The organism is Nocardia grenadensis NBRC 108939, assembly GCF_001613445.1.
Classification (GTDB): Bacteria; Actinomycetota; Actinomycetes; order Mycobacteriales; family Mycobacteriaceae; genus Nocardia; species Nocardia grenadensis.
Genome location: NZ_BDCJ01000009.1, coordinates 111219 through 341904 on the forward strand (window position 1 = coordinate 111219; position 230686 = coordinate 341904).

General features: G+C 67.8%; 202 protein-coding genes, 1 tRNA gene, 5 pseudogenes and 1 riboswitch (2 of these 209 only partly in view). Of the genes and pseudogenes, 105 read left to right on the top strand and 103 right to left on the bottom strand.

Features of this window, described 5'->3' with window-relative positions:
• Together NGR01S_RS10465 and NGR01S_RS10475 are read right to left on the bottom strand one after the other, a co-directional pair.
• Positions 1 to 191: the beginning of a sensor histidine kinase gene (locus tag NGR01S_RS10465; protein ID WP_063035990.1), read on the bottom strand. The gene continues 553 nt to the left of window position 1, outside the view; the window shows 191 of its 744 coding nt (coding positions 1-191); the start codon lies at positions 189 to 191; its stop codon lies beyond the left edge, outside the window.
• Positions 192 to 391: 200 nt separating this feature from the next.
• On the bottom strand, positions 392 to 1795 hold the full coding sequence (locus NGR01S_RS10475) for a hypothetical protein (RefSeq protein ID WP_245664549.1): 1404 nt from the start codon (positions 1793 to 1795) through the stop codon (positions 392 to 394).
• A 123-nt stretch (positions 1796 to 1918) separates the two neighbouring features.
• On the opposite strand from NGR01S_RS10475, the gene NGR01S_RS10480 reads away from it, so the two are divergent.
• The 3 genes from NGR01S_RS10480 to NGR01S_RS10490 all read left to right on the top strand — a co-directional run bounded on the left by NGR01S_RS10480 (position 1919) and on the right by NGR01S_RS10490 (position 3962).
• Entirely contained in the window at positions 1919 to 2590 is a 672-nt protein-coding gene (locus NGR01S_RS10480; protein WP_063035992.1) for a glycosyltransferase family 2 protein, read from the top strand.
• 62 nt (positions 2591 to 2652) lie between these two features.
• Positions 2653 to 3321, top strand: coding sequence for a TIGR04282 family arsenosugar biosynthesis glycosyltransferase (locus NGR01S_RS10485; protein ID WP_063035993.1), 669 nt, complete (start codon positions 2653 to 2655; stop codon positions 3319 to 3321).
• Positions 3322 to 3341: 20 nt separating this feature from the next.
• Entirely contained in the window at positions 3342 to 3962 is a 621-nt protein-coding gene (locus NGR01S_RS10490) for a methyltransferase domain-containing protein (protein ID WP_245664515.1), read from the top strand.
• Positions 3963 to 3976: 14 nt separating this feature from the next.
• Here the strand turns inward: NGR01S_RS10490 and NGR01S_RS10495 are convergent, their stop codons facing one another.
• The 3 genes from NGR01S_RS10495 to NGR01S_RS10505 form a co-directional block, all read right to left on the bottom strand.
• A complete protein-coding gene (locus tag NGR01S_RS10495; RefSeq protein ID WP_063035994.1) occupies positions 3977 to 4474 on the bottom strand; it encodes a nucleoside deaminase in 498 nt (165 codons plus the stop codon).
• Positions 4475 to 4659: 185 nt separating this feature from the next.
• Positions 4660 to 6423, bottom strand: coding sequence for a cutinase family protein (locus NGR01S_RS10500; RefSeq protein ID WP_063035995.1), 1764 nt, complete (start codon positions 6421 to 6423; stop codon positions 4660 to 4662).
• Positions 6424 to 6525: 102 nt separating this feature from the next.
• On the bottom strand, positions 6526 to 8118 hold the full coding sequence (locus tag NGR01S_RS10505; protein ID WP_084480741.1) for a putative glycoside hydrolase: 1593 nt from the start codon (positions 8116 to 8118) through the stop codon (positions 6526 to 6528).
• A gap of 119 nt (positions 8119 to 8237) precedes the next feature.
• Between NGR01S_RS10505 and NGR01S_RS10510 the strand changes: the two genes are divergently transcribed.
• Positions 8238 to 9257: a polysaccharide deacetylase family protein gene (locus NGR01S_RS10510; RefSeq protein ID WP_063035996.1), complete on the top strand. Its 1020-nt coding sequence runs from the start codon at positions 8238 to 8240 to the stop codon at positions 9255 to 9257.
• A 194-nt stretch (positions 9258 to 9451) separates the two neighbouring features.
• Here NGR01S_RS10510 and NGR01S_RS10515 read toward each other — a convergent pair whose 3' ends face one another.
• From NGR01S_RS10515 to NGR01S_RS10525, 3 genes are all read right to left on the bottom strand, one after another.
• Positions 9452 to 10357, bottom strand: coding sequence for an aldo/keto reductase family oxidoreductase (locus NGR01S_RS10515; protein WP_281179731.1), 906 nt, complete (start codon positions 10355 to 10357; stop codon positions 9452 to 9454).
• A 109-nt stretch (positions 10358 to 10466) separates the two neighbouring features.
• Positions 10467 to 10664 (bottom strand): DUF8691 family protein, encoded by a 198-nt coding sequence (locus tag NGR01S_RS10520; RefSeq protein ID WP_030519143.1) that lies wholly within the window; start codon positions 10662 to 10664, stop codon positions 10467 to 10469.
• Positions 10665 to 10776: 112 nt separating this feature from the next.
• On the bottom strand, positions 10777 to 13410 hold the full coding sequence (locus tag NGR01S_RS10525; RefSeq protein WP_157107198.1) for a winged helix-turn-helix domain-containing protein: 2634 nt from the start codon (positions 13408 to 13410) through the stop codon (positions 10777 to 10779).
• A gap of 221 nt (positions 13411 to 13631) precedes the next feature.
• Between NGR01S_RS10525 and NGR01S_RS10530 the strand changes: the two genes are divergently transcribed.
• From NGR01S_RS10530 to NGR01S_RS10545, 4 genes are all read left to right on the top strand, one after another.
• Positions 13632 to 13928: a hypothetical protein gene (locus NGR01S_RS10530; RefSeq protein ID WP_063035999.1), complete on the top strand. Its 297-nt coding sequence runs from the start codon at positions 13632 to 13634 to the stop codon at positions 13926 to 13928.
• Between the two features lie 161 nt (positions 13929 to 14089).
• Positions 14090 to 15154 (top strand): AI-2E family transporter, encoded by a 1065-nt coding sequence (locus NGR01S_RS10535; RefSeq protein ID WP_245664550.1) that lies wholly within the window; start codon positions 14090 to 14092, stop codon positions 15152 to 15154.
• Between the two features lie 84 nt (positions 15155 to 15238).
• Positions 15239 to 15664, top strand: coding sequence for a DUF7144 family membrane protein (locus tag NGR01S_RS10540; RefSeq protein WP_063036313.1), 426 nt, complete (start codon positions 15239 to 15241; stop codon positions 15662 to 15664).
• A gap of 9 nt (positions 15665 to 15673) precedes the next feature.
• Entirely contained in the window at positions 15674 to 16330 is a 657-nt protein-coding gene (locus tag NGR01S_RS10545; RefSeq protein WP_063036000.1) for a GAP family protein, read from the top strand.
• Between the two features lie 62 nt (positions 16331 to 16392).
• Here the strand turns inward: NGR01S_RS10545 and NGR01S_RS10550 are convergent, their stop codons facing one another.
• The gene (locus NGR01S_RS10550) at positions 16393 to 16629 is read right to left on the bottom strand and encodes a lipopolysaccharide assembly protein LapA domain-containing protein (protein ID WP_063036315.1); all 237 of its coding nucleotides are present in this window, start codon (positions 16627 to 16629) and stop codon (positions 16393 to 16395) included.
• Between the two features lie 411 nt (positions 16630 to 17040).
• Between NGR01S_RS10550 and NGR01S_RS10555 the strand changes: the two genes are divergently transcribed.
• Positions 17041 to 18864, top strand: a complete 1824-nt coding sequence (locus NGR01S_RS10555; protein WP_063036001.1) for an alkyl/aryl-sulfatase — start codon at positions 17041 to 17043, stop codon at positions 18862 to 18864.
• Between the two features lie 9 nt (positions 18865 to 18873).
• Here NGR01S_RS10555 and NGR01S_RS10560 read toward each other — a convergent pair whose 3' ends face one another.
• From NGR01S_RS10560 to NGR01S_RS10610, 11 genes are all read right to left on the bottom strand, one after another.
• Entirely contained in the window at positions 18874 to 19593 is a 720-nt protein-coding gene (locus tag NGR01S_RS10560; RefSeq protein ID WP_063036002.1) for a response regulator, read from the bottom strand.
• Positions 19593 to 22139, bottom strand: a complete 2547-nt coding sequence (locus tag NGR01S_RS10565; RefSeq protein WP_063036003.1) for a sensor histidine kinase — start codon at positions 22137 to 22139, stop codon at positions 19593 to 19595. Before NGR01S_RS10565 ends, NGR01S_RS10560 begins: the two co-directional genes overlap by 1 nt.
• 28 nt (positions 22140 to 22167) lie before the next feature.
• A complete protein-coding gene (locus NGR01S_RS10570) occupies positions 22168 to 23112 on the bottom strand; it encodes a potassium-transporting ATPase subunit C (protein ID WP_063036004.1) in 945 nt (314 codons plus the stop codon).
• Between the two features lies 1 nt (position 23113).
• The gene (gene kdpB, locus NGR01S_RS10575) at positions 23114 to 25258 is read right to left on the bottom strand and encodes a potassium-transporting ATPase subunit KdpB (RefSeq protein WP_063036005.1); all 2145 of its coding nucleotides are present in this window, start codon (positions 25256 to 25258) and stop codon (positions 23114 to 23116) included.
• Positions 25258 to 26931, bottom strand: coding sequence for a potassium-transporting ATPase subunit KdpA (gene kdpA / locus NGR01S_RS10580; RefSeq protein WP_063036006.1), 1674 nt, complete (start codon positions 26929 to 26931; stop codon positions 25258 to 25260). Before kdpA ends, kdpB begins: the two co-directional genes overlap by 1 nt.
• Complete coding sequence (gene kdpF, locus NGR01S_RS10585; protein WP_063036007.1) at positions 26932 to 27021, bottom strand: K(+)-transporting ATPase subunit F; 90 nt, start codon at positions 27019 to 27021, stop codon at positions 26932 to 26934.
• On the bottom strand, positions 27018 to 27203 hold the full coding sequence (locus NGR01S_RS31930; RefSeq protein ID WP_063036008.1) for a hypothetical protein: 186 nt from the start codon (positions 27201 to 27203) through the stop codon (positions 27018 to 27020). Before NGR01S_RS31930 ends, kdpF begins: the two co-directional genes overlap by 4 nt.
• Before the next feature lie 525 nt (positions 27204 to 27728).
• Positions 27729 to 28151, bottom strand: a complete 423-nt coding sequence (locus NGR01S_RS30895; RefSeq protein ID WP_063036316.1) for a PASTA domain-containing protein — start codon at positions 28149 to 28151, stop codon at positions 27729 to 27731.
• Between the two features lie 172 nt (positions 28152 to 28323).
• Entirely contained in the window at positions 28324 to 29649 is a 1326-nt protein-coding gene (locus tag NGR01S_RS10600) for a bifunctional o-acetylhomoserine/o-acetylserine sulfhydrylase (protein ID WP_063036009.1), read from the bottom strand.
• Between the two features lie 223 nt (positions 29650 to 29872).
• Complete coding sequence (locus tag NGR01S_RS10605) at positions 29873 to 30217, bottom strand: YnfA family protein (protein ID WP_063036010.1); 345 nt, start codon at positions 30215 to 30217, stop codon at positions 29873 to 29875.
• 170 nt (positions 30218 to 30387) lie between these two features.
• Entirely contained in the window at positions 30388 to 31023 is a 636-nt protein-coding gene (locus NGR01S_RS10610) for a histidine phosphatase family protein (protein WP_063036011.1), read from the bottom strand.
• 227 nt (positions 31024 to 31250) lie between these two features.
• Here NGR01S_RS10610 and NGR01S_RS10615 point away from each other — a divergent pair, with 227 nt between their 5' ends.
• Together NGR01S_RS10615 and NGR01S_RS10620 are read left to right on the top strand one after the other, a co-directional pair.
• On the top strand, positions 31251 to 32474 hold the full coding sequence (locus NGR01S_RS10615; RefSeq protein WP_063036012.1) for a cytochrome P450: 1224 nt from the start codon (positions 31251 to 31253) through the stop codon (positions 32472 to 32474).
• A 103-nt stretch (positions 32475 to 32577) separates the two neighbouring features.
• Positions 32578 to 33198, top strand: a complete 621-nt coding sequence (locus tag NGR01S_RS10620) for a TetR/AcrR family transcriptional regulator (protein WP_063036013.1) — start codon at positions 32578 to 32580, stop codon at positions 33196 to 33198.
• A 291-nt stretch (positions 33199 to 33489) separates the two neighbouring features.
• On the opposite strand, the gene NGR01S_RS10625 is transcribed toward NGR01S_RS10620, so the two are convergent.
• From NGR01S_RS10625 to NGR01S_RS10645, 5 genes are all read right to left on the bottom strand, one after another.
• Complete coding sequence (locus NGR01S_RS10625) at positions 33490 to 34467, bottom strand: glycine betaine ABC transporter substrate-binding protein (protein WP_063036014.1); 978 nt, start codon at positions 34465 to 34467, stop codon at positions 33490 to 33492.
• A complete protein-coding gene (locus tag NGR01S_RS10630; RefSeq protein ID WP_063036015.1) occupies positions 34464 to 35243 on the bottom strand; it encodes an ABC transporter permease in 780 nt (259 codons plus the stop codon). The genes NGR01S_RS10625 and NGR01S_RS10630 overlap by 4 nt, the downstream gene beginning before the upstream one ends.
• Positions 35240 to 36415, bottom strand: coding sequence for an ABC transporter ATP-binding protein (locus NGR01S_RS10635; protein ID WP_063036016.1), 1176 nt, complete (start codon positions 36413 to 36415; stop codon positions 35240 to 35242). The genes NGR01S_RS10630 and NGR01S_RS10635 overlap by 4 nt, the downstream gene beginning before the upstream one ends.
• Positions 36408 to 37058, bottom strand: coding sequence for an ABC transporter permease (locus NGR01S_RS10640; protein ID WP_063036017.1), 651 nt, complete (start codon positions 37056 to 37058; stop codon positions 36408 to 36410). Before NGR01S_RS10640 ends, NGR01S_RS10635 begins: the two co-directional genes overlap by 8 nt.
• A gap of 178 nt (positions 37059 to 37236) precedes the next feature.
• Entirely contained in the window at positions 37237 to 39411 is a 2175-nt protein-coding gene (locus NGR01S_RS10645; RefSeq protein WP_084480748.1) for an acyltransferase family protein, read from the bottom strand.
• Positions 39412 to 39830: 419 nt separating this feature from the next.
• Between NGR01S_RS10645 and NGR01S_RS10650 the strand changes: the two genes are divergently transcribed.
• The gene (locus NGR01S_RS10650; RefSeq protein ID WP_063036018.1) at positions 39831 to 40637 is read left to right on the top strand and encodes an aminoglycoside 3'-phosphotransferase; all 807 of its coding nucleotides are present in this window, start codon (positions 39831 to 39833) and stop codon (positions 40635 to 40637) included.
• Positions 40638 to 40695: 58 nt separating this feature from the next.
• Here NGR01S_RS10650 and NGR01S_RS10655 read toward each other — a convergent pair whose 3' ends face one another.
• Positions 40696 to 41514, bottom strand: a complete 819-nt coding sequence (locus NGR01S_RS10655) for an APH(3'') family aminoglycoside O-phosphotransferase (RefSeq protein WP_063036019.1) — start codon at positions 41512 to 41514, stop codon at positions 40696 to 40698.
• Positions 41515 to 41627: 113 nt separating this feature from the next.
• Positions 41628 to 42308 carry a DUF3558 family protein gene (locus NGR01S_RS30125; protein ID WP_084480632.1) on the bottom strand — a complete coding sequence of 227 codons (681 nt, stop codon included), beginning with the start codon at positions 42306 to 42308 and terminating at the stop codon, positions 41628 to 41630.
• Positions 42309 to 42346: 38 nt separating this feature from the next.
• On the opposite strand from NGR01S_RS30125, the gene NGR01S_RS10665 reads away from it, so the two are divergent.
• A complete protein-coding gene (locus NGR01S_RS10665) occupies positions 42347 to 42535 on the top strand; it encodes a hypothetical protein (RefSeq protein WP_063036021.1) in 189 nt (62 codons plus the stop codon).
• A gap of 20 nt (positions 42536 to 42555) precedes the next feature.
• Here the strand turns inward: NGR01S_RS10665 and NGR01S_RS10670 are convergent, their stop codons facing one another.
• From NGR01S_RS10670 to NGR01S_RS10680, 4 genes are all read right to left on the bottom strand, one after another.
• Positions 42556 to 43122 (bottom strand): dihydrofolate reductase family protein, encoded by a 567-nt coding sequence (locus NGR01S_RS10670; RefSeq protein ID WP_063036022.1) that lies wholly within the window; start codon positions 43120 to 43122, stop codon positions 42556 to 42558.
• 397 nt (positions 43123 to 43519) lie between these two features.
• The gene (locus NGR01S_RS32805; RefSeq protein WP_281179733.1) at positions 43520 to 43654 is read right to left on the bottom strand and encodes a hypothetical protein; all 135 of its coding nucleotides are present in this window, start codon (positions 43652 to 43654) and stop codon (positions 43520 to 43522) included.
• A gap of 60 nt (positions 43655 to 43714) precedes the next feature.
• Positions 43715 to 45175, bottom strand: coding sequence for an aminotransferase class I/II-fold pyridoxal phosphate-dependent enzyme (locus NGR01S_RS10675; RefSeq protein WP_063036319.1), 1461 nt, complete (start codon positions 45173 to 45175; stop codon positions 43715 to 43717).
• A 7-nt stretch (positions 45176 to 45182) separates the two neighbouring features.
• The gene (locus NGR01S_RS10680) at positions 45183 to 45512 is read right to left on the bottom strand and encodes a hypothetical protein (RefSeq protein ID WP_373861407.1); all 330 of its coding nucleotides are present in this window, start codon (positions 45510 to 45512) and stop codon (positions 45183 to 45185) included.
• Between the two features lie 583 nt (positions 45513 to 46095).
• On the opposite strand from NGR01S_RS10680, the gene NGR01S_RS10685 reads away from it, so the two are divergent.
• Complete coding sequence (locus NGR01S_RS10685) at positions 46096 to 46563, top strand: PPOX class F420-dependent oxidoreductase (protein WP_063036023.1); 468 nt, start codon at positions 46096 to 46098, stop codon at positions 46561 to 46563.
• Between the two features lie 64 nt (positions 46564 to 46627).
• Here NGR01S_RS10685 and NGR01S_RS10690 read toward each other — a convergent pair whose 3' ends face one another.
• From NGR01S_RS10690 to NGR01S_RS10705, 4 genes are all read right to left on the bottom strand, one after another.
• Complete coding sequence (locus tag NGR01S_RS10690; protein ID WP_063036320.1) at positions 46628 to 47593, bottom strand: glycerate kinase; 966 nt, start codon at positions 47591 to 47593, stop codon at positions 46628 to 46630.
• Positions 47594 to 47833: 240 nt separating this feature from the next.
• Positions 47834 to 49291: a catalase gene (locus NGR01S_RS10695; protein WP_063036024.1), complete on the bottom strand. Its 1458-nt coding sequence runs from the start codon at positions 49289 to 49291 to the stop codon at positions 47834 to 47836.
• Positions 49292 to 49541: 250 nt separating this feature from the next.
• Positions 49542 to 50603, bottom strand: a complete 1062-nt coding sequence (locus NGR01S_RS10700; protein ID WP_063036025.1) for a tartrate dehydrogenase — start codon at positions 50601 to 50603, stop codon at positions 49542 to 49544.
• Positions 50600 to 51970, bottom strand: coding sequence for an NAD-dependent succinate-semialdehyde dehydrogenase (locus tag NGR01S_RS10705; protein WP_084480750.1), 1371 nt, complete (start codon positions 51968 to 51970; stop codon positions 50600 to 50602). Before NGR01S_RS10705 ends, NGR01S_RS10700 begins: the two co-directional genes overlap by 4 nt.
• Positions 51971 to 52308: 338 nt before the next feature.
• Here NGR01S_RS10705 and trpB point away from each other — a divergent pair, with 338 nt between their 5' ends.
• The 3 genes from trpB to NGR01S_RS10720 all read left to right on the top strand — a co-directional run bounded on the left by trpB (position 52309) and on the right by NGR01S_RS10720 (position 56316).
• Positions 52309 to 53550, top strand: a complete 1242-nt coding sequence (trpB, locus tag NGR01S_RS10710; protein WP_063036027.1) for a tryptophan synthase subunit beta — start codon at positions 52309 to 52311, stop codon at positions 53548 to 53550.
• Positions 53551 to 53838: 288 nt separating this feature from the next.
• Complete coding sequence (locus tag NGR01S_RS10715; RefSeq protein ID WP_063036321.1) at positions 53839 to 55320, top strand: MDR family MFS transporter; 1482 nt, start codon at positions 53839 to 53841, stop codon at positions 55318 to 55320.
• Positions 55321 to 55485: 165 nt separating this feature from the next.
• Positions 55486 to 56316, top strand: a complete 831-nt coding sequence (locus NGR01S_RS10720) for an IclR family transcriptional regulator (RefSeq protein WP_063036028.1) — start codon at positions 55486 to 55488, stop codon at positions 56314 to 56316.
• Here the strand turns inward: NGR01S_RS10720 and NGR01S_RS10725 are convergent.
• The 4 genes from NGR01S_RS10725 to NGR01S_RS10740 are packed head-to-tail and all read right to left on the bottom strand — an operon-like array spanning position 56291 to position 60934.
• Positions 56291 to 57238: a 2-hydroxyacid dehydrogenase gene (locus tag NGR01S_RS10725; protein WP_063036322.1), complete on the bottom strand. Its 948-nt coding sequence runs from the start codon at positions 57236 to 57238 to the stop codon at positions 56291 to 56293. The two genes, NGR01S_RS10720 and NGR01S_RS10725, sit on opposite strands and share 26 nt — an antisense overlap.
• A gap of 44 nt (positions 57239 to 57282) precedes the next feature.
• Positions 57283 to 58221 carry a hydroxymethylglutaryl-CoA lyase-like TIM-barrel protein gene (locus tag NGR01S_RS10730; protein WP_063036029.1) on the bottom strand — a complete coding sequence of 313 codons (939 nt, stop codon included), beginning with the start codon at positions 58219 to 58221 and terminating at the stop codon, positions 57283 to 57285.
• Positions 58218 to 59453, bottom strand: coding sequence for a CaiB/BaiF CoA transferase family protein (locus tag NGR01S_RS10735; protein WP_063036030.1), 1236 nt, complete (start codon positions 59451 to 59453; stop codon positions 58218 to 58220). The genes NGR01S_RS10730 and NGR01S_RS10735 overlap by 4 nt, the downstream gene beginning before the upstream one ends.
• Before the next feature lie 23 nt (positions 59454 to 59476).
• Positions 59477 to 60934 carry a GntP family permease gene (locus tag NGR01S_RS10740; RefSeq protein WP_063036031.1) on the bottom strand — a complete coding sequence of 486 codons (1458 nt, stop codon included), beginning with the start codon at positions 60932 to 60934 and terminating at the stop codon, positions 59477 to 59479.
• A 312-nt stretch (positions 60935 to 61246) separates the two neighbouring features.
• Here NGR01S_RS10740 and NGR01S_RS10745 point away from each other — a divergent pair, with 312 nt between their 5' ends.
• Positions 61247 to 62044, top strand: coding sequence for a VOC family protein (locus NGR01S_RS10745; RefSeq protein WP_063036032.1), 798 nt, complete (start codon positions 61247 to 61249; stop codon positions 62042 to 62044).
• Between the two features lie 48 nt (positions 62045 to 62092).
• Here NGR01S_RS10745 and NGR01S_RS10750 read toward each other — a convergent pair whose 3' ends face one another.
• The 6 genes from NGR01S_RS10750 to NGR01S_RS10775 form a co-directional block, all read right to left on the bottom strand.
• Positions 62093 to 63112, bottom strand: coding sequence for a serine hydrolase domain-containing protein (locus NGR01S_RS10750; protein ID WP_245664517.1), 1020 nt, complete (start codon positions 63110 to 63112; stop codon positions 62093 to 62095).
• 189 nt (positions 63113 to 63301) lie between these two features.
• Positions 63302 to 63490: a hypothetical protein gene (locus tag NGR01S_RS10755; protein ID WP_063036034.1), complete on the bottom strand. Its 189-nt coding sequence runs from the start codon at positions 63488 to 63490 to the stop codon at positions 63302 to 63304.
• A 29-nt stretch (positions 63491 to 63519) separates the two neighbouring features.
• Positions 63520 to 64602 (bottom strand): Rv2629 family ribosome hibernation factor, encoded by a 1083-nt coding sequence (locus tag NGR01S_RS10760; RefSeq protein ID WP_157107199.1) that lies wholly within the window; start codon positions 64600 to 64602, stop codon positions 63520 to 63522.
• Positions 64603 to 64710: 108 nt separating this feature from the next.
• Entirely contained in the window at positions 64711 to 65685 is a 975-nt protein-coding gene (locus NGR01S_RS10765; protein WP_063036036.1) for a TIGR03557 family F420-dependent LLM class oxidoreductase, read from the bottom strand.
• 129 nt (positions 65686 to 65814) lie between these two features.
• The gene (locus tag NGR01S_RS10770) at positions 65815 to 66594 is read right to left on the bottom strand and encodes a DUF72 domain-containing protein (RefSeq protein ID WP_063036037.1); all 780 of its coding nucleotides are present in this window, start codon (positions 66592 to 66594) and stop codon (positions 65815 to 65817) included.
• A 186-nt stretch (positions 66595 to 66780) separates the two neighbouring features.
• Complete coding sequence (locus NGR01S_RS10775) at positions 66781 to 67656, bottom strand: alpha/beta fold hydrolase (protein WP_063036038.1); 876 nt, start codon at positions 67654 to 67656, stop codon at positions 66781 to 66783.
• Positions 67657 to 67726: 70 nt separating this feature from the next.
• On the opposite strand from NGR01S_RS10775, the gene NGR01S_RS10780 reads away from it, so the two are divergent.
• Together NGR01S_RS10780 and NGR01S_RS10785 are read left to right on the top strand one after the other, a co-directional pair.
• On the top strand, positions 67727 to 68503 hold the full coding sequence (locus NGR01S_RS10780) for an AraC family transcriptional regulator (RefSeq protein WP_063036039.1): 777 nt from the start codon (positions 67727 to 67729) through the stop codon (positions 68501 to 68503).
• Positions 68504 to 68604: 101 nt separating this feature from the next.
• A complete protein-coding gene (locus tag NGR01S_RS10785) occupies positions 68605 to 69429 on the top strand; it encodes a YceI family protein (RefSeq protein WP_063036040.1) in 825 nt (274 codons plus the stop codon).
• Positions 69430 to 69462: 33 nt separating this feature from the next.
• Here NGR01S_RS10785 and NGR01S_RS10790 read toward each other — a convergent pair whose 3' ends face one another.
• Both NGR01S_RS10790 and NGR01S_RS10795 read right to left on the bottom strand, forming a co-directional pair.
• The gene (locus NGR01S_RS10790) at positions 69463 to 70680 is read right to left on the bottom strand and encodes a flavin-dependent oxidoreductase (RefSeq protein ID WP_063036041.1); all 1218 of its coding nucleotides are present in this window, start codon (positions 70678 to 70680) and stop codon (positions 69463 to 69465) included.
• On the bottom strand, positions 70677 to 71132 hold the full coding sequence (locus NGR01S_RS10795; protein WP_169811890.1) for a hypothetical protein: 456 nt from the start codon (positions 71130 to 71132) through the stop codon (positions 70677 to 70679). Before NGR01S_RS10795 ends, NGR01S_RS10790 begins: the two co-directional genes overlap by 4 nt.
• A 215-nt stretch (positions 71133 to 71347) precedes the next feature.
• Here NGR01S_RS10795 and NGR01S_RS10800 point away from each other — a divergent pair, with 215 nt between their 5' ends.
• From NGR01S_RS10800 to NGR01S_RS10830, 7 genes are all read left to right on the top strand, one after another.
• The gene (locus tag NGR01S_RS10800) at positions 71348 to 72427 is read left to right on the top strand and encodes an NAD(P)H-dependent amine dehydrogenase family protein (RefSeq protein WP_063036043.1); all 1080 of its coding nucleotides are present in this window, start codon (positions 71348 to 71350) and stop codon (positions 72425 to 72427) included.
• Positions 72424 to 72939, top strand: coding sequence for a carboxymuconolactone decarboxylase family protein (locus NGR01S_RS10805; RefSeq protein WP_063036044.1), 516 nt, complete (start codon positions 72424 to 72426; stop codon positions 72937 to 72939). The genes NGR01S_RS10800 and NGR01S_RS10805 overlap by 4 nt, the downstream gene beginning before the upstream one ends.
• Positions 72940 to 73094: 155 nt before the next feature.
• Positions 73095 to 73574, top strand: coding sequence for a hypothetical protein (locus tag NGR01S_RS10810; RefSeq protein ID WP_063036045.1), 480 nt, complete (start codon positions 73095 to 73097; stop codon positions 73572 to 73574).
• A gap of 100 nt (positions 73575 to 73674) precedes the next feature.
• A complete protein-coding gene (locus NGR01S_RS10815) occupies positions 73675 to 73905 on the top strand; it encodes a hypothetical protein (protein WP_063036046.1) in 231 nt (76 codons plus the stop codon).
• A gap of 9 nt (positions 73906 to 73914) precedes the next feature.
• Positions 73915 to 74754 (top strand): SDR family oxidoreductase, encoded by an 840-nt coding sequence (locus tag NGR01S_RS10820; protein ID WP_063036047.1) that lies wholly within the window; start codon positions 73915 to 73917, stop codon positions 74752 to 74754.
• Positions 74754 to 75482: a hypothetical protein gene (locus tag NGR01S_RS10825; RefSeq protein ID WP_063036048.1), complete on the top strand. Its 729-nt coding sequence runs from the start codon at positions 74754 to 74756 to the stop codon at positions 75480 to 75482. The genes NGR01S_RS10820 and NGR01S_RS10825 overlap by 1 nt, the downstream gene beginning before the upstream one ends.
• Positions 75483 to 75546: 64 nt before the next feature.
• A complete protein-coding gene (locus tag NGR01S_RS10830; protein ID WP_218020755.1) occupies positions 75547 to 75846 on the top strand; it encodes a hypothetical protein in 300 nt (99 codons plus the stop codon).
• Between the two features lie 31 nt (positions 75847 to 75877).
• Here NGR01S_RS10830 and NGR01S_RS32810 read toward each other — a convergent pair whose 3' ends face one another.
• The 3 genes from NGR01S_RS32810 to NGR01S_RS10845 all read right to left on the bottom strand — a co-directional run bounded on the left by NGR01S_RS32810 (position 75878) and on the right by NGR01S_RS10845 (position 77988).
• Positions 75878 to 76573, bottom strand: a complete 696-nt coding sequence (locus NGR01S_RS32810; protein ID WP_063036049.1) for an NUDIX hydrolase — start codon at positions 76571 to 76573, stop codon at positions 75878 to 75880.
• Positions 76574 to 76625: 52 nt separating this feature from the next.
• A complete protein-coding gene (lexA, locus tag NGR01S_RS10840) occupies positions 76626 to 77270 on the bottom strand; it encodes a transcriptional repressor LexA (protein ID WP_063036050.1) in 645 nt (214 codons plus the stop codon).
• Positions 77271 to 77409: 139 nt separating this feature from the next.
• Positions 77410 to 77988, bottom strand: a complete 579-nt coding sequence (locus NGR01S_RS10845; protein ID WP_218020762.1) for an NADPH-dependent FMN reductase — start codon at positions 77986 to 77988, stop codon at positions 77410 to 77412.
• A gap of 247 nt (positions 77989 to 78235) precedes the next feature.
• Here NGR01S_RS10845 and NGR01S_RS10850 point away from each other — a divergent pair, with 247 nt between their 5' ends.
• Together NGR01S_RS10850 and NGR01S_RS10855 are read left to right on the top strand one after the other, a co-directional pair.
• A complete protein-coding gene (locus tag NGR01S_RS10850) occupies positions 78236 to 78697 on the top strand; it encodes a GNAT family N-acetyltransferase (RefSeq protein WP_063036052.1) in 462 nt (153 codons plus the stop codon).
• Positions 78698 to 78714: 17 nt separating this feature from the next.
• A complete protein-coding gene (locus NGR01S_RS10855) occupies positions 78715 to 79536 on the top strand; it encodes a hypothetical protein (protein WP_063036053.1) in 822 nt (273 codons plus the stop codon).
• A gap of 23 nt (positions 79537 to 79559) precedes the next feature.
• Here the strand turns inward: NGR01S_RS10855 and NGR01S_RS10860 are convergent, their stop codons facing one another.
• The 5 genes from NGR01S_RS10860 to NGR01S_RS10880 all read right to left on the bottom strand — a co-directional run bounded on the left by NGR01S_RS10860 (position 79560) and on the right by NGR01S_RS10880 (position 85723).
• Positions 79560 to 80537: an SCO2521 family protein gene (locus tag NGR01S_RS10860; RefSeq protein WP_063036054.1), complete on the bottom strand. Its 978-nt coding sequence runs from the start codon at positions 80535 to 80537 to the stop codon at positions 79560 to 79562.
• Between the two features lies 1 nt (position 80538).
• On the bottom strand, positions 80539 to 81540 hold the full coding sequence (locus tag NGR01S_RS10865) for an SCO2522 family protein (RefSeq protein ID WP_063036055.1): 1002 nt from the start codon (positions 81538 to 81540) through the stop codon (positions 80539 to 80541).
• Positions 81541 to 82455, bottom strand: coding sequence for an SCO2523 family variant P-loop protein (locus NGR01S_RS10870; protein WP_063036056.1), 915 nt, complete (start codon positions 82453 to 82455; stop codon positions 81541 to 81543).
• A 10-nt stretch (positions 82456 to 82465) separates the two neighbouring features.
• Positions 82466 to 84316 (bottom strand): SCO2524 family protein, encoded by a 1851-nt coding sequence (locus tag NGR01S_RS10875; protein WP_063036057.1) that lies wholly within the window; start codon positions 84314 to 84316, stop codon positions 82466 to 82468.
• Positions 84317 to 84691: 375 nt separating this feature from the next.
• Complete coding sequence (locus tag NGR01S_RS10880; protein ID WP_245664518.1) at positions 84692 to 85723, bottom strand: LacI family DNA-binding transcriptional regulator; 1032 nt, start codon at positions 85721 to 85723, stop codon at positions 84692 to 84694.
• A gap of 153 nt (positions 85724 to 85876) precedes the next feature.
• Between NGR01S_RS10880 and NGR01S_RS10885 the strand changes: the two genes are divergently transcribed.
• From NGR01S_RS10885 to NGR01S_RS10910, 6 genes are read left to right on the top strand one after another with little or no spacing between them, the layout of a single operon-like run.
• Positions 85877 to 86476: a DUF1989 domain-containing protein gene (locus NGR01S_RS10885; protein WP_063036059.1), complete on the top strand. Its 600-nt coding sequence runs from the start codon at positions 85877 to 85879 to the stop codon at positions 86474 to 86476.
• Entirely contained in the window at positions 86473 to 87087 is a 615-nt protein-coding gene (locus NGR01S_RS10890) for a flavin reductase family protein (RefSeq protein WP_063036060.1), read from the top strand. Before NGR01S_RS10885 ends, NGR01S_RS10890 begins: the two co-directional genes overlap by 4 nt.
• A 40-nt stretch (positions 87088 to 87127) precedes the next feature.
• Positions 87128 to 88474, top strand: coding sequence for an MFS transporter (locus NGR01S_RS10895; protein WP_063036061.1), 1347 nt, complete (start codon positions 87128 to 87130; stop codon positions 88472 to 88474).
• A gap of 1 nt (position 88475) precedes the next feature.
• Complete coding sequence (locus tag NGR01S_RS10900; protein WP_157107200.1) at positions 88476 to 89732, top strand: amidase; 1257 nt, start codon at positions 88476 to 88478, stop codon at positions 89730 to 89732.
• A 33-nt stretch (positions 89733 to 89765) separates the two neighbouring features.
• Positions 89766 to 91175 carry an MFS transporter gene (locus tag NGR01S_RS10905; protein WP_084480644.1) on the top strand — a complete coding sequence of 470 codons (1410 nt, stop codon included), beginning with the start codon at positions 89766 to 89768 and terminating at the stop codon, positions 91173 to 91175.
• A gap of 1 nt (position 91176) precedes the next feature.
• Positions 91177 to 92112: a polysaccharide deacetylase family protein gene (locus NGR01S_RS10910; RefSeq protein ID WP_063036063.1), complete on the top strand. Its 936-nt coding sequence runs from the start codon at positions 91177 to 91179 to the stop codon at positions 92110 to 92112.
• Between the two features lie 307 nt (positions 92113 to 92419).
• Here NGR01S_RS10910 and NGR01S_RS10915 read toward each other — a convergent pair whose 3' ends face one another.
• Positions 92420 to 92746 carry a hypothetical protein gene (locus NGR01S_RS10915; protein WP_063036064.1) on the bottom strand — a complete coding sequence of 109 codons (327 nt, stop codon included), beginning with the start codon at positions 92744 to 92746 and terminating at the stop codon, positions 92420 to 92422.
• A gap of 143 nt (positions 92747 to 92889) precedes the next feature.
• A complete protein-coding gene (locus tag NGR01S_RS10920) occupies positions 92890 to 93402 on the bottom strand; it encodes a MarR family winged helix-turn-helix transcriptional regulator (RefSeq protein ID WP_063036065.1) in 513 nt (170 codons plus the stop codon).
• A gap of 93 nt (positions 93403 to 93495) precedes the next feature.
• Here NGR01S_RS10920 and NGR01S_RS10925 point away from each other — a divergent pair, with 93 nt between their 5' ends.
• The 9 genes from NGR01S_RS10925 to NGR01S_RS10965 all read left to right on the top strand — a co-directional run bounded on the left by NGR01S_RS10925 (position 93496) and on the right by NGR01S_RS10965 (position 102196).
• Positions 93496 to 95577, top strand: a complete 2082-nt coding sequence (locus tag NGR01S_RS10925) for an MMPL family transporter (protein WP_084480646.1) — start codon at positions 93496 to 93498, stop codon at positions 95575 to 95577.
• Positions 95578 to 95756: 179 nt separating this feature from the next.
• Positions 95757 to 96827, top strand: a complete 1071-nt coding sequence (locus NGR01S_RS10930; RefSeq protein ID WP_169811891.1) for an ABC transporter substrate-binding protein — start codon at positions 95757 to 95759, stop codon at positions 96825 to 96827.
• Entirely contained in the window at positions 96808 to 97902 is a 1095-nt protein-coding gene (locus tag NGR01S_RS10935) for a FecCD family ABC transporter permease (RefSeq protein ID WP_063036067.1), read from the top strand. The genes NGR01S_RS10930 and NGR01S_RS10935 overlap by 20 nt, the downstream gene beginning before the upstream one ends.
• Positions 97889 to 98644, top strand: a complete 756-nt coding sequence (locus NGR01S_RS10940) for an ABC transporter ATP-binding protein (protein ID WP_063036324.1) — start codon at positions 97889 to 97891, stop codon at positions 98642 to 98644. The genes NGR01S_RS10935 and NGR01S_RS10940 overlap by 14 nt, the downstream gene beginning before the upstream one ends.
• On the top strand, positions 98641 to 99264 hold the full coding sequence (locus tag NGR01S_RS10945; RefSeq protein WP_063036068.1) for a hypothetical protein: 624 nt from the start codon (positions 98641 to 98643) through the stop codon (positions 99262 to 99264). Before NGR01S_RS10940 ends, NGR01S_RS10945 begins: the two co-directional genes overlap by 4 nt.
• Entirely contained in the window at positions 99257 to 99898 is a 642-nt protein-coding gene (locus NGR01S_RS10950; RefSeq protein WP_063036069.1) for a hypothetical protein, read from the top strand. Before NGR01S_RS10945 ends, NGR01S_RS10950 begins: the two co-directional genes overlap by 8 nt.
• Positions 99892 to 100395 carry a hypothetical protein gene (locus NGR01S_RS10955; RefSeq protein ID WP_063036070.1) on the top strand — a complete coding sequence of 168 codons (504 nt, stop codon included), beginning with the start codon at positions 99892 to 99894 and terminating at the stop codon, positions 100393 to 100395. The genes NGR01S_RS10950 and NGR01S_RS10955 overlap by 7 nt, the downstream gene beginning before the upstream one ends.
• Before the next feature lie 116 nt (positions 100396 to 100511).
• Positions 100512 to 100883: a VOC family protein gene (locus NGR01S_RS10960; protein WP_063036071.1), complete on the top strand. Its 372-nt coding sequence runs from the start codon at positions 100512 to 100514 to the stop codon at positions 100881 to 100883.
• A complete protein-coding gene (locus NGR01S_RS10965; protein ID WP_063036072.1) occupies positions 100880 to 102196 on the top strand; it encodes a cryptochrome/photolyase family protein in 1317 nt (438 codons plus the stop codon). Before NGR01S_RS10960 ends, NGR01S_RS10965 begins: the two co-directional genes overlap by 4 nt.
• A 52-nt stretch (positions 102197 to 102248) precedes the next feature.
• Here the strand turns inward: NGR01S_RS10965 and NGR01S_RS10970 are convergent, their stop codons facing one another.
• On the bottom strand, positions 102249 to 103346 hold the full coding sequence (locus NGR01S_RS10970) for a DoxX family protein (RefSeq protein ID WP_063036325.1): 1098 nt from the start codon (positions 103344 to 103346) through the stop codon (positions 102249 to 102251).
• 465 nt (positions 103347 to 103811) lie between these two features.
• Between NGR01S_RS10970 and NGR01S_RS10975 the strand changes: the two genes are divergently transcribed.
• Positions 103812 to 104780 (top strand): Acg family FMN-binding oxidoreductase, encoded by a 969-nt coding sequence (locus NGR01S_RS10975; RefSeq protein ID WP_063036073.1) that lies wholly within the window; start codon positions 103812 to 103814, stop codon positions 104778 to 104780.
• Positions 104781 to 104812: 32 nt separating this feature from the next.
• On the opposite strand, the gene NGR01S_RS10980 is transcribed toward NGR01S_RS10975, so the two are convergent.
• Together NGR01S_RS10980 and NGR01S_RS10985 are read right to left on the bottom strand one after the other, a co-directional pair.
• Positions 104813 to 105739: a D-isomer specific 2-hydroxyacid dehydrogenase family protein gene (locus NGR01S_RS10980; RefSeq protein WP_063036074.1), complete on the bottom strand. Its 927-nt coding sequence runs from the start codon at positions 105737 to 105739 to the stop codon at positions 104813 to 104815.
• A gap of 108 nt (positions 105740 to 105847) precedes the next feature.
• On the bottom strand, positions 105848 to 106672 hold the full coding sequence (locus NGR01S_RS10985) for an SDR family oxidoreductase (protein WP_063036075.1): 825 nt from the start codon (positions 106670 to 106672) through the stop codon (positions 105848 to 105850).
• A gap of 165 nt (positions 106673 to 106837) precedes the next feature.
• Between NGR01S_RS10985 and NGR01S_RS10990 the strand changes: the two genes are divergently transcribed.
• The 19 genes and pseudogenes from NGR01S_RS10990 to NGR01S_RS11060 form a co-directional block, all read left to right on the top strand.
• A tRNA-Leu gene (locus NGR01S_RS10990) sits at positions 106838 to 106922 on the top strand.
• A 560-nt stretch (positions 106923 to 107482) separates the two neighbouring features.
• Complete coding sequence (locus tag NGR01S_RS10995) at positions 107483 to 107929, top strand: nuclease-related domain-containing protein (RefSeq protein WP_063036076.1); 447 nt, start codon at positions 107483 to 107485, stop codon at positions 107927 to 107929.
• A gap of 1386 nt (positions 107930 to 109315) precedes the next feature.
• On the top strand, positions 109316 to 110455 hold the full coding sequence (locus NGR01S_RS11000; RefSeq protein WP_063036077.1) for a glutathione-independent formaldehyde dehydrogenase: 1140 nt from the start codon (positions 109316 to 109318) through the stop codon (positions 110453 to 110455).
• A gap of 102 nt (positions 110456 to 110557) precedes the next feature.
• A complete protein-coding gene (locus tag NGR01S_RS11005) occupies positions 110558 to 110971 on the top strand; it encodes a GlcG/HbpS family heme-binding protein (RefSeq protein WP_063036078.1) in 414 nt (137 codons plus the stop codon).
• A 428-nt stretch (positions 110972 to 111399) separates the two neighbouring features.
• Positions 111400 to 111681 (top strand): general stress protein, encoded by a 282-nt coding sequence (locus NGR01S_RS11010; RefSeq protein WP_174551691.1) that lies wholly within the window; start codon positions 111400 to 111402, stop codon positions 111679 to 111681.
• 3 nt (positions 111682 to 111684) lie between these two features.
• Positions 111685 to 113565, top strand: a complete 1881-nt coding sequence (gene dnaK, locus NGR01S_RS11015; protein WP_063036080.1) for a molecular chaperone DnaK — start codon at positions 111685 to 111687, stop codon at positions 113563 to 113565.
• Between the two features lie 8 nt (positions 113566 to 113573).
• A complete protein-coding gene (locus tag NGR01S_RS11020; protein WP_063036081.1) occupies positions 113574 to 114098 on the top strand; it encodes a nucleotide exchange factor GrpE in 525 nt (174 codons plus the stop codon).
• Between the two features lie 6 nt (positions 114099 to 114104).
• The gene (locus tag NGR01S_RS11025; RefSeq protein WP_063036082.1) at positions 114105 to 115025 is read left to right on the top strand and encodes a DnaJ C-terminal domain-containing protein; all 921 of its coding nucleotides are present in this window, start codon (positions 114105 to 114107) and stop codon (positions 115023 to 115025) included.
• Positions 115022 to 115351, top strand: a complete 330-nt coding sequence (locus NGR01S_RS11030) for a chaperone modulator CbpM (protein WP_063036083.1) — start codon at positions 115022 to 115024, stop codon at positions 115349 to 115351. Before NGR01S_RS11025 ends, NGR01S_RS11030 begins: the two co-directional genes overlap by 4 nt.
• Positions 115333 to 117966: an ATP-dependent chaperone ClpB gene (gene clpB / locus NGR01S_RS11035; RefSeq protein ID WP_063036084.1), complete on the top strand. Its 2634-nt coding sequence runs from the start codon at positions 115333 to 115335 to the stop codon at positions 117964 to 117966. The genes NGR01S_RS11030 and clpB overlap by 19 nt, the downstream gene beginning before the upstream one ends.
• A 12-nt stretch (positions 117967 to 117978) precedes the next feature.
• The gene (trxA, locus tag NGR01S_RS11040) at positions 117979 to 118431 is read left to right on the top strand and encodes a thioredoxin (protein ID WP_063036085.1); all 453 of its coding nucleotides are present in this window, start codon (positions 117979 to 117981) and stop codon (positions 118429 to 118431) included.
• The gene (locus tag NGR01S_RS30130) at positions 118428 to 118694 is read left to right on the top strand and encodes a UBP-type zinc finger domain-containing protein (protein ID WP_084480648.1); all 267 of its coding nucleotides are present in this window, start codon (positions 118428 to 118430) and stop codon (positions 118692 to 118694) included. The genes trxA and NGR01S_RS30130 overlap by 4 nt, the downstream gene beginning before the upstream one ends.
• A complete protein-coding gene (locus tag NGR01S_RS11045) occupies positions 118672 to 120399 on the top strand; it encodes an FAD-dependent oxidoreductase (protein ID WP_063036086.1) in 1728 nt (575 codons plus the stop codon). The genes NGR01S_RS30130 and NGR01S_RS11045 overlap by 23 nt, the downstream gene beginning before the upstream one ends.
• 13 nt (positions 120400 to 120412) lie before the next feature.
• Positions 120413 to 120853: a DUF1931 family protein gene (locus NGR01S_RS11050; protein ID WP_174551695.1), complete on the top strand. Its 441-nt coding sequence runs from the start codon at positions 120413 to 120415 to the stop codon at positions 120851 to 120853.
• Positions 120854 to 121807: 954 nt separating this feature from the next.
• Positions 121808 to 122050 (top strand): ATP dependent DNA ligase, encoded by a 243-nt coding sequence (locus tag NGR01S_RS30135; RefSeq protein ID WP_169811892.1) that lies wholly within the window; start codon positions 121808 to 121810, stop codon positions 122048 to 122050.
• Complete coding sequence (locus NGR01S_RS33165; protein WP_157107202.1) at positions 122023 to 122142, top strand: hypothetical protein; 120 nt, start codon at positions 122023 to 122025, stop codon at positions 122140 to 122142. The genes NGR01S_RS30135 and NGR01S_RS33165 overlap by 28 nt, the downstream gene beginning before the upstream one ends.
• Before the next feature lie 310 nt (positions 122143 to 122452).
• Positions 122453 to 122851, top strand: a complete 399-nt coding sequence (locus NGR01S_RS11055) for an IclR family transcriptional regulator domain-containing protein (protein WP_444979984.1) — start codon at positions 122453 to 122455, stop codon at positions 122849 to 122851.
• 331 nt (positions 122852 to 123182) lie between these two features.
• The gene (locus NGR01S_RS32815; RefSeq protein WP_281179735.1) at positions 123183 to 123305 is read left to right on the top strand and encodes a hypothetical protein; all 123 of its coding nucleotides are present in this window, start codon (positions 123183 to 123185) and stop codon (positions 123303 to 123305) included.
• 55 nt (positions 123306 to 123360) lie between these two features.
• Positions 123361 to 123615: pseudogene (locus NGR01S_RS11060) on the top strand (transposase); the annotation flags it as partial.
• A gap of 15 nt (positions 123616 to 123630) precedes the next feature.
• On the opposite strand, the gene NGR01S_RS11065 reads toward NGR01S_RS11060, so the two are convergent.
• The 4 genes and pseudogenes from NGR01S_RS11065 to NGR01S_RS30140 form a co-directional block, all read right to left on the bottom strand.
• A complete protein-coding gene (locus NGR01S_RS11065; RefSeq protein WP_063036089.1) occupies positions 123631 to 132888 on the bottom strand; it encodes a DEAD/DEAH box helicase in 9258 nt (3085 codons plus the stop codon).
• 9 nt (positions 132889 to 132897) lie between these two features.
• Positions 132898 to 133533 (bottom strand): hypothetical protein, encoded by a 636-nt coding sequence (locus NGR01S_RS30905; RefSeq protein WP_157107204.1) that lies wholly within the window; start codon positions 133531 to 133533, stop codon positions 132898 to 132900.
• 1037 nt (positions 133534 to 134570) lie between these two features.
• Positions 134571 to 135977 carry a hypothetical protein gene (locus NGR01S_RS11075; protein WP_063036091.1) on the bottom strand — a complete coding sequence of 469 codons (1407 nt, stop codon included), beginning with the start codon at positions 135975 to 135977 and terminating at the stop codon, positions 134571 to 134573.
• A gap of 956 nt (positions 135978 to 136933) precedes the next feature.
• Positions 136934 to 137346, bottom strand: a pseudogene (locus tag NGR01S_RS30140) (transposase); the annotation flags it as partial.
• Between the two features lie 63 nt (positions 137347 to 137409).
• On the opposite strand from NGR01S_RS30140, the gene NGR01S_RS31485 reads away from it, so the two are divergent.
• The 3 genes from NGR01S_RS31485 to NGR01S_RS32435 all read left to right on the top strand — a co-directional run bounded on the left by NGR01S_RS31485 (position 137410) and on the right by NGR01S_RS32435 (position 138294).
• The gene (locus NGR01S_RS31485) at positions 137410 to 137571 is read left to right on the top strand and encodes a hypothetical protein (protein ID WP_169811888.1); all 162 of its coding nucleotides are present in this window, start codon (positions 137410 to 137412) and stop codon (positions 137569 to 137571) included.
• 417 nt (positions 137572 to 137988) lie between these two features.
• Positions 137989 to 138147, top strand: coding sequence for a Tn3 family transposase (locus tag NGR01S_RS32430; protein WP_245664521.1), 159 nt, complete (start codon positions 137989 to 137991; stop codon positions 138145 to 138147).
• A 3-nt stretch (positions 138148 to 138150) separates the two neighbouring features.
• Positions 138151 to 138294, top strand: a complete 144-nt coding sequence (locus tag NGR01S_RS32435; protein WP_245664522.1) for a hypothetical protein — start codon at positions 138151 to 138153, stop codon at positions 138292 to 138294.
• Positions 138295 to 138385: 91 nt separating this feature from the next.
• Here NGR01S_RS32435 and NGR01S_RS11085 read toward each other — a convergent pair whose 3' ends face one another.
• The 3 genes from NGR01S_RS11085 to NGR01S_RS11095 all read right to left on the bottom strand — a co-directional run bounded on the left by NGR01S_RS11085 (position 138386) and on the right by NGR01S_RS11095 (position 140585).
• Positions 138386 to 138823 carry a hypothetical protein gene (locus NGR01S_RS11085; protein WP_157107205.1) on the bottom strand — a complete coding sequence of 146 codons (438 nt, stop codon included), beginning with the start codon at positions 138821 to 138823 and terminating at the stop codon, positions 138386 to 138388.
• Between the two features lie 190 nt (positions 138824 to 139013).
• Positions 139014 to 139484 (bottom strand): pentapeptide repeat-containing protein, encoded by a 471-nt coding sequence (locus NGR01S_RS30150; RefSeq protein ID WP_218020756.1) that lies wholly within the window; start codon positions 139482 to 139484, stop codon positions 139014 to 139016.
• Between the two features lie 453 nt (positions 139485 to 139937).
• Positions 139938 to 140585, bottom strand: a complete 648-nt coding sequence (locus NGR01S_RS11095; protein WP_063036094.1) for a TetR/AcrR family transcriptional regulator — start codon at positions 140583 to 140585, stop codon at positions 139938 to 139940.
• On the opposite strand from NGR01S_RS11095, the gene NGR01S_RS11100 reads away from it, so the two are divergent.
• Positions 140576 to 141706, top strand: coding sequence for a glycoside hydrolase family 113 protein (locus tag NGR01S_RS11100; RefSeq protein ID WP_245664523.1), 1131 nt, complete (start codon positions 140576 to 140578; stop codon positions 141704 to 141706). The two genes, NGR01S_RS11095 and NGR01S_RS11100, sit on opposite strands and share 10 nt — an antisense overlap.
• 108 nt (positions 141707 to 141814) lie before the next feature.
• Positions 141815 to 143383, top strand: coding sequence for an ArnT family glycosyltransferase (locus tag NGR01S_RS11105; protein WP_169811894.1), 1569 nt, complete (start codon positions 141815 to 141817; stop codon positions 143381 to 143383).
• Positions 143384 to 143552: 169 nt separating this feature from the next.
• On the opposite strand, the gene NGR01S_RS11110 is transcribed toward NGR01S_RS11105, so the two are convergent.
• The 4 genes and pseudogenes from NGR01S_RS11110 to NGR01S_RS11125 all read right to left on the bottom strand — a co-directional run bounded on the left by NGR01S_RS11110 (position 143553) and on the right by NGR01S_RS11125 (position 148355).
• Entirely contained in the window at positions 143553 to 145001 is a 1449-nt protein-coding gene (locus tag NGR01S_RS11110) for a dihydrolipoyl dehydrogenase family protein (RefSeq protein WP_063036097.1), read from the bottom strand.
• A 143-nt stretch (positions 145002 to 145144) separates the two neighbouring features.
• A pseudogene (locus tag NGR01S_RS11115) lies at positions 145145 to 146514 on the bottom strand (MOSC domain-containing protein).
• A gap of 43 nt (positions 146515 to 146557) precedes the next feature.
• Positions 146558 to 147427: a DUF427 domain-containing protein gene (locus tag NGR01S_RS11120; RefSeq protein WP_063036098.1), complete on the bottom strand. Its 870-nt coding sequence runs from the start codon at positions 147425 to 147427 to the stop codon at positions 146558 to 146560.
• Between the two features lie 61 nt (positions 147428 to 147488).
• Entirely contained in the window at positions 147489 to 148355 is an 867-nt protein-coding gene (locus NGR01S_RS11125) for an alpha/beta fold hydrolase (protein WP_063036099.1), read from the bottom strand.
• Positions 148356 to 148499: 144 nt separating this feature from the next.
• Here NGR01S_RS11125 and NGR01S_RS11130 point away from each other — a divergent pair, with 144 nt between their 5' ends.
• Together NGR01S_RS11130 and NGR01S_RS11135 are read left to right on the top strand one after the other, a co-directional pair.
• Positions 148500 to 151271, top strand: coding sequence for a helix-turn-helix transcriptional regulator (locus NGR01S_RS11130; protein WP_373861412.1), 2772 nt, complete (start codon positions 148500 to 148502; stop codon positions 151269 to 151271).
• Between the two features lie 98 nt (positions 151272 to 151369).
• Positions 151370 to 151618, top strand: a complete 249-nt coding sequence (locus NGR01S_RS11135) for a cold-shock protein (RefSeq protein WP_063036100.1) — start codon at positions 151370 to 151372, stop codon at positions 151616 to 151618.
• A gap of 1000 nt (positions 151619 to 152618) precedes the next feature.
• Here the strand turns inward: NGR01S_RS11135 and NGR01S_RS11140 are convergent.
• Positions 152619 to 153530, bottom strand: a complete 912-nt coding sequence (locus tag NGR01S_RS11140) for a helix-turn-helix domain-containing protein (protein WP_063036101.1) — start codon at positions 153528 to 153530, stop codon at positions 152619 to 152621.
• Between the two features lie 138 nt (positions 153531 to 153668).
• On the opposite strand from NGR01S_RS11140, the gene NGR01S_RS11145 reads away from it, so the two are divergent.
• Both NGR01S_RS11145 and NGR01S_RS11150 read left to right on the top strand, forming a co-directional pair.
• Positions 153669 to 154574, top strand: a complete 906-nt coding sequence (locus NGR01S_RS11145) for an MBL fold metallo-hydrolase (protein WP_063036327.1) — start codon at positions 153669 to 153671, stop codon at positions 154572 to 154574.
• Positions 154575 to 154628: 54 nt separating this feature from the next.
• Positions 154629 to 156068: a carboxylesterase/lipase family protein gene (locus NGR01S_RS11150; protein WP_063036102.1), complete on the top strand. Its 1440-nt coding sequence runs from the start codon at positions 154629 to 154631 to the stop codon at positions 156066 to 156068.
• A 16-nt stretch (positions 156069 to 156084) separates the two neighbouring features.
• On the opposite strand, the gene NGR01S_RS31935 is transcribed toward NGR01S_RS11150, so the two are convergent.
• The 4 genes and pseudogenes from NGR01S_RS31935 to NGR01S_RS33170 all read right to left on the bottom strand — a co-directional run.
• On the bottom strand, positions 156085 to 156327 hold the full coding sequence (locus tag NGR01S_RS31935; RefSeq protein ID WP_063036103.1) for a hypothetical protein: 243 nt from the start codon (positions 156325 to 156327) through the stop codon (positions 156085 to 156087).
• A gap of 540 nt (positions 156328 to 156867) precedes the next feature.
• The gene (locus NGR01S_RS11165) at positions 156868 to 157827 is read right to left on the bottom strand and encodes an ABC transporter permease (protein WP_245664525.1); all 960 of its coding nucleotides are present in this window, start codon (positions 157825 to 157827) and stop codon (positions 156868 to 156870) included.
• A 43-nt stretch (positions 157828 to 157870) separates the two neighbouring features.
• Positions 157871 to 158452 carry an ABC transporter substrate-binding protein gene (locus NGR01S_RS32440; RefSeq protein WP_373861408.1) on the bottom strand — a complete coding sequence of 194 codons (582 nt, stop codon included), beginning with the start codon at positions 158450 to 158452 and terminating at the stop codon, positions 157871 to 157873.
• A 95-nt stretch (positions 158453 to 158547) separates the two neighbouring features.
• Positions 158548 to 158976: pseudogene (locus NGR01S_RS33170) on the bottom strand (ABC transporter substrate-binding protein); the annotation flags it as partial.
• 892 nt (positions 158977 to 159868) lie between these two features.
• On the opposite strand from NGR01S_RS33170, the gene NGR01S_RS11175 reads away from it, so the two are divergent.
• Entirely contained in the window at positions 159869 to 160651 is a 783-nt protein-coding gene (locus NGR01S_RS11175; protein ID WP_063036328.1) for a hypothetical protein, read from the top strand.
• Here NGR01S_RS11175 and NGR01S_RS11180 read toward each other — a convergent pair.
• The 6 genes from NGR01S_RS11180 to catA form a co-directional block, all read right to left on the bottom strand.
• The gene (locus tag NGR01S_RS11180) at positions 160629 to 161861 is read right to left on the bottom strand and encodes an MFS transporter (protein WP_307718771.1); all 1233 of its coding nucleotides are present in this window, start codon (positions 161859 to 161861) and stop codon (positions 160629 to 160631) included. The genes NGR01S_RS11175 and NGR01S_RS11180 overlap by 23 nt on opposite strands.
• An 820-nt stretch (positions 161862 to 162681) precedes the next feature.
• Positions 162682 to 164145, bottom strand: a complete 1464-nt coding sequence (locus NGR01S_RS33005; protein ID WP_084480658.1) for an SDR family NAD(P)-dependent oxidoreductase — start codon at positions 164143 to 164145, stop codon at positions 162682 to 162684.
• Positions 164146 to 164625: 480 nt separating this feature from the next.
• Positions 164626 to 165573, bottom strand: coding sequence for an SDR family NAD(P)-dependent oxidoreductase (locus NGR01S_RS11190; RefSeq protein WP_063036107.1), 948 nt, complete (start codon positions 165571 to 165573; stop codon positions 164626 to 164628).
• A 279-nt stretch (positions 165574 to 165852) separates the two neighbouring features.
• A complete protein-coding gene (catC, locus tag NGR01S_RS11195; RefSeq protein WP_063036108.1) occupies positions 165853 to 166143 on the bottom strand; it encodes a muconolactone Delta-isomerase in 291 nt (96 codons plus the stop codon).
• 11 nt (positions 166144 to 166154) lie between these two features.
• Complete coding sequence (locus tag NGR01S_RS11200) at positions 166155 to 167276, bottom strand: muconate/chloromuconate family cycloisomerase (RefSeq protein ID WP_063036109.1); 1122 nt, start codon at positions 167274 to 167276, stop codon at positions 166155 to 166157.
• Between the two features lie 30 nt (positions 167277 to 167306).
• Positions 167307 to 168155, bottom strand: coding sequence for a catechol 1,2-dioxygenase (gene catA, locus NGR01S_RS11205; protein WP_063036110.1), 849 nt, complete (start codon positions 168153 to 168155; stop codon positions 167307 to 167309).
• A 126-nt stretch (positions 168156 to 168281) separates the two neighbouring features.
• Here catA and NGR01S_RS11210 point away from each other — a divergent pair, with 126 nt between their 5' ends.
• Positions 168282 to 169052, top strand: a complete 771-nt coding sequence (locus NGR01S_RS11210) for an IclR family transcriptional regulator domain-containing protein (RefSeq protein WP_063036111.1) — start codon at positions 168282 to 168284, stop codon at positions 169050 to 169052.
• Between the two features lie 7 nt (positions 169053 to 169059).
• On the opposite strand, the gene NGR01S_RS11215 is transcribed toward NGR01S_RS11210, so the two are convergent.
• From NGR01S_RS11215 to NGR01S_RS11240, 6 genes are all read right to left on the bottom strand, one after another.
• Positions 169060 to 169680 carry a response regulator transcription factor gene (locus tag NGR01S_RS11215; protein WP_063036329.1) on the bottom strand — a complete coding sequence of 207 codons (621 nt, stop codon included), beginning with the start codon at positions 169678 to 169680 and terminating at the stop codon, positions 169060 to 169062.
• A gap of 77 nt (positions 169681 to 169757) precedes the next feature.
• Complete coding sequence (locus NGR01S_RS11220; RefSeq protein ID WP_063036112.1) at positions 169758 to 170315, bottom strand: nuclear transport factor 2 family protein; 558 nt, start codon at positions 170313 to 170315, stop codon at positions 169758 to 169760.
• Complete coding sequence (locus NGR01S_RS11225; RefSeq protein WP_084480660.1) at positions 170312 to 171640, bottom strand: amidase; 1329 nt, start codon at positions 171638 to 171640, stop codon at positions 170312 to 170314. The genes NGR01S_RS11220 and NGR01S_RS11225 overlap by 4 nt, the downstream gene beginning before the upstream one ends.
• The gene (locus NGR01S_RS11230; protein ID WP_063036113.1) at positions 171637 to 171906 is read right to left on the bottom strand and encodes a hypothetical protein; all 270 of its coding nucleotides are present in this window, start codon (positions 171904 to 171906) and stop codon (positions 171637 to 171639) included. Before NGR01S_RS11230 ends, NGR01S_RS11225 begins: the two co-directional genes overlap by 4 nt.
• The gene (locus NGR01S_RS11235; RefSeq protein ID WP_063036114.1) at positions 171882 to 172439 is read right to left on the bottom strand and encodes a flavin reductase; all 558 of its coding nucleotides are present in this window, start codon (positions 172437 to 172439) and stop codon (positions 171882 to 171884) included. The genes NGR01S_RS11230 and NGR01S_RS11235 overlap by 25 nt, the downstream gene beginning before the upstream one ends.
• A gap of 66 nt (positions 172440 to 172505) precedes the next feature.
• Positions 172506 to 173999 carry a PAS domain-containing sensor histidine kinase gene (locus NGR01S_RS11240; protein ID WP_063036115.1) on the bottom strand — a complete coding sequence of 498 codons (1494 nt, stop codon included), beginning with the start codon at positions 173997 to 173999 and terminating at the stop codon, positions 172506 to 172508.
• 169 nt (positions 174000 to 174168) lie between these two features.
• Here NGR01S_RS11240 and NGR01S_RS11245 point away from each other — a divergent pair, with 169 nt between their 5' ends.
• From NGR01S_RS11245 to NGR01S_RS11280, 8 genes are all read left to right on the top strand, one after another.
• The gene (locus NGR01S_RS11245) at positions 174169 to 175329 is read left to right on the top strand and encodes an acyl-CoA dehydrogenase family protein (protein ID WP_063036116.1); all 1161 of its coding nucleotides are present in this window, start codon (positions 174169 to 174171) and stop codon (positions 175327 to 175329) included.
• A 29-nt stretch (positions 175330 to 175358) separates the two neighbouring features.
• Positions 175359 to 175724: a hypothetical protein gene (locus NGR01S_RS11250; RefSeq protein ID WP_063036117.1), complete on the top strand. Its 366-nt coding sequence runs from the start codon at positions 175359 to 175361 to the stop codon at positions 175722 to 175724.
• 20 nt (positions 175725 to 175744) lie between these two features.
• Positions 175745 to 177037, top strand: a complete 1293-nt coding sequence (locus NGR01S_RS11255; protein ID WP_063036118.1) for an aromatic ring-hydroxylating oxygenase subunit alpha — start codon at positions 175745 to 175747, stop codon at positions 177035 to 177037.
• Positions 177030 to 177542 (top strand): aromatic-ring-hydroxylating dioxygenase subunit beta, encoded by a 513-nt coding sequence (locus NGR01S_RS11260; RefSeq protein ID WP_063036119.1) that lies wholly within the window; start codon positions 177030 to 177032, stop codon positions 177540 to 177542. Before NGR01S_RS11255 ends, NGR01S_RS11260 begins: the two co-directional genes overlap by 8 nt.
• Complete coding sequence (locus NGR01S_RS11265; RefSeq protein ID WP_063036120.1) at positions 177539 to 178279, top strand: SDR family NAD(P)-dependent oxidoreductase; 741 nt, start codon at positions 177539 to 177541, stop codon at positions 178277 to 178279. The genes NGR01S_RS11260 and NGR01S_RS11265 overlap by 4 nt, the downstream gene beginning before the upstream one ends.
• An 8-nt stretch (positions 178280 to 178287) precedes the next feature.
• On the top strand, positions 178288 to 179244 hold the full coding sequence (locus tag NGR01S_RS11270; RefSeq protein ID WP_063036121.1) for a PDR/VanB family oxidoreductase: 957 nt from the start codon (positions 178288 to 178290) through the stop codon (positions 179242 to 179244).
• Positions 179245 to 179358: 114 nt separating this feature from the next.
• Entirely contained in the window at positions 179359 to 179658 is a 300-nt protein-coding gene (locus NGR01S_RS11275) for a DUF485 domain-containing protein (protein ID WP_063036122.1), read from the top strand.
• A complete protein-coding gene (locus tag NGR01S_RS11280; protein ID WP_063036123.1) occupies positions 179655 to 181196 on the top strand; it encodes a solute symporter family protein in 1542 nt (513 codons plus the stop codon). The genes NGR01S_RS11275 and NGR01S_RS11280 overlap by 4 nt, the downstream gene beginning before the upstream one ends.
• Positions 181197 to 181266: 70 nt before the next feature.
• Here NGR01S_RS11280 and NGR01S_RS11285 read toward each other — a convergent pair whose 3' ends face one another.
• The 3 genes from NGR01S_RS11285 to NGR01S_RS11295 are packed head-to-tail and all read right to left on the bottom strand — an operon-like array spanning position 181267 to position 184767.
• Complete coding sequence (locus tag NGR01S_RS11285; RefSeq protein ID WP_063036124.1) at positions 181267 to 182679, bottom strand: MFS transporter; 1413 nt, start codon at positions 182677 to 182679, stop codon at positions 181267 to 181269.
• Positions 182680 to 182692: 13 nt separating this feature from the next.
• Complete coding sequence (locus NGR01S_RS11290) at positions 182693 to 183724, bottom strand: 3-hydroxybutyryl-CoA dehydrogenase (protein WP_063036125.1); 1032 nt, start codon at positions 183722 to 183724, stop codon at positions 182693 to 182695.
• Positions 183721 to 184767: an NAD/NADP-dependent octopine/nopaline dehydrogenase family protein gene (locus NGR01S_RS11295; RefSeq protein ID WP_245664528.1), complete on the bottom strand. Its 1047-nt coding sequence runs from the start codon at positions 184765 to 184767 to the stop codon at positions 183721 to 183723. The genes NGR01S_RS11290 and NGR01S_RS11295 overlap by 4 nt, the downstream gene beginning before the upstream one ends.
• Before the next feature lie 187 nt (positions 184768 to 184954).
• On the opposite strand from NGR01S_RS11295, the gene NGR01S_RS11300 reads away from it, so the two are divergent.
• Together NGR01S_RS11300 and NGR01S_RS11305 are read left to right on the top strand one after the other, a co-directional pair.
• Positions 184955 to 185968, top strand: a complete 1014-nt coding sequence (locus NGR01S_RS11300; protein WP_063036127.1) for an Lrp/AsnC family transcriptional regulator — start codon at positions 184955 to 184957, stop codon at positions 185966 to 185968.
• A 205-nt stretch (positions 185969 to 186173) separates the two neighbouring features.
• A complete protein-coding gene (locus tag NGR01S_RS11305) occupies positions 186174 to 187652 on the top strand; it encodes an FGGY-family carbohydrate kinase (protein ID WP_063036128.1) in 1479 nt (492 codons plus the stop codon).
• On the opposite strand, the gene NGR01S_RS11310 is transcribed toward NGR01S_RS11305, so the two are convergent.
• Both NGR01S_RS11310 and NGR01S_RS11315 read right to left on the bottom strand, forming a co-directional pair.
• The gene (locus NGR01S_RS11310) at positions 187645 to 188406 is read right to left on the bottom strand and encodes an SDR family NAD(P)-dependent oxidoreductase (protein WP_245664529.1); all 762 of its coding nucleotides are present in this window, start codon (positions 188404 to 188406) and stop codon (positions 187645 to 187647) included. The two genes, NGR01S_RS11305 and NGR01S_RS11310, sit on opposite strands and share 8 nt — an antisense overlap.
• A complete protein-coding gene (locus NGR01S_RS11315) occupies positions 188403 to 189395 on the bottom strand; it encodes a sugar-binding transcriptional regulator (protein WP_063036129.1) in 993 nt (330 codons plus the stop codon). The genes NGR01S_RS11310 and NGR01S_RS11315 overlap by 4 nt, the downstream gene beginning before the upstream one ends.
• 118 nt (positions 189396 to 189513) lie before the next feature.
• Between NGR01S_RS11315 and eltD the strand changes: the two genes are divergently transcribed.
• The 9 genes from eltD to xylB all read left to right on the top strand — a co-directional run bounded on the left by eltD (position 189514) and on the right by xylB (position 200006).
• Positions 189514 to 190590: an erythritol/L-threitol dehyrogenase gene (gene eltD / locus NGR01S_RS11320; protein WP_063036331.1), complete on the top strand. Its 1077-nt coding sequence runs from the start codon at positions 189514 to 189516 to the stop codon at positions 190588 to 190590.
• Positions 190591 to 190622: 32 nt separating this feature from the next.
• Entirely contained in the window at positions 190623 to 192029 is a 1407-nt protein-coding gene (locus NGR01S_RS11325) for an ABC transporter substrate-binding protein (protein ID WP_373861410.1), read from the top strand.
• A 31-nt stretch (positions 192030 to 192060) separates the two neighbouring features.
• Positions 192061 to 193020, top strand: a complete 960-nt coding sequence (locus NGR01S_RS11330; protein WP_063036130.1) for a carbohydrate ABC transporter permease — start codon at positions 192061 to 192063, stop codon at positions 193018 to 193020.
• 3 nt (positions 193021 to 193023) lie between these two features.
• Entirely contained in the window at positions 193024 to 193890 is an 867-nt protein-coding gene (locus NGR01S_RS11335; RefSeq protein WP_063036131.1) for a carbohydrate ABC transporter permease, read from the top strand.
• Positions 193890 to 195023, top strand: a complete 1134-nt coding sequence (locus NGR01S_RS11340) for an ABC transporter ATP-binding protein (RefSeq protein ID WP_063036132.1) — start codon at positions 193890 to 193892, stop codon at positions 195021 to 195023. Before NGR01S_RS11335 ends, NGR01S_RS11340 begins: the two co-directional genes overlap by 1 nt.
• Positions 195020 to 196141, top strand: coding sequence for an ABC transporter ATP-binding protein (locus NGR01S_RS11345; protein WP_063036133.1), 1122 nt, complete (start codon positions 195020 to 195022; stop codon positions 196139 to 196141). Before NGR01S_RS11340 ends, NGR01S_RS11345 begins: the two co-directional genes overlap by 4 nt.
• Before the next feature lie 10 nt (positions 196142 to 196151).
• Entirely contained in the window at positions 196152 to 197870 is a 1719-nt protein-coding gene (locus NGR01S_RS11350) for a dihydroxyacetone kinase family protein (RefSeq protein ID WP_063036134.1), read from the top strand.
• Complete coding sequence (locus NGR01S_RS11355; protein ID WP_063036135.1) at positions 197867 to 198328, top strand: ribose-5-phosphate isomerase; 462 nt, start codon at positions 197867 to 197869, stop codon at positions 198326 to 198328. Before NGR01S_RS11350 ends, NGR01S_RS11355 begins: the two co-directional genes overlap by 4 nt.
• 232 nt (positions 198329 to 198560) lie before the next feature.
• Positions 198561 to 200006 carry a xylulokinase gene (xylB, locus tag NGR01S_RS11360; RefSeq protein ID WP_063036136.1) on the top strand — a complete coding sequence of 482 codons (1446 nt, stop codon included), beginning with the start codon at positions 198561 to 198563 and terminating at the stop codon, positions 200004 to 200006.
• A gap of 205 nt (positions 200007 to 200211) precedes the next feature.
• On the opposite strand, the gene NGR01S_RS11365 is transcribed toward xylB, so the two are convergent.
• Positions 200212 to 201225, bottom strand: a complete 1014-nt coding sequence (locus tag NGR01S_RS11365) for a ferric reductase-like transmembrane domain-containing protein (RefSeq protein WP_063036137.1) — start codon at positions 201223 to 201225, stop codon at positions 200212 to 200214.
• A 334-nt stretch (positions 201226 to 201559) separates the two neighbouring features.
• On the opposite strand from NGR01S_RS11365, the gene NGR01S_RS11370 reads away from it, so the two are divergent.
• Positions 201560 to 202111, top strand: coding sequence for a hypothetical protein (locus NGR01S_RS11370; protein ID WP_157107206.1), 552 nt, complete (start codon positions 201560 to 201562; stop codon positions 202109 to 202111).
• 44 nt (positions 202112 to 202155) lie between these two features.
• Here the strand turns inward: NGR01S_RS11370 and NGR01S_RS11375 are convergent, their stop codons facing one another.
• The 6 genes from NGR01S_RS11375 to NGR01S_RS11400 form a co-directional block, all read right to left on the bottom strand.
• Positions 202156 to 202899: a DsbA family protein gene (locus NGR01S_RS11375; RefSeq protein ID WP_063036139.1), complete on the bottom strand. Its 744-nt coding sequence runs from the start codon at positions 202897 to 202899 to the stop codon at positions 202156 to 202158.
• A 192-nt stretch (positions 202900 to 203091) separates the two neighbouring features.
• A complete protein-coding gene (locus tag NGR01S_RS11380; RefSeq protein WP_084480664.1) occupies positions 203092 to 203712 on the bottom strand; it encodes a sigma-70 family RNA polymerase sigma factor in 621 nt (206 codons plus the stop codon).
• 276 nt (positions 203713 to 203988) lie between these two features.
• Complete coding sequence (locus tag NGR01S_RS11385) at positions 203989 to 204603, bottom strand: hypothetical protein (RefSeq protein WP_157107207.1); 615 nt, start codon at positions 204601 to 204603, stop codon at positions 203989 to 203991.
• A gap of 520 nt (positions 204604 to 205123) precedes the next feature.
• The gene (locus tag NGR01S_RS11390) at positions 205124 to 206134 is read right to left on the bottom strand and encodes an ABC transporter substrate-binding protein (RefSeq protein ID WP_063036141.1); all 1011 of its coding nucleotides are present in this window, start codon (positions 206132 to 206134) and stop codon (positions 205124 to 205126) included.
• Entirely contained in the window at positions 206135 to 206905 is a 771-nt protein-coding gene (locus NGR01S_RS11395) for an ABC transporter ATP-binding protein (protein WP_063036142.1), read from the bottom strand.
• A complete protein-coding gene (locus NGR01S_RS11400; RefSeq protein ID WP_063036143.1) occupies positions 206905 to 207957 on the bottom strand; it encodes a FecCD family ABC transporter permease in 1053 nt (350 codons plus the stop codon). The genes NGR01S_RS11395 and NGR01S_RS11400 overlap by 1 nt, the downstream gene beginning before the upstream one ends.
• A gap of 110 nt (positions 207958 to 208067) precedes the next feature.
• Positions 208068 to 208278, bottom strand: a riboswitch (cobalamin riboswitch).
• Between the two features lie 1185 nt (positions 208279 to 209463).
• Between NGR01S_RS11400 and NGR01S_RS31500 the strand changes: the two genes are divergently transcribed.
• Positions 209464 to 210051 (top strand): HYD1 signature containing ADP-ribosyltransferase family protein, encoded by a 588-nt coding sequence (locus NGR01S_RS31500; RefSeq protein ID WP_169811895.1) that lies wholly within the window; start codon positions 209464 to 209466, stop codon positions 210049 to 210051.
• A gap of 130 nt (positions 210052 to 210181) precedes the next feature.
• Here NGR01S_RS31500 and NGR01S_RS33175 read toward each other — a convergent pair.
• Both NGR01S_RS33175 and NGR01S_RS11410 read right to left on the bottom strand, forming a co-directional pair.
• Positions 210182 to 210562: pseudogene (locus tag NGR01S_RS33175) on the bottom strand (class I SAM-dependent methyltransferase); the annotation flags it as partial.
• 99 nt (positions 210563 to 210661) lie between these two features.
• Entirely contained in the window at positions 210662 to 211753 is a 1092-nt protein-coding gene (locus NGR01S_RS11410) for an aldo/keto reductase (protein WP_063036145.1), read from the bottom strand.
• A 46-nt stretch (positions 211754 to 211799) separates the two neighbouring features.
• Between NGR01S_RS11410 and NGR01S_RS11415 the strand changes: the two genes are divergently transcribed.
• The 9 genes from NGR01S_RS11415 (at position 211800) to NGR01S_RS11455 (ending at position 230290) form a co-directional block, all read left to right on the top strand.
• Positions 211800 to 215726 carry a non-ribosomal peptide synthetase gene (locus NGR01S_RS11415; protein WP_084480668.1) on the top strand — a complete coding sequence of 1309 codons (3927 nt, stop codon included), beginning with the start codon at positions 211800 to 211802 and terminating at the stop codon, positions 215724 to 215726.
• Entirely contained in the window at positions 215713 to 216207 is a 495-nt protein-coding gene (locus NGR01S_RS11420; RefSeq protein WP_063036147.1) for an OsmC family protein, read from the top strand. The genes NGR01S_RS11415 and NGR01S_RS11420 overlap by 14 nt, the downstream gene beginning before the upstream one ends.
• Positions 216204 to 223457, top strand: coding sequence for a type I polyketide synthase (locus NGR01S_RS11425; RefSeq protein ID WP_063036148.1), 7254 nt, complete (start codon positions 216204 to 216206; stop codon positions 223455 to 223457). Before NGR01S_RS11420 ends, NGR01S_RS11425 begins: the two co-directional genes overlap by 4 nt.
• A complete protein-coding gene (locus NGR01S_RS11430; protein ID WP_063036149.1) occupies positions 223454 to 224176 on the top strand; it encodes a class I SAM-dependent methyltransferase in 723 nt (240 codons plus the stop codon). Before NGR01S_RS11425 ends, NGR01S_RS11430 begins: the two co-directional genes overlap by 4 nt.
• 70 nt (positions 224177 to 224246) lie before the next feature.
• Positions 224247 to 225452 carry a 3-hydroxy-9,10-secoandrosta-1,3,5(10)-triene-9,17-dione monooxygenase oxygenase subunit gene (hsaA, locus tag NGR01S_RS11435; RefSeq protein WP_063036150.1) on the top strand — a complete coding sequence of 402 codons (1206 nt, stop codon included), beginning with the start codon at positions 224247 to 224249 and terminating at the stop codon, positions 225450 to 225452.
• Positions 225449 to 226795, top strand: coding sequence for a class I SAM-dependent methyltransferase (locus NGR01S_RS11440; RefSeq protein WP_063036151.1), 1347 nt, complete (start codon positions 225449 to 225451; stop codon positions 226793 to 226795). Before hsaA ends, NGR01S_RS11440 begins: the two co-directional genes overlap by 4 nt.
• The gene (locus NGR01S_RS11445; protein ID WP_063036152.1) at positions 226792 to 228180 is read left to right on the top strand and encodes an FAD-binding oxidoreductase; all 1389 of its coding nucleotides are present in this window, start codon (positions 226792 to 226794) and stop codon (positions 228178 to 228180) included. Before NGR01S_RS11440 ends, NGR01S_RS11445 begins: the two co-directional genes overlap by 4 nt.
• The gene (locus NGR01S_RS11450; RefSeq protein WP_063036153.1) at positions 228177 to 229298 is read left to right on the top strand and encodes a class I SAM-dependent methyltransferase; all 1122 of its coding nucleotides are present in this window, start codon (positions 228177 to 228179) and stop codon (positions 229296 to 229298) included. Before NGR01S_RS11445 ends, NGR01S_RS11450 begins: the two co-directional genes overlap by 4 nt.
• Positions 229299 to 229315: 17 nt before the next feature.
• A complete protein-coding gene (locus NGR01S_RS11455) occupies positions 229316 to 230290 on the top strand; it encodes a fused (3R)-hydroxyacyl-ACP dehydratase subunits HadA/HadB (protein WP_169811896.1) in 975 nt (324 codons plus the stop codon).
• 336 nt (positions 230291 to 230626) lie between these two features.
• Here the strand turns inward: NGR01S_RS11455 and NGR01S_RS11465 are convergent, their stop codons facing one another.
• Positions 230627 to 230686, bottom strand: the end of a protein-coding gene (locus NGR01S_RS11465) for an alanine/glycine:cation symporter family protein (protein WP_063036156.1). Its footprint extends 1326 nt past the window's final position; the window shows 60 of its 1386 coding nt (coding positions 1327-1386); the start codon falls outside the window, past its right edge — the gene reads right to left on this strand; it ends in the stop codon at positions 230627 to 230629.

Here is a 230686-nt window from a genome sequence, read left to right on the forward strand (position 1 = left end):
GCGGTGACCAGCAGCCCGCTCACCCCGGTGACAGCGGCCAGCGCGGCCAGGATCGGGAGGAGCACCAGGGCCGCGGTACACGCGGTGAGCGAACGCCGGCGGAGCACGCGCGCGACCAGGACGCCCGCCGTCACCACCGGCAGGGCACAGGCCACTGTGTAGACGATGATCTCCGGCAGGTCATCGGACACTGCTGCGCTCCGCGACGGCATCGAACCGGCTGCCGGCGCAGCGGTGGCCTCGGACGGCGTCGAGGCGGTGGCGGGGACCCGGCTCGGCGCGGCCGCTCCGGCCGGCTCCGGCGACCCCTACCGTGTGCCTGTTCCGATCGGGGCGGACCACGTCCGGTATCGGGAGGTGGCTGTCGGCCACGAGTATGCGCATGGATGCCTCACCAGTTCGTCAGCAGCAGATGGACCAGCAGCAGGGCCCCGGCGGCCTGGACGGCGAGCCAGGGGCGGACATGTCCGCGCGGTAGGAACGCCGTCGCCACGAGCAGCCACATATCGAACGGTAGCCAGATCCGTTCGGTCTCCGCCTTGCTCAACCCGCTGAGGTCGGCGGCGGCGACAGCGCAGACGGCGGCGGCGACCAGCAGGGCGGCCGGATCGAGTGTCCGCAGCCGGGACGGCGCCAGCGCCCGCGCGAGCGCCGCCGCTGTCGCGAGCCCGACCGCGCAGACGGTGGCGGCGAGATTGCCCCACCACCAGTACCCGTACGGGCGGGTGGCGGCGATGCCCTGGTAGTAGCGTTCGACCACGAGGTGGTAGCCGTCGAGCCACCAGAATCCGGCAGCCGTGAAACCGGCCACCACGATCAGCGCGCCCAGCACGGCGGGCAGCAGCGGCCGGAGTGTGTGGGCGCCGAGCAGTACCGCGACGGCGAACAGACCCATCAGGATCAGGCCGTAGTTCAGGTAGATCCCGAAGCCGAACAGCATCCCGGCCGCGAACGCGGCCGGGATCGCGGTGCGGCGGGCCATGGAGGGAGCGGGCGCCGAGTCGGAAACGGTCCTCGGTGCGTTCGCGGGCAGGTGGGTGGATCGCGCGCTCGCGGCGATGGCGAGCAGTGCCACCGCCCACGCGGCGACCCCGGCGAAGAGGGCGTCGGCGGAGACCGCGATCCAGATGGCCGCCGGCGCGAGCACCAGGAACGGCAGTGCCCGGCGGGCACGGTCCTCGGCGCCCAGGGCGCGCAACGCGACCGCCACCGCGATCGGCGCGCTACATCCCACCAGCACACAGACGATCCCCGCCCACGTGGACCCACCCAGGCCTATGCGGTCGAGGACGACGAAGAACAGCAGCGCGCCGGGCGGATGGCCGGAGACGTGCGTGGTCCATGAATCCGGTTGCCCGTCGACGATCCGGTCGGCGAACGAGGCCGGCATCGACGCGATATCGGTGACCCCGGGCACTTCGGCGAGGTATTCGTGACCGTCGGCGAGCCGTGCGGTGAAACCCCGCCGCCACCCGTCCACCAGGGCGAGTGCGAACGCCCACGCCACCGCGGTGAGATAACCGACGGTGAGCAGTCGCCGCCAGGGGAGCCGGCCGGCCGACGCCGCGCCCCGGGCGACCACGGTCGCCGCCAACACCAGCGCCGGGAGGGTGCCCCAGCCGATATGCGGCGACCAGTGGCCGAAAATGGGCGCGGCGGCGGCGAACAGGCTGTGCCGCCACGCTTCGCCGGCCAGTTGCGGAATGGTGAACGCGACCGCCACCAGCAGTGCCGCGCCCACGGTACCGAGCAGCTCGCCCCGGAACCGGGTGCGGGGGTCGGCGATCTCGATCAGCTCCGGCACAGAGGCCACCCTAGGCCGGTCCGGCCCCGACTCAGCGCATTCACCAGGATATTCGGACACGACGTCATGGTTTTGTCACAGGATTTCCGCCGCCGCGGGCTTAGCGTGGCACCCATGCCGACAGAGCACCGCGAACCGGCCGGGGTCACCGTGGTGATCCCGTGCCGCAACGAAGCCGAAGCGTTGCCGGCGGTCCTGGCCGCGCTTCCGGCCGGATATCAGCCGATCGTCGTCGACAACGGATCGACCGACGACACCGCCGCGGTCGCGACCGGATACGGCGCCCGGGTGATCGTCGAACCGCGGCCCGGCTACGGGGCCGCGGTACAGGCCGGTATCGCCGCGGCCCGCACCGACCTGGTCGCCGTCCTCGACGGCGACGGATCGATGGACCCCGGGGAGCTGCCCCGGCTGGTGGCCGAGATCCGCGCCGGTGCCGATCTCGCGGTGGGCCGCCGGCGGCCGGTCCGCGGTGGGGTGTGGCCGTGGCACACCCGGCTCGGCAATCGTGTCGTCGCCCGCCGGTTACGCCGCCGCTACGGCCTGCCGGTGCACGATATCGGGGCCATGCGGGTCGCGGGCCGGGAGCGGCTGGAATCGCTGGGCCGGTTGCACGATCGCTTCGGATATCCGCTCGAGCTGCTCGTCCGTGCCGCCGCGGCGCAGTGGGACGTGCGCGAGGTCGATATCAGCTACCGGGCGCGAGCCGGTGGGCGGTCGAAGATATCGGGGACGGCGCGGGGATCACTGCGGGCGACCCGTGATTTCCTGGCGGTCCTGCGGTGAGCCGGACCGCTGGGTCGCGGGTTCGGGGACCGGACTCCGGCGCGCGCGCCGGCGGCGCACCGGTGCCGGTGGCCTTGCTGGTGGTGGCCAAGGCACCGGTCGCGGGATACGCCAAGACCCGGCTGACCCCGCCGCTGACGCCGGTGCAGGCCGCCCGGCTGGCGGCCGCCGCACTACTGGACACACTCGACGCGGTGCGTGCCTGCCCGGTCATCCACCGGGTGGTCGCGTTCACCGGCGACCTGGCCGCCGCGGAGTTCGGTGGTGAGATAGCACGGCGACTGGACGATTTCGAGGTGCTTCCGCAGCGCGGCCCGGGTTTCGCGGTGCGGCTGGCCAACGCCCACGCCGATACCGCGCGGTCGGGGCTGCCGGTATTGCAGATCGGGATGGACACGCCGCAGCTCGACCCGCGCGTGCTCACCCACGCGGCCCGCACCCTGGTCGCCGGGGCCGATGCATTGCTGGGCCCCGCGACCGATGGCGGCTGGTGGGGGTTGGGGCTGTCCGATCCGCGGGCCGCGCGGCTGCTGGCGGAGGTGCCCATGTCCACCGCGGCCACCGGCGACCGCACCCGAAGTGTGCTGTGCGCGCACGGATACCGGGTCGGGACGCTGCCCGCCTTCACCGATGTCGACCACTACGCCGACGCCCTGCGGGTCGCCGCCGGTTGTTCCGGGCGGTTCGCCGCGGAGGTGGCGGCACTCGGCGCCGCCCGGGCCGCCCGGTGATCGGGCGGTTCGATCCGGCGTTGACCGGCCGCGACTGCTGGATCCGTTCCGCCGACGGTGATCGCACCCGGCTACCGACCCGCCGCTGGCTCGGCGGTGCCCGGATCTCCGCTGCCGACCGGCGGGTGGATTCGACTCTGGTCGGGTGTTGTGACGGGCCGACGGTCGATCTGGGCTGTGGGCCCGGCCGATTGGTGGATGCGCTGTGCCGCCGCGGGGTCATCGCGCTCGGCGTCGATATCTCGCCCACCGCGGTCGCGGTCACCCGGCACCGGGGTGCCCCGGCCGTGGCTCGCGATATCTTCGGACCGCTGCCGGGCGACGGCCGGTGGCACTACGCGCTACTGGCCGACGGGAACATCGGTATCGGCGGCGACCCGCGTCGGGTGCTGCGCCGAATCGGGGGCCTGCTCCGCCCGGGCGGCCTGGCTGTGATCGAATTCTCCTGTCCCGGAACAGGTTTCGGTGTCCGGCAGATCCGGCTGGAAACCCGTACCGAGGCCGGGGACTGGTTTCCCTGGGCGGAGGTGGGTATCGATCACGCCGCCCGGCTGGCGGGGGAGACCGGCTTCGAGCTACAGACCACGGCCGATATCTCGGGACGCCATATTGCCTGGTTGCGCAACGGCGCGCGCGGATGAGCCGGGCGGTGGTTTCACAACGCGGGGGGTTCGTCCGGGGCGAAACACTGCCGATAGAGTGCACGCATCTCCGGCTCCAACTCGGGTGCCGGACCCTCGGCGACCACACCGGGGGCCACCTGGGTGATCGGCAGGGCGGCCACCGGCGCCGCCGGAGCACCCCAATCACGTAACCATCCGGCGAGCCGACCGCTCGAGGTGGCGAACACGATACGGCCGAGTCCGACCCAACCGTGCGCGGCCGAACACATCGGGCAGTGTTCGCCCGAGGTGTACACCGTGGCCGCCGCGCGGTCGGCCGGGTCGAGGCGGGTGGCCGCCCAGCGGCAGATCTCGAATTCCGGGTGCCGGGTGTTGTCACCACCGGCCACGCGGTTGCGATCCTCGAACAGGACCTCACCGGTGGCGGCGACCAGGAGTGACCCGAACGGCTCGTCTCCGGCGGCCAGCGCCTCGCGGGCGAGGTCGACACAGCGGCGCAGGTGCTCCAGATCGTGCGCGGAAATCGTCATGGGCTTCATCTTCGCCGATGACGGCGCCCCACGGCGGTAGCGGTGGGCCGGAGCACCGAACGGCGGCCCTGCCCGGCCCGGATCGTGTGCGGCACCGTGCTCCCTGCTCCGGGCAGCGCACCATATCGGCCCGGCCCGGCCGCCCGGAGGACACCCGACGTGGGCCCGGCCGGTGCGGCGAAAGATCAGGGCGCCGCCGGTACGGCCGTGGTGGTGGTCTCCTGCGGTGTCGTGCTCGGTTGGGGCGCCTCCGAGCTGCTGTTCACCGCGACCTGCGGAGGCGTGGGACGGGTCGTCGCCACCGGTGGAGTCGCCGTTTCGGGAGTGGCCACGACGGTTCCGGTCTCGGTCGCCTCCGGCGTGCCGACGGGCGGCTCGGTGGTGGTGGTCCCGGCGGCCGGTGGCGCGGTCGTGGTCGCCGGGGCGGTGGTGGTCGGGGTACCGGTCGCCGGTTGCGTGGTCACCGGGGCGGTCCCGCTCGTTGTCGGCGCGGCCGTGGTGGTGGCCTTCGGTGCGGTGGTGGTGGGCTCGGTCGTGGTCTCCGCGGCCGCCCGGTAGGCGTCGTCGAGGTCCTCGGCTGTCGGGGCCGACTTCGTGTCCACCGGTTCGCCGGCCTGCGCCTGCTTCGCCAGATGGGTCAGCCAGGCCGCGGCGTATTCGGCGGAGGTGAGCGTTTTACCGTTCCCCGGGTCGGCGTCGCGCCAGTAGTCGAAGTGGTGACCGCTGGCATTGGGGCCGAGCGTGAGCTGATAGGGATCGGACAGGATCACCGGAATCGTGTTCTGGTTCGTGACGATCAGGCCGACGATCTCGTTGAGGACCTTCTGCGGCAGATAGGCCAGCGGGGACATCTGATCGGTCGAGATGGCGTCCGCCGGCGCCGGTGTGGTGGTCTTCCCGGGTTCGTAGGCCGGGTTCGAGACCCGCAGCAGCACCTCGAGGAAGGTTTCGTCGCCGGCCATCCAGTTGGGCTGCGACTGGATATCGGCCAGTGCCAGCAGCGTGACCCGGCTCAGCACCACCGCGACATCCTGGCCGGTGGCAGGGTTGAGGCCCTCGCGTTCGAGGGCGTCGACGTTCACCTGCCGCGCCACATTGACCACCAGTTGCAGCAGCGCGATATTGTCCGGCGCCGCGCAGGTGAGATCGCCGTCGGAGCAGAAGGAGGCGATCTTGCCGTTCAACGCGCCGAAATCGCCGCTGGTCCCGGCCACCGCGCCCTGACCGGGGACGGGTTTTCCGCCGTTCTGGTAGAGCTGATCGAAATTGTCCGGGTTGCCGTTCGGGTTCTGGGCGCCGGGGAACGGGCCGTCGCCCGCCGAGCGGCCGGAATCGGCGAGGATGACCACGCCGGTGACCTTGGCGGGGTCGACGATGGCATAGCCGCCGTCCTGTTGCTCCTGGTGACCGACCTCCAACGCCACCCGCCGGACCACATCGGCGCCCTCGCTGTACCCGACGATCGCGAACCGGGTATCCGGGCAGGCCTGCGCGATCTCCCGCATCACCTGCTGGGTGTTGGCGACACCGGTGGTGACGGCGTCCTCGTAGGTGGCCATGTTCGCGGGATAGGCGATATAGACGGCGGCATAGGAACCGGGGTCCACATCGTCGGCGGGCGCATTGACGACCGGGTCGACCCATTCGCTGCTGTGGTCGCCGGACAGCGCCGCGGGCAGCGGGTTGCCGTGGGCGTCCACCAGCAGTTTCGTGGTGCCCGCAGCCGGTGTATCGCCGCGCCCCGCCACCGAGATGGTGACCATATCGTGGCATTCGGTGACCGACGCCTTCAGCTGCGTATCGGAGTGCTGGGCCGGTGCGGTCACCGAGTAGGCCGCGGCCACCGCCGCCGCCACGCCGAGACCGGCGGGGGCCGCGATCGCCGCGGCGATCCGGTGCCGCGTCAGGTAGGTGCGTGCGCGCACCAGGTGATCACTGGGGAAAGCCATGTCCCGAGCTCCATTCGACTGCTGGTAAATGGACGGACAGGCCCCCCGACGGGCCATTGCGTCACCGGAGAAGTCGTGGCCCGGGTGCGCGGCGTTACGGTCTCACTTCGGGTCGAGCGCTCCCTCGTGATAGGACACCGACGGACTCCACAGGAAGAAGCTGTCGATACCGGTCCGGTAGGTCGCATCGATCTGCGCTCTGACCTGGGCATCTCCGTATTCCGCCCCGAGACTGAAGTCCTGCAACCAGGGAATCACCTTCGCGTTCGTGTCCGAGGTCACGGTCTGGAAATCCCGGAGCGCGGCCGCCACGATGTCGTAGGGCTGGTTGTTCGGATCGGCGACTCCGTACTCGCCGGTGTTCCAGTGCGAGGGGTAGATCATCGGCGCCACGAAATCCACCTGCTCGGCGATGAGCGGGATGTCCTGGGCGATCTGATCCGGCCGGGAGGCGGCGATACCGTAGACCGCCGCGCTGAGATGGGCGCCGGCGGTGTGTACGGGTTCCCGGGCCTGCCCCAAAAATCCGGCCACGGCGCGGGTCGCCGGCCCGGTGAGCCCGGGGAACTTCATACTCGAGAGGCTGCCGTCGGGCCGGCGGACGTAGTCGTACATGACTCCGTCGAAGCCCAGTTCGGCAGCCTCGACGGCGAGCGCGATATTGTAGGCCCGCACTTCGGGGTGGGCGAAGTTGGTGAACGCGATGGCGCCGTAGTGGCTGGAATAGGGTTGACCGGCCGGATTCTGGACCACCCAGTCGGGCCGCTGGTTGTGCCAGGCCCAGCCGGCCAGGGTGGGATCGCGGAAGGCCACGATCCGGCCGACCACCTGCACTCCCATATCGTGCAGCTGCCGCAGTGCGTCGCGGGCCCGGTAGATCGGGGTGGCGGCGCCGGTGCTGCGGGCCAGCGGGACCTGCGAGTCGTAACCGACGACGCCGTCCTCGTCCTTGATATCGAGCTGAACGGTGTCGATCCGGCCCTGCCGGGCCATGTCCAGCACCGATTCGCGCATGCCCGCGTGCGACCAGGCGTGAGCGGTCACATGCACCGCGCGCATCCGTGGCAGATCGATACCCGCGGCCAGCGGCCGACTCGTCTCGTTACCCGCCGCGTCGACGGCGACCACCGCGGCACCGGAGGGATGATGCGGCAACTCGGTCTCGAAGCCGCCGTCGGGTCCGGGGGTGAGCTGCTGCGCGCCGATCGAGACGCGCACTGCGTCGGGCGCCCGGCCGCGCACCGTGACGGGGTCGCGATAGGACTCCACGGCCGGCAGCGGCACCACGTCCAGTACCGGAGCGGTGGTGTCGACGGTGAAGGCCGCCGACGCGGCGGGTTCGTCGCGCAACCAGCCGAGCGGCCCGTCGGCCGGGATCCGCGCAGTGAAGGTGTGCTCGCCGTCGGCCAGACCCTCCGGGCGGTAGACCACCGTGTCACCCTCTACTCGGCCGGTGACCGTCCCACCGTCCACGGCCAGTTCCACCGCTCGCGGGTCGTGCCCGGTGGCATCCACCCGCAACACCAGATCTTCGAGGGCGGCGGCACCGACCGGACCCGGCGGTAGGCCGCTCAGCGGTAATGCGGGTGCCGGTGAACGACCGGCTCCGACGCCGACCGCGACCAGCACGACCACCAGGACAATACCGAAAGCCGAGACCACCAACCGCTTACGGTCGGCGGTCCGGAACCGCATGAGCACAACGCATCAACTCCCACGAACAACTGTCCCGTCAATATGGACAGATCGCGCCCGGCTCAATCTCTTTGCCGGAGATGGAACGTAAATCGTTGTCGGCACGTAACATTCGGGCGATGGTGCGGTTCCCGGGAGCATTCGTGCGGGCGGTCGTGGCGGCGGTGGTGTGCGCGGCGGTCACGGCCTGCGGCGGAACACCCGCCGCGGGGCCGCCGCAGACGACCCCGGCGGCCCCGCCGCCGCCCGCGGTGACCACCCCACCCCCGCCGGACCCGGCCGCCGTCGGCGCCGACGAGCTCGGGGTGGTCCCGATCCTGATGTACCACCAGCTCTCGCCCGGCCCGGCCGGCGAATACGACCAGACACCCGCCGAGTTCCGCGCCGAACTCGATCGGCTGTATCGGGAGGGCTACCGGCCGATCACCGCCGCGCAGTATGCCGCGGGAACCGTGGATATCCCGGCGGGAACTCATCCCGTGGTGCTCACCTTCGACGACTCCACCACCAGCCAGTTGCGCTTCACCACGGACGGCGTGCCCGTTCCCGATTGCGCCGTGGCCGTCCTGGAGGAATTCGCGGCCCGGCATCCGGACTTCCCCGCCCGCGCCACCTTCTATGTCACCGACGATGCCTTCGGCGGCGATCCGCGCGCTCTGTCGTGGCTGGCCGCGCACGGCTACGAGATCGGCGCGCACACCGCGACCCATCAGGACCTCGGCTCGCTGGACGCCGCGGGTGTGCAGCGCGAACTGGCGCAGAACGTGCGGACGATCGGTGCCGCCGTCCCGGGCACCGAGGTGCGCACCATGGCCTTGCCACTGGGCTCGTCCCCGGCCGACCCGGCTCTCGCTCTCGCGGGGAGCTGGGACGGTACCGGTTACCGGTTCGGGGCCGTGATGCTGGTCGGCGCGAACCCCGCGCCCTCGCCGTTCGGCGCGGTCGATCCCGCCGCGGTGCCGCGAATCCGGTCCGGCCTCGGGCAGGTGCCGTTCGACTCCGCCTACTGGCTCGACGAGCTGGCGGCGAACCCCGAAGCCCGTTTCACCTCCGACGGCGACCCGCAGCGGATCTCGTTCCCACGCGGTTCGGGCGGTGGCCTCGCCCCGCGCTGGGCCGGGCGGGCCGCCCCGTACTGAGGTGCGGTGTGTGCACCCGCCCCGGCCGGGCGACCTCCGGGCGCAGATCCCCGCTGCTGTGATCGGTGTCCGTGTTCGCCGTTGTAGTGGTCGTCCGGGCCGCGTGCTGCCGACTCGCCCCACTGTGCCGGTGCCCGCGGTGGCGACCGGTTGCCGTTATCCGGCGGGTCGTTCCCAGTATGTGGTCGCGTCGTTCAGCAGCCGATGCTGTCCAGCTCGGCCACGTCTTCGTCGGAGAGGATGAGCCCCGCGCCGGTGATGTTCTCGTGCAGATGCGCTGTCGACGATGTGCCGGGAATGAGCAGGATATTCGGTGAGCGTTGCAGCAACCAGGCCAGCGCGACGGACATCGGTGTGGCTCCCAGCCGGGCGGCGACGTTCGAGAGCGTTTCGGATTGCAGTGGTGTGAAACCGCCGAGCGGGAAGAACGGCACGTAGGCGATCTCGTCTGCGGCGAGGCGGTCGATGAGTTCGTCGTCGTGACGGTGGGCGAGGTTGTACATGTTCTGTACGCAGACGACCGGAGCGATGGCTCGCGCTTCCGCGACCTGTTCCGCGGTGGTGTTGCTGACCCCGAGGTGACGGATCAGGCCCTGCTGCCGGAGTTCGGCGAGGGTGCCGAATGCCTCGGCGAGCGACTCGGGCCGGGGGCCTTCGGCGTCGCCCATGCGCAGATTGACCAGGTCGAGCACTTCGACACCAAGGCGCTGGAGGTTCTCCCGGACCTGCTTGCGTAGGTCTTCGGGCCGCCGGGCCGGGGGCCAGCCGCCTCGGGCGTCACGGTTGGCGCCGACCTTGGTCGCGATGAACAGCGACTCCGGGTAGGGGTGCAGCGCCTCGCGGATCAGCTCGTTGGTGATGTACGGCCCGTAGGCGTCGCTGGTGTCGATATGGGTGATGCCGAGGTCGACGGCCTTGCGCAGCACGGCCAGAGCCGCGTCGTGGTCGGCGGGCGGGCCCATCACCCAGGGCCCCGCGAGTTGCATCGCGCCGTAACCGAACCGGGTGACGGTGGAGTCGCCCAGCGCCCGGGTACCGCCGGGGAGGAAGGTGGGAGGTGTGCGCACGGTGGTGCCTTTCATCGTGTATCGGGATGGCATTCGGGCCTCCCGCACGATTATCGGAGCGATGCTCTCTTCCGGGGAGTAGGCACTCGGAAGTGCGTAAGCCACCTACAGGTGCGAGGTGGGGTTCCGGTCGCCCCGGCCCTCAGTCGGGGAGCCGGCGCATCTCGAGCACGGTGAGTCCGAGATTGTCGATCCGGGCCAGCACGGCGCGGACTCCGGTCGGATCGGTGACCGCACCCGATAGCACCGTGGTGCCGTGGTCTCGGTCGCCGTCGAGTTCGGGGAAGGCGGCCAGTGCGCGTTCGGAGAGTTCGCCGTCGATGGTGAACTGGTATCGCATCGCCGTCTCCTGACTTCGGGACCGGTTGGACGGCGGTGCCGTCGTCGCGGATTCGAGTGTGCGCCGGTCACGCGACGCGGCACCTCGTCCGCACCGGGTGAACCCGGCCGCGTCAGAGCAGGCCGGTGCGGCGCGCCTCCTGCAGGGTTTCCATCCGGGAGCTGGTGCCGAGTTTGGTGTAGATCCCGCGCATATGGGTTTTTACGGTGTTGATGGAAACGCCGAGGTCGTCGGCGATGTGTTGGGTGGTCCGGCCGGAGGGCAGCTGGCGCAGGATCGTCAGCTCCGTCGCGGTGAGCGCGGGATGGTCGGCCCGCCGGCGGGCCTGATGACCGGCGCGCACCGCGTCGGCAAACGCGCTGCGGTGCCCGAAGCAGCCCGCGTAGTAGTCGAGCAGTTCGATGGTGCCCGGAACGTCGAAGAACGGCCGGGTGATTCGGTGGGTGGCGGCGATGCACAGGCCGTTGTCCACGGCTTCGCGGGTCTTGGAATCATTGCCCAGCTGGTGGTGGGCGTGGGCGTAGAGCAGCCACCCGGTCAGCTGGGTGACCGGGTGCAGGTTCGGGGTGGCCGTGAGTAGGGGTTCCACCTGGAGCACCACACCATGATGGTTACCGGAGGCCGCGGTGAGGGCGGCGCCGGACAGGACGGTATCGGGGGTGCGGCCCAGTACGGTGCGGGCGCGGTCGGTGAGATGCTGGGCGGTGGCGGTTTCCCCGGCCTCCAGCAGTGCCCATACCGCGGCGCCGACCAGGCCCCCGCTGAGCGCGGGCGGCGGATCGGCGTCGAGCAGCCGGCCGATACTGCGACGCAGCCGTTCCGCGGCGGCGCCCCGGTCGGCCGAATGTCGGCAGTCCAGCAGACTGCCCACCACATGCGGGAGCCAGCCGGCCACCGGCCCGGGCGTACCGTCACGCCGGATGTGCTCGGCGCACAGGATCCGGATATGCCCGGGCTGCGGTTCGATGCCCTGCAGATAGGCGCCGTAGGCCTCCAGGGCGGTGGCGTGCACGGTTTCCGGCAGATCCAGCAGATCGTGGTCGCGGGCGATGGCGCAGGCCCGTTCGGCGCGCTGGCGCATGGTCGTGATGGATCCGGCCAGGCCCGCGGTGACCGCGAGCCGGGTCACCGCGATGAGCCGGAGCCGGGGATGACAGCGGGAGCGTGTGCGGCTCAACGCGATCCGTAATCGTTCCTCGCCGCGGGCCAGTTCGCCGCGCAACGCCAGTGCCGTCCCGGTGGTCACCGCGAGGTAGCCGTCTAGATCGGGCCGGTCGGCGGGCGGCATCCGGTCGGGGAACATGCCGGTTTCGGTGGCGCTGCCCGTCGCCACCGCCAGTTCCGCGTCCACCGCGGTGGTCAGTGCCTCGAGCCGGTGCGGCCCGGCCAGCGAGAGCGGGTCGTCATCGGCGAGCAGCCGGGCACTGTCGCGGTAGGCCTGCGCCGAACCGCTGTCCCCATGTAGCAGGGCATCGGTGACCTGCAGCAATCGCAGATACGGATCGGCCAGGACATCGGGGGCGGTATCGGCCAGCGAATCGAACAGTGCCGCACCGTCGCCGGCGAACACCAGGGCCAGCGCGTGTTCGGCGAGGAAGCCGGCCAACGGCCGGTGATCGGCCACCGTGAGCAGATGGGGCAGCGCGGCGCGCAGTTCCCCGGCCGACATCAGCTGACGCGCGGCGCGCAGCCGCAGATCCGAGCACAGGTCGGTTCCGAGACGGTTCGCTTCGGCGAGGAAGTACGCGCGCAGCATCGGATGGTAGGTGTGCCACACCTTGCCGCCCCGCGTCAGCGAGGTCATCGGGAAGTTGATCCGGTCCAGTTCGTAGAGACAGTGCGCCGAACCACCGCCCACCATGGCGTCGGCGAGTTCCTCGGTGAACTCCTCGGCGATGCTGGTGCAGGTCAGGAACTGGCGCAGCGCAGGGGAGAGGGTGTCGATGAGTTCGCCCACCAGCAGGTCGGTGAACGCGTGCGGCGGCCGGGCGAGCGCGGTCAGGGCGTCGCGGTGCGCGCCGTTGTGGGCGGCGAGGTAGATCGCCGCGATCCGGACCAGCGCGGCCCAGCCCTGAGTGAGCGACATCAGCGTGCCCAGCGACTCCGGGTCCAACGCGCAACCGTGCTCGGCGCACAGCCCGGCGACCTCCTCCGGCGACAACGCCAGGTCCGGGCCGTTCCACCTGGTCAGCCGGGAATGCAGTTCCAGTAGATGCCACCGGATCGGGGGCTCGAACCGGGCGCACACCACGGTCGTCACCGTCGGCGGCGCGTACTGCAGGAAGTATTCGAGCCCGGCCAGCGCGAGCGGGTCGGTGATCAGGTGGGCATCGTCGATCACCAGGACGGTGGGCGTGGAATCGTCGGCGAGCGCGGCGATCACCGCCTCGGCCTCACCGACTCCCGCCGCGGGCTGTCCGGCGCCCGGACCGGAACTGCCCAGACGGGCACGCAACTCCGCCCACAGCGCGGTCTGCTCACGGATCGTGACCCAGGCGATCCGCGTGTCGTGATGGGAACGTGGCAGCCGGTGCGCGGCCCAGTCCGCGACGGCCACGGTTTTGCCGATCCCCACCGCGCCGCAGATCAGCAGGACCTCGCCGTTGCCGCGGTCGGCCACGGCATCCAGCACCGAGTGCAATCGTGGCCGGAACACCGGTGTGAAGGGCAGCACCGGGATGGGCGAGCGGGCCCGGGCCCGTGATACCGAGCGACCCGTCAGATCCAGTGTTGGCGAAGTGGTCACGGTGCCTCCCGAAGACGTCGTCCGAAACAGCACTAGCACGCACTCGGCCGCAGCCTACCGGAGCCGCGAGGGCTCCCAGCGGGTCGTGAACCAACCTGTTACCAGGGCGTATCCGGTCGAAATCATCCGCATCGGGTGAGCCGGGTGGCCCGGCGCCGGCCATAGCGTGGACCGGTCGCCGGCACCGGAAACCCGATATCCGAAAGCGAGCGAGGTGGGCCATGTCCTTCTGGGAAGCGCTCTGGCTGATCGTGGTGAGTTTCGTGTTGGTCGCCTATCTGCTGCTGATCGTGCTGCCGCTACTGACTTCCGTGGTGTACTTGATCGTGCGCGGCCGGGGGATGATCGACCGCGCGTCCGCGGACGCCGAGCAGGTCGGGGCGGCGCAGCGAAAGTACATCCAGCAGACCGCCGGGATCAGTCCGGCCGCCCAGATCTCCGAGGCGAAGCGGCTGCCGGCCGAGGGCATGGTCACCGGGAGTGAATTCGAACGGCTCGAGGCCAAGGCCATGTCGTGACCGGAACCACTGCGAGCTCCGGCGATCCCGGATCGGAGGCCGCCGGACCCGCACCGGAGGATGTGGGATCGATACCCGAGGGGCCGGGACCGGCACCGGAGGGCGCGGCGGGACGCGAAGGCACCGGGCGGGCACCGAAGGGGGCGGCGGCGCAGTGGGCGATCCCGCGAGGCCTGATCGTGCTGCTCGTCGCGGCGGCCACGGTGGTGGCCGTCACCGGTGCGAAGGCGTTCTCCGGAGTGCTCGGCCCGGTGTTCCTGGCATTGATGTTCGCCATCGCGGCACAGCCCATCCAGACCCGGCTGCAGCACCGTGGCGCACCGGCGTGGGCGGGGATGCTCGCGGCCCTGGCGGTGGTGTATCTGGTGCTCCTGGGCCTGGTCGGCGCGATGGCATTGTCGGCCGCCCAGCTGGCGACCGCGCTGCCGGACTATTCCGACCAGTTCTCCGCGCTGTTCGATCAGGTCCGCTCGCTGTTGGAACGGTTCGATGTCGATCAGGACCGGGTACAGCAGGCGTTGAGCGGTTTCGACTTCGGCAAACTGGTCGAAGTGCTCGAGGGCGCGCTGCGCGAACTCGCCGGCGTTTTCTCGAACCTGCTGTTCGTGCTGGCCCTGCTGCTGTTCATGGCGTTCGACGGGATGACCATCGGCCGCCGGATGACCGTGGTGGCCGGAATGCGGCCCGATATCTCGCACGCGCTGAATACCTTCGCCGCCGGTACCCGTAAATACCTGATCGTCTCGACGGTGTTCGGGCTCATCGTGGCGGTGCTCGACGGTGTGGCGCTGTGGTTGCTCGCGGTCCCGTTCCCGGTGCTGTGGGGACTGTTGTCGTTCATCACCAACTACATTCCGAACATCGGATTCGTGATCGGGCTGATCCCGCCCGCGCTGCTGGCCCTGCTCGACGGCGGTTTCTCGCGGATGGTGTGGGTGATCGTGCTCTACTGCGTGTTCAACGTGGTGGTGCAGTCGGTGATCCAGCCGAAGTTCGTGGGCGATGCGGTCGGTCTGAGTGTCACGGTCACCTTCCTCTCCCTGGTGTTCTGGTCCTGGGTGCTGGGCGCGCTCGGGGCGCTGCTGGCCATTCCGCTCACCCTGCTGGCCAAGGCGCTGCTGTTCGATATCGATCCCTCGACGCGGTGGATGGACGTGCTGATCAGTGATCGGGCGCCCGCCGCCGAACCGGACGACGAGGCACCGGCCGCAGGCCCGGCGCCGTGAACCGGGTTTCACCCGCGACGGGTGAGGTGAACCCCGCGCGCCCACGCGAGAGTCGACGCACACCTGCGCGCGGAAGGAGTGGAGATGACTACTGCACGGGAGCCGATGACGAGCACCTCCGGCCGGTCCCCGGTACGACAGGGCGTCGCGGCCGGTACCTCGGTCGCCGCGGCGATTCTGCTGCTGACCGTCGGCGCACTGTCGGTACTGGAAGGGATCGCCGCCGTCGCCGAGGACGAACTGTTCGTCGTCGGCGTGAACTACTCCTACGAATTCGATATCACGACCTGGGGCTGGATCCATCTCGTCCTCGGGATAGTGCTCATCATCAGCGCGCTCGGCCTGCTCACGGGGACGGCGTGGGGTCGCGGCCTGGCGATCGGTATCGCCGCGCTCTCGATCCTGGCGAATTTCCTGTGGCTGCCGTACTACCCGTGGTGGTCGGTCCTGATCATCGCCCTGAACATCGTGGTGATCTGGGCGATCGCGACCTGGCGGCCGCAGACCTGAGCCCCGCGCGTGGTGGTCCTGGGTGATCTGCTTCCGTTGGCGGTGGGGGTGACGATCTCACCGATTCCGATCGTGATCGCAATCCTGATGATTCTGTCGAAAAACGCGTCCGCGGCGGCGGGCGGTTTCGCCACCGGCTGGACCGCGGGCATCCTGCTCGCCACCGTCGTCTTCGCCTCACTCGCCGCCGCGATCGGGCTGTCCGCCGACTCCGCGCCCGGTGCGGCCGCGGCGTGGGTGCGGATCGTGCTGGGACTGCTGTTGCTGGCGGTGGCTCTCGTACAGTGGCGACGCCGTGCCGATACCGCCCCACCAGGGTGGATGCGGAGTATCGATTCGCTGACCGCCGGGAAGGCGGTCCTGCTCGGCGCCGCACTCGTGGCGGTCAACCCGAAGAATCTGCTGCTGTGCGTATCGGCGGGGGTGGCGGTGGGGGCGAGTGGGTCGGCGGTGGGCGCGCAGATCGTGGCCGTGGTCGTGTTCACGGTGCTCGCCGCGGCCAGTGTCCTCGGCGTCGTGGTCGGGTACGCCGTCGCGGCGGATCGGTTACGCGGTGTGCTGGACCGCAGCCGGGTCTGGCTCGAAGCCAACAACCATGTGGTCATGGCGATGATGCTGCTGGTGATGGGCGCCGTCGTCCTGGGCAAGGGGATCGGTGGCCTGTGACGGATTCGGCGACCTCGGGATCCGGGCGCACCGGAGTGGCCGGCGAGCTGGTGACGCCGGTGTCAGCGCCGGCCGCGCCGGCGGATCAGCAGCCCGGCCACCAGCCCGATCAGGAACATGACCAGCAGGATCAGCCACATCGGCGAGGTGACGGTGATGGGCAGGAAATGTATCTCCACATGGTCGCGGTTCTCGACGACGAAGATCACGGCGACAACGGTCAGCACCAGCGCCAGCCACTGGTTGACGGTGATCCGGGATAGTAGCGACGGCTTCGGCTCGCGCGCTCGGTCGGTCATCACATCCTCCGGTGGGAGTTCGGTCGCGACATCCCATAGTCTGCGTCGCGGCCGGGTCGCGGGCATCACCCGCGGGGGATGACTCGGGCCCGTCGGTCGACGTTCGCGGTACGCAGAGCGGCGCGGAGACCTCGGCACGGGTCGCAGCGGGTCGGAGGCATCCGTCTTTACCCGGCTCGGATGTAGCGAGTGCGCGCCGGGCCCACATCCACTTCCGCACGGGTCGTGCGATCCCCGGGTGCGATGAGCGGGCAGTTCACCCGCCGTAGGTGATACAGCGGGCGGCCGCCGCTGCCTAGCGTGGATATTCCGGTGCGCCGACACCGCCGTTCCTGTGCGGCCCCGGGCGCGCGATTGCGGAAGGTGACCGCACCGGAAACCGAGAGCCGGCCGACAGATCGCGAGGTAACGATGACCACGGAACTGGACTTCGACGACACCGCCGACTTCGGCAACGCGACCCGCGGATTCATGGCCGAACTCGATCCGCCGGTGGTGACGGCCGCGGACGGCTCGGTGGTCTACGACATCGGCGCCTACGAATTCCTCGACGGTGATTGCCCGGACACCGCGCACCCCAGCCTGTGGCGACAGGGACAACTGTGTAGCAAACAGGGCCTGTTCGAGGTGACCGCGGGCATCTACCAGGTCCGCAACCTGGACCTGTCGAATATGACGCTGGTCGAGGGTCGCGACGGTGTCATCGTGATCGATCCCCTGCTGTCGGAGGAGACCGCCGCCGCGGGCCTGGCCCTGTACCGCGCGCAACGCGGTGACCGGCCGGTCACCGGCATGATCTACACCCATTCGCACGCGGATCATTTCGCCGGCGCGCGGGCGGCGGTGCCGGCCGGTCATCCGCCGGTGCCCATCCTGGCGCCCGCCGGATTCCTGGAACACGCAGTGAGTGAGAACGTCTACGCCGGTAATGCCATGAACCGCCGGGCCGTCTTCATGTACGGGGCGGCGCTCCCGAAGGCGCCCGACGGCCAGATCGGGGCCGGACTGGGGATGACGACCTCCACCGGGACCATCACCCTGATCCCGCCCACCGTCGATATCACGCATACCGGGCAGGAAGAGGAGATCGACGGGGTCCGGATGGTGTTCCAGCTGACCCCGGGCACCGAGGCCCCGGCCGAGATGAACTTCCTGTTCCCCGATCGGCGCGCGCTCTGTATGGCCGAGAACGCGACCCACAATATGCATAATGTGCTGACCCTGCGCGGCGCGGTGGTCCGCGATTCCCGCGTGTGGGCACAGTATCTCGACGAGGCCATCGCCTGGTTCGGCGACAAGGCCGATGTGGCGTTCGCCTCGCACCACTGGCCCACCTGGGGGCGGGAGCGCTGGACGGCGTGGCTGGCGAACCAGCGCGATATGTACGCCTACCTCCACGATCAGACGCTGCGCCTGACCAATGCGGGCTACACCGGGCCGGAGATCGCCGAACGGTTCGAATTCCCGCCCGAGCTCGACCGGGTCTGGTCCAACCGCGGCTACTACGGTTCCACCAGCCATAACGTCAAAGCGATCTACCAGCGATACATGGGCTGGTACGACGGTAATCCGGCGCATCTGTGGGAGCATCCGCCGGTCGCGCTGGCGCAGCGGTATGTGGCCGACTACGGCGGGATCGAGGCGCTCGTCGCCAAGGGCCGGGAGTACGCCGACGCCGGTGATCTCCGGTTCGCGGCGACCCTGCTCAACCACGCCGTATTCGCCGAACCCGGCCACGAGGACGCCAAGGAGACACTGGCCCGGGTCTACGACCGGCTCGGCCACGGCGCCGAGAACGGCACCTGGCGCAACTTCTATCTGACGGGCGCCCAGGAACTGCGGAAGGGCCCGACCCCGACCCCGATCCAATCGGCGAGCCCCGAGATGATGACCGCGCTGACGCCGGAGATGATCATCGACTCCCTCGCGGTCCGGATCGACGGCCTGCGCGCCGCCGCGACCGGATTCACCATGGACTGGGAACTGACCGACGAGGACATCGTCCACCGCATCACCCTGTCCCACGGCGCGCTCACCCACCGCACCCCCACACCCGAGGCGCCCGCCGTCGGGCCCGCGGACCTCACGCTGACGCTGACCAAGCGACAACTACTGAACGCGGTGAGCGGTAAAGGTTTCGAGGGTGTGACGATCGCCGGTGACCGGAGCCTGCTCGACACGTTCATCGGGTTGCTGGATGTTCCGGATCCGCAGTTCCCGATCGTCACGCCCTGAGCCGCGGCGCTACTGCCGGAACCGGTGTCCCATACCCGGTTCGGTCAGCAGATGCCGTGGACGGGACGGGTCGTCTTCGAGTTTGCGCCGCAATTGGGCCATATAGACGCGGAGGTAGTGGGTTTCGGTCTGATAGGCCGGCCCCCACACCTCGCGCAGCAGCTCGGAGCGGCCCACCAATTTGCCGCGATTGCGTACCAACATCTCCAGCACCCCCCACTCGGTGGGGGTCAGATGCACCTCGATGCCGCCCTTGAGGACCTTCTTCGCCGACAGGTCGACGGTGAACGAATCGGTCACCACCACCGGCTCGTCGGTTTCGGCCGAGGCCGCCGCGCGCCGCAGGGCGGCGCGCAACCGGGCCAGGAACTCGTCCATGCCGAACGGTTTGGTGATGTAGTCGTCGGCGCCGGCGTCGAGGGCGTCCACCTTGTCGGCCGAATCGGTGCGGGCGGAGAGCACGATCACCGGCACCCGGGACCAGCCTCGCAACCCGGCCAGCACCTCGATACCGTCGATATCGGGCAACCCGAGGTCGAGGACCACCACGTCGGGCCGGCGTTCGGTGGCCGCGCGGAGCGCGCCCGCGCCGGTGGACGCGGTGACCACCTCGTATCCGCGCACCGACAGATTGATCCGCATGGCGCGCAGGATCTGCGGTTCGTCGTCCACCACGAGGACGGTCGCATCCGCGGCCGGTCCGGCATCCTGCTCCGGGGGAGTTTTCATCACCGCACCTCCGTCGCCGGTATGTCCTCGTCGACGTTACCGGGCGCGACCGCCAGGTCGACGGTGACTGTCAGCCCACCCCCGGGTGTGTCGGTGGCGGTGACGACGCCGCCCATGGCGACCGCGAACCCCCGCACTACCGAGAGCCCGAGCCCCAGCCCGCTGGTGTTGTCCCGGTCGCCCAGCTGCTGGAACTGATCGAACACCCGCTCGGAATCGATGCCGGGCAGACCGGGTCCATGATCGACGACCCGGACGATCACCCGTCCGTCGGCCGTGGTGGCATCCACCTTCACCGGGGAGTCCGCGCCATAGCGCAGCGCGTTGTCGATCAGATTGGCCAGGATGCGCTCCAGCAGGTCGGCGTCGGCCCGTACCGCCACCGCCCCCACCTGGACCGTCACCCGGTCGAGGGAACCGCGGCGGGCCCCACGCGGGCTGACCCCCACGCTGACCAGCGCCCGGTGCACGACTTCGTCCAGGTACACCGGCTGCATCCGCGGCCGCACCACGCCGGCTGCCAGCCGTGACGAATCGAGCAGGTTGCCGACCAGCGAGGTGAGCTGATCCGCCGATTCCTCCACGGTGGCCAGGAGTTCGGCGCGGTCCTCGGGGGAGAACTCGACATCGTCGGAGCGCAGGCTCGACACGGCGGCCTTGACCGCGGCCAGCGGAGTGCGCAGATCGTGGCTCACCGCGGAGAGCAGATCACGCCGCAACCGGTCGGCCTCCGCGAGCGCGGCCGCTTGATTGGCCTCCTCGGTGAGCTGCTGCCGCTGGACGAGTCCCACGGCCTGGTTGGCGACCGCTTCCAGGACGCGCCGGTCCCGGGCGCGCAGGGTCGGTCCACCCAGGAGCAGCCAGTAGTCGCCGTCGCTCACTTCCACCGCGGTGTCGGCGGTATCGGCGCGTTCGGGCGGGTCGGTGCCCACCGCGGCGATCACCCCGTCGGTGTGGTGCCGCAGACTCACCGCCCGCTGGGCGTAGGTCCGGCGCAGGCGGTCCAGCAGCGCGGTCAGATCGGCGCCGCGCAGTACCGAGCCCGCGAACAGGGTCAGCAGTTCGGCTTCCCGGGATGCCTGACCGGCCTGTTCGGCCCGCCGGGCGGCGGTATCGACGAGGATCGCCACCGCGACCGCGACGACCAGCAGCAGCACCGCGGGCAGGAAACTGTTCGGTTCCTGAATGGTGACGCTGTAGCGCGGATCGGTGAACAGGACGTTGAGCAGCAGCCCGGCGAGCAGCGCGGCGGCGATCGCCGGCAGGACGCCGCCGAACAGGGCGACCGCCAGCACCGCGACGAAGTACAGCGCGCTCTCGCTCACCAGATCGAGGTAGCGGTCGAGCCAGGACGCGAGCAGTGCCGAGATCGCCGAGGGCACCACGAACGCGGCGACCCAGGCCGCTGTCCGGCGCGTCCGGGGCCGCGGCCGCCGCCGGCGGCGCCGACGGCCGGCCGCCTCGTGGGTCACCATGTGCACGTCGATCTTGCCGGAGCGCTGCACCACCTCCGCACCGATGCCCTCGTCCACCATCCGCGCCCAGCGGGAGCGCCGGGAGGTGCCCACTACCAGCTGGGTCGCGTTGACGGTGCGCGCGAAATCGAGCAGGGCGGCGGGCACCTCGTCACCGACCACCGTGTGCAGTTCGGCGCCCAGATGGGCAGCGAGTTCCCGAACCGACGCCATCTGCGGCGCCGCCACACCGGTCAACCCGTCGCCGCGGACCACATGGAGGACGAGCAGTTCGGCACTGGACTTGGCCGCGATCCGCGCGGCCCGCCGGACCAGCGTCTCCGATTCCCGGCCGCCGGTGACCGCCACGACCACTCGTTCCCGGGCCTCCCAGGTATCGGTGATCCGATGGTCGGCGCGATACTTCGCGAGAGCCGCGTCCACCTGGTCGGCCAGCCAGAGCAGCGCCAGTTCGCGTAGCGCGGTGAGGTTGCCGCGCCGGAAGTAGTGGGCGAGTGCGGCATCGGCCTGGTCCGGTGCGTAGACATTGCCGAGTCCGATTCGCCGCTGCAGTGCCTCCGGGGCGATATCGACCAGTTCGATCTGGTCGGCGGCGCGGACCACCGAGTCCGGTACGGTCTCGCGCTGGACGACGCCGGTGATCTGCTCGACCACATCGTTGAGGCCCTCCAGATGCTGGATGTTGACCGTCGAGACCACATCGATCCCGGCGGCCAGCAACTCCTGCACATCCTCGTAGCGTTTACGGTTGCGGCTGCCCGGGGTGTTGGTGTGGGCCAGTTCGTCCACCAGCACCAGTTCGGGTCGCCGCCGCAGGACCGCGTCCACATCCAGTTCGTACTGCACCGTCCCGCGATAGGGAATCGCGATGCGGGGCAGTTGCTCGAGGCCCTCGAGCAGTTCCGCGGTCTGCGCGCGCCCGTGTGTCTCGACGATCGCGGCCACCACGTCCTGGCCGCGGCCGAGCCGGCGATGTGCCTCGCCGAGCATCGCATACGTTTTCCCGACCCCGGGGGCCGCGCCGAGATAGATGCGCAGCTCACCCGGGGTGCGGTCGGGTGTCGTGCTCACGTCGGCATCATGTCATCCCACACTCCGATCACGCGCCGTCCGCGGCGGGAGCGGGATAGCGGCGGTCCAGGTCGAGATTGAGTTCGAGCACGTTCACCCGGGGTTCACCGAGGAATCCCAGGTCGCGGCCCGCGGTATGCGCCGCCACCACCTCGCGCACCGCCGCCGGATCGACGCCCCGGGCCGCAGCGACCCGGCGCACCTGGATATCGGCATAGGCGGGGGAGATGTGCGGGTCCAGACCGCTGCCGCTGCCGGTCACCGCGTCGGCGGGGACCGCCGGTTCCGCGGGAGCGTCCCCGGCCACCGGCACGATCCGCCCGGCCGAGTAGTCCTCGCCGTAGCGGGCGCATTCGATCCGGACGCCCTGGTACTCGGTCGCGAACACCGCCGGTGCGGCGCCGGGGCGGGTGGGGCAGGGTTCGTTGACGCTGACCACTCGTTCGGGTGTCACCGTCCCGTCGTGATGGAAAGTGCCCAGCACGGCCAGAACCGCGCCGACACCGCCCGGGGTACAGAACGGTCGTGCCCCGTCCACGTTCTCCCGCGCGCCGATCTCCCGGCTTCGGGTACACACCCGAGTCAGCAGGCTCGGCGCGAAACCGGCTGTTTCCGGATCGTCGCCGGCGGCGCGCAAGGCCGGGTCGGCGGGCGTATCGACCACATCTTCCGGGCCGAGATTGCTTCCGCCGGAAGCCAGTCCGTCGTAGCCGTCGCCGGCCGCCGACGGCCTGCTCTGGAAGTACCACGCGATGGGCGCGCCGTCGGCGTCGGTGAACGACTGGCCGATCAGCGAGCTGCCGACGACGCGGCCGTCGGTTTCGATGAGTGAACCGTCGGCTTTGTCGCGCAGGCCGGGCAACTGCCCGACCGCCCAGACCCCGGCCGGATAGAGCAGACCGGTCACCAGGGTCAGCACCAGGAGGGCGCGCAGCGCCGCCAGATGCTGACGGATCAGATCGGAGAGAGGCATATCAGGACATCCCGGGCAGATAGTGGACGATCAGGTCGATGAGTTTGATCCCGAGGAACGGCGCGACGATCCCACCCAGCCCGTAGACCGACAGGTTGCGGGTCAGCAGACTCGACGCGCTCCCGGGTGTGTACCGCACACCGCGCAGGGCCAGCGGTATCAGCGCCACGATGACCAGCGCGTTGAAGATCACCGCCGACAGGATCGCCGATTGTGGACTGGCCAGGCGCATGACGTTCAGCAGGTCGAGACCGGGGAACAGCCCGACGAACAGGGCCGGGATGATCGCGAAGTACTTCGCGATATCGTTGGCGATCGAGAAGGTGGTCAGTGCCCCGCGCGTGATGAGCAGCTGTTTGCCGATCTCCACGATCTCGATCAGCTTGGTGGGGTCGGAATCCAGATCCACCATGTTCCCGGCTTCTTTGGCCGCCGAGGTCCCGGTGTTCATGGCGACCCCGACATCGGCCTGGGCCAGGGCCGGGGCGTCATTGGTACCGTCCCCGGTCATGGCGACCAGCCGCCCGCCCGCCTGCTCGCGTTTGATCAATTCCAGTTTGTCCTCCGGCGTGGCCTCGGCGAGGAAATCGTCCACCCCGGCCTCGTCGGCGATGGCCCCCGCGGTCCGCGGATTGTCCCCGGTGATCATGACGGTGCGGATACCCATCCGGCGCATTTCGTCGAACCGTTCCCGCATGCCCTGCTTCACGACGTCCTTCAGATGGATGACGCCGAGCACACGGGCATCACCGTCGAGGACCTCGCCGACCACCAGGGGGGTACCGCCCGCCGCGGAGATACCGTCGACCACGGTGCCCAGTTCGACGGGCACTGTGCCGCCCCGGCTGCGGATCCAGTCGGATACCGAATTGGCCGCGCCTTTGCGGAGCTGATGGGAATCCACATCCACACCGGACATCCGGGTGGTCGCGCTGAACGGAACCCACTGCGCGTGGGCGAGTTCGCCGGGCGTGCGTTCCCGTAGGCCGTGCGCATTCTTGGCGTAGACCACGATCGACCGGCCCTCCGGGGTCTCGTCGGCGAGGCTGGACAGCTGCGCCGCGTCGGCCAGCCGGGCGGCGTCCACCCCGGTGAGGGGGATGAAATCCGCAGCCTGCCGGTTGCCGAGGGTGATCGTGCCGGTCTTGTCCAGCAGCAGGGTGTTCACATCCCCGGCCGCCTCGACCGCGCGACCGGACATGGCCAGCACATTGCGCTGGACCAGCCGGTCCATTCCCGCGATACCGATGGCCGAGAGCAGGGCGCCGATGGTGGTGGGGATCAGGCACACCAGCAGCGAGACCAACACGATCCCGGTGACCCCGTGGGCGCCCAGCGCCAGCCCGTCGGGCACCCCGGGGTTACCGGCCTTCGAGTAGATCGCCAGCGGCTGCAGTGTCACCACCGCGACCACGAAGATGATGGTGAGAGCCGCCAGCAGGATGTTGAGCGCGATCTCGTTGGGCGTCTTCTGCCGGGCCGCGCCCTCCACCAGGGCGATCATCTTGTCGATGAAGCTCTGCCCCGGTTCCTGGGTGATCCGGACGACGATACGGTCCGACAGCACCGTGGTCCCGCCGGTGACCGCGGACCGATCGCCGCCGGATTCCCGGATCACCGGCGCGGATTCGCCGGTGATGGCGGATTCGTCCACCGAGGCGATTCCCTCGACCACGTCCCCGTCGCCCGGGACGACCTGTCCCGCTTCGATCACGACATGATCGCCGCGCCGCAACTCCGGCGCCGGGATCGGCTCTTCGGTAAGGGGTCCGCCCGGCGTCCACTCGCGCAGCCGCCGGGCGACGGTATCGGCCTTGGCCTTGCGCAGGGTGTCGGCCTGCGCCTTGCCGCGGCCTTCGGCGACCGCCTCGGCCAGGTTGGCGAAGACCACCGTCAGCCACAGCCACGCCACGACGGCCCAGCCGAAGAAGGTGGGCTCCGCGATCGTGAGCACGGTCGCCCAGACGGCGCCGATCTCCACGATGAACATCACCGGATTGCGCCAGAGTGTCCGGGGGTCGAGTTTCCGCAGCGCCTGGGGCAGCGATTTCAGCAACATCCGCGGGGCCGGCAGACCACCACGAACCGCTTTGTTCGTGGACTTCGGACCTGCCGAACCGGGTGATTCGAGCGTGTGGGTGGACATCAGTGGTGGAGTCCCTCCGCGAGCGGCCCGAGCGCCAGCGCGGGCAGGAAGGTGAGCGCGACCAGGATCAGCGTGACGCCGACAACCAGGCCGACGAACTGTGGTCGATGGGTGGGCAGTGTCCCGTCGGATTCCGGTGTGCTGCCCTGGCGGGCGAGCGAACCGGCCAACGCGAGTACCAGGATCATCGGTAGGAAGCGGCCGAAGAGCATGGCCAGGCCGAGCGCGGTGTTGAACCAGTCCGTGTTGCCGGACAGGCCGGCGAACGCCGACCCGTTGTTGTTACCGGCCGAGGTGAACGCGTAGAGCACCTCGGAAAGTCCGTGCGGCCCGGAGTTCAGCATGGACTCGCGCGGTCCGGGCAGCGCCATGGACACGGCGGTGCCGGTCAGCACGATCACCGGCGTGACGAGGAAGTATCCCGCGGCGAGCTTGATCTCGCGGGGTGTGATCTTCTTGCCGAGATACTCCGGTGTCCGCCCGACCATCAGCCCGGCGACGAAGACGGTGATCACCGCCAGGACGAGCAACCCGTACAGCCCGGACCCCACGCCGCCCGGCGCGACCTCGCCCAACTGCATGTTGAACAGGAGAACCATGCCGCCGAGGCCGGTGTAGGAGTCGTGCATGGAATCGACGGCTCCGGTGGAGGTGAGCGTGGTGGCGCCGGCGAAGGTCGCCGAATTCGCCGCGCCGAAGCGTTGTTCGACGCCCTCGGTCGCCGCTCCGACCGCGGCCGGCACGGTGCCGTGGTGCTGGAGCTGGAACACATTGACCAATCCGATGCTCAGCAGTGCGAGCACGGCCATCACGGCGGTGACGGCGTAACCTTGCCGCGGACTGCCGACCAGGCGCCCGAAGGCGCGCGGCAGCGAGAAGGCGATGACCATGAGCAGGAAGATCTCCAGCCAGTTGGTCCAGGTGGCCGGGTTCTCGAAGGGATGAGCCGCGTTGGCGTTGTAGAAACCGCCACCGTTGGTACCCAGATTCTTGATCGCCTCCTGGCTCGCGACCGGCCCGCCCGGCAGCGTCTGCGGTGCGCCGCCGAGCGTAGTGGCCACCTGATCGTGCAGGCGTAGATTCTGGATCACGCCGCCCGCGATCAGCGCCACGGCCGATACGGTCGCGAGGGGTAGCAGGATGCGCAGGGTGCCGCGCACCAGGTCGACCCAGAAGTTCCCCAGGGTCCCGGTGCGCGACCGGGCGAATCCACGAACGAACGCCATCGCCACGGCCATACCGACCGCGCCCGAGACGAAATTCTGGACCGAGAGTCCGCCCGCCTGCGCTATATGACCGAGGGTCGATTCGCCCGCATAGTTCTGCCAGTTGGTGTTGGTGACGAAACTGACCGCCGTATTCCAGGCCAGGGCGGCGGTCATCGGTGTGCCCGGGCCGGCGGGCACGAGCGGCAATCTGTCCTGCACCAGGAGCAGGAAGTACAGGAACAGCAGGCCGATCGCGGAGAAGGCGAGCACGCTGCGGGCGTACCCACCCCAGGTCTGTTCACGGTCGGGATCGGCGCCGATGAGCCGGTAGATCCCCCGTTCGACGCGGGAATGCCCGGTGCGGGTGTAGACGCGATATATGTAGTCCCCGAGGGGCACGTGCACCAGAGCCAGCGCGATCACCAGGGCGGCGACGAACAGCAGCCCGGCGGTGGTGGTACTCACTCAGAACCTCTCGGGGAACAGCAGGGCGGCCACCAGGAACGCGGTTACCGCAACGGCCAGGACCAACCCCACGGCATTGACGATGTTCACAGGCGCTCCACCATTCGCTGCACGAATCCGAGCACACCGAACACCGCGACCGTGACCACGAGAAAGGTCAGGATCGACACTTCCGCCTCCGTTCCGAAAACCTGGGGCAGCGCGATACGGCCGATCGGCCGCTGCTGCCGAACCGGATCGAAATTACGAGCCGCGCGGTCTGTGGTCCGCACACATTGACGGGTCCTTTACGGGCCGCGTGCCTGCATTGACGCCTTTTTTGCGCTTGTCGGCTGCCTGATGTTTGTCGTGTGTCGCTACGGTCGTTGTCTCTTGGGGAACTGTTGTGTTCCGCTATGTGTGTCGCCACCGGCAAGCCGGCCACCGAACGATCGAACTCGCTACCGAGAGGTGCTTCCTACCCGGTCCAACGCGGGCAGGGCGGTCTGTGAAGTCTATGAGCAGCGGTATCCGCGAATCCGTCCGCGACACGGCACCGCGGGCGCACGCTGTAGCGGAAGCGTATGTGTTCGCCACGCCCGTCTGATCGGATCTGCCCCGGCACGGACAACGGAGGATCGCCCATGCACCCGTACGCCTACCAACCGTTCGAACTCGTCCAGGCCGTCATCCTGGCCGTGCGGTGCGTCCTGCACGTGTATTCGTCGGGCACCCCGTGCGTCCCCGTCCGATGACGCCGGGAGCGCGGCGGGCCTGCCGCTTCCGGCCGGGAAGCGGCAGGCCCGCCGCGCGCGGTCTCAGTAGCAGTCGGTCGGTTCGCCCACCTTGACCACCGACAGCACGGCGTCGCCTTCGCCGATCGGTGTGCCGGGCGCCGGTCTCTGCGAGACCACCACCCAGTTGCGGTCCACCACCTGGGACCGGCCCCGGCCGGTGGCGTCCTCGCTCCGGGAGTAGAAGACCCCGGCCGTCTGGATGAGGTCCTGTGCCGCCTGCAGATTCATACACACGACCGAGGGCATCGGTACGCGGGCCGCGGTATTCGCGACCGTGGGCGCCGCGGCCGATTGTGGCGCGGGCGCGGTGAGTGTGACGGTGGTGATCCGGACCGGCACGGCCGACGCGACAGCCGTGTAGGCCGCCGTATCCGGTTCGGGGGAACCACAGGCGACGAGTACCGCCGCGGCCGCCATGATCACGCACACGCAGAGTGTCTTCATGAGCATCCTCTCGACCTTCGATTAAGTGGTGTGAATCACTCGCAGATCGATCGGCTATCGATAGTTGTTACGCGCGGCGGGAATCGGTGATCTGGTCGTGGGGGCCGGAGAGAGCGAAAGGCCGGACCCGCCGACTGGCGGATCCGGCCCCGACGAACTCGAGTCCCGCGAATTACACTGCGGCGGCCGCGAACCCGGTCCGCAGATCGGCGAGGATGTCCTCGATCCCTTCGATCCCCACCGCCAGGCGCACCAGCCCCGGCGTGACACCCGAGCTGAGCTGCTCGTCCGGGGTCAGCTGGGAGTGGGTGGTCGAGGCGGGATGGATGACCAGCGAACGGACATCGCCGATATTGGCGACATGGCTGTGCAGGGTCAGCGCGTCCACGAACTTCTTGCCCGCGTCGACACCGCCGGCCAGTTCGAAACCGACGACCGCACCGGCGCCCTTGGGCGCCAACTGCTTACCCCGCTCGTACCAGGAGGAGGACGGCAGTCCCGCGTAGGACACCGAGGTGACCTCCGGCCGCTCGGTGAGGAATTCGGCGACCGCCTGCGCGTTCTGGACGTGCCGTTCCATCCGTAGGCTCAGCGTCTCCAGGCCCTGGCTGATCAGGAACGCGTTGAACGGTGCGATCGCGGTACCGAGGTCGCGCAGCAGTTGGACGCGCGCCTTGAGCGCGAAGGCCGGAGCGCCGAGGTCGGCGAACACGGCGCCGTGGTAGCTCGGGTCGGGTTCGGTGAAGCCCGGGAAGCGGGGGCCGTCGGCGCCGCGGACCGTCCAGTCGAAGGTGCCGCCGTCGACGATCACACCCGCGATCGCGGCACCGTGGCCGCCGAGGTACTTGGTCGCCGAATGGACGACGATATCGGCGCCGTGCGCGAGGGGCTGGATCAGATACGGGGTCGCGACCGTGTTGTCCACGATCAACGGCAGGCCCGCGCCGTGCGCGACCTCGGCGATACCGGGAATGTCGAAGATGTGGTTCTGCGGGTTGGATATCGTCTCGCCGTAGAAGGCCTTGGTGTTCGGCCGGATCGCGGCACGCCACTGGTCGAGATCGTCGGGATCCTCGACGAAGGACACCTCGATACCCAGTTTGGGCAGCGTGTAGTGAAACAGGTTGTAGGTGCCGCCGTAGAGCCGGGGGCTGGAGACGATGTGGTCACCGGCGCCGGCGATGTTCAGGATCGCCAGAGTCTCCGCCGCCTGCCCCGAGGACAGCAGCAGCGCCGCGACCCCGCCTTCGAGCGCCGCGATCCGCTGTTCGACCGCATCCTGGGTCGGGTTCATGATCCGGGTGTAGATATTGCCCGGCTCCGCCAGCCCGAACAGCGCCGCGGCGTGCGCCGTGTCGCGGAAGGTGTAGGAGGTGGTCTGGTAGATCGGGAGGGCCCGGGCGTTGGTGCTCGCGTCGGGGTCCTGGCCGACGTGGATCTGCTTGGTCTCGAAGCTCCAACCGGCGGACGGATCGGCCGGCGGGGTGGTTTCGGTCATCGCTGAGTTCTCCTGTAGGTGAGGAACGGGACGAGCGCGCCGGACACAGCGAATGTGCCACAGGCAGCACGCTTTTCCGGCCTGCCGCGGCCGGATGCGCCGCTGCGGCTCGTTCACGCTAGGGGTGGCCCTCGGAAATGGCCACGGTTTTATTCGCGCAGATTCCAATCATGCCGTGGTGGCGGGCCCCGCGCGCTGCTTTCCGCCGTTCGGGCCGGTGCGCTCATCCGGCCGCGACGCCGCGCGGGGCGTACATGATGATCGCGACTCCGGCCAGGCAGAACAGTGCCCCGGTGATATCCCAGCGATCCGGCCGGAATCCGTCGAGTGCCATGGCCCAGAGCAGCGAGCCGGCGACGAACACCCCGCCGTACGCGGCGAGGATCCGGCCGAAGTTCGCGTCGGGTTGCAGGGTGGCGACGAATCCGTACAGCCCCAGCGCGATCACGCCCCCGCCGATCCAGGCCCAGCCGCGATGTTCGCGCACACCCTGCCACACCAGCCAGGCGCCGCCGATCTCGGCGAGGGCGGCGACAGCGAACAGCAGGATCGACCGGATAACGCTCATGGGAGCCGAGCCTACGAGACCCTCGGGCACATCGGACGGGCCGTGGGTGGGCACCGTGAGCGGTAGCGCGGGACGAACACCGTACAGCACCATCCGGACAGTACGTCGCCGGCGGAGGTGGCCGTCCCCATATCGTGCTCCGGGTAGCCGATATCGCCTGAATCCGGTGATCAAGTCCGGTCGGTGTGCAGGTGGGCGGTTTCGGCGAGGCGGAGCAGGGTGCGATTGCGCCAGTAGTCGTCGAGGCGTAGATGGGTGATCGCGCCCGGTGCCGTCGCGAAGGAGGCGAAACCGACTGCGTCGACCGGTATCTGCATCCAGCTGGTGATGACGAAGGTGAGTGCGTATCCGTGCGTGACCACGACATGATCGTGGCCGATATCGGTCATCAACTCACGGGTGCAGGCCCCGACCCGGGTGGCGACCTCGCGCCGGGTTTCGGCACCACGGATGGGGCCGCGGTGGTCGAGTCTGTCGTGGTCCGGTGCGGGGACCTGTCGCTGTGCGAGCCACTCGTTCGGCCGGCCTTCGGCTTCGCCGAAGCTGATCTCGCGCAGACGCGGATCTGTGGCGACCGGGGCGCCGAGCGTCGCCCCGAGGATTCCCGCGGTTTCGGCACACCGGAGCAGGTCGGAGGTTGTGACTCGAATAGGCCGTGACGGGTCGCTGCGGCGTCGGAGCTCGTCGGCGATCGAATGTGCATCCAGTCGACCGGCCGCGGTCAGGCGGGAGTCGTGCCAGCCGCCGACCAGATCGGCTTCGGTGTGTTCTGCGTGCGGGTGGCTCACCACGTAGAAGTTCTGCATGTCTCCTCGGAGAGATCCGGTGTGTGCGGCGGTTACGGCGTCGAATTAGTCGATACAACTATCTCCCGGCTCGCGCCGATCCCTGCATCCGCTGCCGGATGGCGTCGGAGATCACAAGCGAACCACCGGTCGGGCGGCCGATCATCACCGCGCTCGGTCGGTGTCCGTCCGCGCTCCGCAGAAGAAAGGGGGAAGACAAAAGTTTATATCTGTCTTACTGTCGATACATGTTGGCAGATACGTTTCATGATCGGGTCCGGTTCGAATTGCGCTCCGGTGACACCTGGCGCGAGCCCTGGTCCATGTACGCGGCGCTGCGCGATCACGATCCGGTGCACCGCGTTGTCCCCGCGGACCGCCCGGACAACGACTACTGGGTACTCACCCGGCACGAACACGTGTATGCCGCCGCCCGGGACACCGGCGCCTTCTCCTCGGGCGCGGGGCTGACGGTGGAATACGGTGAGCTCGAACAGATCGGGCTCACCGGAAACCCGCCGATGGTGATGCAGGATCCGCCCGAACACACCGAGTTCCGCAAACTGGTCGCCCGCGGCTTCACCCCGCGTCAGGTCACCGAGGTGGAACCGGTGGTGCGCCGGTTCGTCCGGGATCGGCTGGACCGGCTGGCCACCGACGGTGGCGGCGATATCGTGGCCGACCTGTTCAAACCGCTGCCGACCATGGTGGTCGCGCACTATCTCGGGGTTCCGGAGGAGGACCGTTCCCGTTTCGACGGCTGGACCGACGCCGTGGTCGCGGCCGGTACCCAGCGCACGGCGGACGCGCAGGCCGCGTCGATGGAGATGCTGGGTTATTTCGCCGAGCTGATCAAACGCCGGCGTACCGATCCGGGCGACGATACGGTGTCGCTGCTCGTCCAGGCTGGTATCGGGGCCGACGACGCCGATGTGGACGGCCTGGTCCAGATCCTGGCCTACACCTGGACCATGGTCGCCGGCGGTAACGACACCACCACTGGCCTGCTCGGCGGGGCGGTGCAACTGTTGCAGCGCTACCCGGAGCAGCGCGCGGCGCTGGCCACCGATCCGGAGGGCATCCGGACGGCGATCGAGGAGTTCGCCCGGCTCACTTCTCCGGTACAGGGTTTGGCCCGGACCACCACCCGTCCGGTGGAGTTGGACGGCGTGACGATTCCCGCGGGCCGTAAGGTGCTGCTCGTGTACGGCTCGGCGAATCGCGACGAACGGGTCTTCGGCGCCGATGCCGCCGAACTCGATATCGAGCGCAACCCACAGCGCATCATGACCTTCGGCCACGGACCGCATCACTGCCTGGGCGCGGCCGCGGCCCGTATGCAGGCGCGGGTGGCATTGGAGGAACTGCTGGCGCGTTTCGCGGACCACCACGTCGATATCGACGCGGTCACCTACGCCCCCGGACCGTACGTCCGGCGGCCGACCAGCGTGCCCTTCCGGTGCGCCGCGTGACCGATCGGCGCACTGCGCCGCTGCCCCGGATCGGCGCTGTCAACGCGTCCCGCGCGCTGAACGGTGACCGGAGAGCCGGCGCCGGACTCGCCGGAGCCGTGCGATGACGGACTGGCTGGCCGGCGGGCGGACCGAACTGGCCGCGGAACGGATTCTCGACGCGGTACGTGCCCTGGTCATAGACAAGGGCGCCGGCACGGTCGGCATGGCCGAGGTGGCCGAGGCGGCGGGCTGTTCGCGGGCGACGCTCTACCGCTACTTCGCCAACCGGCAGGCGTTGTATGTAGCCTTCGCCGGCCGGGAGGCCACCCAGCTCCTTGCCCGGATCTGGCGCGACCGGCGGCTGGACGGCCCGGACCGGGCCGAACTCCTGCTCGACGGGATGACCGCCACCCTGGCCGAGGCACGGAGAACCCCGCATCTGGCCGTCTGGTTCGAACCCGCGAACGCCGGAATCGTGGCGCGACTGTCGGATTCCTCGGAGGTGATCGACGAACTGGTCGCGGTCTCCGTCACGCGTCTGCGCCCGGATCTGTCCGCGGCGGCGGCGGATCGGCTGGGCCGGTGGGCGGTCCGGGTGATGATCTCCCTGCTGACGCTGCCACCCGCCACCGCGGACGAGGAGCGCGCCCTGCTGCGCGATTTCCTGCTTCCGTTCCTGCTGGGCACGGCTCCGGCGGCCGGAGACCCGGCCGCACCCGGGACGGCGACCGGCCGGTGCTGATTTCGGGTAACTCGCGACCCGGGTTCGCCGTAGGGACAGACGACGAACGAACCGGTCGCCCGGTACCCGTGCTCGACCGCGGCTCTCCCAGCTCGGCGAGACTGCGGGACCAGCGGCCCAATTGCGTGGTATCGACCGGTTCGTACCCCGGGTCCTGGCGGGTCGCCGCGAGCACCTCGTGGCCGAGCCGCCGGATGCGCTGATGCCGGGTCCAGTGCGCCCGCGCCCATTCCGGCTCGTTGAACGCCGGACCGTCCGGAGCGACCATTCACCCTCTCCTCGCCCGGCTGTTCACTCCTCGGTGACGAAACCCCGCGCGACCATCCAGTCGCGCGCCACCTCCGCGGGCTCACGACCCTCGACATCGACCTGCCGGTTCAGTTCCGTGATCGACTCGTTGGTCAGCAACCGGGAGATGGGTGCCATGACCTCGGCGATCCGCGGATGCGCCCGGGCGAAATCCGCACGCATCACCAGAGCGGCATTGTACTTGGGGAAGAAGGAGCGGTCGTCGAGCAGCAGGACCAGGTCGAGTCCGGGGATACGACCGTCGGTGGCCGCGACCGATCCGAATCCACACTGCGTGGCGTCGGCGGTCGCCTGATAGACCACGGCGTCCTGGACGATCCGCTTGGGCATCTGCCCGCCGTCGATGCCGTAGGCGCGGCTGAGGCCGGGGAAGCCGTCCTGGCGCACATTGAACTCGGTACCCACGCAGATACTCGCCGCGGCGGGGTCGGTGGCGACCAGGCGCGCGTAGTCCGACAGGGTCCAGGTGCCGGTGCGTTCCGCGGTCCGCCGCGCGGTCGCCAGCGCGTAGGTGTTGTTCATGGGTGCCATCGCCGTCCACATCATGTCGTGTGCGGCCAGGTCCGCGTCGCGTACCGCGGCGAACTGGCCCTGTTCGTCCGGGACAGGCTTCTCGTTGCCGAGATAGTTGACCCAGCCGGTGCCGGTGTAGTCGTAGGCGATATCGATTCGACCCTCGACCTGGGCGTCGCGCAAACTGTTGGAGCCCTGGATATTGGTGAGGTCCCGGACTTCGGCCCCGGCCGCGACCAGCGCGTATTCGATGATGTAACCGAGAATGTTCTGTTCGGTGAAATCCTTGGAGCCCACCGTGACGGTGACACCCGCGAGCTCCGGGACCGGGCGGATACTGCCGGGCCCGACCGGGAGCGGTACCGAGCTCCCGGCCTGGAGACCGCATCCGGCCAGCAGCAGTACCACCGCCAGGAGCAGCAGCCGGGACGATCGGACGGCTTTCATCGCAGCCCCCGCGGGCCGAGGAATCGCTCCGCCACCGCGCCCAGCCAGTCCACCAGCAGGGCCAGCGCCACCGCGAGCACCGCGCCGACAACCAGCGTGACATTATCGCGCAGTTTGTAACCGGTATCGATCAGAATCCCCAACCCGCCCGCGCTGACCAGGAACGACAGCGTGGCGGTGCCGACGGCCAGCACCAGCGAGGTGCGCAGGCCGGCCAGAATGTAGGGGACAGCGAGCGGGAATTCGATCCGGCGCAGGACGGTCCCCGCCGACATACCCTGGCCGCGCCCGGCATCCACCAGCGTCGGATCGACTTCCTGGTAGCCGAGGATGGTGTTGCGCAGGACCGGCAGCAGCGAATAGAACGCGATCGGCGCCACCCCGATCCAGAAGCCGGTGGTGCGGGTGGCGAGGTAGAACAGCACGATCAGCCCGATCGCCGGTGCGGAGGCGCCGATATTGGCGATACCGACGACGACCGGCGCGAGCCGACGGTAGCCGGGCCTGGTGAGCAGGGTGCCCAGCGGGACCGCGACCACGACGACGAGCACCACCACCGTGGCGGTGATCAGGATGTGCTGCCAGGTGACGGTGGCGATATTGCCGGCATTGAGGCTCGCCTGCTGGGTGACGGTCAGGTCGCGCCGGAACGCCCACACCAGGACTCCCGTGGTGAGCAGTACGACGAGCACCGGCTGGACCAGCAGCCGGAGCCGGTCGGCGCGCCACTGCGCCGAGTGCCGCCCCGGAACCGCGGATGCCACCAGGGTGGTCATGCCGGCACATCCGTCGCCGTGCCGGTTTCGGTCCGCAGTCCGGCCAGGTGGCCGACCAGTGTGTCGATCGTGATCAGTCCCGCGTACTTTCCGTCCGCGCCGGTGACCACCGCGGTCGCGTTCCGGTCACCGAGCAGCGCCGCCAATCCTTCCTGGAGAGTCGATTCGGCGGGCAGGGTCTCGATCGGGGTCCCGGCCCCGCCGACCGAGTCGGCGTGGGCGAGGTCGGCGACGGTGATCCAGCGCAGCGGCCGCCCCGCGGTGTCGAGCACCAGGGCGCGGGCCCCGCCCCCGATCGCTGCCCGCGCCACCTCGACCGGGGCGTCCTCGGTGACCGTGGCGCATTCCCCGAGCGGAACCTCCCGGATCCGGGTGAGAGTCAGCTGTTTGAGGGCGGCATCGGAGCCGGCGAATCCGGCGACGGTCTCGTCCGCCGGGTCGGCCAGGATCGCGGCCGGCCGGTCATACTGCAGGACCCGGGAGCGGTCGCCCAGAACCGCGATCCGGTCACCGAGTTTCACCGCCTCGTTGAAATCGTGGGTGACGAACACGATCGTCTTGCCCAGTTCGGCCTGTAACCGGAGCAGTTCGTCCTGGAGCAGGCCCCGGGTGATCGGGTCCACGGCGCCGAAGGGCTCGTCCATCAGCAGGATCGGCGGGTCGGCGGCCAGTGCCCGCGCGACTCCCACCCGCTGCTGCTGCCCGCCGGACAGCCGGCGCGGATACCGGCGCCGGTAGGTTTCGGGATCCAGCCCGACCAGTTCCAGCATCTCGTCGGTGCGCGCGGCGATCCGCTTGCGATCCCAACCGATCAACCCCGGGACTGTCGCGATGTTCCGCGCGACGGTCATATGCGGGAAGAGACCCGCCTGCTGGATGGAGTACCCGATTCCGCGGCGTAACCGGTCGGGGTCGATCCCGGCGGCGTCGCGGCCGTCGATGGTCACCGTGCCGGAGGTGGGCTCGATCAGCCGGTTGATCATCCGCATGGTGGTGGTCTTTCCGCAGCCCGACGGTCCGACCAGGACCACGATCTCACCCGCCGGTATGGTCATCGATACCGCGTCGACGGCCGGAGCCTGCTGTCCCGGAAACTTTTTGGTGACGGCGTCGAGCACGATCTCGACCCCGGACACCGCCGTCGCGGCGGTGCGGTTCGCCGAATCAGTCACGGATTCCCCTCGAAATGGTGAAATGTCCGACGAGGACGAAGATCCCGTCGAGGACCAGGGCGAGTGCGACGATCAGCACGGTGCCCGTGAGCGCCTGCGGTACCGCGTTGGGGCTGCCGAGCCGGGCCAGCCCGGAGAAGATCAGATTCCCCAGGCCCGGACCCTTCGCGTAGGCGGCCAGGGCCAGAATGCCCATGATCAACTGGGTGCTCACCCGCATCCCGGTCAGGATCGACGGCCAGGCCAACGGCAACTCGATCGCGGCGAGCACCCGCCACCGGTTCATCCCCACCCCGCGCGCGGCATCCACCACCGCGGTATCCACGGCGGAGAGTCCGACGAGAGTGTTGCGCAGGATCGGCAGCAGCGCGTAGAGCACCAGCGCGGTCACCGTCGGCGCGACACCCAGGCCCATCAGGGGAATGAGCAGCCCGAGCAGGGCGAAGGACGGCACCGTCAGGATGGTCCCGGCCGCGGCGGTCGCGGCCGCCGAGCCGAGCGGGCTCCGGTACACCGCGACACCCACGGCCACCGCCACCACCGTCGCGATGAGCAGGGACTGCACGACCGCCGAGACGTGCAGATAGGAGTCGACGAAGAGCTGATGCCGTCGTTCCACGACGAAGCTCCACCACGTATCCAGGATCCGACCTCCCGTTCCGGCCTCCAGCGAGGCTATCGCGACCTCGCCGCGCCCGGACGGGTTTTCCCGGAGGACGTGCGGCCGTCGGGACGGCGACGCGGCGCCCGATTACTGCGGGAGACGGTTCGCACGGTGACGACGGCACACGACGAACGGCCGGATCGGCGCCCCGCGCGGATCAGTTGCGGGCGAGCGCGCGGTCGGTGAGTGCGCCGATGATCGGTGCGAGCGTTTCGGCGTAACCGACGGTGATGTGGTTGTCGTCGCGGAAGACCAGCTTGTCCCCGATGACGAGGGGACAATCGGAAGGGGTGCAGAACAGCGAGGTCAGATCGGCGTATTGTCCGCCACCGCCGATGGTCGCCGCCCGCTCGGCCGCGATACCGGCGTCGTCGAGCGCATCCGGTCGGGCCGGGGCGCAGGCCGCGGCATCGTCGAGATGTCCGGAGAGACATATCGGGACATCGGTGTGCGGGTCGGGGATCGAGCCCAGCACCAGTACGGCCGCGCCGGTCGCGCGCAGCCGGGCGACCAGGCGGTGCAGGCTGTCGATCCAGGCCGGGTCGTAGGAGACGAAGCCGAAGTCGGCACCGTAGCGCCGGGACATGCTCACCACGATCAATCGCGGTCGCTCGGCTTGTAGCCGGGCCACGATCTCGCCGCGCCACTGCTCGCATTCGGTGTACTCCCGGCCCAGGTAGGGACTGGTGATAGGCAGGTCCATCAGCGGGCAGGTGACCTTTGCCATGGTCTCCAGCCGCCAGTGTCGCGTCGCGGTGATCTGCTCGAACGCCGGCTGCCACATCGCGGCATGGGAATCGCCGACCAGGGCCACCGTGGTGGCCGAGTCCGGATCGCCGGAGGCACATTCGGCCTGACCCACATCTCGCCAGGACCGTACACAGCCGTTCACGAACACGTCCGCCTTGCTCCCGGCCGCGTCGGCGAGCGAGGGGGTGAGATTCGAAGGGACAGGGCCGATTGCGGCAGACGCGGCAATAGCGGCCTGCGCTTGGTCGACCTGCTGCCGGACCGCCGCCTCACCGGGGTCCGAAGTCGGTGCGACCGGTGCGACCGGTGCGGTGGGTGCGGTGAGGGCAAGGGCCGGTGCTGCCGTACCGCGGCCGGTCGGCACCGGCGTGAGTACGAGCAGTGCGAGCGCCACGCCGGCGGCGATAACCGTGATCGCGCCGCCACAGGCGAGGCTGCGCGCGGCCGAACCGCGTAGGGGAACGGCGAAACGGGCCGGATTCTCGACCAGCCATAGCGTGAGCATGGCGAGCCCACCCGCGATCGTCACCGCGCCCAGCGAACCACCGAGCCCGAGCGGATGGCCGACCACCCAGGGCGCGAGTAGTAGCACCGGCCAGTGCCACAGGTACCACGAGTAGGACCCGCGGCCGATCGCTCGTATCGGGCCGAATGCCAGCCCGCGTCCGACACCGAACCGTGGAGTCGCACAGCCGGAAATGATCACCAGTACCGTCCCTGCGACGGGCAGCAGCGCGGCGGTTCCGGGATACCGGGTGTGCTCGTCGAACCAGGTGCACGCGGCGATGATCAGCAGCATCCCGACCCAGCCGGCGAAAGCGGCCGGAAATCTCGGCAGCCGGGACCATATCGGCGCCGACAGCGCGATCACGCCCCCGGCGGCCAGTTCCCAGGCCCGGGCGGGCAGCGAGAAGAACGCCCACGATGGGAGCGTGCCGGTCCAGCTCAGCGAGGTCGCGAAGGAGAACGCGGCGACGAGCACGAGAACGACCGGATACGGCCGCGGTAAGGTCGCCCCGGGTCGGCGGCGGCGCGCGACCCACGCCGTCGCGGCGATCAGTACCGGCCAGAGCAGATAGAACTGTTCTTCCACAGCGAGCGACCAGAAGTGTTGAAACGGCGACGGGAGCGTATCGCCGGCCAGGTAGTCGGTGCCGCGCAGTGCGAACCGGTAGTTCCCGGCGTAGAGCGCACTGGCGATTCCGTCGCCGAGTACCCGGCGGGCCTGCAGGGGTGGCAGCAGCACGGCGGCTGCCACCGCGGTGGTGACGAGGACAATACCCGCCGCGGGGAGCAGTCGCCGGGCCCGCGCGCCGTAGAACCGGGCCAGGCCGACAGTGCCCGTGGTCGCCGTTTCGCGATAAAGGATTCCGGTGACGAGAAAGCCGGAAATGACGAAAAAGATATCCACGCCGACGAATCCGCCACCGACCCCGGGCATTCCGGCGTGAAATAGCACGACGGCCACCACGGCGACTGCTCTCAGTCCTTCGATATCGGGCCGAAAGTATCTTCGCGGCACCGCATTATCGCTCCGGTCCGCACGCCGATCACCTAATTCGCTGCCGACCGCCACGGTCATGGGCAGCATTGTTGTCGGTCGTGTCGGTATTGTCACGACAACGCACCGCGTGCGATATTCCTGTTCGGGTTCTCCTGGCCGCGCTCGACGCCATACCAGAACAACTCGACGAATCCGGGGTGTGTCCGAGCAGCGGTGGAAAGTGTTGTGTCCATGACGGTCGATGCCGTGGCGCGGATGAAAGCCGAGGCTTCTGCCGAGCAGTCGACGGCAAGGGAGAGTGGAAAAACTGGCGAATTGTGGAGGATCGAACGCAGTCGCGGCCCTGCCCGAATCCTCATTTCCCCAGGTCGAATCTCCGCGATCGAACGGCCTCTGGCCGCACTGTGCCACGAACACGGCGAATCTTTTGGACGAATCGGCGGAGCAAACGTTCGACACATTTGCCACCTGCGTGGGTCGGAAGGCACGATTACCGGATGAACCGTCCTGTCACCGCTGAGATTCCGAACGGTCCCGTGGAGGTACCCGAGGTGGTCGAGGCGCTCGCCGGTGCCGACACGATAACCCCGGTGTGGCGTAATGAACTCGGAGGTCTGACGTTCCGCCTGGAAGGTGAGGTGATCAGGTACGCCAAATGGGTTGCCGCGGGCACACCGGAGATTGATCTGCTCGGTGAGGCGGAGCGGCTGGGCTGGGCGCGGCAGTGGGTGACCGTGCCCCGAGTCCTCGAGCACGGGGCCGACGACGAGGGCGCGTGGTTGGTCACGGCGGAAGTGGCCGGACGCTCCGCGGTGGAGCCCCGGTGGGTCGCGGAACCGGCGACAGCGGCGGCCGCGATCGGCGCGGGGTTGCGCCTGCTGCACGACCGCCTACCCGTCGACCGATGCCCGTTCGAGTGGAGTGTCGGAACACGACTCGTGCGCGCCGATGAGCGGATCGCCGAAGGGCTGGGACCGGCCGACCGGTCGCCCGAGTATCGGCAGCTGAACGTGGCGGAAGCCCGGGCACGCATCGGCGACCCGCCCACGGTCGACCGGCTCGTCGTCTGCCACGGTGACGCGTGCGTTCCGAACACGTTGTTACACGACGACGGCGGGTTCGCCGCGCATGTGGATCTCGGCTCGCTGGGAGTGGGCGACCGGTGGGCCGACCTCGCGGTCGCGGCATGGAGTACCGAGTGGAATTACGGCCCGGGATACGACGGGATCCTGTACGAGGCGTACGGGGTCGAGCCGGACCCCGAGCGCATCGATTACTACCGCCTGCTGTGGGATATGGCCTGAACATCCGTGCGCCGAGACCGATGAGACCGCTGGTCTCGCGGTCCGGTCCGGCTCCTCCTCATCCCCAGGTGAGGGGGTCGAGGTGCAGGTAGAAGTCCAAGCGGTCCCGGTCCAGGACGAGGCCGTACCTGTCCGCGAACAGGGTGTCCGCGGCCAGCGCCTGTGCCTCGTCCTCCCACGTTTCTCGCGAGTTGGCGAGTAGGAGCGCCAGATCGGCATAACGATCGGCCGACCCGAGACGGCCCAGGTCGATGAATCCGGATACCTTCAGCGTTTCGGGGTCCACGACGATATTGGGCAGGCACAGGTCTCCGTGACAGACGACCGCGTCCACAGCCTCCCGGGCCCGCATCCGCGCGATCTCGGGTTCGAGGCGGGCCAGCAGCTCTTCGGGCGGCGTGTGCTGCTGCTCGACGGGAAGGAACTCCGGGTTCACGGCATCGCGGCCGACGACATCACGTGCCACGGCGACCATCGTGTCGAGGCCACGGTCGAACGGGCATCGTCGCGCCGGTAGGCCGTGCAGCCCGCGCACCGCGGCGGCGATGTGTGGCCAGGCGGCGTGGAGGTCCGCCGCCGATAGTCGATCCGCGGAAACGCCGGGGACGGCACTGGTCACCAGCAGTGCTCCCGCCTGGCCGGAGTGCCATTCGAGCACCCGCGGGCCCGGCACGCGCTGGTCGGCCAGCCACTCCACCCGGTCGTGCTCCGCCTTCAGAACGGCGGCGTCCGCGGCCGGAACGCATTTGGCGTATCGGGTGGCATCCGCGTTGCGGAAGACTGTGGCGCCCGACTCGCCGGTGGTGACAGGTGACCAGTCTTCGATGCGGTATCCCGCACTCACCATTAATGTTCGCAGGTCGTGGCCGTCACTCATTCCGGCCACTATAACCAGCCCGACTCCGCGCTCGTCCGCCCGAAGGCGGCGTCCGGACCTTGTCTCGGAGTCGCCCCTCACGGTGGATGTCCTGTGGCGGCGCGGATCGGGCGTTACGCGGGCCGCGCCCGTTCGAACGCTGCCACGATCGTCGATTTGTTCCGGTCGCAGATATCGTCTCCCGGGCTCGATGGCCGTTCGGTCAGGTACTTATCGGAGGGGATGATGTTGATTCCGATATTGCCACCCGTCTTTTCGGCGAACACGGTGCAGCCTTTTCCGGTCCAGGCGTTCACGGCGACCCGCAGGCCGATCGCGTCGCCGAAGGCCCGTGATTGTGCGTCTTCACCCCATGCCGGGATCGGCTCGTGCATCCAGCTCACCGAGACCAGCCCCGCTGTTTCCGTACCCCAATTGCAGGATTCCGCAACCACTCGGCCGGTCTTGTCGTTGATCGTGCGTTGCGGGGCCAGGCCCGGGGCGCCGAGGATATCCGCCACTTCGTCCGATGTCAGCAAGGCACAAACATCCAGGCCCGAGACCGGGCTCACGCTCGGCGCGGCAGCTGTTGTGGAGTTCGCCGCGCTTGCTGGGCTCGTCGCCGGTGGGGTAGTGGGTGAGGTGTCGTTATCGGCGCTGGAGCATCCCGCTCCGGCGAGTAGGACCGCGACCGCGACCGGAGCGATCGCGGCAAGATGCCTTCGGGTGAATCTCGGCAAGCCAGTTCCTTTACGAGTCGGGATAGAGACAGTATCGCCGCCGCAGCCGCCGTTGGCCGCGACCGCGCGTTCCACGCACCATCAGATCTCCGGCGCTGACCGTACCGACCCTGGTGATCCCGGGTATCGACCACCGGCATCCCACACAGTTCGCCGAGGAGTTCGCCGGAGTGCTCCAGAACAGCCGCCTGCAACGCGATGTGTTCTCCGACCTAATCGGTTCCGCAGACGATCCGGCCGCCGCACCGGCGCCCGCGATCCGGGAATTCCTCGGAGACGCTCTCGGTCGCTTCCCACTGTGACGGGAGAGCGCCCGGCTGTGTCAGTCGCCTTTCGCCTCGTAGCGCAGCAGGACCGTGCCGCCCGGGAAGGTGCGGTTCTCCAACAGGCGCAGCGATATCCATGACGGCAGTGTCGGGAAGAACGGCGTGCCGCCGCCCACTGCGGTGGGCGTGAGCATGATCCGGTACTCGTCCACCAGTCCGGCCCGCACGATCGGTGCGGCCGGCGTCGCGCCGGCCACCTCCAGCCTGCCGTCGGTTTCGGCTTTCAGTTTCTTCACCATCTCGACCGGGTCGCCGCGTTCCAGACGGGAGTTCCAGTCGACCGACTCCAGCGTGCGTGAGAACACGACTTTGGGCATATCGCGCCAGATGCGGGCGAAATCGACAGTCCGCGGGGTGGCGTCCGGAGCCTGGTCGGCGGTCGGCCAGTACGCGGACATCAGTTCATAGAGCCGCCGCCCGTAGAACGCCAGGGCGGTCTCCCGCTCGAAGTCGTTCCAGTACTGGAGGAGCTCATCGCTCGGATCGGACCAGTCGAGATTGCCTTGCGCGTCGGCGATGTACCCGTCCACCGAGACGTTGAAGCCATAGATGAGAGTGCCCATGGAGATCAGACTGCTCCGGAGGACAAAACTAATCGCGACGCCACACGGGATTTGTCGATTCCTTGTAGAGAGGGCCGGCGCCGGGGCCTCCTGCAAAGATCTGATCTTGTCAGGTGTGCGCGCGGCAGCACCCTCCGCCGGTGCGCTCTTCACTGTTGCGAGGTGGATATCAGCTTCAGGAGATTCTGGGAGATGATCGGGTTGGCGGCCACGGGACCGGAGTTTGTGGATGGTGCCGTCGGAATCGGTCACCAGGGCATCGCTACCGCGGGCTATGAGCACTCCGGCTGTCATCTCCCATTTAGGCCCCGGGGCGGTGACTCCGGCTCGCTGCCTGCGTCGCCCCGACCCCGCTTCGGAGCCAACGCATCGTGGCAGGACAGCGCGGTCCGGCGGGTCACTCGTCGTCGCGGTGCGGGTTGCCTTCGTTGTCCGGAGCATTGCGGGTACTCGGAGTCTGCCCCTTCAACCACCGGAACCCGACCACCACGGCGACCAGTATCGCGATCGCGAGAATGACGAGAAGTTCCATACCTGCGCGCCTACCCGGGTCCGGCGGCTTCAACCAGCGTGTTGTCGCGGGCCGGTGCGCTCACGCCACGACGCGGACCGTTTTGAGCTCCGGGTCGGTGGCATCGGGGATGTTCAGCCCGATCTCATGGCCGGTGCGCAGATAGTCCAGCACCCCCTGGTCGAGGCGTTCCCCGGGCACCACCACGGAAATACCGGGTGGATAGGGCGTGAGCTGTTCGGCCGCGACCCGGCCGGCTGCCGCCGCCACGGGCACCATCTCGGTGGAGCCGAAGAACGCGTCGCGGGGCGGTATCGCGGTGTCCAGCTGCAGTTCGTGCGGTGTGGGGAGATCGAGATCCTGCGGGGGATTCGCGTCGGTCAGCTGGGCCCGCCAATCGCCGATCGCCTCGATGAGCATATCGGCCGTCTCGTCGTCGTCGGCGTAGGACATGGTCGCGAGGGTCCGCCGATGATCGCTGAGGCCCATATCGATCAAGCGTTCCCGGCGCAGCCAGTCCTCGGCGTCGTAGCCGGTGGCACCGGTCCCGGAGACATCCAGCAGCACCTGGAGCCGATCCAGATCGTGCGAGGCCTCCGCGCCGAGCAGTTCGTTCTCCATGACCTGGATGCCGGGGATACTGTTCAGCTCGGCCCGGGTGCGGCGCGCGGTGCGCAGCGCGGCATCGAGCAGATCGTATCCGCGCTCGACCATTTGGCGGCGCCATCCGTCCAGTGCCGAATAGATCAGCACATTCGGGCTCGTGGTCATGAGCAGATCGACGCAGTGGCGCAGGCGGACCGGATCCACCAGGTCACCCTGCACGTGGAAGACCGAGCTCTGTTCGAACCCGCCGCCCATTTTGTGCACGCTCACCACACAGATATCGGCGCCCACATCCATCGCCCAGGTCGGCAGGTCGGGGTGGAAGGGCAGATGGGCGCCCCAGGCCTCGTCCACGATGAGGGGTTTGCCGCGTTCGTGGCATACCCGGGCGATCCACGCGATATCGGCGCAGGTCCCGTACGGGCTGGGACTGACGATCAGCGCGCCTGCCGCGTCCGGGTATTTCTCCCACGCCTGACGGACCTGCTCCGGTGACGGCGGATGCGACAGATGGCGTTCGGCATCCCAGCGCGGGGTGATCCAGCGCGGCAGCACACCCGAGAAGATGAGCCCGGCCACGATCGATTTGTGGCTGTCGCGGGCCACCAGCAAGCCGTTGTCGCTACCGCCCGCAACGGCCATCATGGCCGCCTTCACCGACAGCGAGCTGCCACAGGTGGCGAAGAAGGTCTGGTCCGCGCCCACCGCGTCGGCCATCAGCTCCTCGGCGCGGGACAGGTAGCCACCGCGGGCCAAGCGGTCGTCGACGCCCGGGGCGGCCAGCACATCGGCGCGGAACGCGTCCGCGCCGATGATCGCCGCCACCCTTTCGTCCACGCCACGCCCCCGGCGATGCCCCGGGGGCGTGAAGCCGTACCGGCCGAGCCGCTGATATTCGCCGAGCGCGTCGAGCAACGGCGCTCGTGAGTGGTCCATGCGGCGCTCAGTGGCCACGTGGCTCGCGCAGGGTCGCGCCTTCTTCGAGTTTGACGCGGCGGTGTTCGGCGACCACGATCAGCCCGCCGGCGATCAGGCAGATCACGCCGATGATTCCGGCGATCACCGCCCAGCCGGCGAAGCCGTAACCGGCGGCGGTGAGGGTCAGCGCCACCAGGACGATGCCGATGGCGCCGAGAATGATGCCCGGCCAGTTGCGGCGGTCTTCGATGGTTTCTCCGGCGTGCGAACGGGTCGTCCGTGCGTTGTCGGGGAAACGATGCTCACTCGGGGGATGGCTCGGATTCGGATCGTTGTTTCCGGCGACCATGGTCATGTCCTTCCTGTCGAGCCTGCGACCAGGGACGTTGCCCCGAATACCCGCTGAACGGCGGTTGAATCACCGGCGCGGGGGCGGGCCTTGTCCCATTCACTCGGCCGGGAAAGGGGGCGGCGGGACCGGGTGCCCGGGGTCGGGGAGGGGTGGGCGGTCCGGCGCCGGCCCGGGTGCGGGCGGTTCGGGTGGTACCGGCGGTGGCTCCGGGGACGGGCCGGGGACGGGCGGTTGTGGCTCCGGCGACGGGCTCGGGACCGGCGGTTGCGGCTCCCGGGGCCGGGGTTCGGGCGGGGGAGTGCGCAGCGGCGGCGTGGGTTCGGGATCCGGCGCCGGATGCGGTTCCGGAAAGGGACGCTGTGGGTCGGTGGCGCGCATGGTGATCGTGCTCCTGTCGCGGGTGCTGGGGCCGGTCGCGCGACGCGGTTTCCGGCTGCCCACCCGCGATACCCGCCGCGGGCCGGGCGAATCAGCGTGCGGGAGTAATCCGCGCGTCGTGGCGGGACGACGGTCGACGTCGGGACCGCACCGGGTGACTATGCTGCGAGGGCATCGCCCGAGTACCGATCCGTCTCGAAAGGTCTCCATGCCGCGAATCGCGACCTCCACCATCGTCGACAAGGCCGACCTGCTGGCATTCCTCGGTTCGCGCCATCACGGCGTGCTGGTCACCACCCGCGCCGACGGCCGCCCGCAGATGTCACCGGTGACCTGTGGACTGGATCCGCAGGGCCGGATCGTTGTATCCACCTACCCGAGCCGGGCCAAGACCCGCAATATCCGCCGCGAACCGCAGGTGTCGATCTGTGTCCTCTCCGACGAGTTCGACGACGCCTATGTGCAGGTGGACGGCCGAGCCGAGATACTCGATATGCCGGAGGCGCTCGACGGTCTGGTCGACTACTTCCGCGGTATCGCCGGTGAGCACCCGGACTGGGACGAATACCGGGCCGCGATGGCGCGCCAGGGCAAATCGCTCATCCGCATCGATATCGAGCGCTGGGGGCCGATCGCCACGGGCGGCTTCCCACCCGAGGTCGATACCGCCGGCTGAACGCCGGCCCGGGGGCCGCGCCCGCCCCTCCGGACTTCGCGGGTCGTTCGGGGCGGTCCTGCCGTCAGGGCGCGGCGGTGCCGATCCGTCGTCCCGCCGCCCGCATGGCCCCGGTGTCGGAGGCCACGATGACCTCGGCGAAACGAGACCGGTAGTCACCCAGATCGTCACCGACCGAACCCACCACCGCGTACACCGGGGTGGTGCCGGCCCGCCCGAGAATCGCCGAGATGATCTTGCCGGCCCGGGTCTGCCCGTCCAGCCGCCCTTCTCCGACGACGATCGTGCTCGCCTGCGCGGCCAGGGTGTCGAAACCAGCGCTGTCGAGCACGTAGTCCGCGCCGGAGCGTAATTCGGCCCCGTACTGTGCCCACATGCCGCCGGAGAATCCTCCGGCGGCTCCGGTCGCGTCGACTCCGGACGGATCGCGGGGCAGGGTACGCGCGGTTTCGGCGAGCCGCCGAGTCAACAGTTCGACAGTGGCCGGGTCGGCGCCCTTCTGTGGTCCGAACACCCGGGCCGCGTCCACATAGCGGGTGGTGACATCGGTGAGCACGGTGATCGAAGCCCCGCCGAGACCGCCGGCGTCCTCGATGGCCGCGATCGCTCCCACACCACCGTCGGTGGTGGCCGATCCGCCCGCGGTGACCACGATCCGCCACGCCCCGCGCCGCACCGCCGCGGCGATGAGCATGCCGGTGCCGTAGGTGTTCGCGGCGACCGGATCGCGCGGACCGCTGTGCGCAGTGGCGATACCGCTGGCTGCGGCGATCTCGATCACCGCCACGCCGTCGTCGGACAACCCGAAGGTGGCCTCACCGGGGACACCCCACGGATTGCGGGCCGCGACCGTCACCGGGTGGAGGCCCAGCGGCCCGGTGAGTGCGGCGAGGGTGCCTTCACCGCCGTCGGCGACCGGGAGGCGTACCGCGGTCGCGCCTGTTTCCTCGGCGCCCCCGGCGATGGCGTCGGCGACCTCGGCGGCGGTGTAGGTGCCTTTGAAGCTGTCGGGACAGACCAGGATCGTCACGCGGTCACCGCGCGGACCCGGACGAGCGCCCGAGTCCCGGAGTACGGTGTCGGTCGCACCCGATGGCGGCCGCCACCGTAATCCGGTTTCCATCGTGCCGGAGCCGCGGTCGTCGGCCGGGCCGCAACGTGCACATCCTCATGCCGCCCGACTCTAGCGCTCGTCGGCGGTCACGGTGGGGCCCGGTGGACCGGGCATCCGGGGCCGCGATTCCGGAGATCGTCGCGGCCCCGACCCTGGTCAGCGGGCGGCGCCGACACCCTTTTCGACCCGATCGCCCAGCTCTTTGTCGACGTTGCGCCAGTACTCGAAGGCGCGCTGCAGCACCGGATCGCTCACGCCGTCCAGCAGATGGCCGACGATATTGCTCACCAGCCGCTCCCGGGCGGCGTCGTCGAGCACCTCACGGACCATGGTGCCGGCCTGGCCCCAATCGTCGTCCTCGGCGTGCAGCGTGTACGCGGTGCGAACCAGATCGCCGTCGGTATGCCAGCCCGCGGGTTCGCCGTACCGGTCGATATCGGGGCGCGGACCACCCTTGGAGTTCGGCGTGTACACCGGATCGGTCACCGGATGGATGCGCATCGCGCCGTCTTTGCTGTAGCTGTGTACCGGGGTGTGCGGCGCGTTCACCGGGATCTGCTGGTAATTCGCCCCCAGCCGGGCCCGGTGGGCGTCGGCGTAGGAGAAGATCCGGGCCAGCAGCATCTTGTCCGGGCTCGGGCCGATTCCGGGTACCAGATTGTTCGGCTGGAACGCCGCCTGTTCGATCTCGGTGTGATTATCGATGGGGTTGCGGTTCAGCGTCATCCGCCCGACCTCGATCAGCGGGTAGTCGCCGTGCGGCCACACCTTGGTGAGATCGAAGGGATTGAACCGGTAGTCCTGCGCTTCCTCGAACGGCATGATCTGCATATACAGCGTCCAGCTCGGGTACTCACCCCGATCGATCGACTCGTAGAGATCGCGCATGTGGAAATCGCTGTCGGCGCCGGCGAGCCGGTCGGCTTCCTCCTGCGTGAGGAAATCGATGCCCTGGTCGGTTTTGAAGTGGTACTTGACCCAGAACCTCTCGCCGGCGGCATTCACCCACATGTAGGTGTGGCTGGAATAGCCGTTCATATGCCGCCACGTCTTGGGGATCCCGCGATCGCCCATCAACCAGGTGACCTGGTGGGCCGACTCCGGTGACAGCGTCCAGAAATCCCACTGCATATCGTGATCGCGCAGGTTGTTGTCGGCGCGGCGCTTCTGGGAGCGGATGAAGTGCTGGAACTTCATCGGGTCGCGCATGAAGAACACCGGGGTGTTGTTGCCGACCATGTCGTAGTTGCCCTCGCCGGTGTAGAAGCGCAACGCGAAACCGCGCGGGTCGCGCCAGGTGTCCGGGCTGCCCCGTTCCCCCGCGACCGTGGAGAACCGGGCGACCATCTCGGTCTCGGTACCGGGCTGGAAAACCGCCGCCTTGGTATAGGCGCTGACATCGCCGGTGACCACGAAGCGCCCGAAGGCGCCACTACCCTTCGCGTGCGGCTGGCGCTCCGGAATACGCTCCCGGTTGAACTGGGCCATCTGTTCGATGAGGTAGTGGTCCTGGAGCAGTATGGGGCCGTTCGGGCCGACGGTGAGCGAATGCTCGTCGCTCTCGACCGGGATACCGGCATCGGTGGTCAGGATCTCGGGCTGTTCACTGGTCATGCTCTCGGCGTCTCCTTCCGGGCGAATGGTCCGGCTCCGGGGCTGCGGAGCCGGGGACCTGATCGCGTGGCCGGATCGAGCGCGAGGAGGAGTTCCTGACCCGGACCGTCCACACACTGTCGCTTTCCCAGAATGTCACGGGGCAATCGGGAAAGCTGGAAAGAGACCTTCGACACGGGAAAACACTGGTCAGAAGGGGTCGGTCGGAGTAAGGGCCCCGGGGCGGCACGGCCGGCCCCGGGACCGGTGTTCAGGCGTGCAGCAGGGCCGACGCCCGGTCGGCGATCTCGGTGCCGACCTCGGTGGTGGTGGCCGTACCGCCCAGATCTGGGGTGCGCGGGCCGCCGCTGCCGAGGACATCGGTGACCGCTCGGTCGACTGCGTCCGCCGCGACGTGCTCGCCCAGATGGTCGAGCAGCATGGCGCCCGCCAGGATCTGCGCCACCGGGTTGGCGATGCCCTGACCCGCGATATCGGGCGCGCTGCCGTGAACCGCCTCGAACATCGACGGCGCGTCCCGGGCGGGGTTGATATTGCCGGAGGGTGCCAGCCCGAGTCCGCCGGTGACGGCGGCGGCGAGGTCGGAGAGGATATCGCCGAAGAGGTTGGAGCCGACGATCACATCGAGCCGGTCCGGATGCAGCACGATCTCGGCGGCCAGTGCGTCGACGTGCATCTGCCGGGTCTGCACGGCCGGGTACTCCGCGGCGATCCGCTCGAAGATCTCGTCCCAGTAGGGCATGGAGTGGATGAGACCGTTCGATTTCGTGGCCGAGCAGACGCGGCCCGTGCGTTCGGTCGCCCGGTCGAAGGCGTACCGGATGATCCGTTCGCAGCCGACTCGGGTGAAAACCGATTCCTGCAGGACGAATTCGTCCGGCCGGCCGGGATTGTGCCGTCCGCCGATCTCGGAGTACTCGCCCTCGGAGTTCTCGCGCACGATGAGCAGGTCCAGATCGGCGGCGGTGCGGTCGCGTAGTGCCGAGGTGGTGCCGGGCAGTAGCCGCACCGGGCGCAGATTGACGTACTGGCCGAAAGCCCGGCGCAGCGGGATGAGCAGACCCCACAGCGAGATATGGTCGGGCACACCCGGGAAACCGACGGCGCCGAGCAGGATCGCGTCGAATCCGGCGAGGCGCTCCGGTCCGTCGGCGGGCATCATCGCGCCGGTGCGCAGGTAGTTCTCGCAGGACCAGTCGAACTCGGTCCATTCGATGCCGGGCAGTACCCGGTCGAGAACTTTCACCGCCTCGGCGGTCACGTCGACGCCGATACCGTCGCCCGGGATCGTCGCGATCCGATAGGTTGTCACAGTGGCACTCCGATGTATTTGATCTCGAGGAATTCGTCGATGCCGACCAGGCCGCCCTCGCGGCCGAGACCGGATTCTTTCACCCCGCCGAACGGCGCGGCCGGATTGGAGACGACACCCTGATTCAGGCCGACCATTCCGGTGTCGAGCGCTTCGCTGATCCGCAGCCCGCGCCGCAGACCCTCGGTGTAGACGTAGCTCACCAGACCGTAGGGGGTGTCGTTGGCGCGGGCGACGGCCTCCTCCTCGGTCTCGAAGGTGGCGATACTCGCGACCGGCCCGAACACCTCGGTATGGCAGATCTGTGCCGCGTCGGGGACGTCCACCAGGACGGTGGCGGGGTAGAAGTGCCCGGGACCGTCGAGCGGTTCACCGCCCAGCAGGACGCGGGCGCCGCAGGTCCGGGCGTCGGCGACCAGTTCGGTCACCTTGGTCACCGCGTCGGCATCGATCAGCGGGCCTACCACGACCCCGGGTTCGGTGCCGCGGCCCAACGGTAGCTCGCCCATCCGTGCGGCCAGCCGCTCCGCGAATTCGGCGGCCACCCCGCGCTGGACGAGAAATCGGTTCGCCGCAGTGCAGGCCTGCCCGATATTGCGCATCTTCGCCGCCATCGCCCCGTCGACCGCCGCGTCCAGGTCGGCATCGTCGAAGACGAGGAACGGGGCGTTGCCGCCCAGCTCCATCGAGGTCCGCATGACGGTGCGCGCGCACTGCTCGAGCAGTTTCTTGCCCACCGCGGTCGAACCGGTGAAGGACAGTTTGCGCGAGCGCGGGTCGTCGATGAGCGGCGTCATCAGCGCGCCCGGATCCGAGGTGGTCACCACGTTCACCACTCCGGCCGGAACACCGGCCTCGTGCAGGATCCGCGCCAGCGCCAGGGTGCACAGCGGGGTCTGTTCGGCGGGTTTGACCACGCTGGTGCAGCCGGCGGCGAGGGCGGGCCCGATCTTGCGAGCGCCCATGGCCATCGGGAAGTTCCAGGGGGTGATGAGCAGGCTCGGCCCGACGGGCTGTTTGGTGACCAGGAACCGGGCACCCCCGCCCGGCGCGGGCATGTATCCACCGTCGAGGCGCACGGCCTCCTCGGCGAACCAGCGGAAGAACTCCGCGGCATAGGTGATCTCGCCGCGGGCTTCCGTCAGCGGCTTCCCCATCTCGAGTGTCGCGATCAGGGCGAGCCGGTCGGCATCGTCGAGCAGTAGGCGATGGGCGCGCATGAGGATCTCGCTGCGCTCGCGGGGCGCGGTGCGCGCCCAGCCGGCCTGGGCGGCCGCGGCGGCGTCCAGCGCGGCCCGCCCGTCCTCGGGGGTGGCGTCGGCGACCTCGCGCAGCAGCTGTCCGGTCGCCGGATCGAGGACGGGCATGGTCTTCGCGGTCTCGCGGGTGCGGCCGTCGATGAACAGGCCGGTGGGTACCGACTCGACGGCTTCCCGTTCGGCGGCGGTGAGTGTGGCTTCCGTGAGCACGGTGGGACGCTCCTCCCTGACGGTGGCCGGTCGAGCCTGGCCGGATTGTCGACAATCCTACAATAGGGGCGAGTTCTCGTGGTGGGGAAGGCTCCGATTGCGCGGCAGGTGACGTCACGGCGAAAATCCAACCCTTTAGTACTGTTAACTACTCCGTTGCCGAGGGGTGACCCGGCGCTTGCGCCGGCCGGACAGACTTTTCGCGGCGGAGTGAGAACAGGGAATGTGAGTGCTGGATGGTCGTCGATCACGGGGTCGCGCAGAAAACCTTACGTCCCGGGGATTTCCCGGATCAGCGTGGCCGATTCGGCCGATTCGGCGGTAGATACGTTCCCGAGGGTCTCATGGCCGCCCTGCTCGAACTGGAACGCGCATACGACGCGGCCCGCGTCGATCCGGCGTTCGTCCGGGAGCTGACCGGTCTGTCGCGCAGCCGGGTCGGCCGGCCAACCCTGCTGCACCGGGTACCGCGGTTCGCCGCGCGGCTGGGTGCACCGGCGCCGACGGTCTATCTCAAACGGGAGGATATGGCCCACACCGGTTCGCACAAGATCAACAACGCCCTCGGGCAGGGGTTGCTGGCCCGGCGCATGGGCAAACGCCGAATCGTTGCCGAGACCGGGGCGGGACAACACGGAGTGGCAGTCGCGACCGTGGGGGCGATGCTCGGTTTGAGCTGCACCATCTATATGGGTGCCGTCGATATGGAACGGCAGCGGGCGAATGTGATCCGGATGCGCCTGCTCGGCGCCGAGGTGCGGGCGGTGGAAACCGGGAACCGGCGGATCAAGGAGGCGATCACCGAATCGGTCCGCGACTGGGTGTCGCAGGTGGACACCACCCACTACCTGCTGGGCAGCGCGGCCGGGCCTACTCCCTATCCGCGGATCGTGCGGGATTTCCAGCACCCCATCGGGGCGGAGGCGCGGTCCCAGATCCTGACCGCCGAGGGTCGACTACCCGACTATGTCATCGCCTGTGTCGGCGGCGGCAGCAATGCTCTCGGCGCGTTCCGCCCCTTCGTCGCCGACCCGGGGGTGCGGTTGCTCGGTGCGGAGGCCGCCGGGCGCGGAATACAGACCGGCGCGCACGCGGCGTCGCTGACCGCCGGCAGTCCCGGCGAGATCGACGGTACGTTCAGCCTCCTGCTGCAGGACGACGACGGTCAGATCGCCGGGACGCATAGTGTCGCCGCCGGCCTGGACTACCCGGGGGTGGGCCCGGAGCTCAGTCATCTGGAGGACAGCGGCCGCCTGACCGCGGTCCCGGTCACCGATGCGCTCGCGTTACGCGGTATGGAAGCCCTCGGGCACAGCGAGGGCATCATCCCCGCCCTGGAATCCGCGCACGCGGTGGGGTGCCTGCTCGAGCTGGCCGAGCGCGGTGACCTGGCCGCCGGTTCGGTGGTCCTGCTGTGCCTGTCCGGGCGTGGCGACAAGGACCTCGAGATCGCGGCACAGCAATTGGGACTCGGCTGACCCTCCGGTCGTCGGTCCGCCGATACGTCCGAGGGGGTCGCGTGACCTCCCTCATATCCCCCTGGGGAGTGGTCGTGGCCGGGCCCCCGCGAGCTGGGCGATCGGGCTGTGACCGGGAATACAGCCGCCGGAAAAGCGATTGATCTCGTGCACAGCCGTAAGAAACACTGGCGCGTCACCGATGAGCCGAGCGCCGCTCACTCGTCTGTTCTCTCGTACACCGGGCAACGGTCATCGACGACCCCGCCCGGCCGACGCCCGATGCTCACGACCTCCGGAGGTAAGCCGATGCCCGCCCTGTTATCCGTTCGCCGGGCCGGAGGCGGCACTCCGGTCGTCGTTCGGTTGCTGGTGATCGCGACCTTCGTGGTGATCCTGAACGAGACCATCATGATCAACGCGATCCCGCGGCTGATGCACGACCTCGAGGTCACCGAGCGGGCCGCGCAGTGGGTGTCGACCTCCTTCATGCTCACCATGGCGGCCGTCATCCCGGTCACCGGCTGGTTCCTGCAGCGGGTCACCACGCGGCGCGCCTATACGCTGGCCATGGGTGTCTTCCTGGCCGGTACAGCGCTCTCGGCGGTGGCGCCCTCGTTCGCGGTGCTGCTCGCCGGGCGGATCGTCCAGGCCGGTGGCACCGCGGTGATGATGCCGCTGCTGATGACCACCCTGATGACCGTGGTTCCCGAACGTGATCGCGGCCGGGTCATGGGCAATGTCACCCTGGCCATTTCGGTGGCTCCGGCCATGGGACCGGTCATCTCCGGCCTGGTCCTGCAGATCGCCTCGTGGCGCTGGCTGTTCGTACTGGTGCTGCCGATCGCGGGCGCGGTCACCTGGTTCGGGTTGCGGCGGCTGGAGAACATCGGGGAACCCGAGACCGGATCGATCGACTGGTTCAGCGTGGTCTCCGCCGCACTCGGTTTCGGCAGCCTGGTGTACGGGTTGAGTCGGTTCGAGGCGGGCACGGTCGCCACCCCTGCCCTCATCACCTCCGCCGGCGTCGTCCTGATCGGCCTGTTCGTCGCCCGGCAGCTGTGGTTGCAGCGGCACGGCACCCCGCTGCTGGATCTGCGGATCCTGCGCTCGCGCACCTACAGCCTGGGCCTGGTCCTGATGGCGGTCGCGTTCCTGGCCATGCTCGGCTCGATGATGCTGCTGCCGCTGTATCTGCAGAACCTGCGCGGTCTGTCGCCGCTGGAGACCGGGTTGCTGGTCATGCCCGGTGGGCTGGCCATGGGTGTGCTCGGCCCGGTGATCGGCCGCCTGTTCGACCGGTTCGGTGGACGCCTCCTGGTGATCCCGGGGGCGATCGGGATCACCGCCGCGCTGGCCGGTTTCACCCAGATCTCGGTCACCACGCCGTACTGGCAACTGCTGGCCCTGCACATCCTGCTCATGCTGTCGCTGGCCGCGGCCTTCACACCGGTGTTCACCCTCGCGCTCGGGGCCCTGCCGGAGGACCTCTACTCGCACGGCAGCTCCATGCTGGGCACGCTGCAGCAGGTCGCCGCCGCACTGGGGACGGCGCTGGTGGTCACCGTGATGGCGAGTCGCACCAGTGCGCTGCAGGCCACGGGTATCGATACGCTGACCGCGCAACTCGACGGAATGCGGCTGGCCTTCGTGGTGTCGGCGGCGCTGTCGCTGGTGGTGATCGTGACGGCGATCCTGCTGCCCAACCGGTCCGGCGCACCCGGCGCACCCGGCGGAACCGGCGGAACCGGCGACACCGAGCATCCCGAACCCGAGCTCGCGAAGATCTGACCGCCCGCGGTCCCGGATATGTGCCCGACGTGGTCCGCGCAACCGGCGTCCGGAAATCTCCCGGCACCGGCGGCCGCCGGGGTTCGGGCCGCAAGGTCGCGGTGGCCTACGGCCGGACCGGTGTCCGGCGCCGGAGCGGGCCGGACACCGCGTAGATTCGGCGATATGTCGAGGCAAGACGGCGGTGCTGCCGCGAACCACCAGCCGCTGCTGGTATTGGGGAAGATCACCGAGATCCTCGATGCCTTCTCCCTGGCCCGGCCGTCGTTGACGCTGGGCGAGATCCAGCAGGCCACCGGGTTGCCGACCTCCACGGTGCAGCGACTGGTCACCAATATGGTGGCGCAGGGCCTGCTGGATCGGGCGGGGGACCGACTCCGGGTCGGGCTGCGGATGAGCTATTGGGCGGCCACGGCGATCAAGGGACTGGACCTGCTGGCGATCGTCGACCCGGTACTGCGCGAGATCCGTGACGAGACGGGGGAGACCGCCTGTGTTTTCCGCGCCGAACACGGTTTCCGGGTGTGTGTGGCCATCGCCGAGACCCGGCACGCGCTACGCCGGGACATGTACGTGGGCAAGATCATCCCGCTCTACGCCGGGTCGGCGGGCCGGATCCTGCTGGCCTGGGACCCCGAACTCGCCGAGCGGGTACTGGCGGCACCACTGGAACCGCTGACCGAGGGCACCGTCACCAGTCCACCGGAGCTGCGGTCGCTCATCTCCCGGGCCAAGGCCGACGGTTACGCGATCAGCGCCGGAGAGCGAGAGGATTCGGCATCGGGGCTGTCCGCGCCCATATTCGACGCGGCCGGAAAGGTGGTGGCGGCATTGACGATCAGCGGCCCCACCCTGCGGATGCCGCTGGCACAGTGCGAGGCGTGGGTGGACCTGCTCGTCGGTTACGCCGAACAGGTCACCCGCACCCTCGGCGGCCGTATTCCGGCCGCCGACCCCGGGCTCGCCGTGGTCAGCGCGCCCGTGCCTCCGGATTGACCGGGTACGGCGGGAGTTCGTCGCGGAGCATGGCCACCGCGTTCTCCGCGCACCGGCGGGCCATCTCGGCGCGCACCGGGACCGTGGCGCTCCCGACATGTGGCAGCAGCACGGTATTGGGCAGTTCCGCCAGGCCCGGTGCCAGACGCGGTTCGTCCTCGTACACATCCAATCCGGCGCCCGCGATGGCCCCGTCGCGCAAGGCCGCGACCAGTGCGCGCTCGTCGACGATCGGCCCGCGCGCGGTATTGATCAGAATCGCCGATCGTTTCATCGACCGGAGTACGGATTCGTCCACGAGATGGTGGGTCTCGGCGTTCAGCGGGACGTGGAGCGAGAGGTAATCGCTGGTGGCGACCAGTTCGGGCCACGGCAGCTGCTGCACCCGTCCAGCGAACTCACCGAGTTCCTCCTCGCTCACCACCCGGTCACCGGGTGGGCGTGGCGAGAACACCACGGTCATGCCGAAAGCGAGCGCGCGCCGCGCGGTGGCGCGCGCGATCCGGCCGAAACCGGCCAGACCGAGCGTCCGGCCGCTGACATCGTGGCCCAGCAGCAGTTCCGGCTCCCAGCCGTGGAACTCGCCGGACCGGACGAAGGTATCGGCCTCCACACACCGGCGCGCGACCGCCAGGATCAGCAGCAGGGCGATATCGGCGGTCGCGTCGGTCAGGACGCCGGGGGTGTTGCCCACGACGATCGAGTTCGCGGTGGCCGCCGCGATATCGATATTGTTGTATCCCACCGCGAAATTGCTGATCCCGGTGATCTTCGCCCGGTCCAGCAGCTTCGCGTCGAATTCGTCGCGCAGCTGTGCCACCACCACCCGGTAGTCCCCGGACGCGCAGGCATCGGCCAATTGCTCATGACTCATCCGGGTCTCGGCCACGGTCACCGATCCGGCGGCTTCGAGCAGCCGCATCCCGGGACCGGGGAGCGCAGTGGTGACGAGGAAATCCGCGGCCGTCACGACTGCTCGCCGATCACCCAGTCGAAGGCCCGGGCTTTCGAGCGGGCGCCCTGCGCGGTCTTGGACCGGTTGGGCTCGCCCAGGTCGGCGAGCAGCGCCTCGCCGGTTTCGACCACGGTCGCCAGGATGGCAGGAGTGAGCCAGTCGGGGCGGGTGGCGAACAGCAGGTCCTCGGTCGCGGTGTTGCCACTCGCGCCGGGGGCGAACGGGCAGCCGCCCAATCCACCCAGTGACCCGTCCACCAGCGTGGCGCCCGCGTCGATGGCCGCCAGCGTATTCGCGACCCCCAGGCCCCAGGTGTCGTGACCGTGGTAGACGATGCGGCGCGGCGGCGTGTTCGCGCGGACACTCTCGACGAGCTGTCGCACCTGGGCCGGGACGGCCTGGCCCAGCGTGTCGGCGAGGACGATATCGGCGGCGCCGTCGGTCCGCGGATCCGCGGCGATACCCAGCACCCGCGCCGGATCGACGACACCTTCGAAGGGACAGGTGAACGCGGTCGCGATACACAGCTGGATGGTGCCCCCGCAGTCCCGGGTCAGCTCGACCGCCGCGGGCATGGCGGCGACGCTGTCCTCGGTGGTGCGCCCGATATTGGCCTTGTTGTGCGAATCCGACGCCGACAGGCAGTACTGGAAATTACGCGCACCCACCGCGGCCGCCTTCTCGATATGCCGCGGGGTGGCCACCCACACCCAGCATTTCGCGAGTTCCTCCGGCGTCAGCGCGGCGATCACGTCGAGCGAATCGGCCAGCGGCGGCACCAGGTCCGGGCGGGCCATGGAGCCGATCTCGAGCTCTGGGACACCGAGCGCGAGCAGGTCGCGGACCAGCGCCACCTTCCGTTCGGTGCCCAGCGGTTTGCCGGTGAGCTGCAGCCCGTCGCGCAACGTCACATCGCGCAGCTCCGCCGCCGGTGTGTAGCTGAAGGTCATACCGTAACCCCTGTTTCCGAAGCGCCTGTGACGGCGTCGATCTCGTCGTCGGTGAGGCGCAGTACCGTGGCGAGTACTTCGCGTGTGTGTTCACCCAGGTCGGGGCCGATTGTACGGATCGGCAGCGAGGCGCCGCCGATCACCGGGACGATGCCGGGGAATCCCACCGTGGCGGGTTCGTCCGCACCCGTGTCCACCTCGAAGTGCTGGATCATGTTCCGAGCGGCGTACTGCTCGTCGGCGCAGATATCGGCCGCGGTGTAGATCGGACCGGACGGTACACCGGCTGCGTCGAGGAGCCGCAGCGCCTCCGCGCGGGTGTGCCGGCTCGTCCACGCGGCGATCGCGGCATCCAGTTCGTCGCGGCGGGCCCAGCGTCCGGCGTTATCCCGCAGCTCCGGGTCGGCGGCGAGGTCCGGTCGGCCGATGGTCTCCATATAGCGCGCGAAGATGGCGTCGCCGTTGCCCGCGACGATGATGCTGGTGCCGTCGTTGCACGGGTAGGCGTTACTGGGCGCGATGCCCTCCATCCGGCCGCCGACGCGTTCGCGACGCACGCCGTACGCCAGATAGTCGGGGACCAGCGACTCCATCACCGACAGGATCGACTCGTTGAGGGCCACATCGATGATGCGCTCCGGCAACGGGATCGGCGTATCGCTGCGGGCCCGCTGGAACAGGGCCATCACGGTGCCGAACGCGGCGTGGATACCGGCAATGGAATCGCCGATGGACACACCGGTACGCACCGGCGGACGGTCCGGATCGCCGATGAGCTCGCGCAGCCCGCCCACCGCTTCGGCCACCGCGGCGAAACCGGGCCGGGCGGCCTGGGGTCCGGTCTGTCCGTACGCGGAGATCCGGGTGATCACCACCTCCGGATTGGCTTCCTGCAGTGCTTCGGGGCCCAGCCCCCATTTCTCCAGCGTGCCCGGCCGGAAGTTCTCCAGCAGTACATCGCATTCGCGGACCAGATCCAGGATCAGGGCGCGACCCGCCTCGGTCTTCAGGTCCACCACGATGGACTTCTTGTTGCGGTTGATCGTGCGGTACAGCATGGAGGTCTCGCCGCCGTAGAGGCGCCAGCGGCGCAATTCGTCACCGGTTACGGGACGTTCGACCTTGATCACCTCGGCGCCGAAATCGGCGAGCATCCGGCCGGCGGTCGGGGCGGCGATGTAGTTGCCGAGTTCCAGGACCCGGATACCGGCGAGCGGCGGCTCGTTGCGCATGTTCTCCCTCTTATTTCCGAGTTTCACAGGACCAGGCTCAGCGGCATGATGAGCAGAATCGCCACCACTGAGGCGATGGATACGCCCACCGAGCACGTTTTCAGCGTGCCGCGGGTGGTCTGCCCCATCAGCGACTGCAGCAGCCAGAAGGTATTGCTGGTGACGTGGACGGCGAACAGCGATCCGGCGCCCGCGGCCAAGGCGATCAGCACGGGATCGATTCCGAGCGCCGGGGCCACCGGCGCGAGGATGCCCGCCGCGGTGATAGCCGAGAGCGTCACCGAACCGACCGCGATGTGCAGGAGGGCCGCGATCGCCCACACCATCAGCAGTGGTGCCGCGGTGCTCGCGGTGAAGTAGTCGCCGAGGATATCGCCGACGCCGGTGGCCGTGATGGTGGCGGCCAGTGACCCGCCGACCCCGGTCAGGATGAGGATCTGTCCGCTCTCCTGGAAGCCGGTGGCGATGCATCGCTGGATCCGGTCGATGCCGACGCTGCGGCGGCCCACGATGCTGGTGCCGACGAGTCCGATCAGCAGGGCGATGACCGGGGTGGCGAGGAATTCGATCACCGGGTTGCGGATCTCGGCGACATCGAGGACGGCGCCGACGGCAATGAGCAGCAGGGCCGTCATCAGCGGTGCCATCAGTAGCGGCAGCGGCGTGTCGGGCCGGGGCCGCGCGGGTACGCGTACGGTTACTCCGCCGGAACCGGCCGGCTTGCCGGCGGCGCCGGATGCCCCGTCGCCGTCCCGGAGTTCCGCGGCGCCGGCCCCGGGCTCCCCGTCGGCCGCGCGTACTTCCGGCTCACCGGCGGGCCCGTCGTCGGCGGGGTAGGGCTGTTCGTCGCGTTCCTCGTTCCACCAGCCGCGGTCGAACAGAAAGCTCATGACAGCGACCGCGATGGTGACCGTGGGAATCACGAGCAACAGGCCGAACAGCAGCATCTTGCCGAGCGGCACACCGAGTAGTCCGGCCAGGGCCAGCGCGCCGACGCCGGGCACCATGAGCACGATGCCGCATTCGCCACCGATCGCCAGCGCCGTGGCCATCCGGGCGGTGCCCTTCTTATCCATTTTGGCGGCGGCGGTCCGGGCCAGGGGTGCGGAGATGACCAGCAGTACGTCGAGGTAGATCGACTGCAGCGCGGTGGCGATGGTGAGCGAGAGCGCGTACGGCATCCGGTTGACACCGAAGACCCGGATCAGGGCCCGCACGAGGCGTTCGATGGCCCCGGTCTCCTGCAGCATCACGCCGGTCAGCACGCCGAAGGCGATCAGCAACCCGACCTCGGCCATGATGTCGCCGAAACCGGTGGCGATCGTTTCGACGGTCTTCTCGGTACCCAGACCGGCGGTGAGTCCGAGATAGGCCGAACCGAGGACCAGCGCTACCGCCGGGTTGATTTTGAATCGGATGATCAGCAGGACCACCGCGAGGACCGCGGCGCCTGTGTTGACCATCGTGGCAAGGTCTGACATGTGCTTATCCCATCGAGTCGCACCGGGCCGGGCGTCTGCTCCCGTGCTGGCGGCACGGAAGGCCTCTCGTGACGCAGGCCACAGCGGATTCACATTATGAGCACACACTCACAATATAGGCAACCAGGCACCGTGACGGGCGGGTGCGCCGCGCGGTTATTGCTCGGCCGCTGCCCGCTGGATACGGTGGCCTCGCCACGGACCGCGGCGCGCGAACCGTCGCGCGCCGCGCGGTGTCTGTTTCATCCGGTCATCTCGGCCTGTTATCGCTCGACTCGCGCGAACCCCGAAACGGAACACGGAGGACACGCAATGCCGATACGTGAAACTCCCTGGCCGGCCGGCACCCCGTGCTGGACCGATTGCCAGGTCGACGATACGAACCGCGCCCAAGAGTTCTACCGCGACCTGTTCGGCTGGGAGATCGCCGGCGGTGCGCCCGAAGCCGGTGGATACCTGATGGCGCTGCGCGACGGCCGCCCGGTCGCCGGCATCGGCCCCAAACCACCCGGGCAACCGATGCCCTCGACCTGGACCACCTATATCGCCACCGACAATGCCGACGACACTTCCGCCGCGATCACGGCGGCCGGCGGCACCGTGGTCATGGCACCGTTCGATGTACTGGATGCGGGGCGGATGCTGGTGGCCACCGATCCCGGCGGTGCGGCGTTCGGGGTGTGGCAAGCGAAACAGCATTTCGGCGCCGCGGTCTACAACGAGCCGGGAGCCTACTGCTGGAACGAACTGCACACCGACGGCTATCAACGCGCGCAAGAGTTCTACACCCAGGTGTTCGGCTGGACGTTCACCGAGATCGGGGACGGGGTGAATGTCGACTACGCGACCTTCGCGCTCGCTCCCGACGGGGAACCGGTCGGGGGCCTGAACGATTCCACCAAGAACCCGGGCGCCGGGCCGTCGTACTGGTTGAGCTGGTTCCAGGTCGAGGACACCGACGCGATCCTCGCCTCGGCGACCGGTCTCGGCGCGACCCTGCTGATGGGCCCCGACGACAGCCCCTTCGGCCGGATGGGCGTGCTCATCGCGCCGCAGGGCGAAACCTTCGGCGTGATCGATACCGCGCAGACCACCGAGATACCGTCCTGACCGACCCGCCGCGTCGCGGTGCGGTGACGGCGCTTCCGGACTGTTCGTTCAGCCGCACAGTGCGTGGGTGAGCACGTTGCGGATATCCACGGTGGGGGGTGTACCGGTAATGGAGAAGGTGACCGCGAGCCCTGGGGCCGCGGCGCCGGAGACGGCAGAGAAGCCGTGGATGCTACCGAGGTGGCCGACATATTGCAGGCCGCACGGCAGCTCGGTGTACGCAAGGCCGAGCCCGTAGGACATGCCGTCACCGCGGCCCATATCGACCCCGTCGAGCATCTGCGGCAACTGGGCCTGCGGCACCACCCGACCCGACAGCAGCGCGAGGAAGAACCGGTTCAGGTCGGCGCCGGTGCTGACCAGCGCGCCGGCCGCCCACGGCACCGACGGCTCCACCCGCGTCTCGTCGGTCACGGTGCCGTCGACGGTGGCATAGCCGGTCGGATGCGGGTCGCGCAAACCGGTTTCCCCGGTGGCCGGCAGGTAAGTGTCCCGCAGCGCCAGCGGAGCGAGAATGCGGTCGCGCAGCTCATCTGTGTAGCGGTGTCCGGTCACCGCCTCGATCAGCATGCCGACGACGATGTAGTTGGTATTGGTGTATTCGAATCGAGCGCCCGGGGCGAACTGCGCGGGATGCCGCAGGGCGGCTGCGATCTCCTGGGCGGGAGTGACGGTGCGGCCCTCCTTGGCCGCCGCGTATTCGTTCATCTCCGGGGTTTCGGGCAGTTCGGGCAGCCCGCTTCGATGGCCCAGGATCTGGCGGACGGTGAGGGCGCGCCCGTCCACCCCGGGGCCGACGAGCAGGCCGGGCAAGTAGGTGTCGATCGAGCGGTCGAGATCTATCCGGTGTTCGGCGACCAGTTGCAGCACGATCGCGGCGGTGAAAGCCTTGGTGACGCTACCGACCCGGACATGCTGGGGGCGATCGGTAGGGATCGGAGTCCCCGCGGCGATATCGGAGAGGCCGGAGGCGACGACGGAGGTCGCGCCGTTCTCGGTGAGCGTGGCAATGGCCCCGACAGCACCCGAGCGGATCACCGCGTCGAGGTCGCCTTGCACGCTGTCCATGCGGGCGGCGGTAACCGAAGGTGCGGGAGCGGGTTCGACCGAGTTCGTCGTGCAGGCAGACAGCAGCATCGCGGCTGTGCAGAGCGGAAGAACGATGGTTCGTATGCCCATGATCCGATAGTTACGGGTTGTGTCCGTCGGCGGCACCGCGTGACCGCCATCGGCGTCGCGCGGTGCCGGCGGAGCCGGTCAGGTGCCGCGGTCGCGGCGTTCGGTCCGGTCCACGCGTTCGTTCGCCAGGTTGTCGTCGTCGGCCGGTGGTTCCGGGTCGTGCCATTCCTGCGCCCGGCTCGACCGGTTACCCCGCAGGGTACCTTCCAGTTCGTGGGCCAACTCGTCGTCGCGGGCCGGACCGTGTTTGCTGTTTCCTCGTTCCATATCTTCTCCTGCCTCGTTCCGGAAATGGTTCAGGCGTAGCGCAGCAGCGCCCCCACTCCCTCCCGCGGCGCGGTCTCCGCGCCGATCGGGGTCACCGTGCCGCCGCGGACCAGCGCCGCCACCGGCAGCGCCTCGTCCGCGCGGCAGGTCGTGCCGGTGGCCGGGCCCGGGGCGCCGAGCGCGGCCGGGTCGCGCAGCGGTGCGGGATCCAGGCGGACGGTGCGGTCACCGAGCGCGGTGGCGTTGATCAGCACGTTCTCGGCGTTGGCGGCCAGCAGGGCGCAGACCGTTTCGGACAATCCGGTGACGGCCAGGCCCTCGTCGCGGCCGTGGGCCTGGTCGAAACGCGCCGTGATCTCCGCGCGCTGCCGGTCGGCCTGTTCGGTGACGACTTCACGGACCGCGTCGTCGAGTTCGCTGTCCCCGGCCCCCGCGGCGCGGCCGCCGGTGTCGACCTCTACCACCCGCGCTCCGGTGGAACCCAGTGCACCGTGGACCGCGGACCGGGTGTCGGCCTCCCCGGCCAGCACCACCACCTGGGCGTGCACCCGCTGGGCGACTCGGGTGAGTTCCTCGGCGACCTCGCCGGCATTGCGCCGGGCCGTCTCCTCCACCCGCCGCTGCATCGAGCGATGCGACCAGCCGCCGCCGTGGCGCACCTTGTGCACCGGATGCCCGCTGCCCTCGACGGATTCCTCGACCACCTCGCCGTGCTCGTCCACGCCGTACATATCCGAGCCGACCCGGTCGACGACCGCCACCGCATGCGGTACCTCGCCGGCCTCGTGTTCGATGAGCGGCAGCAGGTATGGCAGCGGTGATACCCGGACGATCTCCGGCTGCGGACGCCCGGGTAACCACCGGTCGATGAGCACCGACTCGGCGTCGGCGATGAGGAACCGCCCGGGCCGGCCCGGTTCGGGCGGGCCGGCGGTGACCGCGGCGCCGAGCACCGTGATCATCTGCTCCGAAGCGCCCGCGTCGGCCAGTCGCTCGGCGAGCGCCCGCCAGCGCAGAACGCGTTGCCGTTCGGCGTCCTCGGTGTCGTGTTCGGCGTCGATGTACAGCGAGGCGAACGGTCCGGGTCGTTGCGCTACTTCTCTGATACTCATGCCATTCACGGCGAACGCGTACCCGGCCACAGCGGATCGAATCCGGGTCCGGCGAAATCATCGGGACCGGCAGCCCGGCGGCCCGGCGGCGCCGGGACCGGGCGCGGGTCAGGCCGGCTGCGGAGTCAGTTTGCGCAGTGGTTCGTCCAGTTCGGCGCGGAAGAAATCGATGAACCCGTCCGGGTCCGGGCCGGCGTTCTGCATCACCAGATGATCGAACCCGGCGTCCACGAAGGGCTGCGCGACGTCGAGGTAGCGTTGCGGGTCCGGCCCACAGGCGAACTTCTCCAGAATGTCCTCCTCCCGAACCGTCTCCGAGGCCGCCGCGAAGTTCACCGGGTTCGGCAGTTCGCTCATCACCTTCCAGCCGGTGAGCGCCCAGCGCGAGGTGTCCCGGGCGGCCCGGGCCGCGGTGTGCTCGTCGGGCGCCCACGCCATCGGCACCTCGGCATAGCGGGGCCCGGTGCCGCCCGCCGCCTGGTAGTCCGAAACCAGATGCGATTTCGGTTCGGTGGCGAAGAGCCCGTCACCCAGTTCGCCGGCGATCTCGGCGGCATGGCTGCCACCGGCGGCCACCGCGATCACCGGCAACTCGTCGGGCAGGTCGAACACGCGGGCATCGGACAGTTTCAGGAACTTGCCGTCGTAGGAGCGGTATCCGCCCTTCCACAGTGATCGGATGATCTCCAGCGCTTCCCGCAGCAGTTGGTGACGGCCGGTGACATCGACCGGGAACCCCTCACCCACGATGTGTTCGTTGAGGCGCTCCCCGGCGCCGAGACCCAGCGTGAACCGGTTCTCGGACAGGATCGCGAGCGTGGCGGCCGCCTGCGCGATGATCGCGGGGTGGTACCGCACGGTCGGACAGGTGACGCCCGTGGCGATCCCGATCCGCTCGGTCTCGGCGGCGATGGCGCCGAGTACGGTCCAGGCGAACGGGGAGTGACCCTGATTGTCCAGCCACGGGTGGAAATGGTCGCTGATCTCGACGAAGTCGAATCCCGCGGCTTCGGCGCGGACGGCCTGCCGGACCAGTTCGGCCGGGCCGAAGCCCTCGGCGGCGAGTTTGTAACCGATCTGCATGGTTCCTCCGAACGCTGTAGTCGTCGATGGCCGCCACGAGTTCGGTCTCGCGGAGGGTGCGGCGTCGGACCCGGGCGCGGTACCCGGTGGGCCGCGTGGGAAACGGGAACGGTCCGGCGCTGCGCTCGGTCAGGCCGGAGGGTAGGGGGGAACACCGCTGGGTGTGCGGGTCACCGTGGCGCCGGCCCGCGTGGCGATCGCCGCGAACTCGACGGCGTCCCGGACGGCCGCGCCACCGGGGTCGTTGTTGAAGTAGACGAAGGCATCCTCGGCGTCGGACCAGGTGCGGGTGAGCCGCTCGACCCAGGTGGCCAGCGCCCGCGTCCCGTAGCGGGGCGCCGGTGCCGCGCGGCCCCGATGCAGTCGCAGATAGCCCCAATCGGTGGTCCGCCAGCGCGGAGTCACCGGGCGCGAACCGGCGTCGGCCCAGCAGAGGGCGGCGCCGTGGTCCTCGAGCACCCCGCGGACGCGCGGCGACCACCAGGAATCGTGCCGGGGCTCCACCGCGACCCGGATATCGCGGGGGAAGCAGCGCAGGCAGGCCTCGAGCAGGCCCGGATCGGCACGCAGCGTCCCGGGAAGTTGCACCAGTACCGGTCCCAGCCGCGGTCCCAGACCGCCCGCGTGGTGTAGCAGCCGGGTGACCGGTTCCTCGGGGTCGCGCAGGCGTTTCATATGGGTCAGGAACCGGCTGGCCTTGACGGCCATGACGAAACCGGCGGGTGTTCGCTCGCGCCAGGCATCGAAGGTCTCCCGGGCGGGCAGCCGGTAGAAGGCGTTGTTGTTCTCGACGGTCGCGAAACCCGCGGCATAGTGTTCCAGCCACAGCCGTTGCGGGCACCGGTCCGGGTAGAGGACACCGCGCCAGTCCCGGTACTGCCAGCCGGAGGTGCCGATATGCAGCGTCATCGCCTTCCCACCGGCTCTGCGCGGCGGGGCTCGGGGCCGTCGCCTCGCGAGCTCCGGTCCGGTGCCCGGTGGTGACGAGGCCGGACCGGTCGCCTGCGTGGGTTCATATATGGCGGCTACCCCGGAGGCCCGCACCCATGCCTTCGGCAGTACCGTCTCGCGCGCACGGGACCATCGGTCCGGACTTCACCGCGCGGGTCGCTGTAGCCAGTGTCGCAGCGCCTCGGTGACCTCCTCCGGACGCTGTTCCATCAGAAAATGATCGGCGTCGATGCGCACCAGTTCGCCGTTCGGTATCTCCCGCGCGAGTTGTTCGGCGGTGGTCATCGGGATGGCGGGGTCCCGGATGCCCCAGACGACAGTGGTGGGACAGTCGATTTCGCTCAGGCGCGCCCTCAGGTTCGGGCGGATCCGGACCCGGTACCCGGCCCAGAAATGCGCGTACCAGCGGCGTCCCTCGGCGGTACGCAATAGGCGGAGGTACTGCTCGAGCCGCTCGGGTGTGAAGGTGCCGTTGCGGACATACCGGTGCAGTCCCCAGCGGTGCACGGCGTGGATCGGGCGTGCCGCGAGCAGGCGCCGGCCGGGTCCGTAGCGGGCGGCGGTGGTGAACACGCCGAACAGCAGTGCGTAGCGCCCGACGAAGGTCCCGTGGGCCCGCGAGTTGAGGATCGCCAGCCGCCGGATCCGGTCGGGGTGGCGCTGGGTCAGGCCCAGCCCCAGGAAGCCGCCGTAGTCGTGACATGCCAGGTCGACGCGGTCGAGTTCCAGCGCGTCCAGCATGCGCGCGAGCCGGTCGACCTCGCTGTCGTAATCGCAGGACAGGGCCGTATCGCGTGCGGAATCACCCCAGCCGAGCCAGTCCGGCGCGATCACCCGCCGGTACCGGGACAGTGGCCCGATCTGCTCCCGCCAGGCCGGATGGGACTGTGGCCAGCCGTGCAGCAACACCAGCGGGTCGCCGGAACCGGCTGCGGCATAACTCAACCGGGCCCCGTCGAGTGTGGTCTCGTACCGGGTCGGCGCCCGGTGCGCGGTGGGTTCGATTCGATCGGTCGTCATCGGCTGTCTCCTGGATCGGTGGTGGTTTGTTCTCCGGACCGGTCGCGCATACGCCGGTATCGTCGCCCGCATGACCATCTCGGCACTTCCGGAAACGTGCGCCGCCCCGGCGCCGGCGGCGCGGCTGTGGGTGCGTTCCGGGCACGCCGTCTACCTGGGCCCCGGATTGGGCCTGGCCCCGCATTCCACCGCCCTGCCCTCGCTCGGGGTGGGCGTGGACGCGTCGTTCCGGGTGCGCGCCGGGGAAATGGTGGATATCACCGCGCGCAGTTTCCTGTTCCGGGCGCGGGTGGTCCACCATGTGACCGGTACACAGGGCCGGATGCTGTTCTGCTTCTTCGACCCGACGAGCGCGCGACTGACCCGCTGCCTGGGCGGAATGACCCGGACCACCGGCGATTTCGCGTACGCCCACCGGGAGGAGAACGAGCTCGTCGCACTGTGCCGGCAGCCGGAACCCGATATCGAGCGGCTTCTCGAACTGGCCAGCGTCCCCCTGCCGGTGATACGGGACACGCGGATCGCCGCGGCGACAGCCACCATCCGGGCCGATCCCGCCCGCCCCTATCGCGCGGCGGACTGTGCCCGCGCGGTCGGGCTGTCGACCTCCTATTTCCTGCGCACCTTCGCCGGGCAGACCGGCACCAGCTTCCGGCGCTACGTCCAGTGGGCGCGGATGGTGCACATCGCGCGGTCCCACGCGGCGGGGCACGATCTGACCCGGGCGGCCGCGGACGCGGGGTTCGCCTCGCCGTCGCATTTCAGCGATACTTTCCGGGCGATGTTCGGGCTCACGCCCACGGCCTTCGTCCGGATCGGCGGGCAACTGTCGGTCCTCGAGCGATGAAGGCCACCGTGCCTGCCGGCGGGGAGATGACGTGGGTATATTCGGCTTCGGCAACTAGTTGCTTGTGCTAATCAACTCTGAATGGTGAAAAGGTGATGCCCATGCCCGGTTTGACCGGCCGCATCCACGGCGCCGACGGCTGGCCCGTACCCGACGCGGTGCTGACCGTGACGGATATGCGTGGTCGGCAGATCTGCCGCGCGGTGTCCGACGAGAACGGCGCGGTGTCCACCGAACCGCTGCGTCCGGGTGTACACACCGCGGTGCTCACCGCCGCCGGTTATCAGCCCGCCGCCCGGGCGGTGCAGATCTCGTCCTCGGGTTCGGGCACGCTGGGCGACGTGGCGCTGGCCCCGGTGGTCGACGCCGTCGCCCTCCCGCCGGCCGGGCCCTGGACCATAGACCCGGTGCACTCCTCGGTGATCGCCACTGCTCGTCACCTGGGCATATCCAGTATCAAGGCGCGATTCGCCGAGGTCAGCGGACGGCTCGATATCGCCGAACGGTTCGAACAGACCTCCGGTTACGCCGAGATCAAGGCCGCCACCATCGACACCGGTATCGAGATGCGCGACACCCACCTGCGGTCCAGCGACTTCCTCGACGTGGAGAATTACCCGCTGATCTCCTTCACCAGCAACGGCCTCAGCCGCACCGGCGGCGACACCTGGGTGATGTCGGGTGAGCTGTCCCTGCACGGGCAGCGCCGGGCGGTCGATCTCGCGCTGACCTACGGTGGGTTCGGCCCGGACCCCTGGGGTGGGGTGCGCGCCGCGTTCCATGCCGAGACCACACTGCGACGCGACGACTTCGCCATCGACTACAACGCGGTGGTCCGTGCCGGAGTGGCGGCGATCGGCACCACGGTCAAGATCGACCTGGACATCCAGGTGGTCCAGGGTGACCGGCTCCCCGAATCGGCCTGATGGAGGTGTGGCGGTAGCCGGCCCACCAGCCGGCTACCGGACAGCGCTGGTGCGCCGGTAGCCGTCGGTGATAGCGCGTAACTCCGCGGTGGTCAGCACATCCTCGATGCGGTCGAAACCTTCGGGCGCGCGTTCCGCGACCATCCGCAGGGCGCGATCCATCGGAATGTCCCGATTGGCGAGCACCACGGAATTCGCCGTGTCGCGGCGCGCTGATTCGTAGGCCGCGAATCCGGCGACCGGATCGCCCGCGCCGGCCAGTTCGGCGGCCACCGACCGGGCGTCGAGAATCGCCTGCGAACCACCGTTGGAGCCGACCGGGTACATCGGGTGCGCGGCGTCGCCGAGCAGGGTGATCCGCCCGAAGCTCCAGCGCGGCAGCGGATCCCGGTCGACCATCGGGTACTCCAGCACTGTCTCGCTCGCCGCGAGCAATGCCGCCACATCGAGGCCTGCGATCCGCCAGCCGCGATAGTGCGGCGCGACATCGTCGAGCCGCCCGGTATGCGTCCACTCGGCCTCGCCCTGGGTGTCCTGCGGCATCCGCACCTCGGCGACCCAGTTGACGAGGACCTCATCGCTGCCCGGGGCGGCCGGGCCGAGCGGATAGGCGACGAGTTTGGCGGCGTGATTGCTGCCGGCCATCAACATCGAGGAGCCGGTGAGGAAGCGCGCCGCGGTGGCGACGCCGCGCCACATCCGGATTCCGTTCCAGCGTGGTGGGCCCTCGTCCGGGTACAGCCGCGCCCGCACCGCGGAGTGCAGTCCGTCGGCGCCGATCACCGCGTCCGCGGCGAGCTCGCGCGCGGTACTGCTGCCGTGCTCGCCGATCACGACGCGGACCTGACGGTCTTCTTCGGTGGCGGCGACGAACCGGCACCCGGTCCGTACCGCATCCGGGCCGAGCCGTTCGCGCACCGTATCCAGCAGCAAAGACTGCAGCCGGCCGCGGTGGACCGAGAACTGGGGCCAGGGGTGCCCGGCCGCGACGCCGCGCGGTTCCCGCCAGATCTCGTTGCCGAATCGGTCGTAGTGCACCAGTTCGGAGGTGGCGACTGCCCGCGCGGCGAGTGCGTCGTGTAAGCCGAGTTCGGCGAGGACCGCGGTCGCGTGCGGCAGCAGATTGATGCCGACCCCGAGCGGGCGCAGCCGCGAGACCCGGTCGATCACCTGGACGTCGATACCGGCCGCGTGCAGGCTCAGCGCCGTCGTCAGCCCACCGATCCCGGCGCCGACGATCAGTATCCTCATCGGGCCGCCGCCAGCGGCACATAGGTGGGATTGAACCGTTCGTGAAGATGTGCCACCACGGCGGACCGGTGGTCGGACAGCACGCTCTCCTTGTACGCGCAGGGCAGGCCTTCCCCTTCTCCGGCCACGGGCCAGCGCGTGACGCCCGCGCCCAGGACGGTGCGCGCGAGGTGGCGGCGGGCGCCGGCCAGGCTGTGGCCGATGGGCAGCCGTTCGTCGGTGAGCAGGGCGGTGAGTTCGTCGTCGGCGGCCACCACGGCCACGCAGTTCCACGAGACGGCGGCGCCGCCGGTGGTGACGAGAGTCGAGCGGCGGACGACCACGGCATCGGCATCGGCGCAGCCGAGCGCCGCGCGTACCGCGGGGTCGAGGTCGTGGCCGGTGGTGGTGTGCTGATCGGTGAGGTCGAGTGCCAGCGGGCGGTCGATCAGCGCCTCCAGCAGTCTGGTCATCGATCCGTCAGCGCGCAGTAACATGCGGGTAACCGAGGGTAAATCGGATTCCGTTGTCTCCGTGAGGAATTCCGTCACCGGTTCCACGATACGGCGGCGCCGCCGGTGCGGCATTCCCGGCGGCGGAGATATGGGACACGTGACGGCCGGGGTGGTATGGCCGCGAAGCTGCCGAATCGCCCCCTTCGCAACCAAGCGCTTGTTAGACTCCGGCGATGATCTCGACGGTCGTCTGGGGGACCGGCAATGTGGGCCGCGCCGCGGTACGGGCGGTCGACGCCCACCCCGAACTCGAACTCGCCGCTGTCCTCGTGCACGACCCGGCCAAGGCGGGCCGGGACGCGGGCGACCTGGCCGGGCTCGACCGGTCGCTGGGGGTGGCGGCCACCACCGATGTGGACGCGGTACTGGCGGCCCGGCCCCAAGCGGTGGTGTACGCCGCCTCGGGTGAGATCCGGCCCGACGACGCACTCGCCGATATCGTCCGTGCGATCGGTGGCGGCACGGTGGTGGTGACCCCAGCGCTCTACGCCCTCTACGACCAGCGTGGCGCCCCGCCCGAGGTCCGGGAACCGGTCCTGGCCGCGATCGAATCCGGCGGGGGTTCGCTGTTCGTCTCCGGCATCGATCCCGGCTGGGGCAACGATGTGCTGCCGCTGCTCGTCAGCGGTCTGGGCAGCGTCGTCGACGTGGTGCGCTGCCAGGAGATCTTCGACTACTCCACCTATGACCAGCCCGATTCCGTGCGCTACCTGGTGGGCATGGGTCAGCCCATGGATCAGGTGCCGCCCATGGTGGCGCCCACCGTTCCGACCATGGTGTGGGGCGGACAGGTGCGGCTCATGGCCCGGGCGCTCGGCGTCGAACTCGACGAGGTCCGCGAGTCCGTGCAGCGGCTGCCCCTGGAAACCACCGTCGAGACCGCGACCATGGGCAAGTTCGAGGCGGGCACCCAGGGCGCCATGCGTTTCGAAGTGCAGGGCATCGTGGCCGGTGAGCCCCGCATCGTGGTGGAGCACATCACCCGGATACACCCGTCGTGCGCGCCCGACTGGCCCGCCCCACCCAATGGTGAAGGGGCGCACCGGGTGATCATCGAAGGCCGCCCGCGTATCGAGGTCACCGTCGAGGCGACCGACGAGGGCGGCAACTACGCGGCCGGTGGTAACGCCACCGCCGTAGGGCGGTTGGTCGGTGCGATCGACTGGCTGGTCGCGGCCGGGCCCGGCCTCTACGACGCCCTCGATGTCCCGCTGCGACCGGCGGCCGGAAAGCTCGGAAGGAACGCCTCATGAGAGTCGATATTCCCGAAGGTAAGGACCCCATCGGCTACGTCTGGGGCGAGATGGTGCCCGGCATCGGTGTCGCCGCCTCGAACTTCTCGCTGGCGGTGTACGCGCATACCACCCTGGGGCTGCGCGAATTCGAGGCCGCCCGGCTGCGGATCGCCCAGATCAACGGCTGCGTGTTCTGTCTGGACTGGCGTACCGAACGCGACGGGCAGAAGGTGGAGGAGGGTTTCGAAGCCGCCGTCGCCGACTGGCGTGGCACCGAGGTGCTCGACGACCGCGCCCGGCTGGCCGCCGAATACGCCGAACGCTACGCCCTGGACCACCACAATCTCGACGAGGATTTCTGGTCCCGGATGACCGCCCACTACAGCCAGGCCGAGATCGTCGAGCTGAGCATGTGCTTGGGCTCCTGGCTCGCCTTCGGCCGGCTCAACCATGTGCTCGGCCTCGACGCGGTGTGTGTGCTTCCCGGACATTCGGCCCCCGGTGCCCCCGGTGCCCGTCCCGGCGCCTGAGGTCGTGCCCGGCCCGGGACCGGTGCGATGAACCCGCGGCGTCCTGGGTAACTGCGGGATATGAAGACTCGCGGCCGTAACGCCGAACCCTGGGGAGCACCCACCCGCTATGGTCCGGGGCGGTACGGACTCCGCGCCGAAGACCGAGGTAGCCGGTGAGACTGCATATCGTCATCGAGGAACTGCAGTTCTCCGAGCGGGAACTCGCCGCGGAACTGACGGCCGTCGCGGTCCGGCACCGGGCCGAGCACGAGATCCACCACACCGCCCGGGATCTGGCCGGCTCGTCCCAGGACAATCTCCGCGAACTGGATGTGCTCGCGCCCCGGTTCGGGGCGGCGAAAGGTCACGGCCGGCGCCACCTGCGGGTCCGGCTGCCCCGGGGGCGGCGGCTGCGCGGAGCGGTGGGCCGGCCACCGGACCCGGGGTTGCGGCTGCTGTGGGACCTGCGCCGGCTGCATCAGCTCGCGGCGGGGGTGTCGATGGACTGGGAGCTGCTCGCCCAGGGCGCGCAGGCGGCCCGGGAACCGGAACTGCTGGACCTGGCCGCGCAATGCCATCCGGGTACCCTGCGCCAGCTGCGCTGGACCAACGCCATGCTCAAGGTGCTCTCACCCCAGATCCTCGCGGGCTGACCCGCGCCCGGTGACGAGCGGCCGAACCGAAGCTCGGCCGGCTGTGTCGGCACGGCGAACCCGGGTATGCCGCATACCCGACGGACAGCGAGGCGAGCGTATGCGGGTGATCGTCCGGACCCGGGCGGAACTCGGCCGGCAGCCGCGGGTCATCGCGATCGACGCGCTGCTGCGCGAGTTCCTCGATGCCCTGCGCGAACGCCGCGGTGGCGATACCCCGCCGCCGGCCCCCGACGCCGGGGGAGTGGCGCGTCATCGTGCGGGCACCTCCGGAGGCGGCGGTCGCGATCCGGTCGACGACCGGTTGTGTGATCGCGATCCGTCCGGGTAGCCGCGCCCTATGGCTACTATCGCTCCCTTACCGAAAGAACGTATAGGCGCGCCGCTACGGGCCGTGGTGACCGGCTCCGATTCGGGGATCGGCCGAGCCATCGCGGTGGCGCTGGCCGGCGGCGGCGTCGATGTGGGGATCACCTATCACTCGGACGAGGCCGGCGCCGCGCATACCGCTGAACTGGCCCGCGACCGGGGTGCGCGCGCCGCTGTCCGGCGACTCGACCTGGACGATCTGCCGACGAGTACCGCCGCGGTGGACGAACTCGCCGACGAACTGGGTGGGGTGGATGTGCTGGTGAACTGCGCCGGTACCGGCTCCGCGCAGAAGGCGATGGATATGGACTTCGACACCTGGCGGCATGTGCTGTCGGTCGACCTGGACGGCGCCTTCCTCTGCACGCAACGCGCCGTCCGGTATATGACAGAGGCAGGCCGCGGCGGGCGGATCATCAATATCACCAGCGTGCACGAGCACGCGCCCAGGGTAGGGGCCGCGCCCTACTGTGCGGCCAAGGCGGGCCTCGGTGCCCTGACCAAGGTGCTGGCGCTGGAACTGGCCGAACACGACATCACCGTGAACTCGGTGGCGCCCGGCGAGATCGCCACCCCGATGACCGGGCAGGAGGACGCCGATCCACGCGAACAACCCCGGCCGGGGCTGCCGCTGGGCCGACCCGGCCACGCGGAGGAGGTCGCCTCGGTGGTGGCCTTCCTCGCGACCCCCGCCGCGGGATATGTGACCGGAGCGTCCTATGTCGTGGACGGCGGGATGCTGTTGATGGGGCCGCAGTCCAGCCAGCTCGTCGGAGACGAGGGCTGGCGTGATCCGAAGGGAGACGCATGATGACCGATCGACTTACGCTCGCTCCGGTGTCGGCGCTGGTGCGCGGCGCGTTCGACGCCGGTGCCCATCTCCGGCACGCCCGTTTCTTCCACCCGCGGGGCGTCCGGCTCTCCGGCCGCTTCCGCGCCGAACCCGAATTCACCCGGCTGTTCGGCGACGGCGACCGCGCGACCATCGGACGTCTCTCGAAAGGGGTGGGCACTCCCGGCGGCGTCCCGGATGTCCTCGGCCTCGCCTTCCGGGTACTCGACATCAACGACAAACCCTGGGATTTCGCACTGGCCACCACGGGACAGCGCCCGGTCGCCCGGCTGTCCCTGACCGTCGCGCGCGGCTGGGACAGCGCCCGGTTCGGCAGCCTGCTGCCCTACCGGTGGGACGATTCCGATCCGCTCTGGGTGCTCGCCGAGCCGGACCCGGGCCTGCCCACCAGCACCTCACTGACGGCCCTGGCCCGGCATGTCCACGAGCATCAGGTCGGGTACACGATCTCGGTCGCCGGTTACGGGCCCGCGCGCCAGACCGTCGGGCACCTGGCGCTGCGCGCCGCGGACCCGGGCGAACACCGGACCGACTTCTACGACCCCGTGCTCAACCACCCCGCCGATGTAGCCCTGCTACCCCGTGTGGTGCAGCAGTTGCGGGAGTCGGCCTACGACGGCAGCCGCCGTGGCCGAGGAGTGGAGGACCGAGAAACCGGCCGGGTCGAGGTGGAGCCGGACCGGTGACGGCGTGCGCGAGCAAATCGGCGGCGAGCTGTTTGCGCCGCGTCGTCGGGGAAACCACGAGACCATGAACGAAACCGAGGGCCCCGGCACGGAATCCCCCGAGATCGCCGAGTGGGCGAGCAGCGCGATTCCCTCGACCGGCGAACAACTGGACGAAGACGAACTGGCCGCCGACCCGCTCGAAGAGGGCATGGATCCGCCCGACCGCTGGTCGGCCGCGGACCGTTACGCCACTACGCCGCGGGAGCAGCGCGAGGGCGAACCGATGGAGCGCCGGCTGGCCGAGGAAGAGCCCGATATCGTGCCGGAGGGTCAGCGTTCGGCCGGCGGACCCGACGCGCAGCCCGGCGCCGAGCGGCCCTGACCTGCTCGGGGTGGCTCGGGGTGGTGCGCGCTCAGTGCCGCGTCCACGTGGGCTGCGCGAAATCCGCGACCCGGGCCGCCTTCGGTTCGCTGCCCAGCAGCACCACTTCGCGGAACTGCCAGAGCAGGGCGCCGGTGGGGGCGTGGATCGTCATATTCGGGCCCAAGCGCATCTGCAACAGGCCGGGCTCACCCGGCGGGGCGTCGACCGCCGGGGCGCCGTCGTGCATCCGGGCCGAGTCCGGCAGCACCCAGCGCGGGGTGTCGTCGGCGGCCAGCCGGTCGCAGGAGGCCCGGTGCACCGAATGGACTTCGTCGGCGTTCGGGTTCAGACGCGTGATATCGGACAGCGTCGCCACGAGGGGAGTGATGGCGAATCCGGAACTGGCCGGAAAATCGTCGAGCGTGCCGAGCACATCCTCGGGGCCGGTCGTCAGTCCGAGCTCTTCGTGTAGTTCGCGCAGGGCGGCCTGCTGTGTGGTCTCGCCCGGCTCGACGCGGCCGCCGGGCAAGGCCCACTGTCCGGCATTGCGGCCGCGATAGGCACGCTTGATGACCAGCACCGACAGTGATCCGCCGGTATCGACCACGCACAGCACCACGGCGGCCCGGCGCAACCCGTCGGTATCGGGTACCGCGATCCGCGGGAACACCGCCAGCCGGGCCCGGGCGAGGGTGCGGAAATCGTGCAGATTGTCGGGGACCCGCGGTCCCGGGTCTGTTCCCATACATTCGATCATGCACCATCGGCTCGCACCCGCCGGGCGGTGGGCGCGGCGGTCACATCCGCCGCATCACCGAGACGACCTTGCCCAGTACCACCGCGTGGTCGCCGTCGATCACCGGATAGGCAGGGTTGCGCGGTTCGAGGTACACATGCCCGGCGCGGCGGCGGAACACCTTGACCGTCGCCTCTCCGTCCAGCATCGCGGCGACGATCTCCCCGGTCTGTGCGTCGGGCTGGCGGCGCACCACCACGATATCGCCGTCGCAGATGGCCGCGTCCACCATCGAATCGCCGCGCACCCGCAACCCGAACACGGTCCCGCGGCCCACGAGTTCCCGTGGCAGCGTGAGCACATCGTCGGTGTGCTCGTCGGCCAGGATCGGCGTACCCGCCGCGATATCGCCGACGACGGGGACCGCGACGGCGTCCCGGGCCGGTTCCGGCTCGGCTCCGGCGTTCAGGAACAGCCGCACATCCATCGGCCGGGAGACGCCGTCACCGCGGCGCAGGAACCCCTTCTCCTCCAAGCTCTTCAGATGCTTCGACACCGAGGACGAGGAGCGCAGCCCGACGGCGTCACCGAGCTGGCGGGTATTCGGCGGGTAACCGTGCCGCACCACCCAGTCCCGTATCGCCGCGAGGATGCGGCGCTGGCGTTCCGGCAGGGTCGAGGTGTCGAGGTGGTCGTATTCGGTCACCTCGACATCGTATGACCAGGCGTGACAGCCGCTTACGGGGTATCCGTCCTTGCCGTCCTCGCCAGGGGTGCGGGGCCGGCCGGGCTACGGGGGCCGCCGGACTGCCGGGCCACGGGGTCGCCGGGCCACGGGGCCGGGCTCAGCGCGCCGCGTAGGGCCGCGCCGCGCGGGCGGTACGCAGCGCCTCACCCCACCAGACGAGCCGGTCGAGCAGCGTGGTGGCCGCGGTATCGGCACCGGCGCCGGGTGTCAGCGCGCCGGTGTCGTCCCGCTGCCCCCAGGGGTTGTGGAAACTGACGGTGTCGCGGACGGTGACGGCGTGTAGTTCGGCGAACACCGTGCGTAGGTGCTCGGTCGCGCGCAGGCCCCCCGAGATACCGCCGTAGCTTACGAAACCCACGGGTTTGGCCTGCCATTCCGCGTGGTGCAGGTCGATGAAGTTCTTCAGGGTGCCGGGATAGCTGTGGTTGTACTCCGGCGTGATCACGACGAAGGCGTCGGCGGCCGCGAGTGTCTCCCGCGTCCCGGCGATCCCGGCGGCGGGCACGCCGAAGGTGTGCGGTAGTTCGGTGTCGGCGATATCGACGGTCATGGGTGCCAGGTCGGCGCGCAACGAGGCCCTGGTCAGGAACCAGTCGCCGACGGCGGGTGCGAAGCGGCCGTCGCGGCTGCTACCGATGATTACCGCGACGCGCAGGGGTGTGTCGGTGCCGATGATATCCATATTTCCTCCAGGGGCGTACCGGGCGGCGGGTGCGCCGCTCCGGACACCACTCTGAATCCTCAACTATTGTTCAGGTCAAGGTGGAATCCCGGCCCGCTGTGACAGACCTTCGCCGGCGGGTATGCCGACGATAGAACGTGGCGCGTCACGGAACGGTTGCGCGAGCTCTACACTGGCGCGGTCGGCGAGCCGACGTTCTAGGCTGGTACCGGACGGCGTATGCCCTGGGACGAGGGAGCACATGGATATCGCGGAGGCGCCACAGCCGGTGTACCGGCGGGCCCGCTTTGCCGATCTCGAGGCCATCGCGGCCATCGAGGCGGAGGTGTTCGGCGAACCGTACCTGTACCTGATGCTGCGCCAGCTCTACGATCTGCACGGCTCGGAATGGCTGGTCGCCGAGGTCGCGGGCACCGTCATCGGGTACGCGCTCACCTTGGAGAAGTCCGGACGGGCGCTGCTGTTCACCTTCGCCGTGGCCAAGCGGTACCAGGGCGCCGGTTTCGGTCGCGCGCTGCTCAACCAGACCCTGCACGTATGCCGGGAACTGGGCACCGACACGGTGTACCTCACGGTCCGGCCCGATAACCATCCCGCCGGAAACCTGTTCAAACAGGCCGGTTTCGAGTTCGTCGAACACGACGATCGCTACTTCGGGCCCGGGGAGCCCCGCGACCTCTACGAATTCCGGCTCCATACCTGAACGCTAAACTGGTTCGTATGGGCGAGATCTCGCCGTTCGTGGCATCGGTCTCCACCCGGATCGCCAGGCACGCAGCGGCTTACACCGCCGAGCTGGATGCCGACGCGCACCCCGAGCGGATGTCACTGGACACCTTCGCCGTGCACGTCGAAGCCGTCCTCGACGATTACGATCCGCCCAGCGCGCGCCGGCGGCACTCCGACACGCTGGTCTTCCCGCACCTCTACGGCGCGGCCCGCGATCCGCGTCCCGACGAGGAGGGCTGGCGGGTGCCCAGCGCGGTACCGGCCGCGCTGATGGCCGCCGAGGTCGAGTTCCGCGGTCCGCTGCGCCTCAGCGCCCGGCAGAACACGCTGCTGGCCGAGGAGTACGAGACGATCGGGGCGCACCTGTCGGAGGTGGGCCTGTCCACCCACGCGGCCCTGGCATTCCGCCGCGCCATGGCGCTGTACCGGGTGAACGAGGACGACGAAGCCGAGGACCGCTGCGGGCTGCAACTGGCGCGTGCGAACACCCGCGGACTACCGCACGGGTTGCGGCGCTGGGCCGGACAGGGCTCCTACCTCCTGTGTGGCCACGGGTACCGGCCCTCCTGGCTGCTGGGCTGGGTGGTCCTGCAGATGCTGGTATTCACCGGGGTGGCCCTGCTGCTGGGCGGGCAGGCGGTCGACGACACGATTTACATGGGCGTCACCGGTTTCCTGAATCCGCCGGGTCCCGGGGATACGCAGGACCTGCCCCGCGCCGTGCGGACGCTCTTCGTCGTCGAGGCGTGGACCGGCGCGGTATCCATGTCGGTGTTCTTCGCACTACTGGTCCGGAAATGGTTCCGGATGTAGCCGGGACGAAAGGTGCGGGCGGATCACCATTCCGCGTCGAAGATCTTGTGCCGCAATGCCGACAGCGTGGCGACCGCGATATTGTCCCGTAACCGGCCCACCAGCGTATTCCACTGCCGGGAGAATCCGGGATCATTCTGCAGATCCTTCCACAGCGCGCGCAGTGCCGGCGGTGTATGCGCGCCCGGCATCCACAGCCCGGCCAGATGTTCGAGAGCGGGCGCGAGGATATCGATCCGTTCGCGGCTGTGCGGGGCGAACCGGTCGGCTTCGTCGAGCACGTCGGCCAGCACCGTCAGCAGCCAATCGTGCGCGGCCAGGTCTTCGCAGAACCGTTGTGCCGCCTCCAGATCGGTTTCGTCGCGCACGATCAGCCGCACCGAGCGGACGGTGTCGTCGTCCAGGTGCAGGGTCGCGGCCGGACCGCTGCTGCCGCCGACCCGGGCCGTCCAGCGCAGCCTGGTCGTCCCGGCCTGCACCGGTGGGTTCTGGTCCAACCGGGAGTCGGCGCGGACCCGGGCCAGCAGCCGTTCGCTGATCGACGCCAGGTCCAGCGGGGCCGTCCCCGGCAGTGGGTCGGCGGCGAGATAGCCGTCGGCCAGGACGTTTCCGGCCGCCATCCGCTCGGGAATCCGGGTGACGACCTCGGTGACGCCCTTCTGGCTGATGTAGTGGGACCAGGTCTGGCGGCGGCGTTCCGCGGCCCGCACCACCCGGGTGCGTGCCGAGGACTGCAAGACCCGCCCGCCGGCCAGCGCGAGGCCGGTGGCCACGGTTCCTACGATCCGGGCGGGCTGCTCGCCCAGCCGGAGATCGCAATCGACCCCCACCGCCGTGGTCGGGGACAGGCCCAGCGTGCCCGGTCGCTCCCGCCACCGGACGCCGCAGCCGGGGAGCAGGGCCAGCAGTTCCCCGGCCTCGGCCCGGGTCAGCGCCGTGGCCGACGGCAGCAGGCAGGTGCGTACCTCACCGAGGACGACCAGGGGCGCGGTCGCGGCCATCTCAGGACCCGTCGAGTAGCAGGTGGGACAGCCGTTCGCTGATCTTGCGCGAGACCACCACGTCCTCGGCCGCGCCCGTCGCGACAACCTGTGCGAGCACGTCCTCGTCCAGGTCGAGATGGTCGAGTATCAGCCGTACCGCGTGTTCGATACCGAGATAGCGTTTGGGCAGCATCGACAGGGTCTGGTACGCCGCGAACGGCGCCGCGTCGGGCGTGAGCTGCACGACCGGCGGTACCTCGTGCCAGCGGCGTGGCCACGGCTCCTCGGTCCACTGCTGCGGATCCACCACTGCGGCACCGTGATACCGCAGCATTCCCAGCCTCAGCAGATGCCAGACCGCGGCCAAGAAGGGGCAGGACCAGCGGGTCACCGCGGTGCCGTCGACGAGCTGGGTGCTCCACAACTGCACGTCCAGGAAGATGGAATGCTCGCGGCGGCCGAACTCCTCGGGCGGTTCGTAGGTGCGTCCGCGCATGGCCTGTGCCGGTTCGTGTTCGGAGGACCGGCGTCCGTTGCACAGCCACCCGGATTGCGCGGTCGGCGGCCGACGCCCGGTATCGGGCGGCGCCGGTTCGGCCACGATCCGCGCGGCCACCATCTCGGCCACCGGTATCGGCTCGCCCAGCGGGACCCCGTCCATGAACTGCGAAGTCTGCCAGCAGCCCGATTCGCGGGCCAGATAGTCGATGGTGAGCCCGGCCGCGTCGGCAGCGGTGAGCAGTTTGCCGAGGACTTCCGCCGGATCGGTATCGGGCTGGAAGTAGTCGTCGATCAGATAGCAGGTGCTGACCCGGACGTCCGGGCCGAACCGGACGCGGGCGGATTCGGTGAACGCGGCCACCAGCGGCACGATCCGGCGGAACTCCGCCTTCACTCGCTCGAGATCGCCGAGGAGGTCGTTGAGATAGAAGTGCCCGACCTCGATCGACAGATGCGAGAGCGGAACCGAGGCGACCCAGGGCTGTTCGGTGGCCTCGGTGTAGACCTGCCTGTCCCGCATCTAGAGCCTCTCCCAGCTGGCGACATCCATGAGGCGCCGCGCGAGTTCGGTGTAGGCCTGCGCAGTCTCGTGATTGGCGATATGGGCGTTGATATCGCTGTCGAGGATCAGCTGCTCCCGCCACTGCAATACCGGTTCCATCGGCGTGGCGCCCAGGACCGCGGTTGTGCCCAGCCGGTTGGCGGTGGCCAGCCGGCGCAGCGCGACATCCTGTTCCTGTAGCCATGCCGCCTGTGCCGCGCGCTGGGCGGTGAGATGCGAGTTTGCGGCGGGTACGGCGGTACGGATATAGCGGGTGGAACCGAGCAGTTCCTCGGGATCGTGCCCGCAGGCCGCGCCGGTCTGCAGCAGCCCGTGCGGACCGTGGACCAGCCCGGCCGCCGCCAGGATGTGCTGACGGGTCCAGCGGTGGAAGATCAGCCAGCGCGTCGTCCGGCGGCGCAACTGTGGGAGCGCGGTAGCCTGCAGCGCGATCTCCAGCGCGACCGACCGGCCCGCACTCAGATCGACGATCACCACCCGGAACTCCTGTTCCAGCGCCACCAGCAGTTCGGCGCAACGGGTGACCACCGCGTCGTCGGCGGTGAGGAATTCGGCGCCGCCCTCGTCGCCCGGGAACAGGACCAGCCGTCCGGAGCGGGGGGCGACCCTTTTGAGTTCGGAGCGATCGGTAGCGGTGCCGACATCGACGCGGGCGGCCATCCCGGTCTGCCCGAGCAGATAGGAGTGCACACCGCCATCGGCGATGCCCCGTTCGACCGTGCCGATCTCGAACAGCGCTCCGGCGGTCGGTGACCCGAAATCGAAATCCACATAGGCGACATTGCGGCCCGACATACACAGCCGGTACGCGATATTGCAGCTGGTCACCGAACGTCCGGTGCCGCCCTTGTCGGAGGTGGAGAATACGAGCACCCAAACCCCCTCAGCGCGTCGCGTCCTGGCGCGCGTACGCCAGTTCGTCGAGCTGGATCAGTGCCTGGGTGGCCAGACTGTAGGCGGTACCCGGCCGCTCGTGCAGCACCCCGCGAGCCCGGTCAAGTGACTGCCGGATGCGGTTCACCGCCGCCTGTTTCGGGGTCGGATCATCGCCTTCGACCTCGAGCTCCTCCTGGTTGAGCAGATGTTCGGCCTCGCTCAGCAGGTCGACGGCGCGGGCAACCATGGTCGCGGGGGCCAGCGGTGGTTCGCGGAAGGTGTCGTAGGCGATCACCAGGCATTCCATCACGCGTTCGGTGACGAACCAGGACGGACCGGCGGGGACCGAGAGTTCCGGGCCGAGCAGCGCTGTCGGATCGTCCCACAGGCCGGCCGCCGGGCCCTCACGCTGGATACGCCCGTCGAGATGATCCATCGCCGCCTCGGCGAGTGCCATCAGCTGATCCCGGGTGTCGACATCGGTGCGCAGGCGCGCCGCCTGCAGGCAGCGTTTGAGCATCATGGTCACGAAATCCGGGACATACCATTCGAGAACGCTTCCGCCGCCGATGTCCTCGCTGCCGGCCAAGCCCAACCGGACACCCGGATAGTGCAGGACCGCGGCCGCGTCCCCGGCGGTGAGGCGGCTGGTGATCCGGCCCCGGCGGGCCAGCTGATCGAATACCGCCACCGTCCGGGCCAGATCCTCGGTGCTGTCCCGGTAGACCAGGTCCTGGATGAGGATGGCGGTGACGGTGAGACTGAAGTAGTCCGATTCCTCGCCGTCGGAGGTGCGCCAGGGAATGTCCTCCAGCGGCCAGCGGCCGCCGCCGAACCGGGCCACCGTGGACCAGTAGTTGCGGGCCAGTTCGAACCGCAGCTGCAAGGCGTCGGCGAGGTTGCGCTGCTCATCGGTCAGCAGGTCCAGCTCCCGGATGCGCTGGGACGATAGATCGATGATGCCGTCGAGGGCGACGGCCGTGAAGTACAGATAGGGGCGGGGTTCGGCGTGCCCGGCCGCGTGGCCGACCTCGCCGGGGACGAACTCGATGGGCTCGGCGGTGCGCACGATGCCCCAGCCCCACCCGCACTCGAAGAGCCGCTCGTCGTCGGCGACATCCACCTCGGCGGTCTGGCTGAGCCGGACCTCGTTGGCCGCCTGGACCCGCAGCCGCTCCAGCCGTGCCGACAGGCGCCGGATCACCTCGTCATCGGGGGTGTGATTCTGGTTGATCATGTGCAGGATCGCCTGCCCGGTCTCGGACTTCGGCTCGGGCGTGTGGATGACGAAACTGCGCACCAGACCGGCCATCGCGGCGGTGAGCCGGACCCCGACCGCGTCGATCACCAGCGGAATGCGTTCGCTCAACTGCCGGGCCTCGCGCCGCACCTCACCGCCGACGAAACGCTGGAATCCGCGCAGGAAGCGCAGCGCCGCGATACACAGGCTCAGCGACATGGAATAGGAGTCGACGATCCCCAGCGCGAGCTGTTCGTCGGTGAGCGGGCGGTCACCGGCCGTGCGCAGGTAGGATCCCGCGGCGAAGACCGGTTCCCCGGCGGGGCCGGTGTAGCGCTGCAGATAGTCCTCGAGCAGGCCGACCAGGGCACCGCCGATGCGGGTCTCCTCGCCGAAGGGGTCCAGTGCCCGCCGGGCGTCGGCCGCCATATCATCGGGCTGGTCCAGGGCGAAGGCTTCGAGCTCTGTCGCCGGGTACAGCAGGCACAGCAACTGTTCGGCGTCGCTGATCGAATTGCTGCCGTCGCGGCCGCCCCAGGTCCAGGTGCCGCCCCGGTAGGACCAGGCGAGCACGGCCCGCCACAGGTCCAGCAGCTGTTGCCGCGGCCTAATTCTCATATCCAGTGTCCTCGCCCCCGCGTTCGATCGGCGCGTCGAACGGCGTCACCTAGAGTGTGCCCCGAATTCGTTCGTCGGGACAACTATTCGGTCGGTTCCGTGTTTGCCATGAGATAGCCTGCGCGGCAATCGCTTACAACAGATTGGATTCGTGCCCGCAACTGCGCATGTGGGAAGTCGCGTCGGTGCCCACCCCGGCGGCGGTCATGGTCGTCCCGAGTGGCGAGGTGCTTTCGGCGCCGCCACCGCGATCGTCGTCACTCGGCAGCGCCCGGGGCCCTCACCGGGCTTCTCTCGGGCGCCGCGCGGTAGGCCGTTCGTGGTGTCGGCCGTGGCCGCCGATGACGGTCGGCCCGGTGCGTGACCATGATCGGCTCATCCGCGGCCCGGGCCCCGTCCTGCGCCGGTGGGGGAAAGGGGCGGACCGGTGACTCCGGTCGACGCGCGAACGACAAGAGCCGGCTCCAGCGCTACGGAAACGGGTTCATTACCGTTCAGTGCCTGTTCCAGGAGTCGGAATGCCGTTCGGCCCATCTCCACCATAGGAGACCGGACAGTGGTGAGTGGCACGGGGAGATTCTCGGCCAGCGGCGTGTCGTTGTAACCGACTATCGCCACATCGTCGGGAACCCGGAGGCCGCGATCGCGCAGGCCGCCTATCGCGCCGATGGCGGCGAAGTCATTGGTGGCGAAGATCGCGGACGGCACCGTTCCGTGGTCGAGAATTCGCTCCACGCCGACTCGTCCGGCCGCGGCGTCGAATCCGGTTCGAACGAGACGATGGTCGGGAAGTGTCAGGCCGTGTTCGTGCAGGCCGGTGCGAAACCCATCGACGCGTAGGTTCGCGGTCGACGCGAACGTCGGCCCGGCGATCACAGCGACGTCGCGGAATCCGAGGCGGGCGAGGTGAACGGCGACGAGATGGCCGCCGTATTCGTCGTCGGCGAAGGCACCGGGGTAGGAATTCGATGTTCGTGAGGTCAGGACGAAGGGGACCCCGTCGGAGGCGAGCTGGCGCAGCACCGGATCGTCGACGCGTGAATCGGCGAGGATGAGCCCGTCCACCCGGCGGTCGAGCAGCCGGTTTATGCGTGATTGCCGCTGTGTGGGGTCGTCGAGGGAGTTCGTGACGAATGCGGCGTATCCGTGCTCGGATGCGGCCTCGTCGATACCTTCGAAGACGGTGGCGAGAACGTAGTCCTGGAGCCTGGGCACCACCACGCCGACCTGGAGGGTGCGGGCTGTGCGCAGGCTCGCCGCGTGGGGGTTGCGTCGGTAGCCGAGCTCGGAAGCGCAGGCGAGAATGCGCTGTACCGTATCGGCGCCCGCCCATTTCTCACGCTCTTCCGATGGGCTGTTGATGACCCGTGACGCGGTCGAAACATCTACTCCCGCAGCGGAAGCCACTGCTCGCAGTGTCGGGGCGTTGCGCTTGCCCACTACCCGGCCCTCCTGTCCTCATACGCCCGAGTACTTATCTCGCCATTGACCCTACCCGAACGTTTGTGTAAAGATGTGACCCACGCTACCCAATCGTTTGTGTATGGAAGGCCCGATGTTATGGAACTCGCTGCGCGCGCGGGAACGGCAGTCCGGCTCTCGGCCGGACAGGAACTCGTGGTGACGAACACGCATGGCCAGCAGGTGGTCGACACCTGGGCACTCTCCCCGGAGGACCCGACGCGGTTTCTATCGGCCTCTCACACCTGGATGCGCCACGGCCGATTGACGATCAGGGCCGGCGACGACCTGGTGGACAACGCCCGCCGCCCCATGTTGTCGATGCTCGAGGATTCGAGCCCGGGCGATCACGATATGCTCATCCCGAGTTGCGACCTGGCGCGCTATCGGCAACTCGGCGTACAGGGCTACCACGACAATTGCCACGACAATTTCTTCGAAGCGCTCGCGGTCACCGGCCTCGCGGTACCCCCGTTCGTTCCGCAGCCGCTGAACCTCTTCATGCGGGTCCCGATCGCCCCGGATGGCACGATCTCGATCGATTCACCGCTCGCGCGCGCGGGTGACCATGTTCGGTTCAAGGCGCTCGAGGATGTCGTGGTGGTGCTCTCAGCGTGCCCGCAAGACCTGGCACCGACAAACGGAGAAGGACGGACACCCACGGGTATCGCCTACGAGGTCGACAGGCCACGCGCATGAGCTCGATGACCTCCATCGATCACCTCGACGCCGCCGCGCGATTCGCGATGCTTTCGTGGACCATCGCGCCCCGGCCGATCGCGTGGATCACCTCGGTGAGTGCCTCCCGGGAGAACAATCTCGCGCCGTTCAGCTTCTTTACGATAGCCTCCACCGATCCCTTGGTTCTTGTGGTCGCCATCGAACCGCGGCCGGACGGCAGCCCCAAGGACACGCTCAGCAACATTCTGGCCACACGGCAGTTCGTCGTGCAGATCGCGGAGACCGATCGTGTCGACGAGGTCGCCCGAAGTGGTGAAGACAGCCCACCCGAGTTCGATGAACTCGCTGCGCTGGACCTGCCGCTGAGTAAAGCAGCCCGGGTGCTGCCTCTCGTCATCGACGGTTGCGCCGCAGTCTTCGAATGCGAACTCGTCGACACTCGTTCCTTCGGCCGCGAAACATTGGTGTTCGGTGAAGTCGTCACCGCTCGAATCGCGGAGCGACTGATCACCGAGTCGGGAGATATCGACAAGAACAACGTCCGTCCGCTCGGCCGGATCGGAAGTACCTTCGCCGCGAGTACGCCGCTATCACGGCGATCCGCCGTACCGGCGCGCGCCGAAAGCTGAACTCAGCAGCCGAACGGCCTCACTGTAGAGGAGACGTCCTATGTCCGATACCGCTGCGTCTTTCATCGACCGCGCCCCGCTTACCCGATTTCACCTGAAACTGACGGCTTTCTCGGCCGGTGGCCCACTACTCGACGGTTACATCGTCACGATCATCGGTCTCGCGCTGGTGACACTCGGTCCGGCGCTCGACCTCGATGCCACGGAGACGGGCCTCACCGCGGCATCAGCGCTCGCGGGCATCCTGGTCGGTGGTCTGGTGTTCGGCCGGCTGACCGACCGGATCGGTCGCAAGGTCATGTACATCGCGAACCTGGTCGCTTTGAGCGCTCTTTCGATCCTCAGTGCGTTCGTGGTCGAACCATGGCAACTCGTCGTGCTGCGCTTCGCACTGGGCGTGATGATCGGCGCCGACTATCCGATAGCGAGTTCGCTGCTCGCAGAGTTTGTTCCCACCCGGTATCGCGGCCGGCTGCTCGGGGCTCTCTTCGCCGCTTTCGGGGTGGGTGCAGTGCTCGCCGCCGGCGCCGGATGGGCCTTGTCGGCGCTCGGACCCGAAGCGTGGCGATGGATGCTCGCCTCGCCCGCGGTGATCGGTGTGGTGACACTCGTACTCCGCCTCAATGCGCCGGAGTCGCCACGCTGGCTACTCGGCCGCGGCCGTCGCGCGGAGGCAGAGGAGATCGTCCGCGAAATCTGGGGACCGGATGCACGGGTGGATGAACTACATGAACCGGAAACGACACCGGCAGCACTGATGACCCGGATTTCTATTCGGCGAATAGCGTACGTGAGCGCATTCTTCATCGCGCACGTCGTCCCCCTGTTCGCCATCTACAGCTTCGGGCCGACACTTTTGCACGACCTCGGAATCGGGACCGACTCACACTATCTTCCCGAGCTACTCATCGCGCTGTTGTTTGTCGTGGGAAGCGTGCCAGGACTGTGGCTGGTCGATCGGATCGGCCGAATACCTCTGCTCGTCGGCACCTTCGCGATCATGGCGCTCACATTCGGATTGATCGCGGTTTTCCCGGAGGCCCCGCCGGGTGTGCTGTTCACCGCGCTCGCGTTGTACGCGGTCGCGTCGGGGGCCTCGAACTTCATCGAGATCATCGTTCCCAACGAACTGTTCCCGACCTCGGTACGGGCCACCGCGACAGGGATCGTCGTGGCAATCAGCCGGATCGGCGCCGTGATCAGCACTTTCCTCCTCCCTGCCGTCCTGACCGGATTCGGCGTCGGCGCGGTGATGTGGTTCCTCGCTGCGGTCAACGCCGTCGGGCTCCTCGCGACGCTCATCCTCGGCGAGGAGACGATGGGGCGACCGCTCGGTGGTCTGGCCCGATCGGACGGTCGTACCGGCGCCCGGCAGCGAGTGGTGTGATATGACCCGCCCACCCGTGCACGGCACACCGGAATGCGCGCTGGCGAAGGCGCAGCAGACGGAGAATGTTTTCCTACAGATGACGTACGCTCGTGCGGCCGATGGGGGGCAGGACCGCGGGGACGAGCGTCCACTCGCTGGTGTGCCGTTCGCGGTGAAGGATGTTTTCGACGTGCGCGGCACGCGCACCTCCGCAGCATCGCGGATCTTCGATCGGCGGCCGGTTGCCCGCCGGGACGCGGAAGTCGTACGTCGGCTCGCTGCGGCCGGTGCAGTCCTGATCGGCAAGACCACGATGAGTGAGCTCGCGTACTCGGGGCTGGGAGTCAACGAGCGGTTCGGGACACCGACGTTGAGACGGGCCCGCCACGAATACGTGGTAGGTGGCTCCTCGTCGGGTTCGGCAGCGGCGGTCCATGCCGGAGTCGTGACGTTCGCTCTTGCAAGCGATACCTCGGGGTCCGGGCGGATTCCGGCGGCCTGGACGGGGGTGCCCGGATTCCGGCCCACCCTGGGCCGATACCCGAGCGACGGTATGACCCCCCTCGCACCGACACTGGACACGGTCGCGGTCATCGCCGCCGACCTCACGCACCTGGAGATCATCGACCGGGTCCTCGCGGGTGAATCGCATATGGGCGTGGACCCGCGCCCCCCGATCTTCGTGGTCCCACACGAAGAATATCTGGCGAGATGCGATCGCCGCGTCCTCGAACGATTCCATGCCGATATTGCTCGACTGCGCGGAAACGGGCACAGAATCGTGCAACGCAGGATCGATGTCCTCGACACTGTCCACCAGCTCCATCGTCTTCATGTGCCGATCGTGGAGTCGGAGGCCTTCGCCGCATTCGGTGCATACCTCGAGCAGCCCGATCTGCTCTCCCCGCCGGTGCAGCGTCGGCTACAGCGCTCGCGTTTGCGTTTACGGGAGCAACGCTCCACCCCGCTCTACGAAGCCATGGCGTCGCTGCGGAAGCAGTTCGACCTGGAGTTGGCAAACGCAGTCTTGTTGACGCCGACCACCGAGATCGATGCACCCGCCTTCGCGGATATTCGCGCCTCTCCGGAGTTACACGACGAAATGAACGGCCGCGCACTGGCCCTGACGATGATGCTGAGCTATCTCGATGCGCCGAGCGTCGTCATCCCCACCGGCGCAGGCTCGGCCGAGCCACCCTCGAGCCTTCAGCTATCCGGCCGTTCCGGACAAGACCGGCGTGTACTGCATGCGGCGCAGTCGCTCACTCCGGCCTGATCCTGCCCCGACTCCAACTCTCAAAGGCGAAAAATGTCCCATCTCAAAGTCACCCCACCACTCGACCCGCGATTACGCACGGTATCCGCGCGGGAGACTCGCATCGCCACCACGGTGTCGTTTATCGCGTGGACGATCGCGGTATACGACTTCATCCTCTTCGGAACACTGCTACCGAGAATTCAGGACGCCTTCGGTTGGGATACGAGCTTCGCTCTGCTCGTCTCAACGCTCGTGAGCATCGGAACAGGAATCATGGTGCTCGCCGTCGGTCCGCTCGTAGACCGATTCGGGCGCCGCAAAGGCATGATCATCTCCATCGGTGGCACCGCTGCCTCCTCGGCCGCGACCGCTGCGGTGAACGGGGTCGGCTCCCTTGTCGCCGTTCGCTCGATCAGTGGTGTCGGGCTTGCCGAGTCGTCGATCAACGCGACCTATCTGAACGAGATCTACGCACAGTCCGAGGATGAGCGTGTCCGCCGTAACAAGGGATTCGTGTACTCGTTCGTACAGGCGGGATGGCCGGTCGGCGCGCTCGTCGCGGCCGCTTTCGTCGCGGGCGTGCAGGCGATTTGGGGCCCGGACAGCTGGCGGATCGCATTCCTGCTGGCCACGATTCCGGCGGTGCTGACGGCGTTGCTCTGCCGACGTCTGCGGGAGAGCCCCCAGTACGAGGACATGAGGCGAGCCCGCCAGGAGACGCGGGAGCGCACCGGCGAGCAGACGACCCAGCTGCCGCAGCCCACCGGCCTCGCTCCGTCGGCGCGGTCACCGTTCGCGCGGATCTTCCAGCGGCGCCATATCCGCAACACGCTCTTTCTGTCCTTGGCGTGGATTTTCAACTACTTCGGGCTTCAGGTGTTCTCCGTACTGGGGACCACCGTGCTGGAGACCGGAAAGGGACTCGACGCATCGACAACCTTGATTCTGGTCATCGCGTCGAATGTCGTCGGCGCCGCGGGATATCTGTTCTTCGGCTGGATCGGCGACCGTTGGGGACGGCGACGCGTCATCGCCGCCGGCTGGAGCGCATCCGGAGTCGCGTTCGCGGTGCTGATGCTGGGCCCGAGCAACCCGGTCTTCGTCCTCATCGCGTACATGGCCGGGCTCTTCCTCATGCTCGGTCCCTACGCCGCACTCATGTTCTTCCAGACCGAATGCTTCGATGCCGACTGCCGCGGAACGGGTAGCGCGTTCGCCTACTCCATGAGCCAGCCCGGAGCGATCATCGGCGGGTTGCTGCTGACCGGCCTCACCGCGCTGGCGCTTCCGTTGACCATCACGACTGTTCTGGTCGGTGCGGGAGGACTGCTCTTGTCCGGTGCTCTCGTATTAGGGGCGCAGCCCCTGACACAGTCGTCACCGGAGGGCGGCGACTCGATTGCCGGTACCGGTACGCCGAACCCTGAAAACTCCGAACCCGTTACGGAAAAGGTGCACTGATATGAGTACTCCCCACTGGCTGCGCGGACATGCCGCGGCCGCGACGATCACATTCGACGTCGACGCCGAGACCCCCATTCTCGCCCAGGGTTCCGCTGTCGCCGCGCACGCCATGACGATGTCTCATCAAGCCTACGGACCCGATGTCGGGGTGCCGCGGTTGCTCGATATCCTCGACCAGGTCGGCATCCGGTCGACCTTCTTCGTACCGGGCTGGGTGGCCGAAACGCGCCCGGACCTGGCGCCGAAAATCGTCGACCGGGGCCATGAAGTCGCGCACCATTCCTACAGCCACCGGTCGGCGACAAGCCTTTCTCCTGGTGAAGAGCGGCAAGACTTCGAGCGAGCGTTCGATGTTTTCCAATCACAGGGCATCGAGTTGTCCGGCCATCGCGCGGCGATGTGGGAAGCCACGGAGCGCACACCCGGTTTGGTCCGCGAGTTCGGGCTTCTGTACGACTCCTCGCTCATGGGCGACGATAAGCCGTACCGGCTGGTCGATGCGGACGACCGCCCACTGGTCGAATTACCTGTGCACTGGTCCCTCGACGACTGGGAGCAGTACGCGTTTCTGCCCGAGCCCTCGATCGGCAGCGTGATCGAGTCGCCCGAGAAGGTTCTCGGCATGTGGAAATTGGAGATCGACGCCATGTGTGAGTTCGGGAGTCTGTTCAACCTCTGCTGCCATCCGTTTCTGAGCGGTCGACCGAGCCGTGCCGTCGCGCTGCGGACCTTGATCGAGTACGGCCTCGAACAGGGAGTACGCTTCGCGACCTGTCGTGAGATCGCTCTCGACGCCCTTGCTGATCCCCAGGTGCGCGAACTCGGCGACCGAGACATGATCATCGATACGTCTGCGTACCCTTTCCCCGCCCATGGCGACCGCGCTCGGACTTTCGAGGATCCCGGCCGAAGCATCATCGAGTATCGACCGTGAATCGCTCGGAGAATGGAGTGGTTCGCCGCCACATGTGGGCCCGTGGTACCCGAGGCCGGCGCCCGGGGAGTCGAGTGCCCCGTCGACCCGGCGACCGGCTGCCGGATCCGGGCCGATGATGTAGGCATCGTGCGGGAGTTCAGGTCTGTCAGCAACTCGGTTCAGCAGATTTGGCGAGGCGCGCAGCGCCGATGAGGGGTGCCGCCGCCGCTACACGGACCTGCTCCGGCCGACGCAGCCGGGCACGAACTCGGACCGGCCCCCGGCTGCTCGGAACCGCGCGCGTGCCGGTGTTTTCTCGCCGTGCCTACCGGTCCAGGGCTTGGGCCAGTTCGTTCTTGGTCATCTTGGAGCGGCCTTTGATATTGCGGCTCTTGGCTTCGTTGTACAGCTGGTCCCGGGTCCGGCCTTTGGGCTGGTCGGTGCCCGAGCGCAGGCCGCCGCGACGCTGCGGTGATATATCTCGGGTCGAGGTTCGGCTCGCGGTTTTCGTCTGCCCGGCCTGGGCACGGTTCTTGTTGACCGTCCGCGCCCCGATTTCTTTCGCACGCTTGGTGCTCGCCCCGCGATCCTCGGCGGAATCCTTGATGTGCTCGTACTGCCGTTCCTGTTTGTCGGTCCATTCCTTCGGCATGACACACCTCCTGTCTGCCCGGCCGTGTACCCGCGTACAGCCGAGGCAATCGGCATGCGGTCGTCCGCGGGTCGTGGGCGTCCTACCCACGCCGAACGGCAGTATTCAGAGTATTTCGGAGGTTCGGCGTGTCGGTGTCCCGATTACCGCCCGTCCGGCTCCTGGGTCAGCGCGGCATGGTGCTCCCACATGGCGGAGGTCACCGCGGCGAGTACCCGGTGGGCGGCGGCGAGATCGGTGGTGGGCAGGGCGGCGAGCGCCGAGCGGGTGCGCCGGCCCAGCGGGTGGAAGAATTCGCCGGCCACCGACATGCCGTGGTCGGAGTAGTGCAGCAGCACCCGCCGGCGGTCGCCGGGATCGGTCTCGCGGTGGATATGGCCCGAGGCGATCATCCGTTCGACCAGGTAGGTGATGGCGGCCGGGGATAGGCCCATGAGTTCGCGTAGTTGTCCGGCGGTGAGCGGCCGGCTCTCCGCTTCGGCGGTGGCGATGTGCATGAGCGCACGGAAATCGGTGCTGCGCAGGGCGTGCGAATGGGCGAACAGATGCCCGATCTGCTCGGACACCGCGGTCAGCGCGCGGATATCGGTGGCGATCTCGGTTTCGGCGCGTGCCCGGGGTGTGCTGTCCGTCTCCGCCGGGGGTTCGTCTCTCACCTGCGCTGTCCTTTCCCTGATACCGCTCGCAAAAGTCTAGGTGCCGGCGGCGTCGGCCTTGCCGATTATTTCAGTTTCTGAAATAGTTGCCGCGTGAACGCCTGGGAACGCTTCGCCGCCGTGGTCACCGGCCGCCGCTCATGGGTCCTGCTGCTCGCCGTCCTCGCTGCCGCCTGCGCGGTGATCGTGGGAGTCGGTGGAAACGACGACGCCGGTCAGGCGCCGACCTCGCTGCCGCAGGACTCCGAAGCCGCGCGGGTCGACGCCGCGGTGGCGCAGTTCCCCGGCGGCCGGGACGCGCCGGCGATCCTGGTGATCACCCGAACCGACGGCGCGGAACTGACCGATTCCGACCGCGCCGCCGCCACGAAGACGGTTCAGGAGGTCTCCGGTACCGCCGAGGACGCGCTCGTGGTCGCGCCGGACGGTAAGGCGGCACTGGGACGTGCGACGGTGTCCGCCGACCTGAACGGGGCGGACCTGGCCACCGAGATCGACCGGCTGCGCCAGGTGGCCGCGGACCAGGCCCCACCCGGCCTGACCGTGCAGATCACCGGCGGCCCAGCGTTCGGCGCCGATATCGCCGACTCCTTCGCCGGTGCGGACGTGACCCTGCTGGCCGTCACCGCGCTGGTGGTCGCGCTGCTGCTCATCGTCACCTACCGCTCACCGGTGCTGTGGCTGGTGCCGTTGCTGGTGATCGGCCTCGCCGATCGGACCGCCACGAGTATCGGCACCGCGCTCGCGCGCGTCACCGACCTCTCCTTCGACGGCTCCACCGCCGGTATCACCAGCGTCCTGGTGTTCGGCGCGGGCACCAATTACGCGCTCCTGCTCGTTTCCCGCTATCGCGATGAACTGCATGGGCACAGCGATCACCGCGACGCGCTGCGTGAGGCCGTCCGTCGCGCCGGCCCGGCGATTCTCGCCAGCAATGTGACCGTGGTGCTGGCCCTGTGCACGCTGCTGCTCGCGACACTGCCCAATACGCGTTCGCTCGGCCTGATGGCGGCCGCCGGCCTGCTGGTCGCCGTGGTCTTCGTCCTGCTGGCGCTGCCGCCCGCTCTGGCCTTGTGCGGCCGGAAGATCTTCTGGCCCTTCGTGCCGCACGCGAGTGCCGACGGTACCGCCGCGCACGGCGTGTGGCATGGGATCGCCACCCGGGTGGTGACCCGGCCCGCTGTGGTCGCCGGCGGGGCGATCGCGCTGCTGGTCGTGTGTGCGGCGGGTCTGACCGGCGCGGATATCGGACTGTCGCAGACCGAACAGTTCCGGGTGCGGGCCGAATCGGTGGACGGCCTGGACACCCTTGCCGCCCATTTCCCCTCGGGTGCTTCGGACCCGACCGTGGTGCTCACCCGGCACGACGCCGCCGCGGCGGTCCGTCCGGCGCTGGAGGCCGCCCCCGGTGTCTCCGCTGTGATGCCCGCGGGTGGTCACGAGGGGATGGACCGGTGGATGGTCACCCTCGAGGCCGCGCCCGAATCCGAGGCGGCCTATACGACGATCGAACAGTTGCGCGGCACACTGGCCGGAATACCCGGCGCCGGGGCCATGGTGGGCGGGAGCGATGCGAAAGCGCTCGACACCCGCGACGCCGCTCGGCACGACCAGTCGCTGGTGATCCCGCTCATCCTGGTGGTGGTTTTCGCGGTGCTGCTCGTCCTGTTGCGTGCGCTGCCCGCCGCGGTCCTGCTGATCGGCGTCACCGTGCTGAGCGCCCTGGCCGCGCTGGGGCTGGGCAGTCTGGTGAGCACGCATCTCTTCGGTTTCCCCGCGCTGGATACGACGGTGCCGCTGTTCGCCTTCCTCTTCCTGGTGGCCCTCGGTATCGACTACACCATCTTCCTGGTGACCCGGGCCCGGGAGGAGACGCCCGGTCACGGCACCGTCGACGGTATGGTGCGCGCGGTCTCGGCGACCGGCGCGGTGATCACCAGTGCGGGAATCGTACTTGCCGCGGTGTTCTGCGTCCTGGGTGTGCTGCCGCTGATCACGCTCACCCAACTCGGCATCATTGTCGGCATCGGCATTGTGCTCGACACCTTCCTGGTGCGCACCGTCGTCATCCCCGCGCTGTTCGCTCTGGTCGGTCCGAAGGTGTGGTGGCCCAGTGGTTTCGGTGGCAACGCGCACCCCACGCCCGCGACCGAACGCGCGGAACACCGGCAGTAGCGGGGGAGCGGCCGCCGATAAGTGAGCCACCCCCGATCCACACCGTCTGATAGGTAAGGCTAACCTGAATCCTGTTTGTACGATTCAGAGGCAGGACGGTAGAGCGCATGGCATCGAATATGCAGCGTGCACGGCGGTGGAAGCGGAGCTTGCCGCCACGGCGATGGATGGTCGCCGGCATGATCGGGGCCCTCGCGCTGACCACCGGGTGCTCGACCCGGGAAGCGCAGACCGAGGAAGCGGCCGCCACCGGCGCGCTGTCCATCGTCGATCAGCGGGGCGAGACCGTCACTCTGGACGGTCCGGCGGACAAGGTGGCGTTCACCGTGATGCCGGCGCCGTCGATCTTCGCCGCGGTCGACCGCGGCTACAACCGCATCGTCGGCATAAACCAGTCGACCCTGGCGGCGAACCGGGGCGGCATGTTCGCCACCATGTTCCCCGGCTCGGCCGATTCGGCCGTCGTCGCGGGCAACGATTTCGTGCCCAATGTGGAAACGCTGCTGCAACTCGACCCCGATGTGGTGGTGCAGTGGGGCGACCGCGGATCCAAGGTCACGGCGCCGATCGAGGCGGCCGGGTTCCCCGTCGTAGGCCTGAAGTACGGCACCCAGGACGATCTCGAACAGTGGATCACCCTGTTCGCGCAGATCGCGGGTAAACCCGAACGCGGCCAAGAACTCATCGACTGGCAGCGCACCGAACAGTCCGAGATGCGCGCGCAGGTGGCCGCGCAGACGGCACCGCGGCCCCGGGCGATGATCCTGTCCCGGACCGGTGACACCTACAGCACCACCAGCGCCAAAGGATACGACGGTTTCCAATTCGATCTCGTGGGCGCCGAGCTGGTGACCAAGGGGTTCGTCTCCGACTCCGGGCAGGTGAGCCCCGAGCAGATCCTGGCCTGGAACCCCGAGGTCATCATGCTCAGCGGATTCGACCAGAGCACACCTGCCGATATCTATGCCGACCCGCGGTTGGCCGGCGTCGGCGCGGTGCAGAACAAACGCGTCTACAAGACCCCGCTCGGCGGTTACCGCTGGCAGGTGCCGAGCGCGGAATCGCCGCTGATGTGGCAGTGGATGCACCGGATCCTGTACCCGGCCGCGCGCGACGGGCAGTTCCGCGCCGATATCCGGGCCGCCTTCGACGACCTGTTCGCGTACGGCATCTCCGACGCGGAGATCGATCAGGTGCTGCGCCTGGACCTGAACAAGGACGCCGCGGGTTATGACCAGTTCCTCCGTTGACCCGGCGGTGGTCGCGGCGCCGGAAGCTCCCGCGCCGCGCCGCGCGCGCTTCGATCGGCGCCTCCTCGCCATCCCGGGATTCCTGGTCCTGCTGATCGTGGTGGCCCTCGCCGCGCTCGCGGTGGGCCGCTACACCGTGCCACCCAACGAGATCGTGCGAATCCTGCTGGGCCAGGTGTTTCCGCTGGAACAGACCTGGTACGCGCAGGAACGCACCGTGGTGCTGGATGTGCGGCTGCCCCGGGTGCTGCTGTCGATCCTGCTCGGCGCCGGACTGGCGCTCACCGGCGCGGTCATGCAGGCCGTGTTCCGCAATCCGCTGGCCAGCGCCCAGGTGCTGGGCGTGTCCTCCGGCGCCTCGTTCGGCGGTGTGCTGATCCTGCTCGCCGGCTTCGGTGGTGCCGCACTGGTCGGCGGTGCTTTCCTGGGCGGCGTGCTGGCGCTGGTGCTGGTGGTGGCGATCGCCCGGGCGGTACCCGGCGCGCCGCTGCTGATGATCGTGCTCGGCGGTACCGTGGTGGGTGCGATGTTCCAGGCGATGGTCTCGTTCATCACCTATATCGCCGACCCCTACAGCGAACTGCCCTCGATCGTGTTCTGGCTCATGGGTTCGCTGGCGACGGCGACCTACGCCAAGGTGCTCACCGCCGCGATCCCGATCGTGGCCGCGGGCGTGGTCGTACTCGCGTTGCGCTGGCGGCTGAACATCCTCGCCATGGGCGACGAGGACGCCACCGCACTGGGCCTGAATCCCGCGCGGTTGCGCAATTTCCTGCTGCTGTGCGTCGCGCTGATCACCGCGGGTTCGGTCTCGGTCGCCGGGGTGATCGGCTGGGTGGGCCTGGTGGTCCCGCACCTGGTGCGCATGATGGTCGGTACCGACAACCGGATGGTGCTGCCGGTCAGCGCGCTGCTCGGGGCCGCCTATCTGACCGCGATCGATACCCTTTCGCGCACCCTGAGCTCCGCCGAGATCCCGATCGGGATTCTCACCGCCATCATCGGTGCCCCGTTCTTCGTGGTGCTGCTGATCCGTAACCGTGCCCGCCTGTGGGGTGCCGATGCTCGCGGCTAGTTCGCTCTGTTACCGCTATTCGGCCAAGGGACCGTGGATCTTTCGCGATGTCTCGGTCCGCGCCGCCGCGGGCGAGGTGTTCGCCGTGCTCGGACCGAACGCACGCGGTAAGACCACCATGCTCAAATGCCTGGCAGGTCTCATCCGGCCGGTCTCCGGTTCGGTCGAATCCTCCGGTCCGGTCGGCTACGTCCCGCAGAGCCATTCGGTCGTCTTCTCGTTCTCGGTGCTCGATATCGTCCTCATGGGCCGGGCCCGCACCGTGAAGCTCTACCGCACTCCCACGGCCGCCGATCGCGCCGCGGCTCGGGAGGCACTGCGCCGGGTAGGCGTACAGCACCTCGTCGATCGCGACTACACCGCGCTCAGCGGGGGCGAGCGTCAACTGGTGCTCATCGCCCGGGCGCTGGTCTCCGACTGCGACACCATCGTGCTCGACGAACCCGCGGCCGCCCTGGACCTGCGCAACCAGGCCCAGGTGCTGAGCGTGCTCCGCGCGCTGGCCGACGAGGGAATGGCGGTCGTGATGACCACCCATCACCCCGATCACGCCCTGCACGTGGCCGAACGGTCCATGCTGATGGTCGCCGCCGACGATCAGCGCCACGGCCCGACCCGCAAACTGCTCACCGGCGCATTGCTGTCGGAGATGTACGGCGTGCCGATCGTGACCGCCGATATCGAGACACCCAGCGCGGTCCGGCGGCTCACTGTGCCGGATTTCGGACGGGGGATCTCGTGACGGTACTGAAGGCCGTGATGGCCCCGCGCAGCGGTGAGTACGCCGGCGGATTCCGTGAGGTCGACGTCTACGATCTGCCGGAAGAGTGCACCCGCGGGGTCACCGGTCTCTACCTGACCGGTGACGTGGACCAGGAATACCTGGTCGAACAGCGCCCGCTGCTCGATGCGTTCGTCGCGCGCGGCGGACGCATCGTCGTGAACGGGCATGTGCAGCGGCTGTTCCTCGACGGGCTGACGAGATGGCGCAAGCTGGAGTTCCGTAACCCGCGCGACCTCGCGTTGACCCGGGTGACCGAACACCCCGTATGGGCCGGCACCGATCCGAAGTCGTTCCTCTACAACACCGGCACCCGCGGACCCGTCCCGTTCGCGGAACTGGAACGTATCGGTGTCGCGGGATTCTACGGGCGCGGTTGCTATCTGGATTTGCCCGAACACGCCCGGATCGTCCACACCATCGGACGTACCCGGGCACCGATCGATTACGACTACCCACTCGGTGCGGGCCGGGTCCTGGTCCACGGCGGCAACGACCTGCTCCAGTTCGCCGGCGCCGACCGCGGTACCGCGCGGCTGCACCCGCAACTCCTGCGCTGGCTGGAAGGTGACGATGACTGACCCCGATCGCGGTATCGCCTTCCTACACGGCGGCAGCCACGCCCAGCTCGCCACCCTCGCCGATCCAGCCCTGGCGCCCTACCGGATCCGGCCGGTACACGTGCGCACCGGTGCCCCGGACGAGATCGGCGCGGCCGAGGTGATCGTGGTCGCCGACCGCCTCCGCCCGGACCTGCTCACCCGGTGGACCGATACCGTCCTCGCCGGGCTCGAACAGGGCGCGACCGTGCTCGTCTTCGGGGAGAATCACGCCGGCCAATGGCTGCCCGGCATCCGGGAAGAGCCCCGGCCCACCGTGTTCTGGTGGTGGCGCACCGGCGAGGACCACCGCCTCCGGAAACAGGCCCCCGGCCATCCCGCCTGGGAGTTCTTCGCCGACCGCTCGGTGATCTGGCACTACCACGGCGTGCTGGAACCGCCACCGGGTGCGGTGAGCCTGGTCGACCTGCACACCGAGGACGGCGGCCGCGACGGCTCCGTCCTTTATATCGACGAGAGTTCTACCGCGGGGAGGCTGCTCGTCACCACGATGGACCCGGTGTACCACCACGGCTCCGGGTTCATGCCGGGAGCGACGCAACTGCTCTATTCGGCACTGCACTGGGCCACCAGGAAAAGAGAGAAGACATGCTGACAGTTCTGGAATCCGGGACACCGATCGAACTCTCGTTCGCCGACCTGATGAAATATCACGGCACCGAGTTCCCCGGTGGCGTCGCGCACGCGTACTGCGCGATGCGGCACGCTGTTTCGTTGTTCGGTGCCGTCGAACGACGGGAAGTGACGGTCCGCACCGCATTCCCCGGTCCGGGCGGCCGGGACGCGATCGAGATGGCGTTGCGCGCGGTCACCGGCGACCGTTTCACTGTCGCACCCGAACTCGCCGCCCCCGAGCGCGGGCCCGTCCTCGCCCGCTACGTCTGGGAATTCACCTACCGCGACCGGGCCGTGCCGCTGCGCCTACGGGACGCGGGATTCGTCACCGCCGAATTCATCGAACTCGGCGCGCGCCGCGACCGCGACGCGGCGGACGACGCCCGGCTGACCGTTCTGAAGCGGGAGATGACCAACCGGCTGCTCGCCGGCGTGGTGGGCGAGGTGTACGAAGAGGTGCCGCTCCCGACGCGCTGACGCGCATCCCCTCCCGACCCGGGCCCCCGCCCTACACTCGGCGCGCAGCGCGTGCGGGTTTTCCCGACGGGGGCCCGGGTACGCATCGGTATCACGTGCGGAAGGAGGGCCGGACCATGGCGGCCGACGGAGTAGAGGGATTGCGGACGGTAGTACTGGACTGCCCGGATCCGTGGAAGCTGTCCGAGTTCTATCTCGGATTGCTCGGTGGGGAAGTGGTGAGCTCGGAGAGCGACGAGACCTGGGTCGCCATGGTCGATCCGCAGGGCCGGCGCCTGGCGTTCCAGTTGTCGCCGGAGTACGTGCCGCCCCGGTTCCCGGATCCGGCCGGCTCGCAGCAGATCCACTTCGATGTACTGGTCAGCGATGTGGAGGTCGCCGAACCGGCAGTCCTGGCGCTGGGCGCCACATTCGTCCATGCGGAAAAGACCTTCCGTGTCTACACCGACCCGGTCGGGCACACCTTCTGCCTGGTCTGGTTCGCGTGACCGCGGCGGCGGTCGCCCTGTTCACCCGCGATCTGCGGGTGCGGGACAACCCGGTGCTCACCGCGGCGCATCGGGAGGCCGATACGGTGGTCCCGCTCTTCGTTATCGACGAGGCCATCCTGTCCGGCCGGTCCTGCCCGCCCAATCGCGCGCATTTCCTGGCGGCCGCCCTGCGTGAACTCGACGACGAACTCCGTGCGCTCAGCGGCCGGTTGGTCGTCCGGGCCGGAGACGTCGCCGAAGAGGTGGCGCGGGTGGCGGAGGCGGTGGACGCGCCCGTCGTCCACATCGCCGCCGATGTCAGTGCCTACAGCCGCCTCCGCGAGCGGCGGCTGCGGGACCGGCTGGGCCGCGACGGTCGCGAACTGCGGGTCCACCCGGCCTCGCTGACCGTCGTACCGCCGGGAGATCTGGTGCCCGCCGGCAGTGATCACTTCGCGGTGTTCACGCCCTATCTGCGGCGCTGGACCAGCGACCGGCACCGCGCGGCGCTGCGCGCACCGCACCGCCTCGAGCTGCCGGAGATCACCCCCGGGTCCCTCCCGGAGCCGGGTGAGCTCGGCGCGGGGGAACCCTCTCCCGAACTGTCTGTCGGCGGCGAGACCACGGGCCGGAAAATACTGCGGGACTGGCTTTCCCGAAACCTCGACGGTTACGCGTCGGGCGGTGACGATATGGCCGCCGATACCACCTCACGGCTTTCTCCGTACCTGCATTTCGGCTGCCTCTCGCCGGGGGAGGTGGTTCGCCGCGCCGGTGATTCCACCGAGGGCGCCGCCGCGTTCGTCCGGCAGCTGGCCTGGCGGGACTTCCACCACCAGGTGCTGGCCGCTCGGCCCGGCGCGGCATGGGCCGACTATCGCGCGCGGGATATCCGCTGGCGCGACGACGAGCAGGCGCTGGAGGCCTGGCGCGCGGGACGCACCGGTATCCCGATCGTCGACGCCGGGATGCGGCAATTGCACGCACAGGGGTGGATGCACAATCGCGCGCGCCTGATCACCGCGAGTTTTCTCGCCAAATCGCTGCGGGTGGACTGGCGGGCCGGCGCGCGGCACTTCCAGTACTGGCTGGTCGACGCGGACCTGGCGAACAATCAACTCAACTGGCAGTGGGTCGCCGGAACCGGAAACGACACCCGCCCGAACCGGGTGCTCAACCCGCTGCGCCAGGCCGACCGCTACGACCCGCACGGCGACTACGTGCGGCGCTGGGTGCCCGAACTCGCCGATATCGACGGCCGGGCGATCCACCGGCCGTGGCGGCTCGACACGGACTATCCGCCGCCGATCCTCGAGTTTCCCGGGATGTGACACGACGATGCCCGGACCGCACGGCCCGGGCATCGTCGAATTCGCCGCGTTCTCAGCGCAGTTTGGACTTCGCGGCCTTCTTCTTGGCCTTCGCCTTCGCTTTGTCGGCCTTCGCCTTCGCCTTGGCCAGCTGGGCGCGTTGCGCCTTCGCCGAGGCGCCGAGTTCGCCGCCGCGGTGTTTGGTGTAGTCGGCGAGTTCGGCCGCACGGTTCTTGGCCGCCTCGGTCCATTCGGGGCCGCGGTGCTGGGCGGTTTCGGCGAGTTCGCCGCCGCGGTGTTTGGTGTAGTCGGCGAGTTCGGCCGCGCGGCTCTTGGCCGCTTCCGCCCACTCCGGTCCCCGTTGCTGCGCCGTCTCGGCGAGTTCGCCGCCGCGGTGTTTGGTGTAGTCCGCCAGCTCGGCGGCACGGTTCTTGGCCACGGCGGCCCATTCGGGACCGCGGGTCTGCGCGGTCTCGGCCAGCTCGACACCGCGATGCTTGGCGATATCGGCCCAGTCGGCGCCCCGCTTCTTCGCGGTATCCGCCCACACCGGACCCCGCTGCTGCGCGATCTCGGCCAGCTCCGCCCCGCGGTCGGCCGCGGAACCCGCCAGATCTCGGCCCCGGTCGGCGGCCTGGTGCAGTTGCTGCCGGACGGTCTCGCCCGTGCCGCCACGGGCCGCTGAACCTACCGGCAGCGCACCGCCGACCGTGGCGGCGGCCCGGCGGGCGGCGCGGCGTCCCCGCCAGCCCAGCGAGGGTTTACCGGCGGTATCCGACGCCGCGATCATCAGGCCCCCGAGCAGGCTCACGTCCTTGAGGAATGCCGTCCGTTTCGCCGCGCGGCGGTCGGGGTCGTTCTCGGCCCAGAAGTTCTGTTCGGTCACCGTCGCCGGGACCACCGTCGCCGCCAGCGCCAGCGCCGCCGGGCGCGGCGCCTTGCCCAGCGCCAGGAGAGCGCCCCCGGCGATCTGCACGGCCGCGGTCACCCGAACCAGGGTGCTGGGGTCGGCGGGCAGGTTGCCCGCGATATCGGACGGCAGCGATTCCTTCCCCTTGTGGACCAAAGTCGACGCTTCCTTCACCCGTGATTCCGGATGCATCAGGGTTTCGACTCCGTTGACGACGAACGCACTCGCCAGTAGGGGGCGGGCGAACCGGCGTAGCAGCATGATGTGCATCCCTTTCTTCGGTGTTTCGCATCTGTCACAGCTGGTCACCAGGGGGTAGTAGGCCAGAGTACTGCCGATCTACCCGGCTTCCGGGCCGGGAAACAGAACCGGCCGCAACGTGTCCGTCCACACCGGCCCGCCGCAGCGGAGCTAATAACCGGTAACACTACGTGGGTGTGACCGGAGTCATATAATTCGATTGGACGAACAGTCTTCACCGGTAAGGCATCGAATCACCGCGCCCGGTGAGCGATTCGTAGCATCGCCGTGCCGCTGTCCCGGACATCGCCCGGCAAATCTCGCCGGGTGGTGCCGTTCGGGTGCGTCTACTCTCGGATTCAGGGAATTCGCACCGCAGACGTCCGGCATCGAGGCCGACGAAGCCGCGGTGTCACGGCCGCGCCGCCGGCGAGTTGTCCGAGCCGGAAATCTGCACACCGCCCGTCGTCGGAAGGACGCAATACAATGTCCGCCACGATCCCGGATCGTGAGGCCACCGATCTCGCCCTCGGCCTGGCAGTCCGAGCGCCGTCCGTGCACAACACCCAACCCTGGCGTTGGCGGTCCGCCGACTCCGGTATCCAGCTCTTCGCCGACACCGGCCGGCAACTGATCGTCACCGATCCCTCGCTGCGGTCACTCATCGTCAGCTGTGGAGCCGCGCTGCACCATATGCGTGCCGCTCTGGCCGCGCTGGGCTGGGCCTCCGCCGTGGACTACTGCCCGGATCCCGGCGACCCCGATCACCTCGCCACGATCCACACCACCCGCCGGCCACCCACCGACGCCGAGATCGAAATGGCCGCGGCCATCCTGCTGCGCCGGACCGACCGCCGCCACTATCTGCCCAAGCCGATCCCGGCCCGCCATCTGCGGTCCCTGGCCGCCCGGGTCTCGGCGTGCGGCGCCGCTGTCCGGCAGGTCCCCGACACCCTACTGCCACGACTGGCGACGCCCATGCAGCACGCGGTCGCCGCGCACGCCACCGACCGACTGTACCGGGAGGAGATCGCCCACTGGAGTGGACGCGACCGGCTCACCGACGGAGTGCCGTCCCGCAACGCCCCCGCCGCCCGCCCGGATGGCGAGATCCCGGTGCGCACCTTCGCCGACCCCGCACTGCTCGACCCCGCGAACCAGCCGGACGCCGCACAATGGCTCGTCGTCGGTACCATCCGCGACGACCGGCGTGCCCAGCTGCGGGCGGGGGAGGCCACCAGCGCACTGCTGTTGACCGCGACCGAACTGGGCCTGGCGACCAGCGTGCAGACCGAACCGCTCGGCGTACCGGACGCACGGCAGGAGATCCGGACCGGCCTGCTCCACGACTGCGCGTACCCCCAGTCCATGGTGCGGGTCGGCTGGAGTCCCCGCAGCGCCGCGCCGCTCGCCGATACCCCGCGGCGCCCGATCGACGAGATACTCGAAGTCTGACCCGACGGGCCGGGCAGGTGTTCGCCGCCCGATCAGTACCCGCGTTCGGTATCGACGAGGGCCAGCAGCGGTTCACCCGCCGCGAATCGCTCCACATTGGCCCGCACATGTTCGGCCAGCAGACCGGGCAGACCGCCGGACGGATTCGCCAGATGCGGGGTGATCAGCGCATTCGGCAGCGACCACAGCGGATGCCCGTCCGGTAGCGGTTCCGGATCGGTCACATCCAGGGCCGCGCCGCCGATGGTCTCTGCACGCAGCGCCTGCACCAGCGCATCGGTATCGATCAGCGAACCCCGGGCGATGTTCACGATCCAGGCCGCCGGTTTCATCCGGGCCAACGCGTCGGCGTCGACGAGATGCGCGGTCTCGGCCGTCGCCGGTGCCGCGATCACGATATGGTCCGCGCGCGAGAAGAGTTCGGCATTGCGGCTCGCGTCCACCGTTTCGACCGCCCCCGGCACCGGCGCCCCGGACCGGGTGGAGGCCAGCACCTGTGCCCCGAACGCGCGGAACAGCGGGATCATCGCCCGGCCGATACCCCCGCAGCCGATGATGGCGACAGTGGCCCCGTGCAGCGTCCCCACCCGCCTCTCGAACTCGGCCTTGCGCCACGAGGTCGCCCGCGCCTGCTCACCCAGCCCCCGCACACCCGCCAGCAACAGCGACACCGCATGCTCGGCCACGCTCGGTGCATAGGCGCCGGCTGCCGAAGTCCAGACGCGGTCGTCGTCGATGAGCCCCGCGGCGAACCACCGTTCGATACCCGCACTCGGCAACTGCACCCACCGCACCGCGTCCGGCAACCGTTCGGGGAAGGAATCCGGCCCGCCCTTCCACACCACCGCCTCGGCCTCGTCCAACGGCACCAGCCGACCGCCCCCCGCCTCGATTCCCCGGGCGAGCGCGGGATCGTATTCCGGACCCAGGTGGACGGCGGGGACTCTGGTGTGCGGCACAGTTCACTTCCGGGACGTCGGGGCTGATGGCCGCATCATCATCCCCCCGTGCGGGCGTCGTCAACAATTCCGCTCACCCGGACCGGGACGCTGGACGCGGACCGGCCGCTAGGGCAGGTTCCCGGAGGCCAGTGCCCGCACCCCGGCCACCGTCCCGCCGTCGACCAGCAGATCCACCCCCGAGATGAAACTCGACGCCGGATCCAGCAGGAACGCCGCCGCGTGCGCGATATCATCCGGAGTCCCCAACCGCCCCGTCGCCGACGCGTTGACCATCGCCCGCATCGCCGCCCCCGACTCGCCGTCCAGCTCCTGCCGCCCCATCGGCGTCGAGATCACCCCCGGGCTGATCGAATTGAGCCGGGCACCCCGCCGCCCCCACGCGACCGCCGCGGCCTGCACCCGTGCCACATTGCCCCGTTTCGCCATCGCATAGGCGATACCCGGATGCGCCTCGTGATCCAGGAACGGCAACGCCGGCAACTCCGCCGTCGGCGTATACGCGAGCGCCGCGACCTGATCGTCCGGCAGCGGCGCCATATACGCCGACATACTCGCGATCACCACCCCCGCCCCACCTTCGGCAACCACACCCTCGAAGGCATCCAGCACCAGCGCCGTCCCCAGCAGATCCACTTCCAGCACCGCCTTCGTTACCCCCTGCGTCGGCGACACCCCCGCGGTATGCGCTATATGCGTAACCCGCCCCGCCTCGCCGGCGACCTCCGCCAGCGCCGCCACCGACTTCGCATCCGAGACATCGACACGCTGCCCGCGCACCTCATGCCCCTCCCCGGCCAGCACCTCGACCACCGCGCCCAGATTGTCCTCGTCGAAATCGGCGATCAGCAGCCGCCGGCCACCCCCTACCCGGCGCGCGATGGCCCGCCCCATACCCCCGGCCCCGATAACGACCGCGACATCCTGACCCACCTGGCGCTCCTCACCGCGACTGCTCCGCTGCGCACCACAATCTACCCACGCACCGCAGCCCCCGGACCGGAATTCGTCACCCGCTGACAATGGACCGGAAAACCCCAGGTGGCACCCGCGATTTTGCCCCGGTGGCGCAATCCGATACTCTTGCTGAGCACACCGGTCCGGGTGGCGGAATGGCAGACGCGCTAGCTTGAGGTGCTAGTGCCCGTTATAGGGCGTGGGGGTTCAAGTCCCCCTCCGGACACATCTCTCCCTCTTTCTAACTGCTGTTATTTGGTGTGAGTATCAATTGCTAAAACCATATGTGCAGGTCAGTAGCGTGGGGGCAAGCCGGGTTCAGCTGAGACAGTCCTGATAGCCACTTCGCGTATGTGCCCTTTCGCGGCGGCCAACCCACGTCGCGGCGCTGCCGTTGCCGTTGCCGTTGCCGGAAGCCTGAATCCGCGCCCCACACGGGAAGAGATGCGGGCCTCGCCGACTGTGAGCGATTTCGTCGGGGGGCCGGGTGGGCGGGAACATGTAGAGCGTGACCAGTGGGGCCGTGGCGACGAATCAACCGCGGCATCGTCGGGATCAGGGAGTCGATGCCGGCGTGGAGCGTGCGAGCTGGAGGCGGCTCGGGCGCCCGGCACCCGAACCGCCATGTCGACCGGCGTGCAGACCCGGTGCGCCCGATGCTCTGGCCGCCCACCCTGAGTGGCGCCCGCCCTCGCTGATCGTCCGAAAGATACTGAGCCACAATCATTGTCGCGCAACCTGTCGGATTGGCCGATATCATATAGGTATCACCTGCAGCAGGGAGGGGTGATTCTGATGCTCGTCATCGCCGATAAGCCCAAGTCCGGTACCGAATCGCGCGTCTTCGATTGGTTGAGGGTGTGGGCAGGGGAGTTCAAGATCCCTGGTATCGCGACCACCAACGCGTACGTCGCCGGTCAAGAGGCCGATCTGATCGTGATCACCCCGTTCACCGCCGTCCTGATCGAGATCAAAGCTACTGCGCCAGGGGTCCCCGGCGACGGTGTGCTGATCTGTACGTCGAACAGCCGATGGCAGGTTCCCGGCTATGTTGGTGACCCGGTCCATGTCCGCGCCAACGACACCACCCCCTACGACCAGGCCCGCGTCGGCGCGTTGAAGCTGAAGCGCGTGGTCAGTCGGGGTGGGCAGCGCCGTGTATGTCCCGGGTTTGGTGGTGGTCGTTCCTCCGCGGGGTTCGTCGAGGCGGCTCGGCAAGAAATCGGCGGCTGACGGCTGCACTGTGTTGCTGTGCGAGAACCATAATCCACTGCGGGCCTGGTTCCACAGAGCCCACCGATCCGGCGGCATCGCCTGGACCGCGGACCAGGCCTACGCATTGGTCGATGCACTCGAATGCGGCGACCGCACCACCGTCGCCGATTTGGCAGCAGCAGGGTTCCCGCGCAGGCGGGCGGAACCGTCACCGGTCGTATCGCTGCCGACGTCACGATCGAGGTCTACGCTACTGGCTCCACCGGTACCCGCCAAGGCTTCGGTGCCACGGCCGCCGGTCTCACCGCGGCCGGAGCGGATCTGGCCTGCCGAGACAGTCCTGCGGCCGCCTGTGATGGTGCGCTATCCACTCCGGCTGCTGCCAGTAGGCGGAGTCCGTATCAGACTGCTGCGGCGTTCGCCGCGATCGCAGTGCTCGGTGGAAGGCTGTGGTTGTTGGCTCAGTCCGGCGATAAGTCCGATCCGAAGCCGATCAGGGACGAACTGCCGATCAGCTCGGTCATCGAGGAGCCGCCTCTCCTGCCCACGCCCACTGAAGAGGTCTTGCGAGCTCCGGCGCCTGTCGGCGAAAGCTGCTTTCCATTCCAGCCGAACTGCTGATGACGCTTTCGCGTGGTCTCCGCAGCGAGCCGCGCGGACCGTTCACTACCCGGGACCGGCACGAACGGCACCGAGCTCGCTCGTGTTCCGCCTATCCGCAATCACGACAGCGATGCCGTCGGTGTGGGCGCGAAGTATGCCGAAGGCGGCGTCGCCCGCGGAACCGCACTCCGCGGTCGTCAGATGAGTTCTGCCGGTAAAGCGGTCGCGATCGCGATAGCCGCCGGTGGTACAGCGCTGGTGGGACGGCGGTGCGGGGCGGAACCCCCCGTCCGGGTGCGTTTCCGTCACTATGATGTTGAAGTGTCCGGTAGCGACAGAGAGCTGAGGCAAGTCGAATTCAGCGGGCCTGTCGCACAGGTGTCCACCTATTCGATCGTGACCGGTCTGATGTTGTCTGGGCCTGTTCTCGCGTTGACCAGTGATTCACTGTGGAATGGGTTGTCTCCGGCGATCATCATTTTCCCACACCATCGACCGGCGAAGGGAAGGTTCCGCCCGAGCTCATTAAATAAGTTTCGCCGATTCCACCCTAGCGATCGTGGAGTCGAAAGAGGAGACTCCGAGGTGGAGAGAATGTGACGCCTGGAGTGCACCCGCTGTCGGTTGGCCGTACGCGAAACATTGTGGTGGACCAGGTTTCGGTGTCGTTCTCAGCTCCGTGCTCCGTCGCGTCCGCTGTCTCCAGAACAGCGATTCATTCGGTCGGTCGCTGACACGTAACCCGCCTGTGGCGGCCTGGCCGGGCATTGTCCGGAACGCCGCATGTCAGGGAGTGTCGAGATGAAAGCGATTGTGTACGACGGGCCACGTGAAGTTCATGTGAAGGATGTCCCCGATGCGAGGATAGAGCAGCCGACCGATGTGCTGGTGAAGATCACCAGCACCAACATTTGCGGGTCGGATCTACACATGTACGAAGGCCGCACCGATCTGGAGCCCGGGATGGTTCTTGGTCACGAGAACTTGGGAATCGTGGCAGAAGTAGGCGATGCGGTGGTCAAGGTCACCACGGGAGACCGGGTGTGCCTACCATTCAACATCGGTTGCGGCTTCTGCCGTAACTGCGAGGAAGGGTTGACCGCGTTCTGCCTGACAGTGCACCCGGATCCGAAGATGGCGGGCGCCGCGTTCGGTTTCGCCGGGATGGGACCGTTCTGGGGCGGGCAGGCGGAGTATCTGCGGGTGCCGTTCGGTGACTTCAATTGCCTGCGACTGCCTGAGGACGCTGAGGACAAGGAAGCCGACTATGTGATGCTTTCCGATATCTTCCCCACCGGGTGGCACTGCACCCGACTGGCCGAGATGCAACCCGGCGATTCGATGGTCGTCTATGGAGCCGGGCCGGTCGGCCTGATGGCGGCGTACTCGGCGATGATCCAGGGCGCGAGCCAGGTGATGATCGTGGATCGTCACCCCGACCGGTTGCGGCTCGCCGAGCAGATCGGGGTCACACCCATCGACGACTCCATCGGCGACCCGGTCGAGCAGGTCCTCGATATGACCGGCGGGCGCGGCGCCGACAAGGGCTGTGAGTGCGTCGGGTACCAGGCGCACGACCCGCAAGGTCACGAGGACGCCGCAATGACGATGAACCGGCTCGTCGACTCGGTGCGTTTCACCGGACATATCGGCGTGGTCGGCATTTTCCTGCCTCAGGACCGCAACGCCCCTGACGAACTCGAACGCAACGGCAAGATCGCCTTCGACATGGGCAAATTCTGGTTCAAGGGGCAGAAGGCCGGTACCGGACAGGCCAACGTCAAGCATTACAACCGGCAGCTGCGTGACCTGATCCACCGGGGCCGGGCGACACCGTCTTGGATCGTCTCTCATGAGCTCCCGCTGGCCGAGGCCGAGTCCGGCTACCGGCACTTCGACGCCCGCGATAACGGATGGACCAAGGTCGTGCTGCATCCGTGAGGCGGTCCTGACCGAGAGGAGCACAACAATGACAACAGCACTGCAGGCCACGTCGATCGCGGCACCGGCTGTCGAGTTCGCGGAGATCACGGCAGGTGCGTCATGACAGTCGACCAGGGGTCGGTGTCCCTCGACGACGCGCAGCGGGTGATTGCCGCCGGCCGGGCCAAAGCCGCCGAGATCGAGTCGCCGTCGAATATTGCAGTGGTCGATGCCGGCGGCAACCTCGTAGCCCATGCGCGGATGGACGGTGCCTGGATCGCCAGCATCGACATCTCGATAAACAAGGCATTCACTGCGCGAGCACTGGACATCTCGACCGAAGACCTTGCGGTCGATGCGGGTCCGGGTGCGCAGTTCTACGGGATACACAGCTCCAATGGTGGGCGAATCATGATCTTCGCCGGCGGCGTCCCGCTGCGGCACAACGGACAGGTCGTCGGAGCGGTCGGCGTCAGCGGCGGCACCCGAGAGCAGGACAAGACCGTCGTCGCGGCGGCCGCAGCGGCGATGTGAACAGTGAACTTTGTCGACAGGGCAACATTGCCGAGATCACCTGCGGTCGCCGGCGAACCGGGTGTGTTCTCGGATAGCTCGATGCCGCGGCGGAGTAGTAACGGTTCGGCGATCGAATGTGCGGCGGCGGTCGACACATGATGCGTCGGGTGCGAGAATTTCCGATAACGGGAGTTTTGCGTGCCGAAGCGCGATACAGCGGTTGATGCGTTGAACCCGTAAATACGAGCCGCTGGAGTGGTCGGCCCGGAGCCGTGCCGGTAGTGCAGTCGGCCGATACCGTCTCCCGTTTTCGTCGTGTGCCCGTAGGCGGATGAAGAACTTCATGCGGTTGAGCCGTGCGTGAGCTCAACCCGTTGACCGACCGGAGCCGAATCGCTACACGTGCGGCTCGGTGAACCTCGAATCATCGCCGCCGAGGGGGCGTGATGACAGAGTCCAGTGGCGGAGCCTCCGCGGTGGATCCGAGCCGCGCGGCACGTCGGGTAGTGGCAACGTTCGACTCCTACGCCGACGCAGGAAGCGCTGTCGACCATCTCTCCGACCAGCATTTCGCGGTGAACGAACTGGCCATCGTCGCACGTGATCGCCAGCTGATCGAACAGGTCGTCGGCCGGTTCCACGCTGGTCGGGCAGCTCTGCTCGGAGTGCTCATGTATGCGCTAGAGGCGGCCGACGGCACGTCACCTCGATCCAATCGAAGGGAATGACTCATGGCAACTGCAGTAGGCATCGATCTCGGCACCACCAACTCGGTCATCGCGAGCTGGCAAGGAGGCGAGGCGATGGTGATCTCCAACGTCGAGGGGGCACGGACGACGCCGTCGGTGGTGGCGTTCACCGAGAGCGGTGAGCGCCTTGTGGGTCAGCTCGCCCGTCGGCAGGCGATCTTGAATCCGAAGGGCACGATCTACTCGGCGAAACGCTTCATCGGACGTCATTTCGACGAGATCTCCGAGGAGGCCAAAGCGGTGAGCTTCGACGTCGTGCCGGGGGACAACGGTGAGGCGCGATTCGACGTGCGGGGTAAGAAATACGCGCCGGAGGAGATCAGTGCCCTGGTGCTGCGCAAGCTCGTCGACGACGCGAGCAAATTCCTCGGTGAGAAGGTCAAGGAAGTGGTCATCACCGTTCCCGCCTATTTCAACGACGCGCAGCGCAACGCCACCAAGGACGCCGGCCGCATCGCCGGCCTCGAAGTCCTGCGGATCATCAATGAGCCGACCGCCGCGGCACTGGCGTACGGCATGGACAAGCAGACCCATGAGACCGTACTGGTCTTCGACCTCGGTGGCGGAACGTTCGATGTGAGCTTGCTCGATGTCGGCGACGGAGTGGTCGAGGTGCGTTCCACGGCCGGCGACTCTCACCTCGGCGGTGACGACTTCGATCGACGGTTGGTCGACTACCTCGCCGATGAATTCCAGAGTGCGGAGAATATCGATCTGCGCAAGGACCCGCAGGCGTTGCAGCGCCTGTTCGAGGCGGCAGAGAAAGCCAAGGTCGAGTTGTCCTCGGTGAGTCAGGCCCAGGTCAACTTGCCTTTCGTCACCGCTGACGCGAACGGCCCCAAACATCTCACCACGACGATCATGCGTTCGAAATTCGAGGATCTGACGGCCGATCTGGTGGAACGCTGCCTCGGTCCGGTGAAGCAGGCGATGAGTGACGCCAAAGTCACCGCCAACGATATCGACGAGGTGATCCTGGTCGGCGGTTCGACACGTATACCTGCGGTGCAGGCGCTCGTGCGCCGGCTCACCGGCGGCAAAGACCCCAATATGAGTGTCAATCCCGATGAGGTCGTGGCGCTCGGTGCCGCGGTCCAGGCGGGCGTGCTCAAGGGCGAGGTCTCCGATGTGCTGCTGCTCGATGTCACCCCGTTGTCCCTCGGCGTCGAAACCCAGGGTGGGGTGATGACCAAGATCATCGAGCGCAACACCACGATCCCCGCCCGGCGCAGTGAAGTGTTCTCCACCGCGGAAGACAACCAGTCGGCAGTGGACGTCGTGGTGCTGCAGGGCGAACGCGAACGAGCCGGCGACAATCGGGTGCTGGGCCGGTTCCGGCTGGAAGACATCCGCCCCGCGCCACGGGGCGAGGCCCAGGTCGAGGTCACTTTCGATATCGACGCCAACGGCATCCTCAACGTCACCGCCCGCGATAAAGACACCGGCAAGGAACAGAGCATCACGATCAGTGAGCAGGGCAATCTGGATCAGGGCGAGGTCGAGCGCATGCTGGCCGAGGCCGAACGGAACCGGAGTGAGGACGAGGCGCTACGGAAGGCGGTCGATGCGCGCAACGCGCTCGATTCGGTGGCCTATCAGGTGGAACGGCGACTCGCCGAACTCGGTGACAGTGCCCCACCCCACGACAAGGCACGCGCCGAGATGCTGGTCGCCGATGCCCGGAAGGCTGTGAACGAGGGGGCTTCACCGGCGGAAGTGCAGCCACTCACCTCGGAGTTGCAGCAGTTGCTGTACGGGCTCGCGCCGGTCCAGACAGGCGGCGACGGACACCGAGCAGATGGTGGGGACACCGCGTCGTCGGAGGACGACGACGTGATCGACGCCGAATTCGACCGGAGCTGAGGTAGGCGATGGAGAGGTCCGCAGATCGTTCGACGACCGAACCGGCCACCGAGGACACCGACCGGGACCAGGCCGAGACGCCGCCTGATCCCACCGGTACGGAGAGCGAGTCGGCTCAACTCGAGGACCGCTGGCGCAGGGCCCTCGCGGACCTGGATAACCTGCGTAAACGCTACGCCAAGGATCTGGGCCGGGAACGCGCTGCGGAGGTGGCGAAGGTGTCCGCGGCGTGGCTGCCGGTCCTGGACAATCTGGAGCTCGCGTTGGCCCACGCCGGTAGTGATCCGCAGGCTGTCGTCGAGGGTGTGAAGGCGATCCGGGATCAGGCGGTGCAGGTGCTGTCACAGTTCGGATTCGAACGCCACGACGAGGTCGGTGTGCCGTTCTCCCCGGAACTGCACGAAGTGGTCGGTGTGGTGGACCGCCCCGACCTCGATTCCGGGACTGTGGTCGATGTCGTGCGACCGGGGTATGGCGAGGACGGGCGGCAGTTGCGTCCCGCCGCGGTGCTCGTCAGCCGATCCGAGGGGTGAGCAGCGATGGCGCGCGATTACTACGAAGTTCTCGGAGTCCCGCGTGGCGCCGACACCGACGAAATCCAGCAGGCCTACCGAAAGCTGGCTCGCAAATATCACCCCGATGTGAACAAGGACCCCACCGCGGAGGACACATTCAAGGAGGTGAACGAGGCCTACCAAGTGTTGTCCGACCCGGACACTCGCAAACGCTACGACCGATTCGGTGCGGACTTCCGTCGGGTGCCCGAGGACTACGACGAACGGGTACGGGCAAGCGCCGGTGGATACGGTGGCGGGGGGTATGGCGGCGGGGGCGCAAGGGTGCACTTCGGTCGAGGTTTCGGTGGTCAGGGCCCGGTCGACTTCGAGGATCTCTTCGGGCAGATGTTCACCGGCGGTGGCGGGTATGGGCCTATTCCCGGTGCGGATCAGGAAGCGGAACTGGAACTGACTCTGGAAGAGGCGTATCGGGGCGGCAAACGCACTCTCGGACTGGACGGACGACAGTACGACGTCGACATTCCGGCCGGCGTCCTGGACGGGCAGCGAATCCGGCTGGCCGGTCAGGGCGGCCGGGGCGGTGGTGATGCGCCGCCCGGGGATCTGTATCTCGTGGTGCGGATCAGGCCGCATCCCCGGTTCCGGGTGCAGGGCCGCGATATCTATGTCGACCTGCCGGTATCGCCCTGGGAGGCAGTCCTCGGCGCGACCGTCGTCGTGCCCACCCCGGGTGGCGAGGCGAAAGTCAAAGTGGCGCCGGGCTCGTCGACGGGTAGGAAGCTGCGCTTGCGCGGAGAAGGAATGCCCAATCCACGTGGCCCCGCCGGCAACCTCTACGCCGAGATCAAAGTGATGGTGCCGTCGAACCCGACAGCACGCGAACGGGACCTGTTCGAGCAACTGGCCGCCGAGTCGAACTTCGATCCGAGGAAAGTGAAATGAGCACACCACTGCCGGGCGCCCGGTACGTCTTGGTTCGCCGTACCGGATTGTCGCCGGATGCCTTCGCCGAACGTACCGGGCTACACCCCGACCTGGCCCGGAGACTGGTCGCTCTCGGATTACTCGACGCCCACCGCGATGCCGGCGGCGAGATGTCGTTCGAACCATCCGAAGTCGCCCACGCCGCCCGCATCCAACGGCTGAGAACTGGTCTGGGCCTGAACTACTCGGCAATCGGGCTCGTGCTCGATCTGCTGGATCGAATCGAGGAACTCGAAGCCGCTTCCCGCAGAAGGAGGACGCCCTCATGGACACCGGCAGACTGACCGAGAAGTCACGAGAAGCCCTGCAGGAAGCCCAGAATATAGCGACCAGAATGGGTCATACCGAGGTAGACGGTGAGCACCTGCTGCTCGCATTGGTCGATCAGCAAGGAGGACTGGTCCCCGGACTGCTCGAACAGGCCGGTGCGAACATCGATGCGCTGCGATCTGATCTGGAGCGTGAACTGTCGCGTCGGCCGAAGGTCAGCGGGCCCGGCGCGACGCCCGGCCAGGTGACGATCACCCAGCGCCTGGCCAAGCTGCTCGATGCCGCGGAACGGGAGTCGAAGCGACTCAAGGATTCCTATGTCTCGGTGGAACATCTCGTGATGGCACTCTCCGAGGAGGGGTCGGCCAGTGCGGCGGGGCGGGTCCTCGCGAGTCACGGGGTCACGCGAGAGTCCTTCCTCGCCGCTCTGACCGCGGTGCGTGGCAATCAGCGTGTTACCTCGGCGACTCCGGAAGGTGCGTACGAGGCCTTGGAGAAGTACGGACGTGACCTCGTCTCCGAAGGACGGGCAGGCAAACTCGATCCGGTCATCGGTCGAGATGCCGAGATCCGCAGGGTGACGCAGATCTTGAGTCGGAAGACGAAGAACAATCCGGTACTGATCGGTGACCCCGGTGTCGGTAAGACCGCGATCGTCGAGGGCCTCGCCCAGCGGATAGTCCGCGGGGATGTGCCCGAGGGCCTGCGTGACAAGACGATCTTCTCGCTCGATATGGGTTCGCTGGTAGCGGGGGCGAAATACCGCGGCGAGTTCGAGGAGCGGCTGCAAGCGGTGCTGTCCGAGGTCAAGGCGGCCGAGGGTCGCATCCTGTTGTTCGTCGACGAATTGCATACCGTTGTCGGCGCGGGATCGGTCGGCGGCGAGGGGTCGCTCGACGCCGGCAATATGCTCAAACCGATGCTCGCCCGCGGCGAACTGCACATGATCGGTGCCACCACACTCGACGAGTATCGCAAGCGCATCGAATCCGACGCGGCCCTGGAGCGCCGCTTCCAGACCGTTCTGGTCGACGAACCCACCGTCGAGGATGCGGTCTCGATTCTGCGCGGTCTCCGGGAACGCCTCGAGGTGTTCCACGGCGTGAAGATCCAGGACGGCGCACTGGTGGGCGCTGTGACCCTCTCACACCGGTACATCACCGACCGCTTCCTCCCGGACAAAGCGATCGACCTGGTGGATGAGGCCTGTGCGCGGCTGCGCACCGAAATAGATTCGATGCCCGCCGAACTCGACGAACTCACCCGGAAAGTCACCCGCCTGGAGATCGAAGAGGCCGCGCTGTCCAAGGAATCGGACGCGGCCAGCAAGGCACGCCTCGAAGAGCTGCGCAAAGAACTGGCCGACCTGAGAGCCGAAGCCGACGCCCGGCACGCACAGTGGGAGGCGGAGCGGCAGGCGATCCGGCGGGTGCAGGAATTACGCGGAGAGCTGGAACGGCTACGCCACGAAGCCGAGGAAGCGGAGCGCGACTACGACCTCAATCGGGCCGCCGAACTGCGATACGGCGAGATCACCGAGCTGGAACGCAGGCTCGAAGCGGCAGAGGAGCAACTGACCACCCGACAAGGCGGGAATCCGTTACTGCGCGAGGTTGTCACCGAAGACGAAATCGCAGAGATCGTGGCCGCATGGACGGGCATCCCCGTCGCCCGGCTACAGGAAGGCGAACGGGAGAAACTGCTCAAGCTCGACGAGATTCTGCACGAAAGGGTCGTCGGGCAGGACGAGGCGGTGCAACTGGTCGCAGACGCGGTGATCCGGGCGCGGTCCGGTATCCGCGACCCGCGCCGGCCCATCGGCTCATTCATCTTCCTGGGCCCGACCGGCGTGGGAAAGACCGAGCTCGCAAAGACACTGGCCAGTGCCCTCTTCGACAGCGAAGACAACATGGTGCGACTGGACATGAGCGAATACCAGGAGCGGCATACGGTGAGCAGGCTCATCGGCGCGCCCCCCGGGTACGTCGGCTACGACGAGGGCGGCCAGCTCACCGAGGCGGTGCGCCGCAAGCCGTACTCCGTGGTGCTCTTCGACGAGATCGAGAAGGCCCATGCCGACGTCTTCAATACCCTGCTGCAGGTGCTCGATGACGGCCGGATCACCGACTCCCAGGGCAGACAGGTCGATTTCCGCAACACCGTGATCATCATGACCTCCAATATCGGATCCCATCACCTCCTCGACGGCGTCACCGCCAACGGTGAGATCAAGCCGGACGCACGCGAGCGGGTGCTGGGGGAACTGCGCGGCCACTTCCGTCCCGAGTTCCTCAACCGGGTCGACGACATCGTGTTGTTCACACCGCTCACCCTGTCTCAGATCGAGCACATCGTCGACCTGCAACTCATCGACCTCCGGAACAGACTGGAGCAGCGGCAGATACACCTGGATATCACCGCGGAAGCACGTCGGCTCATCGCCGAACACGGTTTCGACCCGGTCTACGGCGCGCGGCCGCTGCGACGATACATCGCTCACGAGGTCGAGACCAAGATAGGTCGCGCGCTGTTGCGTGGCGAGATCGAACCGGGTGGTGTCATCCGTGTCACGGTGGACGGCGGTGAGCTCGCCGTCGCCTACGCCGAGCCCGCTGTCGCGGCGGCGTGAGGGGGTGTGGTCATGGGGTCCGAGACGGTGAAATGCTCGAACTGCGGCAAGAGGAACAAGGTCCCCGCAGCAGGAGCAGGCACTCCGCGCTGCGGGAACTGCCACGAGCCGCTGCCCTGGATCGCCTCGGCAGCAGACGACGACTTCGCGGAGATCGCCGAGAAGTCCTCGGTGCCGGTGCTCGTCGACCTCTGGGCGACCTGGTGCGGCCCGTGCCGCATGGTCAGCCCGGCGCTCGAGCAGCTCGCCCGGGAACGCGCGGGTCAGATCAAGCTGGTGAAGACCGACGTGGACGCTGCGCCCGCGACCGCCGAACGGTTCACCGTCCGCGCCGTGCCGACGCTGCTGGTGCTGGACCGGGGCGAGGTCCTGGCACGTCAGGCGGGCGCCGCTCCGGTACCACAACTGCGCTCCTGGCTCGATCAGGCGCTCTCGGCAAAGGTAGGCAAGGAGACGAAGTCATGACTTCTGCACCTGTGGACCCGCACGTGACCGCCATCCGGCCCGTCGTACCCCGAACCCCGCAGGGCTGCGAGGAATGCCTTCGCCTCGGCACCCCGTGGGTACATCTGAGGTTGTGCCTGACATGCGGACACGTCGGTTGCTGCGACTCCTCACCGGGTAAGCACGCGAGCGCGCACGCTCGCGTCATCGGCCACCCGATCGTCCAGTCGATGGAGCCGGGGGAAGATTGGCGCTGGTGCTATGTCGACCAGAACCTCGTCTGAGGATCCCATGCCCGTCCGCGATATCGAGCAGGTCGACGACGAGACCCCCGACGAGCTGGGAGCATTCCCGCGGTTAACAGAAGACCAGGTCGCGACCCTCGAAGCCGGGGGCGCGTGTCGACCGGTACGCGCCGGCGAAGTGCTGATCCGAGAGGGCGAACCCAGCCAGGACTTCTTCGTGATCCTCTCGGGCAAGGTCGCGATCATCGACGAAGGCGACGGAGAAAGTGAACGCCGGATACTGCGGGTGCACGGTCCCGGCCGGTTCCTGGGCGAGCTCGGGCTGCTGGAAGGCCAGGTGGCGTTCTTCACCGCCGAGGTGATCGAGGACGGCGAGATACTCGTCGTCCCGGCCGAGCGGGTGCGTGAACTGGTGGCGCACGATCTTGTACTCAGCGATCTGATCCTGCGCGCCTACCTGGTGCGCCGGCACCTGCTGATCGGCCTCGGTTCGGGGTTCCGGATAATCGGCTCCTGCTATTCACCCGATACGCTGCGGCTTCGCGAGTTCGCCATACGAAACCGGTTGCCCCACAGGTGGATCGACGTGGAGCAGGACGAAAGGGCGGAGCAGCTGCTGCGCAGCCTGGGCGTCGCTCCCGAGGACACTCCCGTCGTGATCTGGTGCGGCCGAAAGGTGCTGCGCAATCCGCCGAACGCCGAACTCGCCCGTATCGTCGGGCTTCCGGCTCCGGACCCGGTCCGGGACACGACTGAGGACGTGTGCGACCTCATCGTGGTGGGGGCGGGACCGGCCGGTCTGGCCGCTTCCGTGTACGGCGCTTCGGACGGGCTGAACACGGTGACACTGGAGTCGATCGCCGCGGGCGGGCAGGCCAGTACCTCCTCCCGGATCGAGAACTACCTCGGGTTCCCTGCCGGTATCTCCGGCGCCGAATTGGCGGAGCGGGCTGTGCTCCAGGCCGGGAAGTTCGGTGCCCGGCTGCTGGTGTCCGCGGAGGTGACCGGTTCGATGCCCGAGGACGGGTACCACGCGCTCCCGCTCGCGGACGGCGGTGTGGTTCGCGGCCGAGCCGTCGTGCTCGCCACCGGTGCGCGATATCGCAAGCTGACGGTCCCCGGGATCGAGGCGCTGGAGGGAACGAGCGTGTACTATGCCGCGACCCATCAGGAAGCGCGGATGTGCGGCACCCACCCGGTGGCCGTCGTCGGCGGCGGAAACTCCGCCGGACAGGCCACCGTGTTTCTCGCGGGCAGTGTCTCCCGTGTTCACCTGCTCATCCGCGGCGGTGACCTCGGCAAGAGTATGTCCCGGTATCTGGTCGACCAGATCGAGCGCCATCCGCGGGTGACCGTGCACCGGAATACCGAGGTTCGTACGGTTCACGGGGAGAAGTATCTCGAACAGATCATGGTCGAGAACAATCACACGGGGGAGCAGGACACTCTTCGGGTGCGCGCCCTGTTCGTCTTCATCGGGGCGATGCCCTACTCCGGTTGGCTGGCCGACACGATCGCACTCGACGACCACGGTTTCGTCCTCACCGGCATGGACGCGGTCCACGCCCGAGGCGACGGCACACAGCGGACCGGTGCCCGGTCGCCGAGGTCGCTCGAAACCAGCCTGCCTGGTCTCTTCGCGGCGGGCGATGTTCGTAGCGGCTCCGTGAAGCGGGTCGCATCCGCTGTCGGTGAAGGCGCGATGGCGGTTCGCCAAATCCATGAATACTTCGACAGGAGCTGACGACATGCCAGTAATGGGTACCGTGAAATTCCAGCAGTTCTTCCGGGCCGCGGCTGGTTTGCACGTCGACCGGAACGATGTCAAGCGTTATACGGATTTCGTCGACGACAAGATCTACGACCTGATACTCATCGGCAAGGCGTCGGCAAAGGCAAATCTGAGGGATGTGATCGAACCGTGGGACCTGCCGATCACCAAGGGACTACAGGAGAGCATCCACCGGTTCGAGAAACTGGACCAGGAAATCGAACTACAGTCCGTGCTCGATCAACTGACGGCCCGGCCGCCGTTGGACATGGCGCTCTCCGAGGCGACCGAGCAGCGACTACCGCTGATTGCCGGGGGCTTGAGTGTGGCGCTGGCGCACACATTCGTCACGATCGAGCCGGGCCGTAAGAACCCCGGGACCGCCGAATGGAACGTCGTCTTCGACATCTTCCACCTTCTGCTCTGACCGTCCGCCCCGGCCCGTCGAGTCAGTAGATCGCCGCTTGGCGCGACACCGAGACGAATGCCTTACACTTGATTGATAACCAGTACTTTTCGGTGGTTGAGCGCGTGGGCGTAGTGATCGATTCCCCTCCGGACACTTTTTCGACACTCTGAGCTGCGATTATGTTCAGGTACCATAACTGCCTTTGTGGCATATCAGCAGGTCAGGTTGGCGGGCGGGGTTCGTGTCCTCTCCGGACGCTTGTTCGTAGCATTTTGGCCCTGGCAACTGGGTAGTTGCACCGGCACCTACACCGCCGCGATCGATCGCCGGAGTCGGCGCGGGACCGTTCAGCGCGTGGAGGGGACCGCGCTTCGGCGTCCGGGTCGAAGCTGTGTCGTCGGACATGGGACCGGAAACGCCTCGAATATGTTGCTCGGAGGAAGGCTCGATGTACTGCTTCGGCCAATAAATCAGTTCAGAATGAGATCTGACAACACCTTGCGTTGGGCCGCAGCGTGTTTGACAGTTCTAGTGTGGGTGATGCGGCGGTGACCGCCGCACTGGAGGCCTGGCTGGAGCATTGATTCCAGGGTGGGAGAGAAGCTTCCGGTACCCCGGTTGTGACCGGCCCGGTGGCCGAGCTGTGCTGGAAGGCGTTCTGAATCTGGTTCGCGTGGGTATCGGATGGAACCAGCTGTCGTCCGGATTGTGAGTTATTTGGGTGCGGCCTGGTGGCGTGCTTGGCGTAGCCGGCCGCGGTAGCACCCTGTTATAAAAAACCGATGCCGGCGCGAACTTGCAGTCCGGAAAGCGCTAGGTAGGTGCCCAGGTTTCGCAGATGCTGGCCGTGGCCGCCGTCCATGACGTCGAGGGCTTGGTCGCCAAACGCGTCTATGCGTTATATCGCGTCGGCAGGTCCCCGGCCTGGCGGAAGCTGACCCTGCGTCGCACGACAGAAGTGATCGTGGTCGGTTGGCTGCCAGGCGGCACGCCCGGCGCCGGCAGTTCGGTTCTCTGCTGGTGGCCGCGCACCACCGAGAGGGACAGCTGCGGCTGGCGGGCTCGGTCGGTGTCGGATTCTCCGACGCGGCACGGACGGCACTGCAACGAGAACTGGACGCGATCGCTGTCGAGGCTCCGCCGGTCGCGGGTGAGGTGCCCGCACTCTCGCCGAGTCGGCATCCTGGATGGCGCCGCAGTTGGTCGGGGAGGTGACCTATCGCGAACGTACGGCGTCGGGTCTGACGCATCCGGTGTGGAGAGGGCTGCGATTTGATCGCTCCGTCGCTGAGGTCGAGATGCCGTAGAAGGTTTGGGCAGGGGCCGCCGGCTTGCTGCGGCGGTAGGCGATGTCGATGCGATCGCACCGATCGCAATGGCAGACCAAGAGAGACAGGATTGCGAGCTGGTTGAGAGCCGACCGTCCGCCGGGCGCTGGATTTGTGCCCGGTAGGGAATCCGCGTCAAGAGATTATATTTCCAGCTCAAATGTGGTAGATGAATGCCGGGGCGGCTGGCGAACTCGATATCCGAGCACTCGTGATTGGAGACACGCGTGGGAAAAGCCGCGTCCAACAGACCTGAAGCAGTCGGCCGCCCGGGAAGCCGAGCAGGTTCATCGCCAGCGTCGAGTGCGGGCGGGCGCCGCGGGTGGGCTCGCGCGAGGGCATGGTCTTTCCCGCCCATCGCGTGACCGCGGGCCTTATCCTGCTCGCCGCCATGGACCCGTCGGAAGTCGGCGAGCTGTATTCCGAGCAGCGCTTTGAGGAATGCCCTGGTGAACGTCCGGATATGCGGGCGCTGCGCGCTCAGTTCGGCCGTGTGCGCCGCGCCGGTTTCGCCCTCAACGACGGGCTCTCGGAGCGCGGTGTGGTCGCCGTCGGGGGGGTGCCGACGGCCGGGCTGTTGCGGGGGCTGTCCATTTCCATGCCGAGCGTCCCGCTACGACCGTCGGCAGTTGCCCGCACTGGTCGCCACACTCCACCGTCGGCCGGCGCGATCGACATCGAAAACTGAACACCTGCTCGGTAGTGAGGTCCGCGAGTTCGGCCGGTGCGCTCGGCAGGCCCGCCAGTGTGGGGCGAGCAGCCAAGCGCTGCCACTGCCGGGCGTGTTCCGGAGTGGGACGTCGCGAGATCAGGTAGGCCGCTCCGCTCCCGTGGCATGGCCTGGCCACTGTCGGTGGGTATGGATGTGAGGGCGAAGACGGTAGGGCGATATTTGCCCCCGGAGGCCTCAGGTGAGCAAGAGCTGCAGTATTTATCCGACGCATGTGTTCCATGCCTGCGCACCACTCCCGTTTGGTGCTGCCGTTCACCACCCGCACCGCGAGCTGAGGAGCACTGCCATGGCATATGTCTACGCCGCCGCGCGACCCCCGTTCGGACGGTTCAACGGCGCACTGGCCGACATCCGTCCCGACGACCGCGCCGCCACCGCCATCCGGGGCGTGCTGAGCGAGGCGCGGTGATCAGGTGATGCTTGGCACCGGCACGCTGCCGGCGCTCGAACGCGGGTGGTGCACACAGGGGGACAAGGGTCACGATTTCGACGTCCATCGCCGCTGGCTGCGTGCTCGCGGTATAGTCTCTCGCATCGCCCGTCGTGGTATCGAGGATCTCACGAGGCTGGGCTGTCATCGGTGGAAGATCGAGCGCACGATCGCGTGGCTGACCGGATACCGGCGGTTGCTGATCCGCTACGAACGTCACGGCCGCCTCTTCGCAGCATTTCTCCAACTCGCTGCGGCGCTCACCTGCTACAAGAAACTGTCCACATAAGACACCCTGTAAGTCTCATCGGTCTGCATCTTCGGAGGCGGACGATCTAGTCGACCCCCCGCGCGGATCTCGATCATCCGATATGCGCTGTGCAGCCTCGCCCCACGGTGTAGGCCGCGCCCGGGTGCGAGGCTCGGCCGCCGTCGATGCGGCACCGTTGTCCGGCGGTGTCTCGACGTGCTCGAGCCCGCCCGGATCGTCGAAGGACAAGCCCTCCCGGTCGCCCCTACGTCGTACGGATGCGGCGGCTTCAGCCACCGGACCACCGGGGGCTCCACCGACGAGCTCATCCTCGGCGCCGAACATACCGAAGAATTCTTCGTAGAATACGGCCTCCTCGGCATCGACATGAGAAATGTCGTAGCCGAAAGCACTGAAAACTGCCCGGTAGAACGCAGTCACATTGAAATCGGTAGCGTCCAATATCGACTCGTCCACGATCGTCACGCCTGCCATCCGCATAGCCTGCACAATTTCGTAGTCGGTATGATGCGGATACAGTGCTGCCACCACTGCGCCGGCGAAATCACGCTCAAATACCCCCGGTGGGCTCAGCCAAGCGAAGCGTGTCATCATTCGGGCAGTGGTCCCCGATATACCGGTCAACGCTGGAATTCCGTGCTCGATGGCCTTCTCCTGGAACCACGCACCATTCGGCTTGAAGTCGAATCGTGCCCCGCCGGGCCGCCACGGGATCCGGACTGCATACCGGCGGGGATCCAGTCGCAGGGCCGTCTCGGCATCAACGATACCGTGATCGTGGTAGACCAATACGGTACGTATGACAGCATTGCCTGAATCATCCCGGACACGTCGGCCGCGCTCGTCGTAAACATAGAGCGGCAGCACATTCTCGACCGTGCTGTCCTCGGATTTCAGCTGCGCTTCCAGCGCATCCGTATCGACCCGCCCCCTGTGGTAACGCAGTATGCGATCGGGATCGAGCCGGCTTATCCGAAACGCACGCAATCCATCGGGTACCGCTTCCAATTCGCGGCGCGAAAGCGGCATACCCATCAGTGCCCAGTCCTGTACCGTCAGCAGCCTGCGACTCTCGTCGGTCCGGGACCGGACATCTGCCCGGCTGCGTCGATCATATTCATCGAATACACGGAGCGCCGCATCGGTACGCAACGTTGCATGCCGGACCAGATGCAGATCCTTGACCGTAAGATCCGCCAAGGGCTTGCTTTCCAGCATCGATGCCCGGACGCTGCGCAGCGCGGGGACATCGAGCCCCAGGTCCGCTGCCGCTGTTTCCCATTCGGGTTGTTGGAACAGCTTGATCAGGCCCGCGTCCAGTGTCGTGCTACATGGCGGATTACGCTCTCCGCCACGAAGCATGGCATTGAGCAGCGCAGCCATGAGCTCACGTGGGTTGCCATCTCTCAGCAATTCCTCGAGCGGCACACTCCTGCGGACTATACCGTCCCATCGATCGATCTCGGGCGCGAAGAACGCCTCGTCGATCTGCTCGGATGTAGCCTCGGGATGCAAACCCGTCAATACTTCGCGCAGTCGCCGGACCGTCTCGACAATCGCTTGACGCGTAATTGCGCTATTATACAGATACCGCGCCAGGGCCAGTTCATACCGTCCCCGTAGTTGTCGCCACTCGTAATTCTGGTCGTCGAAGATCGTCTCACCGCGGCGCACCCGCTGCAGCACATCACTTTTGGTGTCAGGCAGCGACACCGGCGTACCGGATTTGTAGTCGGCTGTGGGCCCGTTCCCGGATGAATCCGGCGATTCCATCCCCGGAGCAGAGCCGATCAGACCGCGAACTCTGCGGCCCAGTCGCTGATCCGGCTTGCCGTCGACGAACGCCATACCCGCAAACGGACCGAGCTCGTCCAGATCCAGGCCGTATTCGTCACCGAGGCGCTGCAGGCAATCCGTCAAAGGCTTCCATTCGTCAAGCCGCGCCACATCGTCGGTGTGGAACGACACCCACACATTGGGCTCGCCCACCCTCTCGCTCCGGTTGTGCAACACGATCAGGTGATCCGCCACCTGATTGCGCCCGACCGGACCCGGACGCTGCAAGACCAGAGCCACCACCGATCCCGGGCGTTCGGCCATCCACCCCTCTACGGTCCGCTCCCGCTCCGTCTCCGATGCGCCGTGTCGACTCACCGAGTCCCAGCCGCCTCGATGCAACGCCGCGCCGAAGATTCGCTGCATCACCCGAACCCGTGAGGCTCCCTTACCGATCCGCTTCACCGCACGCTCGAGGATTCTCTCGTCACCGGTGAGATCCGCGACCAGCTTCGCTGAACCGACCACACAGTGCTCGGAATCGCTCGTGAACTGCGTCCATACTTCTCGATGCCCCGAGGGCAAAGGATCGCTCGGTACCGGTTGTGAGAGTTCCGGATCGTCGGCAATCGTGAGGAAGTCCGTAGCGACCTGCTCTCGAAGCCCGGTCAGAGCGGGACCGAACTCGCGCTCGCCCTCGCGCTCGCCCTCGCCCTCGCCCTCGACAGGTCGTTCCGTCGAGATAGACCGTGGGGCCGAATCAGCCGTTTCCGTGTCTTGCGCTGGTTCTGCCTGCTCGTCTTCGCCCTGGGGCTTCCTCCTCCAGCTCCATGGCGTTTCGCCGTTGCTGAATCCGTAGGCGACGGCACCGTCCGGAAGCCCGGACGCGCCAGGGCTAGCGGCTGTTCTCCACGATCGTCGGCTGGCTGGAAGGTCGAGTACCTCGGCTGGATCGAAGTTCGGGCCGATGCTTTCGGCGTCACCGTGAGGGGTGGGAGTGGCGGTTGGGTCGCCTGCCGACAGTCGTCTGGTGGGCCGTGGCAGCCTGCTGGGCGGGGTGTGGCCGGGCACCGATGGTGGGCTTTCGTTCTGCTCACTGCCAGTCAGTGGCTGTTCGGTTGCAGCACGCCGACTCGCTGTGGGTGTGTGGGCTCGCTGTTGCACTGCATCGGGGTTGCCGGTCGGCCCGTGTTGGAGGTGGTCTGCTGGTGCTTGTGGTTGGTCGGCAGAGGTTCGTGGCTCGACGGATGATCCCGAATCGAAGTCGGCACGCGCGGTCTCGTATACCGAGTCCGCGACGGTCGGCATCACCTCGGTGGCAATCGGACCGTATCGGTCCATATTCGCTGTGGTACCAGAGTGTTCCGCATCGACCGGCCTGCGAGGATCGGTGGGGATCAGAAGCCGGTCGAGTTCACCGACCGCGGCCAGGGCGGCTCGATGGCGATGTTCAGCGGCTGCGGCACGCTGTTCCAGCTCGGTCGATCGGTCTGTGCTACCGGTCGCTTCCCGCAGCAGCGAGGATCGCAGGGGAGACGGATCGAGGGCGCGTGGGTCCGGGTCGTGGGGTATGCTGTCGATCAGCGATCGGTACCGCTGGGAGTTGTCCTTCGGTGACGCGTGCTCCAGCACCGAGATCAGCGCATCGAGCCAATCGATTTGCGTCACCAGCGATTCGTACTGCCGGGCCGACCGCGCGAATTCGTGTTCGTCGGTGTCGTCTACCTCGTCCACATATTGGCCCGCGACCCGCATGTGCTCGAACAGTGCGGCGTACACCAGGTATACCTGACCGACGACCGTGCCGCCGAGACGGTCGAGTATGCGGGCGGCTTCATCGTGGCGGGCGGTGTCGCGGGCCGCGGCCTCAACCGTAGCCGCAATCGAGCTGACAGTGGAAAGTGCGTATCGCCGACGGTTTTCGGCTTCGATACCGGCGTGCGTGCGCGCCATCGCGGCAGCGGCGTCCTCCAGTTCCTCTACCGCGTTCGCGAATTCGGTCAACTGCCGCGTCCGCCCGGTCGCGAGCGTATTCGCCTGCTTGGCCGCCCGCAGTTCCGCGAGGCGTATTCGGATATGTGCGACCGGAACCGCGATGGCCGACGGATCGTTGTTCAGTGACGGTCCACGTGCCGCCTCCTCCGATGGCCGACTGCCGATGCTGTCCGGCGCGGCACCGGTTTGGCTTCTCGCAGATCCCGGAATCGGGCCACCGGCGGCTCCCGATCGAACGAGCATCGCTTCGTCCAGGTCCGGCAGCCCATCGAACGCCGATTCGACGTCGGCCACCGTCTCGGAGGAGACGACGGGTTGCCGGGATTGTGGCGGCGTCTCGGCGTCGGGGGCTTCCGCGCGCGGTCCGGAGACGGGGTTGCCGTCCCGGTCGAACTCGATGGTCTCGAACCGCCGCTCGTCGGCGGGCATCCGGTTGATGAATACTTCCTGTTCGCGGCGCCAATCATCGAATCCGACGGCCTTGTTCAGCAGGGTGCGGCGGTTGCGCAGATCGCGCGGGCCGTAGTCGTTTTCGGAGCTTCCGTCGCGTGACGCCGCCAGGTTGACGACGACCAGGTTCGGTTCGTCGACCGAGGTGCTGTCGTTGACCAGCAGCACCATATGGTCGTCGGCCTTGGTGCTGGTGCCGTTGGCTCGGGTGTCTTTCCATTTGTAGACCAGGACGGTGGTTCCGCCGGGGCGTGACTTCAGCGATTCGACCACTTCGTCCAGCGATCCGGTCTCCTCGAGCCCGGCGCCGAATACCTCGCGCACCTTTTCGCGGCCGTATCCCTCGAGACTGGTCGGCGGCAGCCGAAAGCGGCCGGCGTTGTCGGGGCACAGTACTCGCATTCCGGTTACAGCATTGTTGACACAACTGTTGGGACTACGGCGATGGATCTGCACGACCGAATCGAGCAGCACCGAGAATGCCAAGTATCGTGACGCGGCGGCAACGATGTCGTCGGCTGTCCCCTCATCGACGTCGCTGTTCCGCGTGGCGGACTGCTGAGCAACGGCATCCTGGGATGTTTCATGCCGGGTACCGTGGCCCAGCGGCCCGGAATCCGCGGCAAGCGAGTCGGTATCGTCGCGTGCATCGGATTCGGCGATGTTTACGGCGGGCAGGTGATCGCCTACCAATTCACCGAGGATGTCGCGGGCGATGCCGGGGTTGATGCTCGCGACGGGATAGCCCATCGCTGCGGCGAGCGCATCCCTCGCCTCGGTCAGCGCGGGTTCGAGTATGCGCATACCTTCGGCGCCGTCCACCGTGGCGATCGACAGACCGAGCTCGTCGGCGAGCCGGTTTCGCAACGGCATCATATGGTTCAGCGCCTGCTCGTCTGTGAACAGCGCACGCTGCAATGTCGTCGCAGTAGCGGTGGCCTCGACATGTTGCCGTAGTGCCTCGGCCGCTGCCGGTGTGACACCGGCCTGGTGCAGCAGCTCGCGAATCGGGTCGAGGGAACCGCTGCGTTCGAGTGCAGTTATTCGGTCCGCGAGTGCCGGTGCCGGGACTCCCAGCAACCCGGCCAGTCGTGCGGTCCTATCCGCCGGCCCGTCCGGGCCGGTGAAGTCGATGTCGCTGCCGTACTGCCCGGTGTCGGCCTCGGCGAGGGTGAGCGCGGGTATGCGGGTCGAGAAGGCGTGGTGCCGGATGAAATCCGCGGTGGAGTGCCGCAGCGCCCGCTGCTGTAGTTCGGGCACGAGCTCGCGGACGGATTGTCGTGCCTCGACCATCGCGTCGTGGGTCCGGGGGGTGGGATCGGTGGCGTGCGCGGCCACGGCCTGTTCGTAGTGGACCACCGTCTCACGTACTCCGCGCAGGTGCATGGCATTGCGGATCAGGGCGTCCTCGGGTGACATCACCACCTGCGCGCTGCCGAGCTGCCCGTTCCGTGCGGTGCGGTTCTTGGCCTGCTCGTGGATGTAGGACTGCTCCGGCGCCTCGGTCATCCAGACGTGCATGCCGCCCATGGCCTTCACCGCATCCGACACCGAGATGTCGACCCCGCGCTGGCCCTGCCGGTTGATCACCAGGATCTTGCCCTGCTCACCGGCCTCGTCGAAAACTCTCTGCAACTGGGATTCCCAGTCCGCACCCCAACCGACGATCCGCTTGGCGTCGACCGCTTCGATCGCCTCGCGCGGCACCCCCGCGCGCACCAGTGCCTCCACCTGCCGTGCGACCAGGTCGTTGCGGTGACACAGGATCTCCTGGAACCGTCCCGCACCCCCATTCCGGATCTCGTTCGCGTACTCGGCGATCGTGCGCAGCTTGGCATGGGTGTTTTCGACCACATCGTGCTGGCCTTCGACCAACCGGTGCGTCTGTGACCGTCCTACCTCATGCGCCGGTTCCAGACCGTAGATCTTCTGCAGTACCGGGTTCAGGTCGGTGAGCGTGCCGGACGCACCGGTTACTTCATCGAAAAAGGATCCCTCGCCGACACGGTAGATTTCGACCGAATCGATGCGCTTGGCGGATTCCGCGTCCGCGCGCACCACGATCTGATGGTCCTCGGCCTTCTCCCCTCGGGCTTCGGCCGCGCGGATCTCCTTCGCCTCGATGGCCTGCGCGAGGCTCGCCTTACCCGGATCCGCGCTCCACCGGGATTCGCTCGAGGTTTTCGGGTTCCGTTGCAGCCCGTGCTCGGCCTGATCGATGATGACGATCTTGCCCGCGTCCATTTCGTAGTGGACACCTGCCCGGACGAGAAATTCGGCGTTGGCGGCGGTCTCCAATCGGGAGGCGCCCATCCCCTCCAGCCAGTTCTCGCCGTTCGGCAGCGCCTCGACCTTTGCCCGCCCCGCGGCGGTGAGCTCGGGTTGACCGTCGTACCAGTACATGAACTCCGGTGTGCCATCGGCCTGCACGCCGATTTCCTCGGCGATTCGCCGGAGACCGAAATCTTCGTGCGACAGCGACCCGTCCGCCAGCGCCTTGGTGAGGAATTCGTGCGCGTCGAACACCTGCCGGGCCGTTTCTGCCGGAGCCGCCTGCTCGGGACCTTCGGACCGCAGAAACTGCCGTTCGCCGCGGTCGATGATGCCATCCATCTCGTCGATCAGCACATGCCGCGGTGGCTCGATACCGGCATTACACAAATGCCCGACCGTTTCGCCGGTCGCCACCACGATCGCCGGTCGGCCCTGCGCGATCGGCCCGAAGCCGTTCTCCTGATCGGCGCGGAACACGTCGATCCCGAAGTCGGTCATCACCTTCTGATTGGTGGAGTCGGTCAACAACTTCTCGTAGGTGACGACTTCACGATTGGCCAGGCCATCGGTCGTTGTCACGAGCAGTACCGAGCCATGGTGCACCGCACGTTGTATTGCGGTCGCCATGAATACCAGCGATTTGCCCTCGCCGGGTTTCATCTCCACCGGGCGCGATTTCATCGCGTAGACGGCTTCGGCCTGCTCGACCCGCAACACCATACCGCCCGGCATCGCGTCACTGACCGTGCCCCGCCGGATGACCTCCACTGTCGCCAGCATCGATTGGTGCTCATCGCCGCCGTGTAGTCCGGCCTTCAGCACGTCGTCGGGAAGGTTGGACAGGCGCTGACTTTCCGGTACATGCTCAGCGGAGGCCTGGTGGAAATCGATCAGCAGATCGGCCGCCCGATCACGGTCACTGCCTGGCAGGCCGGCGGCTTCGGCGAGACTGTCATGATCGGTGGCCGGAGCATTCCGCTCATCGTGCACGGATGCCGAACGGTCGCCCGCAGCAGGCGTGTCAGTGCCGTCCGTCTCGATCCGGCCCGAGCTCTCAGGTCGTTCCCGGCCGGACTGCTCAGCGGTCGCCTCTCGCTGCGCGGTCGCATGCTCGTCGCCACCCAGCGATCCGTGTTCGGCACGGGCGCCCGGCGATCCCGCATCGCCCTCGGCGACCGAACGGGGCCGCGCCGAGGGCTCGTTGCCAGCACCGTCCGCGACCGCGGCGTGTGCTCCGGGCGGAGCACCGGCCTTCTCGGGAACCCCCCCGACCGGAGGAGCGTCCGCCGGGACCTTGGGCGGCGGCGCGGTTTCGCCTACCGCCTGGACCGACCGCGGCGCAGAAGCTCTCCCAGCAGCGGCCGGCTTGTCCGCCTGCGGCCGCTCGACCGTTGCGGTTGTCTCCGAACGCGGCCGAGCCGCGGCGGCGTCGGACGAGGCAGCGGCCTGCGACCCCGACGCTCGACCGCCTGCTCCTTCCGGCGCTTTACCGGCGGCTCCCTCAGTCGCTCGACCGCCGGTCGCAGCAGGTGTTCCACCACTCGCGCCGTCGGCCGAAGCCGAGGCCTGTTGCCCACCCCGTGTTCGTGGCTGCGCGTCCGCCGCCTTCCCCGCGGTCTCGGCGGAAGCCCCGCCACGCTCACCTGCATTATTCGCGCTCTCGGCAGCCGGTTTCCATGTCTGCCTCGCTGCTTCCCACGCTCGTTTCGATTCCGTCGATATCTCGATCGGTTGCCGCGACGCTGCGGTTTCCGCGTCGTGCCCTGCCGAGATCGCATCGGGCGGCGTGAACGGTGCGCCGCCGCCGATCGCCGGCGAACGGACGCTCTGGGCATATACGCCCCCGGAGAAAGCACCGTTGACCAGTGGCCCCAGCACCTCCGTGTAATGCTGCGGCCAACCAGCAATCAAGGCGGCCGCACCGAGGCCCGAGATCGCCCCCGCCGTACCATGCACCAAACCCATGGCCACACGACTGCTGGCGATCTGAGGGGAGACCATCGGAGCGAACCGGCCCGCGAGCATGCCGCCGACCGCTCCGCCCGCGCCGGACACGGCGGCCACCTCGATCGACTTCATATCGATGCCCGTGGGGTTGGAACCATCCTCCCCGATGATCTCGGGTGTTCTGTCCCCGGTGGCGACCTGTAACCCCTGCACAACCACTTCGACACCCACCGGAAGCGCGACCGCCGTACCCATCCACTTGGCGAACTGCGCCGGCCCCATACCGCTCAGCTGGGCGGCCGCCTTCGCTCCACCCGCCTGAATGGCCCGCTGTAGGTTCGCGCGCAGCACGGCGACCTCGGCGCGTCCCTGGAGCAGCGTGGATTCGACTGCCGGCGCGGCCGCAACCTGACCGCCCGGACCCGCCGCCGTGGCGGCCGCGATCAGACCGTAGACCTTCCACGCCAGGTGGATACCGAACGTGAACATCACGCACAGCCATTTCTCCGCGTCGTTGGCCGCCGCCTGTCCCTGATCGGCCAGGGTGTTCACATCCTTGCCGAGCCGAGCCGCACCCTGCCGAAAGGAACCCAACAATTCACGCAACTGTTCGGCCGTCTCGCCTACCGAATCCTCCTGCGTCAAAAGGCTATCGATATCGGCCGCATGGCCCTCCAGCTCCAGACTGCGGGCACGCAGTTCGGCCACCATACGGCGCATCCCGGAAATGTCGGCGCCGGGAAGCTCCCCGCCGAACACCACCATCTCGATCGGAGTCCGCAGGAACCCGGGCAGACATTCGAAGGCATTGCGCAGCTGCACGACCGGGCTGAACAGCGAACCGTCCATCGCCTCGATCTACCCCAGCCGGGCCGCCGCAGCGACCAGCACCGCATACAGCAGTCGTGCCTGAATACCGGCCTCCTCGCCGTGCTGGACCCCTTCGGCGAACGCGACGCCGAGTGCCTCGTGCACATCGAATCCGACGGGTTCCGTGGCATTCCCGGACAACTCGGCGCGCCACTCCCGGTAGCCGCGCACCACCTCGGACAGCGCAGGGCGCGGACGCGGCTGGGTGTTCAGGTACTCCGAGATCAGCACGCGTTGTGCCCGCCGGTGTGCGACACCGCCACCGGCAGCGTCGAAAGCCCGGCCGAATGCCCGCAAGGTGGCCGTGTAGATATCCGGCTGTGTCGGCTCGCTCGTTTCCTCGGTATCGGCGGTGGCGTCCTGCGGGGGGGCGGATGGCCGGGATGATCGGGTAGGTGCCTGCGGCTGTTGTGCGGCGCGCCGGTCGAGGGAGATCGACCGGGCACCGCCTTCGCTGTCCGGCGGCGCACAATCCCACCGCACCGTGCCGAGCTGGTCCCCGAGCTCGGCCACCGCGACGATCTCGAGCACGATCATCGGGTAGTCGGTGAGGACCCGGTCCACCGCAGTGACGAACTCCTGTACCGGCGCGAGCTGAAGATCGGGGTCATCGAAACCTGTCACCTCGACGCCGTGCCGCTCGGCCAATGCGCGTGCCAGCCGTTCGATCGCCGGGTCGGCCGGCGACCGCCCGCGGGCGCCGCGCCGATCACGGTCGCGGCCATTGTCACCGGCCGGTGCGTTCGGTCGTGATGCGGGACCTTGCTGCGGAGCCTGCCCGGTGTTTGCGGGCTTTCCAGCGTTTCCAGGCGAACTCGGCATTCCGGGTTGGCCGGGTGTGCGGGGCGGCGTCTCGGTCCACGGGGCTCCGGCCCGTCCCGCGGGCCCTGCGACGGGGCTGCCGGACGGTCTTCCCGACGTCCGGGGCGTAGCGCGCGAGGGGGCTGCTACCGGTGAGGGCGAGACCGAGGAGGACGGTGGCGGCACTGCCGGGCCGGACCGCCGGCCGGGGGCGCCGGTCGCCTCGTTGCCCACCGGACCGGATTCGGGCCGGGAACCACTCCATGGCGAATCGGACCGTGGTCCGCTGCCCGCGGCGGTGCGCCCCGGAGACCCGTCCGGTGCCGGTGCGCTACCCGGCCGGTTGGGCCCACCGGCCGGGAGTTGGTCGGTGCTCCGTGACCCGCCGACGGGATACACCGGTGAATCCTGCTCCGGCGTCACCGCGGCCTGATCGGGTAGGTTCGACCGGGGTCCATCGACCGGCGATTGCGGGCCGACCGTACCCGCCGGGGGCGACTCGGCGAGACCCGCCGGTCTTGAGGGACCGGCCGGTCCTGGGTCCGTATCCTGGGCAGCCCCGGCCACGCGCGCGGCGCTGTCGATGTCCTGTGCACCGAGGTGGTCCGCGGCGCCGACGATTCCGGCCGCGTTACGGCGCATTCCTTCCGCCATGGCCTGCACGGTGGAAACCACTTGTTCGGCGCGCGGCGTGAACTGCTCGGCGAAGGTGCGCCCCATATAGTCGTCGCCGAAGCTGCCTTCCGCCCGCTGCAAGCAGGACTGCAGGCCCGCGTGTGTTCCCTGCACCCGATCGGCGATATCGGCCAGCCGCGCGCCGCGCTCGCGCAGGCCATCCAAGTCCAGTCGCAGTTCGCCGCTCATCGCCCACCTCTGGTGGCGGGCGCCGGTCCGCCGGTCCGCAGCCGGAACCGGTGCTCGAATTCGGTGATGAACGCCGACAGCGGTACCGACGAACTCGACCGCTCCACGACACCATCGTCTGCGACATAGAAGACCGCCCGGTCGAGCGCGATCTCCCCGTCCGGCACCGGTGATCGCACCATCCAGCCAACACTGACCCGCTCGGCCCGCAACGTCGAGAGCGGGAACCCGGTCGTATCGTGACCCCGGCTGCGGATGTAATCACGGACGCGGTTCAGTGCCTCCTCTTCCCGGATCCCCACGATGTCATCGGCGACCAGATCGGCGAGCACGAACTGGAACAGGGCACCGTCGACATCGACCTCGGTGTCCTCACCGACGACCTGCGCGATCGCCGCGCGGGTCACCGCCGCGGCCTGTGCAGCCGATACCAGCACTTCAGCGGCATCCGGGGGCGGGCTGTCCAGCACGCCTGCCACCACTTTCGCCACCGTATCGGCCGTCCACACAGCGGGCAACGCAGGCGCGCATTCCGCCATCGGAGTGGATTCGCCGCGGTACCACTGACCCTGATCCCACCAGTAACAGAACGACAGCATGCCGGTCATCACCCGCGGGTTGAGTACCGGGTCGACCACCCAATCCGGCGCTCCGGCAAATAATTCCGGCATCCCGCCGTGCCCGTTGTAGGCGGCTTCCAAGACCGGCGCATTCCAGACCCCACCCGACAGCACCGCTCGGTCGCCGGGCAGCAGCGTCAACGTCGAACCGCTGTGTCCCGAACTTTCGAAAATGCCGACCGACGGGCCGATCCGCGGGCCTCGCTCCGATCCGGCCGCCACAAAGGCCGCGGCCAGCACCGCCCACCGAGCCCACACCACCGCGAGATCCGGCAACTCGCCGATCACCGGCACTGCCTGCACGCCCGCACTCCGATCAGCGCGCACGCCGTCCGCGGCCGCGCGCGGTGACCTCGACTGGGAATCACCGCGTCCTAGGTAGGCGGCCAGCCACACGGGCAGCCTGCTCCGCGGATACCGTTCCAGATCCGCCAGATACGCCTGCGGCGCGAACAATTGCTCACCGGGAAACGGCTCCACGCCCCTATCGGTGACGACCTCGGCCCCATGGGTATCGACGTGCACCACCAACCGCCACCACGGCCCGTCCTCGACCGCAGCAGACAAGGCTCGATGCCGGCGCACCAACTCCCACACCGCATCCGACACCTGACACCTGACCGGGTGGTCGCCGTCATCGGCGAGGAACAACGCCGATTCGGCGACAACGGTCATCGCGAACGCGGCCTCGAACCGGCAGCGCCTGTCCGGCACGAGCGCACGCAACCCAGCGACGATCTGATCGGCCAGCTCCGCGAGTTCCGCACTCCCAGCCCCGATCACAGCACACTCCCACCTCAGCGGATCTCTGTCCTACAAGCCAGCCTGCCAACCTCCACCATGAGAGCGTTGTCCGGCCGTCAGGAACGCACTCGGATGGTAGGTTTTCCCAACCCGGGCGCGAGCGCAACCGAACCCTGTTGCCAACCATGGCAAGGGTTCTGATGTGCAAGTTCTCATCGAACTGATGACGCTCTCTCAACGGCAAGAGATCCGCATCGAACCCGAGAAATATCTGTTCGGAATGGCAAGATTACGCCAGCGCGGCAGTGCCCTAACACCGCCGCGGACCAGCAGTGGGAGGGAATGTAAAGGCAACGGTGTAGCTCCGAACGAAGGAGCAGCACTGTGGCATCTGATGTGGTGGCAGCCGGATTGGCTGATACTGCTGCGATGGGCAGGGGTAAGGATGCGAAGACCTCGGCGGTGGATGCCGATTTGGTGGGCAAGCCGAAGTCACTGTCCGGGGGGAGCCGGGGCCCTCAGTGAAGCGCAGGTGGAAGCGTGGGTGAGTGGCCAGTTTTCGGTCGTCGCGTCCATCGCCGCAACGTCTCGTGTTCTGCTTCGGTCAACACCAGCTCGGCCTTTGACCGCCCCGACCGAGAGGATTATCGATCAGCCCGTCCAACCACGACTCGACGAAACGCCGCCGCCCTTTGCCCACGGTTACCGCATTCACCCCCAGATCTGCGGCGACCCGTGTGCTCACAGCCTCCGGCTCCGCACACGCCAGCACGATCCGCGCCCGTCCAGCCAGCCGAAATCCCTCTACGCCCACTGCACAAGCCGCTCACGCTCCACACCCGACAGAACAAACCCAGCCTTCGGTCGTCCAGCCCGCACCACTCGCCCACGGTAACAACAACTCACGGCGCTGAACAGCGAATCAGCAACTAGGGGTTCGCAGCTGAAATACGTTGGCTAATCGTAGGTTTCGGCGGCGGCCGAGGAGAGTGGGTTCAGTTGGCGGCTGATCTTGGTTGTCGTTGACTGTCAGTTGGTGGGGTCATGCGGCCTTCGAAGGCGATCTGGAAGGCGTTCAGCGGGGCCTTCCAGCGCATGGTCCATCGTTTGCGGCCCTTGCCGGTTGGGTCGAGGCTCATCAATGCCATGTTGCGCATTTCAGGGCGGCGGTCTCGTTGGGGAAATGCCCCTGGGCCCGGATGGCTTTGCGGATGCCGGCGTTGACCGACTCGATCGCGTTCGTCGAGCAGATGACCTTGCGGATCTCGACGTCGAAGGCCAGAAACGGCACGAACTCGGCCTACGCATCGGACCAGAGCTGCACGATCGCGGGATACTTGCCGCCCCGGGCCTCGGAGAACTCGAGGAACCGTTCGCTGGCCGCGTCCTCGGTCGCCGCGGTGTAGATTGACTGAAATCGTCGGCCGGAGTCACTCTCGGTGATGGTTTCGCCGGCGCGACGGCAGCGCAATTGAGCCGGTACCGGGACGAGTTGGTCGACGCGTACTCCGGTCGTTATCGAAAGGTCGGGATCACCCGAGCGGTCGCCGAACCGCCGCGAAACGTGGGTTCGGAGCAGGAGTACCTGGACTATCTGCACTGGTTCGCCGCCGAAGTCATGTCCGCCGTGTGAGCAGACCGACGACGAGATCCGCGGGGTCCGGCTCGACGACGGACGTGAGATAGCGGCGGCGACGGTGCTGATCGGAATCGGAGCCGCGCCCCGTACCGAACTGGCAGCTCCCCTCGATCTGCTATGCGACGGTGGGGTGGTGGTGGACGAGCGCTGTCTTGCCACCGACGGCTGGACGCTGGCTGGGGGGATTGCACCACCCGGGTCTCGCCCACGGGCCGGCGCTATCGGTGCGAGTCGGCGGACAATGCCACCAGCCGGCGGCACCGTGGATCTGGTCGGATCAGGGCGATCAGAAATTGCAGACAGTATGGGTGACCGGCGACGGGCCGAAAGCGATGTTCGCCGCGACGACGAATCGTACCGTCGCGAAGGCAAGGCCCAGGCCAACCTCACCGAGGGCCGCCACGACCTGGGGTGGCGGATCTACCACGGGAAGAAAGGAGAGATGCCCGCACCTATTACGAGGGCATGGAAGATCAGCTCTCCGCGCTGGGGCTGGTGCTCAACTGCACGGTTTTATGGCATACGTTCTACACCAACCGCGCTCTGGAACAGTTACGCGCGCAGGGCTAGCCGGTGCGCGATGAGGACGCGCAGCGGCTGTCGGCATTCATACGCACCCATATCGGCATCGACGGCCACTACGCCTTCCACCTGCCCGACTTCGGCGGTGACCTCCGGCGGTTGCGCGACCCCGATGCACCCGGCGAGGGCGGCTGATCAGCCCAGCTCGTGGGCGGCGACTCGTATCGTCGAGTTCGCGCAGCACGGCCGCGCCACGGCCCTGCCCCATAGTCCCAACCGTCAGCGATCAGCCGTGCATGACGACCTCGAGACGGGAAGCGTCGGGGAAATGGGTACTGAGCGTGGTGAGCTCGATCGCGATCCGTCCGGGGCCGGGGGCGAAGGATATCGAGTTGGTCTCGTTGTGGAACATGTGCCGGGATACGCTACCAACCCCACCGCTGTTCAGATTGCGCCAGTTGACGACCGCGACCAGCGACGACCCGCATCCGGCGCTGCCGGTGCCAGCGACGTCGTTGGTCTGGTAGCCGATGGAGACCTGGTTGCTGTCATCGAAGATGTTGGCCTTGGCGTTGATGGTCGTCGCGCACAGGCCGCCATCGAACTGTGCAGACAGCGTCGGCATACCGGTGTGCGACTCGGCTGAGACCGGCGCGGCTTGAAACAGCAGCGCGCTACCGACGACGCCGGTAGCGAGGATAGAAGCAAAGGCAGGAGCGTGCATGGTGTCCTCTCGTAGTTCAGGCCCTATACGCTATCGACACACGGGTTCAGGCTCCATTCCCAACTCGCTCAACATCGCCGGCCCGGTCATCCGATGCCATCCTTTACCCGCGTCCTGCCCAATGCCGTTGTATTGGGTTCTGCCACTCGCGATGTCAAGCAACGGTATTGCCGCGGGGCCGACTGGCGGACTATAGCGCCGGTGGCGGCTCGGTCGAGATCGGCAGCCTGCCCGTGGAGCTGAAGACGGCCACCGGCTTCTCGATGGGGCTGCCGGCCCGAACACAGCGGGTGGCCTCCGACCAGGTCGCTTCTTCGAGGTCGGTCAGGTCGAGCAGTTTCGCGCCGGTGCGGGTGGCGCCGATGAGCGCGGTGTGTTCGACGGTGGTGGTGCTGATGTCGGCGCCGGTCAGGTCGGTGCGTGTCAGGTCGGCACGGTGCAGGTAGGCCCCGCGCGGGTTCGCTCGGGCCAGGCATGCGTCTTGCAGGTTCACTCCGGGGGTGCGGTAGAGCTTGCCGTTGCCGGCGCCGTGTCTGCGGTCGTGGCGGACAAGGCGGTGTTCACGGCGAGTGCGAGCCTTGCGATTGCAGCTCTTGCGGTGTGCCGGCCGTGGTCTTTGGGCTTGCTCTCGAAGCCGGCTATTGAAGACCAGGTCGACCACCGGGCAGGGGAAGGACCGAGTTGAATCGGTGGGCGCAGGCATTGTTCCGACTGCGCCCGGTTCGGATCGTTGATAGATCCAGGGCGTCCGTCCTGAACATCTGAGCACCAACACATCACGACGTCCGCGACAGTTCCCGTCACCATGGCGGGCGACAGCTCTGGCGCGGCAGAATAGGTTCCACTATGCCTTGCAGGGTTTTCGGGGTCGGCGGGGGGCGGGTTGGTTCGGCTTGGCGGGCGGCCGTGACCAGTTCCGGTGTGGTGCCATTGTCGATGGTCTGAAGCGGCTACGCGAAGACTACTGGCACGCGAGGTTTATGAGATCGTCGAAGGGCAGCTGAGCGGGGGTGCGGATGGCGACCACCCTGCCACCGTAATCGGGCCCTCTGTCATCGTGCCGGTGCTGGTGCCGGTGCAGGTCGGAGCGTGGGCGCAGCCATGGTTTCGGAGTTCACTGATGTCGGCGGTATGGCCGTTTTTCGGCGGCATCGAGTGCGGGGACCAGTGGTGCGAGTGCGGAGCGGAGTAGATCCGGTAATGCGCCGGACGGCACGACGAGTCCGCTGATCGCCGGGGGAGTCTGGGCGGGCTGTAACCATTGTTGGAGGGCTACGCGAACCGCGGCGGCCACGCTGGCCGCGAGCACGCGGGCGGTATGTGGGTCGGTGTCGCCGATGCGTTCGGTGATGGCGTCGGCGAGGGGATGTTCGATCGCGCTGGGGGTATGAACGAATGCGGTGCGCAGTGCGGGGTGGGTGGTGATCAGCAGTAGCGCGTCGCGATCGGATTCGCCTTGGGCGGTGTACTGATCCACGATCGCGTCGATGACGACATCGGCGAGGCGGTCGGTGGGCCGCTCGGCCACTGCCGCCGCGACCCGTCTTTCCCGTTCGGAGGTGACAGCGGCGACGATCGCCTCTTCGCGACTGGAGAAGTAATTGTTGTAGGTCCTGGGTGAGACGCCGGCGGCCGCTGCGATGTCGTCGACGCGCACATTATCCGGTCCGCGTTCGAGAGCCAGTCGAAGTGCCGCCGTGCGCAGCGCCTCCCGGGTGGCCTGCTTCTTCTGCTCACGCAAACCTGTCCGTCGTGTCGTCACCGTCTCAGGATCCCACGTTCACTGCGTGCACGCAAAATTGCGTGCACGCATTTTTACTTCTAGTCTGGCGTCCTCACCCCCGAACGACAGGAACCAGGCCGATGAGAGGCAAAGGCATCAGCTACGACACCGGCTTCGTCAGCAACGGCGAACTCTCCCGCGTGCGCTTCGACCCGGTCGAGGTCGAGCGTGAGCTGCGCATTATCAGAGACGATCTGCACTGCACCGCGGTCCGCGTCATCGGCGGTGATCCCGAGCGGCTGGAACGGGCCGCCACCTTCGCCGCCGACCTCGGCCTGGAGGTCTGGTTCTCGCCCTACCCGCTCGAGCTGACCGCCGCGGAGATGCTGTCGCTGTTCGCCGACTGCGCCGAGCGGGCGGAACGGCTGCGGCAGCGGGGCGCCGAGGTCGTATTCGTCACCGGCGCCGAGTTGAGTTTGATGAACAAGGGATTCCTACCGGGCGACACACAGCAGGACCGTCTCGAGTTGCTGAGCACGCGGGATGGCATGGCCGAACGGGTCGGCGAGCTCAGCACACGGGTGAACGACTTCCTCGCCGCCGCTGTGAGTTTCGTCCGCGAACGATTCGGCGGCAAAGTCACATACGCCGCTATCCCGCTCGAGCGCGTCGACTGGGACCATTTCGACATCATCGGCGTGGATCTCTACCGTTCGGCCGAGGTCGCCGATCAATTCGCCGCAGGCGTGGCCGCACTCGTCGCGCAGGGAAAGCCGGTCGCGATCACGGAGTTCGGCACCGCCGCCTACCGCGACGCCGGCCGGCGGGGTGGTCGCGTTCTGGAAGTGGTCGAGTACAGCATGGGAGGTGCGCCGCTCCGACTGACCGGTGAGTACGTCCGTGACGAGCCCGGGCAGGCGAGCTACCTGCGCGAGCTGCTGCAGGTATTCGACGACGCGGGCGTCGACAGCGCCTTCGTGTTTCTCTTCGCGCTCGACAACTTCCCGCACCGCCCCGACGGCGACCCCCGGGACGACCTCGATCTGGCCGGCCTCGGCATCGTCAAAGTTCTGGAGAACCGCGGCGGAGACACCTATCCCGGCCTGCCCTGGGAACCCAAGGCCGCCTTCACCGCCCTTGGCGAGTACTACCGCGGCTGACCATGTCGCGGTATGAACAGAAGGAGAAAAGACTGTGATGACCGTCGAGGTTGTGATCAGCGGAGGCGGTCCGAACGGGCTGAGACAACGCGGCTCGACAATCGTGGGGTGAGTGACATCAGCGAGTCGGACATGGTCCCGCGTCGCCGCTTTTGTACTGCCTGTGGCGAGTTCTGGCCGCTGATGGTGCTCGCGGGCGCGGTTCTCGGGATGCTGATGGTGTGCTCCGAACGGTACGGCTTTCATCGCGACGAGTTCTACATCCGCGAGTCCGGCCGGCATCTGGCGTGGGGTTATCCGGATCATCCACCGCTGAGTCCCTTGCTGGCCCGGCTCGCCGACGAGCTCGCGCCGGATTCACTTATGGCACTGCGTATTCCCGCGGCCCTGGCGGCAGTGATCACGATCGTGTTGATCGGTCTCATCGCCAGGGAATTCGGCGGGGACCGCCGCGCGCAGATCTTCGCCGCCGCGATCGCGGCGAGCTCGGTGCTGGTGTTGGCCTCCGGCCATATCCTGTCGACGGCGACGCTCGATATCGCGTTCGCCACCACCCTCGTGTTCCTCGTCGCGCGTCTGGTGCGCACCGGTGATCGGCGCTTGTGGGCGGTCGCCGGAATTGTGCTCGGGCTCGGTCTGCTCAACCGGGTATTCCTCGCCGTGTACGCCGTGATTGTGCTCGGTGCTGTTTTCGCGATGGGTCCGCGGAAGGTACTACGCGGCCGGTGGTTGCCGGTCGGGGTGGGGCTGGCAGCAGTGATCGCGGTACCGACGGTTGCCTGGCAGGCCCACAACGGATGGCCGCAGTGGCAGATGGCAACCGAGATCAGTGCCGATAACAGCCGCTGGGAACTGGTGGCCTACCAGCTCGTGATCGTCGGCCCGCTACTGCTGCCGGTGTGGATCGCCGGCCTCTGGTGGCTGCTGAAACGACCCGGGGTGCGCTGTTTCGGTGTCGCGTTCCTCGCTCTGCTCGGACTACTTCTGGTCACCAGCGGCCAGCAGCACTATCTGGTCGACGCCTACCCGCCATTGCTGGCCGCGGCCGGTGTCGCCGCCTCTCAGTGGGTTACCGACGGTGGTCGACAACTACGCACACTGGCGGTGAGCCTGCTGGTTGCCGTTTCGGCCGCGATCACAGCGGTGTTCTCGCTGCCGATACTGCCGGTATCGGTGCTTGCGGATACCCCAGTGGTCGGTGTGAACGGGGAAATCGGTGAACAGATCGGCTGGCCGGAGATGGGCCGCACGGTCGCCGAGGTCGTCGATCGACTGCCGGTCGAGGTGCGCACCGAAACTGTTGTGGTGGCGGATAATTACGGTCAGGCCGGGGCGATAGCGCAGTTCGGTCCCGACTTCTCCGCCCAGAACACCCGATTTCCGCCTGTCTACAGCGGGCATCAGGCGTATGGCTGGTGGGGGCCACCTCCCGAGCGGTATACAACGGTCGTCGTCATGGGCACCGATGCACCCTCGATAGTCCCGGCGTGGGCCGAGCAGGCTTGCGGCCGGCTCACCGAGGTCGCCGCGGTGCACAACGATCACGGCATCGAGAATCAGGAGAACGGCACCCCGATGTTCCTCTGCCGGGACCTGAAGACATCGTGGGCGGAGCTGTGGCCCTCGATTCGCCGTATCGGGCCGGCCGATATTCCAGAATCTCCTGAGCCCCGGTAATGGGATAGCCCGGCATTCGACCGGGGCCCGCCCGCACCAGAGCGCTCAGGCATAACGGTCTGCGGCGGAGTTCTGCGGACGCACCGTGTGGATTGGATCACAGACGCCACGTTCGATGGGCTTATGAGAGCGATTTGTCCGAGACGATCGAGCCGGAGCTCCGTCCAGGTCAGTCGCTTCGATAGGCATTGAGGAGGAAGAGCCATACCTCGCTGACGGTCGGGAAGCAGGCAATCGCGTGCCGGAGGCGGGCGAGCGGGACCTGCCCTGCGACAGCGACGGTCGCGGAGTGCAGGAGCTCGCTCACCCCCGGGCCGACGAAGGTCATCCCGAGCACGATCTCCCGGTCGAGGTCGATGACCATCCGAGCGTGTCCCCGATAATCGTCGGCGTAGAGGTTGGCGCCTTGGGCGGCGTTGAAGTCGATGTCGACGGTCTTGATGCGGTGGCCGGCCCGGGTTGCCTGTTGGGTTGTCAAGCCCACCGCGGCGGCCTCGGGGTCGGTGAAAAAGACCTGGGGGACGGCACGCTGGTCGGCTGTGGTGGCATGGTCACCCCAAGGCGCGTCGTCCAGCGGGAGGTCGGCGGCGCGGGCGCCGATGGCGTCGCCCGCGGTCCGGGCCTGGTACTTGCCCTGGTGAGTGAGCAGGGCGCGGTGGTTGACATCCCCAAGGGCATACAGCCACTCGTCGTCGACGCCGCGGACCAGGCAGGTGGTGTCCACATCCAGCCAGGAGCCGGGAGCGAGGCCGATGGTTTCCAGACCGATGTCATCTGTAGCGGGGGCGCGGCCGGTGGCGAACATGACCTCGTCGGCCTCGACCTCGCTGCTGTCGTCGAGGGTGAGGGTGACGGGTCCTGCGGGGCCTGGGCGGCGTAGGGAGATCACCTGTCGGCCGATCCGCACGTCGGCGCCCGACCGGGTGAGGCTGTCGGCGAGCAGCTCGCCCGCGAAGGGTTCCATACGCGGCAGGAGGCGTCGGGCGAGCAGGGTTACCTGTGCGCCGAGACCCTGCCAGAGGGTGGCCATCTCGGCGCCGACTCCGCCACCGCCGACTATGGCGAGCCGGCGGGGCACGGTGCTGGAGTCGGTGCCGTGACGATTGGTCCAGGGCCGGACCTGTCGGATTCCTGGAAGGTCGGGGACGACGGGGCGGCTGCCGGTGGCGACGGCCACCGCATGTCGGGCGATCAGGGTGTAGCCGGTGCCGTCGTCACCGGCGACGGTGACCTGGCGGGGACCGTTGAGGCGGCCGTGTCCGCGGAAGAGGTCGGCGCCGATGGACTTGACCCACTGGGCTTGACCGGCGTCGTCCCAGTCGGTGACGTAGTGATCGCGGCGGGCGAAGACCCGGGCAGTATCCAGCGGGCCGGTGACGGCCTGCTGTGCGCCGTCCGCACGGCGGGCGTCGGCTACCGCGATCACCGGCCGTAGCAGTGCTTTGCTGGGGACGCAGGCCCAGTAGGAGCATTCGCCGCCGACGAGTTCGCGTTCCACGACGGCTACGGTGAGGCCCGCGGCGCGGGCGCGGTCGGTGACGTTCTGGCCGACCGGACCGGCACCCAATACGACTACGTCGTAGGTGGTGTTCGCCTGGCTCTCATGTGTTTCGGTCATTGTTTCCTCGCATTACGATCGGTGCTGATCACGGGCCGTGTGTGGTCGCCGATACCCCCGGTGGCGTTGTGGAGAACTCGGGTTGGTGTCCTCGGGGCACCGAATTCGGCGAAGCTGCTGGTGTGGTCATGGCGTCGAGAGCTTCACATGTCGAGAACGGTGTCGGTGTCGGGCCGGGCGCAGCAGATGAGCAGTTCGCCATCGGGTGGCGGTTCCAGCGGTTCGGGGCTGTAGGTGACAGCGCCGGACAAGAGGGCAGTGGTGCAGGTGTGGCATACGCCGCTGCGGCAGCTCCAGCGGGCGGGGACGTCGCAGGCGTCGGCGAGTTCGAGCAGGCTGCGCGCGCTCTCGGGGAAGGGCACCGAAATGCTGCTGCGGGCGAAGGTCACGAGCGGACCGGTGCCGGGCGGTCCCGCGGGCTGGTGGGGAGGTAGGAAGGCCCGGCTTGTGAGACCCGGGTTGATCGAAGGCAGGGACTCGAACAGCTCGGTGTGGATATGGGCCGGGTCGAGGCCGGCGACAGTGAGGGCATGCCGTATATCCGCCATGAAGGAGGCCGGGCCGCAGATGTAGGCGGCCCCGGAGGGCGGAATGGACAGCGAGATCAGCTTGTCCTGTGTGAGGCGCCCGGAGACAGCCTGGACGCAGCCAGCGTCCTCGGTGGTCGTCGCGCTGTAGAACACATGTTCGTGGGTATGCGGTCGGGGATCCGCAGCGTCAGGTACTGGCCCGCGCGGGCAGCCGGGAGCCGGGTTCCGTCGGGGGTGGCCAGGTGGATCGAGGTAACCGTTGTGCTCTCGGGGACGACCTCGGTCACCCGTAGGGCGCGGAAACCGTTCCAGGCCGGGCCGGTGGCAGCGTCCGTAGTCTCGGCAGCCGTGAGCAGGTCACGGAAGGAGCCCTGCCACCCCGGGCTCAGCGCGGGGATGTCCAGAGCGAGGCGCAGTTTGGCAGGGTCACGGTCGGGGAGGTAGAGCAGTGCGTCGGTGTCGGCCACGCTCAGCGCGCCGGGCCCGGCCCTCGTCCGGACGATGCGGTCGCCTGCCCGAATGTATCCCTCACGGATGACTCGCATGTAGAAGCCGGGACGGTGGTGGCCGACCAGCAGCGCGGGCAGTTCGGGTTCGCCCAGGCGCAGGCCGACGCGATAGCAGGTGACCCGTGGCTGGGTGACTTCGAACTCGGCCTCGCCGATGCGATACCGGTCGCCGATGCAGACCTCGTCGTCGGGCGGGCCGTCGACGGTGAGGTTCTCCCCGAACTGTCCGCAGCCGAGGTCTTCGCGTCCGAAGTGATGCTGCCAATGTCGGATGGACTGGATCTGGTACACCAGCACCGCCCGTTGTTCGCCGCCGTGGCCCTCGGTGTCGCCCTGGCCGTCGCCGTCGATGTTGAGCCGGCGGGCCATCACAGCGCCGGGCACGGGATACTTCCACGCGCCGGTGTACACGGTCCTGCCCTGCCAGGAGACATTCATCGGCATCCCGACGTTCACCGACAGCAATGATGGCATCGGTCTGCTCCTTTTCCTGTGGTTGCGGTCTCGCCGGGCCTGGTCAGGGCTGCCGGGCGGCGATCGGTTCGTCGGGCGTGAGGTTGCGGTCCACGCCGTGCGAGATCACGGTCTGGCCGGGTTCCGGCCGCAGTCGGGTGCCGTCGAGGTGCACCTCGACCTTGTCCGGTTCGAACGACACCATCCCGGAGATGCGCCGCACTTCGGTCCAGGCGTTCTCGTACGACCATGCTGCGCGGTGGGCGCCGGCGATGTCGTAGTAGTCGGCCACGCCTTTGTACGGGCAGAAGGTCCGGCCCTCGACCGAGGTCAGCGCAGATTCGTCGATATCGGTCCGCGGTACGTACCAGCGGGGCGCGAACCCGGACTCGTACAGGGCCAGCGCGCGGGTGCTCTCGGCCACGACCTGGTCATCGCTGCGGACGACCAGGTGGCGGCTGGTGTGGCGGATGTCGATGCGGTGGTAGCTGTCAGCGGCATGGCCGACGATCCGCTCATCCTCCTCGTAGAAGGAATCCATCGCCCGCCACGCGAAGGCGACCCGGCCCGAAAGGTCTCCGGCATAATCGGGTAGGTCGGTGTGCTGCCACGCCGCGCGCTGTGTGCTCCGCGTTCCGGCGCGGACGGTGTACCAGGACGTCGGCCCGAGATCGTGGTGTGTGGTGGTGTGCTCGCCCGGTTGCAGCGCGTCGGCGGTGGTGTCGTGGAGCGGGAAGTAGGCGACCGGGTAACGGCCGGGCTCGTGCAACAGTACGACATCTTCGCTGTCGGCGATCCATATGTCGCCGAACCGGACCCGCATGCGTCGACGCAGTGGTTCGGCGAACAGCATCCTGTCCGGCAGCGGGTCGGGCACGAGGAACCGGCCGACCGCTGCGGGAGCGAGGGGGCCTTGCTGCCAGGAGAGTCCCATCGTTTCGTTCCTTTCGGCTCGACCCCCGGTATTGCGGGCCGGTGATGTCAGGTGGGACCGGTCACGGCAGTGCCCTTCCGAGGAATCCGCGGAGGCAGCCCGCGGCCGCGTCGAGATGGCTTTCGAGCAGGAAGTGGCCGCCGTCGAGCAGACAGATCTCGGCGCCCGGCGAGTCGTCGGCGAAAGCGAGCGCGCCCTCGGGCCGGAAGATCTCGTCATTGCGGCCCCATACGGCCAGCAGCGGCACCCGACTGTCACTTAGGTAGGCGTGCAGCTTCGGGTACAGCGGGAGGTTGCCGGCGTAGTCGGCGAACAGCCGCAACTGCACCAGGTCGTTGCCGGGCCGGGACAGCAGGGCGAAATCGTGATACCAGGTGTCGGGGCTGACCAGGCTCTCATCCGGAACGCCGTGTAGATATTGCCACCGGGTGACGTCCAGGGTCAGTGCTTGGCGGACCGCCGCCTCGCCCTGCGGGCTCTGGTCCTGCCAGTACGCCCGTATCGGCTTCCAGAACTCCGGTGCGAGCCCCACCTCATAGCCATTACCGCTCTGGCTGATGATCGCTGTGACCGCGGCGGGGTCCGCCAAGGCGAGTCGCCATCCCACAGGTGCGCCGTAGTCGTGGACGTATAGGGCGAATCGGCTGATCCCGAGCTGAGCCAGCAGGCCCGCGGTCAGGTCTGCCAGGGCATCGAACGTGTAGTCGAATTCGTCCGTGGGCGGTGCGTCGGACAGGCCGAAGCCCAGGTGGTCCGGGGCGATGATGTGATACCGGTCGGCCAGCAGTGGGATGAGGTTGCGGAACATGAACGAGCTGGTGGGAAAGCCGTGCAGCAGTACCACGGTGGGCGCATCGGACGGCCCGGCGTCACGGTAGAACAGCCGTTGTCCGCGAACGGTCGCATAACGGTGATGAATTGTCGTCATCCTCGGCTCCGTTCTCGATCGGTCCCACGCCGTTGTGAATGTCTCGGTCCGAGCATGCGGCTCTCGAGGCAGCGGGCGCATCCGCCGATGGCCGGTCATCGGCGCCGGTTCGCCGGCCGGAAAGGATAACGTGGCGTTGTGGGTGTGTCCGCGGATCTGCCGGAATGGCGACGTGCGGCGGAGCTGACGGGCCGCCGTGGCGAATGCGGGGTGCTAGACCGGCTGATCGGGGCCGTCCGAGCCGGCGAAAGCCGCGCGTTGCTGGTCCATGGCGAACCAGGAGTGGGCAAGACGGCCCTGCTGGAGTATGTGGCCGTGCAGGCGCTGGGCTGTCGTGTCGTGCGCGCCGCGGGAGTCGAATCGGAGATCGAGCTCGCGTTCGCGGGGTTGCATCAGCTGTGCGCACCCCACCTCGACCGGCTCCAGCATCTCCCGGTGCCGCAGCGTGACGCGCTGAGGACCGCGTTCGGAATGAGTACCGGGCCGGCACCGGACCGGTTCCTGGTCGGCTTGGCGGTGCTCGGGTTGCTGTCCGAGATTGCGGAACGGCGACCGCTGATATGTCTGATCGATGATCTGCAGTGGCTCGACCGCGCCTCGGCGCAGGTCCTTGCATTCGTCGCGCGCCGTCTGGGCACAGAATCGATCGGCCTGGTCTTCGCGACCCGCAGCGTGAGCCGCGACCTGGTGGGAGTGCCGGAGTTGCCGGTCGGGGGGCTGGGCGATGCGGACGCTCGGGCACTGCTCGATGCGGTGTTGACCGGGCCGATCGATGTGCGTGTACGGGACCAGATCGTCTTCGAGACACGGGGCAACCCGCTGGCTTTACTGGAGCTGCCACGGGGGTTGACCCCGTCGGAGCTGGCCGGCGGATTCGGGTTTCCCAGCCTGGTCGCACTCTCGGGCAGCATCGAAGAGAAGTTCGTTCGGCAAATCGGGACCCTTCCCGAACAGACCCGGCTGCTGCTGCAGATCGCGGCGGCCGACCCGTCCGGCGACCCCGCCCTGGTGTGGCGAGCAGCCGCCCGGTATGGGCTCGGCGCCGATGCGATGGCATCCGCGGACGACGCCGGCCTGGCCGAGTTCGGCACCCGGGTGCGGTTCCGACATCCGCTGGCACGCTCGGCGGCCTACCGATCGGCGTCGGCTCACGACAGACAGCGGGTCCATCGGGCCCTGGCCGAAGCCACCGATCAGCAACTCGATCCCGACCGGCGTGCCTGGCACCGGGCCCAAGCAGCCCCCGGCCCCGATGAGTACATCGCCGTCGAGCTCGAGCACTCCGCAGGGCGAGCCCGAGCACGCGGCGGCCTGGCCGCGGCAGCCGCATTCCTGGAACGAGCGGCCACGCTGACGCTCGACCCGGAGAAACGGGCCGGACGGGCGCTGGCGGCCGCGCAGGCCACAACTCAGGCGGGCGCCCTCGACGCGGCCCGGGACCTGTTGACAATGGCCGAATCCGGAAAGCTCAACACCTTGCAGCAGGCGAACGTCGACGTCGTGCGCGCCCAGCTCGCCTTTATCACCAGCCGGGGCGGTGATGCCCCCTCACTGCTGCTGAAGGCCGCCACGCGGCTCGAACCCATCGACGCGGATCTTTCTCGCGCAACCTACCTGGACGCCCTGGTTGCCGCGATATTCGCAGGCTCCCTGGCCGCCCCGGGCGGCACAGTCCTCGACGTGGCAGCCGCGGCAGGCGCGGCACCCCGGCCGTCACACGCGCCCCGCTCTGCCGACCTCCTTCTCGACGGCACGGCAGCAGGCCTGAACACGGGATACGCGGCAGGAGTCCCGGTCCTGCGCCGGGCCCTGGCCCGGTTCGGTGCGGACATGTCTGCCGAAGAGGAGCTGCGCCGGCTGTATCCGGCGTGCATCACGGCCATGCGACTCTGGGACGACGATCGCTGGGACGCGCTCTCGGCCCGGTACGTGCGGCTCGCACGCGAGGTCGGCGCGCTCAGCGAGCTTCCACTCGCCCTCACCGCACGCGCCTACCTGCTGTTGTTCACCGGCGCCCTGACCGCTGCCGCGTCCCTGGTCGACGAACTGGAGGCAGTCACCGAAGCGACGGGGAGCGGCCTGGCGTCCTACGGTGCCATGGGTTTGGCCGCGCTGCGCGGCGACGAGACCGGGGCATCCGAGCTGATCGATGCCACCATGAGAGACGTGACCAGGCGAGGAGAGGGAATCGGGATCACCTTCGCCGGATGGGCGAACGCCGCGCTCAACAATGGCCTCGGCCGCTACGACAAGGCTGTGGCCGCGGCCCGGCACGCAACCGCTGATGACACGGATCTCGCTTCACTGTGCTGGTCTCTGGTAGAGCTGATCGAGGCCGCGGCACGCTGCGGCATGACCGATACCGCGAGCCGGGCGTGTGGCCGGCTCAGTGAAATGGCCGATGCCAGCGGCACCGCCTGGGCGCTGGGTGCACAGACTCGGTCGCGGGCACTGCTGAGCGAGGGCGAAACAGCCGAGCGCCTCTACCGCGAGGCAATCGCCCACTTCGGCAAGACCCGGCTCCGCGTCGATCTCGCTCGCGCCCATCTCGTGTACGGAGAATGGCTGCGCCGAGAACGTCGTCGCGGCGACGCACGCGAGCAACTGCGCACAGCCCACGGCATGCTCGAGGCGATGGGTATCGCCGCGTTCGCCGAGCGCGCTCACCGCGAACTGCGAGTCGCCGGTGGCACCGCCCGTAGGTCCTCGCTTCCGGTCGAGCACGCGGAGTTGACCGCCCAGGAGGCCCAGATCGCCCGGATGGCCCGCGATGGATTATCGAATCCGGAGATCGGTACCCGCCTGTTCATCAGTGCTCGCACCGTCCAGTACCACCTGCGCAAGGTCTTCACCAAGCTCGATATCACCTCGCGCAGCCAACTCGACCGCGTTCTGCCCAACACGACAACCAGCTGACAAGGGCATCAGGCCCCGTGACGCGCGTCCGAGTCATACGCCGAACCGGACGAACTGTGCCTTCGAGTTGGAACCGATCGGGGAGACCGATCCGGCAGATGGACCGTGACGAAGTCCTTTCCAGCTTGTCGAACGGGAGGTTCGTTGTGGTCAAAGGAATGGTGAAGTGGTATGACGAGGCGCGCGAGTTCGGATTCATCGATGCCCTCGACGGCGGACCTGATTACCTAGTGGAAGCGGAGGACCTCATAGGGTGCGGGGGCCGGCTGTCGGCCGGCCGAATCGTCGAGTTCGATGTCACCGTAGTACCGAAAGGGCCCCGGGCACTACGGGTCCGGGCTGTCTGAGTGCTATCGAAGTTATCGACCGGTGGCGGTACAGGGGTCCGTGGCCGTTCCGCCCTCCGTCCACGCGGGGCGATCAAGTCGACGACGACGAACGGCGCTCGGCTCCTGCCGGGATTGGGGGGATGGAGGCCAGTTGGACGCCGGCCTTCGCCCCCCCTCAGATCGCCGGAGAGTTCGCGCGTCAATCCGAGAAAGATCAAAGCAGAACCGTAAAGGAAACCCTGCCGATTCGAACCCAGCTCTTCAACAGCGCGCTGGATCTCGTCAGCAGCAGGCATTCGTCGTGATGGCGGGAGGTAGGGAAAATGCTCGCTGGGTTGCCCATGGACCGCTGCAGTTGTTCCGCGGCTCCCATCAATACTGCTGCGCGCTCGGCTTCGCCCTGGTCGCATGTACCCAGCACAGCACTTCGAGAACCAATGCGGCAACGAACGGACTGGACATCTGTCGGTTCACCCGCAGGCCATTCTCGAGTAGTTCCATCGCCCATACCAGGCTGCCCTGCTGCCAAGGGCGAGGCTTATGCCCCACAACGCAGCAGACCGGAAAGTACTTCGCCACAGGCCTCGGTGACGGAAAGCAGCTTCTGATTACACTCGATGCAGGTATGGATAAATGGGTCCCGTTTGTGTGAAGGTCCGGCGGGCAACGTAACCCCAAAGCTCGCACCGCAGGGCGTGCGTCGTGGAGGTGAAGCCGTCGACAGGGCTGCCGCTCTTTTCCACGGCCACAATAGATTCCGTGAGGGCGACCGCACCAGTGAGTAGCGGGTAGGGCCCGCTCAACCATTCCTCACCGAGTAGCGGCTAATCGGCAGGCCAACCTTTGATGTCGGCGGCGGCATCGACCCGTTCCCGCGAGCTGTGCGACGTCCGCTCAGGTGTTCCCGGCCAGTACCGATGGAGCGCGGCCTCGGCGGCGTCGAAACACTCGGGAAAGGGTGTCGAGGAGGTCGTGGAGCTGCCGCAAGGCCGGTGCGGTGGGGCCCGGGGCTACGAGGTCACCGGGCGGCGGTGGAGCGGTCGGGCAGGGTCAATCCACCGCGCCGGCCGGACCGCTCCACCGCACTCGCCTGCCGCAGTAGGGCCATGGCCGCCTCCGACGGTGACCCGGAGGGCGTCGTGCACACCACGACGGACTGCCCCGGCGAACGCGCGAGGACGAGGGTCTGCTGGGTGACCGTCACCGTGCCGACGACAGGATGGCGCAGCTCGTAGGTGGCGGCGTCGCACGGCGTCACCCGGTGATCACCCCACAACGCCACGAACTCCGGGCTCTTCATCGTCAGCTCGCCGATCAGCTCGGCGAGCAGCCGGTCCTCCGGATGACGGCCGACGGCGATCCGCAGACTGCCCACGACCGCGCGCACCTTGCGCCGCCAGTCCCCGTACAGCTCTCGGCAGTGCGGGTCCAGGAACAGCATCCGGCTCATGTTCGGCCGGCGCGCGGGATCCTCCGGGCTCAGTGGGTCGACGTGGCCGGCGAGCAGGGCGTGGCCGAGCGGGTTCCACGCCAGCACATCCGTGCGCCGACCCAGGACGAGCGCCGGGACGCCGTCGAAGGAGCGCAGCAGGTCCCGCGTCTCGTCGGCGAGCTTCTCGGGGCGGGGCCTTCGCGCCTGCGGTACCCGGCGGGAGGCCCCGGCGAGGCGTTCCAGGTGGTCCCGCTCATGGTCGTCGAGCAGCAGGGCGCCGGCGATCGCCGCGAGCACCTCCGCCGACGCGCCACGGGACAGACCCTGTTCGAGCCGGGTGTAGTAGGACACGCTGACCCCTGCCAGCTGCGCCAGCTCCTCCCGGCGCAGCCCCGCCACCCGTCGGCGTGGCCCGAGATCGTGCAGCCCCACGTCTTCCGGGCGCAGCCTGGCCCGCCGTGCCTGCAGGAAATCGCCGAGCGGGCTTGGTCCGTCCATCACTCCACTATCCACGCCTACGGCTCCGCCCAGCCACACCCTGCCGGGGGTAGGACAAGGCGGGGCTGGCTGCCGCGCACGGACACGATCAGGCTCGACCTGGCCAGGGCAGCCGCCCCCGATTCACGAGGAGTGATCATGGATCAGATCGAGCTGGGTGACGTGACCGTCACCCGAGTCAAGGAGTACTACGGCTCCGTCGAGATGGGCCCCGCGGACTTCTTCCCCGACAGCCCCGACGGCGCCTGGGACGAGCACCGGAGCTGGCTCGCGCCGGACTTCCTGGACACCGGCAGCGGCGAATGCCTCTCGGCCATCCAGACCTGGCTGCTGCGCAGCGAAGGCCGCACCATCCTCGTCGACACCGGGGTCGGCAACCACAAGGACCGACCTTACGCGCCCGTCTGGAACCGGCTGGACACGAACTTCCTGGACAACCTCGCCGCCGCCGGTGTCCGGCCCGAAGATGTCGACGTCGTCATCAACACCCACCTGCACATCGACCACGTGGGCTGGAACACCTACCTCGACGGCCGGACCTGGGTGCCGACCTTCCCGAACGCGACGTACCTGATCACGCGGCAGGACTTCGACTTCTGGAACCCGGCCAACAACCACGAACCGCTGCTGGGGCGCGGCAACCAGAACGTCTTCGAGGACAGCGTCGCTCCGGTGCACGAGGCCGGGCTGATCCATCTGTGGGACGGCTCGTACCGGATCGACCGGAACCTCCGGCTGGATCTCGCGCCCGGCCACACCCCCGGGTCGTCCGTGCTGACCTTGGAATCGGGCAGCGACCGCGCGCTGTTCGTCGGCGATCTGGTGCACACCCCGTTACAGCTGGTGGAGCCGGAGACCAACTCCTGCTTCTGCGAAGACCCGGCCGGAGCCCGGGTGACCCGCCACAAGCTCCTCGGCCGCGCGGCCGAGGACAACGCGCTGGTCTTTCCCGCGCACCTCGGCGGCCAGGGCGGCGCCGAGGTCGAGCGCGACGGGTCGAAGTTCGCCATCAAGGAGTGGGCGGGCTTCTCCCGCATCGCCTGAGCCCGGTGGGGCCGGCCCCTGCCCCGCAGTAACCCGAGAGAGGAAGCATTTCCCGTGCCCCAGCAGGCAAATCCGATCGTAGAGACCCCGGCGGGCGCCGTGCGTGGTGTTCGTGACCGCTTCGGCGAGCTCTACCGCGCCGTCCCGTATGCGGCGGCACCCAGGGGCGCCGGCCGGTTCGCGTCACCGGCGTCCCACCCGGGCTGGTCCGGTGTCCGGGACGCCACCGCACCGTCGCCGACCGCGCCGCAGCCGGCCCGGGACTTCGGGCGGCTCGATATGATCCCCTACTTCGGTCCGGGCTGGGTGCGTGGCGAGGAATACCTGACTGTCGACGTCCGCACGCCCGGCGCGGACGGTGGGAAGCGGCCGGTCATGGTCTTCGTGCATGGCGGCGGGTTCGTCACCGGTTCCACCCGCGCCGCGCTCTACGACGGCCGGGCGTTCGCCCGCGACGGGGTAGTGCTGGTGACGGTGAACTACCGCGTCGGCATCCCCGGCTTCCTCGACCTGGACGGTGCCCCCGCCAACCGCGGGCTGCTCGACGTCCTCGCCGCGCTCGGCTGGGTGCGGGACACGATAGCTGCGTTCGGTGGCGATCCCGCGAACGTCACACTGTTCGGCCAGTCCGCTGGTGCGACCATCACCGGAGCCCTGCTGGCGACGCCGGAAGCCAAGGGGCTGTTCCGGCGCGCGATCATCCAGAGCGGCAGCGGCACCGGCGCCTTCACCCCCGAGCAGGCGCAGCGGGTCACCGCGGCGGCTGCCCGGGCGCTGGGCGTGCCGCCCACAGCGGAGGCCTTCGCCGAGATCCCGGACGAGAGGTTTCTCGAGATCTTGCCGGATCTCGCGGGGATCGACCTGCGGACCGCGACGGCTACAGACCCACTCGTCGAGCTGAGCCCGTTCTCCCTGGTCCTGCCCGTGCAGCCGGCCGACGCCCTGGCGGAGGGGCCGGCCGGAGAGGTCGGCCTGCTCATCGGCACCAACACCGAGGAGGGCCATCTCTACCTGGCACCGCAGGGCAAGCTGGAGTCGTCCACGGGCGACGATGTGCTCGCAGTCGCGGCGACGGTCGGCGCGGACCCCGCCGCCGTGGTCGCGGCTCATCGGGCGGCCCGGCCGGGGGCGACGCCGGGCGAGTTGCGCTCCGCGGTGTTGGGCGAAGGCCTCTTCGGGGCCGGCACCGCTCGGATGACCGAGGCCCACGCCCGGCTGTCCGGTGGCCGCACCCACGTGTACTCGTTCGGCTACCGCTCGACGGCTTTGGACGGCCGGCTGGGCGCCACCCACACGGTCGAGCTGCCCTTCGTGTTCGATATCGCCGATGAACCGTGGCTGCACGGCGACGCCGGTCTGCTCGGTCCCGACCCGGCGCCCGCCGGGCTAGCGGCCCGCGTGCACGGCGCCTGGGTCGCCTTCGCGACCCACGGCGACCCCGGCTGGGCCGCGTACGACCCGCGGTGGCCGCAGGCGGAAGCCCTGGGTGGCTGAACGATACCCATCGTTCTCACCGCGACGTGCCGGACAGCGCCCGGGTCCGCGGACCGCCCGCCTCCGCCACCGGCCGACGGCCGCGGATTCTGCGGAGCAGAGCGAGGAGGACCGACCGCAGCGCCTCGGCCCGACGGCTGGAGGGGACGAACATCTGCTGTTTGAGCCGCGCGGTGCGCTGGTGCTTGGTGATGAACGGACGCAGGCCGGTTTCCCAGGCTGTCCAGCGCGGCGCCCCCGCGAAGCGAGGACGTGGCACCCATGCCCGAGTAGAGGTTCATGCACCACGCCGCATCCCCCACCAGCACGACCCGACCCTTGCTCCATCGTGGCATCCGCACCTGGTGCACCGAGTCGAACAGGTGGTCAGGGGCCTCTTCCAGGGAGTCCAGGGCGTGTCGCACCACGGGACTGGACCCGTGACCCGATGCCTGCCGCCAGACAGCCGCGGCGGCGCGCCGGATATCGGCGATCACCGTCTCGGTCCCCAGCGAGATCTGGGCACCATGGACTACCCGGCTCGAGAGATCTCGCCCGAGTGGGTCGGTGCCCAGTATGTGCGCGGCCTGCTGGAAGGGGGGTATCGAGTACCGGTCGGTGATCTCTGCCGGATCCGGTAACGGGAGTACCGGTGCGGCCACGGCGGCGAGCGTGATCGCGATGAGCCAGACAGTTCCGGCGAGGGCAGCGATATTGCGACGCCGACCACGGCGAGCGGGCGTACCGGCCGCAGCCGGCCGGTCCGATGGCGATTCCGGTGTGGTATGGCCCGATACGGCCGGTTTGTCGGTGGTTGTGCTCATGACGTTCTCACTCTCGGGTCGAGCACGGGGTAGGCGAGGTCGACCAGCGCGTTGATCAGGACATACGCCACGGCGACCACCAGGACGATGCCTTGTACGAGCAGATAGTCCCGGGAATTGATGGCAGTGATCACGAGCGGCCCCAATCCGGGCAGCGCGAAGATCGATTCGACGATCACCGTCCCGCCGATCAACCGGCCCATCGACACACCGAGGACGGTGAGCAGGGAGAACGCGGACGGGCGTAATGCGTGCACGAAGAGGATTCGGCGGGTGGGAATGCCCCGAGCGCGCGCCGACAGGACGAAGTCCTGCTGCAGTGTCGCGACCATATCGTTGCGGAGCAACCGGATGAAGGCGACGGCCTCGATGGCGGCGAGTGTCGCGACGGGCAGTATCAGACCACTCAGGTGCGGCCCGAGACCCTCGGACAGCGGCGTCCATCCCAGTACCGGTAGTGCCTGCAGGGATACCGCGAACACGAAGACGAGCAGGACTCCGAGCAGGAAGCTGGGAATCGAGAGAGTTACCGAACACAAGAATGTCGTGACCCGATCCGCTGCGCGGCCCGGACGGTAACCCGCCCAGACACCGAGCGGAACAGCGATCACCAGCGCGACCATTATCGAGAGCCCCGCCAGCTCCAGCGTGACCGGGAGTCGTTCGAGGATGGCGTCGGTGACCGGCACCTGCGACTGCATCGATCGACCGAGGTCGCCCTGCAGCGCCGAGCCCAGCCATTCGAAGTACCGCTGCAGCAGGGGGCCGTCGAGGCCGAAGCGTTCGGCCGCGGCAGCGCGCATCTCCGGCGTGGCGCCTTCTGGTAGCAGGGTTGCCAACGGATCGCCGGGGATCATCTCCAGGAGCAGGAAGGTCGAAATACTGACCAGGGCCAGTACGGCGAGCAGTTTCGAGAGGTACGCGGCGAACACGCGCCGGGTCACCGCTCTGCCCACCGGTGTAGTGCCGGATAGGCGCCCGAGCTTTTCATATCGAATTTCACTCCTGTATCCAGGCCGATTCCGGGCGCATCCAGTACTGGTACGCCGGTTCGACGCCGTAGACCTCCGGACGGAGCAGCAAGCTCGTCCTGGAGGGCCGCCAATATCGGTAGGCGGTGGTGGCCACGAGTTCCCGGATCGCCGTCCGGTAGGCCTCGTCGACGACAGCGGGGTCGCTGGAGGTGTGGGTCAGCTCCAGCGCCCGGTCCACGGTGGGGTTCGAGTATTTCGCCGGATTGCCGGAGCCCTTCGTATGGAATATGCGGTACAGGTTCTCGGGGTGCGCGGTGCCCAGCGAGGAGAGGATCAGATCGTAGTCACCGGAAACCAGCGCGCTCGCGTAGCCGGCACCGTCGCGCGGTTCGATGACGAGCTCGAGGCCGTCCGCCTGCTGGAGTTGTGCCTGCAGGACTTCGGCCACCCGGGTCAGAATCGGACTACCCGCGGTGGTGATATACGACAGGACGACCTTCTCACCGCCGTGCCGGGCACGGTAACGGTCGACGAGCTGTTGCGCGCCGTCGACGTCCTTCTCGGGCCATTTCGCGGCCTCGTCGAAGAGCGGATGCCTCTCCGGCATGAAGTAGTCGGCGCCCTCGTCCCCGGGGAAGGCCGCTGCACTTCGTCGGCTTGTAATGCGTTGTAGCGCTGGTCGTCGGCGGGGATCGTCTTGTAGACGAATCTGTCCAGATACGGTCGTGGGCTGTCCCAGTAGCCTGAGTTGCGTTCGAGAACCAGCTCGGTGCCACGGGCCCAGGAGGCGAAGACGAACGGCCCGGCGCCCACCGGGGCGTTGGCGAAATCCGCGCCCTCGCGTTCGATGGCAGTGGGAGAACCGACGAACGCGAGCGATTCGGTGAGCTGATAGGGAAGTTGGTGGTTGACCTCTGTGGAGGTCACCGCCAAGGTCGAAGCGTCGAGGACCCTCCAACTCATGGTTCTCGCCGCGGCCCTGCTGGGGGAGAGCATGCTCGGGTCCAGCGCGCGTTGCCAATTGAAGGCCACCGCCGCGGCATCGAACGGGGTGCCATCGGTGAAGGTGACGCCGGGGCGGAGTTTCAGCGTCCAGTGCTTCCCGTCCTGGCTGGTGAACGATTCCGCCATACCTGGTACGACTGAACGGGTTTCGGGGTCGTAATAGAGCAGGGCGCCGTAGATCGCCTGACAGGGACCCACACCGATACCGATGGCGCAGGTCACCGGGTCCACGGATTGGGCCTCGGTATTCCAGGCCAGCGTCACCGTTCCCCCGTGGCGGGGTTCGCCGGCCGGTTGACGTTCCACGGTGGTCAAGCCGGCACACGAAGTGAGCAGCAGTATTCCGGCAGCCACCGCGCCCACGGAGGAAGTCACGCGGTCTCGGATTCTCAACGAATGACTCCTTTGTCATGGTGAAGCGGCAGTACCGCGGATCGTGCGCCGTCGGTCGGTGTCGGAAGTGTCGGCGCGGCGGTCCAGAGGCCGCACCGGGCGGTCGGCGCATGAATGGGGCGAATTGCCGCGCGGGGTGATTTCTGTGATCACTCCGCGGGGCTGAGAGAATTACGCCATCGGTCACCGTCTGTGACCAGAGCGCGTTCCGTTGAGCGGGAGATGGGACGAAACCGTCGGTGAATGAGCGTAGAGACGGCCGGTAAGCCTCGATTCCGTCGAGGAGCTGATCGACCACGATCCCGCGCCCGGTCCGGCGGCCAGGCTGCACCGGCCGTACAGGCGCCGTAAAACGCGCCGATCAATGACCGGGCGACCACCTGGGGGATGACGTTTTCATCGCCGCGAGAGCGCGTACTCGGAGATTTCGGTGCCCGTTCAGTGGAAAGACCCTCGGACGCGCCGCCCGTGCTCGCGTCATGATCGACGTCGACGAACGGGTACACCCGTGATCGGCTGTCCGGATATTCGGCGGTCGGCACAGTGCGTGCCTCCGGCGGTGCCGGCGGGGCGGTTCGACCGACACCACCTGGAAATCATTCATCGAATCGGATCGGCAGGCCATATGTTCTCGGAACGCGCGTTCTTCTCCTTCATCGATCTCACCGATCCCGGCGTACATCGTGAATACAACGAATGGCATCAGCTCGACCACCGGCCGGAGAACCTGCTGCTGCCCGGCGTCGCCTGGGGGGACCGCTGGGCGCGTCCGGCCGAGTACACCGCTCTGGACAGGTCGTCGTCTCAGGCACTCGCGGAGATCGACTATGTGGCCATGTACTGGTTCCGCTCACCGTACGCGGAGAGCGTCGCGGCGTGGACGAAACTGGGCGAGGATTCCTTCCAGTGGGGCAGGGGCCCGCAGCTGCCCGGGGTCAGGCGACCGCTGCTCGGATTCTTCACACCTGTCAAGGGATACGCGGCCCCGCGTATCGGGGTGTCGGCGGAGGCACTGCCCTTCCGGCCCAACCGCGGGCTACATCTCACTGTCACCCACTTCGTGGAACCGCATGCCGCCGATGTGCACGAGCAGTTCCGGTGGGAAGACCGCGTCGGCATTCCCGCCCTGCTCGACCTGCCCGGAGTAGCGGGTGCGTGGACCTTCTCTCTGCATTCCTTACAGAAACATCCCACGCTGCCCCTCGGTGCCGGGAATCGCGAGTACGCGCCGGGGTCGGTTCGTATCCGGATGCTGTACCTCGACGAGGACCCCGCCGAGGTGACTCGCTCGGTCGTGGAGTGGGAGCAGAACTCGGCCACCGCAGGTGACGGTTCGCCGCGGGCGGCGGTCGGGGAGAAACTCTTCGACAGTCCGCTGCGGACAATCATCCCCTGGCAGGATTGGTGACGGTCCGCCCGGCCCGCCGGCCGATGATCAGTAGGACGGCGGTGAGACCGGCCGCGGCCGCGGTGGTACCGGCTGCGATCCAGAACATCGCAGTGAAGGCCGTCGATCCGGGATAACGGTGGGTACCGACCTCGACGGTCCAGATGCCGGCGGCCGCGGCCATGGTGGCGCTGGCCGTCGAGGTACCCACCGATTGGAGCAGTGCGCTGATGCCGGTGGCCGAAGCCGAGCGTGTGATCGGAACCACGGTCATGATCAGGGTGGGAACGGCGGCGATCGTCAGGGACAGGCCGAGGCCGACCACGACCGCTCCCATCAGCATCTGCCACGGTTCCCGGCTGAAGGGGACACGGAGCGCGAACGCGATCGACAGCTCGGTCGCCGCCACCAGAAGTACCGATTGCGGGCCGAAGCGCGCGATGGCGCGCGCAGCGACCGGCGCCGTGGCTATGCCGACGAGAGCTATGGGCATGAGCCAGAATCCCGCCTCCAGAACACTCAGACCCGCCCCGAAGCCGGTCGCGGTCGGTAGCTGCAACAGCTGCGCGGTGATCAGGATATTGCTGAACAGTGCGAACCCGATGAGCAGCGCACACAGGTTCACCAGCAGCAATGGCGGACGCGCCGCCGCCCGGAGGTCCACGAGAGGCGCTCGGGATCGAAGTTGCAGAGGCACCCACAGTACGAAGAGAAGGACGCTCGTCGCGGCGAGGAGCAGCGTCGCACGGCTGGTCCAGCCCCACTGCCCGCCCTTGGACAGGGGTAACAGCAGGGTCGTGAGCGCGCCGGCGAGCACGACCGCGCCGAACAGATCGAACCTTTCCCGAGGGTGTGGCGGTGAAGGAGGGACGACCTTCGCGACGACCAGCGTCAGCACCGACCCGGCCAGGGCAACCGACCAGAAGATCCAGTGCCAATTCAGGAACGTGACGATCGTGCCGGACAACGGCAACCCCGCCGCGGCACCGATGCCCATCGAGGCGCCCATGGTGGCGACCCCGCCGGGTACTCGCCGCGGAGGCAGTACATCGCGCATGGTCGCCATCGCGACGGGAACCAGCGCCAGGCCGCATCCCTGGGTGGCACGGGCGAGTACCAGCGGGAGCAGCGCGTCACTGAGCGCGCCGAGCACCGACGCGGCCACCACGAGCAGCAGCGTGAGCACGATCAGGCGCTTCTTGCCGAACATATCGGCGAGGCGGCCGATCAGCCATCAGGTACCCACAGGCGGCGAGCACCACCACGGTCCCCGTCCCCGCCCGCGCCGTGGCATCCGGCGCCAGGCCGGGGGCCCGATCAGGGGGTGCACCGGAGCGCCGGGTACTCACCATCGGCCGAAGTCCGTTCGCCGCGTGCGATGGTCGAAGCGGGAAGTCGGTGGCATCGTCTCAGAATCGATACAGGTGGCGGTCGCGGCAAGGATTCGCACCGCTCAGTGGAAACCTGCCCGCATCGTGCCGCTGAATGGGACGCTCCCCGGCCCGGCGTCGCCGATATGCCATCTTGTGACTCGGCCCATGGTCGTCGCGCCGGCCCTGTGGGCAGGCCCGCACACGGCGGGTAGCGGTGCCGATGTGGTCCGGGTGGTATGGACCCCACGGCGGATCGGACCGGAATATCGAGACGCATTCCGTGCGCAACCGGATATCGGTGAGTGCAGAAGGACGGATAGTCGTGACCATACCCAACGAAGAACGCAGCGCCCGTCGACAGGACACCCAGAGTGGGGCGGCACATGGGGAGAGCGTTGACGTACATGTACGAATCCGGCTGTCCGGGTTTGCTTTCGAGTATGTCATCGCGGCAGCAGGGGTCGGCAATTTGATCGCCGACTGGAAGCGGCAGCGGTGGTGCAGTGCGATCGAATTGTTCTCGGCGCCGACCTCGGGTGTACCCCGGATACCGTGTGAACGGCTGTACCTGGGCCGTTGATCCGATGGTGGTGCAGTCTGTCGCTGTTGCCGGGAAGACATCGGGCCGGGCGAGAGGCAAGGGAACCCGGCGCCGCGCCCGGCCGGACGGCCCGGTGATCAGCCGATGTTGTCGGTGATCGCCGCCTCCGCAGGCAGCGGCTGGGTTATGGACCAGAGGGTGCGGGAGTGACAGGTGCTCATCCGCCACCCGCCGTTTTCGAGTACGTAACGGTCGTCGTACTCGATGGCCGCGAGAGTTTGTGTCCGGGCACGCAGATCGAGTTGGGTGAAGCGCAGCGTCCAGGATCCGACGGCTTCGGTCGCGGTGAGCAGGGCGATGTCCGGCATCATGCCGTGGTGCATATCGAGGATCCGGTGCCCGCCTTCGTGTGTGCTCAGGGCGATATCCCGGAACACCTGAGCCAACCCGTCGGCGTCGAAGCGGCCGAGTGGGCCGAAATCGATATCCGCACCGGTCTCGACGAAACACGCGCGAATGCCCGCGGGGTCCTTGGCATCGCAGGCTCGCCAATATCGATACTTCAAACGTTTGATCGCTTCGATACGGTCGTGGTCGCCGAGGGGTATCCGGTCGGCACCTGTGTCCTCCGGCTCGCCGCTCTGCTTCGGACCGTTCCGGGTGACGACCTTCGTGTGAGCTTCCTGGGCCCGGGAAGCCCGTTGCTCGAGGAAGGCGGCGTAGGTGGGTGCCACCGCCGGGAACTCCGACGGCGCTCCGAGCCACTCCCGATAGGACGGTGGGACCGAACCGTCGATATCGGTGACCCCGTACTCGCTCGCCAGTTCGGATCCCCAGTAGGTATGTCCGGTGCGGGCCATCACAGCCGGATCGTCGGCCAGAGCTTTGATGATCCGGCCGGTCAACTCGGGTGATTCGACACCGGGGAACAGGGTGCCGACCATTCGATCGGCGCCGAGCTCGCCACGCTGGAGCTGTTCGGAGTCCAGAACACCCATCCAGATCGAGACGACCGCGACACCGTGCGGGCGGAACTCTTGCGCCATATCGTGGGCCAGCTTGTCCGATCCGGCTTTCCCGGCCCCGTACACCGGGCCGTGTACTCCGGGGAGGTAGGTGCGTGCCCCTGGAGAGGAGGTGTGCACGACCAAGCCGCCGCTGTGTATCAGCAGCGGTGCCGCGAAGTAGGCGGCGACGAAATGGGATCGGAGGCCGACATCGAGCGGCTTCAACTCCTCGGCCAGTGATCGCTGCCAGAAAGGCTGACCTGGCGTTTCGGGTGGCGCGGAGAGCGCGGTGGCATTGTTCACCAAGATATCGAGCCGCCCGTGCTCATGTCCTATCCGTTCGAAGAGGGCGCGAACCTCCGCTTCGTCGCCGTGGTCGCAGATCACCGGGATACCCGTACCGCCGCGGGCCGCGATGTCTTCGGCCGTGCGGTAGATCGTGCCGGGTAATCCGTCGGCGCTGTGCCCCTCCTTCCGAGTGCGGCCGGTGACATAGACGGTCATACCGGTCTCGGCCAGAGCCAGAGCGATTCCTTTGCCGGCGCCGCGCGACGCTCCGGTAACTACTGCGACGCGGCCGTCGGTCGCGCTCACCGCGTGGTCCCTCCGTGCATGTGCCGTCCTTCCCGCGTGGTTCTGTTCCAGATCAGCGTGCCTGTGCTGTCGGATTCCGGCCGGTAACCCTCCCGGTCAGCGGAATTCACCCGGTCCGCCGACGGAGATTCCGGCGTGTAATGGGGCGGCGCCCACGGCATGCCCACCGGCACTGCCTGCCACCGAGCGTCGGCCCCGCCATCACCTTCCCGGCCCGTCGCCGATCCGAAAGGACTGGTGAAATATGAACTTCGACGTCGTGCTGCCGGGGCCGATCATATTCCGGACCTCCACCCCTGGTCACATTCGCTCGACTTGAACGGTTTCCGGCGTATCCTCACGACCCTGGACGAATCGGGCTTCCATGCCGTGCCGGTCTCCGAGCATTGGCGATGCCGCAGTTCGAGGTACCCGGGCTCGGGGATGCCGACACCTCGGTACTCGATAGTGCGTGGGGCGGCAGAAGGCAGGTTGCCGTTCCTAGAAGACGGTGCCGACCCCGTCTTGCCAGGGGACCCGAGTGTCGAGCATGACCTTGTCCAGCGTGTTCCGTGCGACGATATGACCCTCGGTGCTCATGACGGCCGCGAAGTTCTCCCGGATCCGTTCCATGGACAACTCGCCGGGTTCGGCCTGATGTCCCTGCCCGACCCCGACGAACACCCGCCGCATATGGTCGCCGCCGATCACGAACATCTCTCCAGAGGCCGGAACGTCCCGGTGCGCGAGGAATCCGACGGCGGGCGCCGCGGACTCGGGGGGATAGTACTGTGCCATCCCGGCGGCGATACTGTCGCCCATCAGGCCGGTCATTCGTGCCGCCGCGGTCGGCATCACACAGTTGACCTTGATGTCCTTGTTCTCCGACGCGGCGCGATGGGCGAGATTACGGGTGAGTCCCCAGGTCGCGCCCTTCGCTGCGGGATAACCCGCGGAACTTCGCATGCCCAGGAACGCGGACGACGATACATTGACGATCCGACCGTAGTCGCGGTCCCACATATGCCGCCATACCGCGCGGGTGACGAAGAAGGTACCGCCGGCCGCGACCATGAGATCCGCCTGGTACTGCTCGTCGGTGTTCTCGTCGATCGGTCCGCGGGAGACGACAGCACCGGCGTTGTTGACCACGATATCCACCTGCCCCCAGGTATCCAACGCCTGCGCGATGATCGCCCTGCCGCTCGCACCGGTGGCAACCGTATCGAAGTTGGCTTCCGCGACACCGCCGGCGTCGACGATCTCCCGCGCCGTCCGCGTCGCGGGCCCCTGATCGGACCCGGTGCCGTGGATGCTGCCGCCGAGGTCGTTGACCAGTACACGCGCACCGCGTGCGGCGAGGAACAGGGCATACGCGCGACCCAACCCGTGCCCCGCACCTGTTACCACCGCGACCTGTCCGTCGAACCCCATCATATTGCTGCCCATGGATACCGAGAATCACCGATCGCGCCGAGAATGCGAAGCACGTCACCCGCTCAGTGGAAAGTCGCCCGATGACGAGGCCAGGTGATGTTGCTCGATGCGCGGCGCCCTCGAGGTCCCGGTCAACCGAACGGGAATGTGCAACCCGCCGAGGGGAAGTGGCAGGAAGGATTGCTGGAGATTTGGATGAGATTTGGATACGAGCTGGTCGGGCCGCCCTCGGGGCTGGTGCACGAAGAGGGTGGTTCCACGCCTCGGGCGCGCAGATGTCGGGTGGCCGGGTCAGGCCACCGACTCGATCGCGGAGGGATGAGTGGTGAGTGGCAGAATGCTGATGGTCATATAGGGGAACAACGGAAGATTCCAGAGAATTTCGTGGAGTTCGGCGGGCGATTCGACGGCGAAGACGCTGATATTGCTGTACTGGCCGACGATCCGCCAGATATGTCTCCACTTCCCGGCCTGCTGGAGCTCCTGTGAGTACTTCTTCTCGCGGGTGACGATATCGGTGCGGACGGCCTCATCGAGGTCGCGGGGGATGTCGACGTCCATCCGGACGTGGTAGAGGTGCATATGAATCGTTCCTAGTTGCGGGACCAGCGTTTGACGGCGTCCATATTCAGTTCCACCCCGAGCCCGGGGCCGGTCGGCAGATGTACCTGCCCGTCGGCGTAGCGCAGCGGTTCCTGCAGTAGCTCCTCGCTGAACAGTAGAGGGCCGAAAAGTTCGGTGCCGAAATCTATTCCGGGTTCCGAACAGGCGAAATGAATCGAGGCGGCGGTGCCGATCGGCCCCTCGATCGACGTGGCGCCGTGGCAGGCCAGCCCCGCGGCGCGGGCGACTGCGACCACCTCACGGCTGCGGCGCAGTCCGCCGCATTTGGTGGTCTTGACCGCGATCACATCGGCGGCGCGGCGGCGGGCGACTTCCAGGGCGTCGTGCGGAGTGTGCACGCTTTCGTCGGCCATCACCGGAATCGGCAGCAGTGCGTTCAGCTCCGCCAAGACCTCCAGTTGCTCACCAGGAGTTGGCTGTTCGATCAACTGGACACCGCCGTCTGCCAGCCGAGGCAGATAGCGCAAGGCAGTGAGCCGGTCCCAGCGCGCGTTCACATCGACCCTGACTCCGGCTTGCCCGGCGAGGGCTTCTGTTACTCGCAGCACGCGGTCGGTATCGGCGGCCGGGTCGAGGGCGCCCATTTTGAGCTTGAAGCTGAAATGCCGGCGCTTCTCGATCTTGTCCCGGGCTTCTGTGATGATCTCCTCGACCGGCGCCGAGCCCAGCGCCCAGGTGACGTCCACCGCTGTCCGGAAAGCTCCGCCCAACAGGGTGTGTACCGGTACGTCCAAGCAGCGGGCCCAGGCATCGTGCAAAGCGACGTCCACGGCGGCTTTGGCGAAGCGGGCGGCGGCCACCACCCGCTCGATGTCGGCCATGATGGCGGTGATCTCGTCTACTCGGCGCCCGAGCAGCACGGGGACCAGGTATCGCTCGACGACAGCCTGCATCGTCTCGACCGATTCACCACCCCACCACGGGCCTCCGGGCACCACGCCCTCGCCGTAGCCGGTGACGCCACCGCCGGTGGTGATCCCGACCAGCAGGATGGGTTGCGCGTCCATCGAGGTGGTGGCGAACTTGTGCGGCCGTACCAGCGGTACATCCAGGACGGTGGTCTCGACCGAGACGATCGACAGGTCTGACATCGAAACTCTTTCCTGCGGAGGCGAAGTGGTTCAGGCGGGATCCAGCGCGAAGTTGTAGGTCACACGGTTGATGCCATCGTCACCGTTGACCGGGTCGAGAATCAGTTCGGGTTTGGTGGCCGAAGCGACATCGCTGTCGATCCACTCGCCGCCACGGAAGTAGAGCTGGGTGGTCACCGATTCCCGGCCCGCGGCCGAGACGATGAGATGCAGATGCGCCGGCCGCCACGGGTGGCCGTTCTGCGCGGTGATGAACGCGCCGGTCGGGCCGTCGGTCGGGATCTGGTACGGCGCCGGCTGGATGGTGCGGATCGAGTACCGGCCCTCGCTGTCGGTGATGATGGTTCCGCGCAGGTTCCATTCCGGCAGATGCGGGGCGAACTGGGAGTAGTAGCCGTCGGCATCCGCGTGCCACAGTTCCAGCTTCGCGCCGCCGAGGCCCTTACCGTCGAGATCGGTGACCTGGCCGGAGAAGATCAACGGTGTCTGCTCGCGGTCCTGCGTGCGCATCGGCAGCTCGCATTCGGCGGGCAGTTCCGGTGCCTCCGGGACGTAGTAGGGCCCTTCGATGCTGCCCTTGGTGCCCTTGCGGCTCTTCGCCAGTACTTCCTCCACCGCGTGTTCGATGAACACATCGAGGAACAGCGGCCATTCGCCGCCTTCGCCTACGTCGATCAGCCACTGCTTGAAGATGCGGTACTCGGGATAGGTGACGCCGTGCTCGAGGATCACCTTGTGCAGGGCACCCAGGGCGTCGCGGGCGATGGCCGCCAGGCGCTCCGGGGAGGTGTCGGTGGTGGCCCGCTCGCCCTTGAATTTGTCGGTAGCGGCGGTGCCGGAGCCGAGCGCGGTGGGCGAGACGGCTTGGGTGGTGGTCATATCGAACTCCTCGGAGAGGACCGGGGGAAGAAGAGGTACGCTATGCGTACATAGATAACGCAATGCGTACCGATTACTGTGCGCGTGGTCACTTGGTTTGTCAAGAAGAGAATGGGACCGGACCGTATGAGCGAGAACGAGCGCGACTACATCCAGAGCATCGAGCGGGGATTTGCCGTGCTCACCGCGTTCGACAGCGACCGGCCGAATCCCACACTGGGCGAACTGGCGCACGCCACCGGGCTGGCCAAACCGGTGGTCCGCCGTATTCTGCTGACTTTGCAGCGGCTCGGCTACGTGGCCGGCTCCGGCCCGCGCTGGACGCTCACACCACGCGTACTGAGCATCGGGCAGCATTACTCGGCCACCCACACGCTGCTCGAACAAGCCATGCCGCATCTCCTCGCGGTAGCCGACGAACTGCACGAATCCGCGTCGCTCGGCGTCCTCGACGGCGCCGAGGTGGTGTATGCCGCGCGGGTACCGGTGCGCCGGATCATGAGCATCAATGTCTCGGTCGGCACCCGCGTACCGGCCTATGCGACCTCGATGGGCCGCGCGCTGCTGGCGTGGGCGCCGCGGGCGACACTCGACGAGGTGATCGCCCGCACCGAGTTCCGCCCGCTGACCGCCACGACGATCACCGATGCCGACCGGCTCGAGCGCGAGCTCGCCCTCGTCCGGGAAAAAGGCTATGCACTCACCTCCGAAGAACTGGAGAAAGGATTGATTTCGATCGCCGTTCCGGTAAGGGACCAGTCCGGCTCGGTCGTCGCGGTCATCGCCTGCTCGACGTCCACCGGCCGGACGACAGCCGAGGATTTCGAGCGCACCGCGAGTGCCGCTGTGTCGGCTGCGGCCGGTGAACTCAGCCGCGGTCTCGGATGGACACCCTGACCCCGGGTCAGACCGTGACCCGGTAGGCGAGGATGTCGCGGACCAGCGTGCCCAAGCTCTCGGCGTCGGTTTTCGCCTTGATCCGCGCCCGGTGCACATCGACGGTCTTGACGCTGGTCCCGAGCCGGCTGGCGATCTGCTGGCTGGACCTGCCCTCGATGACCAGGTGCAGTACTTCCCGTTCACGAGGCGTGAGATCGGCCAGCCGCTGCTCGACCCGCAGGCGTTCGGCACGCTCGGCGAAGGCCCGATCGGCGGCGAGCAACTGTTCCTGCACCACCTCGAGCATGCGCTGCGGCTCGTAGGGTTTTTCCAGGAAATCGACCGCCCCGGCCCGCAGGGCACGCACCGACATGGGGATATCGCCGTGCGCCGAGCAGAAGATGACGGGTGCGGGATAGTCGCGCCGGTTGAGTTCTTCCTGTAACTGGAATCCGCTCAACCCGGGCATCCGGACATCGACAATGATGACTCCGGCCTCGTCCAGATCGGCTTCTTCCAGAAAGGAGGCCGCCGTGGCGTAGGTCAGCGCGTCGATTCCGACGCTCTGCAGTAGAAACGCGAGCGATTGGCGCAGGTCCTCATCATCGTCGACGATATGGACGACCGGGGAGTGAGCACCGCTCATGCTGTTCGATTCTACGGGGGAGCAGTTCGGCGGGGCGCTCGGATGGTCGATCGGCGAATATCTGGTGGACACCTCGATCACGGCCTCATCAGCACCGAACTGGCCGGAAAACTGTCCGCGAAGGCATGCGGCAGCGGGGCAACGAAGACATTCTCCGTTCGAGTGCGCGCGATCTTCCAGGACCCGTCCACCCGACGGAAGGTGTTGTTGAGCCGGCTCGAGCGCAGCAGCCCGGTGCCGTCGGAGTACAGCCACGGTTGCATATGAATCCATTGACCGGCAGCCGAATCACCGTCCACCCGGATCTGCTCGGCGGTGAGGTAGTGCGCATTGAGCACCAGAGCCGAGTCGCGGCCGGGATCCCAGAACCGTTCGAAATGGGCGCGGATGGCGTCGCGCCCGACGAGGCGGCCGAACTGGCCGTCGTAGTACTCGCCGACCCCCTCCCAGATCGCGTCCTCGGTGTAGAGCTCCATGATCAGGTCGATCCGCTGTGCGTCGTCGGTGACTCCGAACTCGGGGCAGGGGGTGTCGCACAGGAACATATATCTTGCCTGCAGCCGCCGTATCTCGGCCTCGCCTTCCAATGTGTCGATCCGGCGGGTCAACCGCTCGATGGTTTCGAAATCGGTCATGACGTTCTTCCGGTCGTCGGTGCCGGCGAAGACGGCGGGGCGGACGAAGGAACCCGGCTGATGAGGATGGTGCGGTCCTGTATCCAGGCGGCCGTGCGGAGCAGCGCGGATTCTGTTCGTGGTGGTCCGATGACCTGCACGCCGAGCGGTAGGCCCTGCGGTGTGCGCAGGCCGGGGACAGTGACGACGGGCAGCCCGAGGGCTTGCCAGGCGCGGCTGAGTACCGGGTCGCCGGTGGCCGCCAGTCCGACCGGCGCGGGGCCGGGAGCGGCGGGTCCGACCACGGCGTCGTAGCCGGCGAACATATCCAGCACCTCGCGCCGCGCGTTTTCCACAATCCGGCGCGCCTCGTCGTAATCGCTCTGGTCGGTGGCGGCTCCGGTACGCAGCAGTTCGGCCAGCGGTGCGCTCAATGCGTCGGCACGAGCGAGTTCACCGGCGCGTTCCCGGGCGGCCTCGAAGGCCATGACCACTCGGTGCGCGGCAGTGGTGTCGGCAACGGTCTGTTCGGCGGCGAAATCGATGACGGTGGCGCCGTCCGCGCGCAGCCGCTCCCGCAGCGTCGCGATCGCGTCGGCCATCACCGGATCCACAGCGTCCAGCGGCGCCGCGGTCCAGAAGGCCAATCGTGGCGGCCGCGGAGAAGCGGCCGATGGGTCCGGAACTCCGCGCAGTGCCGCCCACGCGCAGGCCAGGTCGCGGACCTGCGCGGCGTAGTAGCCGTGGCTGTCCAGACTGTGTGCGAGCCCGGTTATACCGGTGGTGGGCAGCAGGCCCCGCGTCATGACCAGGGCCGCGACCCCGCAGTAGGCGGCGGGCCGGGTCACCGAGGCCGCGGTCTGCGAACCGAGGGCCAGCGGTACCTGACCGGCGGCGACTGCGGCGGCCGACCCACTCGACGAACCGCCGGGTGTATGTCGCGGTGCCGCCGGGTTGCGGGTGGGGCCGGGCGCGAAGTAGGCGAATTCGGTGGTGACGGTTTTGCCGGCGGGCAGGGCACCCGCCGACCGCCACAGTCGCACGATCTCCGCGTCCTGGGCCGCGGGTTCGCTGTCCGCACGCAGCACCGAGCCGCACCGGGTGGGATGACCGGCGACGTCGATGATGTCCTTCACACCGAACGGAATTCCACCCAGAGCTCCATCCGGCGTGGGGAACTGCGGCCGTGGGTTGCGGGTGACCCAGGCGGCCAGTGTCTCTTCGGTGGCGGTGATCCGGTCGGCCGAACGTTCCCAGGCTGCTGCGGCGTCGGTGCGCCCGGCGGCCATATCGTCGACCAGGTCGCGTAGCGACCACGGCGCGTAAAGGGATTCGGAAAAGGTCATGATTCGATCCACTTCGCCTCGGCCGACCAGTAATCCATACCGCTCGCACTCACCGCGTGCCGCCAATCGGAGATGCGGCGCAGGCCGGGTTCGGCCAGTGCGGTGATCCGGTCGGCGGCGTCCGGGCCGTCCTCCGCGACCTGCCAGTGCACCCAGTTCAGCTCGTGCCCGTCGGCATCGTGCAGGAACAGATCGACATGGCGCCAGCCGTAGCCGTGCGTGTCGTTGTAACACATGAGCGTCATGCGGTGGTCCGTGTCGTCCATCCGGTGGTCTCCTGCTCGGGGTGCGATCGATGGTCGAGGCCGATGCTGTGGAAGCGCCGCTGGAAGTAGACGAGTGCCCCGGTGTTCTCCCGGACATCGACGCGCTGCACGCTCACCAGGAAGATCGAGTGCGAACCCTGGGTATGGTCGCTGATGATTCGGCCGACTACCCGTGCCGCCGCGGTCCGCAGCATCGGGATGTCCTCGGTGTCGTGATCCCAGACGGGCCATTCGAACCGTTCGGACATCGGGATTGCGGTGGCACCGGCGAAATGCCCGGCCAGTTCCTCGTCGCATGAACTCAGGATGTTCACGCAGAGCCGCTGGTTGCGACGGAAGATCGCGTGGGTGTAACTGGACTGATTGACGCACACGATCATCGTGGGCGGGGTGTCGGTCACCGAGCACACAGCGCTGACCGTGATGCCTGCGCGACCACTCGGTCCGTTGGTGGTGACGACGTTGACTGCGGCCGAAAGATTCGACATCGCAGCCCGGAAGTCACGCTGCTCGGCGGTCAATTGCTTGGTCATGGCATCGACGCTACGAGTGATCTACGCCTCGAGGTATCGAGATTTCCTCCGGGTGCGCTGAAGGTTTTACTTATTCGCCGTGGGTGCCGGCAAGGTGAAACCGAAGACCGATCCGCCGCCGTCGGCCGCGCGGCACCAGATACTTCCGTGCTGCCGGGTGATGATCCGATAACTCAAGGCCAGCCCGATACCGCTGCCGTGTGATTTCGAGGTGAACGAATCCAGGAACGGATCCCGCGGCACCCCGCGGCCGTAATCGCGGACGGTGAAACATCCTCCGTCGTCGCGACGCGTGGTGGTGAGCACGATGCGCCGCGAGCGGGGTGGGCACTGAGCCATCTCGTCGATGGCGTTGAAACACAGGTTGACGATGACCTGGCCGGTGAGCACCCGCTCGCAGCGTATTCTCACCGGGTCATCGGAAAGCTCCAGTTCGACCCGGACACCGGCCTCATCCGCCCGTAACCGCACGAAATACAAGCACTCGGCTACGATCTCGTTCAGATCGGCCACCTGCTCGACCTGTTCCAGATGGCCGACGAACGCCCGCAGGGTGGAGACGATGGTCGCGGCGCGGTCGATCTGTTTGCGGGCCGCTTCCACACCGACGGTGACCCGGCGGTCGAGCCCCTCTCCGGCGGGCAGATGTGAGCGGATTCCCGCGATGTAGTTGCCGGCGGCTGCCAGCGGCTGGCCCAATTCGTGGGCTATTGCCATCGCCATATCGCCCATGGCGTTGTACCGGGCCAGATAGTTCTCCCGCTGTAGTTCGAGCCCCCGTTTCTCTTCGTCGCGGACCCGGTCGGAGACGTCGTGTACCAGCATGAGGTAGGCCGTCACACCGGCTTCGTCCAACCGTTCCAGGCTGCCGTCGAGCCAGGAGGTGGAACCGTCCGCCCGGTCGATCTCCAGGCGCACCGAAGCGACCGGGTCGGCGTCCGCGGCCACCGCCTCCCATTCGGTGCGCCGGCCGTCACGGTGCAGGTGGGCATACTGCGTGAGCTGCGGTCCGGCCGGCAGCTCGACGGCCGGGTCCAGCCCGAGCCGGGTGAGCGCGGTATCGGTGGCGAAGCGGATCTCACCGGCTTCGTCGAGGACGAACGCCATGGTGGACGTGTGCCGGGCCAGGGCTTCCACATAGGTCGTGGTCAGCCGCAGGGCGCGCTCGGTGCGTTGTTCGCGTTCGATATCGCGGAACTGCACCATCACCGCGGGTCCCTGAGCGAGCTCGATCCGGGTGGCCACCGAGTCTGTCGGGATGATCCGCCCCGATTTGGACCGGTAATGCCATTCGATCCGGCTGGTGCCGTGCTCGACCGCATCCTGGAGCCAGGCCCGGCCGATCACACGGTCGTACTGCTGGGCGGAACTGCTCATATCGTGGGCTTTCAACGGTCGGATCTCGGCGAGATCGAAACCGAGCATCGCGCAGGCTGCCGGGTTGGCCCACAGGATGTTCTTGGTGGCGGCGTCGTGCACCAGGACACACACCTCGGTGGTGTTCATCATCGTGACGAAATCCGAGACAACCAGTTCCGGGGCTTGCGGATCGACGGACATCGCGCCAGCGTAGCCTTTCCGAACTGCGGGTTTCCGATCGTCCGGGGTCGACTGAAGGTTTCCCCTACAAGGGTGGTGGTTCCCACCCGCCCGCGCGCGGGCTTTACCGATGTTCGTGTGACCGCGATCTCCCTACCGTCGAAGGACAGCCCATCGACGACAGGAGCAGGTGATCGTGACCACCTCGCAAGCCACGGTCCGGTCCGCGACCGGCGCGACGGATCTCGACGACGTCCTCGTCGAGCTCGCCGCGCGGCGGCAGGAGTTCGGCGAGCAGAAGTACGTGCCGCGGGATTTCGTCGCGCGGCTCAAAGAAGTGGGCGTCTACCGCGCCGCGACCCCGCGGCGCTTCGGCGGGGAACCCCTGGCGCCCGCCGAGTTCCTGCGCATCGTCGAACGTATCTCCGTCGTCGACGGTTCCACCGGATGGGTGGCCAGTTTCGGTTCGGCGCTGGTATATCTGGCGGCGCTGCCGCTGGATACCCAGGCGGCCCTGTACGCCGACGGCCCCGATGTGGTGTTCGCCGGTGGGCTCTTCCCGATCCAGCCGGCGCCCGCGGCCGACGGCGGTTTTCGGGTCGACGGACGGTGGAAGTTCGCCAGCGGGTGCATGGGCGCCGACGTCCTGGGTGTCGGGATCCCCGGCGACGCGGACACCGACGGTAAGCCCCGCACCGCTGTACTGCGCCCCGACCAGGTGGAGATCGTCCAGGACTGGGATGTGGTCGGTATGCGGGGCACCGGCTCGTTCGACCTGGTGGTACGCGATGTCGTGGTACCGCCCGAGTGGATCTTCGTCCGCGGTGGCGAACCCACCGTCGACGAACCGCTGTACCGGTACCCGACCATCGCCTACGCCGCCCAGGTGCTGGCAGTGGTCGGCGCGGGGGTCGCGCGGGCCGCCCTCGACCACGCCGTCGAGATCGGCGCGGGCCGGGCCGGTATCACCGGCGCCCCCAAGCTCGCCGATCGCCCGTACTACCGCGCCACAGTGGCCCAGGCCGAAGCCGACCTGCGCTCCGCCCGCGCCTACTTCTACGAGGTCACCGAGGAGGTATGGGAGACGGTGCTGCGCGGTGATCCCGCCACCGCCGAGCAGAACGCCCATCTGCGGCTCGCGGCGAGTCATATCGCCGCCACTGCCGCCTCGGTGGTGAACCGCCTCGTGGCGATCTCCGGTACCGCCGCCATCTTCCACGGCCACCCACTCCAGCAGTGGGCCGGCGATGCGCTGGTGCCACAGCAGCACGCCTTTCTGGGGCCGGGCCTGGTCGACGCGGCCGGCGCCGTTCTGATGGGGCAGCCCGCCACTGTGCCCGGATTCCACTGACCGACAGCCTTTCTACGACAGGACTCCCCGTGACCGACAGCCCGCTGCGCGTTCTCTTCTGTATCGGCATCAACCAGAACTTCTTCGATCTTCCGGCCGCCGGCGTCACCACCGCCGATGTCTGGACCGCCTTCGTCGCGCTGAGCGACGGGATCAAAGTGCTCGACGGTATCGATTTCATCGGCGATATCGACGACGACTCCACCATGGTCGGGCCCTCCGACAGCTGGCCGTGGACCTGCTACCTGCTCGCCGACGCCGACAGCCACGACACCGTCAAGGCCGCCTGCAACCTGGTCCGCACCATCCCGGTCGGCACGAGCGACTGGAAGCTCTGGAAGTACTTGAAGATCGAGGCCCGCATCGGCCGGGCGCTGACCCCACGCCAGTACTGACCAACCCGCCAGGAGGCATCATGACCGCGCACAATGCCGCGCTCCCGCATCGGGTATCCGCCGATCTGGTCCGCGAGGATCGGGTCGCCGCCCGGATCTACACCGACCCGGAGATCTTCGAACAGGAGATCACCCGGATCTTCGAGAGCACCTGGATCTGGGTGGCTCACGAATCCGAGCTTCCTACACCCGGCAGCTTCAAATCCACCTACGTGGGCCGCCAGCCGGTGATCGTGACCCGTAACCGCAAGGGCGCGCTGAACACTCTGCTCAACCGCTGCCGGCATCGCGGCGCGAGTATCTGCGAGCAGAAGAACGGCGTCGCCAACGGCTTCACCTGCCCCTATCACGCCTGGTCCTACAGTCTCGACGGCCAGTTGCGCGGGATCCCCTATCCCGACGGCTACGAGGGCGTCGTGGAGAAGGGCGATCTGTCGCTGAAGAAGCTGCGCACCGAGTCCTACGGCGGCATGGTGTTCGCGACATTCGACCAGGACATCGAACCGCTTGCCGACTTCCTGGGTGACGCGAAACTCTGGATCGATCGGTTCATGAAACAGGGGGGCGGCTATCCGATCAAAGTGCTGGGCACCCACCGGTTCACCTTCCACGGGAACTGGAAAATCCAGCTGGAGAACACCACCGACGGCTACCACTTCCCGATCGTGCACCGCTCCTGGATGGCCTCGGTCGACGCCGAGACCGCCGACATGATGTCGTTCATGACCGATCCGGAAGCGGTCACCCACGAACTGGGGAACGGTCACAGTGTGATGCAGATGGTGCCCGAGCACTCCGATCTCGATGCCGACGATGGCAGCGAACCGCTCCAGGCCCGTTTCGACGATCTGGTCGCCGAATTGAAGAGTGCCGGTCTCGACGACGCCGCCGTCCGGAAACTGGTGCGCGCCATGCACGGCACCGGGTTCAACCTCAATCTGTTTCCGAACGTATCCATGTCCGCGGCTTTCTTCCGGGTGCTGCGCCCGATCTCGGTCGACGAAACCATCATCGAACACCTGGCCATCGGCCCCGACGGCCCCGCCGAAATCGCGGGCCCGGTCAACCGGGCGCGGTTGCGGGTGCACGAGCACTTCCAGGGTCCGTTCGGTTTCGGCACTCCCGATGACGCCGAGGGCTGGGACCGCGTCCAGCGCGGCGCGCAGGCCGACCCCGATATGCCGATTCTGGTCAACCGCGGCCTTGCTCGCCAGAAACCGAGTCCCGAAGGCTGGCCTACCTCCCATGTCACCGACGAGACCGGTATGCGCGCCGCGTACCAGCAGTGGAAGCAGATGATGAGCGATGACTGAGACCCACGCCGCGACAGCGGTGTTCAGCGACAGCCGGGTCGCGCGCGCGATCGAGCTGATCTGGCGCGAAGCCGAACTGCTCGACCGCAGGGAGTATCACGCCTGGCAGGAGCTCTACACCGCCGATGCCCACTACGTGGTACCGATCGACCGCGACACCGAAGATTTCGACAACACCCTGAATATGATCTACGATGACGCCCGCATGCGCGGGATGCGCGTCCGCCGGATGACCGAAGGCTACGCCCTCGCCGCTGTCGATGCCGCAGTCACCACTCGCACCGTCTCCCGGTTCGTCGCCGAGCACGTCACCGAGGACGAAGTACACCTGCGGGCAGCCCAGATCCTCGTCGCCTTCAAACGTGGCCGTCACGATATCTGGGCGGGAGATCTCGAATACCGTATCCGCCTCGGCGCGGCACCGGATGACGACCGGATCGTCCGCAAGGTGATCCGCCTGGTCGACAGCGAGGACGCTGTGCCCGCCGCGGGGTTCCTCCTGTGAGCGCGCCGGTTGCCGTGGTCACCGGGGGCGCGGGTGGCCTCGGCGCGTATATCGTCCGCCGGCTGCACGCCGGTGGGCACGCTGTCGCCGTCGCCGACCTGGACGGTATCGCCGCCGCGGCGCTGGCCGCCGAACTGGACGGTGCGGTCGGGGCGCGCGGCTACGCGGTGGACGTCGCGGACAAGAGCTCGCTGGAGAAGCTGCTCGCCACGGTGGTCGCCGATTTCGGCGGGGTACAGGTGCTGGTGAACAATGCCGCCCGTACCCAGGCCCGGCCATTGCTGGAGATCAGCTCCGACGAACTCGACGGCGTCATGGCCGTCGGATTTCGCGGAACATTCCAGTCCTGCCAGCTGTTCGGCGGGCATATGGCCGCGCAGGGGTATGGCCGGATCGTGAACATGGCCTCGCTCGCCGGACAGAACGGCGGCACCGCGACCGGGGGGCACTACGCGTCCGCCAAAGGCGCGGTCATCTCGCTGACCAAAGTATTCGCCCGCGAACTGGCCGCCTCCGGGGTCACGGTGAACGCTGTATCGCCGGGACCGCAGGATTCACCTGTTGTGCACGACATCGTCGGCGCGGACAATCTCGACACCTTCGCCCGAACCATTCCCGTCGGGCGTCTCGGCGATCCGGCGTTCATCGCCGAGATGGTCGCCTTGCTCGCGTCACCGGCCGCCGCGTCGGTCACCGGAGCATGCTGGGACGCCAACGGCGGTCTCTATATGCGTTAGGAGTTCCCGTGACCGATATCAAAGTGGTGGTAGCCGACATCGTGGCGGAGACACCGAGTATCCGCGCGCTGCGCCTGGTACGGGAGGACGGGGCGCCGCTGGGCCCGTACCGTGCCGGTGCGCACATCGACGTCACCGGACCGACAGGCATCCTCCGGCAGTATTCGCTGTGCGGATCGCCTGCGGAAACCGCGTCGCTGACCATCGCGGTGAAACGGGAATCGGAATCCCGCGGTGGTTCGGCGGCGCTGCACGAGGTGCGCGCAGGCGACATCATCGAGATCGGGGAGCCGCGCAATATCCTCACCGTGGCGTCGGACGCCGACCGGCATGTGCTGGTCGCCGCCGGCATCGGCGTCACGCCCTTGCTGAGCATCGCCTACGAATTGCATGCCTGCGATGCAGAATTCACGCTGGTCTACTTCACCCGCAGTCGCGCGGAAACCGCGTTCCTCGACTTTCTGGAGAACCGGTCGGAGTTCCGGGGCCGGGTGCAGTTGCACATCGGACGCACCCGCACCGAACAACGCGCCGCGCTGGTGGCGGTCGCCGCCGGCCTCTCTCCCCGCTGCGCGGTGTACACCTGTGGCCCGGCCGGGTTCATGGATACCGTCGCCGACCTCATGACACCGGTGGTCGGTATCGACAATGTGCACATCGAACACTTCGAGGCGGCCGAGGCCGACACCTCCGGCGATACCGCTTTCAACGTCGAACTCGACACCGGTGAGAGTTTTGAAATCCCCGTCGGCCGCTCGATTCTCTCGGTGCTCGAGGAAAATGGAATCGAGGTGTTCAAATCCTGCGAGGAAGGAATCTGTGGTTCCTGCGTCTCGAATGTCCTCGAAGGAGAACCCGACCATCGTGACAACTGCCTGTCCGTCGCGGACAAGGCAGCCGGTGACCAGATGGCGCTCTGTGTCTCACGGTCGAAAACCAGCAAACTGGTCATCGAATTGATCTGATCCGCTCGATCCGGATAAAGGAATTCCGTATTCACACCGGGAATTCTTCCGATGTTCCATGTCACATCGCCGCTCTAGCGTGTAGTGGATCACACAACCGAAAGACGATTTCCCATGGAATATTCTCACGCCGAGACCGCCGCGTCCGAAGCGAATTCCGGTCTCGACGACCTCGCCCGAGAACGCGCCAGCCTGGTGTTCCGGCTCAGCGCGGTGGTGCTGCTCTTGTTCTTCCCCCTGCCCGTACTGGGTGGATTCACCTCCGTCCTGGATACGGTGGTGGTCGGCGGCGTGACCGTCGCCTGGGTCTATGCCTTCTTCCAGTTCGCCGTGGCCATTGTGGTGGCCCGCTACTACATGGCTCGTGCCGCCGCCCTCGAAAGCCGCGTCGCGCAGGAAGGCGTCCGCGCATGAACATCGTCTCCGCTTCGCTGTTCGCGGCCCTGGTGGTGGTGACCCTGGTGATCACCGCCTGGGCCGCCAGGCAGAACAAATCCGCCGCCGACCACTATGTCGCCGGCGGCGCGCTCACCGGCCGGCAGAACGGGGTCGCCATCGCCGGCGATTTCATCTCCGCCGCGTCGTTCCTCGGGGTCACCGGCGCCATCGCGCTCACCGGGTTCAACGGGTTCTACCTCGCGGTGTTCGTCCCTGTCGCGTTCGTCCTGGCGCTGCTGCTCATCGCCGAACCGCTGCGCAACCTCGGCCGATTCACCCTGGCCGACGTCCTGGCCACCCGTTTTCCGGGTAAGGACGTCCGCTCGCTCATGGCGGTCAGCACCGTGGTGATCAGCGTGGTCTACCTGGTCTCGCAGTTGGTGGGCGCGGCGCTGCTGGTCTCGCTGCTGTTCGATCTGGACTACCCGGTCGCGGTGCTCGTCATCGGCGCGCTGACCACCGCGTACACCCTGGTCGGCGGTATGCTGGCGACCAGCTGGATCCAGATCATCAAGACCGGTCTACTGCTGGTCTGCGCGGTGGCACTGTTCGTCCTCGTCCTGGTGCGCTTCGATTTCAACCCGTTCGGGCCGTTCAGTACCGCGCTCGCCGAGTTCGGCCAGCAGTACGTCGCCCCGCGACGCTCCGGTGACGCGGCCTCGTTCGACCAGTTGTCGCAGACGGTCGGGCTGGTGCTCGGTGTCCTCGGGCTCCCGCATGTGATGATCCGGTTCCTCACGGTGCCGAACGCGCAGCAGGCCCGCACTTCCGCCTATACCTCCATCTGGATCTTCTTCGGTTTCTATCTGATGATCCCGGTCCTCGGTTACGGCGCCGCCGTGCTGGTCGGTCCCGACGTTATCGCCACGGAGAACAAGGGCGGCAACCTCGCCGTCGCGCAGCTGGCGGAAACGCTCGGCGGCGGTGTGCTGCTCGCGTTCGTTGCCGCGGTCGCGTTCGTGACCATCCTGGCCGCACTGTCGGGGCTGGTGATCGCCACGTCCGGCGCCATCGCCCACGATCTGTACGGTCAGGTGCTGCGCAACGGGAAGGTTTCGCCCACCGCCCAGCATCGTGCGGCCCGGATCGCCACGGTCGCCACCTGCCTGGTCGGAGTCGCTATCGCCTTCGCCGCGCAACGCCAGAATGTGGCCTTCCTGGCCTCGCTCGGTATGTCCATCGCCGCCTGCGCCAATCTGCCGGCTCTGCTGCTCACCCTGTACTGGCGCCGGATGACCGCGCGTGCCGTGATCTCGGGCATCGTGACCGGCCTGGTCCTGTCCATCGCGGTGATCATCCTCAGCCCTGCCGTACAGGGTCCGGATTCGGTTCTGCCGTTCTCCAATCCCGCTCTGGCGGTGGCGCCCATCTCCTTCCTGGTCTCCATTGTGGTGGCGCTCGCCGGCGCGCCCAAGGGTGACGAGGCCGCGGCCGCCACCACCGTGTTCCGTTCACTGCGCATCCGCGCCCTGACCGGTCGTACGACGGAACAGCCTGTGGCTATTTCGTCCTGACAATGGTGCTTCGATGCCGGCCACCGGATGATGAGGGGTGGCCGGCATCGACGCAACGGACCGGTGTCCACTAACTCGACTGCTCCAGCGGTTTCGCGTCCTTCGGATATCCACCACGACGACCTCGGCCACCGGTGCCCGCGTACGCGCTGAGTCGCGTCCGCAACGGTCGCCCGACCGCCAGCGGCGCGGTCTCCCTACCCATCAGCAGCGCGACCAGGCTGATCAACATGAGTGCCATGGCGTAGAAGCCGACCGGGACCACAGTGCCGGTACCGCTCACGATCCGGTTCGCGACCATCGGCGCGATGCCGCCCCCGAGCACCGCGCCGACCTGGTATCCGATACCTACGCCGCTGTAGCGCTGGGTCACCGGGAACTGCTCGGCGAACATGGTGAACATCGGCCCGTACACGAACCCGGTCAAGGTGAATCCGATACAGATCACCGTGATACAGGCCAGGAACGAGCCGTGCGCGGTGACCCAGAACAACATCGGGGCGAAGACAGCGGCGGACCCCATGCCGAAGCCGATCACCGCTTTGCGGCCCAGCCGGTCGGAGAGATGGCTTCCGAGTATCACCGTCGCGGCGTGGCACGCGAGGGCGGCGGTGATTCCCCAGACAACCTGCGAACGGGAGAATCCCCGGCCCGGGTCGGGTTCGGTCAGGAAGGACAACATGAAAGTGAACAGCAGGAACGCGTAGCAGTTCTGGCCGATGTTGACGCAGGCGGCCCGGAGTACACCGCGCCAGTCCTGCCGGAGCACCGCCAGGCCGCGCGGGGCAGGCCGGTCTGCGCCGGAACTCGCATCGGCGAACTCCGGTGTCTCGGAGATCCGCGTCCGCGTCCAGATGCCGACGATGAGAACGATGGCGCCCACCAGGAACGGAATACGCCAGCCCCACGCGATCACCTGCTCCATCGGGAGCAGGAGCACGAGCGCGAAGGCGGTATTCGCCAGAATCGCGCCGACCGGGGACCCGAGGGTGACGAAACATCCGTAGAGCCCGCGACGCGACGCGGGCGCGTGCTCGGCCGCCAGCAGCACCGCTCCGCCGATCTCGCCGCCGCGCGAAATCCCGTGGAGCATCCGGAGGAAGATGAGTATCAACGGGGCAGCGATCCCGATCGCACGCGAGTCGGGTACCAGGCCCATGACCAGAGTGGCCGACCCCATCAAGATGAATGCCGTGGTGAGCGCTGCGCGCCGGCCGAACCGGTCCCCGTAGTGTCCGAAGATCACCGCGCCGACCGGTGCCATGACGAATCCGACGGCGAAGGTGGCAAAGCCGAGGAAGGTGCCGAACCACGGGTCATCGGTGTCGAAATACACCTTGTTGAACACCAGCGCCGTGGCGGTGCCGTAGATCGCGAAATCGTAGAACTCGAGGATGGTGCCGACACCGGAGGCGATCGCCAATCTCATCGGGCGCTCGCGCTCGGTCGCGGAATCGTGCTCTCGTGAACTCAGAGCTGTCACAGCGTTCTCCTCATCAGTTCTGCGACCCGCCGGCAGGGCGTGTCGAGGGAACTCCCGCGGCGTCTCGGACTGTTTGCCGTGGAAGGTCGTCGTAGCGGTGTAGTTGTCCCGTCGCGTCGAGGACCCGCGCGAAGGCCGCGATACGTTGTGCCCGATAGTCGTTCAGCGCGGTGGGCTCGATATCGTAGAAACCGCCGCCGGTGTCGCCCCGGCGTCCGGAGGCCATGTTCTGCTGGACCAGGGGAGCCGGCTCGAAGCGCTTGCCGAGCTCGTCGCGGAGATAGTTGGAGGCGTGGAACAGGGTGTCGCATCCGCCCCAGTCGATGAACTCGAGCAGGCCGAGCACGGCGAATCGTGAGCCGAATCCGATCCGGACGGCCCGGTCGATCTCCGTGGCACTGGCCACGCCCTCCTCGACCATCCGGGCCGCCTCGTTCATCACGAGCGCCTGAAGCCGCGGGACGATGTACCCCGGCGATGCGGCGCAGACCACCGGTGTCTTGCCGACCGCCGATAACAAGTCGCACGTCGCCTCGACCACTGCGGGCGCTGTCGCGGCACTCGGGCTCACCTCCACCAATGGCATCAGGTCGGCCGGGTTCAGCCAGTGCGCGTTGAGCAGGCGCTCCGGACGTGCGACGAATTCGGCCAGGCGGCTCACGAGAAAACTCGAGGTGGTCGAGGCGATGGGCGTGTCCGCGCCGACCGCCGACTCGATCCACGCCAAGGTCGCTCGCTTGATATCGAGTACCTCCGGCACTGCTTCGAAGACGAGGTCGGCCTCGGCCGGCACCACCACCTCCGGCCCGACCACCCGGATCCGGTCGAGTATCCCGGGCAGATCGGACTCGGCCAACAGCCCGAATCGGATCTTGCGCTCCAGTGACAGTCGGATCGCGGCACGGGCCGCCGTGAGATACGCCTCGGCTCCGTCGCCGCGGTCGCGGAGGTCGACCAATGTGACGTCGACCCGTCCGAAACCGAGGGCGGCCGCTATCCCCTGTCCCATGCGACCCGCTCCGACCACCACGACCGTCGCCGTCATAGCGAGAACCCTTCGTGGAGAAGCTGTTTCAGCCCCCCGCTGTCCAGCCCATCCAGTCCCAGGGCGGCCAGCGTCCGGCCGCCACTGTCCGGTGACCGTCCGGTGATCGCATTGGCTGTCGCGAGAAGCCCGCTCGCCACCGGCGTCGGTACCCCGGCCCAGTGGCCGACCGAGGTGAGCAGGGCGAGCCCGATCTCGACATCCTCGGTCATGTACCGGTGGGTGTGCAGGTCGATGTGCTCGCGCCAGTCACCACTATCGGTGAGCTTCTCGTGCGCGGCGTTACCGTACATCCATTCGTCGCCGTCCGGAGTGTAATGGTCCGCGAGTGGGAAATGCGGAGCGCCGTACCCGAGCGCGGTGCGGATGGCGATACGTTCGGTGTCGAGTGCGGTGGTGACCCGGCGGATGGCATCCTGAGTACCCTCGTTGTGGATGTCCCAGGCCGCGAAGTGCTCCAGCGGGCCGGCATTCATCAAGATCAGCGGTGGATGGATGATCGGACCCGCATTCATCAACGCCCCACTCAGCGCATCTTCGACGGGTTCGACCGGATAGATTTTCGCCAGCACCGCCAGTGCTCTTTCGCTGTCGTGCGCGGGGAGGACTCCGGTGGGCAGCCGCGTAGCGTAGCCGCTCACCACGACCCGGTTGTCCCCGTGCCTACGCGCGAGGTAGGGGAGGGTCCCGGTCTCGGCGAAGGCGATCTTGGCGGGGTTACCGGCGGCTGCTACGGCCCGCGCGAAGATCAGCGAACCGAAGCTGCCCGGCGGCAAGTACACCACCTGGCCGTCGGCCAGGTGCGGTGCTATTCGTTCGGCGAGGTCGGGGTGAGAGAAGGCGGGGACGGGTACGATGACGATCTCCGCGCCGGCCACGGCACGGCCGAGGTCGGGTTCGATGGTGATGCGGCCGTCGGAACCGATCGCCAGGGCGCGATGCCCGCGGTGATCCTCGACCCGAATCTCTCCCGCATCCAGCAGTGGTGCGAAACTATTGTGATCACGCCGCCACCAGTTGACGTCGTGTCCCTTCGCACTCATATCGGCAACCGCCGCATATGAGCCGTGTCCGCCGCCGATAACCGTGATCTTCATTTCGATAACCTCCTCGATCGCCGACCGTTGCGCAGTCGCCGATATGTGGAAGCGAACATTAAAGACGCGGTCGCCGACTTTCGCGGGATGTTCAGAAATTGAGTTGGAAGGCCACTCGATGAAGGATCGTCACGTGCCGGACGATGTTGATTTCCGTATCGTTCACGCACTACAGTCCGCACCGCGTGCTCCGTGGGGTGCCGTCGGCGATGTCGCGGGTGTCAGTGCGCCCACCGCCGCACGCCGCTGGGAACGGTTGGTGGACAGCGGTCTGGCCTGGATCGTTACCTACCCCGGCCCGGCCTATCTGAATACGCAATGTGCCGCATTCGTGGAGATCGAGGTGGCCGAGCGCGGCCCGGAACTGATGCGCGAGCTCTCTCGGGACGGCAAGGTCGCGACCATTCAGCGCACCGCCGGAGACGGAGACCTGCTTCTCACCGTCATGACCTTCGATCTCGACACCCTCGGTGACTGGGTGCAGAAGCTTGCGGGGTCCCCCATGGTCTCCCGTACTCGCACCCGCGTGGTGATGCAGGTGTTCGGGGAGAGCGAACGCTGGCGGGTGCGGGCTCTCGACATCGGCGAGGAGTCGTCCTTGTCGCGGTACCGTCCGGTACCGCGACCACTGGTCCATCAGCCGGACGCAGCGGATCTGAAGTTGATCGCCGCGCTCGCTGCCGACGGCCGACGGTCGGCAGTCGAACTCGCCGAAGTCTGTGGGATCAGCGCACCGGCCGCCCGACGCCGGCTCGCCTACCTCGTCGCCGAGCGGATCCTCTCCATTCGCTGCGAAGTCGCCCACGTACTCGGTGGATGGCCGGTCACCGCCAACGTGTGGGCCCGCGCGACACCGCGCACGCTCGGCACGCTCGTCGATGCACTCGAATCGTTCCCCCAGATCCGCGTGTGCTGCGAGGTGACGGGGACCGCGAACGTCCTGATGACGGTGTGGTTGAGGCAGATCAGTGAGTTGTCGCGCCTGGAATACCAACTCGAGTCGGGGGTACCCGGCTTCACCGTGGTGGACCGAAGTGTCACACTCGAGACGCCCAAGCGGCTGGGCTCGATACTCGACCGGGCAGGCCGATGCACCGGTTTCTATCCACTGGAGCTGTTGACGACCTGCCGCGATACCGCTCCGTGACGCCGAGCGAGGTACCGCCGCCGCCCGGTGATATTGCCGGCCTCGGCACGGAGCATCACCGAGTACTGCGCGCAGGAGGGCGCAGCGGTGACCGGGAAGCAGCTCGTCGACTACACCGCGCCGTGGATGGCCGGCTACGAGGATCCCCACGTCGATCGTCCGGGACCGGCACCCGTTCGACCGGAAAGGACCTAAGCTGACGTCCGTGGAGCTGTTCGTCGGTATCGATATGGGGACGGGGAGTAGCAAGGGGGTGCTCGTGCGACCGGATGGAGTGGTGGTCGCCGAGCATCAGGTGAGTCATGAGATGTCGCTGCCGCGGCCGGGGTGGGCCGAGGTCGACGCGGTGGGCTTGTGGTGGGCGGAGGTGTGCGCGATCGGCCGCACACTGATGGCCGCCGTGCCGTCGGGGGCGCGGATCGCCGGGATGTGTGTCAGCGGTGTCGGTCCGTGCCTGGTGTTGTGCGACGAGGATCTCGAGCCGGTACGGCCCGCCATTCTGTACGGCATCGACACTCGGGCGTCGGTGGAGATCGCCGAACTGACCGAGTTGTTCGGCGCGGAAGAAATTTTGTTGCGGACGGGCAAGTCGCTGTCGAGTCAGGCGGTCGGTCCGAAGATCGAATGGGTGCGCAAGAACGAGCCGGAGGCGTTCGCCCGTGCCCGTCGCTGGTACGGGTCGAATTCTTTCGTCGTCGCGAAGCTGACCGGTGAGTATATTCAGGACCACCACACGGCCAGCCAATGCGATCCACTGTATTCGATTCGCGACTTCGACTGGAATGCCGAATGGGCCGGGCGGATTCTGGGTGCGCTGCCGCTGCCCCGGCTGGTGTGGCCGTCGGAGGTGGTCGGCATGGTGACCGCGGGGGCGGCCGCGGAGACCGGGATTCCGGCGGGCACGCCGGTCGTCGCGGGCACCGTGGATGCCTATGCCGAGGCATTCAGCGTGGGTGTGCGTGATCCGGGTGATCTCATGCTGATGTACGGATCGACGATGTTCTTGGTGCAGGTGCTGGAGACGTTCCATTCGAACCCGGCGCTGTGGACGACGACGGGGGTCCAGGAGGGCACTTTCGCGCTCGCGGCGGGGACATCGACCGCAGGTGGGCTGGCCAACTGGTTGCAGAAGGTGACCGGCGGAGCCTCATTCGACGTACTGATGGCCGAGGCCGCGGCAGTGCCGCCGGGGTCGGAGGGTTTGCTGATGCTGCCCTACCTGGCCGGTGAGCGCACGCCGGTGTTCGATCCGGACGCGCGTGGTGTCGTGGCCGGACTGACACTGCGGCACGGGCGTGGACATCTGTTCCGCGCGGCCTACGAGGGCATTTCTTACGGGATCCGCCAGATTCTGGAGATGTTCGACAATGCCGATTCACCGGTATTGCGGGCGGTCGGAGTCGGTGGGGGGCTGCGTAGTCCGGTGTGGGCGCAGGCGCTCAGCGATATCACCGGGTTGACCCAGCTACAGCCGGAACAGACCATCGGCGCGAGTTACGGTGACGGGCTGCTGGCCGCTATCGGTGTGGGACTGGTCGCACCGGAGACGGACTGGACGCGGATAGTCCGCGAGATTCCGCCGAACCCGGAATACCGCGAACGGTACGACGCCCTGTACGAGACATGGCTGCAGCTGTATCCGGCTACCCGGGAGCAGGTGCATACCCTGGCGCGGTTCAGCTGACCGCGTAACCGCCGTCGATCGGGACGTCGACGCCGTTGATCATCGATGCGAGCTCGGAGGCGAGGAACAGCGCTGTCGCGGACACCTCCGCGGGAGCGGCGAAGCGGCCCAACGGGATGCGGGCCAGCATCGGCGCCGCCTTCTCTTCCGCACCCCAGACTTTGCGGCCCATATCGGTGAGCACGATGGTGGGGCACAGGGAGTTCGCGCGCACGCCATCGGGTCCGAGCTCGAGTGCCAGCACCTTGGTCGCCATCACCAGACCTGCCTTCGATGTGCAGTACGCGTAGTGCTCGGGCAGTGCGCGCAGGGCGGCAGCGGAGGCGACCGTCACGATCGATCCGCCGCCGTCACGGGCCATCGCCGCACCGACGGTGGCGGCGAGCAGTGCGGGGGCGCGCAGATTGACGGTAAGGACCTCGTCGAACGTTGCCGCCGTCAGATCGGTGACCATCTCCGGATGTGAGATGCCCGCGTTGTTGACGAGCACGTCGAGCCCGCCGAAGACCGCGGCGGCCTCCGCGGCCAACCTGGTGGGAGCGTCCGGGTCGGCAAGGTCGGCGGTCACTGCCGCAACGCGAATCCCGTACTGCTGCGTCAGGTGGCGGGTCTGATCGGCCAGTGCGCTGTGGTCGCGGCCGGACAGCACCAGCGAAGCCCCGGCCGCCGCGAAAGTCTCCGCGATATCGGCCCCGATACCTTTCGACGCACCGGTGATCAGTACGCGCTTACCGTCGAGACGAATCGAGCTCACAGACTCTCCAAAAGCTGGTGTGCGGTCGATGGATCGGTGACGAGCTGGTTGAAGTATCCGGCGCGCGCCCCGGCGAGAATCGGGGCCACCTTGTCTGCGCCGACGGCCACGGCGATCCCCACCGGAATCTGCTGCAGCACGGACAGTTCCACGGCGATCAGCCGTTCGCGGCCGGGAAAGTCGACGGGTTCGCCTTCCCGGTTGTAGAACCGCGAACACACATCACCCACCGCTTCGCGTAATGATACGGAGGTGGTGGGAACGAATTGTGGTATGTCATCACGCAGCAGCGGGGGTGCGCCGACGCCCATGAGCGCGCACCGCGCTCGCGGCCACAGATTCAGTACGCGCTGAATGGACGGGTCGGCATGCAGGGTGGCGTAGAGATCGGCTCCGGGGAGGGCGGGGGCGAACAGGTAGTTCGGCCGGCCGCCGAGTTTGTTGGAGATGAGCCGGGTGATCTCGTTGGTCTGATACCACTCCTCGGGCTGGTCGTTGCCGCCGACGGTGGGGGTGACGAGGACACCGGGGATGCGTTCGAGGTCGAACTGCGCCACCTGGTAGACGGTGCGTCCCGAGGAGACCAGCAGTACGTCTCCGGGGACCAGCCCGACGTCGGAGAGTGCGCGTGAGACCGCGGGGGCGAGGTAGCTGCCCATCACCTCCACGGTCGGCTTGGCCGGGGTCGGCGCGGGCAGCGGTGCGGACAGGTACACCCGTTGCAACCCGGTCGCGTCGGCGAGGGTGCCTGCGAGATCGCCGCGGTCGTCGGCATGGGGTGCGCGGACTTCGATGTGGACGATGCCCTGACGGCGGGCTTCGGAGAGCAGCCTGCTCACGGTGGCCCGGCTGATGCCCAGCTTATGGGCGACTTCGGCCTGGGTGGCGTCCTCGTCGTAGTACATTTTCGCGGCCGCGTAGAGCAGCGACGGCGCGAAGCGGCCACCCTCGGCGCCTGTCGGTGCTCGAGTATCGGAGCTGCTGTGCATGGCAGAAGTATCGCATTGCACATCAGTTCACACCAATATTTCCGTGCACATTCGTTCTGGACCAATGTGCCACCCTGAGTTAGTGTGATCCCGAGCATAGGGATGAAGGGCAGTGGTGATGACGGAGACGATGCAAGCGGTGATCTGCCACGGTCCCGAGGACTACCGGCTGCAAGAGGTTCCCGTCCCGGTACCGGGACCGGGCGAAGCGCTGGTCCGGGTCGAGGCAGTGGGCATCTGTGCGAGCGATCTGAAGTGCTATCACGGGGCGGCGAAGTTCTGGGGTGATGAGAACCGCCCGGCGTGGGCCGAGACCGAAGTGATCCCCGGTCACGAATTCGTCGGCGAAATCGTGCAGATCGACGCCGCGGGCGCCGCCCGCTGGGGCGTCGAGGTGGGGGACCGAGTGGTCTCCGAACAGATCGTGCCGTGCTGGACATGCCGGTATTGCCTCCGCGGGCAGTACCACATGTGCAAACCGCACGACCTCTACGGTTTCAAGCGCCGGACCCCGGGCGCTATGGCGAAGTTCATGGTCTTTCCCGCAGAAGCGCTGGTGCACAAGGTTTCCAAGGATATTCCGGCCGCACACGCCGCATTCACCGAGCCGCTGTCGTGTTCGCTGCACGCCGTCGAGCGGGCGGGTATCACCTTCGAGGATGTCGTGGTGGTGGCGGGTTGCGGTCCGATCGGTCTCGGCATGGTGGCCGGTGCGCGGGCGAAGAGCCCTGCCCATGTCATCGCGCTGGATATGGCGCCGGAGAAGTTGATGCTGGCTCGGGAGTGCGGCGCCGATATCGTGATCAACATTCGCGACGAGGACGTTCAGGCGGTCGTCATGGAACTCACCGACGGCTACGGCGCCGATGTCTACCTGGAAGGTACCGGCCATCCCTCCGCCGTGCCGCAGGGCTTGAACCTGTTACGCAAGTTGGGAACCTACGTCGAGTACGGCGTGTTCGGCAGTGATGTCTCCGTCGACTGGAGCATCATCAGTGACGACAAGGAGCTCGATGTGCGCGGCGCGCATCTGGGTCCGCACTGCTGGCCGGCCGCCATCCGCATGCTCGAATCGGGCATCTTGCCGATGGACAAGATCTGTACCCACCAGCTGCCGCTCAGCGACTTTCAGAAGGGTCTCGATCTGGTGGCCGGCGGAACCGAGTCGGTGAAGGTTTCGCTGATTCCCTCCTGACCTGCCGAGAAAGTTCGATGAGGAACAGATACATGAGCAGAAATCAGTTCTCGCGCCGGGACATGCTGCGGGCCGTGGGCCTGGCCGGTGCGGCCGCCGCGGCCCTGCCGGTACTCTCGGCCTGCGGCGTGGGTGGCAAGGTCGAGGCCGTCAACGGTGCGGGCGAGGTGAGCGGGCCCTTCAACTGGCGTGCCGCGGAAGGCACGACTCTGCACCTGTTGCAGACGCCGCACCCGTACCAGCAGTCGCTGCAACCGCTGCTCGCCGAGTTCACCCGGCTCACCGGCATCACGGTCGACACCGACCTGGTGCCGGAGGCCGACTACTTCACCAAGTTGAATACCGAATTGGCCGGTGGCACCGGTAAACACGATGTGTTCATGCTGGGTGCGTACTTCATCTGGCAGTACGGTCCCCCCGGTTGGCTGGAGGACCTGGCCCCGTGGATCGCGAACTCCTCGGCCACCAGTGACGCGTACGACTTCGAGGACATCTACGAGGGTCTGCGCACCTCCACCCGATGGGACTTCGACCTCGGCAGTCCGCTCGGCACCGGCGGGCAGTGGGCGATCCCGTGGGGCTTCGAGAACAATGTGGTCGCTTACAACAAGGCCTATTTCGACCAGCGCAAGATCACCTTGCCGGACACCTTCGACAACTTCATCCAGCTGGCCGTCGACCTCACCGACCGTTCCCAGCACCGGTACGGCATCGCCACCCGCGGATCCAAGTCGTGGGCGACCATCCACCCCGGCTTCATGACGCAATTCGCCAGGGAGGGCGCGAAGGATTACGAACTCGTCGACGGCCGGTTCGAGGCCACCATGGCCTCGGACGCCTCGGTCGCCTTCACCGAGAAGTGGATCGAAATGCAGCGTCTGGCCGGACCGACATCGTGGACCACTTACGACTATCCCCAGGCCACCGGCGATCTCGGTGACGGCACCGCGATGATGGTCTACGACGCCGACAGTGCGACCTATCCGAAGAACAAACCGGGTGCCAGTGCGCAAGCGGGCAATATCGCCTGGTATCCGGGCCCCGCCGGCCCTGGTGGCAACTACAACACCAACTTGTGGACCTGGTCGCTGGCGATGAACGCGCAGTCGAAGAACAAGCATGCGGCCTGGTTGTTCATCCAGTGGGTCACGGGTAAGGAAGCCCTCTCGAAAGCCGTGCAGGGTGGGATCTTCGCCGATCCGGTGCGCAAGTCGGTTTTCGACGGCGTGTTCAAACAGCAGCTCGGCGGAATGCCCGGCTATCTGGAAGCTTTCGAGACGGTGATCGGCAGCTCGAAGATCCAGTTCACGCCGCAGAAGAAGTTCTTCGACACCACGGAGGATTGGTCCGTCGCGCTGCAGGACATCTACGGCGGTGCGAACGCCCGGTCCCGTCTGGCCAGCCTGGCCAAGACCTGTACGTCGAAGGTCAATCTCTGACCCGGCGTGGGTCGAAGAAAGGGAGGTCGACATGACCACTCAATCAGTTCGTCCACCGTCCCATGCCGACCCGGAGAAGCCGGGCTCAACGCAGCGAACCGACCCTCCGGAGGTTCCGCGCTGGCGGCGGTCGCTGCGGCCGTACCTGCTGTCGGTTCCGGCGATGCTCATCGTGGTGGGGATTCTCTACCCTTTCGTGATCGGCGCGTATTACTCGGTGCTCAACTACGCCGCGGTGAATCCTGAGCCGATCTTCGTCGGAATCCGGAACTACGCCAGTGTGCTGGGTGATGTGGAATTCTGGACCAGTGTCCGGGTCACCGGCACCTTCGCGATCGTGGCCACCGCCATCGAGACCGTCGTCGGCGTCGGCATCGCCCTCTTGCTCAACCGCTCCAGCATCATCGGGCGGATCTTCGAGAAAGTGCTGATCCTGCCGCTGATGATCGCGCCGGTGATCGCGGGCGTCATCTGGAAGCTGATGTTCAACCCGCAGTTCGGCGTGCTCAACCACATCCTCGGTCTCGGATCCACCTTCGACTGGCTCAGCAGCGGCAATGCCCTGTGGTCGGTGATCCTGGTGGATCTGTGGATCTTCACCCCGTTCGTCGCGATCCTGGTGCTCGCCGGCATCCGTTCGCTGCCCAAGGAACCCTTCGAGGCATCGGCGGTAGACGGCGCGAGCTGGTTCTACATGTTCCGCAAACTCATGCTGCCGATGCTGTGGCCCTACATCCTGGTCGCGGTCATCTTCCGCTTCATGGACAACCTCAAGGTTTTCGACGCGGTCTACGTCCTAACCTCGGGCGGCCCCGGCGTAGCGACGCGGACCCTGCAGATCGGGGCGTTCGAGGACTCCATCATCAACCTCGACTACTCCCGCGGCAGCACCTACATGTTCCTGCTGTGGGTGATCGTGTTCATCACCGCACGCCTCCTGGTGAGCGTGCTCGGAAAGGCGCAGCGTCGCGCTGCCGGAGCGGAGTCGTAGATCATGGCCAAGGAACTCTTACCCGGACAGCGCCGATTCACCCCGGCCTCCGTGGGCGCGGATATCGTGCTGATCGGCTGGTTCGTCTTCTCGCTGTTCCCGATTGTGTGGATGGTCCTGCTGGCGTTGAAGACACCGGCGCAACAGACCACCACCTACTTCACATTCAGCCCCACCCTGGAGAACTTCGCTACGGTGCTGAGCCCGAAAGGCACCGAACTCACCAGCGTGGACTTCAAGGCCGCGCTGCTCACCAGCCTGATCAATTGCGGTGGTGCGGTGATCGTTTCCCTGGTCATCGGTATTCCCGCTGCCTATGCGGCCGGCCGGTGGCAGTACAAAGGCTCCAATGACCTGATGTTCACCATGCTCTCGTTCCGGTTCGCTCCTGAACTGATGGTCATCGTTCCGCTGTTCGTCATCTACAACCAGATCGGCCTGTTCGACACCAAGGCCGGCATGGTGTGGGTGCTCCAGTTGGTGACGATGCCATTGGTTGTGTGGATCCTGCGGTCCTATTTCCAAGACCTGCCCGAGGATCTGGAACAGGCCGCACTGCTGGACGGATATACCCGCCGGCGGGCCTTCGTGATGGTCGCGCTGCCGCTCGTGCGGCCCGGTATCGCCGCCGCGGCACTGCTCGCGTTCATCTTCGCCTGGAACAACTACGTGTTCCCGCTGATCCTGGCCGACAGCAATGCCGCCACCGTGACCGTGGCGATCACGAAATACCTCGGCGGTGGCGGGCAGGCGTATTACAACCTCACCGCCGCCGCCGCGGTGATCGCGGCGCTACCACCACTGATTCTGGCGCTCACAATCCAGCGATACCTGGTGCGCGGCCTCTCTTTCGGGGCGGTGAAGTCCTGATGGCGGATCTGACGGTCAACGGACTCACCAAGCACTACGGGAAGACGGTCGGCATCGACGATGTATCGCTCGATATCGCCGATGGTGAATTCTTCGTCATCCTCGGCCCATCGGGTGCGGGTAAGACCACCACGCTGAAATCGATCGCCGGGCTGGTCCAGGTGGATAGTGGCACGGTACATATCGGTGGCGCGGATATGACGATGGTCGAGCCCTACCACCGCAATGTGGCGATGGCGTTCGAGAGCTACGCCTTGTATCCACAGCAGACCGTGGCGCAGAACCTTTCCTCTCCGCTGCGCTCCGGGCGCACCGGGAAGTACTCCGCGGCCCAACAGCAGGAGCGGGTCGATGCCGTCACTGTGACGCTCGGCATCGACCATTTACAGCAGCGGTTTCCACGGGAACTGTCCAACGGACAGCGTCAGCGGGTGGCCCTGGGCCGGGTGCTGATTCGGCCCGCGGACGTCTATCTACTGGACGAACCGCTGTCTCATCTGGACGCGAAACTGCGTGCGGCCATGCGCGCGGAACTGCGCGAGCTCGGGCGGATGTCGAATACGACGACCGTCTACGTCACCCACGACTACCAGGAAGCCCTGGCGTTGGGCGACCGAATCGCCATCCTGCGCGACGGGAAGCTGGTGCAGGTGGATACGCCGGAGGCCATCTGGCGTAAACCGGTCGATACTTTCGTGGCCAAAGCGCTCGGCCAGCCGGAGATCAATATCGTCGATGCGATCGTCGACGGTAGCGCGCTGCGGGTAGCCGGAAGCAGTATCGAGATTCCGGTGCCTCCCGAACTCGGCCTCGGCACGGGCCGCGGTGTCCGGCTCGGCATCCGCCCCTGCGATATCACCCTCGCCGCCGTAGCAAGCACTGCACCCGGGATGGCGAACCTGACCGGCGTGATCACCCTGACCGAACGACTCGGGCGCAGTATCGAGGTTTCCGTCGATATCGGCGAAACGTCGTTGATCGCGCTGTCCCCGGGCGGGCCGCATATTCGCGAGGGCGCCACCGTCGTGGTGACGGTACCGCTGGCCGACGTCCTCATCTTCGAAGCAGGCGAACGCGGCAGCGACAGTCTCCGTCTCGGTGCTGCCGCATCCAACTCCCAGGAGCGGCGATGACAGTCGAAACCAGAACCGGGTCGGCGGCGCAGCGGCTGACGCTCGAGCGCCTCACCAAGACCTACGTCGCACGCGGCCGGGAAAGCTTCCAGGCGGTCAAGGGCATCGAGCTCGATATCGAACCCGGCGAACTCGTCGCATTGCTCGGTCCATCGGGCTGCGGCAAAACGACGACCCTGCGCATGATCGCCGGTCTCGAGACGGTGACCAGCGGTGACATCCGGATCGGCAACCGCACTATCACCGACCTCCCCCCTGGGAAGCGCGGTGTGGGCGTGGGATTCGAAAGCTATGCTCTGTATCCGCCGCTATCGGTGCGGCAGAACCTCGGCTACGGGTTGAAGGCACGCAAGGTCGCCGACGCCGACCGGCTCGTCAGCGATATCGCGCACCGGCTGGAACTGCAGGACGTGCTCGATCTGCGGCCCGCGAGCCTGTCCAGCGGGCAGAAACAACGTGTCGCGCTGGCCCGGGCGCTGGTCCGGAATCCGCCGGTACTGTTGCTGGACGAGCCTCTCTCGCATCTGGACGCCTCGGCACGGCAGCGGGTCCGGCGCGAATTGAAGGTGCTGCAACGGGAATTCGGCTACACGACTATCGTGGTCACCCACGATCAGGTGGAGGCGCTGAGCCTGGCCGACCGGCTCGCCGTCATGGACGGCGGAATCATCCAGCAGTTCGGCACACCCGACGAGATCTTCGACGATCCGGCGAATCGCTTCGTCGCCGGATTCGTGGGCGAGCCGCAGATCAATATTGTCGACGGCGTGGTCCGCCGAGACGGTGCGGGCACGGTCGTCCAGATCGGCAGCGCGACGATTCCGGTCGCTGTCTCGGCGGGGGGTGACGGTCAGCGGGTCGAGGTGGGCATTCGGCCCCAGGACAGCCGGCTTTCCGCCGAACCGGCCGGTCCCGGCCGGCTGACGGCGTCGGTGCGCTATTTCGAACATTTGATGGAGTTCGGCCGCGCGGCACTGGATGTGCCCGGTGTCGAGGAGCCCGTACTCGTCGAGACACCGGCCCGGCAGAACTTCGCGGTGCACCAGCAGGTGGCGCTGTCGGTGCCGCCGGAACGGGTGTACCTGTTCGATCCGGACTCCGGACAACGATTGCGATAGAGGACATCTGATGACGCGGCTGTACAACGACCCGGCATCGTTCACCGACGATATGCTGGCCGGATTTCTCGACGCGAATGCGGGATACGTCACCGGTGTCCCCGGCGGGGTGGTCCGCGCTTCGCCGACCCGTCCCGGCAAAGTCGCCGTGGTAGTCGGTGGGGGAACGGGCCACTATCCCGCTTTCTGCGGGCTGGTGGGGCACGGTCTCGCTGACGGCGCCGTGGTCGGCAATATTTTCACCTCCCCCTCGGCGGCCGCCGCGGCCTCGGTGGCCAGAGCGGCAGACGGGGGCGCCGGGGTCTTACTGACCACAGGCAACTATGCGGGCGACGTGATGAACTTCGGTTTGGCGGTCGAGCAGTTGGAAACCGAGGGCATTCCGGCCCGTTACTTGGCCGTCACCGACGATATCGCCAGCGGACCAGCCGACGATATCGCCGCACGTCGCGGCATCGCGGGTGATTTCACGGTTTTCAAATGCGCGAGCGCGGCGGCGGAGGCGGGCTACGACCTGGACGGTGTGTTCCAGATCGCGGCCCTGGCCAACGACAACACGCGGACACTCGGCGTCGCCTTCGACGGTTGCACTCTGCCCGGTGCCTCGGCGCCGCTGTTCACCGTCGAGCAAGGGACCATGGGACTGGGTCTCGGAATCCACGGCGAACCGGGCGTCGCCGTACACAAGCTGCCGAGCGCCGCCGAACTCGCCGAACTGCTGGTGACCGGGGTCCTGAAGGAAAAGCCGGCGGGCGCCGGTTCTCGAATCGCGGTAATACTCAATGGACTCGGGCGCACCAAGTACGAGGAATTGTTCGTGGTGTGGGCCACCGCGGCCGAATTGCTGCGCACGGCGGGCTACACCGTGGTGCAGCCGGAGGTCGGCGAATTGGTGACCAGCCTCGACATGGCAGGGTGCTCCTTGACCGTGCTGTGGCTCGACGAAGAATTGGAACGGTTCTGGACCGCGCCGGCGGACACCCCGGCGTACCGCCGCGGAAGCATTGTCGAGGTTCCGTCGGCGACTCGCCGCCGCGCCGTCACCGACACCTTCCATCACCCGGATTTCGCCGCGACAGCGGACGATGCCGCGCGCCACGGCGGCGTCGCCATCGCCGAGGCGCTGCACGCTGTCGCGTCGGCGATGGTCGAGGCGGAAGCGGAATTGGGCCGCATCGACGCGGTCGCCGGTGACGGGGATCACGGGCGAGGCATGGTTCGGGGCACTGCCGCGGCCTGCGCGGCCGCCGAGGAGGTCGTCGCGCGCGGGGCAGGCCAGGGCGATGTGCTCAGGGCGGCCGGTGCCGCGTGGGCCGCGCAGGCGGGCGGCACCTCGGGTGTGTTGTGGGGGGCGGCGCTGACGGCACTGGGGGACCGGCTCGGTGATGCCGGCCGACCTACCGACGCCGATATCGTCGCCGGCCTGCGCGCAGCCTACGACTCGCTCGCTCGCCTCGGTAAGGCCCGGCCGGGCGACAAGACCATGCTCGACGCCCTGCTGCCGCTCATCGAAGCGGCCGAAAACGGTGCGTCCTGGCACAGTGCGGCCGCCGCCGCCGAGTCTGCGGCGCGCGCGACCGCCGAATTGCGCCCCAAGGTCGGCCGGGCGCGTCCGCTCGCAGAGCGCAGTATCGGTAGTCCCGACGCGGGTGCGGTCTCACTGGCGATATGTGCGCGAGTCGTCGCCGACCACTTCGAACCAGTCGTCACAGAAGGGGCGCCCCGATGACCGAATCGCTTAGAATCGTGGTGGGGTGCGATGACGCCGGGCTCGAGTACAAGAACGCCCTCAGGGCCGATCTCGAGGCAGACGACCGGGTCACCGAAGTGATCGATGTGGGCATCGGAAACGGTGAGCACACCGCCTATCCGCACGTTGCGGTCACCGCCGCGCGGATGATCGCCGCAGGCGAGGCCGATCGGGCACTGCTCGTCTGCGGCACCGGCCTCGGTGTTGCGATCAGCGCGAACAAGGTACCGGGGATTCGCGCGGTCACCGCGCACGACAGCTTTTCGGTGGAGCGTTCGGTACTGAGCAACGATGCGCAGGTGCTGTGCTTCGGGCAGCGCGTCATCGGCCTAGAACTGGCTCGCCGGCTGGCCAGGGAATGGCTCGGATACCATTTCGACCCCGAGTCGGCATCGGCTGCGAAGGTCGCCGCCATCGGCAGCTACGAAAAATCCTGATCCGCGTGCGCACGGCCGGCTGCCCCGCCGTCGGCCGATCTGTTGATTGGAGGATGTTCATGACGCGACAGCGGACCGCCGCGGGCGAGTTCTCCGTCGGACAGTGGACTACCGGATCGACCGACATTGCTCTCTCCTGCCGGGCTGCACGCAGCAGGCCGGCGAACGCGACAGCGGCTTCATGTGTATGCGACAGCGTGCACTCGGACACCTGGTCAGTCGAGGGGGTTCGATGACGCTGGTGGCAGGGGTGGATTCCTCGACACAGACATGCAAGGTCGTGGTGCGCGACGCCGACTCCGGCCGACTGGTCCGCCACGGTGCCGCAGAACACCCGCCGGGTACCGAGATCGACCCGGAGCACTGGTGGAATGCGTTACAGCTCGCCCTCGAGCGAGCAGGCGGGCTCGACGACGTGGCTGCGGTGTCGATCGGCGGACAGCAGCACGGCATGGTGTGCCTCGACACGGACGGCCGGGTTATCCGGCCCGCCCTGCTATGGAATGACACGCGGTCGGCCGGCGCGGCTGACGCGCTCATCCGGGAACTCGGTGCGGGCGACCATGCGCTCGGCGCTCGCCGCTGGGTCGAGGCTGTCGGCACGGTGCCGGTGGCATCACTGACCGTCACCAAACTGCGGTGGCTGGTGGACCACGAGCCCGGCAATGCCGCTCGAATCGCGGCGGTGGCGTTGCCGCACGACTGGCTCACCTGGCGCCTGCGCGGCGCCGGGTCCCTGGACGATCTGGTGACCGACCGCTCCGACGCATCGGGGACCGGTTACTTCGATGCGGTGTCGGGAACCTACCGACGTGACCTGCTCGCACTGGCTCTGCGGCGCCGCGAGGAAGAGGTGCGCCCCATATCGCTGCCCCGCGTCCACGGTCCCGATGAGCGGGCCGGCACGGGATGTTCTCGACTCGGCCTTTCCCGCACGGTTGTCGGGCCCGGGTGCGGTGACAATGCCGGGGCGGCGTTAGGGCTCGGATTGGATGTCGGCCGAGTTTTCCTTTCTCTGGGAACCTCCGGTGTGGTGGCCGCGGTTTCGGACCATCGATCGGTCGATTCCACCGGCTCGGTGGCCGGTTTTGCTGATGCCACCGGCAGATTCCTGCCGCTGGTCTGCACACTCAACGCCACCCGGATCATCGACAGCATGGCCTCGGTACTCGGCGTGAACCACGACGAATTCGACGCGCTGGCACTGGGCGCCGCTCCGGGATCGGGCGGAATGGTCCATGTGCCTTACCTTCAAGGAGAGCGGACCCCGAATCTTCCCCATGCCACCGGCGTGCTCGAGGGCATGACTTTGTCCGCCATGACAAGGGAGAACTTCGCGCGCGCAGCGGTCGAGGGTTTGCTGTGCCTGATGGCTGACGCATTGGAAGCTGTTCGTGGACAGAATGTGTCGATCGAGCGGATCACACTCGTCGGCGGTGGCGCCCGGTCGGCCGCGGTACGTGAAATCGCTCCGTCCGTACTCGGAGTCCCCGTGCATGTCCCGCAGCCCGGCGAATACGTTGCCGACGGTGCCGCGCGGCAAGCGGCCTGGGTATTGTCCGGCGGAGACCAGCCACCGCTCTGGCCGGTGTCCGACATCGGAACCTACACCGCACAGAGAAACTCAGGGGTTCTCGCCCGTTATCGGCGAGTTGCCGCCGCGGTCGCCGGTTTCTAGTGTTGTCGAGCGATGCCGGGGTTCGATCTCTACGGCGTCGGCGAGATCGATCTCGACCTGCGGCGACCCGGCCGGGTGTCGGTTTGCGCTGCTGCTTGTCGTCGGTGATCCTGCCGGTGGAGGTGGTGTCGATGGCCCGGGAACCGGAAGTGTTCGTCTTGGACGAACTGCCGACCGACCTGGTCGACGCCGTAACCGCGATCGGTTACGGATTCACCAAGCCGGTGAGCGCGGTTCTGCGGAGTCGCCGTACCCGACCCACGGCCAAGGCGACCGTGACCAGAAATGCCGCCAGTCCCCACCAAACGTTCGCCTTGGTGACATTGAGGCCGAGGCCCGCCACACCGGCTGTCCGGCCACCGTCGTGCCCGCTGATGACGGCGGCGCAGACCACCGCGATGAATCCGAGGACGAGAAGCCCCGCGACCGAGCGGCACGCGATGGTCGCCCGAGTTCGTTGCCGGCTCGGGGGCAGGTTGCCGAGCCGGTAGAGGACGAGCGCGGCAATGGGAAGCTGCATCGACCACACCAGTGTGCGGAACGATCCCTCGTACCAGACATTGGTGCCGTAGAGCAGCGTATGCCAGCTGCTCAGGGCGTAGACGACGATGATAGAAGCGTGCAGAGCCCGCCAGACGACGGGGCGTAGCCAGCGGCGGGAATAGAAGGCCAGGCCGAGCGGTATCGCCAGGTACAACGCCAGCAGCCCGATGAAAATGGCGACCTTCCCCGTTCCACTGGAATAGGCCGAGGGGACGAAGGTATCGACGAATGCGCGCCACACCGATTCGGTGATGCCCGCAGTCGCGGAGTACTCGCGGACGAACTCGGCGAACAACCACGCGGCGTGGACGAACATCAACCCGATGGTGGTCAAACTGGTAGCGCGATGCCATTTCTCGATACTGCGCTGCGGGACCGGTAACCACCTCGGACTGCGACTGCTGCGCAGCAAACCGAGGACGACAGTGATCCACGCCCAGAGCAGCCCTGTCCAGCCGAAGGCTTGGCACATCCAGTACATCCAGTACCTGCCGGGGTCTGCCAGATCGGGCATGACCACAATGGTCGGCGAAGTGCCGGCAGCGACGCGGTAATAGAGCCAACCGAACACCACCAAGGTGATGAACAAGGCGATGGTGGCGTCGATGCGGGCGGTGCGCAGATCCGCGCGGAGTTCGCGCGTATCGAATTTCGTACGTGTTCTGACAGTACTCATCGATGACTCGTGTCCTCGTAGCGGCCGCCGCCGCGACCATAGGCCGGGCCGTCGTTCTCGTGCGGGCTCCCCGCACCCGGACGGAGGTCGGTCTCTTTCCGTTTCGTTCTGTTCCGGCAACTTCGACACCTGATCCGGCATTACGCAAACCCTCACTCTCCGGGCCCCCTCACTTGCCCTTACGGTGAGTAGTCGCGGCAGCATCCCGGATAGTTCCCGCTCGACTGGACGAATCGGGCCCGGGGCTGCCGGGTCCGGCCTGCCCGCCGTGGCTCTCCGCGAACGAGTCGTGTCGGAATGGAACTTTCGGCTGCGCGGCGACGACATTCTGCGTATGACATTCCAGGAGTGGGACCGGGGATCGGTGAGTGACAGCGACGAGGTGACCACGCGCTGGCTATGCGATGCCGAGAGAGCCCTGCGTGGCATCGAACGGTCGGTGCTGGACGAGATGTTCCTGAGCCGGCGACTGGTGCTGGTCCTGTCGGTGGCCGCCGTCGGCCTTGTGCTGTCGGTCGCCGCCGCGTCCTCTGCCGCGCTGACGGCGGAAAAGCCGCTGCTGCCGCTACTTTCGCTGCTGGTTTCCGGTGTTGTCACCTTTTCGGCTCTCGGCGGGATCGTCGCCCGCCGCTTCTCCTGGGCTTGTTTCGCGGCATTTACGGCGGGGGTGGGTGCGGCGCTGTCGGTGCTGGCGTTCTGGATTCTGCGGACCGGTGGAGTGAACTCCGGTGCGGGGTGGTTCGGGGCCATGGCGGCGTGCGAAATGGTGCTGCTGGTCGGCTGGGCGGGTTCGGCGCTGAGGCCGCTGGCTGATTCGCAGCCGGAGTGCCGTATGGCCCGGCGGGCGCGGCCCGCCGCGACCCGGCCGCGGGCGTACGGCGGATAGCGGTCCGCACACGATCTCCGGGCCGGGTCGTCACGGGTATCGCCTCAGGACTCGAGCGCCTCGGGGAGCTCGCCGGGCTCGATCGGGTTGCCGTCGAGGAAGGCCGAGGGTGTGGACTGGATACCGCTGTCGAGCACGTCGAGTGTGCGGGACCGGACGAACTTGGCGTAGGTGCGGTCGGTCACGCACTGCGCGAAACCCGGATCCGTGTAGCCGGCGCCTTTGGCGACCTCGACGAGTGTGCTGTCCGAAAGGCCGTCGCCGCCTTCCGGGGGCTGGTGTTCGAACATGGTCTTCAGCCAGCCGGGGTAGGCGATGGGATCGGCGGAGGCGGCGCAGAACGAGGCGTTCGCGGCGCGGGTCGAGTACTCGGTAGAGGAAGCGTGATCGAGAAAGGCGATGATGTCGTATTCGGCGGCCACGGTTCCCGCGTTCACCGCAGCGGTCAGCAGCGGACCGTAGGCCGCCTCGAACTGCCGGCAGGCCGGGCATTGCAGATCCGCCACCAACCGGACCGTTCTCGCCGCCGAGGGTCGTCCGATCCTGATCGTCCCGGTGTCGGTGAGGGTCGCGGCGAGACCGTTCGGGTTCGATTCCGGCGCGGCGGCGATAGCGGGGGTGGGGCCGGGGTCGTCACGCGCGGCCTTCTTCATCGCGATATTGATGCCGATGGCGGCGATGAGTCCGACGAGGACCGCGGCGACCGCCAGTTGTCCAAGGATCCGCCGGGTGCGGTCCGGTTGGTGCATCGACGACGGCGAATTCTTCCGTTTCTTCTGTGCGCTCATGACGAGCTCCTTGTCTGTGCTTCGGGTGGGTGGGCCTTGCTGGTTGTGTTCGGTCCGGCTACGACTGATCCGGCGGCCGGGATGGGAAGGGGCCGGTCGGACCGTGCCGCGAAGTGCGCGGCTCGGGGCAGCCGGTGAGCGGCACCCGCCGCCCACCGGTTGCTTCGAGGTCTGCTGGGCTCGGCTCGCTGGTCAGCGTGCCCGGGCGAACTGCACCGGCGGCGCTTCGCCTCTCCGCTCGCGGGGGAAGGCGTAGACCACGGTGGAATCCGTGCCCACGCCTTGCCAGAGTTCGACCAGTGTTTCCCTGGCCCGCGCGACCCGGGAGCGAATGGTGCCGACCGGGCAATCGGCGGTCTGCGCGGCCTCGGCGTAGCTGAGTCCGAGAAGCTGGGTCAGTACGAACGCCTCGCGGCGGTCGGCCGGGAGATGGTGCAGCAGGTCGGCCACCACCATGTCCTCGCCGATATCGCCGTCGTGGCGGTCGCGTCGCTGGTCTATCGCGGTCTCCCAGTCGGCGCCGCCGCTGGTCCGCGGACGGGACGAAGCGTTGCGCAGCCGGTCGATCACCGCCCGCCGGGCGATCGAGAGCAGCCAGGTACGGGCCGTCGACCGTCCGGCGAACCGCGGCAGACTGCCCAGCGCGCGCAGGAAGGTTTCCTGGGTGAGATCGTCGGCGGATTGCACGTCGGTCAGATGGGCGACGAAGCGCCACACATCGGTCTGGGTGCAGCCGATGAACTCGGCCAGGGCGGTGCGGTCGCCCGCGCCTGCGGCCAGCGCCAGCGCGGTCAGCTCCTCATCCGAGGGCATGACGGCGTACCGGGTCGGGGCCGGTGTGTCGCACGAGGCCGGAAGGTGGTCGGTAGTGCTGCCCGGGCCCGGGCAGCACGCGAGGATGCGTATTCATAGCGACGAGTTCTCTGGTCGGGACGCGGGCGCGGTCACGCGGTCACATGGGAGTCCGCCCGCGTGCCTGATCGGCGCGCCGACGGAGTCGCGAGACCGCGTCGCCGCTGCGCCGGTGACGGGACACCCGCCGTACACAGGCGAGCGTCCAGCGGCGTCCCGGAAGAATTCCCGAGCAGCTCAGGCGGTCACTGTGTCACGACGGATTCTGGATAGTGCTGGAAATCCGCCCGGTGGGCCCCGACGGGCCATCGCGTGGCGCAGGAATTCGACGCCGGTGGCCGGAGTGCCGAGTTCGGCCGGGGGGCGCGCGACAACCGCGGCGGCCGTGGGCGGCAACGGCGGGACGAGCAGCAGCAGGGGCAGCACGATCCGGGTGTACAGCATCGCGGTGAGCGTGAAGGCAGTGCGCTCGCCCCACCACAGCCAGAGGCCGCACAGCAGGGCGGCGAGGCAGTGCGCTGCCACCATGGCCGGTGTGCCGGTCGCGGTCGGCCGGGCGGTGGTCGCGGCGTGGCCGGTATATCCCCCGGCGGGGGCGGCGGCGAACCACAGGTGCAGGACACCCTGTCCGGCCAGCAGCCCCGCGGTGATCGGGAGCAGACCGCGTTGCCGGTCGGCGATGGACCAGGCGAAGGCTGCGCAGAAGCCGACTGCGAGACCGAGGGTCGACAAAGAAATGGAATGAGCGGAAGTCAGGGCGTGGCCCGACGCCGAGAGCAGGACACAGATCAGCGCGAAGAGACACGCACGGCACGCCCGGGTGAGCGGGGAGCGGTGCGCTGGACTGATCATGGTGATCGCTATCGTCGCACCTTTTCCGGAACAGCGATGGTCCGGGGCGGGGGACCGGGCGGAGTGAAACGTCGCAGCCGCCCCGATCCGTTCACGGCCGGTGGTCTCGGTGCAGCACACGGTGTACACCAGCGCGCCGGCGGTGACTGCGCCGGCCACCATGGCGAGTGCTCGGAGCAGGCTTTAGCAGAGTGCCTTGGACGAGCCCTGGACATGCGGTATCGGCCGCGGCGTAGGGCATCTCGCCAGCCGATATCGTGGCACCGGCCACCGCGACAGCCGTCACGCCGACCACACCGTCCGCGCCGAGAGCATCCCGATATCCATCCCGTCTCTCCGGAGGTCCGTCGGACGTTCGCCCGCCGCAGATCAGTAGTCGGCGTGGCCGGGTGGGTGGTTCCGTGACCGTGCAGAAGTGAGGTAGCTCTCGTATGCGACGTCGGGTGGCGGGCGTATTCCCCGGCCGTCCACCCGAGATGGTCGTATGCCCGGTCACCGTGGCCGGATTCGATCGGTGCTCTCAGTAGCCTTTGGAGCGGAGGAAGTCCGCGACGGTGACCACCGCCTGTGGGTTGCGGGGGCTTTCGACCAGTGCGGCGTAGGGCAGGGCGATGATGTTGTTCTCACGGACCGCTGTAGTGCCGGCCATCAGCGGGTGGGCGCGCAATTGCTCGATCTTGGCCTGCACCGAGTTCTGCGGACCCGCACCGTAGTCGACGATCACGATCGCCTGCGGATCCCGCTGGGCCGCGGCCTCCCACGAGGTGGTGGTCCACGAGTCGTTCAGGTCGTCGAAGATGTTCGTACCACCTGCTCTCCGGATGATCTGTGACGGTGCGGCGGTGCGGCCGGAGGTGAACGGTTCCGGTGTGGCGCTGTCGAACAGGAACACCCGGGCCGGATCCTTTCCGGCCGGTGCACCGTTACCGGCCGCGGCGACCTGGTCGCGGTATTGCGCGACGAGGTCGTCGGCCTTCTCGCGCACATCGAAGATCTCGCCGAGATTGGTGAGGTCGGCGTAGAGGGCGTCGAGCGGTTCCATCACCCCCCGGCGGGTGGTTCCGGGCTGTCGGCATGCTTCGGTCAGCTGGTACGGGACCGCGCCGATCGAGCGCACCCAGTCCGGGGTGAGGCCGGTGGTCTCCTTGAAGCCGTAGTTCCAGCCGGCGAAGACGAAATCGGGGTCGGCGGCCTGGACGACCTCGCGGGTGAAGGCGTCACCCAGTGGCGTTACGCGCTCGAACTCGGCCTTCCACGGTGAACTGGCGATATCGCGTTCCTTGCCGGGGTGGCTGGTGTAGCCGACCAGGCGATCGGCCAGGCCGAGGGCGAGCATCATCTCGGTGATCCCGGTGTCGTTGGTGACCACTCGCGCGGGGACGCGGTCGACGGTGAGCGGGGCGCCGCAGTTGGTGACGGTCACCGACTCGCCGCTCGCGTTCTTCGGAGCCTCCTGCACATCGGCGCCGCACGCTGTCGTGCCGAGTACGCACGCGAGGGCGATCGCCGTGATCAGCCGGGACGATCTCATCTACTGTTCCTTTTCGTCGAAGATGATCTGCGGGACGCCCAGCCTGGGGTGCGTCACGATATGGCCGCCGATCGAGAACCAACGAGTGATCGTCTCCGCGGTGATCACCTCGTGCGGGCGGCCCGAACAGACGAGCCGGCCCCCGTGCAGGACGAAGATCCGATCACAGTGCTGGGCAGCCAGATTCAGGTCGTGCAGTGCCGCGATCACGGTGATGCCCAGTCCCCGTGCCGCGGACAGCACGCTGTACTGGTGGTGGACGTCGAGGTGGTTCGTCGGCTCGTCCAGGACGAGCACTCGCGGCTGCTGGGCGAGCGCCCGCGCGATCAGGACCCGTTGGCGCTCACCGCCCGACAGCGACAGGAAGCCGCGCGCCGCGAGATGTCCGATATCGGCTGTTTCCATCGCCGCGGCGCAGATCTCCCGGTCGCGTCGCCGCGTGCCGCGCAGCAGCGCGGTATGTGGCAGGCGCCCGGTGGCCACGACCTCGGCGGCGGTGAAATCGAACGGAGTACTCGTATCCTGAGTGAGCGCCGCGATTTGGCGGGCGTTCTCCCGCATGCTGATCGCCGCGATATCCGTCCCATCGACCAGAACCCGTCCCGTCGTCGGGGACAACGCGCGGTAGAGGCAGCGCAGCAGGGTGGACTTACCACTGCCGTTGGGCCCCACGATGCCGAGGAACTGGCCCGGCCCGGCGGCCAGGGTCACTGCCTCGACGACCGTTGTACCGTGGAACTCGACCGTGACCTTCTCGTAGTCGACCCGCATCAGCTGTGCTCCACCAGGGCTCCGCGGCGGCGCATCAGCAGCACGAACACCGGCACTCCCACCGCGGCGGTGATCGCGCCCAGCGGCAGCTCCTGCGGAGGTATGAGGGTCCGCGCCAGCAGGTCCGCCGTCACCAGGGACACCGCGCCCAGTAAGGGCGTCACGACGGTGAGTCGCTGATGGTCGGCGCCTACCAGCAGTCTGGCGATATGCGGGACCACCAGACCGACGAAGCCGATCGCCCCGCATACCGCGACGAAGCAGCCCGTCATCGCGGCGGAGACCACGAACAGGAGCAGCCGGAACCGGGACGGGTTCATGCCCAGTGCGGCACCGACCTCGTCGCCCATCGACAGCGCGTTGAGGTGCCGTGCGTACACGGTGATCACCGCCAGTCCGATCACGGCGACCGTGGCGATGAGGGGCACCATGTGCCAGGTGGCCCCGGCCAGGCTCCCGAGTAGCCAGAACATCACCGAACGGGCCGCATCCCCGTGCGGGGCGAGGAACACCAGCACCGTCGTCGCTGCGGAGAAGCCGTAGCCGAGGGCGGTGCCGGTGAGCACCAGCCGCAGCGGTACCAGCCCGGAGGCCGAGCGGGCCATCAGATAGACGAGCACTGTGGCGGCCAGCGCCCCGGCGAAGGCCGCGGTGGACAGTGCGTAGATCCCGAGCGCGCCGAAGACCCCGAAGAGTACGACCGCGGTCGCGCCCACCGAAGCGCCCGACGAAATCCCGAGCACATAGGGGTCGGCGAGCGGGTTGCGGACCATGGCCTGCACCAGCAGTCCCACCCCGCCGAGCCCGGCTCCGACCAGGGCGGCCAACAGTACCCGGGGCAGCCGCGAGTCGATGACGATCCGGTAGTCGGCGATATCGTCGGCGACCACGGTGGCGCCGCTGAGCTCGGCCCACAGGAACCAGACCGTGTCCCGCCAGGGGACGTGCGCCGCGCCCAGCGTCAACGCCAGGACGGAGACCACCGCCAGTACCGCGATCAAGCCGGGGACCAGCACGGCGATCGGGAGCCGCTGCTTCTCGACAGTTCTCATCGGCCCTGCACTACCCGCACCGTCTCGAAACGGGCGCGCAGGCAGGCGACTGGCGCACGGACCCATACCTCGTCAACCGCTCCCTCGGAGTCGACAGCAGGCCGCGCCGCCGGCACGACCACGCGGGCAGGTCTTCGGACTCGCGGACATGACGCCGACCGGCGTCGCCTACTGGCGGTCGCTTCCCGGGCGGGGCGCCCAGTGCTGATGACCGCGGTCGTTTCCACATACCGCTGCGGGGCAGCTCCGGATTCCCACCGGATTCCCTCTTGCGAGCCACGCGTCCAGGGACGAGCGGCAACCAGCGCTTGGTCACACTAGCATTCGGACCCGCGGGCCGTCCGCCTCTCGCCCTCCGGCTACGTAGCGGCCGATGCTTTCGGAGCACCGGCCCCCGCGCCGGAAGCCTCCGGTCCCCGGCTTCGGAGAAGCCGAGGCGGGGACTACGTATACAGTCGTCGCCGCGCGGTGGTGGAAGGCGCCGGCAACCCTCGCCTGTAGCGCGGCTGATCGGACCACCATTGCGTCATTGATCGAACACCGCACCGCCCCAGCCTCCAGGATCCCGGTTCCTTTGAGCCGCAAGCAGTGCCAGGCGACTGGGCGCTCGGGGTCCCCGGCGTGGCGATCGAAGATCACCCACCTGCCCGGGTGGTTGCGGCGGTCAGGTCGGCGTCGAATAGGCAGGCCGGGAGGCATTCGATCCAGCCCGCCCGGCCCCACTGTGTGCCGTTGGCACCAAGACCGAGCCCGGAAAGCTCACTACCAGCGCAGACGCCGATCACATAACCAAATTTGGCTGGATTGCTAAGGGTCCGGTGTCAGTAGTACCTATTCGGCTACGGATGCGAGCCGACCGCCGGACACATCATGCTTGATCTGCGGCGCCGCACAACTCATGGCGGCCGCGAAACCACCACACAGAGGTTTGCTGGACGTCATCTCCGCATGAGCCGGGTAAACCGACAACTGAAGGCAGGACAGGGTTGATTCACCGACCCGACAACAATGTCGGACAGCATGCGGACGGACCGACCAGCACGGCGGCGGTCGATGGATATCGCAGAGGAGTTCACGGGACTCATCGTCTCTCGAATCCTGATGTCATCGCGGACCCTTCCGGTTACCGCCATGGGTGCGACCTCATCGCTGTTCTCGTCGATGGCTCGGCCGGATCCGATCTCGCCGGAGACCATCTGCATGCGGTCGTGGACAACGCGAGCCGACTTCATCGTTCGGCGGAGCGACCCCCTCGAAGATACAAGCCTCTTCGCAGCTTCGGCGATGGCCGTTCTCGTGGCCGGGCCGAGCTTTCTGCACGAGTATCGGTGCGTTGCAGGGAGCGTGTTCGCGCCTCGGATGGGCAATGGAATCCCAACCGGCGCCGAATCGTCCGGCGAAAGTATCGGACCAGCGGCTCGAACGCCTCGACCGATACCTGAAAAGTTTCCTGTTCGAACAACGTCGGCCGGTACCGAAGAGTTATACGAGAGGTATGGTCCCACGATGCAGCAAGTGCTGAAGAGGATGATGGCGACAATCGCGGGGGATGCCACCAGGACTTTCGGCCTTGCGGGCAGCGCTATCGCGCGAAATATGCGCCGATGCGCGCACTTCGGGTTCGAGTCGGCTCATGTGGTGACCGCAAGTAGTCAAGAAGCAAGTGCGCTCTTTCGGAGGGACGGGACGTCCGAGCGGGAGGGCTCATCGCACGGCGGCTCTGCGAACAGGTCCGCTCATCCGAAATTCGGTAATCGCCCAGAGCGGATCATGTATCACTATACATCCGACGAAGGTTTGAAAGAAATCCTGAGGAGCGGCAAGCTTCGCCCATCGCGGCGGGGACTCGATGATCCACCAGGGCAATTCCTGACAACGATCGAGCCGGGTACTCGAAGCGATGTAGATCTGGCGGACATCCTCGGCCTCGGAGTAAGGCTTTCCCACTACATAGCGATTGATGTGGCGCACTTGCCGAAGAGAAAGATCGTCGATATGGGCGACAGCACGAACTATCTGATCCGCAATCGCCGATCATTGCGCATCGACCGACTTGTCGTCGACGCCGGTGAGAACCCGGTCTTCCTTCCGTGAAAGGTCTCGACGTTGCACAGGCGACGACCGGACCGCGACGACCGAGAACCGCGCCCGGACCCGAGTCGGAGTGGAAATGCGCGCGCCGGGCGACAGGTGGCGGCATGAGTGATCGCGGAGGATCGGGTGCGACCGTGTGCAGGACGACGCGGCCGTTCGGCCGGAGAACGCGGTGCAGTTCGGACAGCGTCTTCGGGGTATCGACGAAGAAGAGGATATTCATCGCCGTCACACAGCTGAAGTGCTGGTCCGGCAATGGTAGCGCCTCGGCTGCGCCCGCGAGGACTTCGAGCCGACCCGCTCGGACGGCGGCCTCGTTGCGCGACTCGGTGAGCGCGACCATATCGGCGCTGTGGTCCACCGCGGTCATCCGGCAGCCGCTTGCGAGTGCGCGTGCGGCAAAGGTGCCCCCGCCGCAACCGATCTCGAGGAGGTGGTCGTCGGCGGCGAGACGTAACTCCGCGAGCGTTACACGGAAGATCGCGTGGTGGGGCTTCATATCGCGCCACATCAGCCGGGCCAGCGGGCCCCGGGGTCTGCGCAGCAGGCGGTCGGTGAACAGATCGAATAATGCCAACGTGATTTCCTGTCGTGATCGGGGTGGGACGGTTCAGCCGAGGGGGCCTGGTCGAACCGGCATATCGCCGAAGATGCTCCGGCGTGCCATCGGACGGGCGAGTACGTTGTGCGGATATCCCGGCGCGGTGGCGGACGCACCTTCGAGGCGGGCGAGATGATGGTCTTCGAAGGCCAGGTTCAGTGCGCCGACGCTGTCGTCGAGGTGCGCGCGCGTCCGGGCGCCGAGGACAGGCGCTGTGACCCCGGGCCGATGCGACAGCCAGGCGAGCGCCACCTGCGCCGGTGACCGGCCGAGTTGCCGGGCGACCTGGACCACGGTCGCCGCTATGGACAGTGTCCGTTCGGTGAGGCCACCGTTGGCGTCGATCAGATCTCGGCGGGTATGTCCCAGTGTCGGTCGAGGGGAACTCGCGGGTAGATCGGCCTCGGTGTACTTGCCGGTGAGCACACCTCCGGCCAGTGGCGACCAGGCGACCACGCCGAGACCCAGCTCGCGCGCCATCGGGAGCATGTCGTGTTCGGTGGTGCGTTCGGTCAGGTTGTATTCCAGTTGCACGGCGATGAGCGGTGTCCACCCGCGCAGATCGGCGATCGTCTGCATCCGTGCGATCTGCCAAGCGGGCGTGTTCGAGATGCCCATGTACAGCACCTTGCCCGCCCGCACCAGATCGTCCATGGCCCGCAGGATCTCCTCCGGTGGGGTGAGGTCGTCCCACATGTGCAGGTAGAGCAGGTCGAGGTAATCGGTACGGAGCCGGCGTAGCGAGGCCTCGACCGAGGCGATCATGTTCTTGCGGTGATTGCCGCCGGAGTTCGGGTCGACCGGGCGCCGCAGCAGGCTGTACTTGGTGGCCAGGACGAGCGCCTCGCGATCGGCGGCGGCGAATTCGCCCAGCCATTCCTCGGCGGTGCCGTTGGTGTAGTTGCCTGCCGTGTCCAGGAAATTGCCGCCCTGGGTGAGGTAGGCGTCGAAAATGCGCCGTGCCTCGAGCTTGTCGGCTCCCCAGCCCCAGTCGGTGCCGAAGGCCATCGTGCCGAGTGCCAGCGGCGAGACACGCAACCCCGATCTGCCCAGGGTTCGGTAGCAGTCGAGTGCATTCCCATTGTTGAAAATCGTTGTCATTGTCGTTTAGCGTAGGCGTGTTGAGTTCGCCGAGCAAGGGCTGGAGATGCCGACAACAGAAGATGAAGTGCGGCGCTGCGCCGCAACAGTTCTGGGGATGGATGCGGACGGCATCACGGGCCACCTTCCGTTGCAGGAATACGGGTTGGACTCTTTCCTCGCGGCGCGTCTGCACTTGCGTCTGGCCGAGCGGACGGGAATCCGGGTTCCGCTGGAGTCGTTCGTGGGAGCCACCGTCGGGTCGCTGGCCGTGGAGGTCGACAAGCGCCGCGGTGGCGCTGGGACCGTGCAGCCCGAGATCGGTCTCGCGGTGTCACCTCCGGCCACCGAGTCGGTGACGGAGGAGGAGCTGACCGCCATCCAGGCCTCGTACTGGGTGGGCCGGGAAGCGGGTATGCCGCTCGGCGGAGTGGCCACCTTCTATTACTTCGAATTCGACCGTGATCCCGCCCGTTTCGTCACCGCGGACCCGCACGCCGAGATCGCCGCGCTGGAAACGGCATGGAACCACGTGGTGGTACGACACGATATGTTGCGCGCCGTCGTCACCGACGACGGCCGTCAGCGGGTACTGCCACCGGGACAGCGTTACCGGTTCGGGGTCGACGATCTGCGCGGCTCCGCCGACGATGCCGCCGCGGCGCTGGCCCGGTTACGGGATGAGAAGTCCCATCAGGTCCGCGATTGCGCGATCTGGCCCCTCTACGACATCCACGCGACGATCCTGCCGTCCGGTGCGCTGCGACTGTTCATCGGTTTCGACATCATCGTGCTCGATATGGCGAGTTGGAACCAGCTCATGTGGGAGTGGGGTGAGCTGGTGGCCGACCCCGACACCATCCTCCCACGCCCTGCGACGTCGTTCCTGCGAATTCTGCGTGATCGTCGCACCATCGACGAATCGCGTCGCCGCCGTGATCGCCGGTACTGGCAGGAACGTCTGCCTGCGTTGCCGCCGGGGCCACAGCTGCCCTATGCCGTGGCCCCGGCGGCCATCCACCAACCTCGCTTCCGCCGGCACGAGGCGCGATTGGCGCCGAAGCACTGGTCAGCGCTCGGCACGGCGGCGAAGAAGCGCGGTCTCAGCCCCACGGCGGTATTACTCGCGGCCTTCGGGGTCACGTTGGCGCGGTGGGGAGCCGGCGAAGCGTTCTGCCTGAACACCACGCTCTTCGATCGCCCCGACAGTGCGGAGGCCGAAGGAGTCGTCGGAGATTTCAGCACCACCGCCCTGGTCGAGATCCCCGAGGTGAACCCGGGAGAGTGGCAGGGCTTCGCCGAGTTCGCCCGGCGGGTCAATACGCGTTTCTGGGCGGACCTGGAGCATCGCTCGTACAGCGGCGTCGAGGTGCAGCGCGAGCAGGCCGCCGATCTCACCCCGCGCTACCCTGTTGTCTTCACCAGCGGTGTCGGGCTCGGTAGACCCGACGGCCCGGCCGCGGGCTGGTTGGGGGACGAGACGTTCGGAGTATCGCAGACACCGCAGGTCATCCTCGACCACATCGTCTGGGACGAGGCGGGTGGTCTGCGACTGGCCTGGGATGCCGTCATCGAGGCATTCCCACCGGATTTCGTGACGCACATGCTCTCCGCCCACGAACGCCTGCTGCGTCGACTGGCCGAGGACGAGGACGTTTGGGACGCGGTCGACCTCGGCTGGAACCCCCATTTCGAAGGGGTGCGGCCGCTGCCGGACGGTCTCGGGACAGGGCTGCTCGCACAGCCGCAGCACCATTGGACCGACACGCGGCCGGATGCCACCGCGGTGGTGACCACCGCGGGACCGCTCACCCACGGTGAGCTGGCCGCCCGGGCGCGCGCGGTAGCGGGCAGGCTCCTCGCCGCCGGTATCCGTCCGCACGATCGAGTGGCCGTCGTCGCGGCGAAGTCCGCAGAACAGATCGCTGCTGTGTACGGGACATTGTGGGCGGGAGCAGTGTTCGTGCCGGTCGAGCCGGACTGGCCCGCCACGCGGATCGCCTCGGTCTGTCGCCGGGCCGGAATTGCGCACGCCCTGGTCTCCGGCGTTGCCGAGCTGCCCGAAGACGTCAGGGTCCATCCGATCGACGACCTGCCCGCGGCGGTCACCCTCGCCGAACCAATAGCTGTCGCGGACAGTGAGCTGGCCTATGTCATCTTCACCTCCGGATCCACAGGGGAGCCGAAAGGTGTCGCGATCGAGCATCGTGCGGCCCGGACCACGATCGACGATATCAACGACCGCTTCGGTATCGGCCCGGACGACCGGGTCCTGGCACTGTCGGCGCTCAGCTTCGATCTATCGGTATACGACCTGTTCGGTGTGCTCGGGGCAGGCGGGGCGCTGGTGCTTCCGGACGCCGACCGGCTGCGCGACCCCGGCCACTGGTGCGAGCTGGTGGGCGTCCATCGCGTGACGGTGTGGAATACCGCGCCGGCGCTCGCCGAGATGCTCGTCGAGTACGCCGAGGCCGATCCCGCGGCGGCGGCGCGGCTGCGCTCGCTGCGCGTCCTCCTGCTGTCCGGTGACTGGATACCGCTGTCGTTGCCCGAGCGGCTCCGAGCGGTGATCGGCGAGCACGTGCGAGTGATCAGCCTCGGCGGCGCGACCGAGGCCGCCATCTGGTCCATCTGTTACCCGGTGCGGGAGGTGCGGTCGGAATGGACGAGTGTGCCGTACGGGAAAGCGTTGCGTGAGCAGTTCTTCCTGATCCTCGACGAACAAGGGAACCCCTGCCCCATAGGTGTACCCGGCGAATTGCACATCGGCGGTGCGGGGCTGGCCCGCGGGTACGTCGGTGACGACCAGCAGACCGCCCAGCGGTTCATTCACCACCCGCGGCTGGACCGGCGGCTATATCGCACCGGGGACCTCGGCAAATGGCGGCCGGACGGGACCATCGAGTTCCTCGGCCGCGTCGACCGGCAGGTGAAGGTGCGCGGCCACCGCATCGAACTCGGCGAAATAGAGGCCGCGCTCGCCCGGCATCCGGCAGTGCGCCGATCGGTGGCCGCCGCGGTGCCGGGGGCAGACGATCGACCGCAATTGGTCGCTTACCTGGTCGCCGGTGAAACTCCCTTCGATACAACGGAACTCGCCGAGCACGCCGCACGCCTGCTACCGCGTTATATGGTGCCGTCCCGCTGGGTGACGGTCGAGGCACTGCCATTGACCTCGAACGGAAAAGTCGATCACTCCCGGCTACCGAATCCCTTCCGGCGGTCCGCCGCAGCACAAGAGCCTCAATCACCGGACCGGTCCCGTCCGGATACACCGGAGACGACCCCCGGCAGTGGGCCGGTGGCCCCGCGCATCGCACTCGGAGTACAGGGAGCGGTGCCCTCGCGAGTTCCTCTCGACACTGCGGTCACCCGGGACGTCGATGCCAGAGGTTTCCCGGACACTCCCGGCATCGCCGCCGACTCGACCAGCCCACCCGGCGACCACTGGCTGTTGTCTGCGGCGCGCGAAGCGGAAGCCCTGGGGGTGACGGTCACACTGCGGCTGGAGGCTGCCGACGGCGCTACCGCCGCCGACGCCGGCGACTGGGTACGCCGGCTGCATACGGCAGCCACAGCGCACGGGGTGAACGCCGAGGCGCAGGTGGGAGACACCGCCGAGCTCGTTCTGCGCCCTCCGGCGAAGCCGGTCTCGGCCGACCGCGCCCGGACCGAAGCGATGGTCACCCAGGTCTTCACCGAGCTGCTCGGGCCCGAGCCGGCGACGACCACCCCGTTCCACGATCTCGGCGCCACGTCTCTCACCTTGGTCCGTGCTCACCGCAAGCTGCGGACACTCACCCCGATGCTGACGGTGCCGGACATTTTCCAACTCGGCACGATCCGGCGATTGGTGGACTGGATCGTCGAACACACCACGCCGGGTATCCCGGCGCGCGAGACCGTGACCATCGATCTCACCGGCGCCGCGGCCCGCGGTCGCCGTCGGCGCGCACACCGATCGAATGCGAGGTTCGCCGATGTCGTTCACTGATACCGTGCACCGGCTGCGCGCCGCCACAGCACGCGCGGCCGACCGCAGACAACGGTTCAGCGCCCGGACCGAACACCGGCCGGGCACCCCCACCGAAATGCGGGTACGCGTCGGCCGGCACATGTTCGTGGTCGACGAACCCGTCCCGGCCGGGGGCACCGATGCCGGACCCGACCCGATCGGGTTGGCGTTGGCCGCGCTCGGTGCCTGCCAGGCCGTGACCTACCGGTTCCATGCCGCGCGCCTGGGCATCGAGATCACCGCGCTCGCGGTGGATGTCGACGCCGAGGTGGATCTCGGCGGCGTTTTCGGGCTCACCGACCCCGCACAACCCGAACGTATCCGGGTCCGCGCCCGGCTGGCCGGACCCGACCCTGCCCGTTATCACGAGCTGCATCGGCTCGTCGAAGCGTCCTGCCCCGTACTGGCCATGACACGAGGCCGGTTGATCGTGGACTCGGAACTGGAGATCGAATCGTGAACGACGACAATGCCATCGCCGTGGTCGGGATGGCCTGCCGATTCCCGGGGGCACCGGACCTCGCCGCCTTCTGGGACCTGATCGCTTCGGGACGAGAGGGCTTGACCAGGTTCGACGATGCCGAGCTCGCGGCCCGGGGAGTGCCCGAGGATGTGCGCGGGCACCGACACTATGTCCCGGTCGGGGCGGTCATCGACGGCCAGGACCGCTTCGACCCGGAGCATTTCGGTATCGTCGGCCACGATGCCGCGCTGATGGATCCGCAATTGCGGTTGCTGCTGGAATGCGCATGGGACGCGCTGGGCGACGCGGGGCACCGCGGTGGTGCTGGCGGGGGCGCTGTCGGCGTCTTTACCGGGGCCTCGCGCAGCGACTATCTCGACCACAACCTCGTCGCGTATCGGACGGGCGCCGAACGGGACCCGCTGGGCCGCCTGCAAGCAGAGACGGGCACCCTCACCGATTACTTTCCGCAGCAGATCGCCTACCGTCTCGGTCTGACCGGCCCGGCGGTAGCCGTGCAGGCCACCTGCGCGACCTCATTGGTGGCGGTGCACGTGGCGGCGCAGGCGCTGCTGGGGGAAGAATGCGATACCGCGTTGGCCGGGGGTGCGTCGCTGATCGTTCCGCAGGGGCGGGGTTACCTGCACGTGCCCGAGGCGATCTTCTCCGCGGATGGGCACACCCGGGCATTCGGGGTGGACGGCACCGGGATGGTGCACAGCCAGGGTGTCGGCATGGTGGTGCTGCGACGCCTCGCGGATGCGCTCGCCGACGGTGACCCCGTCTATGCGGTGATCCGGGGCAGCGCGGTGAACCACGACGGCGGCGGCAAGGCGGGTTTCACCGCTCCCTCGGCCGCGGGTCAGGCGCGAGCTGTGGCCGAGGCGCTGGCGGTCGCCGATATCGGAATCGATGCCGTCGATCTCATCGAGGCACACGGTACGGCGAGCGCGTTGGGCGATCAGATCGAATTATCCGCGCTGGCCGCGGTATTCGGTGAGCGGACAGCGGCGGAGCCGATCGCCCTGGGGTCGGTGAAGAGCAATATCGGCCACACGAACAGTGCGGCCGGTATCGCATCGCTGATCAAAACGGCGCTCGCGCTGTGGCATCGACAACTCCCCGCGACATTGCACGCGCATCCGGCTCATCCGGAGCTGGAACGCCTCCGCGGGCTTCTCGAACCTATCCACCAGACCCGGGACTGGCCGGAACGTCACGGCACCCGTATCGCCGGAGTCAGTTCGTTCGGCATCGGTGGCGTCAACTGTCATATCGTGCTCGAGCACGCGCCCGACCAGGACGGACAAGGCCAGGAAGACCCGCGCGCACAGCTGCTGCTCGCCTCGGCCGCCGGAGAAGGAGCTTGTCGCGCCCAGCTCGACCACGCCGGCACCGTCACGGCGGCGGAGCGAGCCGATTACGCCTACACGGCCTCGAGCGGCCGACATCCGGATTCCGGTTGGCGGGGGGCCGCTGTCCTGACCGACGCACCGGCGGGCCTCCACCCGGTTGCCGTCGGCCTGATACCGGACGGCCGGCCCGATATCGTCTTCGCTTTCCCCGGCGCGGGCGCGCAGTACCCGGGAATGGGCGCCGGTCTCTACCGCGACGAACCGGTCTTCGCCGAATGGATCGATCGGTGCGCCGAAGCCATGCGGCCGGTGCTGGACTACGACATCCGCGAGATCGTCACCGGCCGTGCCGGGCGGCACGATGTCGACGACATCCGCTACGGTCAGCCCGCCTTGTTCGCGGTATCTCTGGCGACCGCGGCGACCGTGCGCGGTTACGGGATCGAACCGGACGCTGTGATCGGCCACAGCCTGGGCGAATACGCCGCCGCGGTGGTCGCCGGTGTCCTCGATCCGGCTGACGCCGCTCACCTGGTCGCGGTGCGGTCCCTGGCGTTGGCCGCGGCGGCACCCGGTGCGATGCTGGCTGTCGCGCTCGCCGAGGAGGATCTGCGTACCGCGCTGACCCGCTACCCGGAACTCGCGCCGGCCGCGGTGAACGGGCCGACCGCGTGTGTGGTCTCCGGTCCCGTCGCGATGATCGACGCGTTCGCCGCGGCGCTGGGGCGCGCCGCGATCCAGTGCAGCCGGTTGCGCGTCGACGCGGCGCTGCACTCACCGGCAGTGGCCGCCGCGGTCGAACCGCTGCGAGCGGCCGCCGCATCCGTAGCCTTCGCACCGGCCACGCTGCCGTTCTTCAGCACGGTTACCGGTCGTCGGGTCCATACGGTCGACAGCGAATACTTCACCCGGCACCTGCGGGAGCCGGTCCTGTTCGCCTCCGCCCTGCGGGCCGCCACGACCTCGGGTCCTACCAGTGTTGTCCAGGTGGGACCTGGCAGCGCACTCGCCGCGCTCACGCGCCGCAACGAACCTTCCCGGCTGGTCAGGGCGCTCACCACGCTGCCGGATGCCGAGGAGGAAGCGGGCACCGACCGCGCGGTCATGTTGTCGGCGATCGGACAGCTGTGGTGTGACGGAGCGGATATCGATGTGGCGGCGCTGCACCGCCGGCGTCGGCGTGTTCGCCTGCCGGCCTATCCGTTCCAGCGGCGCCGTATCTGGATCGACCCGCCCACCGCCGCCGAAGTGGCGGCACCTGCCGGAAGCGGCGACCTCGCCGACACCACTGCCACGCCACCGGCAAAGATGGTGATCGTCTCCGAAGAAGACATCCGGCCCGACCTCGCGACGGTCGGCGCCCGAGCGTCGGACACCGCCGGGCACGCGCACACCCTATGTCCGACCGACCCCACGTCGCCGGTGCCGAACGGCGCCATGACGACCGCGGATCACGGCGATGTGACAGAGCTCGTCGCCCACCCGCATTTCGCACGGCCGGAGGAGGATGCCGTCGCCGCGCTGTGGGCGGAGACGCTCGGTGAGACCGTAGCCACCCCGGAGGCCGATTTCTTCGCTCTCGGCGGCACGTCCATGCTCGCCACCCGTATGCTCGACATTCTCAACGAGCGCGAACATACCGATATCCGTATGCGGGAACTGCTCTCGCACTCGACCGTGGCGGAATTCGCCACACTTCTACGGGACCGCCGACCAGCCACGGCAGCCGGAACCGGATCACCGTCGCCCGCGGTGACAAGCGTCGATACTCCGGAGCCGGAGGTCCCGGCTGTCTCGTCTGCCGAGGACCCGACATTTCCACTCACCCGGGTGCAGCACGCGTACTGGGTGGGGCGGTCGGGCGCATTCGGCCTGAGTGACGTCTCATGCCATATCTATCTCGAATACGACTGCACGGATCTCGACCTGGGCCGTTACGAACAGGCGTGGAACCAGATCATCCGGCGACACGAGATGTTGCGAGCCGTGGTCACCGAGGACGGCAGAAATCGAATTCTGCCCGAAGTCCCCGATTTCCGGATCCGCCGTCACGACCTCACCACCTCGGGTCCAGAGGCGCGGGAGGACACGCTCGCCGAATTGCGGCGTCGGCTGTCGCACCGGGTGCACCGGCCCGACCGCTGGCCCCTGTTCGATGTGCGGGCCGCGGTATCGGACTCCACCACCACCCGGTTGTTCATCGGCATCGATGCGCTGATCTGCGATGCGGGCAGCTTCCTCGTCCTCGATCGCGACCTACGGATGTACTACACCGACCCGGCCTCGGAGCTGCCGCCGCTGCCGACCCGGTTCACCGACTACGTGGCACATACCGAGGCTCGTGCCGATTCGGCCGACCGCCACCGGGCGGCCGCGTACTGGCAGGAACGGATGGCCGAGTTGCCCGGCCCGCCGAACCTGCCGACGCATACGCGCACCCAGACCCAGCCCTGGTTCGGCCGACGGGAGGCCCGCCTCGCGCCCGCGGAATGGCAGCGGCTGCGCAGCCTGGCCGCCGAACACAGTGTGACCCCGTCCGCGGTGCTGCTCACCGCTTATGCGGATGTGCTCGCCGCCTGGGCGGGGGAGGACCGGTTCACCCTGGCGCTGACTCTGATAGACCGGCCGGTGGCCCTGCCCGGTATCGATTCCGCGGTCGGCGACTTCACCACCCTGCTGGCCCACGAAGTGGACCGCGCCGGTGCGGGGTCGTTCACCGAACGAGTTGCGCGCACCCAGCGGCAGCTGTTCGACGATATCGATCACCGCGAGTACTCGGCACTGGATGTGCTGGCCGAACTGTCCACCCGCACCGGGCAGCGACGGCTGCTGCCGGTGGTGTTCACCAGCGCCCTCGACGTGGTCGAACTGGTCGGCGGCGCACCCGATCTGGAGTGGGCCGGCCGGATCGTGCACGGAGTGAGCCAAACTCCGCAGGTATGGCTCGACCACCAGGCGTTCGTACACGCCGACGGCCTGCAATTGCAGTGGGATGTACTCGAAACCGTGCTCGATCCCGTGGCGGCCGATACCGCGTTCGCTTCCTACGTGGAGTGGTTGCGCCGGCTCGTCGCGGATCCGCAGGCGTGGACCGCCGCCGATGCCGGCGCGGCCCGAACGGGCCAGGACGAAGAGGTCACCGAGGTCGTCGGTGACATCTGGAATCAGGTGCTCGGGCTGGCACCCGCAGCGGTGCGCCCCGACTCCACTTTCGTGAGCCTGGGAGGTGACTCGGTACTGGCGGTCCGGATGGCCACCATGGTCCGCACCAGGCTCGGTGTCGCGGTCCCTGTGGCGGATCTCGTGGGCGATCTGTCCTTCGCCGAACTCGCGGTACTGATCGACGAACGCCGCGCCGGTGTCTCGGCCGCCGCCGTCGAACTGGTCCGTCGAGACGATCCGGCCGCGCCCTTCCCGCTGACGCCCTTGCAGCAGGCGTATTGGGTGGGCCAGCAGGACGGATACGCCCTGAGCTACGACTCGGCACACAACTATGTCGACTTCCGGCTCTCGGGTATCGATCCCACCCTCTTGGACACGGCGGTGCGCCGACAGGTGGAGCGCCAGCCCATGCTCCGGGCGATCCTGCTTCCCGACGGTACCCAGCAGATACTGCCGGACGATGATCCGCGACTGTCCGCGCTGCCCATCACGCATCTCGATATGCGTGATGCGAGCATCGGCGAGGTCGATCGGCAACTGGCCCGGATTCGCGCCGCACTGCAGCGTAGCGGTCCGCGGATGGACCCGTGGCCGTTCGCCGTGACCGCCGTCCGGCTACCCGGTGACGAGCTGAGCCTGCATATCGTGTGCAGTCTGCTCGTGGCCGACGGGTGGTCGGTGCAGTTGATGTTCACCGAGCTGTTCACCTATCTCGACGACCCGAACACGGTACTGCCGCCACTGACCGCCCACTTCGGCGACTATGTCGAGACCGTCGCGCGCCAGCGCGACGAGCCCGAATGGCAGGCACAGCGTGACTGGTGGTGGGAGCGGATCGACGATCTGCCGCCGGCTCCGGCCCTGCCCTTGGCGGTGCCGTTCGACCAGGTGAGTCCGGAGGCACTGGAACGCCGGGAATTCCGGGTGACCGGTGCGCAGATGGCGGTCCTGCGCAAACACTGCGCCGAGTACAACATCACACCGACAGCTGCCTTCGCCACCTGCTGGACCCTCGCCCTGGCCCGGCTCGCCGGGCACCGCCGGTTCCTGCTGAATGTGCTGTACCTCAATCGGCTGCACCTGCCCCGCGATCTCGATCACGCCATCGGTCCCTACGCGGGTACCGTGCTGCTCGATATTTCCCTGCCCGAGCGGCCGACGTTCCTAGACGCTGCCCGGCACGTGCAGGAAGCCACCGCCACGATGCTCGACCACGGGCAAGTCACCGGCGTGGAGGTATTGCGGGAACTCGCCCGGCGCCGACGCGACACCACCCCGCAGGCACCGGTCGTCTTCCACAGCACCCTCGGGCTGCACCCACCGGGTGGCACTCCGGACACGGTGGAGGTCCGCCAGTTCTATCAACGCGTACGCACTCCGCAGGTGGCGCTGGATATGCAGGTATTCCAATGGGATTGGGATGATTCGGTGGCGGTGAATCTGGATGCTGTCGCGGAGCTGTTCCCCTCGGGCGTGCTGGACACACTGTTCGCGGACGTGTGCGATAACGTGACCGCGCTCGTCGAACGGCCGGACACCTGGCTGGCGACAGTGAACGTGCCCCGGCCGGCACAACCGGCTCGGCGCAGCGACGCCCCTGCTGTCGCGCCGGTCGGTGGTGCGCCCGCGACCGGCACCGAACGGGCCATCGCCGAACTCTGGCAGCGGATTGTCGATATCCCTGGCGAAATCGACCGCGGCACCGATTTCTTCACCGTCGGAGGAGACTCCGTCAACGCCATCCGCATGCTCAACCGGCTCCGTGACGAACTGGGCCTGGTGGTGACACCCCGCGAGTTCCTCGCCGATCCGACCTTGGCCGCCGTAGCCTCCGTGGCACGCCCCGAGGCGCCGCGGCCGCCGGTTCCGCGTGACTGTCTGGTGCCGTTGCGCGATGGCATCGGTCGGCCGTTGTTCCTGATCCACCCCACGGGCGGCAATGTCCTCTGCTATCTCGACCTGGTGCGGACGCTCGATATCCGCGGACCGGTGATAGGAGTCCAGGACCCGGAGCTCGCCGGAGCGCCGGGACCGGAAACCATCGCGGAGATGGCGCAGGTGTACGAAGCGGTGATACGGGCCGAGCAGCCGGTCGGCCCCTACCGCATCGGCGGCTGGTCGATGGGCGGAATCCTCGCCCATGAAGTCGCTCGGCGCTTGCGTGCCGCGGGCGCGACCGTCGAGGCGCTCGTCCTCATCGACTCGAACATCGCCGATCGGATCCACCACGTCGACGGCGCCCGGTTCTGGACGCGCTACCTCGGGTCGCTGGCCGCGTTCCTCGATCTGGAGATCGGCACCGATATTGTCGATGCCGAGTTCGATCGCAGCCCCGACGAACGACAACGCGCCGAAATCCGGAGAAGACTCGCGGCCGCCGGGCTCGTCGATCGCGCGAATCCGGCCGACCAGCGGCTCAAGGAAGACATCTTCCGCCGGCATCTGCGGGCACTCGGCAGTCACCACACCGGGGACCTGGACGGTGACGGACTCGAACTGTTGCTCGTGCGGGCTGATCTTCCGGCCCCGCACAACTCCGGCGTCGGGATGGGTGTCGACGACTGCGGTGACCTGTCGGACCTCGGGTGGGCCGCATACACCGGCGTCACCATCGACAACAGGCCGGTCGCGGCGCACCACTACGCGCTGCTGCGGCCGCCGGCCGTCGCGACGGTCGCGCACTTGATCTCGGAAATGCTGTCCGGACTGAACGATTCGGAGAAATCGTGACCGACGATTATGCCGCGGCTGCGGAGTTCTACGACCTCATGGCCACCCCCTATGTGGCCGCGGTAGAGCCCGTGCTGAGCCGGTTGCTGTCCGAAGTGGACACGATCGCCGGCCCCGTGACCGATATCGGGGCGGGCACCGGGCTGTCCACCGTGCTCGTCGCCGAGGCCCTGCCCGACGCCCGGATCGTGGCGGTCGAACCGGCGGCCGCGATGCGGGCCGTGCTGCTGTCGCGCCTGGCTGCCCGCCGAGACCTGCGCGAACGGATCACAGTGCTACCCAGCGGGTTCCTCGGGACCCCGCTGCCGCAGCAGTGCGCGGCGGTGGTGGCGCTCGGAGTGATCGGGCATTTCGATACCGCCACCCGTCCGCGGGTATGGGCCGCGATCGCCGCCGCGCTCGCCGCCGGCGGTGACGCGGTGGTCGAGGTGCAGCGCCCCGGCGGGGTCGAGGCCTCACCGGAACGGCGCTACACCACCGCCCGGGCCGGTGACCTGCGTTACGAGGGCTGGAGCCGAGCCGATCCGGTGGACGCGGAGTCACTGATCTGGCGGATGACCTACCGCACCTACCGAGGTGAAGACCTGATGCAGGAAGTCCACACCGAACACCACGTCTGGCCGGCGGATGCCGATCGGCTGACCGCCGAGGCGCGCACAGCCGGACTACGTCGGGTCGACCTCGACGAGGCGACCGGTCTGTTGCGGTTCACCCGCTGATATCCACCCGGATCCCCATATCCCGGAGCCGCAGCCGCTCCACACCGATCGAGCCACGGAGGACAATGCAATGACCGATGACGCCACCACAGGGATACTCGCCGCGGTCGGTGACCTGCTGCCGACCTTGAGCAAGCGCGCCCGCGACACCGAAGAGGCCCGGCGGATACCGGCCGAATCCCTCACCGAGCTGACCGCCACCGGATTCTTCGGTCTGCTCCGGCCCGAACGGCATGCCGGGTACCAAGCGCACCCGGCCCACTTCTACACCGCGGTCACCGACCTGGCCTCGGCCTGCGGTTCCACCGGATGGGTGGCCGCGGTGCTCGGTGTCTCCCAGTGGAATCTGGCGCTGTTCGACCTCCGGGCCCAGGACGACGTCTGGAGTGCCGGCCCCGATACCGCGATCTGCTCCTCGTACGCCATGACCGGCACTGCTGTTCCCGTCGAGGGCGGCTACCGGCTCCGCGGCAGCTGGGGTTTCGCGTCCGGATGTGACCACGCCCGGTGGGCACTGCTGGGCGCGCGGGTGATCGTCGACGGGGAACCGGTGGATTCGGGTACCTTCCTCGTGCCCGCCGACGACTACACCATCACCGATGTGTGGCAGGCCGTCGGACTGCGTGGCACCGGAAGCAACGATATCGTCGTCGACGATATCTTCGTGCCCGCCCACCGGATGCTCGGCTCCGACGCAGTCACCGCGTGCCGCACACCCGGACAGCAGTTCAACGGCGGCCCGCTGTACCGGATCCCGTTCGGCTGCCTGCACACCAGCGCTATCACCGCAGCCGTCGTGGGCATGGCCCGGGGCGGTTACCGGGCCCATCTCGAACAGCAGCACGACCGCGTCCGCGCCGCGCTGCCCGGTGATGCGCGTAAGGACACCGGTTACACCGGTGACGCCTTCCGGGACGATCCCGCCACCTTGGAACGAATCGCTTTCGCCGCCACCGAGATCGACGCGGCCTGGCGGCAACTGACACACAATATCGACGATCTACACCGGCTGGCGGCGGCGGAGCGACCGATCGGACCACGTGAGCGGCTCCGGCTTCGCCGCGATCAGGTTCGCGGCACCGAACGTGCCGTGGCCGCGATCGACCGGCTGTTCGAGAACTCCGGTGGTCGCGCGCTGCGACCTGACAGTACAGTCCAGCGCTTCTGGCGTGATGTGCATGCCGGACGCGCGCACGCGGCCAACGACCCCGAACGCGTCTATCGGATGTTCGCCGCGTCCGAGCTGGCCGCGCTGTCCGAGGCGCGAAGCTGGTGACCGAACAGCTGATCTCCGTGCTCACTCGGCACCCCTGGGTGGGTTCGGCGCAGTGGGACCGGCAACACGGCGCTCTGATGGTCCGCCCGACCGCGGACGCAGTGTCCGTGCGACCGGCTCCCGGGGCCCTGGTCACCGAGTATCTCGAGCACTGGCGACATGTCTATGAATTCGTGTACTCGTCCGACGAGCTCCGGCACGGCGACGACCTCGATCTCTCGGGCTGGCGGGCCTCCGATACCGGTGCGCCGTTCGCCCGTGAACACATGCTCGAATGGATCGAGCACGCGGTCGGACTCGTGCGTCGCGGGGACCCGCGTTTCGTTCTCGAAATCGGCTGCGGCAGCGGACTCCTGGCACACCGCCTGCACACGTTCACCCGAAGCTATGTGGGACTCGACCCGGCCGGACCGGTCGTGCAGCGGTTACGCGCGCGGCAGCTACCGAACGTATCGGTAGTGCAGGCCGCCGCGCACCACCTCACCGACGTCCGAGTGACAGCCGCGGTAGAGCAGCTGGCTTCGCACGGCCGACCGGATTGTGTACTCCTCAACAGCGTCACCCAATGCTTCCCCGACGAGCGCTATCTCACCGCGGTGCTCGACGACGCGCTCGACCTGGTGGCACCTGGAGGCACCGTCGTCATCGGCGATATCCGCAACCTCGCCACCGCCTACGATTTCGCCCGATGGCTGGAGCAGGCCCGCGGTCCCGGTCGCAGCGCCGAGGAGATCGACCGGTGCGCGGTGGCGCGCGTGGAGGCCGACGAGGAATTACTCTGTGATCCCCGGATCTTCGCCGGCCTCGCCCGCCGGCATCCGCGATCGGTGCGCGCCACCTATTACGCCAAGCCCATGCGAGCCGATACCGAACTCACCCGGTATCGGTACGACGTGGTGTTGACCGTCGACGCGCCCTCGCCGGCACCGGCCCGGAAGATCCGGTGGGGTGATCTGCCCGCCCGCGACACCGCCGGGCGGCTCCGCGCGCTCGCCGATTCGGTACAACGGGAAGCGACCCTGGTCACCGGTATTCCGAACGCGCTGCTCGACCACGAATCCGCAGAAGCTGTCGAACCGGCCCGGGTCGCGGCGGTGCTCCCGGCCCGCTACGCGTTACTCCTGGACTCCGCCGACGGGCGCGTGCTCGCGGTCGGCCGCCCCGAACACCAGCCGGACCCGACCGCCTGGCCCGACCGTCCGCCGCACGCGGTCTGCAACGACCCGTTCACCCGATATCTGCGACGCAGGATGCCGGAAGTGCTCACCGACTACCTCGAATTACTGACCACCGCGCAGTCGCTCCCGCCCCTTGCTGTCGTCCAGGAGTTCTCCGCCGCATGACCACCATGACGCCTTCGAGCTATCTCACCGAACTTCGGTCTGCCTGCCGAGGCGCCGTCCTGACATCGGGTGAACCGGGCTACGACCAAGCCAGGCAGCGATGGAACTCGGCGATCGACCAACGACCGGCAGCGGTCGTTCAATGCACCCGGGTACCGGACGTCCGGGCCGCTGTCACCATTGCGCAGCACCACGGCTTACCCGTCTCGGTACGTGGCGGCGGACACGAAGTCGCGCAGCATCCCGCCGCCGACGGCTCCCTGCTGCTGGACCTTTCGGGCCTGAAAACCGTCACCATCGACCCGTCCACCCGGAGAGCAGTCGTCGGGGCGGGTGTGACGTGGGCCGAATTCGACCGTGTCTGCCATCGGCACGGGCTGGCGGTGACCGGAGCCGACGTGTCCACGGTCGGCGTGGTCGGCTCCACGCTCTGCGGGGGCAGCGGCTGGCTCCAGCGCATCGCCGGATTCACGTGCGACAGTGTTCGCTCCGCGCAGGTCGTGCTGGCCGACGGACGCCTCGTGCATACGAGCGGCGACCACCACCCGGACCTGCTGTGGGCGCTTCGTGGTGGCGGGGGCAATTTCGGTGTCGTGGTCGCGCTCGAGCTCGAGCTCTACCCGATCCGAGAGGTGCGCGCGGGCACACTACTGTTCCGGCTCGACCGAGGACCCGGTGTCTTCCGAACATTCCGGGAGCTGTGCGCCGAGGCGTCCGACGAAATGGCGCTGCGTGCCACTCTCCTGCACTGGCCACCCACCGCCCCGAAGGGGCCGCCTATGGCCGCGGTCACCGTCGCCCACTTCGGCGCCCCCGACCGAGCGCAATCGGAACTGACAGCGTTGCGCCGATTGGGCGAGCCGGAACTCGATCTCATCCGCCCGGTGACCTATCCGGAGCTGCAAAGCAACACCGAACAAGCGTTCCACGAAGGACACGGCACCGCGACCGGCACCGAGTGGCTCCGCGCATTCGACGATGATGCCGTCGACGCGCTCGTCGATCTCGCGGCGCGGATGCCGACTCCGTACTCGCTGGTCTCGGTCCATCGACTCGGCGGAGCCCTGCAGCGGATGCCGCCGGATGCGACCGCGTTCGGCTACCACGACGCCGCCTACCATGCGGTCATGTTCTCCGGTGGCCCCGCCGGGACCGACCTCACCGTTTCCCGCGCCTGGATCGCCGAGGTGGTGGACGGACTGCAAGGATGCTCCGCGGGTGGACCCTATATCGGAATCCTCGACGACACCGCCACACCCGAGCGTGTGCGCCGTGCCTACCACCCCGCGTCCTATGCCCGGTTGCAGCGGGTGAAGACTCGCTACGATCCCGGAAACACGTTCCGGTGCAATCACAACATCCCGCCGCTGAACGAGGCACTGTGACCGGCGACGAGACGCTCGCCATCGCGCGGCGCGCCGACGAGTCGGTCGCGTATTTCGATGCCCGCCAGTGCCTCGCCGCCCGCGCGGACCTCGATCTGTTCGGGTTACGGGCCATGGCAGCAGTACTGCGTCCCGCGCTGTCGGGGCCGGAGCCCCGTACCGAGGAAGACCTGGTCGCCATGCTGGAGGTCGCGCCGCGGCACCGTTGGTTGTTGCGGCGCTGGCTCGCCCTGCTCAGCACGCACGGATGGCTGGAACACGAGGAGAAACGGGGATTCGCCTCGCTGCGGGCGGTATCCGCCCCTCAGCGACCGGATCTCGAGCAGGCCTGCGCCGATCTCGGCTTCCCCGCACAGCTCACACGGTTCTTCGCCGACGCCAACCGGCATGCGCGCGAGCTGCTGCAAGACCGGGTGCTGGCACAGGAACTGTTGTTCCCCGACGGCGACCTCCGCACGGCCGAGGCGGCGTACCGGGACAATCCGGTGAATCAGTACCTCAACGCCGCGGCCGCCGGGGTGATCGTACGAGCGGTGGACGAACTCTCCGGCGATCGTCACCCGGTGCGGATCCTCGAACTCGGGGCCGGGGTCGGCGGCACCACCGCGGATCTCCTCCCCCAACTCGACGGCCGCCCGGTGGAATACCACTTCACCGATGTGTCGCCGTTCTTCCTGGACGCCGCCCGTACCCGTTTCGCACATTACCCAAACCTGCGGTTCGCCTTGCTGGACCTCAATGCTGATCTCCCACGGCCCCGATCCTTCGATATCGTGCTGGCCGCCAATGTGCTGCACAATGCCCACCACTGCCGAGCTGCCCTGCACCGACTCCGCGAATTGCTCCGGCCCGGCGGACATCTACTGGTGATCGAGTCCTGCCGGGAACACCCCCAACTGCTCACCTCGATGCACTTCCTGATGTCACCGCGCACCGGGGGACTACGCCCCGGTGTCGACGATGTGCGCGCGGGCTCCGACCGCATCTTCTTGACCGAATCCCAATGGCGGGCCGAACTCGTCGCCGCCGATCTCGCGCCCTGGCTCATACTGCCCGGGCCGGAGCAGCCGCTGGCCGTGCACGGCCAGCGGATCTTCGCCGCCCGGACACCACACTGACCCGAGGATTGCTCGCCATGCGCTCTCACCCCACCGTCGGTCACCGATACGCCGCCACAGATCACTACGAAGTGGGTCGTGAGAAGATCCGCGACTTCGCCCGCGCCGTCCAGGATTTCCATCCGGTCCACTGGGAGGACACCGCGGCCCGCGCCCTCGGCCATCCCGGGCTGCTCGCGCCGATCACCTTCGCCTCCGCGGTCACCTTCCCGGCGCATCGGAAGCTCATGCGCGCGGCGCTCGACGGCTACGACCCCGCGCACCTTCTCCACGTCGAGCAGGAGATTCACAGTAGCCGCCCGGTCACGGCAGGCGACCGGTTGAGGCACGACATCACGGTGGATTCCCGCCGGTCCACACCGGCAGGCGGTGAACTCATCGCTCTCACCACCACCATCCACGATGACACCGGAGCTCTCGTGCAAACCGTGCACACCACCCTCGCCGGCCGCGACCACGGCAGTTCACCGACCGCGGAAACGCTCGCCATGCTGGAGCTTCCCGGACCCGAGACCATCCGGACTCCGCCGGCCCCGGAAGCGATCGACGTCCGGACGCGAGGAAGTGTCCGGCGCACCGCCGTGCTCGACCTCCGCCAGGGGCAGGAGTTCGCGCCGAGAACAGTGCGACTCACGCGCGGTGAACTCGTCCACTATGCGGGCGTCTCCGGCGATATCAATCCCATCCACTGGCACGATGCCGCCGCTCGGCATGCGGGCCTGGAAGCCGTCGCCGCGCACGGAATGCTGACCATGGGACTCGGTGCGGCCTGTTTGACCGAGTGGCTGGGTAGGGCGGACCGTGTTGTCGCCTACTACGTCCAATTCGCCAGACCGGTCGTACTCGCGGCGCATCGGCCTGCAGACGTCACATTTCGAGCGGTGGTCCGGTCCATCGATCCGGTCGCGATGCGTGCCACCATCTCGCTGACTGCTCACTACTCCGATACACCCGCCTTCGGTACTGCTTCGGCGACCGTCGGGTTTGTGTGACGAACACCGTCTGCGGTGCGACCTGTAGGCTCCCCGGCCGAGCCATCGGCTCGCCGTGCGTATCAACTGTTATCGCTCAATTGGAGATCTTTTCGCTGGTGGAGCATGTGGGCGTAGTGGTCTGTTCCCTCCGGCCACATCTCTGCGCGAACCAGCTCGCGATGGTGTTCTCCCGGACGACTGCGCGCCACGCCGGCGAGACCGGCTCGGCGAGCTCGACGTGCCCAATCTCGATGGTGCACGGTCGCGTGACCCGCTCTTTACCGGCCCGGACAGGGTGAGCATCATCCAGAACGCGGAGCGTTTCGCGGTGGTTGGGCCGGAGCCGGGTCGTGCTCACATCGTCCGGAGGCCTTCGGTTGCCGGACCGTAGGGAACCGGGTCCTTTCGTTCGAA

Excerpts from the sequence above, each read along its gene's own strand:
- NGR01S_RS10480 (WP_063035992.1), top strand. The coding sequence starts at position 1,919 with ATGCCGACAGAGCACCGCGAACCGGCCGGGGTCACCGTGGTGATCCCG.
- NGR01S_RS10495 (WP_063035994.1), bottom strand. The coding sequence starts at position 4,474 with ATGACGATTTCCGCGCACGATCTGGAGCACCTGCGCCGCTGTGTCGAC.
- NGR01S_RS10500 (WP_063035995.1), bottom strand. The coding sequence starts at position 6,423 with ATGGCTTTCCCCAGTGATCACCTGGTGCGCGCACGCACCTACCTGACG.
- NGR01S_RS10505 (WP_084480741.1), bottom strand. The coding sequence starts at position 8,118 with ATGCGGTTCCGGACCGCCGACCGTAAGCGGTTGGTGGTCTCGGCTTTC.
- NGR01S_RS10510 (WP_063035996.1), top strand. The coding sequence starts at position 8,238 with ATGGTGCGGTTCCCGGGAGCATTCGTGCGGGCGGTCGTGGCGGCGGTG.
- NGR01S_RS10515 (WP_281179731.1), bottom strand. The coding sequence starts at position 10,357 with ATGCCATCCCGATACACGATGAAAGGCACCACCGTGCGCACACCTCCC.
- NGR01S_RS10520 (WP_030519143.1), bottom strand. The coding sequence starts at position 10,664 with ATGCGATACCAGTTCACCATCGACGGCGAACTCTCCGAACGCGCACTG.
- NGR01S_RS10530 (WP_063035999.1), top strand. The coding sequence starts at position 13,632 with ATGTCCTTCTGGGAAGCGCTCTGGCTGATCGTGGTGAGTTTCGTGTTG.
- NGR01S_RS10540 (WP_063036313.1), top strand. The coding sequence starts at position 15,239 with ATGACTACTGCACGGGAGCCGATGACGAGCACCTCCGGCCGGTCCCCG.
- NGR01S_RS10550 (WP_063036315.1), bottom strand. The coding sequence starts at position 16,629 with ATGACCGACCGAGCGCGCGAGCCGAAGCCGTCGCTACTATCCCGGATC.
- NGR01S_RS10555 (WP_063036001.1), top strand. The coding sequence starts at position 17,041 with ATGACCACGGAACTGGACTTCGACGACACCGCCGACTTCGGCAACGCG.
- NGR01S_RS10560 (WP_063036002.1), bottom strand. The coding sequence starts at position 19,593 with ATGAAAACTCCCCCGGAGCAGGATGCCGGACCGGCCGCGGATGCGACC.
- NGR01S_RS10570 (WP_063036004.1), bottom strand. The coding sequence starts at position 23,112 with ATGCCTCTCTCCGATCTGATCCGTCAGCATCTGGCGGCGCTGCGCGCC.
- kdpB (WP_063036005.1), bottom strand. The coding sequence starts at position 25,258 with ATGTCCACCCACACGCTCGAATCACCCGGTTCGGCAGGTCCGAAGTCC.
- NGR01S_RS30895 (WP_063036316.1), bottom strand. The coding sequence starts at position 28,151 with ATGAAGACACTCTGCGTGTGCGTGATCATGGCGGCCGCGGCGGTACTC.
- NGR01S_RS10600 (WP_063036009.1), bottom strand. The coding sequence starts at position 29,649 with ATGACCGAAACCACCCCGCCGGCCGATCCGTCCGCCGGTTGGAGCTTC.
- NGR01S_RS10605 (WP_063036010.1), bottom strand. The coding sequence starts at position 30,217 with ATGAGCGTTATCCGGTCGATCCTGCTGTTCGCTGTCGCCGCCCTCGCC.
- NGR01S_RS10610 (WP_063036011.1), bottom strand. The coding sequence starts at position 31,023 with ATGCAGAACTTCTACGTGGTGAGCCACCCGCACGCAGAACACACCGAA.
- NGR01S_RS10615 (WP_063036012.1), top strand. The coding sequence starts at position 31,251 with ATGTTGGCAGATACGTTTCATGATCGGGTCCGGTTCGAATTGCGCTCC.
- NGR01S_RS10620 (WP_063036013.1), top strand. The coding sequence starts at position 32,578 with ATGACGGACTGGCTGGCCGGCGGGCGGACCGAACTGGCCGCGGAACGG.
- NGR01S_RS10625 (WP_063036014.1), bottom strand. The coding sequence starts at position 34,467 with ATGAAAGCCGTCCGATCGTCCCGGCTGCTGCTCCTGGCGGTGGTACTG.
- NGR01S_RS10630 (WP_063036015.1), bottom strand. The coding sequence starts at position 35,243 with ATGACCACCCTGGTGGCATCCGCGGTTCCGGGGCGGCACTCGGCGCAG.
- NGR01S_RS10645 (WP_084480748.1), bottom strand. The coding sequence starts at position 39,411 with ATGACCGTGGCGGTCGGCAGCGAATTAGGTGATCGGCGTGCGGACCGG.
- NGR01S_RS10650 (WP_063036018.1), top strand. The coding sequence starts at position 39,831 with ATGAACCGTCCTGTCACCGCTGAGATTCCGAACGGTCCCGTGGAGGTA.
- NGR01S_RS10655 (WP_063036019.1), bottom strand. The coding sequence starts at position 41,514 with ATGAGTGACGGCCACGACCTGCGAACATTAATGGTGAGTGCGGGATAC.
- NGR01S_RS10670 (WP_063036022.1), bottom strand. The coding sequence starts at position 43,122 with ATGGGCACTCTCATCTATGGCTTCAACGTCTCGGTGGACGGGTACATC.
- NGR01S_RS32805 (WP_281179733.1), bottom strand. The coding sequence starts at position 43,654 with ATGGAACTTCTCGTCATTCTCGCGATCGCGATACTGGTCGCCGTGGTG.
- NGR01S_RS10675 (WP_063036319.1), bottom strand. The coding sequence starts at position 45,175 with ATGGACCACTCACGAGCGCCGTTGCTCGACGCGCTCGGCGAATATCAG.
- NGR01S_RS10680 (WP_373861407.1), bottom strand. The coding sequence starts at position 45,512 with ATGACCATGGTCGCCGGAAACAACGATCCGAATCCGAGCCATCCCCCG.
- NGR01S_RS10685 (WP_063036023.1), top strand. The coding sequence starts at position 46,096 with ATGCCGCGAATCGCGACCTCCACCATCGTCGACAAGGCCGACCTGCTG.
- NGR01S_RS10695 (WP_063036024.1), bottom strand. The coding sequence starts at position 49,291 with ATGACCAGTGAACAGCCCGAGATCCTGACCACCGATGCCGGTATCCCG.
- NGR01S_RS10705 (WP_084480750.1), bottom strand. The coding sequence starts at position 51,970 with ATGCCCGTCCTCGATCCGGCGACCGGACAGCTGCTGCGCGAGGTCGCC.
- trpB (WP_063036027.1), top strand. The coding sequence starts at position 52,309 with ATGGTCGTCGATCACGGGGTCGCGCAGAAAACCTTACGTCCCGGGGAT.
- NGR01S_RS10715 (WP_063036321.1), top strand. The coding sequence starts at position 53,839 with ATGCCCGCCCTGTTATCCGTTCGCCGGGCCGGAGGCGGCACTCCGGTC.
- NGR01S_RS10720 (WP_063036028.1), top strand. The coding sequence starts at position 55,486 with ATGTCGAGGCAAGACGGCGGTGCTGCCGCGAACCACCAGCCGCTGCTG.
- NGR01S_RS10725 (WP_063036322.1), bottom strand. The coding sequence starts at position 57,238 with ATGCGGCTGCTCGAAGCCGCCGGATCGGTGACCGTGGCCGAGACCCGG.
- NGR01S_RS10730 (WP_063036029.1), bottom strand. The coding sequence starts at position 58,221 with ATGACCTTCAGCTACACACCGGCGGCGGAGCTGCGCGATGTGACGTTG.
- NGR01S_RS10735 (WP_063036030.1), bottom strand. The coding sequence starts at position 59,453 with ATGCGCAACGAGCCGCCGCTCGCCGGTATCCGGGTCCTGGAACTCGGC.
- NGR01S_RS10740 (WP_063036031.1), bottom strand. The coding sequence starts at position 60,934 with ATGTCAGACCTTGCCACGATGGTCAACACAGGCGCCGCGGTCCTCGCG.
- NGR01S_RS10745 (WP_063036032.1), top strand. The coding sequence starts at position 61,247 with ATGCCGATACGTGAAACTCCCTGGCCGGCCGGCACCCCGTGCTGGACC.
- NGR01S_RS10750 (WP_245664517.1), bottom strand. The coding sequence starts at position 63,112 with ATGGACAGCGTGCAAGGCGACCTCGACGCGGTGATCCGCTCGGGTGCT.
- NGR01S_RS10755 (WP_063036034.1), bottom strand. The coding sequence starts at position 63,490 with ATGGAACGAGGAAACAGCAAACACGGTCCGGCCCGCGACGACGAGTTG.
- NGR01S_RS10760 (WP_157107199.1), bottom strand. The coding sequence starts at position 64,602 with ATGAGTATCAGAGAAGTAGCGCAACGACCCGGACCGTTCGCCTCGCTG.
- NGR01S_RS10765 (WP_063036036.1), bottom strand. The coding sequence starts at position 65,685 with ATGCAGATCGGTTACAAACTCGCCGCCGAGGGCTTCGGCCCGGCCGAA.
- NGR01S_RS10770 (WP_063036037.1), bottom strand. The coding sequence starts at position 66,594 with ATGACGCTGCATATCGGCACCTCCGGCTGGCAGTACCGGGACTGGCGC.
- NGR01S_RS10775 (WP_063036038.1), bottom strand. The coding sequence starts at position 67,656 with ATGACGACCGATCGAATCGAACCCACCGCGCACCGGGCGCCGACCCGG.
- NGR01S_RS10780 (WP_063036039.1), top strand. The coding sequence starts at position 67,727 with ATGACCATCTCGGCACTTCCGGAAACGTGCGCCGCCCCGGCGCCGGCG.
- NGR01S_RS10785 (WP_063036040.1), top strand. The coding sequence starts at position 68,605 with ATGCCCGGTTTGACCGGCCGCATCCACGGCGCCGACGGCTGGCCCGTA.
- NGR01S_RS10790 (WP_063036041.1), bottom strand. The coding sequence starts at position 70,680 with ATGAGGATACTGATCGTCGGCGCCGGGATCGGTGGGCTGACGACGGCG.
- NGR01S_RS10795 (WP_169811890.1), bottom strand. The coding sequence starts at position 71,132 with ATGACCAGACTGCTGGAGGCGCTGATCGACCGCCCGCTGGCACTCGAC.
- NGR01S_RS10800 (WP_063036043.1), top strand. The coding sequence starts at position 71,348 with ATGATCTCGACGGTCGTCTGGGGGACCGGCAATGTGGGCCGCGCCGCG.
- NGR01S_RS10805 (WP_063036044.1), top strand. The coding sequence starts at position 72,424 with ATGAGAGTCGATATTCCCGAAGGTAAGGACCCCATCGGCTACGTCTGG.
- NGR01S_RS10815 (WP_063036046.1), top strand. The coding sequence starts at position 73,675 with ATGCGGGTGATCGTCCGGACCCGGGCGGAACTCGGCCGGCAGCCGCGG.
- NGR01S_RS10820 (WP_063036047.1), top strand. The coding sequence starts at position 73,915 with ATGGCTACTATCGCTCCCTTACCGAAAGAACGTATAGGCGCGCCGCTA.
- NGR01S_RS10825 (WP_063036048.1), top strand. The coding sequence starts at position 74,754 with ATGACCGATCGACTTACGCTCGCTCCGGTGTCGGCGCTGGTGCGCGGC.
- NGR01S_RS10830 (WP_218020755.1), top strand. The coding sequence starts at position 75,547 with ATGAACGAAACCGAGGGCCCCGGCACGGAATCCCCCGAGATCGCCGAG.
- NGR01S_RS32810 (WP_063036049.1), bottom strand. The coding sequence starts at position 76,573 with ATGGGAACAGACCCGGGACCGCGGGTCCCCGACAATCTGCACGATTTC.
- NGR01S_RS10850 (WP_063036052.1), top strand. The coding sequence starts at position 78,236 with ATGGATATCGCGGAGGCGCCACAGCCGGTGTACCGGCGGGCCCGCTTT.
- NGR01S_RS10855 (WP_063036053.1), top strand. The coding sequence starts at position 78,715 with ATGGGCGAGATCTCGCCGTTCGTGGCATCGGTCTCCACCCGGATCGCC.
- NGR01S_RS10860 (WP_063036054.1), bottom strand. The coding sequence starts at position 80,537 with ATGGCCGCGACCGCGCCCCTGGTCGTCCTCGGTGAGGTACGCACCTGC.
- NGR01S_RS10865 (WP_063036055.1), bottom strand. The coding sequence starts at position 81,540 with ATGCGGGACAGGCAGGTCTACACCGAGGCCACCGAACAGCCCTGGGTC.
- NGR01S_RS10875 (WP_063036057.1), bottom strand. The coding sequence starts at position 84,316 with ATGAGAATTAGGCCGCGGCAACAGCTGCTGGACCTGTGGCGGGCCGTG.
- NGR01S_RS10885 (WP_063036059.1), top strand. The coding sequence starts at position 85,877 with ATGGAACTCGCTGCGCGCGCGGGAACGGCAGTCCGGCTCTCGGCCGGA.
- NGR01S_RS10890 (WP_063036060.1), top strand. The coding sequence starts at position 86,473 with ATGAGCTCGATGACCTCCATCGATCACCTCGACGCCGCCGCGCGATTC.
- NGR01S_RS10895 (WP_063036061.1), top strand. The coding sequence starts at position 87,128 with ATGTCCGATACCGCTGCGTCTTTCATCGACCGCGCCCCGCTTACCCGA.
- NGR01S_RS10900 (WP_157107200.1), top strand. The coding sequence starts at position 88,476 with ATGACCCGCCCACCCGTGCACGGCACACCGGAATGCGCGCTGGCGAAG.
- NGR01S_RS10905 (WP_084480644.1), top strand. The coding sequence starts at position 89,766 with ATGTCCCATCTCAAAGTCACCCCACCACTCGACCCGCGATTACGCACG.
- NGR01S_RS10910 (WP_063036063.1), top strand. The coding sequence starts at position 91,177 with ATGAGTACTCCCCACTGGCTGCGCGGACATGCCGCGGCCGCGACGATC.
- NGR01S_RS10915 (WP_063036064.1), bottom strand. The coding sequence starts at position 92,746 with ATGCCGAAGGAATGGACCGACAAACAGGAACGGCAGTACGAGCACATC.
- NGR01S_RS10930 (WP_169811891.1), top strand. The coding sequence starts at position 95,757 with ATGATCGGGGCCCTCGCGCTGACCACCGGGTGCTCGACCCGGGAAGCG.
- NGR01S_RS10935 (WP_063036067.1), top strand. The coding sequence starts at position 96,808 with ATGACCAGTTCCTCCGTTGACCCGGCGGTGGTCGCGGCGCCGGAAGCT.
- NGR01S_RS10940 (WP_063036324.1), top strand. The coding sequence starts at position 97,889 with ATGCTCGCGGCTAGTTCGCTCTGTTACCGCTATTCGGCCAAGGGACCG.
- NGR01S_RS10950 (WP_063036069.1), top strand. The coding sequence starts at position 99,257 with ATGACTGACCCCGATCGCGGTATCGCCTTCCTACACGGCGGCAGCCAC.
- NGR01S_RS10955 (WP_063036070.1), top strand. The coding sequence starts at position 99,892 with ATGCTGACAGTTCTGGAATCCGGGACACCGATCGAACTCTCGTTCGCC.
- NGR01S_RS10960 (WP_063036071.1), top strand. The coding sequence starts at position 100,512 with ATGGCGGCCGACGGAGTAGAGGGATTGCGGACGGTAGTACTGGACTGC.
- NGR01S_RS10970 (WP_063036325.1), bottom strand. The coding sequence starts at position 103,346 with ATGCTGCTACGCCGGTTCGCCCGCCCCCTACTGGCGAGTGCGTTCGTC.
- NGR01S_RS10975 (WP_063036073.1), top strand. The coding sequence starts at position 103,812 with ATGTCCGCCACGATCCCGGATCGTGAGGCCACCGATCTCGCCCTCGGC.
- NGR01S_RS11000 (WP_063036077.1), top strand. The coding sequence starts at position 109,316 with ATGAAAGCGATTGTGTACGACGGGCCACGTGAAGTTCATGTGAAGGAT.
- NGR01S_RS11005 (WP_063036078.1), top strand. The coding sequence starts at position 110,558 with ATGACAGTCGACCAGGGGTCGGTGTCCCTCGACGACGCGCAGCGGGTG.
- NGR01S_RS11010 (WP_174551691.1), top strand. The coding sequence starts at position 111,400 with ATGACAGAGTCCAGTGGCGGAGCCTCCGCGGTGGATCCGAGCCGCGCG.
- dnaK (WP_063036080.1), top strand. The coding sequence starts at position 111,685 with ATGGCAACTGCAGTAGGCATCGATCTCGGCACCACCAACTCGGTCATC.
- NGR01S_RS11020 (WP_063036081.1), top strand. The coding sequence starts at position 113,574 with ATGGAGAGGTCCGCAGATCGTTCGACGACCGAACCGGCCACCGAGGAC.
- NGR01S_RS11025 (WP_063036082.1), top strand. The coding sequence starts at position 114,105 with ATGGCGCGCGATTACTACGAAGTTCTCGGAGTCCCGCGTGGCGCCGAC.
- NGR01S_RS11030 (WP_063036083.1), top strand. The coding sequence starts at position 115,022 with ATGAGCACACCACTGCCGGGCGCCCGGTACGTCTTGGTTCGCCGTACC.
- clpB (WP_063036084.1), top strand. The coding sequence starts at position 115,333 with ATGGACACCGGCAGACTGACCGAGAAGTCACGAGAAGCCCTGCAGGAA.
- trxA (WP_063036085.1), top strand. The coding sequence starts at position 117,979 with ATGGGGTCCGAGACGGTGAAATGCTCGAACTGCGGCAAGAGGAACAAG.
- NGR01S_RS30130 (WP_084480648.1), top strand. The coding sequence starts at position 118,428 with ATGACTTCTGCACCTGTGGACCCGCACGTGACCGCCATCCGGCCCGTC.
- NGR01S_RS11045 (WP_063036086.1), top strand. The coding sequence starts at position 118,672 with ATGTCGACCAGAACCTCGTCTGAGGATCCCATGCCCGTCCGCGATATC.
- NGR01S_RS11050 (WP_174551695.1), top strand. The coding sequence starts at position 120,413 with ATGGGTACCGTGAAATTCCAGCAGTTCTTCCGGGCCGCGGCTGGTTTG.
- NGR01S_RS33165 (WP_157107202.1), top strand. The coding sequence starts at position 122,023 with ATGGCGCCGCAGTTGGTCGGGGAGGTGACCTATCGCGAACGTACGGCG.
- NGR01S_RS32815 (WP_281179735.1), top strand. The coding sequence starts at position 123,183 with ATGGCATATGTCTACGCCGCCGCGCGACCCCCGTTCGGACGGTTCAAC.
- NGR01S_RS11065 (WP_063036089.1), bottom strand. The coding sequence starts at position 132,888 with ATGGACGGTTCGCTGTTCAGCCCGGTCGTGCAGCTGCGCAATGCCTTC.
- NGR01S_RS11085 (WP_157107205.1), bottom strand. The coding sequence starts at position 138,823 with ATGCACGCTCCTGCCTTTGCTTCTATCCTCGCTACCGGCGTCGTCGGT.
- NGR01S_RS11110 (WP_063036097.1), bottom strand. The coding sequence starts at position 145,001 with ATGACCGAAACACATGAGAGCCAGGCGAACACCACCTACGACGTAGTC.
- NGR01S_RS11120 (WP_063036098.1), bottom strand. The coding sequence starts at position 147,427 with ATGGGACTCTCCTGGCAGCAAGGCCCCCTCGCTCCCGCAGCGGTCGGC.
- NGR01S_RS11125 (WP_063036099.1), bottom strand. The coding sequence starts at position 148,355 with ATGACGACAATTCATCACCGTTATGCGACCGTTCGCGGACAACGGCTG.
- NGR01S_RS11135 (WP_063036100.1), top strand. The coding sequence starts at position 151,370 with ATGGACCGTGACGAAGTCCTTTCCAGCTTGTCGAACGGGAGGTTCGTT.
- NGR01S_RS11140 (WP_063036101.1), bottom strand. The coding sequence starts at position 153,530 with ATGGACGGACCAAGCCCGCTCGGCGATTTCCTGCAGGCACGGCGGGCC.
- NGR01S_RS11145 (WP_063036327.1), top strand. The coding sequence starts at position 153,669 with ATGGATCAGATCGAGCTGGGTGACGTGACCGTCACCCGAGTCAAGGAG.
- NGR01S_RS32440 (WP_373861408.1), bottom strand. The coding sequence starts at position 158,452 with ATGCCGGAGAGGCATCCGCTCTTCGACGAGGCCGCGAAATGGCCCGAG.
- NGR01S_RS11175 (WP_063036328.1), top strand. The coding sequence starts at position 159,869 with ATGTTCTCGGAACGCGCGTTCTTCTCCTTCATCGATCTCACCGATCCC.
- NGR01S_RS11190 (WP_063036107.1), bottom strand. The coding sequence starts at position 165,573 with ATGGGCAGCAATATGATGGGGTTCGACGGACAGGTCGCGGTGGTAACA.
- catC (WP_063036108.1), bottom strand. The coding sequence starts at position 166,143 with ATGCACCTCTACCACGTCCGGATGGACGTCGACATCCCCCGCGACCTC.
- NGR01S_RS11200 (WP_063036109.1), bottom strand. The coding sequence starts at position 167,276 with ATGTCAGACCTGTCGATCGTCTCGGTCGAGACCACCGTCCTGGATGTA.
- catA (WP_063036110.1), bottom strand. The coding sequence starts at position 168,155 with ATGACCACCACCCAAGCCGTCTCGCCCACCGCGCTCGGCTCCGGCACC.
- NGR01S_RS11210 (WP_063036111.1), top strand. The coding sequence starts at position 168,282 with ATGAGCGAGAACGAGCGCGACTACATCCAGAGCATCGAGCGGGGATTT.
- NGR01S_RS11215 (WP_063036329.1), bottom strand. The coding sequence starts at position 169,680 with ATGAGCGGTGCTCACTCCCCGGTCGTCCATATCGTCGACGATGATGAG.
- NGR01S_RS11220 (WP_063036112.1), bottom strand. The coding sequence starts at position 170,315 with ATGACCGATTTCGAAACCATCGAGCGGTTGACCCGCCGGATCGACACA.
- NGR01S_RS11225 (WP_084480660.1), bottom strand. The coding sequence starts at position 171,640 with ATGACCTTTTCCGAATCCCTTTACGCGCCGTGGTCGCTACGCGACCTG.
- NGR01S_RS11230 (WP_063036113.1), bottom strand. The coding sequence starts at position 171,906 with ATGGACGACACGGACCACCGCATGACGCTCATGTGTTACAACGACACG.
- NGR01S_RS11235 (WP_063036114.1), bottom strand. The coding sequence starts at position 172,439 with ATGACCAAGCAATTGACCGCCGAGCAGCGTGACTTCCGGGCTGCGATG.
- NGR01S_RS11240 (WP_063036115.1), bottom strand. The coding sequence starts at position 173,999 with ATGTCCGTCGATCCGCAAGCCCCGGAACTGGTTGTCTCGGATTTCGTC.
- NGR01S_RS11255 (WP_063036118.1), top strand. The coding sequence starts at position 175,745 with ATGACCGCGCACAATGCCGCGCTCCCGCATCGGGTATCCGCCGATCTG.
- NGR01S_RS11260 (WP_063036119.1), top strand. The coding sequence starts at position 177,030 with ATGACTGAGACCCACGCCGCGACAGCGGTGTTCAGCGACAGCCGGGTC.
- NGR01S_RS11275 (WP_063036122.1), top strand. The coding sequence starts at position 179,359 with ATGGAATATTCTCACGCCGAGACCGCCGCGTCCGAAGCGAATTCCGGT.
- NGR01S_RS11280 (WP_063036123.1), top strand. The coding sequence starts at position 179,655 with ATGAACATCGTCTCCGCTTCGCTGTTCGCGGCCCTGGTGGTGGTGACC.
- NGR01S_RS11290 (WP_063036125.1), bottom strand. The coding sequence starts at position 183,724 with ATGACGGCGACGGTCGTGGTGGTCGGAGCGGGTCGCATGGGACAGGGG.
- NGR01S_RS11295 (WP_245664528.1), bottom strand. The coding sequence starts at position 184,767 with ATGAGTGCGAAGGGACACGACGTCAACTGGTGGCGGCGTGATCACAAT.
- NGR01S_RS11315 (WP_063036129.1), bottom strand. The coding sequence starts at position 189,395 with ATGCACAGCAGCTCCGATACTCGAGCACCGACAGGCGCCGAGGGTGGC.
- eltD (WP_063036331.1), top strand. The coding sequence starts at position 189,514 with ATGACGGAGACGATGCAAGCGGTGATCTGCCACGGTCCCGAGGACTAC.
- NGR01S_RS11325 (WP_373861410.1), top strand. The coding sequence starts at position 190,623 with ATGAGCAGAAATCAGTTCTCGCGCCGGGACATGCTGCGGGCCGTGGGC.
- NGR01S_RS11330 (WP_063036130.1), top strand. The coding sequence starts at position 192,061 with ATGACCACTCAATCAGTTCGTCCACCGTCCCATGCCGACCCGGAGAAG.
- NGR01S_RS11335 (WP_063036131.1), top strand. The coding sequence starts at position 193,024 with ATGGCCAAGGAACTCTTACCCGGACAGCGCCGATTCACCCCGGCCTCC.
- NGR01S_RS11340 (WP_063036132.1), top strand. The coding sequence starts at position 193,890 with ATGGCGGATCTGACGGTCAACGGACTCACCAAGCACTACGGGAAGACG.
- NGR01S_RS11345 (WP_063036133.1), top strand. The coding sequence starts at position 195,020 with ATGACAGTCGAAACCAGAACCGGGTCGGCGGCGCAGCGGCTGACGCTC.
- NGR01S_RS11350 (WP_063036134.1), top strand. The coding sequence starts at position 196,152 with ATGACGCGGCTGTACAACGACCCGGCATCGTTCACCGACGATATGCTG.
- NGR01S_RS11355 (WP_063036135.1), top strand. The coding sequence starts at position 197,867 with ATGACCGAATCGCTTAGAATCGTGGTGGGGTGCGATGACGCCGGGCTC.
- xylB (WP_063036136.1), top strand. The coding sequence starts at position 198,561 with ATGACGCTGGTGGCAGGGGTGGATTCCTCGACACAGACATGCAAGGTC.
- NGR01S_RS11365 (WP_063036137.1), bottom strand. The coding sequence starts at position 201,225 with ATGAGTACTGTCAGAACACGTACGAAATTCGATACGCGCGAACTCCGC.
- NGR01S_RS11370 (WP_157107206.1), top strand. The coding sequence starts at position 201,560 with ATGACATTCCAGGAGTGGGACCGGGGATCGGTGAGTGACAGCGACGAG.
- NGR01S_RS11375 (WP_063036139.1), bottom strand. The coding sequence starts at position 202,899 with ATGAGCGCACAGAAGAAACGGAAGAATTCGCCGTCGTCGATGCACCAA.
- NGR01S_RS11380 (WP_084480664.1), bottom strand. The coding sequence starts at position 203,712 with ATGCCCTCGGATGAGGAGCTGACCGCGCTGGCGCTGGCCGCAGGCGCG.
- NGR01S_RS11385 (WP_157107207.1), bottom strand. The coding sequence starts at position 204,603 with ATGATCAGTCCAGCGCACCGCTCCCCGCTCACCCGGGCGTGCCGTGCG.
- NGR01S_RS11390 (WP_063036141.1), bottom strand. The coding sequence starts at position 206,134 with ATGAGATCGTCCCGGCTGATCACGGCGATCGCCCTCGCGTGCGTACTC.
- NGR01S_RS11395 (WP_063036142.1), bottom strand. The coding sequence starts at position 206,905 with ATGCGGGTCGACTACGAGAAGGTCACGGTCGAGTTCCACGGTACAACG.
- NGR01S_RS11400 (WP_063036143.1), bottom strand. The coding sequence starts at position 207,957 with ATGAGAACTGTCGAGAAGCAGCGGCTCCCGATCGCCGTGCTGGTCCCC.
- NGR01S_RS31500 (WP_169811895.1), top strand. The coding sequence starts at position 209,464 with ATGCAGCAAGTGCTGAAGAGGATGATGGCGACAATCGCGGGGGATGCC.
- NGR01S_RS11410 (WP_063036145.1), bottom strand. The coding sequence starts at position 211,753 with ATGACAACGATTTTCAACAATGGGAATGCACTCGACTGCTACCGAACC.
- NGR01S_RS11415 (WP_084480668.1), top strand. The coding sequence starts at position 211,800 with ATGCCGACAACAGAAGATGAAGTGCGGCGCTGCGCCGCAACAGTTCTG.
- NGR01S_RS11420 (WP_063036147.1), top strand. The coding sequence starts at position 215,713 with ATGTCGTTCACTGATACCGTGCACCGGCTGCGCGCCGCCACAGCACGC.
- hsaA (WP_063036150.1), top strand. The coding sequence starts at position 224,247 with ATGACCGATGACGCCACCACAGGGATACTCGCCGCGGTCGGTGACCTG.
- NGR01S_RS11445 (WP_063036152.1), top strand. The coding sequence starts at position 226,792 with ATGACCACCATGACGCCTTCGAGCTATCTCACCGAACTTCGGTCTGCC.
- NGR01S_RS11455 (WP_169811896.1), top strand. The coding sequence starts at position 229,316 with ATGCGCTCTCACCCCACCGTCGGTCACCGATACGCCGCCACAGATCAC.